At 72.3% G+C, this 217,302-nt stretch carries 189 protein-coding genes and 3 pseudogenes (1 of these 192 only partly in view); 95 read left to right on the top strand and 97 right to left on the bottom strand.

Features of this window, described 5'->3' with window-relative positions:
* Positions 1 to 193: 193 nt before the first annotated feature.
* Genes HNR40_RS24400 through HNR40_RS24380 form a run of 6 tightly spaced genes read right to left on the bottom strand, consistent with a single transcriptional unit; the run spans position 194 to position 7,470 of the window.
* The gene (locus HNR40_RS24400) at positions 194 to 2,023 is read right to left on the bottom strand and encodes a S9 family peptidase (RefSeq protein WP_221340752.1); all 1,830 of its coding nucleotides are present in this window, start codon (positions 2,021 to 2,023) and stop codon (positions 194 to 196) included.
* The gene (locus HNR40_RS57335) at positions 2,013 to 2,981 is read right to left on the bottom strand and encodes an ABC transporter ATP-binding protein (RefSeq protein ID WP_184965068.1); all 969 of its coding nucleotides are present in this window, start codon (positions 2,979 to 2,981) and stop codon (positions 2,013 to 2,015) included. The genes HNR40_RS24400 and HNR40_RS57335 overlap by 11 nt, the downstream gene beginning before the upstream one ends.
* Positions 2,978 to 3,958, bottom strand: coding sequence for an ABC transporter ATP-binding protein (locus HNR40_RS57330; RefSeq protein ID WP_312896494.1), 981 nt, complete (start codon positions 3,956 to 3,958; stop codon positions 2,978 to 2,980). Before HNR40_RS57330 ends, HNR40_RS57335 begins: the two co-directional genes overlap by 4 nt.
* On the bottom strand, positions 3,955 to 4,815 hold the full coding sequence (locus HNR40_RS53695) for an ABC transporter permease (RefSeq protein WP_221340751.1): 861 nt from the start codon (positions 4,813 to 4,815) through the stop codon (positions 3,955 to 3,957). Before HNR40_RS53695 ends, HNR40_RS57330 begins: the two co-directional genes overlap by 4 nt.
* A complete protein-coding gene (locus HNR40_RS24385) occupies positions 4,812 to 5,777 on the bottom strand; it encodes an ABC transporter permease (protein WP_184965064.1) in 966 nt (321 codons plus the stop codon). Before HNR40_RS24385 ends, HNR40_RS53695 begins: the two co-directional genes overlap by 4 nt.
* A 7-nt stretch (positions 5,778 to 5,784) precedes the next feature.
* Entirely contained in the window at positions 5,785 to 7,470 is a 1,686-nt protein-coding gene (locus tag HNR40_RS24380) for an ABC transporter substrate-binding protein (protein WP_184965062.1), read from the bottom strand.
* Positions 7,471 to 7,630: 160 nt separating this feature from the next.
* Here HNR40_RS24380 and HNR40_RS24375 point away from each other — a divergent pair, with 160 nt between their 5' ends.
* Positions 7,631 to 8,392, top strand: a complete 762-nt coding sequence (locus tag HNR40_RS24375) for a TetR/AcrR family transcriptional regulator (RefSeq protein WP_221340750.1) — start codon at positions 7,631 to 7,633, stop codon at positions 8,390 to 8,392.
* Here the strand turns inward: HNR40_RS24375 and HNR40_RS24370 are convergent.
* On the bottom strand, positions 8,333 to 9,421 hold the full coding sequence (locus HNR40_RS24370; protein WP_184965058.1) for a M20 family metallopeptidase: 1,089 nt from the start codon (positions 9,419 to 9,421) through the stop codon (positions 8,333 to 8,335). The genes HNR40_RS24375 and HNR40_RS24370 overlap by 60 nt on opposite strands.
* Before the next feature lie 16 nt (positions 9,422 to 9,437).
* On the opposite strand from HNR40_RS24370, the gene HNR40_RS24365 reads away from it, so the two are divergent.
* Positions 9,438 to 9,791, top strand: a complete 354-nt coding sequence (locus tag HNR40_RS24365) for a hypothetical protein (protein ID WP_184965056.1) — start codon at positions 9,438 to 9,440, stop codon at positions 9,789 to 9,791.
* 29 nt (positions 9,792 to 9,820) lie between these two features.
* Here the strand turns inward: HNR40_RS24365 and HNR40_RS24360 are convergent, their stop codons facing one another.
* On the bottom strand, positions 9,821 to 10,783 hold the full coding sequence (locus HNR40_RS24360; protein WP_184965054.1) for an alpha/beta hydrolase: 963 nt from the start codon (positions 10,781 to 10,783) through the stop codon (positions 9,821 to 9,823).
* Between the two features lie 92 nt (positions 10,784 to 10,875).
* Positions 10,876 to 11,928: a TolB-like translocation protein gene (locus HNR40_RS24355; protein ID WP_184965052.1), complete on the bottom strand. Its 1,053-nt coding sequence runs from the start codon at positions 11,926 to 11,928 to the stop codon at positions 10,876 to 10,878.
* A 167-nt stretch (positions 11,929 to 12,095) separates the two neighbouring features.
* Between HNR40_RS24355 and HNR40_RS24350 the strand changes: the two genes are divergently transcribed.
* Positions 12,096 to 12,941: a hypothetical protein gene (locus HNR40_RS24350; protein ID WP_184965050.1), complete on the top strand. Its 846-nt coding sequence runs from the start codon at positions 12,096 to 12,098 to the stop codon at positions 12,939 to 12,941.
* Positions 12,942 to 12,948: 7 nt separating this feature from the next.
* Here HNR40_RS24350 and HNR40_RS24345 read toward each other — a convergent pair whose 3' ends face one another.
* From HNR40_RS24345 to lanKC, 4 genes are all read right to left on the bottom strand, one after another.
* Positions 12,949 to 13,518, bottom strand: a complete 570-nt coding sequence (locus HNR40_RS24345) for a hypothetical protein (protein WP_184965048.1) — start codon at positions 13,516 to 13,518, stop codon at positions 12,949 to 12,951.
* 80 nt (positions 13,519 to 13,598) lie between these two features.
* Positions 13,599 to 14,774 carry a serine hydrolase domain-containing protein gene (locus HNR40_RS24340; RefSeq protein WP_184965046.1) on the bottom strand — a complete coding sequence of 392 codons (1,176 nt, stop codon included), beginning with the start codon at positions 14,772 to 14,774 and terminating at the stop codon, positions 13,599 to 13,601.
* A 174-nt stretch (positions 14,775 to 14,948) separates the two neighbouring features.
* Complete coding sequence (locus tag HNR40_RS24335) at positions 14,949 to 15,095, bottom strand: class III lanthipeptide (protein WP_184965044.1); 147 nt, start codon at positions 15,093 to 15,095, stop codon at positions 14,949 to 14,951.
* Positions 15,092 to 17,626, bottom strand: a complete 2,535-nt coding sequence (lanKC, locus tag HNR40_RS24330) for a class III lanthionine synthetase LanKC (protein WP_184965042.1) — start codon at positions 17,624 to 17,626, stop codon at positions 15,092 to 15,094. Before lanKC ends, HNR40_RS24335 begins: the two co-directional genes overlap by 4 nt.
* A 281-nt stretch (positions 17,627 to 17,907) precedes the next feature.
* On the opposite strand from lanKC, the gene HNR40_RS24325 reads away from it, so the two are divergent.
* The 8 genes from HNR40_RS24325 (at position 17,908) to HNR40_RS24290 (ending at position 27,323) form a co-directional block, all read left to right on the top strand.
* Positions 17,908 to 19,341, top strand: coding sequence for an MFS transporter (locus HNR40_RS24325; protein WP_221340749.1), 1,434 nt, complete (start codon positions 17,908 to 17,910; stop codon positions 19,339 to 19,341).
* Positions 19,338 to 20,864, top strand: a complete 1,527-nt coding sequence (locus HNR40_RS24320) for an FGGY family carbohydrate kinase (protein ID WP_184965040.1) — start codon at positions 19,338 to 19,340, stop codon at positions 20,862 to 20,864. The genes HNR40_RS24325 and HNR40_RS24320 overlap by 4 nt, the downstream gene beginning before the upstream one ends.
* Complete coding sequence (locus HNR40_RS24315; protein ID WP_184965038.1) at positions 20,861 to 22,534, top strand: glycerol-3-phosphate dehydrogenase/oxidase; 1,674 nt, start codon at positions 20,861 to 20,863, stop codon at positions 22,532 to 22,534. Before HNR40_RS24320 ends, HNR40_RS24315 begins: the two co-directional genes overlap by 4 nt.
* Positions 22,531 to 24,084 (top strand): FAD-binding oxidoreductase, encoded by a 1,554-nt coding sequence (locus HNR40_RS24310; RefSeq protein WP_184965036.1) that lies wholly within the window; start codon positions 22,531 to 22,533, stop codon positions 24,082 to 24,084. The genes HNR40_RS24315 and HNR40_RS24310 overlap by 4 nt, the downstream gene beginning before the upstream one ends.
* A 10-nt stretch (positions 24,085 to 24,094) precedes the next feature.
* On the top strand, positions 24,095 to 24,709 hold the full coding sequence (locus HNR40_RS24305) for a glycerol-3-phosphate responsive antiterminator (RefSeq protein WP_221340748.1): 615 nt from the start codon (positions 24,095 to 24,097) through the stop codon (positions 24,707 to 24,709).
* Positions 24,710 to 24,781: 72 nt separating this feature from the next.
* Positions 24,782 to 25,690 carry a DMT family transporter gene (locus tag HNR40_RS24300; RefSeq protein ID WP_184965034.1) on the top strand — a complete coding sequence of 303 codons (909 nt, stop codon included), beginning with the start codon at positions 24,782 to 24,784 and terminating at the stop codon, positions 25,688 to 25,690.
* Entirely contained in the window at positions 25,690 to 26,790 is a 1,101-nt protein-coding gene (locus HNR40_RS24295; protein ID WP_184965032.1) for an alcohol dehydrogenase catalytic domain-containing protein, read from the top strand. The genes HNR40_RS24300 and HNR40_RS24295 overlap by 1 nt, the downstream gene beginning before the upstream one ends.
* A gap of 137 nt (positions 26,791 to 26,927) precedes the next feature.
* Positions 26,928 to 27,323, top strand: coding sequence for a hypothetical protein (locus tag HNR40_RS24290; protein WP_184965031.1), 396 nt, complete (start codon positions 26,928 to 26,930; stop codon positions 27,321 to 27,323).
* A 200-nt stretch (positions 27,324 to 27,523) separates the two neighbouring features.
* On the opposite strand, the gene HNR40_RS24285 is transcribed toward HNR40_RS24290, so the two are convergent.
* Positions 27,524 to 28,717, bottom strand: coding sequence for an acyltransferase family protein (locus tag HNR40_RS24285; protein ID WP_184965376.1), 1,194 nt, complete (start codon positions 28,715 to 28,717; stop codon positions 27,524 to 27,526).
* Positions 28,718 to 28,775: 58 nt separating this feature from the next.
* Here HNR40_RS24285 and HNR40_RS24280 point away from each other — a divergent pair, with 58 nt between their 5' ends.
* From HNR40_RS24280 to HNR40_RS24270, 3 genes are read left to right on the top strand one after another with little or no spacing between them, the layout of a single operon-like run.
* Complete coding sequence (locus HNR40_RS24280) at positions 28,776 to 29,144, top strand: YciI family protein (RefSeq protein WP_184965030.1); 369 nt, start codon at positions 28,776 to 28,778, stop codon at positions 29,142 to 29,144.
* Positions 29,141 to 30,319, top strand: coding sequence for an RNA polymerase sigma factor (locus HNR40_RS24275; RefSeq protein ID WP_184965029.1), 1,179 nt, complete (start codon positions 29,141 to 29,143; stop codon positions 30,317 to 30,319). Before HNR40_RS24280 ends, HNR40_RS24275 begins: the two co-directional genes overlap by 4 nt.
* Before the next feature lie 25 nt (positions 30,320 to 30,344).
* Complete coding sequence (locus HNR40_RS24270) at positions 30,345 to 31,142, top strand: pentapeptide repeat-containing protein (RefSeq protein WP_184965028.1); 798 nt, start codon at positions 30,345 to 30,347, stop codon at positions 31,140 to 31,142.
* Here HNR40_RS24270 and HNR40_RS24265 read toward each other — a convergent pair.
* The gene (locus HNR40_RS24265; protein ID WP_312896500.1) at positions 31,139 to 32,368 is read right to left on the bottom strand and encodes an RNA polymerase sigma factor; all 1,230 of its coding nucleotides are present in this window, start codon (positions 32,366 to 32,368) and stop codon (positions 31,139 to 31,141) included. The genes HNR40_RS24270 and HNR40_RS24265 overlap by 4 nt on opposite strands.
* A gap of 8 nt (positions 32,369 to 32,376) precedes the next feature.
* On the bottom strand, positions 32,377 to 32,796 hold the full coding sequence (locus tag HNR40_RS24260; protein WP_184965026.1) for a YciI family protein: 420 nt from the start codon (positions 32,794 to 32,796) through the stop codon (positions 32,377 to 32,379).
* 203 nt (positions 32,797 to 32,999) lie between these two features.
* Here HNR40_RS24260 and HNR40_RS24255 point away from each other — a divergent pair, with 203 nt between their 5' ends.
* Positions 33,000 to 34,139, top strand: a complete 1,140-nt coding sequence (locus HNR40_RS24255; RefSeq protein ID WP_184965025.1) for an MFS transporter — start codon at positions 33,000 to 33,002, stop codon at positions 34,137 to 34,139.
* A 268-nt stretch (positions 34,140 to 34,407) separates the two neighbouring features.
* Here HNR40_RS24255 and HNR40_RS24250 read toward each other — a convergent pair whose 3' ends face one another.
* Complete coding sequence (locus HNR40_RS24250) at positions 34,408 to 35,070, bottom strand: response regulator (RefSeq protein ID WP_184965024.1); 663 nt, start codon at positions 35,068 to 35,070, stop codon at positions 34,408 to 34,410.
* Between the two features lie 137 nt (positions 35,071 to 35,207).
* Here HNR40_RS24250 and HNR40_RS24245 point away from each other — a divergent pair, with 137 nt between their 5' ends.
* A complete protein-coding gene (locus HNR40_RS24245) occupies positions 35,208 to 36,383 on the top strand; it encodes a sensor histidine kinase (protein ID WP_184965023.1) in 1,176 nt (391 codons plus the stop codon).
* A gap of 65 nt (positions 36,384 to 36,448) precedes the next feature.
* On the opposite strand, the gene HNR40_RS24240 is transcribed toward HNR40_RS24245, so the two are convergent.
* The gene (locus HNR40_RS24240) at positions 36,449 to 37,480 is read right to left on the bottom strand and encodes a LacI family DNA-binding transcriptional regulator (protein ID WP_184965021.1); all 1,032 of its coding nucleotides are present in this window, start codon (positions 37,478 to 37,480) and stop codon (positions 36,449 to 36,451) included.
* Between the two features lie 134 nt (positions 37,481 to 37,614).
* Here HNR40_RS24240 and HNR40_RS24235 point away from each other — a divergent pair, with 134 nt between their 5' ends.
* Genes HNR40_RS24235 through HNR40_RS24215 form a run of 5 tightly spaced genes read left to right on the top strand, consistent with a single transcriptional unit; the run spans position 37,615 to position 44,079 of the window.
* Positions 37,615 to 39,354 carry a glycoside hydrolase family 13 protein gene (locus tag HNR40_RS24235; RefSeq protein ID WP_312896493.1) on the top strand — a complete coding sequence of 580 codons (1,740 nt, stop codon included), beginning with the start codon at positions 37,615 to 37,617 and terminating at the stop codon, positions 39,352 to 39,354.
* Positions 39,351 to 40,670, top strand: coding sequence for an alpha/beta hydrolase (locus tag HNR40_RS24230; RefSeq protein ID WP_184965017.1), 1,320 nt, complete (start codon positions 39,351 to 39,353; stop codon positions 40,668 to 40,670). The genes HNR40_RS24235 and HNR40_RS24230 overlap by 4 nt, the downstream gene beginning before the upstream one ends.
* A 9-nt stretch (positions 40,671 to 40,679) precedes the next feature.
* Positions 40,680 to 41,870 (top strand): sugar ABC transporter substrate-binding protein, encoded by a 1,191-nt coding sequence (locus HNR40_RS24225; RefSeq protein ID WP_184965015.1) that lies wholly within the window; start codon positions 40,680 to 40,682, stop codon positions 41,868 to 41,870.
* A complete protein-coding gene (locus HNR40_RS24220) occupies positions 41,870 to 43,249 on the top strand; it encodes an ABC transporter permease subunit (RefSeq protein ID WP_184965013.1) in 1,380 nt (459 codons plus the stop codon). Before HNR40_RS24225 ends, HNR40_RS24220 begins: the two co-directional genes overlap by 1 nt.
* Positions 43,246 to 44,079 (top strand): sugar ABC transporter permease, encoded by an 834-nt coding sequence (locus HNR40_RS24215; protein ID WP_184965011.1) that lies wholly within the window; start codon positions 43,246 to 43,248, stop codon positions 44,077 to 44,079. Before HNR40_RS24220 ends, HNR40_RS24215 begins: the two co-directional genes overlap by 4 nt.
* A gap of 92 nt (positions 44,080 to 44,171) precedes the next feature.
* Here HNR40_RS24215 and HNR40_RS24210 read toward each other — a convergent pair whose 3' ends face one another.
* A complete protein-coding gene (locus tag HNR40_RS24210; RefSeq protein WP_184965009.1) occupies positions 44,172 to 44,582 on the bottom strand; it encodes an ATP-binding protein in 411 nt (136 codons plus the stop codon).
* 414 nt (positions 44,583 to 44,996) lie between these two features.
* On the bottom strand, positions 44,997 to 45,347 hold the full coding sequence (locus tag HNR40_RS24205) for a MerR family transcriptional regulator (RefSeq protein ID WP_184965007.1): 351 nt from the start codon (positions 45,345 to 45,347) through the stop codon (positions 44,997 to 44,999).
* A 59-nt stretch (positions 45,348 to 45,406) separates the two neighbouring features.
* Here HNR40_RS24205 and HNR40_RS24200 point away from each other — a divergent pair, with 59 nt between their 5' ends.
* Both HNR40_RS24200 and lexA read left to right on the top strand, forming a co-directional pair.
* Positions 45,407 to 46,342, top strand: coding sequence for an NAD(P)-dependent oxidoreductase (locus HNR40_RS24200; protein WP_184965005.1), 936 nt, complete (start codon positions 45,407 to 45,409; stop codon positions 46,340 to 46,342).
* Between the two features lie 44 nt (positions 46,343 to 46,386).
* Positions 46,387 to 46,995: a transcriptional repressor LexA gene (gene lexA / locus HNR40_RS24195; RefSeq protein WP_376773501.1), complete on the top strand. Its 609-nt coding sequence runs from the start codon at positions 46,387 to 46,389 to the stop codon at positions 46,993 to 46,995.
* A 76-nt stretch (positions 46,996 to 47,071) separates the two neighbouring features.
* Here lexA and add read toward each other — a convergent pair whose 3' ends face one another.
* The gene (gene add, locus HNR40_RS24190; protein ID WP_184965001.1) at positions 47,072 to 48,007 is read right to left on the bottom strand and encodes an adenosine deaminase; all 936 of its coding nucleotides are present in this window, start codon (positions 48,005 to 48,007) and stop codon (positions 47,072 to 47,074) included.
* Positions 48,004 to 48,936, bottom strand: a complete 933-nt coding sequence (locus HNR40_RS24185; RefSeq protein ID WP_184964999.1) for a nucleoside hydrolase — start codon at positions 48,934 to 48,936, stop codon at positions 48,004 to 48,006. Before HNR40_RS24185 ends, add begins: the two co-directional genes overlap by 4 nt.
* A 69-nt stretch (positions 48,937 to 49,005) precedes the next feature.
* Between HNR40_RS24185 and HNR40_RS24180 the strand changes: the two genes are divergently transcribed.
* The 3 genes from HNR40_RS24180 to HNR40_RS24170 all read left to right on the top strand — a co-directional run bounded on the left by HNR40_RS24180 (position 49,006) and on the right by HNR40_RS24170 (position 50,935).
* Complete coding sequence (locus HNR40_RS24180; RefSeq protein ID WP_184964997.1) at positions 49,006 to 49,986, top strand: LacI family DNA-binding transcriptional regulator; 981 nt, start codon at positions 49,006 to 49,008, stop codon at positions 49,984 to 49,986.
* Between the two features lie 98 nt (positions 49,987 to 50,084).
* Positions 50,085 to 50,444 carry a metalloregulator ArsR/SmtB family transcription factor gene (locus HNR40_RS24175; protein WP_184964995.1) on the top strand — a complete coding sequence of 120 codons (360 nt, stop codon included), beginning with the start codon at positions 50,085 to 50,087 and terminating at the stop codon, positions 50,442 to 50,444.
* The gene (locus HNR40_RS24170) at positions 50,441 to 50,935 is read left to right on the top strand and encodes an SRPBCC family protein (RefSeq protein ID WP_184964993.1); all 495 of its coding nucleotides are present in this window, start codon (positions 50,441 to 50,443) and stop codon (positions 50,933 to 50,935) included. Before HNR40_RS24175 ends, HNR40_RS24170 begins: the two co-directional genes overlap by 4 nt.
* 46 nt (positions 50,936 to 50,981) lie before the next feature.
* Here HNR40_RS24170 and HNR40_RS54895 read toward each other — a convergent pair whose 3' ends face one another.
* Together HNR40_RS54895 and HNR40_RS54890 are read right to left on the bottom strand one after the other, a co-directional pair.
* The gene (locus HNR40_RS54895) at positions 50,982 to 53,348 is read right to left on the bottom strand and encodes a cellulase family glycosylhydrolase (protein ID WP_184964990.1); all 2,367 of its coding nucleotides are present in this window, start codon (positions 53,346 to 53,348) and stop codon (positions 50,982 to 50,984) included.
* 27 nt (positions 53,349 to 53,375) lie between these two features.
* Positions 53,376 to 57,254, bottom strand: coding sequence for a discoidin domain-containing protein (locus HNR40_RS54890; protein WP_246509388.1), 3,879 nt, complete (start codon positions 57,252 to 57,254; stop codon positions 53,376 to 53,378).
* Between the two features lie 312 nt (positions 57,255 to 57,566).
* On the opposite strand from HNR40_RS54890, the gene HNR40_RS24155 reads away from it, so the two are divergent.
* Positions 57,567 to 58,718: an ROK family transcriptional regulator gene (locus tag HNR40_RS24155; protein ID WP_221340747.1), complete on the top strand. Its 1,152-nt coding sequence runs from the start codon at positions 57,567 to 57,569 to the stop codon at positions 58,716 to 58,718.
* Between the two features lie 137 nt (positions 58,719 to 58,855).
* On the opposite strand, the gene HNR40_RS24150 is transcribed toward HNR40_RS24155, so the two are convergent.
* The 4 genes from HNR40_RS24150 to HNR40_RS24135 form a co-directional block, all read right to left on the bottom strand.
* Complete coding sequence (locus HNR40_RS24150) at positions 58,856 to 60,481, bottom strand: helix-turn-helix domain-containing protein (protein WP_184964986.1); 1,626 nt, start codon at positions 60,479 to 60,481, stop codon at positions 58,856 to 58,858.
* A gap of 87 nt (positions 60,482 to 60,568) precedes the next feature.
* Positions 60,569 to 61,675, bottom strand: a complete 1,107-nt coding sequence (gene menC / locus HNR40_RS24145; protein WP_184964984.1) for an o-succinylbenzoate synthase — start codon at positions 61,673 to 61,675, stop codon at positions 60,569 to 60,571.
* Positions 61,672 to 62,550 carry a GNAT family N-acetyltransferase gene (locus HNR40_RS24140; protein WP_312896492.1) on the bottom strand — a complete coding sequence of 293 codons (879 nt, stop codon included), beginning with the start codon at positions 62,548 to 62,550 and terminating at the stop codon, positions 61,672 to 61,674. The genes menC and HNR40_RS24140 overlap by 4 nt, the downstream gene beginning before the upstream one ends.
* A gap of 94 nt (positions 62,551 to 62,644) precedes the next feature.
* A complete protein-coding gene (locus HNR40_RS24135; protein WP_184964980.1) occupies positions 62,645 to 63,445 on the bottom strand; it encodes an NmrA family NAD(P)-binding protein in 801 nt (266 codons plus the stop codon).
* A gap of 84 nt (positions 63,446 to 63,529) precedes the next feature.
* On the opposite strand from HNR40_RS24135, the gene HNR40_RS24130 reads away from it, so the two are divergent.
* Genes HNR40_RS24130 through HNR40_RS24120 form a run of 3 tightly spaced genes read left to right on the top strand, consistent with a single transcriptional unit; the run spans position 63,530 to position 66,137 of the window.
* Positions 63,530 to 64,378, top strand: a complete 849-nt coding sequence (locus HNR40_RS24130; protein WP_184964978.1) for an AraC family transcriptional regulator — start codon at positions 63,530 to 63,532, stop codon at positions 64,376 to 64,378.
* 29 nt (positions 64,379 to 64,407) lie between these two features.
* Positions 64,408 to 65,478: a sensor histidine kinase gene (locus HNR40_RS24125; RefSeq protein ID WP_184964976.1), complete on the top strand. Its 1,071-nt coding sequence runs from the start codon at positions 64,408 to 64,410 to the stop codon at positions 65,476 to 65,478.
* Positions 65,475 to 66,137, top strand: coding sequence for a response regulator (locus tag HNR40_RS24120; protein WP_184964974.1), 663 nt, complete (start codon positions 65,475 to 65,477; stop codon positions 66,135 to 66,137). The genes HNR40_RS24125 and HNR40_RS24120 overlap by 4 nt, the downstream gene beginning before the upstream one ends.
* Here HNR40_RS24120 and HNR40_RS24115 read toward each other — a convergent pair.
* Complete coding sequence (locus tag HNR40_RS24115; protein WP_184964972.1) at positions 66,098 to 66,856, bottom strand: ABC transporter ATP-binding protein; 759 nt, start codon at positions 66,854 to 66,856, stop codon at positions 66,098 to 66,100. The two genes, HNR40_RS24120 and HNR40_RS24115, sit on opposite strands and share 40 nt — an antisense overlap.
* Before the next feature lie 6 nt (positions 66,857 to 66,862).
* Complete coding sequence (locus HNR40_RS24110) at positions 66,863 to 69,331, bottom strand: ABC transporter permease (protein WP_184964971.1); 2,469 nt, start codon at positions 69,329 to 69,331, stop codon at positions 66,863 to 66,865.
* Between the two features lie 186 nt (positions 69,332 to 69,517).
* Between HNR40_RS24110 and HNR40_RS24105 the strand changes: the two genes are divergently transcribed.
* Complete coding sequence (locus tag HNR40_RS24105) at positions 69,518 to 70,528, top strand: ABC transporter substrate-binding protein (protein WP_184964969.1); 1,011 nt, start codon at positions 69,518 to 69,520, stop codon at positions 70,526 to 70,528.
* On the opposite strand, the gene HNR40_RS24100 is transcribed toward HNR40_RS24105, so the two are convergent.
* Positions 70,525 to 71,325 (bottom strand): substrate-binding periplasmic protein, encoded by an 801-nt coding sequence (locus tag HNR40_RS24100; RefSeq protein ID WP_184964967.1) that lies wholly within the window; start codon positions 71,323 to 71,325, stop codon positions 70,525 to 70,527. The genes HNR40_RS24105 and HNR40_RS24100 overlap by 4 nt on opposite strands.
* Positions 71,322 to 72,644 carry a GlnX family signal transduction membrane protein gene (locus tag HNR40_RS24095; RefSeq protein WP_184964965.1) on the bottom strand — a complete coding sequence of 441 codons (1,323 nt, stop codon included), beginning with the start codon at positions 72,642 to 72,644 and terminating at the stop codon, positions 71,322 to 71,324. The genes HNR40_RS24100 and HNR40_RS24095 overlap by 4 nt, the downstream gene beginning before the upstream one ends.
* A gap of 146 nt (positions 72,645 to 72,790) precedes the next feature.
* Here HNR40_RS24095 and HNR40_RS24090 point away from each other — a divergent pair, with 146 nt between their 5' ends.
* Positions 72,791 to 73,513 carry an AMP-binding enzyme gene (locus HNR40_RS24090; RefSeq protein WP_184964963.1) on the top strand — a complete coding sequence of 241 codons (723 nt, stop codon included), beginning with the start codon at positions 72,791 to 72,793 and terminating at the stop codon, positions 73,511 to 73,513.
* On the opposite strand, the gene HNR40_RS53665 is transcribed toward HNR40_RS24090, so the two are convergent.
* The 4 genes from HNR40_RS53665 to HNR40_RS24070 form a co-directional block, all read right to left on the bottom strand.
* Complete coding sequence (locus tag HNR40_RS53665) at positions 73,461 to 75,194, bottom strand: GNAT family N-acetyltransferase (protein ID WP_221340746.1); 1,734 nt, start codon at positions 75,192 to 75,194, stop codon at positions 73,461 to 73,463. The genes HNR40_RS24090 and HNR40_RS53665 overlap by 53 nt on opposite strands.
* Positions 75,195 to 75,201: 7 nt before the next feature.
* Positions 75,202 to 77,031: a poly(A) polymerase gene (locus HNR40_RS24080; protein ID WP_184964961.1), complete on the bottom strand. Its 1,830-nt coding sequence runs from the start codon at positions 77,029 to 77,031 to the stop codon at positions 75,202 to 75,204.
* Between the two features lie 265 nt (positions 77,032 to 77,296).
* The gene (locus HNR40_RS24075) at positions 77,297 to 78,472 is read right to left on the bottom strand and encodes an RNA polymerase sigma factor (protein WP_184964959.1); all 1,176 of its coding nucleotides are present in this window, start codon (positions 78,470 to 78,472) and stop codon (positions 77,297 to 77,299) included.
* The gene (locus HNR40_RS24070; RefSeq protein WP_184964957.1) at positions 78,469 to 78,807 is read right to left on the bottom strand and encodes a YciI family protein; all 339 of its coding nucleotides are present in this window, start codon (positions 78,805 to 78,807) and stop codon (positions 78,469 to 78,471) included. The genes HNR40_RS24075 and HNR40_RS24070 overlap by 4 nt, the downstream gene beginning before the upstream one ends.
* A 220-nt stretch (positions 78,808 to 79,027) precedes the next feature.
* Here HNR40_RS24070 and HNR40_RS24065 point away from each other — a divergent pair, with 220 nt between their 5' ends.
* A complete protein-coding gene (locus tag HNR40_RS24065; protein ID WP_184964955.1) occupies positions 79,028 to 79,606 on the top strand; it encodes a dihydrofolate reductase family protein in 579 nt (192 codons plus the stop codon).
* On the opposite strand, the gene HNR40_RS24060 is transcribed toward HNR40_RS24065, so the two are convergent.
* A complete protein-coding gene (locus HNR40_RS24060; protein ID WP_184964953.1) occupies positions 79,591 to 80,484 on the bottom strand; it encodes an NAD(P)-dependent oxidoreductase in 894 nt (297 codons plus the stop codon). The genes HNR40_RS24065 and HNR40_RS24060 overlap by 16 nt on opposite strands.
* Before the next feature lie 44 nt (positions 80,485 to 80,528).
* Between HNR40_RS24060 and HNR40_RS24055 the strand changes: the two genes are divergently transcribed.
* Positions 80,529 to 80,918: a MerR family transcriptional regulator gene (locus HNR40_RS24055; protein ID WP_376773498.1), complete on the top strand. Its 390-nt coding sequence runs from the start codon at positions 80,529 to 80,531 to the stop codon at positions 80,916 to 80,918.
* On the opposite strand, the gene HNR40_RS24050 is transcribed toward HNR40_RS24055, so the two are convergent.
* Positions 80,890 to 82,770, bottom strand: a complete 1,881-nt coding sequence (locus tag HNR40_RS24050; RefSeq protein ID WP_184964951.1) for a DUF8189 domain-containing protein — start codon at positions 82,768 to 82,770, stop codon at positions 80,890 to 80,892. The two genes, HNR40_RS24055 and HNR40_RS24050, sit on opposite strands and share 29 nt — an antisense overlap.
* Before the next feature lie 283 nt (positions 82,771 to 83,053).
* On the bottom strand, positions 83,054 to 83,521 hold the full coding sequence (locus HNR40_RS24045) for a MarR family winged helix-turn-helix transcriptional regulator (protein WP_184964949.1): 468 nt from the start codon (positions 83,519 to 83,521) through the stop codon (positions 83,054 to 83,056).
* A 60-nt stretch (positions 83,522 to 83,581) separates the two neighbouring features.
* Between HNR40_RS24045 and HNR40_RS24040 the strand changes: the two genes are divergently transcribed.
* Positions 83,582 to 84,109 (top strand): GNAT family N-acetyltransferase, encoded by a 528-nt coding sequence (locus HNR40_RS24040; protein WP_184964947.1) that lies wholly within the window; start codon positions 83,582 to 83,584, stop codon positions 84,107 to 84,109.
* 121 nt (positions 84,110 to 84,230) lie between these two features.
* Here the strand turns inward: HNR40_RS24040 and HNR40_RS24035 are convergent, their stop codons facing one another.
* On the bottom strand, positions 84,231 to 84,551 hold the full coding sequence (locus tag HNR40_RS24035) for an antibiotic biosynthesis monooxygenase family protein (RefSeq protein WP_184964945.1): 321 nt from the start codon (positions 84,549 to 84,551) through the stop codon (positions 84,231 to 84,233).
* A gap of 58 nt (positions 84,552 to 84,609) precedes the next feature.
* Here HNR40_RS24035 and HNR40_RS24030 point away from each other — a divergent pair, with 58 nt between their 5' ends.
* Entirely contained in the window at positions 84,610 to 85,506 is an 897-nt protein-coding gene (locus HNR40_RS24030) for a phosphotransferase (RefSeq protein ID WP_184964943.1), read from the top strand.
* 58 nt (positions 85,507 to 85,564) lie between these two features.
* Here HNR40_RS24030 and HNR40_RS24025 read toward each other — a convergent pair whose 3' ends face one another.
* Together HNR40_RS24025 and HNR40_RS24020 are read right to left on the bottom strand one after the other, a co-directional pair.
* On the bottom strand, positions 85,565 to 86,536 hold the full coding sequence (locus HNR40_RS24025) for a CU044_5270 family protein (protein WP_184964940.1): 972 nt from the start codon (positions 86,534 to 86,536) through the stop codon (positions 85,565 to 85,567).
* Complete coding sequence (locus HNR40_RS24020) at positions 86,529 to 87,089, bottom strand: RNA polymerase sigma factor (RefSeq protein WP_184964938.1); 561 nt, start codon at positions 87,087 to 87,089, stop codon at positions 86,529 to 86,531. Before HNR40_RS24020 ends, HNR40_RS24025 begins: the two co-directional genes overlap by 8 nt.
* Positions 87,090 to 87,411: 322 nt before the next feature.
* On the opposite strand from HNR40_RS24020, the gene HNR40_RS24015 reads away from it, so the two are divergent.
* From HNR40_RS24015 to ppk2, 4 genes are all read left to right on the top strand, one after another.
* Entirely contained in the window at positions 87,412 to 87,684 is a 273-nt protein-coding gene (locus HNR40_RS24015; RefSeq protein WP_184964936.1) for a hypothetical protein, read from the top strand.
* Positions 87,685 to 87,772: 88 nt separating this feature from the next.
* The gene (locus HNR40_RS24010) at positions 87,773 to 89,179 is read left to right on the top strand and encodes an LCP family protein (RefSeq protein WP_184964934.1); all 1,407 of its coding nucleotides are present in this window, start codon (positions 87,773 to 87,775) and stop codon (positions 89,177 to 89,179) included.
* 48 nt (positions 89,180 to 89,227) lie between these two features.
* A complete protein-coding gene (locus HNR40_RS24005; RefSeq protein WP_184964932.1) occupies positions 89,228 to 89,707 on the top strand; it encodes a hypothetical protein in 480 nt (159 codons plus the stop codon).
* Positions 89,708 to 89,774: 67 nt separating this feature from the next.
* Positions 89,775 to 90,758 (top strand): polyphosphate kinase 2, encoded by a 984-nt coding sequence (gene ppk2, locus HNR40_RS24000; protein WP_184964930.1) that lies wholly within the window; start codon positions 89,775 to 89,777, stop codon positions 90,756 to 90,758.
* Between the two features lie 84 nt (positions 90,759 to 90,842).
* On the opposite strand, the pseudogene HNR40_RS57880 reads toward ppk2, so the two are convergent.
* Positions 90,843 to 91,085 (bottom strand): annotated as a pseudogene (locus HNR40_RS57880) (hypothetical protein); the annotation flags it as partial.
* Between HNR40_RS57880 and HNR40_RS54880 the strand changes: the two are divergent.
* Together HNR40_RS54880 and HNR40_RS23990 are read left to right on the top strand one after the other, a co-directional pair.
* The gene (locus HNR40_RS54880; RefSeq protein ID WP_246509386.1) at positions 90,979 to 91,203 is read left to right on the top strand and encodes a hypothetical protein; all 225 of its coding nucleotides are present in this window, start codon (positions 90,979 to 90,981) and stop codon (positions 91,201 to 91,203) included. The pseudogene HNR40_RS57880 and the gene HNR40_RS54880 overlap by 107 nt on opposite strands.
* The gene (locus HNR40_RS23990; RefSeq protein ID WP_184964928.1) at positions 91,200 to 91,574 is read left to right on the top strand and encodes a thiol-disulfide oxidoreductase DCC family protein; all 375 of its coding nucleotides are present in this window, start codon (positions 91,200 to 91,202) and stop codon (positions 91,572 to 91,574) included. The genes HNR40_RS54880 and HNR40_RS23990 overlap by 4 nt, the downstream gene beginning before the upstream one ends.
* Here the strand turns inward: HNR40_RS23990 and HNR40_RS23985 are convergent.
* Positions 91,479 to 92,453, bottom strand: coding sequence for an HTTM domain-containing protein (locus HNR40_RS23985; protein ID WP_184964926.1), 975 nt, complete (start codon positions 92,451 to 92,453; stop codon positions 91,479 to 91,481). The two genes, HNR40_RS23990 and HNR40_RS23985, sit on opposite strands and share 96 nt — an antisense overlap.
* Entirely contained in the window at positions 92,438 to 92,851 is a 414-nt protein-coding gene (locus HNR40_RS23980; protein WP_184964924.1) for a hypothetical protein, read from the bottom strand. The genes HNR40_RS23985 and HNR40_RS23980 overlap by 16 nt, the downstream gene beginning before the upstream one ends.
* 208 nt (positions 92,852 to 93,059) lie before the next feature.
* On the opposite strand from HNR40_RS23980, the gene HNR40_RS23975 reads away from it, so the two are divergent.
* Positions 93,060 to 95,333 carry a LuxR C-terminal-related transcriptional regulator gene (locus tag HNR40_RS23975; protein ID WP_184964922.1) on the top strand — a complete coding sequence of 758 codons (2,274 nt, stop codon included), beginning with the start codon at positions 93,060 to 93,062 and terminating at the stop codon, positions 95,331 to 95,333.
* A 75-nt stretch (positions 95,334 to 95,408) separates the two neighbouring features.
* On the opposite strand, the gene HNR40_RS23970 is transcribed toward HNR40_RS23975, so the two are convergent.
* The 3 genes from HNR40_RS23970 to HNR40_RS23960 all read right to left on the bottom strand — a co-directional run bounded on the left by HNR40_RS23970 (position 95,409) and on the right by HNR40_RS23960 (position 98,650).
* Complete coding sequence (locus HNR40_RS23970; RefSeq protein WP_184964920.1) at positions 95,409 to 96,665, bottom strand: beta-propeller domain-containing protein; 1,257 nt, start codon at positions 96,663 to 96,665, stop codon at positions 95,409 to 95,411.
* A 183-nt stretch (positions 96,666 to 96,848) separates the two neighbouring features.
* Positions 96,849 to 97,394 (bottom strand): TetR/AcrR family transcriptional regulator, encoded by a 546-nt coding sequence (locus tag HNR40_RS23965; RefSeq protein WP_184964918.1) that lies wholly within the window; start codon positions 97,392 to 97,394, stop codon positions 96,849 to 96,851.
* 35 nt (positions 97,395 to 97,429) lie between these two features.
* Positions 97,430 to 98,650 (bottom strand): MFS transporter, encoded by a 1,221-nt coding sequence (locus HNR40_RS23960; protein ID WP_221340745.1) that lies wholly within the window; start codon positions 98,648 to 98,650, stop codon positions 97,430 to 97,432.
* Positions 98,651 to 98,740: 90 nt separating this feature from the next.
* Between HNR40_RS23960 and HNR40_RS23955 the strand changes: the two genes are divergently transcribed.
* The gene (locus tag HNR40_RS23955; protein ID WP_184964914.1) at positions 98,741 to 99,382 is read left to right on the top strand and encodes a TetR/AcrR family transcriptional regulator; all 642 of its coding nucleotides are present in this window, start codon (positions 98,741 to 98,743) and stop codon (positions 99,380 to 99,382) included.
* A gap of 7 nt (positions 99,383 to 99,389) precedes the next feature.
* Complete coding sequence (locus tag HNR40_RS23950) at positions 99,390 to 99,941, top strand: hypothetical protein (RefSeq protein WP_184964912.1); 552 nt, start codon at positions 99,390 to 99,392, stop codon at positions 99,939 to 99,941.
* Here the strand turns inward: HNR40_RS23950 and HNR40_RS23945 are convergent.
* Entirely contained in the window at positions 99,916 to 100,302 is a 387-nt protein-coding gene (locus HNR40_RS23945) for an RrF2 family transcriptional regulator (RefSeq protein WP_184964910.1), read from the bottom strand. The two genes, HNR40_RS23950 and HNR40_RS23945, sit on opposite strands and share 26 nt — an antisense overlap.
* 105 nt (positions 100,303 to 100,407) lie before the next feature.
* Entirely contained in the window at positions 100,408 to 101,337 is a 930-nt protein-coding gene (locus HNR40_RS23940) for a sulfite exporter TauE/SafE family protein (RefSeq protein WP_184964908.1), read from the bottom strand.
* Between the two features lie 155 nt (positions 101,338 to 101,492).
* Between HNR40_RS23940 and HNR40_RS23935 the strand changes: the two genes are divergently transcribed.
* The 3 genes from HNR40_RS23935 (at position 101,493) to HNR40_RS23925 (ending at position 103,505) form a co-directional block, all read left to right on the top strand.
* Positions 101,493 to 102,362, top strand: a complete 870-nt coding sequence (locus HNR40_RS23935; protein WP_184964906.1) for an MEDS and STAS domain-containing protein — start codon at positions 101,493 to 101,495, stop codon at positions 102,360 to 102,362.
* Complete coding sequence (locus tag HNR40_RS53660; protein ID WP_221340743.1) at positions 102,352 to 103,104, top strand: ATP-binding protein; 753 nt, start codon at positions 102,352 to 102,354, stop codon at positions 103,102 to 103,104. Before HNR40_RS23935 ends, HNR40_RS53660 begins: the two co-directional genes overlap by 11 nt.
* A gap of 182 nt (positions 103,105 to 103,286) precedes the next feature.
* Positions 103,287 to 103,505: a hypothetical protein gene (locus HNR40_RS23925; RefSeq protein ID WP_184964904.1), complete on the top strand. Its 219-nt coding sequence runs from the start codon at positions 103,287 to 103,289 to the stop codon at positions 103,503 to 103,505.
* A gap of 35 nt (positions 103,506 to 103,540) precedes the next feature.
* Here the strand turns inward: HNR40_RS23925 and HNR40_RS23920 are convergent, their stop codons facing one another.
* Positions 103,541 to 104,698, bottom strand: a complete 1,158-nt coding sequence (locus HNR40_RS23920) for an alkaline phosphatase PhoX (protein ID WP_184964902.1) — start codon at positions 104,696 to 104,698, stop codon at positions 103,541 to 103,543.
* 189 nt (positions 104,699 to 104,887) lie between these two features.
* Between HNR40_RS23920 and HNR40_RS23915 the strand changes: the two genes are divergently transcribed.
* Positions 104,888 to 105,226 carry a hypothetical protein gene (locus HNR40_RS23915; RefSeq protein WP_184964900.1) on the top strand — a complete coding sequence of 113 codons (339 nt, stop codon included), beginning with the start codon at positions 104,888 to 104,890 and terminating at the stop codon, positions 105,224 to 105,226.
* Positions 105,227 to 105,262: 36 nt separating this feature from the next.
* Here the strand turns inward: HNR40_RS23915 and HNR40_RS23910 are convergent, their stop codons facing one another.
* Positions 105,263 to 105,865 carry a DUF998 domain-containing protein gene (locus tag HNR40_RS23910; protein WP_246509385.1) on the bottom strand — a complete coding sequence of 201 codons (603 nt, stop codon included), beginning with the start codon at positions 105,863 to 105,865 and terminating at the stop codon, positions 105,263 to 105,265.
* A 110-nt stretch (positions 105,866 to 105,975) separates the two neighbouring features.
* On the opposite strand from HNR40_RS23910, the gene HNR40_RS23905 reads away from it, so the two are divergent.
* Complete coding sequence (locus tag HNR40_RS23905) at positions 105,976 to 106,737, top strand: SDR family NAD(P)-dependent oxidoreductase (RefSeq protein WP_184964895.1); 762 nt, start codon at positions 105,976 to 105,978, stop codon at positions 106,735 to 106,737.
* A gap of 32 nt (positions 106,738 to 106,769) precedes the next feature.
* Here HNR40_RS23905 and HNR40_RS23900 read toward each other — a convergent pair whose 3' ends face one another.
* From HNR40_RS23900 to HNR40_RS23890, 3 genes are all read right to left on the bottom strand, one after another.
* Complete coding sequence (locus tag HNR40_RS23900; RefSeq protein ID WP_184964893.1) at positions 106,770 to 107,993, bottom strand: MFS transporter; 1,224 nt, start codon at positions 107,991 to 107,993, stop codon at positions 106,770 to 106,772.
* Positions 107,990 to 109,168, bottom strand: a complete 1,179-nt coding sequence (locus HNR40_RS23895) for a cytochrome P450 (RefSeq protein WP_184964891.1) — start codon at positions 109,166 to 109,168, stop codon at positions 107,990 to 107,992. Before HNR40_RS23895 ends, HNR40_RS23900 begins: the two co-directional genes overlap by 4 nt.
* 107 nt (positions 109,169 to 109,275) lie before the next feature.
* The gene (locus tag HNR40_RS23890; RefSeq protein ID WP_184964889.1) at positions 109,276 to 110,271 is read right to left on the bottom strand and encodes a hypothetical protein; all 996 of its coding nucleotides are present in this window, start codon (positions 110,269 to 110,271) and stop codon (positions 109,276 to 109,278) included.
* 181 nt (positions 110,272 to 110,452) lie between these two features.
* On the opposite strand from HNR40_RS23890, the gene HNR40_RS23885 reads away from it, so the two are divergent.
* The 3 genes from HNR40_RS23885 (at position 110,453) to HNR40_RS23875 (ending at position 112,356) form a co-directional block, all read left to right on the top strand.
* Complete coding sequence (locus HNR40_RS23885) at positions 110,453 to 110,875, top strand: hypothetical protein (RefSeq protein ID WP_184964887.1); 423 nt, start codon at positions 110,453 to 110,455, stop codon at positions 110,873 to 110,875.
* A gap of 149 nt (positions 110,876 to 111,024) precedes the next feature.
* Positions 111,025 to 111,549 (top strand): choice-of-anchor D domain-containing protein, encoded by a 525-nt coding sequence (locus tag HNR40_RS23880; protein ID WP_221340742.1) that lies wholly within the window; start codon positions 111,025 to 111,027, stop codon positions 111,547 to 111,549.
* A gap of 186 nt (positions 111,550 to 111,735) precedes the next feature.
* Positions 111,736 to 112,356, top strand: coding sequence for a response regulator (locus HNR40_RS23875; RefSeq protein ID WP_184965369.1), 621 nt, complete (start codon positions 111,736 to 111,738; stop codon positions 112,354 to 112,356).
* Positions 112,357 to 112,360: 4 nt separating this feature from the next.
* Here HNR40_RS23875 and HNR40_RS57325 read toward each other — a convergent pair whose 3' ends face one another.
* From HNR40_RS57325 to HNR40_RS23830, 9 genes are all read right to left on the bottom strand, one after another.
* Entirely contained in the window at positions 112,361 to 114,271 is a 1,911-nt protein-coding gene (locus tag HNR40_RS57325; RefSeq protein WP_184964883.1) for a S9 family peptidase, read from the bottom strand.
* Complete coding sequence (locus HNR40_RS23865) at positions 114,268 to 115,665, bottom strand: serine hydrolase domain-containing protein (RefSeq protein ID WP_184964881.1); 1,398 nt, start codon at positions 115,663 to 115,665, stop codon at positions 114,268 to 114,270. The genes HNR40_RS57325 and HNR40_RS23865 overlap by 4 nt, the downstream gene beginning before the upstream one ends.
* Entirely contained in the window at positions 115,641 to 116,642 is a 1,002-nt protein-coding gene (locus HNR40_RS23860) for an ABC transporter ATP-binding protein (protein ID WP_184964879.1), read from the bottom strand. Before HNR40_RS23860 ends, HNR40_RS23865 begins: the two co-directional genes overlap by 25 nt.
* Positions 116,639 to 117,583 (bottom strand): ABC transporter ATP-binding protein, encoded by a 945-nt coding sequence (locus tag HNR40_RS23855; protein WP_184964877.1) that lies wholly within the window; start codon positions 117,581 to 117,583, stop codon positions 116,639 to 116,641. Before HNR40_RS23855 ends, HNR40_RS23860 begins: the two co-directional genes overlap by 4 nt.
* Positions 117,583 to 118,461, bottom strand: coding sequence for an ABC transporter permease (locus HNR40_RS23850; RefSeq protein ID WP_184964875.1), 879 nt, complete (start codon positions 118,459 to 118,461; stop codon positions 117,583 to 117,585). Before HNR40_RS23850 ends, HNR40_RS23855 begins: the two co-directional genes overlap by 1 nt.
* Positions 118,458 to 119,426: an ABC transporter permease gene (locus HNR40_RS23845; protein WP_184964873.1), complete on the bottom strand. Its 969-nt coding sequence runs from the start codon at positions 119,424 to 119,426 to the stop codon at positions 118,458 to 118,460. Before HNR40_RS23845 ends, HNR40_RS23850 begins: the two co-directional genes overlap by 4 nt.
* Positions 119,423 to 121,072, bottom strand: coding sequence for an ABC transporter substrate-binding protein (locus HNR40_RS23840; protein ID WP_184964871.1), 1,650 nt, complete (start codon positions 121,070 to 121,072; stop codon positions 119,423 to 119,425). The genes HNR40_RS23845 and HNR40_RS23840 overlap by 4 nt, the downstream gene beginning before the upstream one ends.
* An 87-nt stretch (positions 121,073 to 121,159) precedes the next feature.
* Complete coding sequence (locus tag HNR40_RS23835) at positions 121,160 to 122,731, bottom strand: hydantoinase/oxoprolinase family protein (protein ID WP_184964869.1); 1,572 nt, start codon at positions 122,729 to 122,731, stop codon at positions 121,160 to 121,162.
* On the bottom strand, positions 122,721 to 123,791 hold the full coding sequence (locus HNR40_RS23830; RefSeq protein ID WP_184964867.1) for an S-methyl thiohydantoin desulfurase family protein: 1,071 nt from the start codon (positions 123,789 to 123,791) through the stop codon (positions 122,721 to 122,723). The genes HNR40_RS23835 and HNR40_RS23830 overlap by 11 nt, the downstream gene beginning before the upstream one ends.
* A gap of 73 nt (positions 123,792 to 123,864) precedes the next feature.
* Between HNR40_RS23830 and HNR40_RS23825 the strand changes: the two genes are divergently transcribed.
* On the top strand, positions 123,865 to 125,346 hold the full coding sequence (locus tag HNR40_RS23825; RefSeq protein ID WP_184964865.1) for a PucR family transcriptional regulator: 1,482 nt from the start codon (positions 123,865 to 123,867) through the stop codon (positions 125,344 to 125,346).
* A gap of 140 nt (positions 125,347 to 125,486) precedes the next feature.
* On the opposite strand, the gene HNR40_RS23820 is transcribed toward HNR40_RS23825, so the two are convergent.
* The gene (locus HNR40_RS23820; protein WP_184964863.1) at positions 125,487 to 126,983 is read right to left on the bottom strand and encodes an amidohydrolase; all 1,497 of its coding nucleotides are present in this window, start codon (positions 126,981 to 126,983) and stop codon (positions 125,487 to 125,489) included.
* Positions 126,980 to 127,588: an FMN-binding negative transcriptional regulator gene (locus HNR40_RS23815; protein WP_184964861.1), complete on the bottom strand. Its 609-nt coding sequence runs from the start codon at positions 127,586 to 127,588 to the stop codon at positions 126,980 to 126,982. The genes HNR40_RS23820 and HNR40_RS23815 overlap by 4 nt, the downstream gene beginning before the upstream one ends.
* A 136-nt stretch (positions 127,589 to 127,724) precedes the next feature.
* Here HNR40_RS23815 and HNR40_RS23810 point away from each other — a divergent pair, with 136 nt between their 5' ends.
* Positions 127,725 to 129,092 carry a serine hydrolase domain-containing protein gene (locus tag HNR40_RS23810; RefSeq protein ID WP_221340741.1) on the top strand — a complete coding sequence of 456 codons (1,368 nt, stop codon included), beginning with the start codon at positions 127,725 to 127,727 and terminating at the stop codon, positions 129,090 to 129,092.
* Positions 129,093 to 129,139: 47 nt separating this feature from the next.
* Here HNR40_RS23810 and HNR40_RS23805 read toward each other — a convergent pair whose 3' ends face one another.
* Positions 129,140 to 130,321 (bottom strand): alpha/beta hydrolase family protein, encoded by a 1,182-nt coding sequence (locus tag HNR40_RS23805; protein WP_184964860.1) that lies wholly within the window; start codon positions 130,319 to 130,321, stop codon positions 129,140 to 129,142.
* Positions 130,322 to 130,485: 164 nt separating this feature from the next.
* On the opposite strand from HNR40_RS23805, the gene HNR40_RS23800 reads away from it, so the two are divergent.
* The 3 genes from HNR40_RS23800 to HNR40_RS23790 all read left to right on the top strand — a co-directional run bounded on the left by HNR40_RS23800 (position 130,486) and on the right by HNR40_RS23790 (position 133,276).
* On the top strand, positions 130,486 to 131,613 hold the full coding sequence (locus HNR40_RS23800; RefSeq protein ID WP_246509383.1) for a sensor histidine kinase: 1,128 nt from the start codon (positions 130,486 to 130,488) through the stop codon (positions 131,611 to 131,613).
* Positions 131,610 to 132,275: a response regulator gene (locus tag HNR40_RS23795; protein ID WP_184964858.1), complete on the top strand. Its 666-nt coding sequence runs from the start codon at positions 131,610 to 131,612 to the stop codon at positions 132,273 to 132,275. Before HNR40_RS23800 ends, HNR40_RS23795 begins: the two co-directional genes overlap by 4 nt.
* Positions 132,276 to 132,379: 104 nt before the next feature.
* Entirely contained in the window at positions 132,380 to 133,276 is an 897-nt protein-coding gene (locus HNR40_RS23790; RefSeq protein ID WP_246509382.1) for a glycoside hydrolase family protein, read from the top strand.
* A 142-nt stretch (positions 133,277 to 133,418) separates the two neighbouring features.
* On the opposite strand, the gene HNR40_RS23785 is transcribed toward HNR40_RS23790, so the two are convergent.
* The 6 genes from HNR40_RS23785 to HNR40_RS23760 form a co-directional block, all read right to left on the bottom strand.
* Positions 133,419 to 134,363 (bottom strand): sulfotransferase family protein, encoded by a 945-nt coding sequence (locus HNR40_RS23785; RefSeq protein ID WP_184964855.1) that lies wholly within the window; start codon positions 134,361 to 134,363, stop codon positions 133,419 to 133,421.
* Between the two features lie 89 nt (positions 134,364 to 134,452).
* Positions 134,453 to 135,418, bottom strand: coding sequence for an ABC transporter permease (locus tag HNR40_RS23780; RefSeq protein WP_184964853.1), 966 nt, complete (start codon positions 135,416 to 135,418; stop codon positions 134,453 to 134,455).
* Positions 135,415 to 136,332 (bottom strand): ABC transporter permease, encoded by a 918-nt coding sequence (locus HNR40_RS23775; protein ID WP_184964851.1) that lies wholly within the window; start codon positions 136,330 to 136,332, stop codon positions 135,415 to 135,417. Before HNR40_RS23775 ends, HNR40_RS23780 begins: the two co-directional genes overlap by 4 nt.
* Entirely contained in the window at positions 136,325 to 137,851 is a 1,527-nt protein-coding gene (locus tag HNR40_RS23770) for a sugar ABC transporter ATP-binding protein (RefSeq protein ID WP_184964849.1), read from the bottom strand. The genes HNR40_RS23775 and HNR40_RS23770 overlap by 8 nt, the downstream gene beginning before the upstream one ends.
* Entirely contained in the window at positions 137,838 to 138,899 is a 1,062-nt protein-coding gene (locus HNR40_RS23765) for an ABC transporter substrate-binding protein (protein WP_184964847.1), read from the bottom strand. Before HNR40_RS23765 ends, HNR40_RS23770 begins: the two co-directional genes overlap by 14 nt.
* Positions 138,900 to 138,912: 13 nt before the next feature.
* Entirely contained in the window at positions 138,913 to 141,429 is a 2,517-nt protein-coding gene (locus tag HNR40_RS23760; RefSeq protein WP_221340740.1) for a PA14 domain-containing protein, read from the bottom strand.
* Between the two features lie 144 nt (positions 141,430 to 141,573).
* Between HNR40_RS23760 and HNR40_RS23755 the strand changes: the two genes are divergently transcribed.
* The 6 genes from HNR40_RS23755 (at position 141,574) to HNR40_RS23730 (ending at position 147,024) form a co-directional block, all read left to right on the top strand.
* Positions 141,574 to 142,374 (top strand): DeoR/GlpR family DNA-binding transcription regulator, encoded by an 801-nt coding sequence (locus HNR40_RS23755; RefSeq protein WP_312896491.1) that lies wholly within the window; start codon positions 141,574 to 141,576, stop codon positions 142,372 to 142,374.
* A 65-nt stretch (positions 142,375 to 142,439) separates the two neighbouring features.
* On the top strand, positions 142,440 to 143,933 hold the full coding sequence (locus tag HNR40_RS23750; protein WP_184964843.1) for a sugar ABC transporter ATP-binding protein: 1,494 nt from the start codon (positions 142,440 to 142,442) through the stop codon (positions 143,931 to 143,933).
* 65 nt (positions 143,934 to 143,998) lie between these two features.
* Entirely contained in the window at positions 143,999 to 144,436 is a 438-nt protein-coding gene (locus HNR40_RS23745; RefSeq protein WP_184964841.1) for a hypothetical protein, read from the top strand.
* A gap of 38 nt (positions 144,437 to 144,474) precedes the next feature.
* Entirely contained in the window at positions 144,475 to 145,338 is an 864-nt protein-coding gene (locus tag HNR40_RS23740) for a helix-turn-helix transcriptional regulator (RefSeq protein WP_184964839.1), read from the top strand.
* 70 nt (positions 145,339 to 145,408) lie between these two features.
* Complete coding sequence (locus tag HNR40_RS23735) at positions 145,409 to 146,179, top strand: glucose 1-dehydrogenase (RefSeq protein WP_184964837.1); 771 nt, start codon at positions 145,409 to 145,411, stop codon at positions 146,177 to 146,179.
* Positions 146,180 to 146,280: 101 nt separating this feature from the next.
* Positions 146,281 to 147,024: an ABC transporter permease subunit gene (locus tag HNR40_RS23730; protein ID WP_184964835.1), complete on the top strand. Its 744-nt coding sequence runs from the start codon at positions 146,281 to 146,283 to the stop codon at positions 147,022 to 147,024.
* 94 nt (positions 147,025 to 147,118) lie between these two features.
* Here the strand turns inward: HNR40_RS23730 and HNR40_RS23725 are convergent, their stop codons facing one another.
* Positions 147,119 to 147,991: a diacylglycerol/lipid kinase family protein gene (locus tag HNR40_RS23725; protein ID WP_184964833.1), complete on the bottom strand. Its 873-nt coding sequence runs from the start codon at positions 147,989 to 147,991 to the stop codon at positions 147,119 to 147,121.
* Between the two features lie 175 nt (positions 147,992 to 148,166).
* Between HNR40_RS23725 and HNR40_RS23720 the strand changes: the two genes are divergently transcribed.
* The 8 genes from HNR40_RS23720 (at position 148,167) to HNR40_RS23685 (ending at position 165,755) form a co-directional block, all read left to right on the top strand.
* Positions 148,167 to 148,391, top strand: a complete 225-nt coding sequence (locus HNR40_RS23720) for a hypothetical protein (RefSeq protein ID WP_184964832.1) — start codon at positions 148,167 to 148,169, stop codon at positions 148,389 to 148,391.
* A 4-nt stretch (positions 148,392 to 148,395) separates the two neighbouring features.
* Complete coding sequence (locus HNR40_RS23715; RefSeq protein WP_184964831.1) at positions 148,396 to 150,063, top strand: M14 family zinc carboxypeptidase; 1,668 nt, start codon at positions 148,396 to 148,398, stop codon at positions 150,061 to 150,063.
* Entirely contained in the window at positions 150,047 to 153,322 is a 3,276-nt protein-coding gene (locus HNR40_RS23710; RefSeq protein WP_184964830.1) for a DUF6603 domain-containing protein, read from the top strand. Before HNR40_RS23715 ends, HNR40_RS23710 begins: the two co-directional genes overlap by 17 nt.
* A 15-nt stretch (positions 153,323 to 153,337) precedes the next feature.
* The gene (locus tag HNR40_RS23705; protein WP_184964829.1) at positions 153,338 to 155,971 is read left to right on the top strand and encodes a hypothetical protein; all 2,634 of its coding nucleotides are present in this window, start codon (positions 153,338 to 153,340) and stop codon (positions 155,969 to 155,971) included.
* Positions 155,968 to 159,600, top strand: a complete 3,633-nt coding sequence (locus tag HNR40_RS23700) for a hypothetical protein (RefSeq protein ID WP_184964828.1) — start codon at positions 155,968 to 155,970, stop codon at positions 159,598 to 159,600. The genes HNR40_RS23705 and HNR40_RS23700 overlap by 4 nt, the downstream gene beginning before the upstream one ends.
* 9 nt (positions 159,601 to 159,609) lie before the next feature.
* On the top strand, positions 159,610 to 161,109 hold the full coding sequence (locus tag HNR40_RS23695; protein ID WP_221340739.1) for a hypothetical protein: 1,500 nt from the start codon (positions 159,610 to 159,612) through the stop codon (positions 161,107 to 161,109).
* A gap of 200 nt (positions 161,110 to 161,309) precedes the next feature.
* A complete protein-coding gene (locus tag HNR40_RS57320) occupies positions 161,310 to 164,981 on the top strand; it encodes an nSTAND1 domain-containing NTPase (protein ID WP_184964827.1) in 3,672 nt (1,223 codons plus the stop codon).
* A 72-nt stretch (positions 164,982 to 165,053) separates the two neighbouring features.
* The gene (locus HNR40_RS23685) at positions 165,054 to 165,755 is read left to right on the top strand and encodes a DJ-1/PfpI family protein (protein ID WP_184964826.1); all 702 of its coding nucleotides are present in this window, start codon (positions 165,054 to 165,056) and stop codon (positions 165,753 to 165,755) included.
* On the opposite strand, the gene HNR40_RS23680 is transcribed toward HNR40_RS23685, so the two are convergent.
* A complete protein-coding gene (locus tag HNR40_RS23680; RefSeq protein ID WP_184964825.1) occupies positions 165,748 to 167,595 on the bottom strand; it encodes an amidohydrolase in 1,848 nt (615 codons plus the stop codon). The two genes, HNR40_RS23685 and HNR40_RS23680, sit on opposite strands and share 8 nt — an antisense overlap.
* Before the next feature lie 73 nt (positions 167,596 to 167,668).
* Between HNR40_RS23680 and HNR40_RS23675 the strand changes: the two genes are divergently transcribed.
* The gene (locus HNR40_RS23675; RefSeq protein ID WP_184964824.1) at positions 167,669 to 168,289 is read left to right on the top strand and encodes a TetR/AcrR family transcriptional regulator; all 621 of its coding nucleotides are present in this window, start codon (positions 167,669 to 167,671) and stop codon (positions 168,287 to 168,289) included.
* A gap of 37 nt (positions 168,290 to 168,326) precedes the next feature.
* Here HNR40_RS23675 and HNR40_RS23670 read toward each other — a convergent pair whose 3' ends face one another.
* The 5 genes from HNR40_RS23670 to HNR40_RS23650 are packed head-to-tail and all read right to left on the bottom strand — an operon-like array spanning position 168,327 to position 173,084.
* On the bottom strand, positions 168,327 to 169,121 hold the full coding sequence (locus HNR40_RS23670; RefSeq protein ID WP_312896490.1) for an ABC transporter ATP-binding protein: 795 nt from the start codon (positions 169,119 to 169,121) through the stop codon (positions 168,327 to 168,329).
* A gap of 35 nt (positions 169,122 to 169,156) precedes the next feature.
* Positions 169,157 to 170,212, bottom strand: a complete 1,056-nt coding sequence (locus HNR40_RS23665; RefSeq protein ID WP_221340738.1) for a FecCD family ABC transporter permease — start codon at positions 170,210 to 170,212, stop codon at positions 169,157 to 169,159.
* Entirely contained in the window at positions 170,209 to 171,252 is a 1,044-nt protein-coding gene (locus tag HNR40_RS23660) for a FecCD family ABC transporter permease (RefSeq protein ID WP_184964823.1), read from the bottom strand. Before HNR40_RS23660 ends, HNR40_RS23665 begins: the two co-directional genes overlap by 4 nt.
* Positions 171,233 to 172,111, bottom strand: coding sequence for a siderophore-interacting protein (locus HNR40_RS23655; protein WP_184964821.1), 879 nt, complete (start codon positions 172,109 to 172,111; stop codon positions 171,233 to 171,235). Before HNR40_RS23655 ends, HNR40_RS23660 begins: the two co-directional genes overlap by 20 nt.
* Before the next feature lie 7 nt (positions 172,112 to 172,118).
* Complete coding sequence (locus tag HNR40_RS23650; RefSeq protein ID WP_184964819.1) at positions 172,119 to 173,084, bottom strand: ABC transporter substrate-binding protein; 966 nt, start codon at positions 173,082 to 173,084, stop codon at positions 172,119 to 172,121.
* A gap of 142 nt (positions 173,085 to 173,226) precedes the next feature.
* Here HNR40_RS23650 and HNR40_RS23645 point away from each other — a divergent pair, with 142 nt between their 5' ends.
* Both HNR40_RS23645 and HNR40_RS23640 read left to right on the top strand, forming a co-directional pair.
* Positions 173,227 to 174,867 carry an ABC transporter ATP-binding protein gene (locus tag HNR40_RS23645; RefSeq protein ID WP_312896489.1) on the top strand — a complete coding sequence of 547 codons (1,641 nt, stop codon included), beginning with the start codon at positions 173,227 to 173,229 and terminating at the stop codon, positions 174,865 to 174,867.
* Positions 174,864 to 176,576, top strand: coding sequence for an ABC transporter ATP-binding protein (locus tag HNR40_RS23640; protein ID WP_184964815.1), 1,713 nt, complete (start codon positions 174,864 to 174,866; stop codon positions 176,574 to 176,576). The genes HNR40_RS23645 and HNR40_RS23640 overlap by 4 nt, the downstream gene beginning before the upstream one ends.
* Here the strand turns inward: HNR40_RS23640 and lgt are convergent.
* Positions 176,570 to 177,370: a prolipoprotein diacylglyceryl transferase gene (lgt, locus tag HNR40_RS23635; RefSeq protein WP_184964813.1), complete on the bottom strand. Its 801-nt coding sequence runs from the start codon at positions 177,368 to 177,370 to the stop codon at positions 176,570 to 176,572. The two genes, HNR40_RS23640 and lgt, sit on opposite strands and share 7 nt — an antisense overlap.
* A gap of 112 nt (positions 177,371 to 177,482) precedes the next feature.
* Here lgt and HNR40_RS23630 point away from each other — a divergent pair, with 112 nt between their 5' ends.
* Positions 177,483 to 178,622: a sensor histidine kinase gene (locus tag HNR40_RS23630; RefSeq protein ID WP_184964811.1), complete on the top strand. Its 1,140-nt coding sequence runs from the start codon at positions 177,483 to 177,485 to the stop codon at positions 178,620 to 178,622.
* Positions 178,619 to 179,260 (top strand): response regulator, encoded by a 642-nt coding sequence (locus HNR40_RS23625; RefSeq protein WP_184964809.1) that lies wholly within the window; start codon positions 178,619 to 178,621, stop codon positions 179,258 to 179,260. Before HNR40_RS23630 ends, HNR40_RS23625 begins: the two co-directional genes overlap by 4 nt.
* On the opposite strand, the gene HNR40_RS23620 is transcribed toward HNR40_RS23625, so the two are convergent.
* On the bottom strand, positions 179,241 to 182,336 hold the full coding sequence (locus HNR40_RS23620) for an AfsR/SARP family transcriptional regulator (RefSeq protein ID WP_184964807.1): 3,096 nt from the start codon (positions 182,334 to 182,336) through the stop codon (positions 179,241 to 179,243). The genes HNR40_RS23625 and HNR40_RS23620 overlap by 20 nt on opposite strands.
* A 321-nt stretch (positions 182,337 to 182,657) precedes the next feature.
* On the opposite strand from HNR40_RS23620, the gene HNR40_RS23615 reads away from it, so the two are divergent.
* The 3 genes from HNR40_RS23615 (at position 182,658) to HNR40_RS23605 (ending at position 185,016) form a co-directional block, all read left to right on the top strand.
* Positions 182,658 to 183,008 carry a hypothetical protein gene (locus HNR40_RS23615; protein ID WP_184964805.1) on the top strand — a complete coding sequence of 117 codons (351 nt, stop codon included), beginning with the start codon at positions 182,658 to 182,660 and terminating at the stop codon, positions 183,006 to 183,008.
* Positions 183,009 to 183,336: 328 nt separating this feature from the next.
* Positions 183,337 to 184,005, top strand: coding sequence for a HEAT repeat domain-containing protein (locus tag HNR40_RS23610; protein ID WP_184964803.1), 669 nt, complete (start codon positions 183,337 to 183,339; stop codon positions 184,003 to 184,005).
* 6 nt (positions 184,006 to 184,011) lie between these two features.
* Positions 184,012 to 185,016 carry a HEAT repeat domain-containing protein gene (locus HNR40_RS23605; RefSeq protein WP_184964801.1) on the top strand — a complete coding sequence of 335 codons (1,005 nt, stop codon included), beginning with the start codon at positions 184,012 to 184,014 and terminating at the stop codon, positions 185,014 to 185,016.
* A 126-nt stretch (positions 185,017 to 185,142) separates the two neighbouring features.
* Here HNR40_RS23605 and HNR40_RS57875 read toward each other — a convergent pair.
* A pseudogene (locus HNR40_RS57875) lies at positions 185,143 to 185,367 on the bottom strand (MarR family winged helix-turn-helix transcriptional regulator); the annotation flags it as partial.
* A gap of 116 nt (positions 185,368 to 185,483) precedes the next feature.
* On the opposite strand from HNR40_RS57875, the pseudogene HNR40_RS23595 reads away from it, so the two are divergent.
* A pseudogene (locus tag HNR40_RS23595) lies at positions 185,484 to 185,687 on the top strand (helix-turn-helix domain-containing protein); the annotation flags it as partial.
* A gap of 176 nt (positions 185,688 to 185,863) precedes the next feature.
* Here the strand turns inward: HNR40_RS23595 and HNR40_RS23590 are convergent.
* Genes HNR40_RS23590 through HNR40_RS23575 form a run of 4 tightly spaced genes read right to left on the bottom strand, consistent with a single transcriptional unit; the run spans position 185,864 to position 187,461 of the window.
* Positions 185,864 to 186,043, bottom strand: a complete 180-nt coding sequence (locus tag HNR40_RS23590; RefSeq protein WP_184964799.1) for a hypothetical protein — start codon at positions 186,041 to 186,043, stop codon at positions 185,864 to 185,866.
* 23 nt (positions 186,044 to 186,066) lie between these two features.
* On the bottom strand, positions 186,067 to 186,717 hold the full coding sequence (locus HNR40_RS23585; RefSeq protein WP_184964797.1) for a DUF998 domain-containing protein: 651 nt from the start codon (positions 186,715 to 186,717) through the stop codon (positions 186,067 to 186,069).
* Entirely contained in the window at positions 186,714 to 187,265 is a 552-nt protein-coding gene (locus HNR40_RS23580) for a Clp protease N-terminal domain-containing protein (protein ID WP_184964795.1), read from the bottom strand. Before HNR40_RS23580 ends, HNR40_RS23585 begins: the two co-directional genes overlap by 4 nt.
* Positions 187,266 to 187,275: 10 nt before the next feature.
* Positions 187,276 to 187,461, bottom strand: coding sequence for a hypothetical protein (locus tag HNR40_RS23575; RefSeq protein WP_221340737.1), 186 nt, complete (start codon positions 187,459 to 187,461; stop codon positions 187,276 to 187,278).
* 161 nt (positions 187,462 to 187,622) lie between these two features.
* On the opposite strand from HNR40_RS23575, the gene HNR40_RS23570 reads away from it, so the two are divergent.
* A complete protein-coding gene (locus tag HNR40_RS23570; RefSeq protein WP_246509381.1) occupies positions 187,623 to 188,738 on the top strand; it encodes a S1 family peptidase in 1,116 nt (371 codons plus the stop codon).
* A 90-nt stretch (positions 188,739 to 188,828) separates the two neighbouring features.
* On the opposite strand, the gene HNR40_RS23565 is transcribed toward HNR40_RS23570, so the two are convergent.
* Complete coding sequence (locus HNR40_RS23565; protein WP_184964792.1) at positions 188,829 to 189,191, bottom strand: GntR family transcriptional regulator; 363 nt, start codon at positions 189,189 to 189,191, stop codon at positions 188,829 to 188,831.
* The gene (locus HNR40_RS54865) at positions 189,185 to 190,129 is read right to left on the bottom strand and encodes a hypothetical protein (RefSeq protein WP_184964790.1); all 945 of its coding nucleotides are present in this window, start codon (positions 190,127 to 190,129) and stop codon (positions 189,185 to 189,187) included. Before HNR40_RS54865 ends, HNR40_RS23565 begins: the two co-directional genes overlap by 7 nt.
* 182 nt (positions 190,130 to 190,311) lie before the next feature.
* On the opposite strand from HNR40_RS54865, the gene HNR40_RS23555 reads away from it, so the two are divergent.
* From HNR40_RS23555 to HNR40_RS23535, 5 genes are all read left to right on the top strand, one after another.
* Complete coding sequence (locus HNR40_RS23555; RefSeq protein ID WP_221340735.1) at positions 190,312 to 190,503, top strand: cupin domain-containing protein; 192 nt, start codon at positions 190,312 to 190,314, stop codon at positions 190,501 to 190,503.
* 84 nt (positions 190,504 to 190,587) lie between these two features.
* On the top strand, positions 190,588 to 191,289 hold the full coding sequence (locus HNR40_RS23550) for a tRNA-dependent cyclodipeptide synthase (protein ID WP_184964788.1): 702 nt from the start codon (positions 190,588 to 190,590) through the stop codon (positions 191,287 to 191,289).
* A gap of 71 nt (positions 191,290 to 191,360) precedes the next feature.
* Positions 191,361 to 192,575, top strand: a complete 1,215-nt coding sequence (locus HNR40_RS23545) for an MFS transporter (protein ID WP_184964786.1) — start codon at positions 191,361 to 191,363, stop codon at positions 192,573 to 192,575.
* A 105-nt stretch (positions 192,576 to 192,680) separates the two neighbouring features.
* A complete protein-coding gene (locus HNR40_RS23540) occupies positions 192,681 to 193,706 on the top strand; it encodes a M4 family metallopeptidase (RefSeq protein ID WP_184964784.1) in 1,026 nt (341 codons plus the stop codon).
* Between the two features lie 86 nt (positions 193,707 to 193,792).
* Entirely contained in the window at positions 193,793 to 194,182 is a 390-nt protein-coding gene (locus tag HNR40_RS23535) for a carboxymuconolactone decarboxylase family protein (RefSeq protein WP_312896488.1), read from the top strand.
* A 141-nt stretch (positions 194,183 to 194,323) separates the two neighbouring features.
* Here HNR40_RS23535 and HNR40_RS23530 read toward each other — a convergent pair whose 3' ends face one another.
* The 7 genes from HNR40_RS23530 to HNR40_RS23500 all read right to left on the bottom strand — a co-directional run bounded on the left by HNR40_RS23530 (position 194,324) and on the right by HNR40_RS23500 (position 202,493).
* Complete coding sequence (locus HNR40_RS23530; RefSeq protein WP_184964782.1) at positions 194,324 to 195,346, bottom strand: hypothetical protein; 1,023 nt, start codon at positions 195,344 to 195,346, stop codon at positions 194,324 to 194,326.
* 3 nt (positions 195,347 to 195,349) lie between these two features.
* On the bottom strand, positions 195,350 to 195,928 hold the full coding sequence (locus HNR40_RS23525) for a hypothetical protein (RefSeq protein ID WP_184964780.1): 579 nt from the start codon (positions 195,926 to 195,928) through the stop codon (positions 195,350 to 195,352).
* The gene (locus HNR40_RS23520; RefSeq protein ID WP_184964779.1) at positions 195,925 to 197,118 is read right to left on the bottom strand and encodes a CHAT domain-containing protein; all 1,194 of its coding nucleotides are present in this window, start codon (positions 197,116 to 197,118) and stop codon (positions 195,925 to 195,927) included. The genes HNR40_RS23525 and HNR40_RS23520 overlap by 4 nt, the downstream gene beginning before the upstream one ends.
* Positions 197,115 to 199,214: a hypothetical protein gene (locus HNR40_RS23515; protein ID WP_184964778.1), complete on the bottom strand. Its 2,100-nt coding sequence runs from the start codon at positions 199,212 to 199,214 to the stop codon at positions 197,115 to 197,117. The genes HNR40_RS23520 and HNR40_RS23515 overlap by 4 nt, the downstream gene beginning before the upstream one ends.
* Positions 199,211 to 200,992 (bottom strand): hypothetical protein, encoded by a 1,782-nt coding sequence (locus HNR40_RS23510; protein WP_184964777.1) that lies wholly within the window; start codon positions 200,990 to 200,992, stop codon positions 199,211 to 199,213. Before HNR40_RS23510 ends, HNR40_RS23515 begins: the two co-directional genes overlap by 4 nt.
* A gap of 93 nt (positions 200,993 to 201,085) precedes the next feature.
* On the bottom strand, positions 201,086 to 201,397 hold the full coding sequence (locus HNR40_RS23505; RefSeq protein WP_184964776.1) for a hypothetical protein: 312 nt from the start codon (positions 201,395 to 201,397) through the stop codon (positions 201,086 to 201,088).
* Between the two features lie 91 nt (positions 201,398 to 201,488).
* Complete coding sequence (locus HNR40_RS23500) at positions 201,489 to 202,493, bottom strand: LacI family DNA-binding transcriptional regulator (RefSeq protein ID WP_184964775.1); 1,005 nt, start codon at positions 202,491 to 202,493, stop codon at positions 201,489 to 201,491.
* A gap of 78 nt (positions 202,494 to 202,571) precedes the next feature.
* Between HNR40_RS23500 and arfA the strand changes: the two genes are divergently transcribed.
* Genes arfA through HNR40_RS23465 form a run of 7 tightly spaced genes read left to right on the top strand, consistent with a single transcriptional unit; the run spans position 202,572 to position 212,073 of the window.
* A complete protein-coding gene (gene arfA, locus HNR40_RS23495; protein ID WP_184964774.1) occupies positions 202,572 to 204,059 on the top strand; it encodes an arabinosylfuranosidase ArfA in 1,488 nt (495 codons plus the stop codon).
* Positions 204,056 to 205,294 carry an ABC transporter substrate-binding protein gene (locus HNR40_RS23490; protein WP_184964773.1) on the top strand — a complete coding sequence of 413 codons (1,239 nt, stop codon included), beginning with the start codon at positions 204,056 to 204,058 and terminating at the stop codon, positions 205,292 to 205,294. The genes arfA and HNR40_RS23490 overlap by 4 nt, the downstream gene beginning before the upstream one ends.
* Entirely contained in the window at positions 205,291 to 206,157 is an 867-nt protein-coding gene (locus HNR40_RS23485; protein ID WP_184964772.1) for a carbohydrate ABC transporter permease, read from the top strand. The genes HNR40_RS23490 and HNR40_RS23485 overlap by 4 nt, the downstream gene beginning before the upstream one ends.
* On the top strand, positions 206,157 to 206,960 hold the full coding sequence (locus HNR40_RS23480; RefSeq protein ID WP_312896487.1) for a carbohydrate ABC transporter permease: 804 nt from the start codon (positions 206,157 to 206,159) through the stop codon (positions 206,958 to 206,960). The genes HNR40_RS23485 and HNR40_RS23480 overlap by 1 nt, the downstream gene beginning before the upstream one ends.
* A 9-nt stretch (positions 206,961 to 206,969) precedes the next feature.
* Positions 206,970 to 210,803, top strand: a complete 3,834-nt coding sequence (locus HNR40_RS23475) for an alpha-L-arabinofuranosidase family protein (protein WP_184964771.1) — start codon at positions 206,970 to 206,972, stop codon at positions 210,801 to 210,803.
* Positions 210,804 to 210,852: 49 nt separating this feature from the next.
* Positions 210,853 to 211,683: a hypothetical protein gene (locus HNR40_RS23470; protein WP_184964768.1), complete on the top strand. Its 831-nt coding sequence runs from the start codon at positions 210,853 to 210,855 to the stop codon at positions 211,681 to 211,683.
* Entirely contained in the window at positions 211,684 to 212,073 is a 390-nt protein-coding gene (locus tag HNR40_RS23465) for a hypothetical protein (protein WP_184964766.1), read from the top strand.
* Here HNR40_RS23465 and HNR40_RS23460 read toward each other — a convergent pair.
* Positions 212,049 to 213,602 (bottom strand): condensation domain-containing protein, encoded by a 1,554-nt coding sequence (locus HNR40_RS23460; protein WP_184964764.1) that lies wholly within the window; start codon positions 213,600 to 213,602, stop codon positions 212,049 to 212,051. The genes HNR40_RS23465 and HNR40_RS23460 overlap by 25 nt on opposite strands.
* Positions 213,603 to 213,749: 147 nt before the next feature.
* Here HNR40_RS23460 and HNR40_RS23455 point away from each other — a divergent pair, with 147 nt between their 5' ends.
* Positions 213,750 to 217,302, top strand: partial view of a non-ribosomal peptide synthetase gene (locus HNR40_RS23455; RefSeq protein WP_184964762.1) — the 5' portion only. The gene runs 581 nt beyond the window's last position; the window shows 3,553 of its 4,134 coding nt (coding positions 1-3,553); the start codon lies at positions 213,750 to 213,752; its stop codon lies off the right edge, out of view.

Raw genomic sequence — 217,302 nt, 5'->3', positions numbered from 1 at the left:
TGACACCCGGGGCCCTGACCAGAGGCCGCATGGCCAGAACCTGACACCCGGGGCCCTGACCAGAGGCCGCATGGCCAGAACCTGACACCCGGGGCCCTGACCAGAGGCCGCATGGCCAGAACCTGACACCCGGGGCCCGATAGGAGGCCCCTTGGCCAGGACCTGAAACCAGGCCCCTGGCCAAGGGGTGCCCTCAGGACCAGCGTTCTCCGCGTAGCGCCTTGCGGGCCAGCTCCATCTCCAGCTCGATCTTGCCCACCACGCCGTCGTTGCCGACGGGCCCGTGCCCGCCCTCGAAGAAGCGCAGCAGCACGTCACCCCCGGCGGCCCGCAGCCGCCGCGCGTACTCCTCGGCCTGCCGGGCCGGCGTCCGGGTGTCGTAGCGCCCCTGGTTGATCAGCACCGGCGCCCGCACGTCCTCGACGTACGTCATGGGTGAGCTGAGCCGGAACCGTTCCTCGGCGAGCTCGGGCCGCCCGCCCAGGAACCCGCGCCAGGCCGCCTGCAGGGCGGGGTGCATGTCGTCGTAGGCGAGCTTCCAGTCGGCCAGCGCGATGAACGCGAACCCGCCCGCGAACAGGTCCGGGAGCCGGCCGAGCGAGAGCAGCGTCAGGAAGCCGCCGTAGGAGGAACCGGTCATGAACACGGCCGAGGGGTCGGCGACGCCCTCGTCGACCAGCCACCGCCAGGCCGCCTCGACGTCCTCCAGCTCGCGGTCGCCGACGGCTCCCCAGAACCCTTCGCGGAACGTCCTGCCGAAGGTGACGGAGCCCCGGTAGTTCAGCGACGCGTAGGCGAAGCCCTCGGCCAGCCACGCCTGCGCGGCGGGATGGTAGCCGCCCACGTCGGCGAGGTTCGGGCCGCCGTGCACCCGCAGGATCAGCGGCACGGGCCCGGCGGCGTCCTGAGGCGTCGCGACCCACAGTTGCGGCGCGGTCCCGTCCTTGGAGGTGACGGTGACCGAACGCAGCGGGATCCCCGGCACGACATCCCTCGGGGCCATGACGGTGCGCGGCTCGCTCTCGCCCCGGTCCAGGGTGAGCACCTCGAACGGCAGGTCGGCGCGCTGGCGCAGCAGCCGGATCTGACCACCGGGACCGTAGTGCGAGCCCCACTGGTTGGTCACCGCGCACGCCACCTCGGGGAAGAAGTAGGCGCCGTCGGGATGGGGCACGCGCAGCAGCCGGCCCGCCTGGAGGTCGTACTCGTGGACGCGGTGGAGGCCGCCGTCGACGTGGACGAGCAGCAGCCGGGCGCCGTCGTCGGACCAGTCGAGCGGGACGAGTTCGCCCGCCAGCTCGGGCGCGTCGACGTCGGTCCGCTCGCCGGTGAGGGGGTTCCACACGGCGGGCCGCGCGAACCCGGTGCGTTCCGTGCTCACAAGCAGGCGCGGGTCCCCGGCGACCGGCGAGAACCGGACGCCGCGCACGGGCGCGAGCGGCCCGTCGGAGACCGACGCCAGCACCGCGCCGTCGGAGGCGTCGAGCACGGTGACGGCGAAGCGGCGGATGCCGGGGTTGTGGTCGGTGGTGTCGATGCTCGCCAGCGCGCCATCGGCGGAGACCAGGCTGTTCCAGGCCTCGTTCCTGCTGCGGTACAGGCGGTGGGGGCCGGAATCGGTCAGGTGGTAGAGCGTGAATCCCTCGTCGGTGACGGTCGCGATGACGACCGCCGAGCCGTCGCGGGCGACGTCGATGCCGCGGAGCGTGTAGGGAGGCAGCTCGGGTGTGAGGTCCACGGCCTCTCCTTCGGCCGGGCAAGACCACAGATGGCCGACCTCGCCGCCGTCCGCGTCGTGCAGCACCAGCACGGAGCGCCCGTCCGCGGCGGGCACCGGGTTCGCGACGTGCGGCGGCAGGCCAGGCACCCGCAGGCTCTCGCCGGTGGCCGGGTTCCAGATGGACACCTCGGCGTCGCTGAGGCCCGCCGCGTAGATCATTTCGAGGTTGAGGTCGCCGGGACAGGGACGGATGTCCTGGATGATCGGAGTGTTGAAGCGGTCGCGCCAGGCGTCAGAGGACATTGATCAACTCCGGTTTGTGACAGGCGACGCCGTGGCCCGACTCGTCGGTGACGAGCGGGGGGACCTCGGCGGCGCAGATCGGGGCTGCCTTCGGGCAGAGGGTCCGGAAGCGGCAGCCCGACGGGGGGTCGGTCGGGCTCGGTACGTCGCCGCTCAGGATGATCCGGCGGCGGGCGCGCTCGGCCCGCGGGTCGGGGATCGGCACCGCCGACAGCAGCGCCTGGGTGTAGGGGTGGCGGGGACGCTGGTAGAGCTCGTCCGGCGGTCCTTGCTCGACGATCCGGCCGAGATACATGACGGCCACCTCGTCGCTGGCGTGCCGTACCACCGACAGGTCGTGCGCGATGAGCAGGTAGGTCAGGCCGAGCCGGTCCTGGAGGTCCTCCAGCAGGTTGATGACGCCCGCCTGGATGCTCACGTCCAGCGCGCTGACCGGCTCGTCCAGCACGATCACGTCGGGTTCGACGGCGAGCGCGCGGGCGATGCCGACGCGCTGGCGCTGCCCTCCGGAGAACTCGTGCGGGAACCGTCCGGCGTGCAGGGGGTCGAGGCCGACGAGCTCCAGCAGTTCGGGGACGCGGCCGGTGTCGAGGCCGTGGGTCTCCAGCGCCTCGGTGAGAATCGCCCGGACGGTCATGCGGGGGTTGAGCGAGGCGTACGGATCCTGGAAGACCATCTGGATGCGCCGCCGCGACCGGCGCAACCGGGCGGACGGCAGCGCCGTGAAGTCGGTGTCGTCGAGGAGCACCTGGCCCGAGGTCGGTTCGACGAGCCGTACCAGGCAGGCGGCCAGCGTGGACTTCCCGCAGCCGCTCTCCCCGACGAGCCCGAGCGTCTTGCCGCGCTCGATCCGCAGCGACACCCCGGAGACCGCCTGCACGGTGCCCGACCGGCGGCGGAACGCCCCCGCGCGTACCGGATAGGTCTTGACGAGGTCCGTGACCCGCAACGCCGTCATCGCGGCCGCACCTCCTCCAGCTCGGCCGCACGCAGGCAGGACGCCGTGTGCCCGGCGCCGATCGGGACCGGCGAGGGGACCGTCGTGTCGCACAGACCGGAACGGGCGTGCTCGCAGCGCGGATGGAACGGGCAGCCCGCCGCCCGCGAGGGCTGGCCCGGGATCTGGTAGAGCCGTTCGCCGTGCCGGGCGTCGAGCCGGGGGAGCGAGGCCAGCAGGCCCCTGGTGTAGGGGTGGGCGGGCGTGTAGAAGATCGGTTCGACGGCGGCCTCCTCGGCCTTGGTGCCCGCGTACATCACCAGCACCCGGTCGGCGACGCCGGCCACCACGCCCAGGTCGTGGGTGATCAGCATGAGCGCGGTGGCCGTGCGCCGCTGGATCCGTCTGATCACGTCCAGGATCTGCGCCTGCACGGTCACGTCGAGGGCGGTCGTCGGCTCGTCGGCGATGAGCAGATCCGGTTCGTTGGCGATGCTCATCGCGATCATGACGCGCTGCCGCATGCCGCCGGACAGCTCGTGCGGGTACTGGCTCGCGCGCTCGGCCGGCGAGGGGACGCCGACCAGGTCGAGGAGTTCGACGACGCGCTCACGCAGGGCGGGGCGGGTGACCGAGGCGTCGTGCACGCTGATGGCCTCGGCGATCTGCGCGCCGACGGTGTGCACCGGCGTGAGTGCGGTCAGCGCGTCCTGGAAGATCATCGCGATGCGGCTGCCCCGCAGTGTGCGCAGGTCGGATTCGGAGCGGCCCAGGAGCTCCTCGCCGCGGAACCGGATCGACCCGGTGACCCGGGCGCGGCCGGGCAGGATCCCGAGCACCGCCATCGAGGTGACGCTCTTGCCCGAGCCCGACTCGCCGACGATGGCGAGCGTCTCGCCGGGCGCGACGGAGAACGACAGCCCGGTGACGGCCGCGACCGTGCCGCCGTCGGTGGGGAGCTGGACGGTGAGGTCGTCGACCTCCAGCAGGGCGTTCACGGGCGGGCTCCCTTCGGGTCGAAGGCGTCTCTGAGGCCGTCGCCGAGGAAGTTGATGGCCAGCGCCGTCAGGAGGATGAACAGGCCGGGGAAGTACAGCAGGTAGACCTTGCCGGTGCCGATCAGCCCGGACGCCTGGCTCAGCAGGTTGCCCCAGCTGGACTCGGGGGGCTGCACGCCGTACCCCAGGAAGGAGAGCGTCGATTCGACGATCACCGCGCTCGCCGCGCCGAGGGAGGTGCTGACGGCGATGACACCGGTGAGGTTGGGCAGGATATGTCGCACGATGATGCGCCATTTGGTGACGCCGAGCACGGTCGCGGCGGCGATGTACTCCTTCTCCCGCAGTGACAGCACCTGGCCGCGGACGATCCTGGCCACGGTGGTCCAGCCGATCGCCGCCAGCACCGGGACGATCACGACGGGCGAACGGCCGGCGCCCTGGAGCACGACCGCCAGGACCACGATCGCGGGCAGGACGATGAACAGGTCCGTGATCCGCATGATGATCTCGTCAGCCCAGCCGCCGAAGAAGCCCGCGGCGGCTCCCAGCGCGGTGCCCACCACGGTCGCGAGCAGGGCGACGCACAGGCCGATCGCGAGCGAGATCCGGCCGGCGTACAGCAGCTCGGTGAGGTAGTCGCGGCCCAGCTCGTCGGTGCCGAACCAGTGCGCGGCCGACGGCGGCACCGGCCCGAGGAGCAGGTTCTGGGCGCCGCGCTCGTAGGGAGCGATCAGGTCAGCGCCGAAGCAGCCGACCAGCAGGAGCACCAGCACCGCGAGCCCGGCGACCGCCAGACGGTGACGCAGGAACCTCCGGCGGGCCAGCTGCCACGGGGTGAGTTCCGCCGCTGTCATCGCAGTCTCACTCTCGGATCGAGTACGGCGTAGGCGAGGTCGGCCAGCAGGTTGAACACGATCACGACCACCGCGATCACGAGCGTCCACGGCACCAGGACGAACACGTCGCCGGCGAGCAGGGAGTCGAGGAACAACCGGCCCATGCCCTGGATGGCGAAGATCTGCTCGGTCACGACGAGCCCGCCGAACAGCAGGCCGGCGTCCACGGCGGTGACGCTGACGAAGGGACCGAGCGCGGTGCGCAGGGCGTGCCGCGTGACGATCCGGCGTTTCGGCACCCCCTTGGCCCGCGCGGTCCTGACGTACTCGCTGGTGAGGGCGTCGAGCATGGTGGCCCTGGTGAACCGGCTCCAGCTCGCCACCAGGCCCACGGTCAGCGTCAGCACGGGCAGGACGAGGTGGCGCGCGTAGTCGAGCGGGCCGCCGCCGTCGGGGGAGTGCAGGCCCACGAAGTAGAGCGGGGGATCGGTCAGGCCGAGCAGTTCCTGCGGCCAGGCCGCGAGGATCTGGATGAGGATCAGCCCGAGCCAGAACGGCGGCATCGCGACCCCGAGATAGGACAGCCCGGTGAAGGCCAGGTCGCCGGCGGAGTACTGGCGCACCGCCGAGTAGACGCCGACGGCCAGCGCGATCACCGCGGCGACCAGCACACCCCAGACGATCAGCTGCAGGGTGGTGCCGAGGGCGGGCAGGATCAGGCCGTGGACCGGGCCGGCCGTGCGCGAGCTGACTCCCCAGTCGCCGGTGACGAACCGGGTGAGCCAGTGCCAGTACTGCACGGGGATCGACTGGTCGAGTCCGAGCCGCTCGGCCGCGCGGGCCAGCGCGCCGGCATCACGCCCGCCGCGCAGTCTGGCCAGCGGGTCGAAGGCGATCCTGACCGCCCAGAAGAGCAGGAAGGAGGCGATGAGGACGACGGGCACCGAGTAGAGCAGCCGCCGTGCGAGGTAGGCGAGCATCGGCGTGTCAGCTCGCCAGGCCCCACTGGGCGAGGTTCCAGAACGGACCGCGCGCGGGGTCGACGGCCAGCGGGCCGCCGATCTTGTTGTTCCACAGCAGGATGTTGGGGATCACGTCGAGCGGCAGGAGCGCGGCCGAGTCGGCGAGGAGCTTGTCCGCCTGACGGGAGATCTCGACGCGTTTGGCCTCGTCGAGCGACGACGCGGCAGCGCCGAGCACCCTGTCGAGGCCGGGCAGGTTGACGCGGGACATGTTGAGCCCGGAGTAGCCGTTGCCTTCAGATGGCACCGCGCCCGATGAGAAGGACGCTTCGAGCGAGGGCTGGGGGAAGGTGTCGACGAGGGTCCACAGGCCCATCTGGAAGTCGCCCTTGGGGAGCTTGCTCGCGAACAGGTCCGTGGCCGAGGTGTTGTCGATCTTCACCTCGAAACCGGCGGCGCGCAGTTGCTCCTGCAGGATCTGCTCGGTCAGCTCGCGGCGCTTGTTGCCGGTCATCGTGCTGACGGAGAACGCCGCCCGGTTTCCCGCCTTGGCCCAGATGCCGTCGGATCCCTTGGCCCACCCGTCGCCCCGCATCAGGGAGTCGACCTTGGCCAGGTCCGGGGTGTACTGGGCGAAGTCGGTGCCGCCGTAGCGGCCGACGAGCGGGGTGTGCGCGCTCTGGGCGGGTTCGGTGACGCCGAGCGCGCCGTACAGGCGGGTGACGACGGCCTTGCGGTCGATCGCGTGCGACACGGCCTTGCGGAACGGCACGGCGTCGAAGGGCGCCTTGGCGTTGTTGAACCAGATCGCCTCAAGGTTGCCCGACTCGGGATCGACGAGAGAGCTCGCGTTGGACAGCCCGCTCTTGATCTGGTCGATCGAGTCGAGCTGGGGCGTGGGGTAGAGCGCGTCGAGCTGGCCGGTCTTGAACGCCTGGAACGCCGCTGCGGTGTCGGCCGTGAACTGGAAGGTGACCTTGTCGAGCTTGGGCTTGTCGCCCCAGTAGTTCGGGTTCGGCACGAGGACGGCGGAGACGCCCTTCGTCCAGGACTCGATCTTCCACGGGCCGCCGCTCCAGGTGTAGCCGTCCTTCATCAGGGCACTGCGGTCCTTGCCCTTGAGCAGGTGGCTGGGGAGCAAGCCGCTGCTGTCGCTGAACAGGCCCTTCCAGCTCGCGTACGGAGCGTCGAAGGTGACGACCGCCGTCTTGGGGTCAGGAGTTTCGATCTTGGCGATGTGGCTGTATCCGGTCCGGTTCAGGACGTCCTTGCCGTCGCGGATCGCCAGTGCCGTATAGGCGAAGTCCGCCGACGTGATCGGCTCGCCGTCCGACCAGACGGCCGCCGGGTTGATCCGGTAGGTGACCTTCTGCGGCGGCCCGGCGGCGACCTCGGGCTCTGACGCCATGACGTTCGTGGCCGCGAGCCCCCACGTGCCGTCGACCTTCCTGGGCTCGAACACCCGGGGGATCGTCGGGATGTCCATGATGAACGTGCCCCAGATCGAGGTGGCGCAGCTCGCGATCCAGTCGGTGCAGTCCGGTTCCTGCTCGGCGCCGATGACGATGCTTCCCCCCTGGCGCACCGGCGCGCCCGTGGCGGGGCGGGCGTCGGACTTCAGGGCCGTGCCGGTGCCTCCGCTCGTGCACGAGGCCGCGAGGAGGGCGAGGGCGGTGAGCCCGACTGCTCCGAGTCTGAACCTGGTGCTCATGCTCTGACCTTTCTGGGGGGCGATGAGAGGGAGAGTATGGGCAAGTCAGAAGCCAGGCAAGAGTATTAGGCATGTTTATAGTCATTCGCGTTGACTATGCTTTAGCCTCGCACTGCGATCAGGTGGTGCGAAAATGCGTGGGTCGACGAGGGAGGCTTTGGTGGCAGGACGCCAGTCGAAGGAGAAGGGTTCCAAGGCGGAGGCGCGCCCACGCCGCGCGCGTGACAGCCTCAACCGGGAGGTGATCCTCGCGGCCGCCGAGAAGATCGCTCTGCGCGACGGACTGGACGCGCTGACCTTCCAGGAGCTCGGGGCCGAGCTCGAGGCCCACCCGACCTCGCTGTACCGCCATTTCAAGGACAAGGACGAGCTGCTGCTCGAACTGGTCGACGGTCTGCGGGCGCGCTCCTACGGCGGCACCGTCACGCCCACCGACGACTGGCGGGCCGACCTGCGCGACATCGCCCAGCGGGTACGCGAGCACTACCTCCGCTACGCGCCGTTCGCCCAGCAGATGGTCATGCGCACCACGCGACGGCCCACGGAGTTCTCCAGCGTCGACTTCACCCTCGACGCGGTACGGCGGGCCGGGGTGGCCGATGAGGAGGTGGCGGTCGTGCAGCGTGCGTTCGGCAGCTTCGTGCGTTCCGTGGCGAGCCTGGAGGCGGCCGTCCACGCGCTCGACCCGGAGGTGCGGCGCAGGGACGAGCTCGCCTGGCAGGTGGAGTACCGGCAGCTGGACGCCGGCACCTACCCCGCCATCGCCCATCACGCCGACCGGCTCCCGAGCCTCGGCGGCCCGTCCGCCTTCGACGTCGGCCTGGAGATGATGCTCGACGCGATCGAGGTGCGCGCCGAACGGTCACGGGCGCGTCAGCGTGCCGATCAGGGCGGCGACGAGCCGGGCCCGGTCGGCGAGTGAGGCCAGCTCGACCCACTCGTGCTCGGCGTGGGCGCCGTCGCCCAGCGGGCCGAGCCCGTCGAGCGTGGGGATGCCCAGCGCGCCGGTGAAGTTGGCGTCGGACGCTCCGCCGACCGCGACCTCGTCGGGATCGGGCAGTCCGAGGTGGGCCGCCGCCTTGCGGGCCGCCGCGTACAGCTCCCGGGAGCTCACCGGCTCCAGCGGCGGACGGTTGATCTCGCCGTGGACCCGGACCGCCGCTCCCGGGACGGTGGGGGCGAGCTCGCGCAGGCGCTCGTCCACGCGCGCCAGCTCCGCCAGTTCCCAGGCGCGGACGTCCACGCGCAGATGAGCCTGAGCGGGCACGGTGTTCGTGGCGGTGCCCGCGCTCGCGACCGTCGGGGTGACCGTCGTGCCACGCGCCGGGTCGGCCAGCTCCGACACGGCCACCACCTGCGCGGCGAGTTCGAGCAGCGCGTTGACCCCGCGCTCCGGCTCCAGCCCCGCGTGGGCCGCCCTGCCGGTGATCTCCACGCTGTAGAAGGCCCCGCCCTTGCGCGCCGTCTTGAGCGCTCCCGCCTGACTGGGCTCCAGCACGAGTACGGCGTCGCGGGCCCCGGCCATCTCCTCGACCAGCGCCCGCGAGGTCGGCGAGCCGATCTCCTCGTCGCCGGTGATCAGGACGCTCACCGAGCCGGGATCGCGGCACCCGGCGAGCGCGGCGAACGCCGTCACCAGCCCGGCCTTCATGTCGAAGACCCCCGGACCGTACGCCCGACCGCCTTCGGCACGGAACGGACGGTGGGCCGTGGTGCCGAGCGGCCACACCGTGTCGGCATGCCCCAGCAGCAGCACCCCGCCCTCGGCGGGCGCGCGCCACAGCAGGTGCGGGGTGCCGCGCACCGTGACGACCTCCGCCGTCCTGCCGAGCACCGGCTCTCCCCAACTGCGCATCAGGGCGTAGCAGCCCTCCAGTCCTTCCGCGTGACCGGACGGCGACTCGACGCCCACCAGGGCGGACAGGCGCTCGGACAACAAGGCGTGATCCATGGCCAGAACTGTAGTCATGGCCATTGACTACCTCAAGGGCTATAGGCTTGACCAGCCCGGCGATAACCGTTCGCCGGACGGCCGTGATCGCGAGGCGTTACCTTTCCATCACGGGCTGAACCTGCCGAAGGCGAGGGCGCGCATGGACGAGTCGGGCAACCTGCCCACCGAACTGGCGAGCTTCGTAGGACGTACGGCGGAGCTGACCGTCGTCGGAGAGCTGCTGGCATGGGCCCCGGCCATCACGCTGACCGGACGTCGCCAGGGCACGCCAGGACACCGAGCAGCGGATCGCCGAGGTCATCGGCGGCGCCACGGCCCCGGCCTTCCGTTCCGGGCTGCACGGCCACTGGCCATGACATCGGGATGACACGGTTTCAGCCGGCCGACTCCGTGGACCTATGGCTGGACCTTTCCGGTTTTCAGGGCGTGGGTGATGGCGCCGATGGCCTGGGCGGTGGCGGCGCGTGCGGCGCGGGTGCCGCTGACGGGGTCGAGCATCATGAAGTCGTGCAGCGTGCCGTTGTAGCGGACGCTGGTGGTCGGCACGCCAGCCGCGGTGAGCTTGCGCGCGTAGGCCTCGCCCTCGTCGCGAAGGACGTCGTTCTCGTCGACGATGACGAACGCGGGCGGCAGCCCCGTCAGGTCCTCCAGCGACGCGCGCAGCGGAGATGCGGTGATCTCGGCGCGCTGGGCCGGGTCGGTGGTGTAGGCGTCCCAGAACCACTCCATCGCCTTGGCCGTCAGGTACGGGCCGTCGGCGAACTCACGGTAGCTGGCGGTGTCCTGGGCGGCGTCGGTGACCGGGTAGTACAGCGACTGGTGGATGAAGGTGACGTCGCCGCGGCGCTTGGCCAGGATGGTCAGCGCGGCGGTCATGTTGCCGCCGACCGAGTCGCCGGCGACCACCAGCCGGGAGGCGTCCAGTCCTTCCCCGGCGCCGTTCCGGGTGATCCACTGGGCGGTGGCGTAGGCCTGCTCGATCGCGACCGGGTAGCGGGCCTCCGGGGAGCGGTCGTACTCGACGAACACCACCGCGGCCCCCGTTCCCACGGCGAGCTCGCGGACCAGCCGGTCGTGCGTGCCCGCGTTGCCCAGCACCCAGCCGCCGCCGTGGACGTACAGGACCACGGGCAGGACACCCGTCGTCCCGGCGGGTTTGACGATCCGCACCCGCACGTCACCGGCCTCGGCCGGGACGGTGATCCACTTCTCGTCGACGTCCGGCTTGGCGATGGGGCCGGCCTGGAGGTCGTCGAGCACCTTGCGGGCGCCCTCGGTGCCGAGCTGGTACAGGAACGGGGGCTTCGAGGTCGCGTCGGCGAGATCCTGCGCCGCGGGTTCAAGGATGTAGTCGTTCATGCGGACTTCTCCGTTTCCGTCGCCCGTCGTGGAGCGACTCGTCTACTTAGACCGGGCAGCACCCGGATCTGTGACAACGGAGTTCGCGCTGGTCATTGCTGGTCCCGGCCCCCCGGACGCGCCAGGAGAAGGCTCACGATGTGGGGCTCGTAGGATGCGGGCCCGGCCACGATCTGTTCCTTGATCAAGGTGACCCCGGGCCTGCCGGAAAGGTCGACCGCCTTGAACCTGGTGATCATCTTCTTGTCCCGGTAGCTCAGGATCAGGCGGTTCTCGTCGTACCAGCCGTAGAACTCGGTGAACAGCCCGGCGGTCAGGCGGAAGACGACGGCGCCGGTCCCGGCCCGGACGACGCGAATGTACGTCGGTCCGCCCAGGGGCCTCTCGTCCACGGTGACGAAGAGTTCGCCGGAAGGCGAGAACGCCCTGAGGCCGTGTTCTTCCGCCAGCCGGCCGACGTCCTGGTAGACGCGCTTGCGGGTCCCCCGCAGATCGTAGAGCTCCAGAAGGTCCTTCCCCGCCGTGCGGTGCGTGAGCACTCCTGCCGAGTCGGGCGCCCAGCTGAACGAGCCGATGAGATCGGCCTGTGCGCCCGGCCGGGCCGTGCCGGCCTTGACCAGCCGCGGCTTGAAGCCGGCCAACGGGAGCACCACGAAGCCGATCTGCGTGGGGTAGACGAATGCCCCGTCCTGCTCGGGCTCGGGCCGGTATGCCGTGAACAGCAGTGACTCGCTGTCCGGCGACCAGCTCGGCGCGCCCGTGCCGGCCGGCAGCCGCACCGGCACCCGCCGGCCGGATCGCCGGTCGACCAGGGTGACCTTCCGGACGAGTGTCCGGACGTCACTGAGACCTAGGTACTTGTACGGATGGCCCGGGTACTCCCAATCCACCCGCCATCGCCCGTCTGGCGACAGGTCCTCCGGCCTGCCGGACACCTTGACGAACGTTCCGCCCTGCCTCCGGTAGATCGCCTCGTGCCGGTGGCCCAGCACGACATAGCCGGTCACCTTGACCGGGGCGGAGGCGGTGTTGAGCTCGGCGCGGGTGCCCGGCAGCCGCACCCACGCGCCCTCCGCGGCGACCGGAGCCGGCGTCGCCGCCAGGACACCCAAGATCGTTAACGCGGCCAGCAGTCTTCTCGTCATCGGTTGCTCCCGTCCTCGGCTTCGCACGCTTGGACGCCGGAACATCGGTGATCGTTCTGCCTGCCGGTAAGGCAACTGATACCGGATGTCACCCGTGGTGTTCCCGGTGATGGAGCGACGTGCGGGGCATGCTTGGGAGGGTGATCCGCCCTACGAGGAGGTAATCCATGCTGCGTGTCCGCCTGCTTCCACGCTTCGGCGCGGCCGCGATGGCCTTGGTGCTCGCCGTCGCCGGGTCCGCGCCGGTCATGGCGAAGACGCGGGTACGGGCCCTCGCCACCTACCAGGTCGTCACCGGTGAGCCCGTCACCGCGCCGCCGGGCGATGGCCGGCAGTCGTTCGTGCGGTGTCCGCCGGGAACCGTGGTGCTCGGCGGCGGCGAGTCGAACACCGTGCTGCTGCCGACCGGGGCCGAGCTCACCTCCTCGAACCCGGACATCTACAACAACGGCTGGATCACCAGCTTCCACAACTCGTCGCAGCTCATTCCCGTCACCCTTCGCACGCACGCGGTCTGCGGGAGCGGGATCACCGGGCACGAGTTCAAACTCCTGCAGGACCAGCTCGTCCCGCGCGGCCGTACTCGCAAGGACTTCTCGCTCGGCTGCCCGGCGGGTTCGCTGACGCTGGGAGGCGGCAGCGACGGGCCTCAAGGACTGAGGCTGCTGGAGTCCCACCCGGGCGGCAGCAACGACTGGCAGACCACGGTCTTCAACATCTCGCTGACCTCGGACCTGCGGACCACGCTCTTCACCGTCTGCGGCAGCGGCGTCAACAGGTCGCTGCAGCTCAGTGACACGGTCAGGGTCGCCAAGGGCGGCCGCGCCAGCACCTCCGTCACCTGCCCGGCGGGGTCGAAGGTGCTGAGCGGCGGGGGCGACTCCGCACCGCGCGGCAGCAACCTGATCACTGACACGTACCCCAGCTCAGACGGGACGACCTGGACCGTCTACGTCAAGAACATCGTCGACGAGGACTCCTTCATGCGCGTCAGGGCGTTCTGCGGCAGCTGACGACCGGTCAGTTGACCGGGATGACGAAGTTGTAGCCGGCCGCCTGATGCGGCGCGCCGTACTTGCACACGCCCTGCCACGCGTGGCCGCTGTAGAACAACGTCTGGCAGGTCGTGCAGTAGCGCCAGTTCGCCTGGTAGCCGGGGGGTTGCGGGAAGTCGTGCGGCAGGACGTAGTTGAACGGGAAGGGGCTGGAGATGCGGTGCGATCTGGCGAGCGTGCAATTGGCCCAGCTGAGGTAGCCGGCGAAGAAGATCCGCAGGCACAGGTGGCAGCAACGCCAGTCGGGCTGGTCGTTGGGGGTCCAGCCGCCGCCCCAGGGCAGCCGGTAGAAGGGCGAGTTGCCCGACTGGTGCGTGCCGAAGTCCTTCGGGCACTGCCCGCTGTCGGAGAAGCCCCAGTAGAACAGGCACAGGCACTTCTGGCAGGTACGCCATCCGGCGTGCATGTTGGGCTCGGCCAGCGCCGGGCCGGCGCCCACCGCGGCGCCGGCGAAGGCGGCCGCGACTCCCAGCCCGGCGGCTTTGAGCAGGAAGGAGCGCCGGGTGGCATCCGGTCTGCTGTCTGCTTCGTCCATGTTCGGAGGTCCTCTCTCAAGGTGCTGCGTCGCATCGACGCTGGCATGGACCTCTTCCGGCGCGCCTGAGTAGGGGCTACTCAGCCCGTGGCCGAGCCGTACGCCTTGACCAGTTGCTTGAAGATCGTGTCGGCCGCGCGGGTGCCCAGGCGGTTGGTCACGACCATCAGCGTCACGCCGCGGGCCTGGTCCGTCCCGCCGAGCGTGTTGAAGCCGCCGTAGGCGCCGGAGTGACCCAGCCAGGTGCGGTCGCCGGCTTCGAAGATCTCCGTGGCCATTCCGTAGGGCTCCTTCGCCGCGACGGACTGCGGGGTGGGCTTGATCATCGCCTTGACGGTGGCCGGGTTCAGGAGCCGTTTCCTGGTGTACAGCGCGTCGATGAACTGGGCGCCGCCGAGCGCGGTCCCGGCGAACAGGCCGTCGCCCCAGGGCAGGCCGAACATGTCGGCGGGGATGCCGGTGTCGCCGAAGTGGGTGAACATGTCGACCTTTCCCAGGTCGGGGAGGTCTTCGTAACCGTGGGCGAAGCGGGCGTAGTCGGACTGCTTGCGCTCCATCGTCAGCACCCTGCCGTCCTCGGGCACGACGGAGCCGGCGCGGGCGGTGAAGGCGTTGACGGCGGCGGTGAGCTTCCGGTCCCCGCCCGCGCGCACGCTCAGCACGTGGGCCAGGATGAGGAACCCGGTGTTGGAGTAGCTGTACTTCTTGCCGGGATTCACCGGCGCGCGCAGGCCGCGGGCGATCATCTGCCAGGTGTACGGCACGCCCGGCCGATACCGGTCGCCGCCGGGCATCAGCGGGGCCAGCTCGGGCGATTCGTACACGTCGGGGTAGCCGCCGGTGTGGGTGAGCAGCATCCGGAGCGTGACCACGCCGGAGCCGGGCACGTCGTTGCCGACGTAGGCCCTGATCGGGGTGTCCATGGCGAGCTTGCCCGCCTCGACCTGGCTGAGCGCGTAGGCGGCCAGGAGCAGCTTGCTGTAGCTCGCGAAGCCGAACATCGTGTCGTCGGTGACGGGCGCGGGCGGGTCGTCGACGGCGTTGCCGTGCCTGCCCGACCAGACGAGGCGGCCGTGGCGCAGGATGACCGCCTGGACGCCCGGGTCGCCCGCCGTGGCGGCGCCCTTGGCCAGGGCGGCGTCCAGGGCCTCGGTCAGGCCGGTCTTCGGAGGGCTCGCCGTGGCGGGGGTGGCGGTGACGAGGAGGCCGGTGAGGCTGACGAGGGCCAGGAGCGCCCGGGTTCTGGTGGCCGGCATGGCTGCCCGTTCCTTTTCTGAGGGGACCTCGGACAAGAACACGCCACCAAGTGTGAGAGCGGCCACGCTCACCCGGCTTTGGGCCGATCGCCAAACCCTGCCCGCCCCGCCTTATCGGATCGGCTAAATCACTAACCCGGCCGGAGGCGGCCGGCCGGGGCATGCGAGGGCCGGTCAGCAGTGGCAGCCGTGGCACAACATGATGCTCAGTGTGCTGCTGTCGCCGCACATCATGAGGCTGACACTGCTGTTGCCAGCGACCGCGCGATCGAGGTCGGCGTCGGGGTTCTTGAGCCTCTGCAGGTCGAGTACGTGCGTCATGCCGATCGTGTCCTTTCTGGGGCAGTGAGGAAGGGCAGAACGGGCGTGCCTTCGAACGCGGCGCACAGCGCCGTCAGGACACCGGCGGAACCGGTGGCCAGATCCATGGACAGCCGCATCAGCTGTTCACCGGGGAAGGCGGCGTGGCCGCGGTAGGGCAGCAGGTGCCACGACAGCCTGCGCAGGTGCCGGTCCAGAAGCTCCGGCTCATCCGGCCCGGAGAGGAAGGCGATGAAGCCGGCCCTGCCGTTCATGAGACCGGAGCCGATGACGAACTCGCAGCGGGCCGCCCGGCCGATCCCGGCGAGCGCGGTGGCGAACACCTCGTCCTCGCGGTGCCGCAGGTACTCCCGCAGGACCATGCCGATGCCGACGCTCCCCGTGGCGACGTACGGCATCATCCGCCAGCCTTCGTCCACCTGCACGCTGCCGTCGGCCAGCGTCGCGCACACGGCGACGTCGGCGCGCAGGGCGGTCGCGGCGTGGTCCAGGAACGACTCGTCGCCGGTCGCCTCGAACAGGCGGATGTGCAGCAGCGCCTGGCCGGACGGGCCGTGCAGCAGGCCGGGCCGGTAGCGGGTCGTCTCCCACCGGGCGATCAGTTCCCTGCCCGCGGCCACGGCCCGCTCGCGCAGGGAGTCCTCGCTGGTGAGGTCGGCGAAGCGCAGCAGGTTGAGCCCGGCTCCGGCCAGCCCGTCGTACAGGCTGGCCGACAGCCGCTCCGGCCGCGTGTTCACGACCATCTCCAGTACGGCCAGCGCGTCCTGCCGCCGGCCCAGCTCTTCCAGGGTGTAGGCGATGCCGTGCAGGCCGTCGTAGAAGCCGAGCCGGCTGTTGTGGCGGCGCTGCCGTACCCCGTCGAGCAGCCATTGCTCGTGGGCGGGGGAGCGCTCGCGGCCGGCCAGCGCCAGGGCGTGGAGCACGCCCGCGGCGCCGTTGGCCAGGCCGAGGCCGTTGGCGGAGAACTGTTCGATGTCGCCGGGGAAGAGCCGGTCGGTGCGCTCGGGCGTGGCGGCCGCGGCGATGCCCTCGCACAGGGAGTCGCGCAGGCCCGGCCAGTCGAGCCGGCCGGCGTCCATCTCCGCGGCCAGCCGGGCGACGTCGTGGCCGGGGTCGTGGGTGTGCGCGGGGCGGCGGTCGCGTAACTCCCGGACCGGCTGGTCGAACAGGGCGCGGTCGACGCCGAACCGGTCAGCGGCGGCGTCGGCGAGCACGGTGGCCTTGCCCGGGTCGAGCGGCAGCAGCGCCGTCAGCGGCAGGAACATGCTGAGGTACAGGCAGGCCATGGCATAGAGGTCGGCCGCGGCGCCGGTCCGGCCGTCCGGCGCCGCGTAACCGGGCGCGCCCAGCATCACCGTCGTCTCGTCCCGGGTGAAGGAGGCGACCTCCAGATCGACGAACCTGATCTGTCCGTCGGGTCGCACCATGACGTTGCGCGGGTGGAAGTCGCCGATGGCCACGCCGTGGCCGTGCAGCGTGCGGATGGCCGCCGCGATCCGCTCCAGCACGTCCAGCGCCCAGCGGGTGTAGGCGGCCACCTCGTCCCCGGCCGGGTCGGCGTGGATCAGCGGATAGCGGCCGGTCATCAGGCTGAGCAGGGAGTCGCCCTCGACGTACTCCTCGACCAGGAACTCGTGCTCCCAGCAGGTGAGGTAGTCATACGGCTCCGGCACCGTGCCGCTGCCCTTGAGCTCGGTCAGGAAGTCCCGTTCATGCCGCAGACGTTGTACGGCGTCGCGCCCGCCGATGTCCAGCCCGGCGAACGGCCGCGCCTCCTTCAGCACCACGCGGCGCCCGGTGCGCTGATCGTCGGCCAGGTAGACGCCGCCGCCGTTGGAGAAGTGCAGCGGCCGCTCGATCAGGAACGGGAACTCATGAGGAGTCTCCGGGTTTGTCCGCGCCCGCACGCTGGCTTCGAGGAAGGCCGGAATCTTCACCCACTCGGGCACGACGAACTCCGGCTCCCGCTGATCCGGCACGAGACGTCCGTCCGGCGTGGAGATCGCCGCCACCTGCTCGCCGCGCGCGTCGAGGCAGTGCCGTTCGACGAAGGCGCCGAAGCGCACGTACAGCGGCCCGTCCCGCCAGCGCACGTCGCTCAGGATGTACGGCCCCGGCGTCCCGGCCAGCTCGTCGCCCAGTTCGATGAGCACCCGTTCCAGTTCGGTGGCGTCCGGGTAGAGCGTGAGGAGTTTGCCGCTGCCGCCGCGGTCGGCGTACTTGCCGTTGCGCACGTGGAAGCCGGAGTGGTCGGTCAGGTACTTGAACGAGATCATGCGTGGGACGCAGTAGTCCCAGACCTGGCCGACGACCTTGTCGGCCGAGTCCGCGGTCGCCGACACGTGGATCTTCCAGCCCTGCATGGGTACCCGCGTACCCGGAGGAATCAGGCCGGTCCACACATCGCGCCCCTCGCGCTGCCATCCGGCGGGGACCGGGCGGCCGTCGGCGAAACGCCTGTGCGCCAGCGAGGACCGTGAGGGCAGGTCGTAAAAGAGCGGGTCGGTGAAGGAGAACTGTTCGTAGCGCACGATCGCCTCCCGGGGAGCCCGGCCTCCATCAGACTCTGGCCGCCACCTCTTGTAAACCCGGCAATTCACCGGCCTTGGCGGGTGGTCGTGATGGGCACGGCGCTGGCGCGCAGCCCAGCCGGTTTGCGGTCCCCTTTCTTGACATTTCGGACAACGGGTGAATAGTGTCCCGTCAATCGGCAGGCACAGACGAAGACATCCCTGTCAGTGGTCTTCGTCTGTGCTTTTGTCATTTCCGGACCGCTGGCAAGGGACTACACCCCCCTGAAAGGCGGCTGGGCATGAGCGACGCCCCCGTGAACACCGCGATGACCCGCATCCGCGACGCAGCGGACGTGGCCGACGTCATCGACACCCTGAAAAGCCTGCCCCGCAGGGCGAACTGGATCTGGTTCCTCGCCCTGGCGGGCCTGTTCCTGGACGCCTACTCCAACGCCGCCCTCGGCGCCGGCCTGTCTCCCATGGTCAAGCAGCTCGGCCTCTCGCCGGGGCAGGTGGGCCTGCTCACCGCCATGGCGCCGGCCGTCGCCATCGTCTCCAACCCGTTCGGCGGCTGGCTGGCCGCGCGCATCGGCCGGGTCAAGCCGCTGCTCATGACCAAGGTGGTGTTCGGGCTCGGCGCGCTGCTGACCGCGACCGGCTCCGACTTCGAGACCGTCTTCGCCGGCCGCGCGCTGGTCGGCATCGCCTACGGCATCGACTTCGCGGTGGCCATGGCCCTGCTGGCCGAGTACACGCCCGCCGCGCTCAAGGGCAGGCTCAACTTCTGGCAAGGCGTCTGGTACACGGCCACCACCACGAACCTGCTGCTCACGCTGGTGTTCTACCGTTTCGACGTGGGCGCGGACATCTGGCGCTGGTCGGTGGGCTCCTCGGCCGCCTTCGCCGTGGCGCTGCTGATCCTGCAGCTGACGTTCCTGGTGGAGAGCCCGACGTGGCTGGCCGCCAAGGGCCGGTTGCGCGAGTCCGCCGCGGCCTTGCGTCACATGTACGGCTTCGCCGTACAGGAAGACTCCCCGCAGGCCGGGACCACGGCCCCGCAGGCGCGGCAGGTGGGGATGCGGGACGCCGGGGTGCTGTTCCGCAAGCCGTATCTGCCGCGCACGGTGCTGTCCACGGTCATCTCCCTCACCCAGGCCATGCAGTACTTCGCGGTCGGCTGGTACTTGCCGGTAATCAGCCTGGAGCTGTTCGGCAGGGAGTTCGAGAAGGCCACGATCGGGTCGATGGCGTTCAACGCGGTCGGCATCGTCGGCGGCTGCCTGTCGGCCTACGCGGGCCGCCGCCTCGGGCTGCGGGTCAGCTCGATGACCGGTTACGCGGTGGTGTTCGCCGTCCTGCTGGTGATGGGCGCGACGTTCAAGGAACTGCCGATCGCGCTGGCCGCGCTGCTTCCCGCGCTGTTCATCTTCTTCCACTCCGCCGGGCCGGGCCCGAACGGCAAGTCGATCGCCGCGCTGTCCTATCGCAGCGACCTGCGCACGCTGGGCACCGGGGTGACCGGGATGCTGGGCAGCTTCGGCTCGGTCGCGGGCCTCTACCTGTTCCCGCAGTTGCAGGCGGGCATCGGGGTGGGCGCCAGCCTCATGGTGCTGTCGGTGGTGCCGCTCGCCGGCCTGATCACCTGCCTGCTGATCAAGTGGGATCCCACCCGCGTGCGGGTCAACCTGGAAGAGGAGGAGATCGCGTTGCCGACCGGAGGCGGGCGCCGATGACCGGCCCGACCAGGCGCGGCGTCCTCAGCGTCGACGAGGGCACCACGGGCACCCGCGCCGCCGTCGTCCTGGACGACGGCAGCGCGGCCCCGCCCGCGTACCGGCCCATCTCCGTGCGTTCGCCCGACCACCTGCGGGTCGAGCAGGACGCCATGGAGATCTGGGCGAAGACCGCCGAGGTCTGCCTGGAGGCCCTGGAGTGGGCGCGGGCGCACGCGGTGGAGGTCACCGGCGTGTCGATCGCCACCCAGCGCGCCACCGTGCTGCTGTGGGACACCGTCACCGGCGATCCGCTCACCCGCGCCGTGGTCTGGCAGGACCGCCGCTACGCCGCCCGGCTGCGCGCGTGGGAAACCGGCTGGGACGCCCGGCTGATCGAGCACACCGGCAGGCCGGTCGGCTCGCGGGCCCCGCTGCTGTGGGCCGCCGAGGTCATCCGCGACGACCTTGCCGTCCGCCGGGCGTACGAGGCGGGCCGGGTGGCGTTCGGCTCGATCGACACCTGGCTGGTGTGGCGGCTCACCGGCGGCGCCCGGCACGTCATGTCCGCCACCAACGCGGTCGCCGCCGGCGCCTACGACCTGCGGACCGGCGGCTGGTACGAGCCCTGGGTGGACTTCCTGGGCTGCCCGCGCGAGGTCCTGCCGCAGATCCTCGACGAGGACGGCGACTACGGTCACACCGAACCGTCGGTGCTCGGCGTACGGCTGCCGGTGTTGTCGGTGATGGGCGACCAGCACGCGGCGATGATCGCGCTCGGCGCGCACCGGCCGGGCCAGGCGATGTGCGTGCACGGCACGGGAACGTTCCTGGACGCCGTCGCCGGTGACCGGCCGCCCGCGCACCACCGGGCCGTGCCGGGCGTGCTGACGCTGGTCGGCTGGCGCTCGCGCGGCTCCGCGGTGTTCAGCCTGGAGGGCTACGCCGCGACGACCGGTTCCGCGGTGCGCTGGCTGTGCGAGGAGATCGGGCTGTTCGACTCGCCCGCTCAACTGGCCGCGCTCGCCCGCGAGCATCCCGGGCCCAGCCGGGTACGCTTCCTGCCCGCGCTGGCCGGCATGCGTACCCCGGTCTGGTCGCCCGAGGCCACCGGCGCGCTCACCGGGCTCAGCCTGTCCACGACCAGGGCCGAACTGGCCCGCGGCGTCCTGGAGGGCATCGCGCACTCGGTGTGCGACCTGCTCGACGGGGTGGAGCGGGCGCTGGGCGCGCCGGTCACCGATCTGTTCTGCGGCGGCGGGCTGGCCAGCAGCGACGTGCTGATGGCCGCCCAGGCCGACCTCATCGGCCGGCCGGTGCGCCGCGCCCGCGCCAACGAGACGGCCAGCCTGCGCGGCGCCGCCTACCTCGGCGGCGTGCGCGCCCGGCTCTGGCCCGACCTGCCCGCCGCACTCGCCGGGCTCGGCGACGTCCCCGTCTTCGAGCCCACGCTGCCCGACGCCGCCCGCGAGGAGGCCCGCGCCGGGTGGCGCGACCTGCTCACCCGGCACATCTCGTACGCACAGGAGGAGTCCCCCTCGTGATCCGGCTTCCAGGACGCAAGCCCCGATCGGAGACCAGGAGCGCCATCCGGCGCACCCCGCTGCGGCTGGACCGCCAGGCCCAGATCGACCGGCTGGCCACCAGGCCGGTGGACGTGCTCGTCGTCGGCGGCGGCATCACCGGCTGCTACGCCGCGCTGGACGCCGCCACCCGCGGGCTGAGCGTGGCGCTGGTGGAACGCGACGACTTCGCCTCGGGCACCTCGTCCAAGTCCTCCAAGATGGTGCACGGCGGCCTGCGCTACATCGAGCAGGGCAACCTGCCGCTGGTCCGCCGCTCGCTGCTGGAGCGCCAGCGCTTCCGCCGCAACGCTCCGCACCTGGTCAGGCGGCTGCCGTTCGTGCTGCCGATCCTCACCCAGGACGGCGTGTTCGACGCGCGCGTCGCCAAGGCCTTCGAAGGCCTGCTGTGGACCTACGACCTGGCGGGCGGCTGGCGCATCGGCAAGCTGCACCAGCGGCTCAGCGTGGCCGAGGTGCTGGCCAGAGCCCCGCGGCTGCGCGCCGACCGGCTCAAGGGCGGGCTGCTCTACTACGACAGCCGCACCGACGACGCCCGCCTCACCCTGACCATCGCCAGGACCGCCGCCCACTACGGCGCCACCGTGCTGAACGGCGCCACCTGCCGCGAACTGGTCAAGGAGGGCGGCCGGGTGCGCGGCGCCCGCGTCGAGGTGGACGGCCGCACCGTCGAGGTGCGCGCCGGGGTGGTCGTCAACGCCACCGGCGTGTGGTCCGACACCCTGGACAGCCTGTCCGACCCGGCACACCGGGCCCGGGTGCGGCCGGCCAAGGGCGTGCACATCGTGGTGCCGTGGACCCGGCTGCCTATCGACGGCACGGTCACCGTACCGGTGCCCGGCCGGGCCCGCCGCGCCACCTGCACCCGCTGGGGCGACGTGGTCGTGGTCGGCACCACCGACACCGACTACGACGGCTCTCCCGACGAGGTGCTGTGCACGCGCGAGGAGATGCGCTACCTGCTCGACGGCGCCAACACCGCCTTCGACGCCGAGCTCACCCCGGACGACGTGGTCGGCTCCATCGCCGGGCTGCGCCCGCTGGTCGGCGCCAAGGAGGGCGCCACGCTCGACATGAGCCGCGACCACCAGATCACCACCGACTCCCACGGCCTGGTCACCGTCACCGGCGGCAAGCTGACCACCAGCAGGCACATGGGCGAACTCGTCATCGACCGGGCGCTGAAGGTGCTCGGCCGCCAGGCGCGCTGCCGCACCGCCAAGCTGCCGCTGCTCGGCGGCGCCGGCTACGACGCCGAGGCGACGACCGCCACCGGCGGCCTCGGCGCCCACCTGGGCGAACGGTACGGCACCGAGGCACGCTTCGTCGCCGACCTGATCGCCGAGGACCCGTCGCTGGCCGGGCCGCTCATCGAGGGCAGCGAGTACCTGCGGGCCGAGGTGGTCTACGCGGCCAGGTACGAGCTGGCCAGGAACGTCGACGACGTGCTGTCGCGGCGCACCCGGATGCGGATCTTCGCCCGCGACCTGTCGGTCAAGGCGGCGCCCGAGGTGGGCCGGCTGCTCCAGCGCGAACTGGGCCTGTCCGACGACGAGGTGGCCAGGCAGCTCGAGGACTACGTGCGCGGCGTGGACCGCGAGAAGAGCGTACTGATGGAGGGACTTTCATGATCAGCAGGCAGACCGTCACCCACCCGTTCAACCGGGGCGACTACGTGGTCGGCGCGCCCACCCCGCCGCGCTGGGCCGCCGACTGCCCGCCGGGGACGGGTCCGGCCAGCCTGCAGGGCCGGGTCGTGCCGGTGCCCGGGAGCGTGGTGGCCGAGCTGCGGGCGGTCGGCGCGGCCGTACACACGGACAGGGACGAGGTGATCCTGCGCACCCGCGACTGGTGGGCGGGCACCTCCATCGGCGAGACCGACGGCCGCCCGGCCACCCCCGAGGCGGTCGTGGTCGAGGTGGACGCGGAGGAGCAGGTCGCCGCCGTGGTCAGGATCTGTCACGAGCACCGCATCCCGCTGACCGTCTCGGCCGGGCGCAGCAACGTGCTCGGGGCCGCGCTGCCGGTGTTCGGCGGGGTGGTGCTGGACGTGTGCCGGCTCAACCGCATCCTGTCCTTCGACGCGGAATCCATGATCGTCGAGGTGCAGGCGGGCATGTTCGGCGACCTGTTCGAGAAGGAACTGCAGGAGGCGCACGGCGCCACCACCGGGCACTGGCCGTCGGCGTTCGCCATCTCCACCGTCGGCGGCTGGGCCGCCTGCCGCGGCGCGGGCCAGCTCTCCACCCGCTACGGCAAGATCGAGGACATGGTGGTGGGCCTGGACGTGGTGCTGCCCGACGGCACCACAGCCAGCTACGGCACCTACCCGCGCGCCGCGGTCGGGCCCGACCTGCGGCAGCTGTTCATCGGCTCGGAAGGCACGCTGGGCGTCATCACCCGGCTGCGGCTGCGCACCCACCGGCTGCCGGACTACGCCGCGGGCATCGCGTACGGATTCGACACCTTCGCCGCCGGGCTCGACGCGTGCCGGCAAATCCTGCAGCGCGGCGCCACCCCGGCCGCGCTGCGCCTGTACGACGCGCACGAGAGCGGCACCCACTTCGGCCACCCGGAGACCAACCTGCTGCTCATCGCGGACGAGGGCGACCCGGCGCTGGTCGACGCCGTCATGGCCGTGGCGGAAGAGGTCTGCGCCGAACGCGCGCCAGTCACCCTGGACGGCGACGCGATCCTCGCCCGCTGGCTGGACGAGCGCATGATCGTCGGCAAGGCCGCCGACGGCTTCGTGAGGGGACCCGGGTTCGTCTCCGACACCTGCGAGATCGCCGGGCCGTGGTCAACGCTGCCCACCCTGTACGACGAGGTCGTGGCCGCCATCGAAGCCGTGCCCGGCACGCTGCGCGCCTCCGCGCACCAGTCGCACGCCTACACCGACGGCGCCTGCCTGTACTTCTCGCTGCGCGGCGACGTCGAGCGGGACCGGCGGCGCGACTGGTACCGGGCCGCCTGGGACGCCGCCGCCGAGGTGCTCATCAAGCACGGGGCAGCGATCAGTCACCACCACGGCGTCGGGCTGCTGCGCTCGCCGTACCTGCGGGACGCGCTGGGCGAGGGCCACAACACGCTGGTCGCGGTCAAGAAGGCGCTCGACCCGCGCGGCATCATGAACCCCGGCAAGCTGGGCCTGCCCTCACCCTTCGAAAACACGGCGCACTAAGGTGGATGCGGTGAACTCTCGCCACAAGCGCCCCATGGACCGGCGCCTGCTCGCCGCCCTGGCCGAGCATCCCGTCATGGCGTCGCTGGTGGGCGTGGAGATGGCCGAGCGGTTCACCTCCTCCACCGCCACGCCGCTCGGCATCCTGGCCTCGATCCCGCTCGGCGACCTGGCGGCTACGGTCGGGCTGACCGTCGAGGCCGGGAAGATCGGGTTCGTCAACATCGACTCGACGCCGGGGCTCGGGCACGATCCGGGGGCGCTGGCGTACCTGCAGGGGATCGGGGCGGTCGGCATCTGCTCCACCCGGCAGGCGATGATCGAGCGGGCCACCGGGCTGGGACTGCTGACCATGCAGAAGGTGTTCGTGACCGACCGGTCGAACCTGCGGCGCAGCCTGCAGTCCATCACCCGCTCGCAGCCCGACCTGGTGCAGGTCATGCCGGCCATGGTGCTGCGGCACGTCGAGCGGCAGATCAGGGAGGTCGGGGTGCCGTGCCTGGCCGCGGGGTTCGTGCAGAGCGCGGACGACGTGGTGGCGGCGCTGAAGCACGGGGCGGTCGGGGTGTGCACCTCCGACGAGGAGCTGTGGGACCTGCGCCGCTCCTCGCTGCGCGCCTCCTGAGATCCGCCTCCGTGCTTCGTGCTGCACGGTTCGTGGAAGGACCCCTGCGATCTTTTGTGGAAGGACCCTGCGATGACCTCTGCCCCCGTGCGGGAGACCGCGCCCGCGCGGCGGGTCCGGTGGCCTTCCGGGTGGTCGCCGGCGCCCGCTGTGTTCGTCGTGCTGTGGAGCAGCGCGTTCATCGCCGGCATCCCGGGGGTGAAGGCGGCGCCGCCCCTGCTGCTGATGTTCGCCAGGTTCGCCGTCGCCGGGCTGCTGCTGGGCGGGTACGCGCTGGTCAGGCGGGCGCCCTGGCCGCGCGGACGGGCCCTGGCACACGTGGCCGTGGCCGGGTTGCTGATCCAGGCCGTGCAGTTCGGCGCCTTCTTCAGCGCGCTCGGCACCGGGCTGCCGGCCGCCGTCGTCTCCCTGGTGCAGGGGCTGAACCCGGTCGTCATCGTGCTGGCAGCCCGCTTCCTGGGCGAGCGGATCGGCGCCGGGCAGTGGCTCGGGTTCGGGCTCGGCCTGGCCGGAGTGGTGCTGGCGGTCGCCGACCGGGTCAGCCTGTCCGCATCCGGGGTGGCGCTGTGCCTGCTCGGCCTGGCCGGGCTCAGCGCGGGCACCCTCTACCAGCAGCGGTACGTGCCCCGCATGGACGCCCTGAGCGGCACCGCCGTCCAGCTGCTCGTCAGCGCGCCCGTCGCCGGGCTGGCCTGGCTGGCCATCGGGCCGATACGGGTCTCGGACTGGACGGCCTTCGGGCTGTCGGTGGGCTGGATGGCGCTGGTCAACTCCATCGCCGCGTTCATCCTCCTCAACCGGATGCTGCTGCGCGCGCCGGCCAGCCGGGTGAGCACGTTGTTCTTCCTGACCCCCGCGGTGACCGCGGTGCTGGCCTGGTCACTCGCCGGGCAGCCGCTGTCCCCGCTCGCGGTCGCCGGGCTCGTCCTGGGCGGCTGCGGGGTGCTGATGGCCAACCTCGCGACAAGAAGGGCGATCTGATGCGGATTCGCGGAGCTGTCCTGGAGGAGATCGGCCGGGCGCGGCCGTACGCGGAGTCGCGGCCGCTGTCGGTCTGTGATCTTGAGCTTGATCCGCCGGGGCCGGGCGAACTGCTCGTGCGGATCGAGGCGGCCGGCGTGTGCCACTCGGACCTGTCGGTGGTCGACGGCAACAGGGTACGGCCGCTGCCCATGCTCCTCGGCCACGAGGCGGCGGGCGTGGTGGAGGAGACGGGCTCCGGCGTCGGCGACCTGGCTCCCGGGCAGCGCGTCGTCATGACGTTCCTGCCCAGGTGCGGTGATTGTGACGGCTGCGCCACCGGCGGCATCACGCCCTGCGTCGCGGGCAGCGCCGCCAACAACGACGGCACCCTGCTGAGCGGCGCGGTCCGCCAGCACCGCGACGGCGCGCGCGTGCTGCACCACCTCGGGGTGTCCGCGTTCGCCACGCACGCGGTGGTCGACCATCGCTCGGTCGTCCCGGTCGCGGACGACGTACCGCCCGAGGTGGCCGCCCTGCTCGGCTGCGCCGTCCTGACCGGCGGCGGCGCGGTGCTCAACGTCGGCAGGCCACGCGCCGGGCAGAGCGTCATGGTCGTCGGGCTGGGCGGTGTCGGCATGGCGGCGCTGCTCACCGCGCTGGCCCTCGACGACGTCAGGGTCGTCGGCGTGGACGCCAACCCGGCCAAGCTCGCCGCCGCCCGCGCGTTGGGCGCGCACGAGGTGTACGGCCCGGCCGACCTGCCGGCCAGAGCCGACGTCGTGGTGGAGGCGGCGGGCAGCGCCAGGGCGTTCGAGACCGCGGTGACCGCGACCGCCCCCGGCGGCCGCACCGTCAGCGTGGGCCTGCCCGCGCCCCAGGCCCGCGCCGCCATCTCCCCGCTCGCCCTGGTGGCCGAGGGACGCAGCATCGTCGGCAGCTACCTGGGCTCGGCGCTGCCCGCCCGCGACGTCCCGGTGTTCGCCCGGATGTGGCGCGAGGGCAGGCTGCCGGTGGAGAAGCTGGTGTCGGCCAGAATCGGCCTGGAGTCCGTCAACGAGGCGATGGACCACCTGGCGGACGGCACCACCCTGCGGCAGCTCATCATCTTCGACCATTAGCCGACGGTGTTTCACGCCTGCGTGAAAGTCCTCGAACGGCCCGGCGCGCGGTTCCTACGCTGATCAGGCGCCGGGCTCGTCCTTAGGAGGGGGCCCGGCCGTGTGTTCGGACCTGCTTTCACGAAGGGACACCTTTCATGCGCACCGCCTGCCGTCTCGTCGTCACCGCCGGGGCGATCCTCTTCTGCCTGCTCGCCGGAGGGGGCGTGGCCAACGCCCTGCCGTGGGAGGCCTCCAGCGTCCCCGCGCCCTGCATGCCTCCGGTCTGCGGCCAACCGGCGGCAGACCCGGAACCCTGCCCGCCGCCCTTCTGCAGTGAGTCGGCCGCAGACCGGGAATCATGCCCGCCGCCCTTCTGCGGCCAGCCGGTGACGACGGCCGACAAGTGCGCGCCGCCGTTCTGTCCCAAGGCGGATCCGGCGCCTGCCGTGTGCACGCCGCCGTGGTGTCCCGTCGCGCCGCAGGCGCCTGGAGCGATCCGGGGGGCGGCCAAGCAGCTCGCCTGCTATCCGCCGCGCTGCGCCGACGGGTGACCGAAGGCGGGTGGCAGACGATTCGCAGGCTTCTGCCAGCTCATCACCCAGCCGGTTTCCAGCCGCGGGAGGGACGCTGGCGGGGTGGATGCGCGATTACCGCAGCGGCCCGTCCCGCCGCCGCTCCTGCAGCAGCCCCGGCCGCCGTACGGCCGGGGCCTCGGCGTGCGGGCCACACCAGCGCCGCCCTCAGAGCCGGGCTAGACGCGCATGCCGAACAGGAACCGGGTCACCTTGGTACGCCGGACGACCACGTCGTACACGGTGAAGATGATCGCCAGCGAGGCCAGCACCACCACGGCGAGCTTCACCGCCAGCGGCAGGTGCCACGACACCACGAAGAACGCGACGATGACCACGATCGGCTGGTGGAGCACGTACAGCGGCAGTACGGCGGGCGCCAGGTAAGCGTAAAATCGCCCACCGCCCCCTGAAGGGGGAGAGGCGGCGGGGGAGCGGGGGCGGTCGAGCAGGCCCATGATGGCGGCGACGCAGGACCAGCCCGCCGCGCCGTACAGGACTCTGGCGCCCATCGCGAACGGCGTCATGGCCGAGAACGTCTCGTCGCCCGCGATGATGAAAGCGGGCGAGCCCGCGACGAAGAAGACGATCCCGGCGGTCAGCGCGAGCTTGGCGTCGCGCCGCATCGCCTCGCGGAAGCGGCCGTCGGCGGCGATCACGAAGCCGCAGGCGAAGAAGAGCAGGTACGTCCAGTGGTGCCAGCCGCCGTACTCCTGCTCGATGCCGAGCAGCGCGCAGGCGGCCCCCAGCAGCAGGGCGGGCAGCAGGACGGCCCCGCGCCGCCCGGCCAGCACGGCCATGCGCTCGCAGACGGCCCGCGCCCGCGCGGCCGGCACCCAGCGCACCAGCGGCGCCAGCAGCAGCGCGAACGTCAGCAGCAGCAGGACGAACCACAGGTGCCCGGTCTCGAAGTAGCGCCCCTGCAGCACGAAGGGGAACTTGCCCCACTCCAGGTGAATCGTGAAGAAGTCGGGGAGGAACTGCCAATAGGACTCGTGGTGGCCGGGCTGGGAGCGTAACCGCAGCCACTGCGGGATCGGCAGCAGCGTGACCATGGCGAAGACCAGCGGCACGCCGAGCCGGCGCAGCCGCTCCAGCGCGAACCCGCCCGGCCCGCGCTTGGCCAGCGAGTGCCACGATCCCACGCCGGCGATGAGGAAGAGCAGCGGCATCGCCCACACGACCGCCAGCCCCGCGAAGATCATCGTGACGCTGGTGGTGTCCGCGTTCTTGACGTAGAAGTCGCTGCCTTCGTCGAAGACCAGGGAGGAGTGGAAGAACACCAGCCCGACGACGACCATGGCCCGCAGGGCGTCCAGGGCGGTGCGCCGTTCCGGCCGCGACGTCGAGAGCGGCTCGCCGCGTGCGGTCATCACCGGTCCAGTGTCCGCCTGACCGACGGGTAGCGCCAGCGAGACTACCCTCGGCAGGGTGAAGTATCTGATCCTCATCTACAGCAACCCCGAGACCCGCCAGGTGTGGGACACGCTCCCGGTGGAGCAGCGCTCGGCAGGACTGGACGCCTACGCGAAGCTCACCGGCGACCTGGCCGCCTCCGGCGAGCTGATCGCCAACGCCGCGCTCGCCCAGCCGTCGGCGGCCAAGACGGTCACGGTCAGCCAGGGCGAGATCGTGGTCAGCGACGGGCCGTTCGCCGAGGTCAAGGAGTACCTGGCCGGGATCTACCTGATCGAGTGCGAGAGCGAGCAACGGGCCATCGAGGCGGCGGCCCGGGTGCCCGAGGCGCAGGTCATGCGCATCGAGGTGCGCCCGGTCATCGAGCTGAGCGACTTCCTGTGAACGAGCTGCTGCGCGAGCTGGCGCCCCAGGTTCTGGGCGCGCTCGTGCGGCGCTACGGCGACTTCGACGCCTGCGAGGACGCGGTCCAGGAGGCGCTGCTGGCCGCGTCCGTTCAGTGGCCGGAAGAGGGGCTGCCCGACCACCCCAAGGGCTGGCTGATCACGGTCGCCTCGCGGCGGCGGATCGAGGTCCTGCGCTCGGAGTCGGCGCGGCGGCGGCGCGAGGAGAACGCGGCGGCGCTGGAGCCGCCGGAACCACCGCGGGCGCACTCGGGGGACGACGGGCTGACGCTGCTCATGCTGTGCTGCCATCCAGCGCTCACCACGACGTCGCAGGTCGCGCTGACGCTGCGCGCGGTCGGCGGCCTGACGACCGCGGAGATCGGGCGCGCGCTGCTGGTGCCGGAGAGCACGGTGGCCCAGCGCATCAGCCGCGCCAAGCAGCGCATCAAGGGCGCCGCGTTCGTCCTGCCGCCGGAAGGCGAGTACGGCGAGCGCCTGGCCGCGGTACGCCACGTCCTCTACCTGATCTTCAACGAGGGCCATACGGCCAGCTCCGGCGAGCACCTGCAGCGGGTGGAGCTGTCCGGCGAGGCGATCCGGCTGACCAGGCAGCTGCGCGCGCTGCTGCCCGGAGACACAGAAGTGGCCGGCCTGCTGGCGCTCATGCTGCTGACCGATGCCCGCCGTCCCGCCCGCGACGGCCCGGACGGCGAGCTGATCCCGCTGGCCGAGCAGGACCGTACACGCTGGCGCGCCGACCACGTCGCCGAGGGCGTGGCACTGGTCACCGAGGCCCTGGCCGGCGCCCCGATCGGCCCCTACCAGGTGCAGGCGGCCATCGCCGCGCTCCACGACGAGGCGCCCAGCACGGACGCGACCGACTGGCCGCAGATCCTCACCCTGTACGACCTGCTGGCCACGCTGGCCCCCGGCCCGATGGTGACGCTCAACCGGATCGTGGCGCTGGCCATGGTCCACGGCCCGCGCGCCGGGCTCGACCGCCTGGCCGAGGTGGAGGCGGAGCTGTCGGGGCACCACCGCCTGCACGCCGTCCGCGCCCATCTGCTCGACCTGGCCGGCGAGCGCGAGGCGGCCCGCGAGGAGTACCGGCTCGCCGCCCAGCGCACCCTCAGCCTGCCCGAACGCCGCTATCTGGAGTCCCGTGCCCGCTGAGCGCGCGCGATATCCTCGTGGCATCATGCTCGACGACTCTCTGCGCGCCGACTGCGCCAACTGTTTCGGCCTGTGCTGCGTGGCTCTGCCGTTCGCCCGCTCGGCGGACTTCGCCATCGAGAAGGAGGCCGGCCGGCCCTGTCCCAACCTGCGGGAGGACTTCGGCTGCGGCATCCACGCGGGGCTGCGGCAGAAGGGCTTCACCGGCTGCACGGTCTACGACTGCTTCGGCGCCGGGCAGAAGGTCGCGCAGGTCACCTATGGCGGGGTCGACTGGCGGCGGGAGTCGGCCGGGCAGATGTTCGCCGTCTTCCCGGTGATGCGCCAGCTCCACGAGCTGCTGTGGTATCTGGCCGAGTCGCTCGGCCACCCCGCCGCCGAGCCGGTGCACGAAGAGCTGCGCAAGGCGTTCGACCACGTCGACGGCCTCACCCGGCAGCAGCCGGAGCGCCTGCTGGAGCTGGACGTGGCGCAGGTGCGCGGCGAGGTCAACGCGCTGCTGACGCGGGTCAGCGAGCTCGTGCGCGCCGGGAGCGGCCGCAAGCAGAAGAACCGCCGCGGCGCCGACCTCATGGGCGCCAAGCTCAGGGGCGCCGACCTGCGCGGGGCCAACCTGCGCGGCGCCTACCTCATCGGCGCCGACCTGCGCGGGGCCGACCTGCGCCAGGCCGACCTGATCGGCGCGGACCTGCGGGGCGCCGACGTCAGGGGCGCGCGGCTGGCCGGGAGCCTGTTCCTGACCCAGTTCCAGGTCAACGCCGCCGCCGGTGACGCCGCCACCACGCTGTCCAGCGCGCTGATCCGGCCCGATCACTGGAGTTAGCCGGTCAGGCGGGCGGCCTTGCCGTACAGGTAGCGCCGTTCCTGGAGGCTCGCGGTGCGGGCGGCGGCGAGCTCGTAGCAGGCCCGCGCCTTCTCGCGCGCGCCCGCCATCTCCAGCAGATGCGCCCGTACGGCGTGCAGCCGATGATGGCCAGAGACGCGCGGATCGGCGCCCAGCTCCTCCAGCAGGTCGAGCCCGGCGCGCGGGCCCCGGCACATGGCGACGGCGACGGCGTGGTTGAGCGCGGCCATCGGGTTGCCGGACAGCTCCATGAGCACCTCGTAGAGGGCGGCGATCTGCGGCCAGTCGGTCTCCCGCTCGTTCGGCGCCTCGTCGTGGAGCGCGGCGATCGCCGCCTGCACCTGGTACGGCCCCGCCGGTCCCCTGGGCAGCGCCCCGGTGACCAGCGCCACCCCCTCCTCGATGTAATCCTTGCGCCACAGCGTCCGATCCTGCTCGGCCAGCGGCACCAGCTCGCCGTCCGGGCCGTCGCGCGCGAGCGTCCTGGCGTCGGTCAGCAGCATCAGCGCCAGCAGCCCGGCCACCTCGCTGTCGCCGGGCAGCAGCCGGTGCACGATCCTGGCCAGCCGGATGGCCTCGGCCGCCAGCTCGGCTCTGACCAGGCTCGGGCCGGACGTGCTCGCGTATCCCTCGGTGAAGATCAGGTACAGCACGCGCAGGACGGCCGCCAGCCGTTCGCCGCGCTCGGCCTCGGCGGGCAGCCGGAAGGGCAGGCCGCTGGCCTTGACCCGCTGCTTGGCGCGGGTGATGCGCCGGCCCATGGTCGGCTCCGGAACGAAGAACGCGCGGGCGATCTCCTGCGTCGTCAGGCCGCCGACCGAGCGCAGGGTGAGCGCGACCTGGAGGTTCGGCGCGAGCGCCGGATGGCAGCACATGAACAGCAGGATCAGCGTGTCGTCGCCGTCGGCGGGCCGCCGGTCGGCCGCGGGAGACAGCCAGTCCTCCGGCAGCGCCCAGGTGGCGACCTCGTCCTCGCGCCGCTGCCTGGCCTGCTCGCTGCGTAGCAGATCGGTCAGCCGCCGCGACGCCACGGTGATCAGCCAGGCGCGCGGATTGTCCGGCAGCCCCTCCTTCGGCCACTGGCCCGCGGCCGCGATGAGCGCCTCCTGGACGGCGTCCTCGGCCAGGTCGAAGTGGCCGTAGCGGCGCACGAGCGCGCCGAGAACCTGCGGCGCCAGCTCGCGCAGCAGGTCCTCGGCCGGGATGCTCCCCACTAGGCCAGGTGGTCGTCGGCGCCGTCGACGATCGGCCGGATGTCGGCATAAGCCCTGGCGCGCGCGTCACCCGGCGCCGGGCAGTCGGCCAGCCGGGCGGCCAGCTCGGTGGCCCGGTCGAAGCTCGCGCACTCGACGATCGTGTACCCGGCCAGCACCTCGGTGGTCTCGGCGTAAGGCCCGTCGGTGACGAACGGCACGCCGTCCTTGTTGCCGACCCGCCGGGTGTGGACCGGGGCGGTCAGCCCGCGTGCGTCGACGAACTCGCCGGACTCCACGAGCTCCTGGTTCCAGGCCCCCATGAACGCGGTCATCGCGGCGAAGTCCTCGGCGGTCCACCCGGGGTTGCCCTCGCTGCCCTTGCCGGCCAGAGCGTCGAAGTCCTGCTGGGAAGCGAAGAGCATGATCATGTACTTCATGGTTTTCCCTCTTTCGTGACCGGCGCCGCCGCGGCGCCTCTCACCCGGGACGTCGGAGCCACGCGGCCCGCTCCGACACATCCTGGCCGATTCCCCTAACTTTTTTGTAGCGTGGTGCCATGAGTTGGCGACATTGACCTGAACCGAGGCTCTACGCCTACACCTTCACCGCGGAGTTCGTCCTCTTCTACCCGGTCTACGCGGTGTACTTCACCGAGACCGGCCTGTCGGCCGCCGAGGTCTCCTCGCTGTTCGCGATCTGGTCGGTGGCCGGGTTCCTGCTGGAGATCCCCTCCAGCGTGTGGGCCGACCGGTTCTCCCGCCGGCGCCTGCTGGTGCTCGCGCCGCTGGTGACCTCGGCCGGGTTCGCGCTCTGGACGTTCGTGCCGTCGTACTGGGCGTTCGCCGCCGGGTTCGTGCTCTGGGGCGCCGGGTCGGCCATGCAGTCGGGCACGTTGCAGGCACTGGTCTACGAGGAGCTCGGCCGCGCCGGTGACTACGCGCGGCTGATCGGCCGCTCCGAGGCGCTCGCCTCGGTCGCCGCCGTCGCCGCCAGCCTGCTGGCCGCACCCGTGCTCGCCGCCGGCGGCTACCTGGCGGTCGGTCTGGCCAGCGTCGCGATCGGCCTGCTCGGCGCCCTCACCGGCAGGCTGCTGCCCGAGTCACACCCGCCCGCCGCCGAGCGCGCCGAGGCGACCTACCTGTCCGTCCTGCGCACCGGCCTTTCCGAGGTACGGCGGGCGCCGGCCGTCGGCCGGATGCTGGTGATCCTCGCGGCGGTGACCGGGCTGACCTCGATCGACGAGTACCTGCCGCTCCTGGCAGCCGCCGGCGGGGCCCCTACGCCGGTGATCCCGTTGCTGGTCGGGCTGGTGATCGCGGGCATCGCGGCGGGCGGCTGGCTGGCCGGGTACGGCGCCCGGCTGCTGCCCCTGGTCCTGGCGGCCGGCGCCCTGGCACTCGGCGGCGGCGCGGCCTTGAGCGGGACCTCAGGTGGCGGCGCGGCCTTGAGCGGGACTGGGGCCCCAGGCGGGGGCGCGGCTTCGAGCGGGGCTGTGGGGCTCGGGGGCTCTGGGGCTGGGCTTTGGGCGGGGTTCGCGGCGATCGCGGTGGCGTTCGCGGCCTTCTACTGGGCTGTCGCGGTGCTGGACGCGCGCCTGCAGGACATGATCGGCGACGAGGCGCGGGCCACCGTGACCTCGATGGCCGGGCTGGGTTCCGAGGTGGCGGCGCTCGGGGTGTTCGCCTTCTACGGGTTCGGATCGGGGTGGGCGGCGCCGTGGGTGCTGGTCGCGCTGGTGGCGGTGCCGTACCTGGTGATGGCGGTGGCGAGCCGTCGCTGACGGGACGCGGGGCGGCGGCGACGCTCCTGAACGCCGGCTCCGGCCTACCGCGGAAGGTTGACCCGTATACCGCGGAAGTCGTAGGGGAATGTTCGATCTTTCGCGGTATGGGCGGGGAAGCGAGGGCCTCGTAGCCTCGTGTGCGTCTGGATTGTCGCGGACGTCCTCAAGCACCGGGGACCGTCCGCGGCCACGACGTGACGCGCTCGCTCGGCGGCCCGCACGGGGGCGGGGCCGGCTGCTTCGGGTCACGGCGGCGGCGCGCCCGTCACTGGCGCCGGGGCGCCACCAGGCCGCACTCGTAGGCGAAGGCGACCGCCTGGGCCCGGCTGGACAGTCCCAGCTTGGCCATCGCCCGGTTGAGATGGGTCTTGACGGTGGCCTCGCTCACGATCAGCCGGGCGGCGATCTCGCCGTTGGACAGGGCGCGGCCCACGAGCGTGAGCACCTCGGTCTCGCGGCTGGTGAGCGGGGCCAGGTCCGGGATGGGCCCGGCGGCGTCGGGCTCGGGCTGGAACGTCTCGATGAGGCGCTGGATGAGACCGGGAGAAAGGAGGCTGTCGCCGGCGGCCACGGTGCGGATGGCTGCCAGCAGGCGCTCCGGCTGCGTCTCCTTCAGCAGGAAGCCGCACGCTCCTGCGCGTAGTGCCTGGTAGACGTACTCGTCGATGTCGAAGGTGGTCAGGATGAGCACTTGGGGCGGCGGCTGCTCGGCGGCGGCCAGGATCTGCCGGGTCGCGCTGATGCCGTCCGAGACGGGCATGCGGATGTCCATCAGGATGACGTCGGGCCGGGTGGAGGCGGCCAGGGCCACGGCTTCCTCGCCGTCGCTCGCCTCGCCGACGACCTCCAGGCCGGGGGCGGCGCGGATGAGGGCGGCCAGCCCGGCGCGGATCAGGATCTGATCGTCGGCGACCAGCACCTTGATCATAAGTGTCACCAGCCAGTCGTCCGCCGAGGGGCCTTCGTGTCTACCAGCAAACCATGATCTTCAGCAAAGCATGATCTTCCAGCAAAGCGTGACATGTCAGCACAGTGCGATCAAGCCGAACGGTGACGATGCGATCCATGCCCCCGCCCGCGGCCCTCGTCGCCTTCGCCAGGAAACGCCCCACGTTCGTCGACGGCCTGCTCGCCATGGCGCTGACCTGGGGCTCCTGGGTGTGGCCGGTGCTGGCCCCGCATCCGCTCGACCGCCGGCCGGACGCGCTCGCGTTGCTGCTCTGTGCCCTGGTCAACCTTCCGCTGACCTGGCGCAGGCGGCGCCCAGTGCCGGTGCTGGTGGTCTCCTGCGCCGCCGCGTTCGCCTATCACGCCCTGGGCTTCCACTACGGGGCGAACTCGATGGGCCCGCTGCTCGCGTTGTACTCCGTCGTCGTCCACCACTCCCGGCGCTCCGCCCTGCCCGCCGGCGCGCTCGCGCTGGCCGAGTGGATCTACGCCAACGCCCTGCCGGGACAGGAGTGGGCGGCCGTCTGGTACTCCACCATCGTCATCGGCTGGACCGTCGCCTTCGCGTTCGGCATGCGCACGCTCAAGGTGCGCAACGCCCAGCTCGCCGACCTGGCCGACCAGCTGCGCAGGGAGAAGGCGGTGGCGGCCAGGCAGGCGGTCACCGAGGAACGGGTGCGCATCGCGCGCGAACTGCACGACGTCGTCGCCCATCACATGTCGGTCGTGTCCGTCCAGGCCGGGCTCGGTCACTACGTCATCCGGTCGGACCCGGCCACGGCCGAGGGCACGCTGCGCACCATCGCGGAGACCAGCGGGGAGGCGCTGGCCGAGATGCGCCGCATGCTGTCGGTGCTGCGCATCGAGGTGGACGACGGCACCGCGGAGCCGTACAGCGCGGCGCCGAGTCTTGACCACCTCGACGGGCTGGTGCAACGCGTGCGGGCGGCCGGTGTCGAGACGGAGGTGACGGCGGACGGCGAGCGGCGGGCGCTCTCGTCGGGCATGAGCCTGTGCGTCTACCGCGTCATCCAGGAGGCGCTCACCAACGTCATCAAGCACGCGCCGGGGGCGCGGGCCGAGGTGTCGCTGCTGTACTCCGACGACACGCTGAGCGTGAGCGTGCGCAACGACGGCCGTCCCGGCGCCCCGCCGCCGGGGCCGGACGGGCACGGGCTGATCGGGATGACCGAGCGGGTGAAGCTCTACCACGGCTCGCTGAGCGCGGGACCCCTGCTGACCGGCGGCTTCGTGGTCCGCGCCACCTTTCCCCTGGCCGCCGGCGAGGCGTGAGGTCAGGCCCGCGGCCCCGTGGACCCGCCCGCCTAAAGGGCGGCCGGGCCTGTGGAGCCGCGCGCCTAAAGGGCGGCCGGGCCTGTGGAGCGGCGTGTCACGAGGGCGGGACCTGTGGAGCCGCGTGCCACCAGGGCGGGTGGGAAGACGTGGTCGACGTGGGGGGTGTGGTAACCCTGCAGGCGTTCCCACAGCGCGGTGGCCACGGCGCCGGCCATCTGCTCCACCGGCTGGCGGACGGTGGTGAGCGGCGGGTCGCTGTGCGCGGCGAGGTAGGTGTCGTCGTAGCCGACCACCGACAGGTCGCCGGGCACCGACAGCCCCGCCTGCCGGGCGGCGGCCAGAACGCCGAGTGCCATGAGGTCGCTGCCGGCGATGACCGCCGTGACGCCCGCGTCGATGAGGCGCAGGCCCGCGGCGTGGCCGCCGGTCAGCGAGTAGTCGGTCTCGGCGTAGAGGGCGTCGTCCACGGAGCCGAACCAGCGGCGCATCTCCCGGCCGTAGCCGCGCAGGCGGTTCTGGGAGGGACGCAGGTAGCCCTGACCGCCCGCGAGGCCGATGCGGGTGTGGCCGAGCGCGCGCAGGTGGGCGACGGCCATCGCGGCCCCGGCGGCCTCGTCGGTGGTGACGGTCGAGACGGGCAGGTCGGGCACGTGCCCGCCGACCAGCACCATCGGCAGCTGCTGCTGGTGCAGCTGCCAGTAGAAGCCGTGGTCGGCGGAGGGGTTCGCGTGCCGGCCCGAGACCAGGACGAGCCCCTGGATGCGCTGCCTGACCAGGGAGGCGATGTAGTCGAGCTCGGTGGGCCCCTGCTTGGTGGAGCTGCCGATCAGCGCGGTGACGCCGTGCCCGCCGAGCTTGGTCTCGATGGCTCCGGCCAGCAAGGGGAAGACGGGGTTGTCCAGCTCCGGCACGATGATGCCGACGAACGGCTGCGACACCGGCGCGGGCGCGACCATGCCCTGCTCACGCATAGCCTGCAGCACCCGGGCGCGGGTCTCCTCCGCGACTCCGGGACGGTCGTTGAGCACGCGGCTGACCGTCGCCGCGCTGACGCCGACGCGCTTGGCGATCGTGCGAACCGACAGTCGTGCCACGGGAACTCCAGAAACCGTTGAAACATGTTGCGCGACGTTGCCGCACCTGAGGGAGGCTGCTTAGGCTCCTGACCATCAAAGCAGGTAAAGGGAGCGTTAACAGCATGGTCCAGCCGGAAACACTTTGCAACACAGTGGCACACCACGACGGTTCGCCGCTGTATGTCTCCGACCCCTCGCCCGGACTGGGTGATCGGGTCGAGGTGTTCGCCCGCACGGCCGGCACGCTGGGGACCCGGCGCGTCTTCGTCCGCAGCGCCCCCGACGGCGAGCCGGCGTTCACCGAGGCGACGGTCGACCGCGTCACCCCGTCGGAGACCTGGTGGCGGGCCACGCTGCGGGTGGTCAACCCCGAGTGCGGCTACCGCTTCCTGCTGCACACCGACGCGGGGCCGTTGTGGCTGAGCGCCGCGGGACTCTCCCGCACCGAGGTCACCGACGCCGCCGACTTCACCCTCACCGCCTACCCGCCGCCGCCCGCCTGGGCCGCCGACGCGGTGATCTACCAGATCTTCCCCGACCGGTTCGCCCGTTCCGAGCGGCCGCGCGGCCCCCTCCCGTCGTGGGCGCGCCCCGCCGAATGGGACGACCCCATCCCGTACGGCAGGCCGCACGCCCTCCAGCAGATCTACGGCGGCGACCTGTGGGGCGTGGCCGAGCGCCTCGACCACATCGAGACCCTGGGCGCGAACCTCGTCTACCTCACCCCGTTCTTCCCCGCCCGCTCCAACCACCGCTACGACGCCAGCACCTTCGACCACGTCGACCCGCTCCTGGGCGGCGACGAGGCGCTGAAGTCGCTGACCGCGCAGGCCCACGCCCGCGGCATGCGGGTCATCGGCGACATCACGCTCAACCACTCCGGCGACGCCCACGCCTGGTTCGTCAAGGCCAGGAACGACCACGCCAGCCGGGAACGGGACTTCTACTACTTCGACGGCGACGACTACGCCACCTTCGCCGGGGTGAAGACGCTGCCCAAGTTCGACCACCGCTCGGCGGAGCTGCGCCGCCGCCTGGACGCCGTGATCGCCCGCTACCCCGGGGAGTACGGCCTGGACGGCTGGCGCGTCGACGTCGCCCAGTCGGCCGGACGCCACGGCGCGGTCGAGCTGAACGCCCAGGTCGCGACCGCCACCAGGGCGGCGCTCGGCGACGGCAGGCTGCTGCTGGCGGAGAACCAGTTCGACGCCTCGGCCGCGCTGCGCGGCGACGGCTGGCACGGGACCATGGCCTACGCCGGCTTCGCCCGCCCGGTGTGGTCGTGGCTGGCGCGGGAACGTTCCACCGAGTTCTGGGGAACACCGGGCCCCATCCCGGCCTACGGCGGCCACGACCTGGCGGCCGTCATGCGCGCCTACGCCGCCCGCATCCCCTGGCGTTCGCACGCGCACAATCTCACGCTGCTCGACTCGCACGATACCGCGCGCTTCCGCTCGATCGCCGGCCGCGACCACCAGCACCTGGGCGCCGCCCTGCTGTTCACGCTGCCCGGCCTGCCCATGGTGTTCGCCGGTGACGAGGTCGGCGTCGAGGGCGTGCACCTGGAGGACGGCCGCCGCCCCTTCCCCTGGGACCCGGCCGCGCAGGACCACGGCACCCACCAGCTCTACCGCGAGCTGATCGCGCTGCGCCGCGGCCGGGAGGCGCTGCGCCGCGGCGGGCTGCGCTGGCTGCGCGCCGAGCAGGACGTGGTGCTCTTCGAGCGGGCGGCGCCGGGGGAGACGCTGCTGATCCAGGTCAGCAGGAACGCCCACGCCCCGATGCCCGCGCCCGCCGCGCTCGCCGGCCTGCTCGGCGCCCCCGACCTCGCACCGGGCGAGCCCATGCCCGCCGACGGGCCCGCCTTCCACATCTGGGAGACCGCACGATGATCGAAACCCTGACCGGCGTACGCTCGCGGGCGCTGGGCAACTCCCGCGACGTCTTCGTCTACCTGCCGCCCGGCCACGACCCGGCGGCGGGGCCGTACCCTGTGGTGATCTTGCAGGACGGGCAGCACGTGTTCGCCGCGGCGGGCCTGAGCCCGAGCTGGCGGGTGGACGAGACGCTGGACGACCTGATCGGGCGCGGGCTGCTGCCGCCGCTCGTCGCCGTCGGCGTCTCCAATGCCGGTGACCAGCGCGGCAACGAGTACTCGCACGTGGCGCCCTACCCGCGCGACCCCAACGGCGTGCGCAAGGGCGAGCTGTACGAGGAGTTCCTGGTCGAGGAGCTGCTGCCGGAGCTGCGCGAGCGTTACGCGGTCACCGCCGATCCGGCGGCCACCGCCGTCATGGGCTCGTCGATGGGCGGGCTGGTCAGCTACCACCTGGCCTTCCGGCGGCCGGAGGTGTTCGGCCTGGTGGCCGCGCTCTCGCCGTTCCTCGTCTTCGTGGACCCGCGCACGCTCGAAGAGACCCCCGTCTACCGGCGCTTCGACGCCCGCGGCCCGCGCCGGGTCTGGCTGGACATCGGCGGCATGGAGGGCCTCATCATGGTCCGGCCGGTCCGCGAGCTCGCGGAGCACCTCCTCGACCTCGGCTACGCGCCCGACGACGAGCTGCGCTACCTGCACGAGCCGTCCGCGCCGCACCACGAGGACGCCTGGGCCGCGCGCGCCGGCAGCGCGCTCCTCCATCTCTTCGGTACGGCCGGCCCGCCCGTCCTGCTGTCGGGCACCGGCGGCGAGACCGCCACCGGCCAGGACCTCGACGTCGCGCCCATCGCAGAACGCGCCGACGGCTGCGTCTACTCGGCCCTCGGCGCGCGGGTGACCTGGCAGCCCGCCGGGCCGCTCAAGAGCGTCGGCCACGCCCTGCTCGAAGGCGTCGAGGCCGGCGCCGCGCAGGTCGTCGCCCGCACCGGCGAACTGGAGGTGAGCGAACGGGTCACGGTCGTCGACGGCGCCGCCGACGCGCTGCTCGACGTCACGGTCGTGGTCCCCCTCGACACCCCCGGCGACTCGCCCGTCTACTTCTCCGGCCTGGTCACCACCAAGGTCGCGCCCGGCGTCCACCACGGCGTCTGGCGGCTGCCGCGCGGCGTCGGCCTGAACGGCGCCGTCGGGCGCGGCTGGCGCTGCGACGGCCTCGACACCGACGGCTTCCCCATCCGAACCCCCCTGAGGCACGACGCGGACCGGCGCGTGTGGGTACGCGTCGCGAGCTGGAGCGATCCGGCCCAGAACGACCCGCACGCCGGATCCTGAGGAGCGACCATGCGCAAGCTCACCGCACTCGCGGCCACCACCCTGCTCCTGGCGGGCTGCGCCGCCGGGAAGACGGCGGCCCCGCCCCCCGCCACGCTCACCGTCTGGGCCGACGACAGCCGGGCCGCGACGCTGCAGCGGATCGCCGCGACGTTCGAGAAGGACCGCGGCGTCCAGGTCAAGATCGTGCAGAAGGCCATGGGCAACCTGCGCGACGACTTCGTCTCCCAGGCGCCCTCCGGCCAGGGGCCCGACGTCATCGTCGGCCCGCACGACTGGCTCGGCAAACTGGTGCAGAACGGCGTCGTCGCGCCGCTCGACCTGTCGGCCAAGGCGGCGCTGTTCTCCAAGGCGGCCATGGCGGCGATGACCTACGACGGGCAGACGTACGGCCTGCCGTACGCGATCGAGAGCGTGGCCGTGCTGCGCAACACCAAGCTGGTCCCCACCGCGCCCGCCACCTTCGACGAGCTGGTGGCGCGCGGGAAGAGCCTGGTGAAGGCGGGCAAGAGCACCTACCCGGTCGGACTGCCCGTCGACCCCAAGGCGGGCTCACCCTTCCACCTGTACGCGCTGCAGACCTCCTTCGGCTCGCAGGTCTTCGGACCGGGCGGCGAGCTGGAGATCGACAACCCGGGCGGGCTGAAGTTCGCCGCCTACCTGAAGCGGCTGGCCGCCGACAAGGCCGTCTCGACCTCGCTGACCGGCGACATCGCGACCAACGCCTTCGTCAAGGGCGAGACGCCGTTCCTGGTCACCGGCCCGTGGGACGCGCCCGCGCTGGCCAAGACGGGCGTGCCGTTCGCCGTGGACCCGGTGCCCCCGGCGGGCAAGGAGAAGGCGCGGCCGTTCGCCGGAGTGCAGGGCTTCTTCGTCAGCGCCAAGAGCGCCAACCCGATCCTGGCCAACGACTTCCTCGTCAACTACCTGGCCACGCCGCAGGCGCAGAAGGCGCTGCACGCGGCGGGCGGCCGGCCCCCGGCGATGACCTCGGTGCGCGAGGAACTGGCCGGTGACCCGGTCCTGGCCGGGTTCGCCGAGGCCGCGGCCGAGGGCGTGCCGACGCCGAACGTGCCCCAGATGGACGCCGTCTGGGCCGACTGGGGACTGTCCCAGCTCGCCATCATCACCGGCCAGGGCGACCCGGCCGAGCTGACCAGGAAGGCCGCGGAGCGCATCCGCGCGAAGATCGGGTCCTGATGCGCGCGCTTCGCTTCCTGCCGCTCGCCGTCGCCGACGCGCTGGCCGTCTACGGGCTGGTCGCGCTCGGCGGGCAGCGCTCGTGGTGGATGTTCGCGCTGCTGCTGGCCGGGACGGTGGCCGTCAACGCCATCTACCTGAGCAAGCGGGCGGTCCCGGCCAAGTACCTGGCGCCGGGGATCGTGCTGCTGCTGATCTACCAGGTGTACGTGGTGCTCTACACCGGCTACGCCGCCTTCACCAACTACGGCGACGGCCACAACGCCACCAAGTCCGACGCGGTCGCGGCGATCCTGGCCGCCAGCGAGGTCAAGACCGGCGAGAGCCGGCCGATCCGGGTGGTGGAGAAGGACGGCGAGCTGGGCTTCCAGAGCGGGCCCGGGTGGCGGGCGCTGCCGTACGCGGAGATCGTGGCCAGGCAGGCGGAGATCGTCAAGCTGCGGGTCCCGGCCGAGGGCGGCGTGCTGAAGACCGCCGACGGGGTGACGGCCGCGCTCTACCGGCCCACCCTGACCTATTCCGGCGACACCTTCACCGACACGGCCGGAACCGTCTACCGCGACGACGGCCGCGGCGCCTTCACCTCGGCCGGCGGCCGCTCGCTGAGTCCCGGCTGGAAGGTCTTCGTCGGCGCCGAGAACTTCACCAGCGTGCTCACCAACGCCGAGATCCGCGGGCCGTTCCTGGGCGTGCTGGTCTGGACGTTCGTGTTCGCGGCGCTGTCGGTCGCGCTGAGCTTCGGCTTCGGGCTGGTGCTCGCGCTGATCCTGGACGGCTACCGCGTCTACCGCTCGCTGCTGGTCTTCCCCTACGCGTTCCCGGCGTTCATGGCGGCGCTGCTGTGGCAGGGGCTGCTCAACACCGACCACGGGTTCGTCAACGAGGTGCTGCTGGGCGGCGCCACCGTGCCGTGGCTGTCCGATCCCTGGCTGGCCAGGCTGAGCGTGCTGGCGGTCAACGTGTGGATCGGGTTCCCGTACATGTTCCTGATCTGCACCGGGGCGCTGCAGGCCGTGCCACGCCAGCTCGCCGAGGCGGCCCAGGTCGACGGGGCGGGTCCGTGGCGGGTCCTGGCGTCGGTACGGCTGCCGCTCCTGCTGGCCTCGACCGCGCCCGCGCTGGTGGCCACGTTCGCGTTCAACTTCAACAACTTCAACGTCATCTACATGCTCACCGGCGGCGGCCCGCGCGACGCCGGGGCGCCGATCGACGTGGGCTCGACGGACCTGCTGATCTCGCTGGTGTACAAGCTGGCCTTCGGCGGGTCCTCGCGCGACTACGGGCTGGCCTGCGCGGTCTCGATCCTGATCTTCGCGGTGATCGCGGCGGTGTCGCTGGCCGGGTTCCGGCGGGCCAGGCGGCTGGAGGCGGCGGCATGAGGCTCTGGAGGCACCTGGTCGGCGTGCCGGCCTCGGTGGTCGCGTTGTTCCCGCTGGTGTTCGTGCTGGCCGCCTCGCTCAACCCGAGCGGGACGCTGACCGGCTCGAACGACCTGTTCGCCGAGGTGACCTGGCAGCACTACGCGACGTTGTTCACCGACGCGCTGCACCCGTTTCCCCGGTGGTTCGTGAACTCGCTGGTGATCGGGGTCTCGACGGCGGCCGGATCGGTGTTCATGGGCGCGTGCGCGGCGTACGCCTTCTCCAGGTTCCGCTTCCGCGGCCGGTCGTCCGGCCTGGTGGGGCTGGTCTTCATCCAGATGTTTCCCCAGGTGCTGGCCTACGTCGCGATTTTTTTGCTTTTGTCGGCATTTAAGGAGGTGTTTCCCCCGCTGGGGCTGGGCAGCACGCTGGGCCTGATCATGGTCTACCTGGGCGGCGCGCTCGGCGTGAACACCTACCTCATGAAGGGCTTCTTCGACTCCATCCCCCGTGAGCTCGACGAGTCCGCCCAGATGGACGGCGCCTCGCACGCGCAGGTCTTCTTCCTGATCCTGCTGCCGCTCGTGCGGCCCATCCTGGTCGTCGTCTCGCTGTTCTCCTTCGTGGCCACGATGAACGACTTCGTCATCGCCGGCCTGGTCCTGACCGACCCCGACCAGCAGACGCTCGCGGTCGGCCTGTACCAGCTCGTCTCCTACCAGCTCGGGCAGAGCTGGGGCGTCTTCGCCGCCGGCGCACTCATCGGGGCGCTGCCGGTGCTGATCCTCTTCCAGTTCCTCCAGCGCTACATCGTCGGCGGCCTGACCAGCGGCGCCGTCAAGGCCTGAGCGGGCGTCAGTACGGGAGTTTGCGCCCGGAAGGGGTGCGCAGATCCTGGTCCTGGCGCGGAGGGCGAGGGCGCGGCCGGGGCAGCACGATCTTACGCATCGTGCTCTCCGGAGACGGGCAACTCGAACCAGACGGCCTTTCCCTCGCCGGTGCGGACGAAGCCCCAGCAGCAGGCGAGCGCGTCCAGGAGGTAGAGCCCTCGGTGGCCCTCCGCGTGGACGGCCGGCTCGTGCCATGCGGGCGGCTGGGCGCTGGTGTCCTCGACCTCGCAGCGCAGCAGGCCGTCGATGAGCCAGACGGTGAGGGTGACCGGGCCGGGGGCGTACCGCAGGGCGTTGGTCACCAGCTCGCTGACCAGCAGCACGCTGGTGTCGGTGTCGTGGAAGCCGCAGCTGTTGAGGTAGCCGGCCGTGTGCCGCCGCGCCTCCGCGGCCGAGCGGAGGTGGGGCGGCAGGGACCACGACACGATCGTGGACTCCCCGGGCGTCGTCAGTGTTTCCATGTCGCACACCTGAGGCTCACGCTGCTCAGTCGGGCGGGTGGAGGGCAGTGCTGGCACATGGCACTTCCTAATGGTCTTGGTGCTCCCGCACCTGTGGCACGAGATCCGTCACCGGACTTGGGGAGGCATCGGTGCTCATCTCGACAGAGTAAGAACCGGACATACCTCCACCATGTGCATGATGCACACCGAAACCATTTCGATCAGTGCATTGTGTCGATAACCTCCCCTGCCTGGCCTTTTGCCGGACCCGACCCCTGGCCGCCAATCCAAGGCGCTGCGGCTACGGCCGGCGGCGGTTACCCGGTCATCATCACCGAGCGCGCCTACCTCGACGACGCCCAGGAGGAGCGGGCCGACCGGGCCGGGCCCGTGGTCGAGGCGCACCCGAAGGCGCTGTTCTGGCGGACGCCGTCATGGGGTGGCGGCGATGATGCCGTTCAGCATGGCGCGGGCGGCCTGGAGTTCGTCGATGGCGCCGGTGATGCGGTCGCGCTCCACGGCCAGGACGTCGACCAGTTCCGGGCAGCCGGGGGCCAGGATCTCGCCGCTGTCGACCATGCAGGGCAGCACCTCGGCGATCACGGCGGTGCCGAGCCCGGCGGCCAGCAGCGTCCTGATGCGGGCGACGGCGCGCACGTCGGTCTCGGCGTACTCGCGGTAGCCGCTGGAGCGCCGGTGGGGGCGCAGCAGGCCCTGTTCCTCGTAGTAGCGCAGGGCGCGGATGCTGACCCCGGAACGGCGGGCCAGTTCTCCGATGCGCATGTGACCTCCGTCACCAACCTTTGACTCTCACGTCGATGTGAGGGTTTAGCTTAGCCGTCATGACTGATCATCTTGAATCCGGACATGACAAGGCGGCTGTGGCGATCCTCGGGCTCGGGCCCATGGGACGGGTGCTGGCCGAGGTCTATGTGGACCGCGGGCACCCCACGACCGTATGGAACCGCACAGCGGCCAAGGCCGGGCCGCTGGTCGCCCGCGGCGCCCGGCTCGCGGCGAGCGTGGACGAGGCGGTGGCCGCGGCCGACGTCACGATCGTGTGCTTGAACGACTACGCGTCGACGGCCCGGGTTCTCCGGCCGGTGGGGGAGGGGCTGCGGGGCCGTACCGTGGTGAATCTGACGTCGGGGACGCCGTCGGAGGCGCGCGAGACGGCGGCGTGGATGGGCGAGCGCGGCGCGCGCTACCTCGACGGCGCGATCATGGTGCCGCCGCCGCTGGTCGGCGAGCCCGGCTCGGTGTTCCTCTACAGCGGCCCGCGCGAGGTCTTCGACGAGCACCGCGCCACGCTGACCGGCGTGGGCGACCCCCGCTACCTCGGCACGAGCGCCGAGCTGGCGGTGCTCTACAACACGGGCCTGCTGGAGATGATGTACGCCACCATGAACGGCTGGCTGCACGCCACGGCGCTGATCGACGCGGCGGATCTCCCGGTCGGGGACTTCGCCGAGCTGGCGTTCGGCTGGTTCGTGCCGATGATGTTCGGCCCGTCCACGGCCGGGCTGGCGGCCGCGCTGGCGGAGGGCAGCTACCCCGGCGACCTCGGCACGCTGGAGATGAACGTCAACGCCCTGGAGCACATCACCCGCACCAGCGTCGAGCAGGGCGTCCCGGCCGAGCAGCCGCGGCTCATGCTGGAGATCGCCGAACGGGCCGTCGCGCAGGGCCGCGGCGGGGAGAACTACCTCGCGGTATACGAGGTCTTCAAGAAACGCGCGGCGGACGCTGGTCATCCGGCCTCTAGCATGTCCAGGTGACCACCTACGACGACGACGCGTTCGAGTACCTGGACGTCTCCGCCCTGCCGCAGCGCCAGCAGCGGATCCTGGCCACGATCCGGGACTGGGCGGTCCGGTACGGCTACCCGCCGAGCGCCCGCGAGATCGGCCAGGCGGTCGGGCTCCGGTCGTCGTCGTCGGTGTCGAAGCACCTGAAGAGCCTGGAGGACAACGGCTTCCTGCGCCGGAGCGGCACCATGACCCGGCCCATCGACCTGCGCCTGTTCCTGCGGGGAGCGGCGCCGAAGCAGGACGGCGGCCTGGTCAGCGTGCCCGTGGTCGGCGACATCGCCGCGGGCACGCCCATCCCGGCCGACGAGCACGTGGACGACACGCTGACCCTGCCCCGCGACCTCACCGGGCGGGGCACCGTGTTCGGCCTGCGCGTCCGGGGCGACTCGATGATCGACGCCGCGATCTGCGACGGCGACCTCGTCGTGGTACGCCAGCAGCCCGAGGCCCACACGGGCCAGATCGTCGCCGCGATGATCGACGGCGAGGCCACCGTCAAGGTGTTCAGGCGGCGGGGCGGGCACGTCTACCTCGAACCCCGCAACCCCGCCTACGACGTCATCGACGGCGACGACGCCGTGCTGCTGGGCATCGTCGTGAGCGTCCTGCGCAGCGTCTGAGTGGTGAGCGTGCTGCGCGGCGTCTGACGTGTCCTGCGCGGCGTCCGAGTGGTGAGCGTGCTGCGCGGCGTCCGAGTCACTTGCCGTCGAAGGCGGCGGCGCGGGCGTGGTCCTGGGCCAGGTTCTGCTCCCGTTCGCCCCAACCGGCCGCCTCGCGCAGGCGGGCGAACTCGAGGTCCAGGCTGGTGGCCGAGGTGGTGCGGGCGTCCGTGCCGATCGTCACGGCGAGCCCCTGCGCCAGCAGCCGCGTCGCCGGGTGCTCGGCGAGGCTGGGGACGGCGCCGGTCTGCACGTTGCTGGTCGGGCACATCTCCAGCGTGATGTGGTCGGCGCGGAGCCGTTCGAGCAGGGCGTGGTCCTCCGCGCATCGCACGCCGTGCCCGATGCGGCGGGCGCCGAGCACGTCGACGGCCTCCCACACGCTGGCCGCGCCGGCGGCCTCGCCGGCGTGGACCGTGCACGGCAGGTCCGCCCGGTGGGCGAGGTCGAAGGCGGGCCGGTGCGGCGCGGCGGGATACAGGCGCTCGTCGCCGGCCAGGTCGAGGCCGCTGACCACGTCGCGCCGCCGGACCGCCGTCTCGGCCACGGCCAGGCTCTCGTCCGGGCTCTGGTGCCGCAGGCAGCACAACAGCAGGCCGGTGCGCACGCCCGTCGTCTTGCTGCCCTCCGCGAGGCCCTCGGCGACGGCGGTGACCGCCTCGTCCAGCGTCATGCCCCGGCGGCCGTGCAACTGCGGCGCGAACCTGGCCTCGCCGTGGCCGACGCCGTCGGCGCTCCAGTCCTCGACCAGCTCGCGGGCCGCCCGGCGCAGGGCGCCGGGGGTCTGCAGGACCTGGAGCGGCAGGTCGATGTAGGTGAGGTAGCGGCTCAGGCTGCCGCAGTCGGCGGGCGCGACGACCAGGTCCCGCACCGGGCGGTCCAGGGTGAGGCCCTGCTCGCGGGCCAGGCCGGCGACCGTGGCCGGGCGCACCGAGCCGTCCAGGTGGCAGTGGAGCTCGTGGCGGGTGTTCATCGGCGGGCCTCCCGGGCGCAGGCGGCGAAGAGCATGTGCTTGAAGCGCCGCTCGTCGACGCGGCGTACCAGCGTGACGTTGGGCGGGGGAGCGGTGCGGCGGCGGTCGATGAGGAGCTGGCCGCGGGTCTCGTCGCCGAGGGCGACGTCCGCGTGTACGGTCTCCCGCTCCAGCACCAGATCGGGGCACAGGGCGACGGCCATGGCGAGGGGGTCGGGCAGGTCGTAGCCGTCCAGCCCGGTGACGTCGTGGGCCCAGTCGGCCACGGTCCTGTTGATGCGATGGGCGAACTCGGCCAGCGGGGTGCCGAGCTCCTCCAGGAGGCGCTGGTCGGCGGGGGTCATGACGGCGTCCTGGCGGGAGACGTCCCAGCCGATCCAGGTCACGGTCTCGGGCGTGGCCGCCTGCAGGACCACGCGGGCGGCCTCGGGGTCGGCCCAGACGTTGAACTCGGCGGTGGGGGAGATGTTGCCGCGCAGGTCGGCGGCTCCGGCCATGCAGTACACGTGCCGGAAATGCGACAGCAGCGCGCGGTCGCGCAGCAGCGCGGCGGCGAGGTTGGTGAGCGGGCCCAGCGTGACGAGCGTCAGCTCGCCGGGATGGCGGCGGGGCAGGGACAGCAGGACGTTCACCGCGTGGTCCAGTTCGGGGCCGCGCGCGGGGTCCGGCAGTTCGTGGCCGCCCATGCCGTCGGGGCCGTGCACGTGCTGGGCGGTGGACAGCGGGCGGACGAGCGGGCGCTCGCACCCGGCGTGGACGGGGATGTCGGCGCGCCCGGCCATCTGCAGGGTGACCAGCGCGTTGCGCGTGCCCGTGGCGAGCGGCACGTTGCCGGCCACCGTGGTGACGGCGCGGACCTCGCCGGGCGCGGCGAGCGCGAGCAGCAGCGCCACGGCGTCGTCGGAACCGGTGTCGGTATCGATGATCATGCGCACCTCAAGGGTCTAATCGTTTAGATTGGCGAATCTAAACGATTAGATGCGAGACTGTAAACCGCCATGAACAAGCCGATCACCCTGGCCGACGTAGCCCGCCGCGCCGGCACCTCCACCGCCGTGGTCAGCTACGTGATCAACGACGGCCCCCGCCCCGTGGCCGCCGCCACCCGCGAGCGGGTGCTGGCCGCGGCGGCCGAACTCGGCTACCGCCCCAACCGCATCGCCCGCGCGCTGCGCTCACGCACCACCGGCGTGGTCGGCCTGATCCTGGCCAACGCGCTCAACCCCTACTTCGGCGCGCTGGCCGAGCACGTCGAACAGGCGCTCGCCGAGCACGACCGCCTCATGCTCATCGGCAACGCCGGATACTCGGCCGAACGCCAGCGCCACCTCGTCGAACGTTTCCTGGCCGCCCAGGTCGACGCCCTGGTGATCGTCTCGGCCGACGCCGATGACGACGTCGCCCGGCACGCGGAGCGGGCCGGGGTGCCCGCCGTCTACCTGCACAACGGGCCCGTCGCGGGCCGCGCGCCCGTGGTCGCCGCCGACAACGAGCACGCGGTACGCGAAGCTGTCGCCCACCTGCGCGCGCACGGGCACCACGACCTCGCCTTCCTCGCCGGGCCCGACGACGCCGGCCCGGTGGGACTCCGGCGGCGGACCTGGCAGGACAGCGCGGCCCCCGGCGCCGTCGCGCTGCGCTCCACCTACTCCCGGGCCGACGCCGACGCCCTCACCCGCCGCCTGATCGCCGGCGGAGCCATGCCCAGGGCGCTGATCACGGCGACCGACGAGCAGGCCGTGGGCGTCCTGGCCGGGGCCTGTGCCGCGGGGCTGGCCGTACCGGCCGACCTGGCGGTGATCAGCCTGGACGGGACCCCCGGCAGCGCGCACACCGCCCCCGCGCTGACCGTCACCCGGCAACCCGTCGCCGCCATGGCCAGGCAGGCGGTCGGCCTCCTGTTCGGCCAGGCGGCCCCCGCACCCGCCCCGCGCGCCACCCTCATCACCCGCCGGAGCTGCGGCTGCGACCCACGGTGAACCGGCCGGGATAGGGCAGCGCGCTGTATCGAGCCCTGGATGTCCCGGACCGGCGGTCTTGCTCGCGAAAGCGTAACTAGCGTGTTACGCTTTCGTCCATGGATGAGGTGGCCGGCGCGATCGCCGATCCGGTGCGCAGGGAGATCCTGGTCATGCTGCGTGAAGGACGGATGTCCGCCGGCCAGATCGCCGGGCGGTTCCAGATCAGCAGGCCCGCCGTGAGCCGCCATCTGCGCGTGCTCAGGGAGGGCGGGCTGGTCCACGACGAGCTCGTCGGCCGGCGACGCCTCTACGAGCTCGACCCCGCGCGGCTCCACGAGCTCGCCGAGTGGCTCGGGCAGTTCGGGCGGCCCGCCTGGGAGCAGCGCCTGGACGCACTGGAGACCGAGGTCTACCGAACCCGCCGCGAACACCGCACCAGCGGCGCGGCAGAAGAGGTCAAGGAGGACACCGCATGACACCCCGCCCCACCGCGCAACTCCTGCGCAAGGACGCCGAGAGCGATCTCGTGCTCACCCGGACGTTCCGCGCGCCCATCGAGGACGTGTGGGCCAGCGTCACCGAGTCCGAGCGCACCGCCCGCTGGTTCGGGCCGTGGGAAGGCGACCCCGCCCCCGGCCGCACGATCAAGGTCCAGATGGCGTACGAGGACCAGTCCCCGTGGATGGACCTGCTCATCGACGCCTGCGAGCCGCCACGGCGCCTGGCGGTCTCGGCCACCGACGAGCACGGCGAGTGGCGGCTCGAGCTGAAGCTGACGGAGAGCGGCGGCACCACGCAGTTGGAGTTCGTGCAGCACTTCGACAGCCTGGACGGCATCGGCGACGTCGGTCCCGGCTGGGAGTATTACCTCGACATGCTCGTGGCCGCCCGCGACGGCTCGCCCAAGCCGGATTTCGACGACTACTACCCCGCGATGAAGCCGTACTTCGAAGGACTGAGCGACTGAGGGACGGCCCCGCCCGCGCCGCCGAGGAGCGGGCGGGGCCGTTGGCTCAGAAGTCGTCAGGAGTACGGACCCGTTCGCGGATCCACACTCCCGCTTCCTTCAGCCGGCTCGTTCCGGTGAACGGGCCGTTCGGGCAGGTGCCGCCGGTGAAGACGGCGCCGGACAGGCCGTCGTCGGAGTAGTTCCAGTTGACCCAGCTGATCTTCTTCTGGGCCATCAGGTCGATGTACTGCTGCGACATCCCGAAGTTGTTGCCACCGCCGCCGGAGGCGGTCTGCGTGCCGAACTCGGTGACGAACATCGGCAGGCGGTCGGCCGCGCGGGACAGGGTGTTGAAGTAGTTGCTCCCGTGCGAGGCGGCGTAGAAGTGGAAGGTGTACATGATGTTGGTCGCGTTGACCGGGTTGCCGATCACCTCGGTCTCACTGGCGCCGTCGGAGACGCCGAGCGAGGACCAGGCGCGGGTGCCGACGAGGATGGGCGTGTCGGAGTCGATGGCGCGGATCACCGGGATCAGCTGCTCGGCGTAGCTCTTGACCGTCGACCAGGAGACGCCGTTGGGCTCGTTGGCGATCTCGTAGAAGAGGTTCTTCTTGTTGTTGTGCCGCTGGGCGATCTCGGTGAAGAACGTCTTGGCCCTGGCCAGGTTGTACATCGGGTCGCCGGGCGTGAGCATGTGCCAGTCGACGATGGCGTACATGCCGCGGGCCGTGGCCTGCTCGATGAGGTTGTGCACCCGGTCGGTGAACAGGCGCGGGTTGGTCTCGTAGCCGTCCTCCTGGATGTACATCGAGATCCGCAGGACGTCGGCCTTCCAGTCGGTGGCCAGCGCGTCGAGCGAGGCGGTGTTGAGGCACTGGGAGTACCACTGCAGGCCGTGCGAGCTCATGCCGCGCAGCTGGATCTGCTTGCCGTTCTCGTTGCAGAGCTTGGTGCCGCAGACCCTGAGCTGGCCGTTGGCCTCCACCGGCGTGCCGCCGCTGGTGGGCGGCTGCGTGGTGGCGGTGACCGCGTTGCTCGCGGGGGAGGTGTTCCCGGCGGCGTCGCGGGCCTTGACCGTGTAGGTGTAGCTGGTGCTCGCGGTCAGGCCGGTGTCGGTGAAGGTCGTCCCGGTGGCGGTGTTGACCAGCGTGCTGCCTCGGTAGACGTCGTAGCCGGTGACGCCGACGTTGTCGGTGGCGGCGTTCCAGGCCAGTGAGACCGAGCTGGCGGTGGTGGCGGTGGAGCGCAGGTTGCCGGGGGTGCTCGGCGGAGTGGTGTCGCCGCCGCTGCCCGGGGTGCCGTAGACCTGCAGCTCGAACAGGGAGTAGCCGTAGGCGGTGCCGCGCTGGGTGCCGTGGACGCGGACGAAGCGCCCGGCGCCGATCACGGCGACGTCGTCGGTGCCGCCGTCGCCGGTGGTGGTGCTGTGGACGTCGGTCCAGCTGGTCCCGTTCGCGGAGGTCTGGATCTTGTACGCCTGGCCGTAGGCGGCCTCCCAGGTCAGCTTGACGCGGGAGACGGTGGCGTTGGTGCCGAGGTCGACCTGGATCCACTGCGGGTCCACGCCCTCCTCGGAGGCCCACCGGGTGCCGGCGGTGTCACCGTCGACGGCCTTGGCCGCCTCGAATCCGGCGCCCTCGGTGGACGAGGCGGTCGCGGGCCTGCCCTGGGAGAGCAGGGTCTCGGTGCCGCCGCCCTGCTGGGTGGTGGCGGTGACCGCGCCGCTCGCGGGGGAGGTGTTGCCCGCGGCGTCGCGGGCCTTGACCGTGTAGGTGTAGCTGGTGCTCGCGCTCAGGCCGGTGTCGGTGAACGTCGTGCCGGTGACGGTGTTGACCAGCGTGTTGCCTCGGTAAACCTCGTAGCCGGTCACGCCGACGTTGTCGGTGGCCGCGTTCCAGGCCAGCGACACCGTGTTCGCGGTGGTGCCGGTGGAGCGCAGGTTGCCGGGGGTGCTCGGCGGGGTGGTGTCGCCGCCGGACGAGGTCTGCACCGTGAACTCCCAGAGGGAGTAACCGTAGGTGGTGCCACGCTGCGTGCCGTACATGCGGACATAGCGCCCGCTGCCCGACAGGGCCAGCTGATCCGTGCCGCCGTCACCGGTGGTGGTGGAGTAGACGTCGGTCCAGGCCGAGCCGTCGGGCGAGGTCTGGATCTTGTAGGACTTGGCGTAGGCCGCCTCCCAGTTCAGCGTGGCCCCGCTGATCGTGCTGGTGGCGCCCAGGTCGAGCCTGATCCACTGCGGGTCCACGCCCTCCTCGGAGGCCCAGCGCGTGGCGGCGTCGCCGTCGGCCGCCTGGGACGCCTCGAAGCCGGAGCCTTCCGTCGACGACGCGGTCGCCGTCACGGCCACCGCCTGGGTGGCCGGCGTGCTCAGGAGGGTGAGGGGGAGTGCCAGCACCGCGGCTAAGGCCGCGAGTGTTCGTGGTCTCATCTTGGCGTTCGTCCTTCTCTTGGGGGGTTACGGCGTGACCGGGATGTTGGTCAGGCCGGTGCGGGCGTTGCTCACGGTGTTGGAGGCGTAGACGACGTTCGGGTTGCTCGCGCACTTGGAGGTGGAGGAGACGTAGATGGCGTACTTGCCGGTTCCGCCCAGGTCGGAGCGGTTGCCGCGCCACACGTTCCCGCACCCGTTGGCGAACGACGGCGACGTGGACGGGTTGTGCGTCTCGTAGCCGTTGGCGAAGGTGCCGGGCGCGGAGAACGTGCCGGTGTTGTTCTCGATCACGTAGCCGACGCCCTTCGCGTCGACCCAGGAGTCGCCGGAGTTCTCGCCGGAGATGCCGGTGCCGTTGAAGGAGTTGCCGCGGATCAGCCCGCCGGTGGTGCCTTCCTTGATGTCGATGTGCTCGGCGGCGATGCCGGGCCCGAAGTCGTTGTCGAGGACCTTGACCCGGTCGGAGCGGTCGACGCCGCCGGAGTTGCCGTGGCAGCTCCAGTTGGAACCGGCCGAGCCGATGTAGACGCCTTCGCCGTAACCGGGCTGGACCAGGCCGGCGTGGCTGATCGTGGAGTTCTGGATCACGCCGTCGGCGGAGGAGCGCCGGAAGTGCACGCCTTCCTCGTCGGTGTGGTGCACGTGGACGCCGTCGATGGTCACGTGGTGGGAGTCGTCGAGGACGATGCCCTTCTTGGAGTCCTTGACGGTGAAGCCGGTCAGCTTCCAGTACGGCGCGCCGGACAGCCACAGCCCGTACCCGGAGTCCCATCCGCCACCCGGGGCCGGGCACGACGGGGCGGTCCCCGACGGGCCGTCGTTGATCAGGACGGCGCCGGACGGGCCGGTCAGCGTGATGGGCGCGGAGGCGGTCCCGGCCTTCTGGGTGAGGAACGCCCCCCGGTACTCGCCCGCGGCCAGGCGGATCGTCTGGCCGGGCTGGGCGCCGGCCAGGGCGCTGATCAGCTGGGCCGCGGTGGAGACGTCCACGATCGAGCCGCCGGCGCCCTGCTGGGTGGTGGCGGTGACCGGGCTGCTGGCGGGGGAGGTGTTGCCCGCGGCGTCGCGGGCCTTGACGGTGTAGGTGTAGGCGGTTGACGGGCTCAGGCCGGTGTCGGTGAATGTCGTGCCGGTGGCGGTGTTGACCAGGGTGCTGCCTCGGTAGACGTCGTAGCCGGTGACGCCGACGTTGTCGGTGGCGGCGTTCCAGGCCAGCGAGACCGTGTTCGAGGTGGTGCCGGTGGAGCGCAGGCCCGACGGGGTGCTCGGCGGAGTGGTGTCGTCGCCGCCGCCCGTGAAGGTGCCGTAGACCTCGAACTCCCAGAGGGAGTAGCCGTAGGTGGTGCCGCGGGCCGTGCCGTACATGCGGATGTAGCGCCCGCTGCCCGACAAGGTCACCTCGTCGGTGCCGCCGTCGCCGGTGGTGGTGGAGTAGACGTCGGTCCAGGTCGAGCCGTTGGGCGAGGTCTGGATTTTGTACGACTTGCCGTAGGCCGCCTCCCAGTTCAGCTTCACGCGGGAGACGTTGGCCGCGGCCCCGAGGTCGATGGCGATCCACTCGGGGTCGCTGCCCTCGGCGCTGGCCCAGCGGGTGGTCGTGCTGCCGTCCACCGCCTTGTCCGCCTCGAAACCGGAGCCCTCGACGGACGAGGCGGTCGTGGGCTTGCCGCGTGACAGCAGCGTCTCGGTGCCGCCGCCGCCCTGCTCGGTGGTGGCGGTGACCGCGTTGCTGGCGGGGGAGGTGTTGCCCGCGGCGTCGCGGGCCTTGACGGTGTAGGTGTAGGCGGTTGACGGGCTCAGGCCGGTGTCGGTGAATGTCGTGCCGGTGGCGGTGTTGACCAGGGTGCTGCCTCGGTAGACGTCGTAGCCGGTGACGCCGACGTTGTCGGTGGCGGCGTTCCAGGCCAGCGAGACCGTGTTCGAGGTGGTGCCGGTGGAGCGCAGGCCCGACGGGGTGCTCGGCGGAGTGGTGTCGTCGCCTCCGCTCTGGCCCTTCAGGAAGAGCGAGCCCGAGGCGTCGGTCCGCGAGGCGTTGACGCCCGAGCCGGTGAAGTCGGCGTTCTCGTTGCCCGCCCAGTCGAGGATGGTGGTCCCGTTGACCGCCAGGTGCTGGAACTTCGTCGCGTCACTGGCAGAGCTGCCGAACTGGTAGAGCCGCTGCCGGTCCGGATAGTAGACCTGGTACGGCCCGCCCTCGGTCGTCTGCTTGCTCATCTCGTTGTTGTAGATCACGTTCTGCGGCCCGCTGGACCCCGACCACTTGGCCGCCTTCGGCCCCGCGGCCCACCAGATCGGCCACCAGGTCGAGTTGTCAGGACCGCCGCCGCCCTCGTCGCCGCAGTTGGCGCGGCAGTTCTTCGAGGCGTGCTCGAACGGCACGCGCACCTTGTTGTTCTCGAACAGGTTGCGCCGCTCCCAGCCGCCGTGCACGTTCAGGTCGGAGTCGAAGTCGTTGCCGATCGCCACGTTGTTCGACGCCGACCACTGGAAGGTGAAGTGCCGAAGATTGCGCGAGGTGTTGTAGGCGTACAGCGAGTCCCAGACGCGCGAGCCGCGGAAGTAGCCGTTGCCGCCCTTGCCCTTGTTCCACGAGCCGTCGAAGTTCGACTCCTGGACCTGGATGTTCTTGGCGCTCTCGGTGACGACCGCGTGTGAGCCGGTCATCTCGGTGCCGACCCGGCGGATCCAGACGTTGGCCGCCCACTTGAGCACGATGCCGTGCTGGGCGTACTCGGGGGCCATGTTGCCGTAGTTGAAGCGGGCGTCGGCCTGGTCGAGCGCGTACGTGCCGCCGCCCAGCTTGGGCATGCCCGTCATGTCCTGGGTGAGGGTCAGGTCCTCGATGCCGACGCCCTGGACGACCTTCAGCGGGGTGACCCGGCTCGGGTAGACGGTGCCGCCGATCGCCGAGGAGCCGTCGGAGGTGGAGTTCAGCGGCAGGTCGTACTCCAGCGGCTTGTCGATCGTGAGGTTCCTGCCCGCGGTGTCCACGGCGGCGATCGTGAAGATCTGCTGGCGCATGTGCAGGTTCATGTACTTGGTCGTGTCGGTGACCGTCTGCTGCTGGTAGAACTTCACGCTGTTGGCGGCGCCGACCCACAGGTGCGCGCCGACCTTGAAACGGGCCATGTCGGCGTTGCTCGCCAGCCTGATCTGGGTCTCTCCGGTGACCGAGGCGGCGCGGAGCGGCACGCCGGCCGCCCAGTGCTGGTTGATGCTGCCCTCGAAGATGTCCTTGCGGTTGGCGGGAGCGGAGGAGTAGTCGCCGGCGTACTTGCTGTGGACCTCGCGGGTCTGCACCCGCAGCAGGCCGCGGCCCGGCCAGGTCCAGCCGCCCTTGCCCGCGCCGTGGGTGGCGCCGTCCTCGTCCCAGTCGCTGCCATCCTCGGTCAGCGTGTCGTAGCGGGTGTTGGTGTCCGGGCGGAAGGACAGGACCGTCTGGCCCATGCCCGCGCCCTTGAGCACCAGGTAGTCGGCGTCCAGGCCGAGCTGCCTGGTGACCACGAACCGGCCGGCGGGCAGGGTGATCGACGACAGCTTCGTGTATCCGGCGCTCGGCGTGCATGTGGTCCTGATGGCGTCGATGGCCGCCTGCAGGCCCGTGGTGGCGTCGCTCCCGTCCGGGCGTACGCCGTACTGGCCGGCCAGTTCCTGCGGGGTGATGTGGCAGGCCGCGTCCGGGTTCATGGCGCCGGACCCCGGCAGGGCGGCGCCGCCGCGGAAGCCCGCCTTGCTCCAGTCGGGCAGTCCGGCGACGGGCGCCCGGCGGTTGGCGCTGGTCAGATCGGGGATGGCGGCCGCGGCGGCGGCCTGTGCCGGCAGCGCCGGAAGGGGTAGCGCGGCGAGGACGAACATGGCCGCGGCTGCGGCGAGACGGCGTCGTAAGGGGATCGCACCTGACATCAACGGCTCCTGACAGAATCTCGGGGGGTGAGAAGTCCGGTCGCGCAACCGATAGTTAAGAAATATTCCTAACTATTGCGGAGCGTAGGAGCCCATGGCGGCAGATGCAAGCCCCAACTTTACTGAAAGTCAGCGGACGCAGCTCTCCGCATTCACATATCTGAACAGCGAGTTTCCCTCGGGGCGGCTTGTCGACAGTCAAGATGGCTCCGAGCTGGGAGTTAGGAAAATTTATTAACTAAAGAAATTTGAGCGGCCACTCCGATACGCTCTGAAGCCGTGAACCCCCCACAACCCGGGACTCCAAGCTTGATGCGGGCCATCAACGAGCGCATCGCGCTCCGGGTCCTGCTGGAGCGCGGCCCGCTGACGCGTCCCGAACTCGGCGAGTTCACCGGCCTGTCCAAACCGACCGCCTTCCAGCTCCTGGCCCGCCTCCAGACCGCGGGCCTGGTGGTCAGCGACGGGATGCGCTCCGGTCAGGCCGGGCGCAACGCGGAGACGTACCGGATCAACCCGGCGGCCGCCCACGTGGCTGCCATGGGCGTCACCCCGGACGCCATCGAGGTACGGGTGGCCGACATCACCGGCACCGCCGTGGGCGAGTTCGTGCTGCCCACCCCGGAGCCGGTCAACGGCTCGCCGGCCGAACGGCTGCGCGCGGCGCTGGCCGGCGCCGCCCCGCCGGGGCCGCTGAGCAGGGTCGTCATCGGCGTGCGCGCCGCCGTCGACCCGGCCACCGGCCGCCTCGGCCACGTAGCGGAAGCGGACATGCCCGGCTGGCGCCTGCCCGGCCTCGTGCCCACGCTCAGCGCGGCGCTCGGCGCCGAGGTCAGCGTGGAGAACGACGTCAACCTCGTCGCGCTGGCCGAACAGGCGAGGGGAGCGGCCGCTGGCTGTCCCGACTTCGTCCTGCTGTGGGCCGACGACGGCCTGGGCGCGGCGATGGTGATCGGCGGACGCCTGCACCGGGGCTTCTTCGGCGCCGCCGGAGAGATCTGCCACATGCCGATCTCGGGCACGGTGACCGCCCGCGACGGTGGGGAGCACGGCAGCCACGGCTTCCAGTCGGTCGGGGGCGGCGGCGCGATCCGCGACCTGCTCAGCACTTACGGGATCGACCGCCCGGACTTCCGTCAGTCCGTACGCGCCGCCGTGGCCATGGCGGGGGAGTCCGGCCGGGCGGCCCAGGACGCGTCGGCAGGCCTGAGGGTCGTGGCCGGGCGGCTGGCCGTCGGTCTCGCCGCCATCGCCTCGGTGGTCGACCCCGGACTGATCGTGCTAGCCGGGGGCGTCATGGAGGCCGGTGGCGAACGGCTGCGCGACCTCGTGGAACGCGAGCTCCACGTCCTGCTCCCCACCCGGCCGGCGGTGCGCGGATCGGAGCTGGCCGGCAACCCCGTGCTCGCCGGCGCCATGGACCTCGCCCTCGCCACCGTCCGCGACGACCTCTTCGGCCGCTGACCGACCAGGCTCGGCCGACCCCACACCCGCGTAGAGGAACACCCGATCCCAAGCTCCTGCCGAAATGACCGCGGGCGGTACACCGATGACCAACCCGGACGAGATCGGCACGTGGCTGCCGCACCTGGTCGGGACGCTCAGCCGTCCGGGGCCGACCTGATCGACATCAGGCGGAGCTGCAGCATGGCCGACAGGCGGGCGCCCGGGTCGGTGAGGTCGAGGCGGCCCACCTCGGCCGCGCGCCGCAGCCGGTAGCGGAACGTGTTGGGGTGCACGTACATGGCCGATGAGGCCACCGCGACGTCGCCGAAGGCGTCCAGCCAGGCGCGCAGCGTCTCGACCAGGCTGGTCTGGTGCTCCGTGTCGTAGGCGGCCACCCGCGCGATCGTCCCGCTCGGCAGGTCGCCGCGCGGCACCAGATCGGCCAGCTCCAGCAGCAGCGCCTCCACGTGGACGTCGTCCAGCCGGGCCACCTGCCGCCCGGCAGGGGCCCCGGCGCGCAGGACGCGCAGCGCGCGTTCCGCCCCGGTGCGCGACCGGGCCAGCGCCGACGCGTCCAGCGCGAGCTGCCCCACCCCGACCAGCGGACGCAGGCGGGAGCCGACCCGGGCCAGGAACTCCGTGGCGATCAGGGTGGCGCGTTCCTCCGCGTCCTGGCCGGTCTGCGGCAGGATGCCGTACGCGACGTCGCCGATCAGCGCGGCGGCGGCGCGCGGGTGCACGGCCGACAGGTGCATGGAGAACGCGTCGGCCAGCCGCTTGCGCTCGGTGGCGAGCTGCGCGGGCAGCGGATGCGCGGCCGCCGGGGCGATGACCGTGAGCGCGAGGACGACGGCGGGCTCGTCCTTAAGCCCGAGGCGGCGCACCGCCTCCAGCGACCCCGGCGCGCTCTCCAGCGCGGTGCTCAGCAGCTCCGCCCGCAGTCGCCGTTCCCTGTCCTCGTCCGCGCGCTGCCACACCATGTGCATCGCGACCAGCTTGGACGCCTCGAAGAGCACCTCGCTGCGCTCCTCGTTCAGCGCTTCGGGCACGACGACCCAGATCGTGCCGAGGATCTCGTCCCCGGCGCGCACCGCGATGGCAGCGCGGGGCAGTTCGCCGCTCTCGGGCAGCGCCGCCACGAAGACCGGCCTGCCGCTGCGGTAGAGCGCCTGGAACACCCCGCGCTCCTCGAGGATCTGGGTGTAGTGCCGGGGGACCTGCCGGCCGAGGATCGTCCGGACCCGCGACGGGTCGGCCTCCTCCTGCCGGCTGGAGAAGGCCAGCAGGCGCGAGTTGCGGTCCTCGATGGTGACGGGCGCGTCGAGCAGCGCGGCGACGGCGTTGGCGACCGCGAAGAGGTCACCCGACCGGATCCGGCCGAGTGCGAAGGCGTCGTCGTCGAGGCCGCCCTCCGAGGTCAGCGTCCGCAGCATCCCGGTCAGGTGCGTCCACGACGCGCCGCGCGCGAACGCCAGCACCGCGACCCCCGACTCACGCGCCGCCGCGAGCAGCTCCTCATCCGGTACGACGGGTGCGCGCACCACGAGCGCGGCGGCCCCCCGCTCGCCCAGCTGGGTCACGACCCGCGCGATCTCGGCGCTCTCGTGCAGGCCGACACCCAGCACGAGCGCGTTGCCCGGCAGCTCCGGCTCGTCGAGCGGGTCGTGGATGACCACGCCGCCGACGTCACGGACCGACTCGGCGTCTCCGCAGACGACGTCGAGCAGCGTGGAGCCGAGCTCCTCCAGAACCTGGGCGAGGCTGGTCACGGGGTCGAGCACACGCCCGAAGCTAGCTCAGCGCCGGCGCGGGGTCGTTGGGTCGCCATGACGAAATGATGCCATCCCGTTCGTCCGGCCGGACAAGCCTCACGAGGCGGGCACCCAGTTCTTCGCGACCGTGACCTCGTCCAGCACGCCGGGGATCGGGCTGACGCCGAGCCCCGGCCCGGTCGGCACCGCGAGGTGCCCGTCCACCAGGCGGAACGGCGGCGTGATGTCGGTGCGGTAGTAGCGGTCCGAGGCCGAGGTGTCGCCGGGCAGCAGGAACCCGGGCAGCGCCGCCAGCGCGACGTTCGCGGCCCGGCCCAGCCCGGTCTCCAGCATGCCCCCGCACCACACGGGCACGTCGTTGGCCGCGCACACATCGTGGATCCGCCTGGCCTCCAGGTAGCCGCCCACGCGGCCCGGCTTGATGTTCACGATCTGGCACGCCCCGATCGCGATCGCGTCGGCGGCGGCCCGCGCCGAGACGATCGACTCGTCGAGGCAGATCGGCGTGGTGATCCGCCTGGCCAGCTCCGCGTGCCCGATGAGGTCGTCCTCGGCCAGCGGCTGCTCCAACAGCAGCAGGCCGAACGGGTCGAGCCGGGCCAGGTGCCCGGCGTCGCCGCGCCGGTAGGCGGTGTTGGCGTCGACCTGCAGCAGGATGTCGCCGAACCGCTCGCGCACGGCACGGACCGGCTCGACGTCCCAGCCGGGCTCGATCTTGAGCTTGATCCGCAGGTAGCCAGCCTCCAGATAGGCGGCGACCGTGTCCAGCAGCTCGGGGATCGACTCGGTGATCCCCACCGACACCCCGCACGGCACCGCGGCGCGCACGGCGCCGAGCGCCTGGCCGAACGAGACGCCGCGGGCGCGCAGCTCCGCGTCCAGGATCGCCGTCTCCAGCGCGGCCTTGGCCATCCGGTGGCCCTTGAACGCGGCCAGCGCCGGCGCGACCTGGTGCGCGTCCAGCTCCGCCACCCCGGCCAGCGCCGGGACCAGGTGGCGGGTCAGCACGTCGGCGGCGGCGTGCGTGTACTCGGACGAATACAGCGGAGCCGTCCCCGCGCCGCACTCGCCCCACCCCTCCGCCTCGTCGGTGACCGCGCGCAGCACCAGCGCCTCGCGTACGGTCTCCGTGCCGAACGACGTCCTGAACGGTGACACGAGCGGCACCCGGACGGTGCGGATCTCGACTCCGGTGAGCTTCATGGCCTCTCCTGCCTGTCGACGATGTACCAGCCGGCGCGGTCGAACCCGCGTACCCGCGCGCCCTCGGCGAGCAGCCCGCCCAGAACCTCGCGCAGCGCCTCGCGCCACTCGGCGGCCCGGGCCGGATCGTTCTCGCGCATGGTCTCGATGTCGGCGGGGACGCCGACGAGCACGGTGGGGGCGTCGGCGCGGCCGGTCTGCGGCCCGCCGGAGGGTGAGACGCCCAGCGCGACGCCCATGCGCGCCGCCGTCACCTCGGCCGGCCGGGGCCTGCCGGCGCAGGCCGCCTCGACCTCGGGCGACTCCAGCCGCCACCGGACCAGGACGCGGTCGGTGTCGTCGCTGCGGTTGATGTCGTCGTCCAGCGGGCCGTAGAAGTTCGGCAGGTACTCGGCCGGGTCGGCGGCCAGCTTGGTGATGTTGAAGTAGGCGTTGCGCCGGATCAGCGGGTCGTAGGTCCAGGCGACCTCGCCGACCCCGCGCGGCATCGCCCAGGCGCGCTGGTGCAGCTTCAGCGCGAAGCCGACGTTGCGTCCCTGCGTGCGGGCCAGGACGCCGGCGATGTGACTGTGCAGGGTCGCGCGGGCCGGCGCGGAGAAGAAGCCGAAGCAGGCGCCGACCATCTCGCCCCGGTCGAAGGCGCCGCTCACGTAGCTGCCCGCCTTCCACATCGCGCGCAGCAGGTCGGCCGTCACCGGAGGGTTGTTCTCGCCGGTACGCCAGATGCGCTCGTACAGGCGGCGGACGGCCTCAAGCTCGCCGACGCTGTCCAGGGGGCGGATGTCGACGCCCGCGGCGCGCGCGGCCGCCTCCGCCGCGGCACGGGCGGCGGAGGCGGCCGGGGACTCCCGACGGCCGCTGATGAGATCGGTCACGACGGCCATGGTTTCAACCGATCGGACCCCGCGGATGGTCGGCGAGGACATCAGGACGGGGCCCGGTTCGTCCGGCCGGACAACCGTCAGGAGGCTAGGACCAGACGCGCCTCGCGTACTCCTCGAACGAGGTGGCCTCGCGGCCGAGCACCTGCCGGACCCCGTCGGCGGGCTCGGCCACGTGGCCGCCGCTCATGTAGGCGAACATGGCCAGGACCCCGTCGGCGTCCTCCGGGCCCCAGCCCTCCGCCGCCAACTGCTTCCGGTACGCCTCGGGCGTCACCTCCTCGTACCGGATGGCGCGTCCCGAGGCCCGCCCGATGATCGCGACCGCCTCCTCGAACGTCACCCCGCGCGGCCCCGACAGCTCATACGTGCGCCCGGCGTGCCCGTCGCCGGTCAGCACCTCGGCGGCCACCTCGGCGATGTCCTCGACGTCGACGAACGGCTCAGGCGTCTTCCCGAGGGGCAGCTGGAGCAGCCCGGCCATCACGCCGTCGCGCCACACGAACTCGTCGAAGTTCTGGTTGAAGTTGTTGGGCCTGAGCACCGTCCACTCCGCGCCCGAGTTCCGTGCCGCCTCCTCGGCGTCCAGCATGCTCCGGGAGAAGTCCGCGTCCAGCTTGTCGGCGCCACGGCCCGACAGCACCACGTACTTCCTGACGTCCGCCGCCCGCGCCACGAACTCGTGCACCGGGCCCGGACTGTCGGGGGCCACCAGGTAGACGGCGTGGGCCCCGCGCGACGTCTCGTCCCAGGTGCCGGGGTCGTTCCAGTCGAACCGGACCTGGCTGGACCGGGACGCCGGCCGTACCTTCTCGCCAGCAGCCTGCAACCGTCGCACCAACCGGCGGCCCGTCTTGCCGGTCGCGCCCAGAATCAGAATCTCACTCATGGGTCCAGCCAACCGGTGACGGCGTGGTCAGGACATGGGCGACCGTACGGGGGAGTTGTCCGATCGTCCGGATATCGTGGCACGGTGGACCCGCTGGATGATCTGCTCAGAGGCGTGCGCGGCCAGGGAGCCGTCTTCGACGCGTCGGTGCTGACGCCGCCTTACACCGTGCGGGTCGACACGGGCGCGCCGCTGACGCTCTGCTGCCCGCTGCGCGGCGAGGGCCGGCTGGTCAGGGGTGAGCAGTCCCATCGTGTACGCGCCGGCGAAGCGGCCGTCGTGACCGGCCCCGAGCCGTTCGTGTTCTCCGACCGCCCGGTGCCGGCCGATGGCGTGGGCCCCGGCGACCGGACCGTGCTCCTGACCGGCTCCTACGAGATCGGCGGCGAGGTCGCGCGCCGCCTGGTCCGGGTGCTGCCGCCGGTGCTGGTGGTCTCCGACGAGCACGGCTGCTCCAGCATGGGCGAGTATCTGGAGTTTCAGCTCCTGAGCGGGCGTCCCGGTCACCAGCTCGTGCTGGACCGGCTGCTCGACTGGCTCCTGGTGTGCACGCTGCGCGAGTGGTTCGCCCGGCCGGAGGCGGTCGTGCCCGGCTGGTACGCGGCGCTGGGCGACGACGTGGTCGGACCGGCGCTGCGCGCCATCCACGGGGCGCCCGCCGAGCCCTGGACCCTCGCGGCCCTGGCGGAGGCGGCGTCGGTCTCCCGCACCACGCTGGCCAAGCGGTTCACGGAGCTGGTGGGGGAGCCGCCGCTGGCATACCTGACGGGCTGGCGGATGGCGCTGGCCGCGGACATGCTCACCGAGCCCGCCGCGACCGTCGCCTCGGTGGCCCGCAAGGTCGGCTACGCGGACGCGTTCGGCTTCAGCACGGCCTTCAAGCGGGTCCTCGGCAAGAGCCCCACGGCCTACCGCACCGCCGCCACCGGCTAACGGACGCGTGATTCGCGTAGATTGGGGCGGTGATCGACTGGGTGCGGGGCCGGCCGTGGCTCGGTGACCTCGCCCTCGTGGCGGTGGTCCTGGCGGCGGAGCTGCCCGGGGTGGCCTCCGTCAAGAGCCTGCTGATCACGCTGGCCTGCGCCGGGCTGGTCGCGCTGGGCCGGCGGCACCCGGTCCCCGTGGTCGCGCTTGTAGGGGTGCTCTACCTGCTGGGTACTATGCCGCCCGGCTACGACACCCCGGGCAGCGCCATGATCATCGCTCTCTACCTGGCGGGCCGCCACGCTCCGGCCCTCGCCGCGGCAACCGTGGCGCTGGGCGCGGCGGCCGTCTCCGCGACGCTCACCACGGACGCGCTGGTGACGCACCCGCTGACCGGCGTGACGATGACGTTGTTCCCGACGCTCCCGGTCACCGCCGGATACACCGTCGGCCTGCGCGCGGAGCTGGCCCGCCGGGGCAGGGAGCAGGCCGCCGAGCGCGCCGTACGCGAGGAACGCCGCCGCATCGCCCGCGAACTGCACGACGTCATCGCCCACCACGTCAGCGTGGTGAGCCTGTACATGGGCGCGGCCAGGCGGCTGATCCCGACCGACGGCGAACGCGCCCGGCAGGCCCTGCTCACCGGTGAGGACACCGCCAGGCAGGCGATGACGGAGATGCGCCACCTGCTGGAGGTGCTGCGCACGGACGGCGAGAAGGCCGATGGCCTCGCGGGCGTCGGCGCGGCCGGTCTGCCCGCGCTGGTCGAGGAGTCCGGCAACGCCGCCCTGGAGATCACCGGCGAGGTGGTCACGCTGCCCGCGCCCGTGGACCACGCCGTCTACCGCATCGTCCAGGAAGCGCTGACCAACACCCGCAAGCACGCCGCCGGTGCCGCCTCCCGCGTACGGCTGGCGTACCTGCCCGGCGAGATCGAGGTCGAGGTGAGCGACAACGGCCGGGGCGCGTCCGGCGGCCCCGGCCTGGGGCTGGGCCTGGCGGGCATGGCCGAGCGCGTCTCGCTGGTCGGGGGCGAGCTCAAGGCGGGCTCCGCACCGGCCGGAGGCTTCCGCGTGCACGCCCGCATCCCGCTGCCGGAGCCGACATGATCAAAGTGCTGGTCGTCGACGACCAGGTCCTGGTCCGCGCGGGACTGCGGCTGCTGCTGGAGACCGGCTCCGGCCTGGTGGCAGCGGGCGAGGCGGGCGACGGCCTGGAGGCCATAAGGCTCAGCCACGAACTACGCCCGGACGTGGTCCTGATGGACCTGCACATGCCCGGCATGGACGGCATCGCGGCCACCGAGCGCATCGTCGCCGAACTCCCCGGGACGAAGGTGCTCGCGCTGAGCACCTTCGACCTGGAGGAGCACGTGGTGGCGGCGCTGCGCGCGGGCGCCTCCGGCTTCCTGCCCAAGGACGCCTCGCCGGAGGAGCTGATCGAGGGCATCAGGATCGTGCACAGGGGCGAGGCGGCCGTCGCGCCCCGGCTGCTGCTCGGCCTGATCGGGACCTTCGTCCGCCCCGCCCGCCGCGCGCTCAAGGTGCCGACCGAGCTGTCCACGCTGACCGAGCGCGAGCGCCGGGTGCTCGAACTCATCGCGCACGGCCTGTCCAACGCGCAGATCGCGCAGGAGACGGGCCTGTCGCTGTCCACGGTGAAGAACCGGGTGAGCGAGCTGTTCGCCAAGCTCGGCGTCCGCGACCGCGCGCAGGCGGTGATCGCCGCCTACGAGGCCGGTCTGGTGCGGCCGGGCGAGGACCGCTGAACCCCCGCCGCGACCCGCTCGGGCGTCGGCTCCGTCAGCACGTCCACCAGCCGTCCGTCGCTGAGGAACAGCACCCGGTCGGCGTACGCGGCGGCGGCCGGATCGTGCGTGACCAGGATGACCGTCTGGCCCAGAGCGTCGACGACCTGCCGGAGCATGGACAGGATCTCCTGCCCCGAGGCGGTGTCGAGGTTGCCCGTCGGCTCGTCGGCGAAGACGACCTCGGGCCCGGCGGCCAGCGCGCGGCAGATGGCCACCCGCTGCTGCTGGCCGCCGGACAGCTCGTGCGGACGCCGGCCCACATGCTGGGCGATGCCGGTCCTGCCCACCAGCTCCCGCACCCAGTCCCGGTCGGGCCGCCGCCCCGCCAGGCGCAGCGGCAGCTCGATGTTCTCCAGCGCGGTCAGCGCCGGGAGCAGGTTGAACGACTGGAAGACGAAGCCGACCCGCTCCCGCCGCATGGAGGCCAGTTCGCGCTCCTTCAGCCCGGTGAGGTCGGCGCCGCCCACCCGCACGCTGCCCGACGTCGGGTGGACGAGCCCCGCCGCGCACTGCAGCAGCGTCGTCTTGCCCGATCCCGACTGCCCCATGACCGCGGTGAACGACCCGGCGGCGAAGCCGTAGCTGATGTCCCGCAGCGCGGTGACGGCCGAGGCCCCCGAGCCGTAGATCTTCCCGAGTCCGTCGAGACGGACCGCGGGCTCGTTGGTGATGCTCATCTCCGTCTACCTCTCGTTCCTCATGACCGCACGGACGACCAGGACCGATCCCGCCGCCGCCCCCAGCAGCGCGCCGCCCGCCAGCGGGGCCAGCCACGCGAAGGGGATGAAGGACACCAGCGAGGCCATCCCGCCCGCGCTCACCGCGTGCACGAACGCCAGGGCGGCGACCGCGGCCAGCGACAGCACCACCACGGGCAGCACGGTCAGCACGCTCTCCCACCCGGCCATCCACATCACCTGCCCGCGGCGCATCCCCAGCCGCCGCATGGCCCCGAACTCCCGCCTGCGGTCCACGACCGCCAGGCACAGGCTGTTGACCGCCGCCACCAGGCAGAACACCCCGATGAGCATCGAGATGTAGGGCAGCACGCGGTTGCGCTCGGCACTCTCCCGCGCCTTGCTCTCCACGTACTCCCGCCGGTCGTGGGAGACGACCGCCGCGGAGGAGACCTCCCGTCCGAGCGGCCCCCGCACATAGATCGCCGCGTACGGCTCCGCCTGCAGCGGGCCCGCCGAGGGCAGCAGCACCTGCCCGAGCTCGGTGGTGCCGGCGAAGACGGCCGCCACGGTGACGCTCGCCTCGGCCGGAGCCCCCGGCAGCCGGATCCGGACCCGCGACCCGACGCCGGCGCCGTGCCGCGCGGCCAGTTCCTCGCTCATCGCGACCTGCCCGGCCTCCAGGCCGCCGAGCGGGCCGCCCCGCACGGCGAGGCTCAGCACCCGGGTGAGATCACCGGTGGCCAGCGAGGCGGTCATCATGACCGGCGCCCGCCCCTCGGGAAGGACGGTGATGGGCAGCATCCGGACGCCCACGGCCCCGTCGCCGAGCTCGCGCCGCAGCTCCTCGCCCAGGGCGTTGTTGATGGCCGAAGGCCTGAGCACGTGGTCGGCCGTGACCTCGGCCGTGGCACGGTGGGCCGCGCGCCAGTCGTGGAAGAACTGCGTGCCGATGATCGCCCCGGCGAGCGTGAGACCCAGCGTGAGCGAGCCGACCGCGCCGGCGAACCTGCGGTGGTTGAAGACCACGTTCGCCGTGGCCAGGAAGGCACCCGTGGGGCCGGCCCGCGCCGCCGCCGGACGCAGCAGACCGCCCGCGAGCAGGACGAACCACGGCGCCACCAGTCCCACGGAGGTGACCAGCGCCATCATGATCGCCAGCTGCGCGATCATCGGTCCCAGCGGCTCCGGCAGCGCGACCAGGTTCCCGATCAGGACGACGGTGAGCGCCACGGCCAGCACGAACGTCGCCAGCCCCGTGATCAGTCGGCCCCGCCCCAGCCGGCCGCCTTCAGCCGGGGCCTCCGCCAGCGCGTCGCCGGGGCGGATGCGCATGGCCCGCCGTACCGCCAGCATGCTCGCCGTCAGCGCGACGGCCACGCCGAACAGGACCGTCCAGAGCGCGGGCAGCGGCGTGTAGTGCACCTCGAACGCGGCGTTCAGCACGCGGAACTCGCGCAGGCGACCGGCCACCACCGGCGCGAGCAGGCCGCCCAGCGGCACCGCCACCGCCCCCGCGACCAGGGCGAGCAGGACCGCCTCCGCGACCAGCATCACGCGCAGCTGGCCGGGACGCGCGCCGACGGCCCGCAGCGCCGCCAGCTCCCTGCCCCGGCGCCGCAGCGACAGCCCCATGACCGCCGACACCATGCCGACCGCGACCAGCCCGGTCGTGTACACCAGGAACCACAGGGTGTTGAACCCGCCGCCGGAACTCGTGATCACGTTGCCCTCGGCCCGGCCGCGCGCGTCGCCGGTGGAGACCCGCACCGGAAGCGCGCTCCGCCGGTTGTACGGCTCCAGCACCCGGCCGACCGCCCGCCCCAGACTCTCCTGGTCGACGCCTCCGGCCGGGTAGACACCGATGGCGTCGACGCCGCCACGCCGCCCGGCCAGCTCGGCCGCGTGATCGTCGGTGAAGAACAACGCCGACTGGTGGCGCCAGGCCCCCGCGGCCACCGCCACCCCGACCACCTCGTACGGCCGGAAGACCCCGGACACCGCCACCTCGACCCGCTCGCCGACGGCGACCCCCGCCGCCCCGGCCAGCCGCGCGTCCATCACCACCTCGCCCGGCGCGCCCGGCGGCCGGCCCCGCTCGATCCGGAACGGCGTCAGCGCCGCGCCGCCCCACCCGTGCCCGGCCGGGCTCGGATACTGGTCGCCCGGGACGCTCACCGTCGCCCCGCGCACCGACAGCGGCGCGACGAACGTGAGGTCCGGCACGGTGCGCGCCACCTCGGGCAGCGCGTCGAGCGCGCGCACCAGGCCGGGCGGCAACGCCCCCGCGATGCCGCCCGTGCCCACCACGAGCGGGACCCCGGCGTAGCGCTCGACCACGGGCCGCTGCCGCTCGTCGGAGTCGACCACGAACCACATCGCGCCGACCACGGTCGCGGCCAGGACGAGCGTGATCAGCGCGCCCAGCACGCTGCCCGGATGCCGGATTACCGTCCGCCAAGCCAGCCACAACAAGAGAACCTCCCTGGAAAGTCGTCCTTTCCAGGCTCCCGGCGGCGGTGGCGCGCAGCCTCCGCATCCAGGCGGATCTTCGGCAGGTACCGGGGTACTCCGGCGGGCGGTACCCGGGTACCCCGTTGCGTGAGGCACGCGGCGGAGTGTCGAATGAGATCACATCTGGGCGACCCCCTGGGAGAGGCAATGAGGCCGTTGGCCGCCGTGCTGGTAGTGGTCCTCATCGCCGCGGGCTGCGCGTCGCCGAGACGAGACAGGATCACGGTCGCGTGCGGGGCGAACGAGCGGTGGTGCGCGATGATGGTCAAACGGTTCGCCGACGCCACCGGCGTGGAGGCCGACTACGTGCGGCTGTCCAGCGGGGAGGCCCTCGCCCGGATCAAGGCGGCCGGGGAGCGCCAGGAGTTCGACGTCTGGCACGGCGGCCCGGCCGACGCCTACGTGGCGGCCAAGGGGCAGGGGCTGCTGGAGCCGTACCGGTCGGAGGTGGCAAGGGAGATCCGGCCGGGCTGGGCCGACCGCGACGGCGCGTGGAGCGGGATCTACGCCGGTGTGCTGGCCTTCTGCAACAACACCAAGGAGCTGGCCAAGCGCGGCATGAAGCCGGTCCGCTCCTGGAGCGAGTTGCTGGATCGGCGGCTGCGCCGCGGCGTCGCCATCGCCCATCCGGCCACCTCGGGCACCGCCTACACCGCGCTGTGGACCCAGGCGGAGCTGAACGAACGCGACACCGGCGCGGCGCTCGGCTACATGCGCGGCCTCCACCAGAACGTGCTGAGGTACAACACCTCGGGCAGCGACGCCGCCGTGCAGGCGGCCAAGGGGGAGGCGGCGGTCGGCGTCGTGTTCTCCCACGACTGCGTCGCCGCCCAGGAGCAGGGCTATCCGGACCTGGAGGTGACCTTCCCTCAGGAGGGCACCGGCTACGAGCTCGGCGGGCTGGCCGTACTGGCCGGGGCGCACAACCCGGACAGCGCGCGCACGTACGTCGACTGGGCGCTGAGCGGGGCCTCCCAGCGGCTCGGGCCGCTGGTGAAGTTCTACGCCCTGCCCACCAACACGCGGGTGCCGCCGCACTCCAAGGCGGCCGACCCGGCGACGGTCAAGCTGGTCCCCTACGACGTGGAGGCCGCCGGGCGGGCCAAGCAGGAGCTCGTCGCCAGGTTCGGCGCCGAGGTCGCCGGTCCGCCCGCCTAGGAGCAGCCCTCGAACTGCGGCACCGAGACCACCGACAGGTCGATGCCGGACTTGCCGAACCACTTGTCGAGCAGCATGTGCGCCGTGCCGTCCTGGTACATGCGGGTGATGGCCCGGTTGAGCTCCTCGCAGCCGTCGACGTCGCCCTTGCGCACGCCGATCGAGGTGCGCTGCTCGTTGAACGTCGCGCCGACCAGGTGCAGGTCGACGCCGGGCTTGGTGAGCAGCCCGGCGAGGATCTGGCTGTTGGTGGAGATGGCGTCGATCATGCCGTCCTTGATCATGTCGAGGCAGACGTCGTAGTCGGGCGCCTCGACCGGGATCGCCTTGACCCGGCGCTCGTCCACGATCCGCTGGGCGATGTTGGTGCCGCGCACCCAGCAGATCTTGCGCCCTTCCAGGTCGCGGACGTCGCGGATGGCGGCCTTGTCGGCCGGCCGTACCGCGATGTCCTGGAAGTCGACGTGGTACGGCCCGGCGAAGTCGATCACCTTCTTGCGCTCCGGCGTGACCGACATGTGGGCGAAGACCAGGTCGGCCCGCCTCTCGGTGAGCACGGTGAGCTGGTCGCCGGCCTTGATCTCCAGCCAGCGGATGCGCTTGCCCAGCCGGGTGACGAGGTCCTGGGCCACGTCGATGTTGAAGCCCTGGTAGGCGCCGTTCGGCCCCTTGAAGCTGATCAGCGGCACGTCGGTGCGGATCGCGACGATCAGCTCGTCCTTGTCCACGAAGGACTCCGGCCGCGCGGTGCCGCAGGCGGTGAGCACCAGGAGCAGGCAGATCAGCAGTCGTCTCACCGGTACTCCCTCAGCCGGGGGCGGATGCCGGCCAGGATCAGCAGCGCGCCGGCGGCCAGCCCGGCCGGGATCCACCGCCACAGCGTCTCCAGCGCGCCGTCGCCGCTGTCGATGGCCCGCTCGAAGTCCGACTCGTGCCGCCGGACCAGTTCCTCCAGCACCTGGTCGTAGCCCTCGTAGGCCTGGGTGAGCTCGTCGTCCCAGAACTTGATCGCCGCCTCGCCCGACAGGGTGCGCATCCGCGCGTCGGCCTGCTGGAAGCGCTGGTAGACGGCGAAGAGCCGGTCGCGGTCGCGGCCCGCCAGGCCGCCGAGCAGCCCCTGGAAGTTCCGGTGCAGCTTGCCCTGGTAGTCGGGCAGGCTGGTGGACTCGACCGCGACGATCGTGCGGGCCTTGTCCAGGAAGGTGTGCTCGTAGGTGTCCTTGCGGAAGCGGTCGAGCAGGTAGCGGCTCTGGTCGCCGTGCATGCTCTTGCTGATCGCCCGCGTCCTGGTCAGGGTCAGCACCGAGTCGAACCCGCGGGACTTGGCCTCCTCCAGTGCCCGGCCCTGCTGGTTGAGCAGGGCCAGCCCCGTCACCAGGCCGGTCGCGGCGAGCACGGTCGCCACCACCAGGGCAGGGGCGAAGATCCGGCGGAACCTGCGGGTCAGGTACACCTGCAACGCCAGCAGGCAGCCCAGCGCGAGCAGCCCGGTGACGACGACCGCGGTGCGGGCCAGCGAGGTGGCCGAGCGCTCGGCGTCGTGCGCGCGCCGGACGATCGTCCCGGTCTCCAGCGTCAGGTTGTAGGCCTGGGGGAGCAGTTCGCGATGCATGAGGTCGGTGGCCCGCTGGTAGGCGGCGACCACGTTGTCGGGCGGCGCGCCCGCCGTGTGCCCGGACTGGGTGTCGAGCAGGCGGGCGTGGGCGGCCAGCCGTTCGTAGCGGCCCAGGCCCTCGATCAGCGACTCGACCGTGCGCTGCTCGGCGGGGTTGTCCAGGGCGAGCCGGTAGGCCTTGAGCAGGCTCTCGGAGATCTCCAGCCGCCGCTGGTCGTAGCCGGTCAGGTCGGCCTGCTGCTGCGGGCCGTACTCTCTGCCGAGCAGCAGGGTCTCGGCCACCAGCGCGTCCATCTCCGACATCTGCCGATATAGGCCCGTGGTGGCGAGCACCTGCGGGCCGGCGTCGTGCCCGATGGTGCGCAGGCCCGTGCCGGTGCTCGCCGCCCCGCCCACGAACGCGCCCAGCAGCAGCGCCAGCGCCAGCAGAGCCAGCCCGGACAGCAGCCGCACCCGCCCGGAGACCGATCTCTCCCGCCGGGCCGTCACCGTCACCGTCATGGGCCGTTCCGGCGTGTGCGCACCCGCGCCTCCCGCGATCGACTTGTGCTTCGAAGATCGAGCATGACCGCGAGCGCGACGCCTCCGCAAGAGGCTGGGGTACAACGTCAGGGACGACGATCGCCGACCGGATACGGGGGCCGTGGATGCCGGACCGCCTCAGCGTCATCGAGAGGGAGTTACGCGCGCACCCGGAGGTGGCCGACTGCGCCGTCCTCAGGGACGGGGCGACGTTGATCGCCTACGTCGTCGCGCGCGGCGGGACGCGGGGGGAGGAGCTCGCCTCGTTCCTGCGCGAGCGACTGCCGGAACGGCAGGTGCCCGACCTGGTGGCCGTGGTGCCCGTGCTGCCGCGCACGCCTGAGGGCGAGGTCGAGCACGAGAGCCTGCCGCTGCCCGTGCGGCCCGGGCCGAGGCGGAGCGCCGGTGGGAAGGCGGGCTGGGGCGGCGACGCCGTAAGCATGGCGCCCTTCCGGGCGATGGTCGCCGTGGTGGCGGGGATGGTGGCGTTCGGGCTGACGGACGTGCTCTGGCCGTACTCGACGGATCTGACCGGCGTGCCCCAGCCCTGGGCGGGGTTCTTCCGCGGACTCTACGCCGCCGAGTACGTGTCGTTCGGGCTGGGCGTCATGTTCCTGGTGTTCGGGCGGACGTTCCTGGCCCGGCTGGGCCGTCCGGCGTGGCTGACGACGCTCGCGCAGCTGGCGATCACCTGGCTGCTGGTCGCGTGGTGGCCGCAGGACAACTTCTACCGGCTCGCCGCCAAGACCGACTGGCCGCGCCAGGCCGCGCTGGTCTACGGGTTCAACGTCACCCTCATGATCGCCGCGGCCGTGCTCGTCCTCTTCGTGGCCGCGCCGAGGCGGTGAAGATGGCGCCGAGCGCCTCGTTCGCGCCGCGCAGTGCGGCCTCCGCCTCGTCCAGGGCGCGGGCCGTGCGCGCGGCGATCGCCACTCCGAGGTACGGCTCCGCCTCCGCGGCCGCCGTCGGCACCGTGACCAGGAGCGTCGCGCCGAGCCCCCGGCACTCCTCCGCCACCCGCGCGACATAGGCGCGCAGCGCGGCCGGGGGCAGGCGGGCGCCGAGCGGCAGGCCGTCCAGGGTGCGCACGAAGTGGCGGCCGCCGTGGAGCCGGTCCAGCCGGGCCTGGACGCAGAACGCCGCCGCCGGGCCGGTGAGCCGCAGGTTGATCTCGGTCGGGGCCAGCCGGCCTGTCGGGCCGGTGACGTAGTCCACGTCGTACCACCCCCGGTACCCGTGCGCCGCCAGCGCCTCGCCCACCGCGCCGCCGAACCGCGCGGCCGTCTCGGTGAGCGCCGCGGGCAGCACGCCGGGGCCGACGGTGACGCCCTGGTAGCGGGTGCCGTCCATCACCATCGCGCCCGCACCGACCGGGTGGACCTCGCCGGCGTCGTCGATGACGGCGTCGAAGGTCGGGGCGCGGAACGGGCCCGAACCGTCCACGTACTCCTCCAGCAGCCCGCCCTCACGCGCCCACCGTCGCGCCAGTGCCCCGATGCGCGGCGTGTCCCCGGTCACGACCAGCGTGCCGGAGCCGCCGACGCCGTACTCGGTCTTCAGCACCAGCGGTTCTCCCCGGGCCAGCTCGCGCAGCAGCTCCCGCCGCGAGCCGACCGGCCGCTGCCGTGGGATGAAGATCCCCGGATGTGCGGGGGCCAGTGCCCGGAACAGCTCGTGCGCGCCGCGCTTGGACTCGAACCTCTCGACGGCCCGGAGGACGCCGGCGGCCGACGGGACGATCCGCTCGAACTCCGCGGTACGCCCCCACGGCAGCACGCGCCCCCGGCCCAGGCACTCCATGAGGTCCGGCCTGGAGGCGATCGCCGCCGACACCCCGCCGTCCTCGGCGACACCGCTGTGGACCTCCACCTCGCCCCAGCCGAGCACGTCAGCCAGATCCCGAACCCACGCCGCGTCCACCGGCTCCGGCAGGATCACGGCCGCCGGACGCGGGCTCGCGAACACCGCGAGGCAGGAGTAATGGTCACGTCCCGCCGGAACCGGGCTGAACATCCGGTTGAACTCGGCCACGTTGCCGACGTGCACGGCCGGCCGGCCGCCGGTCCACGCCTTCACCCACGCCGGTTCCGGCCCCGGCGGCCACGCCACCAGCAGCGGCAACCCGCCGGATTCGCCGTGTCGCCGCGCGCCCATCGCCAGGTAGAAGCCCACGGCGTGCGGGTCGGAGGCGATCGACAGCCGGGTGAACCCGATCCGCCCCGCCTCCTCGAGCACCCGCCGGTAGAGAAGGCGGCCCACGCCCTGGCCGATCGCCTCCGGCTCCACGAACAGCATGCCCAGCTCGCCGTCCGGCCGGTCGCCGTCCAGCGTGGCGAACCCCACCACGCCGCCGTCCCGCTCGGCGACCACGGTCCTGCGGCCGACGACGTCGCGCAGCCGTAACTCCTCCCGGCAGGACTCCATGAACGCCTCGTCATACCCCCAGGACGCCTTGGAGCGCATCGCCAGCCCGCTCAGCGGCCCGGCCTCGTCCGGCCGTGCCGCCCTCAGCCGCACCCGTCCGCTCACCCGGCATTCATATCAAGGTCGGTACGGCCCCGCCCTCGGCGTACTCGACCGAGACGCCCGCCAGATCCCGGGCCCACCGGCCGGCGATCTCGCCCAGCCGCCCGGCCCGCGGGGGAGTGCGGCCCAGGCCGATCGCGTAACGGGTCTGCCCGCTCTCGAACGGGCGCGGCCAGGCATGCGCGTCCGCCGCCCCCTCCTCGGCCAGGGCGGCCAGCAGATCCAGCATCCGTCCTCTGACCCGGCCCAGCTCGTCCCGCGCGCGGACGGTCACCACCGCCCAGGCCGCGTGCCTGCGGTGCAGGGGCGGCGCGGACAGCAGTTCGGCGCTCCGGCCGTCCTCGGTGAGCTCCCAGGCCCGGTAGAGCTCCTGGGTGAGCAGGTCCAGGCCGCCGTCGCCGACCTGGCGGGCGCAGTTGCGCACCGGGTCGCTGGGAGTGAGCACCGTGACGGGGGCCGGTTCCCGGGTGGTCGCGGTGTTGTCCAGGGCGATCGGGTCGCGCCAGTCCCAGGCTGCCCACGTGCTGAAGAACAGGCTCAGCGGGTCGTCATCGGGGCCGCTCTCGCGTACGGTGCGCGCGGCCATGACCGCCCAGGCCAGGCCTGGCAGGCCGCCGAACGGAGCGGAGTCCAGGCCACGCGCGTGTGCCCACGCCTTCACCTGCCTGGCCAGGACAGCGAAACGAGCGTGCCCGTCACCGATGGAACGGAGGGGCCGTCCGCGGAGCAGGACCCGGTCCAGGCGCGCCGCTCGGCCGGACCGGGAGGAGAGCGCGGCCAGCGGGTTGACGCCGGGGTCGAAGGTGGGGGTCTCGTCGGCTCCGTGCGCCTCGGTCCAGGCGTCGCGCAGGCGGAGAGCGGACTCCGGGGTGTCCGTTCCGTCGTTGAAGTCGCCCATCAGGACCACGTCGCCGTCCAGGCCGGACAGCCCCTCGGCGATCCGGGTCAGTTCGGCGCGCCGCCTGCCCGCGCCGTCGGTGGAATGGTCGCTGGTCAGATGGGTGACGGCGACGACGAGCGGGCTGGCGGCGGTGTCCACGACGATGGCGGCCACCGACTTGTGCGGGCCGAGCTCATGGGCGGCCGCCTCGCGCACGGGCAGCCGGCTGAGCAGCAGCAGGCCACCGTCGTCCACGTCCGGTCCGTGGGGGTCCGTGCCCAGGGTGTACGCGGCTCGTACCCAGGGGGCGCCCAGCAGCATGGACACCAGCGCGGGCTCGACCTCCTGCAACGCCAGGACGTCCGCGTCGGCGTCCTCCAGGGCGCGCAGGAGCAGGGCGCGGCGGCGGGCGGTGTCGATGCGGTCGCTGTCGTAGCGGTCCCACAACGTGTTCCACGTCAGCACCCGCACCACCCCACCCCCAACCCCCGGCATCCCACCACCAGTCCCGAAACCCGGCACCCCGTCGGCAGCTCCGGAACCCGGCTGCCCGTGGGCCGGTCCGGCGCCTGGTTGCCCGGCGGCAGGTCTGGGGTCCGGTTGGCCGATGGCAGGTCCGGAGCTTGGCTGGCCGGTGGCGGGTCGCCATGCTCCCGCCGGGTCCCACGCGTGCGGCGTTCTCGCGGTGAAGAACGGCGGGCGCAGGCGGCGCGGGTCCCGCGCCCGGCCGGCCTCGCAGGTGTCGAGCCGATCCAGGCCGGTGGCCCGGTCCCAGACCAGCTCGCCGTCCGCCTCGACGAACAGCACCCGATGCCAGGGGATCTCACCACCCGGCGTGAAGGCGGCCAGCGCGACCCGCTTGGGCGCCGCGTCACGCTGCCCGACGCCCAGGACGAACCGGGACGGGTCGAAGCGCGGATCCCAGCGGACCCGGTGATAGACCTCTTCGCTGGTACGCATCACAGCCGTCCGTCCATGTCGTCCACGGTCCCGCGCTCACCGACGTACCAGGTGCGATGGGCCTGACCCGGCCGTCGAGCTTCTCCGTCACCACGACCTCGCGCCCGCGCAGCCCGGACAGATCGCCCGCGCGCACGTCGTCCGGGGTCGCGCCCGGCGACCAGGGCAGGTGAGGGGTACGCGGATAGTGCACGCGCATGATCCCTCCCCCGGCCGGCTGGGGGTCACTGTACAAGCGGGGCGAAAGCGCCCTCCAGCCAATAAATCAAGGCCGGGCGAGCCGTTCCAGCCGGCGAAGGAGCAGCCGCCGTTCCGCGTCGTCGCGGACGAGGGCGAGCGCGCGCTCGTAGGCGGCACGGGCGTCCACGGTACGGCCGGCACGGTCCAGCAGCTCCCCACGGGCGGCGTGCAGGTAGTGGAAGTCCCGGAGCGGAAGCCCGTCGATGATCTCGAGCCCGGCCTCCGGCCCCCGCGTCTGGGCGATCGCGATGGCGCGGTTCAGCTCGACCACCGGGGAACCGGTCAGCCGGGCCAGCTCGCCGTACAACATGGCGATCTGCGGCCAGTCGGCCGGCTCCTCGGTGTGCAGGGCGGCGATCGCCGCCTGGACGACGTACGGCCCGCGCCCGTGCAGAGCCAGCGCCCGCGCCAGCACGCGGCGCCCGTCGGCGATCATGGCGGCGTCCCACGACGACCGGTCCTGCTCGGCCAGCAGCACCAGCTCGCCGTCGCGGAAGCGGGCCAGGCGGCGCGAGTCGTGCAGCAGCATGAGGGCCAGCAGCCCGTGCGCCTCGGCCTCGTCGGGCATGAGCTCGACCAGGGCCCGCCCGAGCCGGATCGCCTCGCCCGCCAGGTCCACCCGCCCGGTGTACCCCTCGTTGAAGATCAGGTACGCCACCGCGAGCACCGCGGCCAGCCGGTCGGGCAGCAGATGGTCGGCCGGCACCCGGAACGGGATCCCGGACGCACTGATCTTCCGCTTGGCCCGCACCAGCCGCTGCGCCATCGTCGGTTCCGGCACCAGGAACGCGTGCGCGATGTCGCCGGTGCCGAGCCCGCCGAGTGCGCGCAGCGTCAGCGCGACCTGCGCCTCCATGGACAGCGCGGGATGGCAGCAGGTGAAGATGAGTTCGAGCCGCTCGTCGCGGAACACGGCGTCGTCCATCGTGTCGTCCCCGGACGGCGGCGTCGCGAGCAGGCGGGTCTTCTCGGCCAGCGTGCGGTCGCGGCGGACGCGGTTGAGCGCCCGGTTGCGCGCCGTCGTGATCAGCCAGGCGCCCGGGTGGTCCGGCGTCCCGTCGCGCGGCCACCGGTCGGCGGCGATCGCGAACGCCTCCTGGGCGGCCTCCTCGGCGAGGTCGAAGTCGCCGAGGTAGCCGATCAGCGCGGCCAGAACACGTCCCCACTGCTCGCGGAAGACCCGCTCCAGCACGTCGGTCACTGGTTCAGCGGGCGTATCTCGACCGCGCCGCCCATGCGGGCCGCCGGGATCCGCCCGGCCAGCTCGATCGCCGCGTCGAGGTCGTCGGCCTCGTAGAACAGGTAGCCGCCGATCGCCTCCTTCATCTCCACGAACGGCCCGTCGGTCGTCAGCGTCCTGCCGTCCTGCACCCGCACGGTGGTGGCGGTGTCCGGCGGCTGCATCCACTGCCCGGGTGTCACGCCCGGCGTCTCCTCGATCGCCTGGTACGCCGCAGGCAGCGCCTTCTGCTCCTCCTCGGAAAGGTTCTCCCACGCGCCCGGATCGCCATGGCTGATCAGCAGCATGTACTTCATCGTTTCCTCCTGGGTCCTCGGGAAGGGTCGCGTCATAGACAAACGGGCCGCGGCGAAATCGACACCCCGGCCCGGCCGATTTTCTCCCCCGCTCAGGAGTTACCCGTGCCGCCGCGGTCGTGAATCCTTCACACGCTCCCCGGTAACCCGGCACTACCGCGGAGGAACGCCGATTGGACAAGCTCGTCCCACGTTCACACCCCGCCGAGAGGAGCCCGTCATGGGCCGCTTGATCGTCTGCAACATCATGTCCCTCGACGGCTTCTACGCCGGCTCCGAGGGCAACCCGCTCGTGCTGCCCATGGACGCCGCCTTCGACGCCTACAACCTGGAGCGCATACAGGCGGCCGAGGCGCTGCTGCTGGGCGCCGGCTCCTACCGCATGTTCATGGGCTTCTGGCCGGCCCAGGCGGCCAACCCGGAGGCCAGCGAGGTGAACCGCGAGTTCGGCGGCGTCTACGGCCGCATCCCGGTCAACGTGATCTCCGATTCCCTCACCGACGACGAGGTGGCGAACTGGCGGGAACAGACCACCGTCGTGCCGCGCGCCCAGGCCCACGCCCACGTCGAGAAGCTCAAGGCCGGCACCACCGGCGACATCGTCACGTTCGGCAGCCGGATCACCTGGAACGCGCTGCTCGCGGCCGGCCTGGTCGACGAACTGCACCTGGTCGTCGGCGCGACCGGGCTCGGCGAGGGCACCCCCATCTTCACCGCGCCGGTCGGCGGGCTGAGCCTGGCCGAGAGCCGCCGCTTCGACGGCTCCGGCAACGTCCTGCTGCGTTACACCGTCTCCTGAGGCGGCGTGCGGAACTGCTCGATCATCGCCGCGTAGCCGCTGCCGCCGTGCCCGGCGGCCGCGGCCCGGTCGGCCAGGGCCTTGACGAACCTCGGCAGCTCGGCGCTGACGCCGAGCGCCTCGCTCTCGTGCACGATGTGCGCCATCGCCGCCCGCTGGGTGTCGATGGTGGCGTCCAGCGCCGGGTACGCGCCGTCGTCGATCTGCCGGGCGTACCCGTCCAGCCAGCCGACCACGGCGCCGAGGCCCTCCTTGGCGAACGCGGCGAACGTCGCGGCGTCCACCCCCGCGGTGCCCAGCAGCGCGACGCCCTGGAGGAAGCCGTTCAGGACGCTCCACGACAGGCTCAGCGAGGCCACGTCGTAGAGCGAGGACAGCCCTGGGTCCGTGCCGAGGTACGTGGCTTTCGCGCCGAGGCCGAGCAGCACGGGCTCGTACCTGTCGAAGACCGGCCGGGGCCCGCTGTAGAGGATGAGGCCGTCGTCGGTGCCGATGGACTGGGGCACGGCCATGATCGCGCCGTCGAGGTAGCCGGCGCCCCGGCTCTCGGCCCAGGCGGCGGTCTCCCGCGCGGCCCCGGAGGTGCCGGAGGTCAGGTTCACCAGGACCCGGCCGTCAAGGGTCTTCTCCAGCGGGGCGAGCAGGTCGTGGACGGCGTCGTACCCGGTGAGGCAGACCACCACGAGCGGGCTCGCGGCGACGGCCTCGGCGGCCGAGCCGGCCAGGCGCGCGCCCTCGGCGACGAGGCGGTCCGCCCTGCCCGGCGAACGGTTCCACACGGTCGTGGGGTGGCCGGCGCGCAGGAAGGCGTGGGCCAGGGCTTCGCCCATCAGCCCGAGGCCGAGGACGGTCACGGCGTCTTGCCGGTTAGTGTTCATGGCAGAATCCTCAACGTTCACACCGATATGAATGTCAAGGAGACGTGACCGTGCACATCGGTGAGCTGAGCCGGCGGACCGGGGTCAACACGCACCAGCTGCGCTACTACGAGTCGCAGGGCCTGCTGGAGCCGGACCGCGGCCCCAACGGCTACCGCGAGTACGGCGACGCCGCCGTCCTGACCGTGACCCAGATCAGGAAGCTGCTCGCGGCCGGTCTGTCGACGCGGGAGATCGGCTACGTGCTGCCCTGCGCCAGCGGCGCGCGGCCCGAGCTCGAGCCCTGCCCCGAGCTGGTGAACGGCCTGCGCGAGCGCCTGACCAGGCTCGACGAGAGCATCGACGCGCTGGTGGGCACCCGCCAGGTCCTCCACGACTACCTCGACCTCACCGAGCGGCGCGCGCTCACCACCCCAGGATCCGCCACGGGGTGAACCGCGCACTGCCCACCTCCTCCTGCCAGCAGGCGAACAGCTGGCCCTTGACGCCGAGGCTGAAGACCATCACGCGGCCCGAGCTGTCGGCGGACACGGCGGGCACGCCGATGATCTTCCCGCCGAGGTCCTGCCAGGGGCCGTAAGCGCCGTTCGCCTCCTGTTGCACGGCCACCGAGACGCCCATGGCCGGATTGCGTACGGCCAGCACCACCCGGGATGAGGGGATGGAGGCGTTCGGGCCGCGGGCGGCCTGGACGTTTCCCACGCCGCCGGGAGCCGGGAGCGTCGAGGCCGCAGCCCATCCGTAGGAGGGCGGCTCCTGCTGGGTTCTGACGACGTCGCCGACGGTGACCGTACCGGTGTCGAGGTCGCCCTGACGGTAGAGGAGCTCCAGGCGCGCGTCCGCGTTGAGCACGAGCGTCGGCGGGCTGCCGGGCGTGGTGGAGCCGATGGGAGCCGAGCGGAAGCTGCCGTTGGGCTCGGTCTGCCGCCAGCGCAGGATGCGCGCGGAGTCGCAGCGGGTCCTGGCCGGATCCGCGCGGGCGCACAACGTGGCGAACAGCTCAATCCGCCCGAACCGGTCGCGCATGGCGGTGATGCCGCTGCGCAGTCCCCGCTCCGACAGCGTCCACCACGGCGACCATCGGCCGTTGCCGTAGTGGGTGCGGTAGCTGATCTGGTGGGTGCCGGTCTGGACGAAGACGTTGATCCTGCCGAGCTGGTCGAGCGCGAGCGCGGGCGTCCCGGTGCGGTTGCCGCCGTACGGCGGGCGGCCGAGGTCGGTCCACTGGCCGGTCCACGGGCCGCCGGGGGTGCGCTGCGTGGTCGTGACGATCGCGTCGGTCAGCCCGTTGTCGCGCAGCCGGATGGCGAACGCGCGCAGCCTGCCGTCGCGGTCACGCTCGACGGCGACGCCCGGGGCGAGCCACTCACCGGCGTACCCCAGCGAGCTGGGCCCGCGCCAGCGGCCGTCGGCGCCCTGGTCCCAGGAGACCACGCGGCGCCCCTGCACCGACAGGACGCTGAGCCGCTTGTCGGCGTTGGCGGCCACGCGCAGCAGCTCACCGGTCCAGCGGTAGACCATCCGGTTCATCCTCCAGACGTAGGCCGGATAGTTGAGGTCGGAGTCCCTGGCCAGCGGGTCGTGCGGGGCGTACGCGTCGAAGACGTCCTTCTTCATGTCCCGCTCGGCCGGGCCCAGGTTGGCCGGGACGTCCTGGATGAAGTAGTCGCGGAAGTTGATCTCGACCAGCCGCGGGTTCACGTGACGGTGCTGGCGGGCGGCCTCGGCGGTGAAGCGCGCCGTCTGGACGTGGTCGGGGTGGTCGTGCGTGCGGTAGAGGTCCGGCTGGGGGTCCTGCGTGCGGATCGCGTGCGGGGTGAACATCTCCATGAGCTTGCGCAGCGTGCCGACGAGCCCGCCGTAGGTGTAGCACTGTTCGTACGGCGAGCCGCGTTCGGTGAACGTCGGCAGGCAGCCCGCCTTCCCCTGGTCGTCCCAGAGCCGGACCAGCGCGCCGCGCCCGCGGGCGTCCTGGCGGCGCTTGTTCCCGCCGTCGGACAGGCGCAGGAACAGCAGGTGCACCCCGGTGCCGCGCAGGTGGTTGTGCTCGACGACCTGCGCGCCGACCCGAAGGGCCTCGCTGTCCCAGACCGGCGCGTCCACGCCCGCCATGCGCGCGTACGCCGCCCGCGAGCCCTCGCGCCTGCCCTCGGCGTAGGCGTGGTCCTCCTGCGCCTCGCCCGCGGTGAGGAAAACGGACGCGATCGGATATCCGGCGCGAATGGTCTGGTGGATGTCGGGATTGAGGAAGAGGAGGTCATCATCCTCATGTGCGAGGAAATGCATAAAATGCACATGCTCGATAAGCCTGGACATTTTTGCCTCGGCCGGCAGGACCGCTCCCATAGCGGTCATCAGCAGGCTCGCCAGGAAAAGGCACACACTCTTCTTCAATTCCTCCCCCTCCGTATCAATGAAAGGATCATGGATACAAGAGGGACAGGCCGGGATTGATGCGCAAAGGCACTGTCAGTGTTCTTCTGTCCTGCGGCAAGCGATTCGTCAGCGGGCGTGGCCTTCGCTCCACGCCCGGGTGATCCGCTCCGCTATTTCCTCGTCCGCGTTCCGGTCATTCCTCCGCGTTGTCCTTGCGGAGGCGTTCGGCGTGCCGGGTCTGGTTGAGCAGCGCGAGCCGCAGGAACGTCTCGACCACCTCGAGTTCGGCGACGGTGTAGCGGCGCAGTCCGGCCTGGGCCTCGGCGGCGATCGGACCCCAGACCTCCTCGACGGCCGCCCGGCCCCGCTCGCTCAGGTGGACCAGGACCCGGCGCCGGTCGGCGGTGTCGCGTACCCGTTCGGCCAGCCCGGCCCGCTCCAGCCGGTCGATGGCGGTGGTGGCCGCGCCGCCGGTCAGGCCCGCTCCTGACGCCAGCTCGCTCGCCGTGAGCGGGCCGCGCGCGGTCAGCCGGCTCAGGCAGCGCACGTCGGTCCTGTTGACGCCGAGCCGCCGCGCGGCCAGCTCGTCGATGAGGTCCGTGGCGTCCTGCAGATCCTGTACGGCCCTGGCCACGGCCTCGATCCTGGATTGCTTTGACAATCTAATCCTTAGATTATTGAATCAATTGGGCTCGACCGAAGTCTAACCCTCCTGGAGGCCATGATGGCGACCCTTCCGCCGCACCTGCGACCCGCGACGCCCGACGACGTGCCGGCCCTGCTGGACCTGATGGACTCCGTCCACGCCTGGCTCATCGCCCAGGACCTGCCGGAACAGTGGGGCACGGTCCCCTTCTCCCAGATCCCCGGTTTCCCCGGCCGGGTGGCGGAGTGGACCGGCCTCGGCGTCATCACCCTGGCCGAACGCGACGGCCGTCAGGTCGGCATGCTGGCCGCGGCCCCGGCGACGCCGCCGCGCATCCCGCCCGGCACCGTCCCCGACGGCTCGATGTTCATCCACACCGTGATGACCGACCGCGGGCCCGCCGGACGGGGCGTCGGCCCGGCCCTGATGGCGGAGGCCGAACGCCTGGCCAGAACACACGACGCCCCCGCCCTGGCCCTGGACCACTGGGCCGACAGCCCGGTGCTCGGCCGCGTCTACGACGAGCACGGCTACGTCAAGGTCGCCGACTACTTCGACGAACACCACGTCCGCACCACCGTCCGCGTCCGCCCCCTGAGGTAGCCAACGCCGGGCCGCCCCCCGGTGGACGGCCCGCGGGAGACAGCCGCAGCGGGTGGACGCCTGCGGGGACGGGCGCACCTGTCGGACGGCCCGCCCCCGGTGGTGTGACCGTGGAAAACGGTCAGGAGTCGTGGACCGGCAGGTCCACGGCGACCTCGTGGTGGGTGACGCGCTCGTCCCACCGGGTCAGGGCGCGGCGGGCCACGTCAGCGAGCACCGCCTGCCCGGGATCCTCACCGGCGAAGGCGCGGATCTCGTCCATGCCGGTGAAGTACGCGATCGAGGTGAACAGCACCTCGTCGCCGTCGTCCTGCCGCAGCAGGCGGGCGCCGAGGAAGCCGTCGATCTTCCGCAGATTAACCGCCACCTCCGACCCGTAGTGCCGCTGGTAGTCGTCGGCCGTCGCCTTTCCGGCCCATCCACGCCACGTTCGCGCGATCATGCGTTGCACCTGGCCTTCCTTGTCAGAGCCTGATCACGCCACAGCGTAGGCTCTTCCGATGAAGATGCACGCCGACGAACTGGCCGTCCCCCTCGACACGGTCCGCGCGCTCGTCGCCGGGCAGTTCCCCGCATGGAAGGACCTGCCGGTCAGGCGGGTCGAAAGCCAGGGCACGGTCAACGCCATCTTCCGCATCGGCGGGGATCTCGCGGCCAGGTTCCCCATCGAGGCGCGCGAGCCCGATGCGGCCCGCCGGTGGCTGGAGGCCGAGGCGGCGGCGGCCCGCGAACTGCTGGACGCCACCCGCTTCCGCACACCTGAGCCGATCGCGCTCGGCGAGCCGGGGGAGGGCTACCCGCTGCCGTGGTCGGTGCAGACCTGGCTGCCGGGCGCCGTGGCCAGCGACGAGGACCCGGGGGAGTCGGCGGCGTTCGCGCACGACCTGGCCGAGCTGATCACCGGGCTGCGCGCCGTCGAGACGCGCGGTCGCAGGTTCACCGGCGGCGGCAGGGGCGGCGACCTGACCACGCACGACGATTGGGTGGAGAGGTGCCTGCGCGAGAGCGAGCACCTGCTCGACGTCCCCCGGCTGCGCGCCACCTGGAATGCCCTGCGGACCCTGCCCCGCGAGTCCGCCGACGTCATGAACCACGGCGACCTGATCCCCGGCAACGTCCTCGTCTCGGGCGGCCGGCTGGCCGGGGTGCTCGACGTGGGCGGCTTCGGACCGGCCGACCCCGCCCTCGACCTCGTGAGCGCCTGGCACCTGCTGGAGCCAGGGCCCCGGGCCATCCTGCGCGAGCGGGTCGGCAGCGGCGACCTGGAGTGGGCGCGGGGCAAGGCGTGGGCCTTCGTGCAGGCGATGGGCGTGGTCTGGTACTACGTCGCCAGCAACCCGGTGATGAGCCACATGGGCCGCCGCACCCTGGACCGCATCCTCGCCGACGCTCCCTGAATCATCCGGTACGGCGGAGCCGCCCATGGCCTGGGAAGCGGCTCCGCCGTACCGGAGATCAGCAGGGGATCTTGGAGGTGGTGGCGTCCGGCGCGAGCCGGGGGAGCCCGTCGGCCACGTCCACGGCGACCAGCGCGCTGGAGTTGACGGTGACCAGTCGCATCTTCGGGTTGCCGTTGGTCCGCTTCGCCGGTTCGAGCTCCTCATACCGGTCGCCGAGATAGCGGAACGTCTCCCGATCGAAGATCATCTCGCTTCTGGCGCCGTCCTTGTCCAGCGCCACCGCGATGCCGGGCCTGCCTGCGGCGTCCACCCGCTCGGGAATCAGCCTGATGCCCGGGATCTCGGCGGCGATCTTGTAGAGCTCCGGGGTCACGCTCGGCCGGACCGCCGCGGTACGGATCAGCAGGCTGACCGTCTGCCAGACGTCGGGCCCCCCGGCCGCGACCCGCTCGCGCAGTTCGGCGGGCGTGACGTCGGCTATTCCGGCATAGGTCAGCTCGCCGGACGGCGGCGTCGCGCAGTCGAGCTCGAAGACGCTGTCGGTGATCCCGCTCGACAGGGGGAAGTGGGCCCGCGGCAGTCCCGGCGCGTCCGCCTGGCCCGTCTCGCGTTCGCGCATCAGCCACGGCTTGCGGCCCACGGCCGGTTCCCAGCGCTCCTCGACTCCGCTCGTCAGCTCCCCCTTGCCGTTCTGGACCTGGGTTCGCTGGTTCTGGAAGCGGGTGTAGACGTACTGCTCGGGTCCCGGCTTGAGGTCGGGCTGCTCCTCGGCGGCCGCGGCGGCCCGCCGCAGCACCTCCTGGGCGCTGGCCGGGGCCGCGCCGGGAAGGAACACGACCAGGCCCGCCGTCACCGCCGCCGCCAGCCCGCCGGCCAGCAGGAGCCGTGGCATCGCTCGCCCCCGCGAGAGCGAGCCACGGGGCCGTCGCGTGTCCCGCAGCAGCGACGCGCGCAGCGGCGCCAGGTTCTGCCGGTCCGGTTCCGGCTTCTCCGCCCAGAGCTGCCTGACCTGGGTCATCTCATCCATGATTGGCCTCCAAAGCCTCTCGCACCTGGGTTCTGGCCCGGTTGAGCCGCGAACGCACCGTTCCCACGGGGATGGACAGCGCGGCGGCCGTCTCCTCGTAGGTGAACTCCGCCCACGCCACCAGCAGCAGGACGTCGCGGTCGCCCGCCTTCAGCCCGGCGATCGCCGAGACCAGCGGCCGGTTCACCGCGAGCGTGGTGACCCCGTCCTCCACCAGCCCGGACGGCAGCGGCCTCGCGCCGTCGCGCAGGCTCGCCTGGTAGTGCGAGACCTCGGTACGGCGCCGCCGCCGGATGACGTTCGTCGCGATGCCGTACAGCCAGGGGCGGGCGGTGCCGTACTCGGCGTTGTAGCGGCGCCGGTGCTGGAAGGCGTTCAGGAAGGTCTCCGAGACGACGTCGTCGGCCGCCTCGTCACCGAGCCTGCGCGCGGCGAAGCGGTGAAGCGCGGGCGCGTACCGGTCGAAGATCTCGGCGAAGGCGTCCGGCTCCTGCAACGACCGGCTTATCAGGGCCGCGTCCGCGCCTTCCGCGGTCGCTGTCGATCCCTTCATAGAGGGCCTTTCCGTGGGAATTCGGGAACACCCGTACTTGCCGGGGGGCGCCCGAAAGGTTCACGGATGAGGCGTCAGCGCAGGAGGACGGCCACGGCGAGCACCACGTACCCGGTGGACAGGCCGAGGAAGGTGATCGTGTCCACCCAGCGCATGGCCCGGCTGTCGGCCAGGTCGGGGCGGACGGCGGCGGGGAAGCACGAACCAGTCCGTCAGGACCCCTGCGGTCAGTTCGAGAACCCCCAGCTTCACCAGGAACGGCACCCCCGCCTCCCATCTCCGCACCGAAGAAGTCCTGGCCGAGCGCGTCGCGATGCTCTCCGTGCTCTCCGTCGACATCGAGTGGTCGTGGTTCACCGACGCCGAACGCGCCCACGCCGAGTGGTCGCGGGCGCGCGGCCGCGACACGCTGCTCGTGCTCGCCAAGCCCGACAAGCTCCCCGGCAGCGCGGCCGAGGCCGCGAACGCGCTGCTCGACCTGCTCGTCCGCCGCATCGAGGGCGGCGAGCCCGCGGGTCCCCGGCTCATGCCGGTAGGCCTGTGCCCCCGCGCCTCCACCCTCGGATGGGAGGGAGCCGGAACTGTCGTCTCGTGACCGGTGAAACCCCTGCTACCTTATTTGCCCACATCTGTACGTTTGTCGTGAAAGCCGAGGCGGCGTGGGCAAGTCGAGCGTTCTGTCAGTGATCGGCTGGACGCTGCTGTCCGTCCTCGTGCCCGGCGCCGCGCACCTGCGCGCGGGCAAGCGGCGCACCGGCATCGTGATCCTCACGCTCTACGTCCTGCTTCTGGCGACGCTCACGACGGTCGTCCTGGTCAACGGCACGCAGCTCGCCGGGCTGGTCGCGGACCCGTCGGTGGTGACCGGCCTGATCGTCGGCTGCGTCGTAGGCGGGCTGGCCTGGGCGGCCGTGGTGGTCGCCTCGTACGTGGCGATGCGGCCGGGGAGCCTGCCGCGCCGGGCGCAGGCCGCCACCGGGGCGGTCGCCGGGGTGCTGGCCGTGGCGGTGGCGGTGCCGTTCACCTTCGTGGCGGCGACCGCGCGCACCTCCAACGAGGCGATCGACGAGGTGTTCAAGGAGACCGCCAGCAAGCCGATCGACCCCAAGGACCCCTTCGACGGGCGCCGGCGGCTCAACATCGCCCTGCTCGGCGGCGACGGCGCCGCCTCCCGGCAGGGCGTGGGCATCAGGACCGACAGCATCAACGTCGTCAGCATCGACGTGAAGACCGGGGACTCGGTCCTGTTCGCGCTGCCCAGGGAGATGGAGAACGCCCCGTTCCCGCCGGGCAGCGCCATGGCCAAGCGGTTCCCGCCGCCCAAGAACTTCTGGCTGCCCCCCGGTCAGGGCCGGGGCAGCGCCGACCTGCTCAACGGCGTGTGGGCGTACGCCGACGCCCACCCCGAGGTCGCCGGGCACGCGCGCACCCGCGCCGGAGACGCGCTCAAGGGCGCGCTCGGCCAGATCCTCGGCCTCAAGGTCGACTACTACATGATGGTCAACATGTGGGGCGTGGCCCGGCTGATCGACGCGCTGGGCGGCGTCACCATCAAGGTGGAGCGTGACATCTGCTACGGCGTCGGCCGCAGCGACGGCGGCGTGGTCAAGGCCGGCACCCACAAGCTCAACGGCGAGCAGGCCCTCTGGTACGGCAGGGCCCGCGACCACCCCGGCAGCAGCTGCGCCGGAGGCGACAACAGCACCCGGATGAAGCGCCAGCAGTGCGTCATGAACGCGATGCTCAGCCAGCTCCAGCCGGCCAACGTGCTGCTGAAGTTCAACGCGCTGGCCCGCGCCGCCAAGAGCACGTTCGTCACCGACATCCCGCGCGACCTGCTGGGTGAACTCGTCCCGCTGGCCGACCGGGTCAAGTCGGGGCGGGTGGCGACGATGAGCTTCGTGCCGCCTGCCTACAACCCTGCCTATCCGGACTTCCCGCGCATCCGCCGGGCCGTACGGACCGCCACCGTCGGTGGGATCACGACCAAGCCGACGCCGTCGGCTACGAGCACGCCCTCGGCCGGTGTCACCAAGAAGCCCAAACCATCCGGCGGGGTGTCCAAGCTGGCCTCCACCTGCGCGGCCTGACTCTCCGGAGGGGGCATTTCTGTCGCCGCGCCCGGCTACTCTCCGGGTGTGGATGCTGTCGAACCGCTCCAGATGCCGCCGATGGTTCTGTACCAGGGCAAGACTCCCGCGTTCCTGCTCGCCTGGCGACGCGGGACCGACCACTGGGAAGGCCGGCTCGCCGTACCGCAGTCGCAGGTCGACGTGCGCGGCGAGCCGGTGCACGGGCTCAACTACCGCTGGGCCCCGGCCGCTGAGCTGAACAACCTGCCCCGCGTCGACTACTCGGCCGTGCCGCGCCCCGGCCCCGGCGAGACGGAGCCGCCGCCGTTGCGGATGCCGCCGATGGTGCTGATCAAGGGCGGCGACCCGGCCTTCCTGCTGGCCTGGCGGCGCGGGGCCGACCACTGGGAGGGCTTCCTGGCGGTGCCGCCCGGCGCCGGAGCCCAGGGTGACGGCGTCGTGCACGTGCGCGTGGGCGCGGGGGCCATCACCAAGCTGCCCGAGGTCGACTACAGCGACGTGCCCGCGCCGCCCCGCGAGGCCTGAGCGGTGTTTGCCCAACGTTCGCCTGGTTTGCCGGAAGGTCTTGGGCGTACGCGGGTACCTGGGTGACATGGGAAACACTGAGGCCGCCGCGCACGGGCGGAGCACGCCCCCGATCGGAGAGGGGGTCATCGATCCGCAGACCGCCGCCGAGGACAGCCACCTGCTGGAGATCACCCCCGGGCTGACCGTGGACAACTCCGACGACGACGACCCGGTCCTGATCCGCGCCGACGGCCAGGCGGTGTCCACCTGGCGCGAGCACTACCCGTACGCCGAAAGGATGGACCGCGCCCGCTACGACCACGACAAGCGGCTGCTGCAGATCGAGCTGCTCAAGCTGCAGTACTGGATCAAGCACACCGGCGGGCGGCTGGTGATCCTGTTCGAGGGCCGCGACGCCGCGGGCAAGGGCGGCACGATCAAGAGGTTCACCGAGCACCTCAACCCGCGCGGAGCCACGGTCGTCGCCCTGGAGAAGCCCAGCGAGCGCGAGCGGACCCAGTGGTACTTCCAGCGCTACGTCGCTCACCTGCCGTCGGCGGGGGAGATCGTGATGTTCGACCGCTCCTGGTACAACCGCGCCGGGGTGGAGCGGGTGATGGGCTTCTGCACGGAGAGGCAGTATCTCGAGTTCGTCGAGCAGGCGCCGCTGTTCGAGCGGATGCTGGTCGAGTCGGGGATCCACCTGGTCAAGCTGTGGTTCTCGGTCTCGCGCGCCGAGCAGCGCACCCGGTTCATCATCCGGCAGGTCGACCCGGTCCGGCAGTGGAAGCTGTCGCCCATGGACCTGGAGTCGCTGGACCGGTGGAACGAGTACACGGCCGCCAAGGAGGACATGTTCCTGCACACCGACACCGAGATCGCGCCCTGGACGGTGATCAAGAGCAACGACAAGAAGCGCGCCAGGACGGAGGCGATGCGCCACGTCCTGAGCCTGTTCGACTACGAGGACAAGGACGAGACCGTGGTCAAGACCCCCGACCCGCGCATCGTGATCTCCGCGGCCGACATCGTCGACGAGGACCACACCGGCATGAACGGCACGCGCTGACCCCGAGCAGAGCGGGCGGCCCATCACCCCGCGCAGCACCCGCATGACGTTCTCGCCGAGGATCTTCCTGATGTCGGCCTCGGCGAAGTCCCGGCGCGCCATGGTCTCGGTGATCTTGGGCAGGTCGGCGGGGCGTTCGATCTCGGCGGGGGTGAAGCCGTCCCTGATGCCGGGAGTCCGCGCCGGCCGGCCGCCGAAGGCCTGCCGGAAGTAGTCCTCGATGAAGTCGGGGCCGAGGCCGGCGTGGTCGGCGCCGGCCACGTTCACCAGGTGCTCGATCTGGTCGACGACCCGCTCGGCGCTGGAGTCGGCGTGGTCGATGAACATGGGGATCGCCGCCGCGACGCTGATCACGCCGCCGCGTTCGGCGATGACCGCCCACCCCCGCACCCGGGACCTCCTCGACGCCGCCCGCTCCGGCGCTGGGGTTAGGTTGGGTACATGACAGCCGTGCTCGTCTACGACGGAGACTGCGGGTTCTGCACGACGTGCGTGCGCTTCATCGAGCGGCGCATGCGCGTCCGGGCGCGGATCACCGCCTGGCAGGCGGCCGACCTGGCCGCCCTCGGCGTGACCGAGGAGCGGGCGCGCCACGAGCTGCTGTGGGTGTCCGGCAGTGGCGTGTACGGCGGCGCCCAGGCGGTCGCCAAGCTCCTCCTCCACGCCGGCCTGCCCTGGAGCCCGATCGGCGCGATCCTGCGGCTGCCGCCGGTCCGCTGGCTAGCCCACGGCGTCTACCGCCTTGTCGCAGGCAACCGGCACCGGCTGCCCGGCGGCACCGCGGCGTGCGCGCTGGACGACCCGCTCAAGAGGTAGGAACGCGGCCAGGCAGATCACGTGCGGCAGGAAGTGGATCGTGATCGCCGCCCAGGTCACGACGTGGAAGGCGAGGAAGAACGCCACCCCGGCGTACAGCGCCCTGCCGCGCAGGAACAGCAGGACCGGCGAGGCCGTCTCGGCCAGCAGCACCACCCACTGGCCGATGAGCAGCGCGCCGGGGATGCCCGCGACGAAGTGCCCGAAGAACGTGCCCCGCCGGGTGACCGCCCACTGGAACGTGGCGCCGTTGGGCCACTCCCACCCGCCGTGCCGGATCTTCGCGTAGGCGGACAGGAAGTAGGTGGCCACGACGGCGATCTGCACACACCGCAACGCCCACCCCGCCGCCTGCCCGCACGTTGACGCCCCGCCGGGGCCCGGCGTCTTGCCAGTGGCACGTCCCGCGGTGGGCAGCGTCCGGACGGTGGGCAGCGTCCTGACGGTGGGCTGGTCCGCGGTGGGCAGCGTCCTGACGGTGGCGCGGCCCACGGTGGGCAGGACGAAGAGGGTGACGATCAGGGCCAGGTGGTCGTGGTCGACCTTGCCGTACGACATCGCGAGCACGGCCCAGTAGGTGTATCCGAGCGCGACCACGTACCCCGCCACCCTCGGCAGCCGGCCGGCGGCGGCGACGAGCGCGCCGAGCACGACGACCGCGAACAGCGTGTACACCAGCGCAGTGCCAGCCCCGGGCAGGTGGAGCAGGCGTGCCACCAGGACCGGCCGGTAGATGGACGAGCCGTGCGCGTGGCCCCACACGCCGCCGGTGAACAGGATCATGTCCACCGGCAGGAACAGATAGACGACGACCCCCAGGAGACGGACGCGCCGCAGCGGCTCCTGCGGGAACCACCAGCTTGTCAGCGGACCTGCCATGTCACCCTCTCCACGTGGTGCGCCGACGCCGGGCGCCGGTCCCTCAGCGTGATGACCTTGGTGATCACGTAGATCTTGGTCAGCCGAGGGTCCTGCGGGCGGATCCTGGCGTGGTTGTCGGCGAGTTCCTGCAGCAGGGACGGCTCGGCCATGTAGCGCCCGAGCTGGCCTTCGAGCTCGGCGCGGCGGATGCCGACGTAGTAGGGCTCGATCGGGATCTCCACGCGGGCGCCCGCCGTGGTGTCGGCCTCCATGATCAGCGATCGGATCTCGCCGTCGGGAGGGATGCTGAACGCGTACTGCACCATTGGCCCGAAAGGGAAAAGGTCGTCGTCACCGGCGACCGTGCCATAACCGAGTGCCATGAGCACGGCAGTAGCCGCGACCAGGCGCCACATTCTTCTCCCCCGGGTAAGAATTGCCCCCATGCGCCCAGGAAGCTATCAGGATCAATCAGCGATATCCCGAAAAATGCAGATATGTCAACCAAAGGGGACGTTCAGCGGGTCATTCACCGATGGTTCAATCGGGAAATTCGGCGTGTCCCATTCGGAGCCGTTCGATGCCCTATCCGGGCCGTGACCGGCCGGTTACGATCCCGGGGTGATGATTTCGGCAACAGAGCGGCGGATGGGGCGGCTGCCTGCGGAATTCACGAGCTTCATCGGCAGGAACGCCGAGCTGCACGAGATTCTGCGACTGTTCCATCAATCCCGGCTGATTACCCTGGCCGGACCGGGTGGCGTCGGCAAAACGCGGCTGGCCATCCAGGCGGTCGCGCAGACGGCCGAGAACTACGCCGACGGGATCTGCTTCATCGACCTCGGCGCCCTGCACGAGGCCGACCTGATCGCCACCACGGTCTGCGAGTCGCTGGGCCTGAGCGCGCAGAACGTCGGCGCCCCGGGCACGATCCTGGTCGAGTACCTGTCCACCCGCCACCTGCTCCTGATCCTCGACACCTGCGAGCACCTGGTCGACGCGTGCGCCGACCTCACCGAGCACCTCCTGCGCGCCGCACCCCGCCTGACCATCCTGACCACCACCCGCATCCCGCTCAACATCCCCGGCGAGCACGTCCTCGGCATCGGCCCGCTGACCTGCGAGCCTCCCGCGGCCGCCGACGAGCCCGAGCTGTCGGAGGCGGCCAGGCTGTTCGCCGACCGCGCCACCGCCGTCGCCCACGACTGGCGGCTGACCACCACCAACCTGCAACCCGTGCACCGGCTCTGCGAGCGTCTCGACGGCATCCCGCTCGCCCTCGAACTGGCCGCCGCCCACGTACGCACCCTGTCGGCCGAGCAGATCCTGGCCAGGCTCGACCACCGGATCCTGGAGGTGCCCAGCAGGCGCGGCCGCCGCGGCCGCCACCAGACCCTCGACGCCACGATCGGCTGGAGCTTCGAGCTGTGCTCGCCCCAGGAGAAGCTCCTGTGGGCGCGGCTGTCCGCGCTGACCGGCGACTTCGACCTCGACATCGTCGAGCACGTCTGCGCCGACGGGCAGCTGCCCCTGCACGACGTGGTCGCGACGCTGTCCAGCCTCGTCGACCAGTCCATCGTGCTGCGCACCGGCAGCCAGGACGACGCCCGCTTCCGCCTGCTGGACACCGTCAGGGAGTTCGGCGCCCGCGAGCTCGAACGGCGCGGCGAGCGCGACACGCTGCGCTCCAGGATCGCCGACTGGCTGGTCGAGAACGCCGAACAGGCCCGCCGCGACCTGTCGACCGGCGCGCAGGTGGGCTGGCTGGACTGGTACGCACGGGAGCAGCACCAGATCCGCGAGGCCTGCGATCACCTGCTGCGCGGCGGCCGGCACGAGGAGGTGTTCCTCACCGTCGCGAGACTCATCGCGATGCACGGGCTCATCGGCGAGGCCCGCTACTGGGCCGGGCGGGCCTTCCCCGACACCACCGCCTCCGGCGAGGGCCTGACCATGCGCGCGCTGTTCATCGTCATGCACGACGAGGCCGACGCCGCCCGGCCACTGCTCGACCGGGCCGCCGCCCTCGCCGAGTCGACCGGCGACGAGCCGCTCAAGGGGTACATCGCCCTGGTCGACGGCATCGCCGGGCTGTTCGCCGGTCAGCTGGCCGAGGCGCGTACCCGACTGGAGGAAGGCCGCGCGATCCACGCGGGGCTGGAGACCCGCGACGTGCTCGTCCCGCTCGGGCCGGTGTTCATCGCGGTGGTCGCCGCCCTGCAGGGCGACTTCGACGGCGCCGTCGAGCAGACCGCCGCTGTGGTGGCGGCCGGGGCGGAGGCCGGAGAGCTGTGGGCCCGCTCCTACGCCGAGGCGGTGTGGGGCATGACGCTCATGCTCAGCGGCGAACCGTCGGCCGGCCTGCTCCGGCTGCGCGAGGCCCTGCGCGTCAAGCACGACCTCGACGACATGCTCGGCATCGCGCTCGCCCTGGAGTTCTACGGCGGCTGCCTGCTCAACCTCGGCACACCGGAGGCGGCCGCGCGCTTGATCGGCTCCGTCGAGGACGCGCGGACCGTCAGCGGCATCTCCATGTTCGGCCCCCAGCACACGCTCATCAGGGAGATCATGGAGCAGCAGTGCAGGGACGCGCTGGGCGAGGAGGTCTTCGACGCCCAGCGCCGCATCGGCCACCAGATCGGCCTCGAACGCACCCTGGCCGGCATCCTCGCCGAGTCCGACCCGCCCGCCCCCGCGCAGAGCGTTCCGGAGCCGCTGACCAAACGCGAGTACGAGATCGCCCGGCTGGTGTCCCAGGGCCTGACCAACCGGCAGATCGCCGAGCGGCTCGGCATCGCCAAGCGCACCGTGGACACCCACATGGAGAACATCCTCACCAAGCTCGCCATCTCCTCCCGGGTCCAGATCGGCGCCTGGATCCAGCGCAACGCCCCCTGACGGCTCCCGCGGGCGGGAGCCGTACCGGAAAAGCGAGCCGTAGCGGAGGAGCGGGAGCCGTACCGGGAAAAGGGGTCAGGCGCAGGTGGCGAGCAGGACGGTGATGACCGTGCAGGGGGCGGCGTCGCTGTCGTTGGCCGGGTTGGGGTCGGCGGGCGCCGAGGCGGTGCGGGTCGCGGTGACGGTCACGTTGCCGAGGCTGAGCAGGCCGAGCGGGAGCCGGAAGGTCGCGGTCGCCGACGCGCCGGCCGCGAGCGCGGTGTAGGCGCAGGTGACGGAGCCGGGGACGGACGTGCAGCCGGGGGAGAGGTTGGTGGCGGTCCTGCCGGGCGGCAGCGTCGCGGTCAGCGTGGCCGAGGTGAGCGGGCCGGGACCGGCGTTGCGCGCGGTCATGCGGTAGCTCAGGTAGGGGACCAGCAGGCCGAGGCGAGGCTGCGCGGCCAGGTCCACGGCGACGTCCGTGGCGCCGGCCGGGGCCCAGTCGATCGTGAACTGGAAGCCGGGGATGACGGCCAGCGCGCTCTTGCCGGTGCCGTTGGTGTTCATGGTGAACAGGTCGTTGTCGGAGGTGTAGGCGATCTTGGCGCCGTCGGGCGACCAGCGGGGCGCGCTGCTGAACGTGACGTCGTTGGACAGGTTGGTCTGGCCGCTGCCGTCGGCGTTCATCACGTAGATCTGGGCGCGGTTGGGGGCGAAGCGCGTCCAGCCGTAGGTGATCTTGGTGCCGTCGGGCGACCAGTCGGGCAGTCCAGCGCCGTCGTTGCCGCTGTAGCCGGTGAGCTGGGTCTCGCCGGAGCCGTCGGCGTTCATGACGGAGATGTTGCGGGTGGGGTCGCGGAAGGCGATCCGGTCGCCGTCGGGCGACCACGCGGGGGCGTCGCCGTACACGCCGAGTGAGGTACGGCCGGAGCCGTCCGGGCCGATCACCGTCAGGGTGCTGTCGCCCGCCCGGTAGATGATCTTCGTGCCGTCCGGCGACCAGTCGACGGGCGCGTCCACGACGGGGCCGCCGGTGTCCACCTGGGTCTGCCCGGAGCCGTCCGGGTTCATCGTCCAGAGCTGGTGGGAGCCGTCGCCGAAGCGGGTGAAGGCCACGCGCGTGTTGTCGGCGTTGGCCGCGGCGTTGGAGTCGGCGACCTCGTTGTCGGTGAGCTTGGTCAGGCCGCCGCCGTCCGGGTTGATCCGGTAGATCTCCTTGTCCGGGTCGGTCGTCTGGTCGACGAAGTAGATCGGGCCGTTGCTGCCGGGGAAGGCGGCGTAGGCGGGCGCGGCCAGCACCGCCGACGCCAGCGCGACCACGCCGGCGAGCACCGGTAACGGATGACGGAGCATGTGCATACCTCCAGGCAGGACGAGACCGTCGGTGGACCCAGCGATGACGGCGGCCTGCTGGAGCACCCGATCCGGGACCGGGGACGCCCACCCAGCGACTTTTGCCCGTCAGGACCGTCCGTCAACCACGGTCACCTGGCCAACAGTGGACACCTCGCCCCCGCGTGTCCCGCCGGTGGCGGTCTAGATCGTGACGAGGGCGCGGCACAGGCGCGCGGCCTCGGCCATCAGCCGCTCCCGGTCCCCGGGGAAGTGGTAGACGTGGTCGGCGCTGCCGTGCATCACGTGGTAGAGCACGACCGCCGTCGCCTCCGGATCGGGTACGGCCGCGCCCGCATCGGCCAGCAGCGCGACGATCGCCTCCACGGCCGGATTGGGTCCAGGCCGCTCCGGCCGGGCGGAGCTGTGGAACAGCACGTCGTGCAGCCGCATGTCGCCGAGATACTCGGCGATGCCGGCCAGCATCCACCGCTCGACCCGCTCGACCCCGTCCGCCGAGCCCGCGATCTGGATCTGCCGGGCGGCGAACCGCTCCACGTAACGGTCCCTGAGCGCGCCGACCAGGTCGTCCTTGCTGGAGAAGTGCAGGTAGAAGGTGCCCTTGGCGACTCCGGCCGCGGCGGTGACGTCATCGACCGTCAGCGACTCGACCCCGGCCCTGAGCATCAGCGCCTCCGCCGCGTCGAGCAACTGCGCGCGCCGTTGTCCCGCCGGCCTGGCCCGAGCCACCGCGTCCCCTCACTCTCAGTCGTCGGCCAGCCACTTTATCCCTGCCGCGCTTCGGCGGGCTCCTCGGGCCTGGCGCCGTCGTGCCTGAGGAGCGGGTGGGCGTAGAGCAGGACGATCACCAGGCACATGATGGCGACGGCGGTGACGAGCGGGACCAGGGGCGACAGCGCGTACAGGGCGGTGGCGAGGGTGGGCGCGAGCACGAAGGTGAGCGCGTTGTTCGCGGCCACCACCCCGGCCAGGCCGCCCTGCTCCTCCTTGGTCATCGCGAACGTCGGCCCCGCCGTGTAGCCGGGGATGGCCAGCCCGAGCCCGAGGCCGATGATCAGCACGGCCGCGACGAACACCGGCAGGCCGATGTCCGGCAGCAGCAGCGCCAGGCCGCCCAGCGCGACCAGGGCGCCGGCGCGCATCAGCCGCCGCGCGGGCCAGCCGGCCCTGGGCACGATCACCACCTGCGCGAGCAGCATGCCGACCCCGGCCGCGAGGAGGGTGCCGCCCGTGGCGCCCGCGGTCTGGGTGGCCGACAGGCCGTTGCGGTCCTGCAGCAGGAAGCCGATGAGGATCTGCACGAACCCGAGCGCGGTGAACATCCCGAACCCCGTCAGCAGGTACGGCCACACCCGCCGGTCCAGCGGACGCACGCGGGGCGGCGCGGCCACCAGCTCGCGGGCGTCCTGCGGCTTGACCAGGACCGCGACGAGCACGGCGCCGACGGCGAGGATCAGCGGGACGGCGTAGAGCGGCGTGAGCATGCCGAAGCCGCCGAGCAGCCCGCCCACGCCGGCTCCGGCGATCATCGCGATGCCCTGGGAGGCGCCGATCGCCGCCATCGCGGCCAGCCGGTCGCGCTCGGTCTCGGTGGCGTCGGCGGCGTACGCCTGGGCGGTGGGCGGCACCGCCGCGAACGCGACGCCGAACAGCACACCCCTGGTCAGCACGAACAGGCCGAACAGCAGCGCGCCCGAGAGCACGGCGGCGATCCCGAGGTGCGCGAGGACGGCGAAGGCCAGCATCGCCACCGTGGCCCCGGTCAGGGCGCCGACCAGCACCGGCTTGCGGCCCCACTGGGCGGACCTGCGGCCCCAGAACTGGCTGGTGAGCACCACGACAATGGCCGAGGTGCTGATCATGACGCCGACCTGCCAGTCGGCCAGGCCGACCTCGCGGGCCAGCGGCGCGATCAGCGGGTTGAGGGTCTGCTGGCCCAGGAAGATGATGAACACGCTCAGGTAGAGCACGCGTAGCCGCGCCATGGCACTCCTCCGGGGACTTAGGTAAGCCTTACCGTAGTGGCGGCTCACGCTGTTTTGCAATGGCATTCGCAAAACCTTCATACTGGGCCCATGCGCGAACCGACCAGGAAGGGCGGCCGCCCCCGGGTGGTCGACCGGGAGGCCGTGGCCAGGGCCGTCGTCGAGCACGGGTTCGTCGAGCTGTCCGTGAGCGCGATCGCCCGGCGGCTCGGCGTCAACCAGGCGACCCTCTACCGCCACATCGGCGGCCAGGACGACCTCGTCGACACCGGCGTGACGCTGCTGATCAAGCAGGCCGCCTGGCCGGCCGGCGGCGCGCCCTGGCGCGAACTGCTGGAAGGCGCCGCCTGGACGGTCTGGGGCATCCTGCGCGACAACCCGGGCCTCATGATGGCGGCGGGACGGCGCCTGCTGGCCAACGACGAGCTCATCGCCGCCTTCAACCGGCTCTGCCTCGACCTGATCGGGCAGGGACTGCCGCCGGACAAGGCCACGCTGGCCGTCGACTTCGTCCTGGACCTGGCCTGCAACACCGTTCTGTCGCGGGACCTCATGCTGGCCGGCGCGATGGGCGGCGACCGCGAGCCGCCGCCCGCCTGGACCGGCAACTTCGACCCGCGGGTGCTGGAGGTCATCACCCGGGCCGCGGGTCCCGGCCACGAGGAGTGGTTCGCGGGCAAGCTGAGGATCGCTTTGGATGGGATCGAGCGGATGTTCGTGGATATGAGATAGTCGCCCGGTGAAAGCGATCATCCGGTGGGTCGTGCCCGCTCTGGTCCTGCTGGGCTTCGCGATCTTCTACAACGACCGGGCCGGGAAGAGCGAGCCGGACTTTACCATGGCCGAGGTCAAGGTGGTCGAGGGCATCGTCGCCACCTCCGACATCTCCAGGACGCAGGTCGGCAGCGGCAACCGCCAGACCAGCCGGGTCGACTACACGCTCACGCTGACCGGCCGCCCGCAGAACGTCTCGTTCCGGCTGGACACGACGCCGCGGGGCGGGGTCAAGGCGGGCATGCGCGTACGGCTGGAGATCCTCGAGGACGCCGAGGCGGCCTTCACCTCGGCCACCCGCTATCCCGACGGCAGCAACAAGATCCACGCGGTCGGGGCCGTGCTCGACGGCAAGCCGGTCTACACCGCGGCCGAGTACGTCGCCAGGAGCGAGTCGGCCGCTTCCGGCAACGGCAGGATCGCGCTGATCTTCCTCCTGCTGGGCCTAACCTGGGGCGCGGTGGTGTACTTCGTCAAGATCCGGCCGTTCGTCAGGAGCACGAAGGCTGACTGGTGACGTCGGCCAGCGTGACCTCGCCCAGCAGCGCCGTCTCGTAGTCGTGCAGCCGCTCCCACACCTCGGTCAGCGGGGCGGCGGCGCCGGGGAAGCGGGCGGCGGGCGGCTCGGCCCCCTCGGTCACGGCGATCACGTCGGCCAGCGTGATGTCCTCGGCCGGGCGGGCCAGCCAGTAGCCGCCGTCGGGGCCGCGCTGGCTGCGGATGAGCCCGGCCCGGCGTAGGTGCAGGAGGATGCTGTCGCAGAAGCGGCGTGGGATGTGCTGGTCGGCGGCGATCTGGTGGGCGTGCACCGGGGCCGGGGCGGTGGCCAGGGCGCACATGGCGCGCAGCCCGTACTGGGTTCTGGCGGAGATCCGCATCAGCGTTCCCCGCGGCGGTGAGCTGATCTCAAGGAAGCACTCCTTCGGAAAAGCACGATGCCCCCGGCTCGCGGCCGGGGGCATCGTGGGCGATTCACGGGTGACTCAGGCCGGGGTGGGCTCTTCCTGCCGGTCCAGCTCGGAGTCCACGGCCTCCACCGACTCGTTCGCCTTGTCGCGGCGGTACTCGCGCACCGAGTAGACGATGGCGCCGACCCACAGGAGCGCGATGAGTACGTAGGCGATGGCCTGCACGTTGCCGGGGGCGTCGATCCAGTCGCTGCGCAGCAGGGTGCGCACGTTCGTCAGGATGATCACGCCGCCGACGGCCGAGCCCAGGATGCGCGGCGGGATGTGCCGGACCAGCCAGGCGGCGATGGGCGCGGCGATCACGCCGCCGAGGAGCAGGACGCCGACCCAGGCGAAGTTGATGTTCTCCGAGCCGATGCCGACCAGGAAGCCGACGCTGGCCGCGATGGCCACCAGGAACTCGCTGGCGTCGATCGAGCCGATCACCTTGCGCGGGGGGATGCGGCCGCTGGCCAGGATGGCGGGGGTGCCCACGGGGCCCCAGCCGCCGCCACCGGTGGCGTCCACGAACCCGGCCACGAGGCCGAGCGGGCCGAGGAAGCGCTTGCGCAGCGGCTTGCCCAGGTTGCCGCGGGGCAGCCCGAACGCGGTGAAGCGGATGAGGATGTAGACGCCGAGGGTCAGCAGGATGACCGACATGATCGGGGCGGCGAGCTCGGTGGACAGGCTCGACAGGAACGTGGCTCCGGCGAAGGCGCCGATCGCGCCGGGAACGCCGATCTTGGCGACGACCTTCCAGTCGACGTTGCCGAAGCGCCAGTGGGAGATGCCGGAGGCCAGCGTGGTGCCGATCTCGGCCAGGTGGACGGTCGCTGACGCGGCGGCGGCGTTGGTGCCGATGGCCAGCAGCAATGTGGTGGAGGTGACGCCGTAGGCCATGCCCAGGCTGCCGTCGACGAGCTGCGCGGCCAGGCCGACCAGGCCCAGCAGGATGAGTGATCGCACTGCATCCGCCTTTCCCGCTTTTCCTGCTATATCGGTCGGGATTATCATGAATGCTGGGAAGGGGTCAGGTCAAGTCACCCGCCGTAACTCGGCCATGAGGTGGTAGTCGGTCAACATCACTAAGCTGTGACAGCGACACGCGGAAGTGAGAGTGGGTGGGGTCGATCGGCGCGGACTCGCAGATCACGGATCTGACACTGGACGACCACGCCTGTCTCACCTTCGGCGAGCGCGAGGAGTACCTCGACCTGACCGCCGCCTACATCCGTGACGGGCTGGCGGAAGGGCTGCGGGTGGTGTGGCTGAGCGAGGAGCCGCAGGCCGCCTACGCCGAGCTCGACCGGCGCGGCCTCGGCCTCCGGCACGCCGGAGAGAGCGGGCGGATGCGCATCGTGGCCTGGCAGGACGGGCTGCTGTCCGGCCGGCAGTTCGCGCTGGAGGACGCCATGCGGTGGCTGCGCGCCCAGCGCGACGAGGCCGAGCAGACACACCGCGGCCTGCGGGTGGCGATCGACATGGGCTGGGCGCTGGGCCCGGTCCAGGGCGTCGAGCAGCTGCCCGCCTTCGAGCGGCAGCTCGCCGAGACGCTGGCGGGCACCCGCGTGTCGGTGCTGTGCCAGTACGACCGCGAGCGCTTCGACCCGGTCACGCTCGCGTCGGTGTCCGCCTTCCACACCCGCTCGGTCGCCGCCGCGACCTACCACGACGATCCGCTGCTGCGCATCTGCCGGCAGTACGCGCCGCCGGGCATCCGGCTGGCCGGGCAGATCGACTCCACGGCGGAGGAGTCCCTGGCCCTGGCGCTGGCGGAGGTCATCCGCGGCGACGCGGACGTGATCGTCAACATGACCGAGCTGACCTTCATCGACGTCGCCTGCACGCGGATGATCCTCGACTGCGCCCGCAGCATCTGCCCGGACCGCAAGGTGGTGCTGCGCTGCCACCCCACGATCAGCGCGCGTTTCGTGCTGCTCGGGGCGACCGATATCGCGGGTGTTACGGTGGAAACCGCCGATGAACGGTGACCAGCCCTTTGACCAGCCGACCGGTGCGGAGCAGCCAGGTCAGCCCCGTACCGATCCAGCCGTCGATCCGCCCGGCGGCGGTGACGTCCTGCTCAGACAGGAGTTCACCGGCGACTCCCTCTACCAGCTGCGAGCCGGCGCCGAGGCGCACGCCACGAATGCGGGACTGCCCGCCGGGCGCGCCGCCGACCTGGTCATCGCCGTCCATGAACTGGCCATGAACGCGGTGCGCCACGGGGCCGGGCACGGCACGGTGACGCTCTGGACGCGGGACGGGATGTTGTGGTTCCGCGTCAGCGACCCCGGACGCGCGGACGCCGTCCCGCCCGGCGAGCCGTGGCCCTGCGTGCACGGCCACGGCCTGTGGATCGTCCGCACGCTGGCCGACGAGCAGACGTTGTCCACCGGCCCCGGCGGCACGCACACCACCATCGCCATGGCACTGCCCGGCGCCGAGGGGGAGCCCGCGAGCATCGTGCCCGACCACGTCAACGGGCGTGTGGTGCTGCGCCTGTCCGGCCTCTTCGACCGGAGCGCGGCCACGGAACTGCTGGAGCGCACCCTGACGCTGCCCAAACTCGTGCTGGACCTGACCGAGGCCGGTCCGTGGGACGCCGACGGCCTGGCCGCCCTGGTCACGTTGCGGCAGCGGAGCGAGCTGCGCCTGACCGGCGTGCCGCCGTACCTGCGCGGACGTCTCGAAACCCTGGACCCGGCGCTGTCCGAGGCCATCGACGACTGACCCCGCCGGGCATGGGCATGAGTGAGCAACGCCCGACTGTGGCGGATCGACCGGCGCGCACCTGCGTAAGGATGTCTCCCTCTACCCTGGCAACTGCCATGGCCCCGGGGCCACGGACTCGTACCCAAGTGTGCGGAGGACGGCTCGCGGGCACGTCTGGCGTCAGGAGATGGAGGTGGTCCGTGGAGACCTCGGCCGTGCCCGGTCTGGTGAGGTTGTCGTGGGGGGAGATCGACCCGGAGTTCGGCAACGCGGCGGTGCTGCCGGCCGTCGCCATGGACTGCCGGGACCTCGACGGGCAGGGTCCGCACCTGGTGGTGCCGGGCGACCGGTGTGGCGCCCGGCACATCAGCCGCGTAGCCGCCGTCCGGGTCGGCGACGATGACGGGTTATGGCGCTGAGGCGCGTCTCATGGAGCTGAGGCGCGCCGGGCCGGTCAGGGGCGGAACGGGCCGGTGACGCAGTAGGTGATGCCGCCGGAGGAGGAGCCGCTGGTGCCGCGCTGGGAGGAGAAGTACAGGCGGTTGCCCGCGGGGTTGAACGCCGGGCCGGTGATCTCCGACGACCCCTGGCCGCTGATGCGCAGGAACACCGAGATCTGGTCGTTCGGGGTGATCATGCAGATCTCCATGTTGCCGCCGTCCTCGGCCACGTAGAGGTCGCCGCCGGTCGAGCCGGTCACGTTGTCGACGCCGGTCAGCGGCGGGCTGCCGGGGCTGACCAGGCTGTCGTCGTAGGCGAGTTCGTAGGTGTTGTTCGCCAGGTTGAGCTGCCAGAGCCGGTTGTCGCCCTTGGTGGTGAACCAGACGGTGTCGTCGGCGTAGTGGCAGCCTTCGCCGCCGTTGAAGGACTTGGAGCCGGAGACCTGGCTGCGGGTGGCGGTGGGGGAGCCGTCGGGGTCGGGGACGTTGGCCCAGCTGAAGGAGCCCGAGGTGGACGAGCCGGCGACCAGCACCTGCAGGGTGCCGGCGGACAGGTTGCCCCAGGTCGTGGGGACGAAGCGGTAGAACCTGCCGTTGGTCTCGTCCTCGGTCAGGTAGATCACCCGGCGCACCGGGTCGGCCGCCGCGGCCTCGTGCTTGAACCGCCCCATGGCGGCACGCTGCACGGCCGCGCCGCCGAAGGGATAGGTCTCGTAGACGAACCCTCTGCTCACCTCCTCACACGACAGCCAGGTGTTCCACGGCGTCTTGCCGCCCGCGCAGTTCGTCCGGGTGCCGGTGAGGATGCGCTGGGCCGACTGCACGGCTCCGGCGGAGTTGAACCGGATCGCCGACGCGCCGCCGCCGGGGTTGATCTCGGAGTTGGAGACGTAGATCCAGCCCGCGCCGTCGGCGAAGCAGGCGCCGCCGTCGGGGGCGTTGTGCCAGGTCAATGTGGTGCCCGGGACCGTCTGCCCGGAGCGGGCGATCACCTGGCTGGTGAAGCCGGCGGGCAGCAGGATGCCGTTGGCGTCCGCCGAGCCCAGCGGGCCGTAGGGGCTTGGCGCGTTCTGGGCGGGCGCGGCCAGCGCCGTGCCTTCCCAGAGGGTGAAGGGCAGCGCCATGGTGCCGGCGCCGAGGACCGAGGCACGCAGGAAGTTGCGTCTTTTCATCGGTGCGACCCTTTCCTGACCGGGGGTGTCAAAACCCAAGAGTAGGCACTGCCCGTGAACGCCCGGTGGCCAATTCTGGTCGAGGTCGCGCCGGCGTACCGGTGTATGCGGAAAGTCATCTATTGCATAGGAAAGTTTCCTATTTAATACTGCGATCAAGCACCATCCCCCCTGGTACATGGAGGTTCCATGCTCCGTCGTCTCGCCGTGCTCGCCTCGACAGTGCTTCTCGCCCTGGGCGTGCTCGGCCTGTCCACCGCGCCGGCCCAGGCCCGCGCCACCGCCGTCGTCGAGGACGTCTTCAGCCCGCTGACCCTCGGCGGGTACTGCGCCGCCCAGGTCAACCCGACCTCCGGCATCGGCTTCTACAACGGCTGGCTCAACTGCTACCGCTTCGGGACGCCCGGCCTGGTCTTCACCGGCGCGGGCAACCCGGGCCAGGCCTGCGTGTACTTCCATCCCACGTGGAGCTTCATCAGCTACTCCCAGGGGGTGGGCCAGGCGCTGCTCTGCAGGTACTCGGTCTGACCCTCCCGCCCCGCCGTACCTGTGGTGCGGCGGGGTTCACCGCGCCTCGCGCAGGAAGCGCAGGGCGGTGGCGGAGATCCAGGACCACGACAGCAGTACGGCCAGCGCGAACGCCACGTTGACCAGGGCGGAGGCGTTGCCGGAAGCGATGCCGGCGAAGGCGGCGAGGAACAGCACGCCGGTCAGCGCGGAGAAGATCGCCCAGCCGGTCCGGCGCTCGGCGGCGTGGCGGCGGGCGTGGAGCAGGCAGGCGGCGATCATGCACAGGAAGCCGACGCCGCCCGCGACGAAGTGCAGCATGCCGTGCCAGGTGATGACGGCGGGCGGGCCGCCGGGGGTGCCGGCGGGGAAGCCGAGCGCGGGGTCGGCGACGAAGGCTCCGGCGCCGATGAGGCCGAGGCCGTAGACGCGGATCAGCCAGGGGGCCCAGGGCCGCCGGAGTGCGTACGAGAACGCGATGACGAGCGCTCCGGTGATCACGAAGTTGGCGATCTGGATCCAGCCGAGGTCGCCGTTGCTCAGCAGGCTGGCGGCGTGGCGGGTGAGGTCGAACGGCTCGCGGGTGACGGCCTGGGCCAGGGTGACCAGGACGTAGAACGGGCCGGCGAGGACGCCGCACATCAGGAGGGTTCTGTTCATGCCTTCGAGCATTCCGCAGACAAAAACTTTTGTCAAGACAGTTCTGATTGTCGGAGTTCCGGGCGGCTAGGGTGTCGGCAAACGATCTTCTGCAGCGGATGGGCGGACACATGGACAGGTTGAAGGGGCGGCGGGCCATCGTCACCGGCGGCGCCAACGGCATCGGGCGGGCCATCGCGGTGGCCTTCGCCCGCGAGGGCTGCGAGGTGTTCCTCACCGCCCTGAGCGACGAGGACGCCGCCCGCGACACCCTCGCCGAGCTGCGCGAGCACGGCGTGCGGGCGCACTACATGCTGCTGGACGGCGCCGACCCCGACGGCGTCGAGAAACTGATGGAGGCGGCGGGCCGGGCGCTGGGCGTCGCCGACATCCTGGTCAACAACGCCGCCACGATGACCAGGACCGGGTTCCTGGACCTCACGCCTGAGGAGTACGAGCGGGTGATGGCGGTCAACCTGCGCTTCCCGTTCTTCGCCACCCAGGCCTTCGCCGCCCGGCTGCGCGACGAGGGGGCGCCGGGCAGCGTCATCAACATCAGCTCGATCAGCGCCTTCAAGGCGGTCAGCGCGATGGCCCACTACCAGTCCAGCAAGGCAGGGCTGTCGATGCTGACCCGCAGCGCCGCGTACGAGCTGGCGCGCCACGGCATCCGGGTCAACACGATCTCGCCCGGCCTGACCGCCACCAAGACCAACTCCCCGCAGTGGCGCGACGAGCCCGACCTGTGGCGCGAGCGCAGCAAGGGCATCCCGCTGGGCCGTCCGGGCCGCCCCGCCGACTTCGCGGGCGCCGCCGTGTTCCTGGCCTCGGACGAGTCGTCCTGGATGACCGGCGCCGACCTGGTCCTCGACGGCGGCGACGCGGCCGTGTGATCGAGCTCTAAGGCGCGGCTGTGTGATCGGGCTCAGGCGGGTGACGGCGTGTCGCTCGCCCGCCGCAGCGGGGACAGGATCAGCCAGAGCGTCGAGGCGACCGCGCCCAGGACGCCGATCAGGATGGTGGGCCGCACGCCCAGCCAGGTGCCCAGCGCGCCGCCCAGCAGCCCGCCGACGGGAGCCATGGCGAACGCCAGGAACCTGTTGGCCGCCTGCACCCGGCCGAGCAGACGATCGGGGCAGGCGCTCTGCCGGTAGCTGACCTGGACGACGTTGTAGAGCGTCCCGCCGTACCCGCAGGCGAACCAGCCGCAGACGAACAGCGCGACCCCCCACCCGCGCGACGACAGCGCCATCAGCACGCCGAGCGGCTCGGTGAGCAGCAGCGACAGCACGATCGTGCGGGTGGGGCCGAACGCGCGCGTCCACTTCTTGACGGTCACCGCCGCGAGCACCCCGCCCGCGCCGGACGCGGCGGCCACCAGGCCGGTCATCAGCGGCGAGAGCCCCAGCTCACGCGTCAGGAACAGCACCAGCAGCGCCGCGACCATCGACATGAACAGGTTGACGCTGCCGGTGCAGAAGCCGATCGCGCGCAGCGCCGGGTCGCGCAGCAGGAAGCGCAGCCCCTCGCCGATGTCGGCGAGCGTCCCCTGCTTGCTCGCCGCGGCCGGGGCGGGATCGGGGGTGCGGATACGGCGCAGCAGCCCGGCCGAGGCCAGGAACGTGACCGCGGTAACCGACACCGTGGCGGCCGCGCCCGCCAGCCCGGCGATCAGGCCGCCGAGGCTGGGCCCGGTCACCACCGCGACGGAGTAGCTGGCCTGCAGCTTGGCGTTGGTCTCGATCAGCCGCTCCCGCTCGACCAGCGCCGGCACGTACGCCAGGTGGGCCACGTCGAAGAAGATGGTCCCGATGCTCACCAGCAGGGCGACGGCGAGAAGCTGCCAGACGGTGAGCACCCCGGCGGCGTACCCGAGGGGGATCGTCAGGAGCAGCAGCGCCCGCGCGACGTCGGCGGTGAGCAGGACGCGCCGGCGCCGCATCCGGTCCACCCACGCGCCCGCGGGCAGCCCGAACAGCAGCGCGCCGACCGTGCCGGCGGCGTTGAGCAGTCCCATCTCCAGGGGCGTGGCCGCCAGCGCGGTGACCGCCACCAGCGGGACGGCGATCGCGCCGGCGCGGCTGCCGAGCTGGCTGACGGTGTTCGCCGACCACAGCCGCACGAAGTCGGCGTGCCGCCAGAGGCTCACCACAGGACCGGCAGCCGCACCGGTCCGATCGTGATCGCCGTGGTCAGCCACTCGACCTCCTCCTCCGGTACGGCCAGCCGCAGATCTGGACAGACGCGCACCAGCGCCCGCACCGCCTCCTGAAGCTCCATCCGCACCAGCGAGGCGGCCAGGCAGTGGTGCAGCCCCGGCCCGAACGTCAGGTGCGCGCTGCCCTCACGCTCCACGTCGATCGACTCGGGATCGGGGAAGGCGCCGGGGTCGCGGTTGGCCGAGGCGAACGAGACGAGCACCGCCTCGCCCGCGCGGATGGTCCGCCCGCCCACCTCGACGTCCTCGGTGGCGATCCTGGCGATGCCGAGACCGGGGCTGACGACGAGGTAGCGCAGCAGTTCCTCGACCGCCCGCGCGATCGCCTGAGGCCGTTCGACCAGGCTCAGGTAGAGGCCGGGCTCGGTCAGCAGCGTGTAGGCCATGTTGCCGACCTGCTTGGCCACGTTGTCCTGGCCGGTGGTCAGCGAACTGCCGAGGAAGGTGACGAGCTCCTGCTCGCTGAGCCGCTGCTCGCTGTCGCGGGCGTGCACGAGCTCGCTCAGCAGGTCGTCCTGAGGTACGGCACGCCGCCGCTCGACCAGTTCCAGCAGGTACTGGGCGAACTCTCCCAGGACGCGCTCGACCTCATCGGCGGTGTAGGCGGTGGTGGTCACCACGACCTCGGCCCAGCCGCCGAACCGGTCGCGCTCGCCGTACGGGACGCCGAGCATGTCGCAGATCGTCATCAGCGCGAGCGGCGTGCCGAAGTCCCGCATGAGGTCGGCGGGTGGGCGCAGGTCGCGCAGGAGCGTCTCGGCGCGGGCCGTCACCGAGGGCCGCAGCTCCTCGATCCGCCGCAGCGAGAATGCCTTGGAGACCAGGCGGCGCATCCGGGTGTGCTCGGGCGCGTCCATCATCGCCATGGAGCCGGCGCCGCCGGGCAGGGGCGTCATGCGCGGCACGTCGGCGCCGGCCGCCAGCGCCCGGCTGAAGCGCGGGTCGGAGATGATCGCGCGCACGTCCTCGTAGCGGGTCGCGAGCCAGCCTTCGCGGCCGTAGGGCATCCGGACCCGCGAGAGCGGCTCGGTCTCGCGCAGCTGCGCGAAACGGGGGTGCAGGCGCAGCAGGTCGGGTGGGCCGAAGGGGTAGGAGCCTGCCGTCATGCGTGATCTCCAGGGGTGACGATGAGCGGTCGCTCCCCAGCGGCCCGAGGAGCGTCCCGCCGTTCCGCTACTTGCCGGGCTTGACCGTGGTGGTCATGATCTTGAATTCAGCGGTCACGATGTGACGCATGGGATTCACCTCCTTCTGCTGCGAGCGTCCGTGCGTAGTCGACGGCCTCGACCACGACGTCCTCGGTGAGCACGGGGTTCTCGACGAGCAGGCAGCTGCCGAGCGGGGTGGTGGCGACGTCGCCGCCCGGCCGGCGGTGGACGGTGGCCCTCATCTCGCGGCTCGGCACGGTGTCCAGCGGGAACCCGAACCGCAGCCGCGCCACCCCCGCCCGGCCGGGGCGCCTGCGCGCCTTCTCGGCCTTGCCCGCCGGGCCCAGTTCGTCGAGGGTCTCGCGCCAGCGCCGCGACAGCGGTGACCAGGGGGCGGTCTTCCTGATGAGCGCGCGCAGCTCGGGGGCGAGCGCGAGCGCCTCGGCGTGCTCGCGGACCACGCTGACCAGCGCGTCGCCCAGGCGTCGCTCGGCGAGTTCGGCGAGCACAGAAAAGTCGAGGAGGTCCTTAATGTGGAATTTGCGCTGGAACCTTTCCTCGGCCACGGCGAACAGCCCGCATAAATCATCATGTTCCGGCGGAACGGCCCTTACCGGAACGCCCTTCAGGTCGCCGGTGAACGCACAGGTGGAGACGTCGGCGCCCATCGGTTTGTCGAGATGGGCTTCCTCGGCCGGCCACTTCATGGCCACGCAGACATGCCGGCCGAATTCTCCGTCCATGACGCTGACACCCTGCGGGACGGCGTCATAACGCGCCGACAGGTCCAGGACGCAGTGCCACAGCGCCTCCTCGTCGGGCGCGACCAGGTCGGCGTCCCCGGACTGGCGCAGCATCCATCCGGGCATGTGGGCGGCGATCCTGCGCCCCTTGAGCACGGTCAGCCCGTGCGCCGCGGCCTGCTCCTCACCCACCCTGGCCAGCTCCGCGACCCGGCGGCGGGCCCGTTCCAGATAGGCCGTCGCCGCGTCACTGAGCTCGATGTCCCGAGCCTGCGCCGAGGACAGCCAGGTCGCCAATATCCCCGCCTTAGCGGCCATATGCGCCACCCGCCACGCCGGATATGCCGGTGGCGCGCCGAGGATTCTGTCTATGGAGTCAAAATCCATCATCACCGATAAAAACCCGATACTAACAAGATCAACTCCATGAGTAAACGTTCGTTCTGGCGGAGGTCATGAATCAGGTTTCACCCCCGCCCGTCCCGGCCATGTTGGTGTCATGAGTGAACGCACGCCCCCCGCACCCGTGATCGGCGCGGTGGTCGCCGTCGGCGTCGTCGCCGCACTGCTCCTCGGCACCGGCGCCCTCCTGATCGCGGGCGGCCTGCCGCGCAGCGCCGTGCTGCCGGTGGCCTTCGGCCTCCTCGGCGCGGCGATCGCGCGCGGGCTGTGGCCGGGCTGGCGCGGCCCCCGCGTCCTGGCCGCCTTCTTCGGCGCCTTCGTGATCATGTACGCGGGCACCGCGCTGGCCGACGGGCTGGCCGACGGGCCGGGCGGCACCGGCGCGCCCGCCGCTGTTCTCATAGGCACGTTCGTCCTGGCGCTGGCCGGAGCTGCCGTCATCGTGCTGCTCTTCGTGCCGCCCTCGTCGCGGGCGTGGTTCGCCCGCTACCGCAAACCACGTCCCCGGCGGAATGAGTAGGCCCTACTCATTCGCGGGCCCCGGTGAAAAGCGAGAATGCGTTCGAGGCGTGGCCCGATAAACCTGTGGACGCCGCGCCGTGACGCCGGAAAACTGAATCCGCCGGATTCGTGGCAAGCGTTCGGAGGGGCATCATGTCGACCCGAGGAGTGGCGATCGCCGCGGCACTGATCGCCGCCGCGGCGACGATCACCGGTGCACTGATCACGTCCCGTCAGGTGCCGCTGCCCTGGGGCTCCGGAGACACGGGAAGCTCGGAAACGCAACGCGAAACGGTTCCCGAGAGAATTGGAGGCGGGCAGAAAAAGGCCGCAGGAATCGCCGTAACCCCGAAATCACTGACCTTTTCCTGCGAGGGTGACAGCTGCGCTCAGGAAGTGCGCGTGTTGAGCACGGGAACCGCCACGCTGAAAATCGCCGGCATCGAGTTCGAGGGCGACAATCCCGGCGATTTCCAGCACGACAACGCCTGCGCCGATCAGGCACTCGACGTCGACGACGAGTGCACGCTCAGAGTGTGGTTCGCACCGGCGAGCACCGGAGCGAGCGGCTCGGCGACTCTGGTGATCCACCAGAACGTCGGCCGGTACCCCACCTACGTCAAGGTCAGCGGAGAGGGCACCCAGCAGCCCACCGACGAGCCCACCCCGGAGTCGAGCGAACCGGCGGAGTGAGCCCGGGCATCCGCTGCCGGAGCGCCGCGCACGAGGTGCCCGCCACGCTCACCATCACCGGCTCGGCCCGGCTTCTGCATCCCCGAGGTCGAGGTGACGTTGTTCCGGGCCGTGCAGGAAGCGCTGACCAACGGCCATCAGCGTGACGGTCCCCGCGATCCCGGCCGTCGCCGGGCGGGAGGCGACGTGAGCGTGCGGCTGGTGATCGTGGACGACCATCCCGTGGTACGCGACGGGCTGCGCGGGATGGTCGCCGAGCAGGCCGAACTGGAGGTCGTCCGCGAGGCGGGCGACGGGGAGGCCGGGCTGGCGGTGGCCGTACGGGAACGCCCCGACGTGGTGCTGACCGACCTGCGCATGCCGGGGCTGGCGGGCGCGGAGTTCATCGGGCGGCTGGCCAGGCGGGTGCCGTCGGCCCGGGTGCTCGTCCTGACCACCTACGACGGCGACGTGCTGCCCGCGCTGGCCGCGGGCGCGATCGGCTACCCGCTCAAGGACTCGCCGCGCGAGGCCGTCTTCCGTGCCGTGCGGGCCGCGGCGGCGGGCGAGTCGGTGCTCTCGCCCGCCGTGGCCGGGCGGGTGCTCGTGCGCACGGCCCGCGAGCCCGTCCCGGCCGAGCTCAGCGAACGCGAGCGCACCGTGCTCTCTCTTGTCGCGCGCGGCCACACCAACAGGGAGGCCGCCGCGACGCTGCTCATCAGCGAGACCACGGCCAAGACGCACCTGGCGCACATCTACGCCAAACTGGGCGTCTCCGATCGGGCCGCGGCCGTGGCCGCGGGCTACGACCGCGGCCTGCTGCCCTGAAGCGTCAGTGCACGTGCGTGGTGAGCCAGCGGACGATCTGGCGGCTGTAGTCCACCCGGTTCGAGGGGCGGCCGTCGGCCATGAACTGGTGCGACTCGTCGGGGTAGAGGACCATCTCGGTGGGGACGCCGAGCGTGCGCAGCGCGGTGAACCACTCCTCCGACTGGCCCACCGGGCAGCGGTCGTCGTTGATCGCGTGCACGAGCAGGGTCGGGGTGCGCACGTGCCGTACCCGCTCGATGGGCGACTGCGCCCGCAGCAGCTCGCCGCCGGCGTAGACGTCGCCGCCGAACTCCAGCGCGGCGAAGACGTGGCTGTCGTCGGAGCTGCCGGACATGCTGAGCAGGTTGGTCACCGGCCCACCGGCCACGGCGGCGGCGAAGCGGTCGGTGCGTGTGGTCAGGTGGCAGGTGGTGAAGCCGCCGTAGCTGTAGCCGCAGACCGTCAGCCGGTCGGGGTCGGCCAGGCCCTCGTCGACGAGTCGCTCCACGGGGTCGAGGAAGTCGCGCTCGTCGCCCGTGCCCCAGCGGCCGACGCTGGCGGCGTAGAAGTCCTCGCCGTAGCCGTCGCTGGCGCGCGGGTTGAGCAGGAGCACGGTCCAGCCCTGGGCGGCCAGCAGCTGGTGGTAGGGGTGGGCGGGTTCGAGGTGGGGCGCCCAGGCCAGGTGCGGTCCGCCGTGCGCGTCCAGCAGCAGCGGTCCCGCGCCGGTGGCTCCGGGCTCGCGCAGGATCCAGCCGTGGACGGTGCTCCCGTCGCCGATCGTGAACTCCCGCTCCCGCGGCTGGATGAACTCCACATCCGGCAGCGCGGTCGCGGTGTGCGCGGTCAGCTCGCGCACCTGCCCGGTGTCCAGGTCGGCCAGCGCGATCTCGCCGTGGGAGCGCGTGGTGACGGTGACGACCGCGGTGACGTCGTCGCTGGAGGTGCTCAGGCCGGAGACGCTGCCGGTCAGGACCGGTTCCGGTCGGCCGCCGTCCGCGGGCACCCGGTAGAGCAGGGTGCTGCCGCGCTCGCGGGCGCAGAAGAGCACGTGCGCGCCGTCGCGGGTGAAGCGGGGCGCGCCGCCCGGCCACTCCGGGCCGCCGGGCATCACGTTGCGGTCCAGGTCCCGGGTCAGGTCGACGGGCGCGCCGCCGTCCAGCGGGAGCTTCACCAGCCGCGTGTGCCCGATGCGCACCTCCGGCAGACCGACCGCGAGCAGCGCCGAGCCGTCCGGGTACCAGTGGACGCCGCCGAACCAGCCCTTCTCATCGCCGACCGGCCGCGGCCGCCCGCCGTCGAGGTCCACCACGTACGGCGACGCCGTCAGCGTCAGGTCGGCGTTCTCCCCGGCCGCCGAGGTGTAGGCCAGCCGGGTCCCGTCCGGTGACCAGGCGGGCTCACCGGCGTCCCAGTCGCCGGAGGTGAGCTGTCGCACCTCGCCGGTGCCCACGTCGAGGACGTGCACCTGGCGGCGTACGGTCGCGCGCAGTCCGGCGCCGTCGGCCTTGTAGCCGAGCCGGTCGACGACCACGGGGCCGCCGGGCCAGGATTCGGCCACGCGTACCGGCGCGGAGAAGGCGATCCGCTCGCCGTCCGGGCTCCAGTGGGGCGCTCCGGCGCCGAGCGGCAGGTCGGTGAGGCGCTCCGGCTCGCCGTCGTCCGGGCGTAGCGCGAACAGCTGTCCCTCGCGCAGGAACGTCAGCCGGGAGCCGTCCGGCGACCAGGCCGGTGCGCCGTCGGCCGGGCCTTCGGTCAGCCGGCGCGGCCCCGCCGTACCGGCGGCATCGACGATCCACAGCGCGCGCACGTTGCGGTCGGGCTCGCGCTCGGCGGTGCGCAGCACGTAGACGACGCGCGAGCCGTCGGGGGACAGGGCGGGGGAGCTGGGGATCGCGAAGTCCCACAGGTCGTCGAGCGTCAGACGCCGCTTCACGCGGTACCTCCTTGGTAGGGAAAGACACGGCCGGCGATGCGGAGCCCGAGCAGCTCGCCGGAGGGTTCACGCAGGAACGCGAGGGGTTCGTCCCGCCACGGGCCGTCCAGCAGCGCGAACTCGTCGGCCTCGACCCGGCCCGCGTCCATCTCCAGCGGCTGGTCGTAGTGGACGGTCGACACCTTCAGGCGCAGGGTGCCCGGCCGGACGGTGACCTCGACGCGCGAGGACGTGTCCTGCCGCTCGGGTGTGCTGTAGGAGCCCGCGTAGGGGGCGAGCTCCCGCTCGCCGGTGTCCCGGGAGACCTTCCGGTCGAACTTGCCGATCCCGGCCAGTTCGGCCAGCAGGATGTCGCCGACCTCCCGGTAGACGAGCTGGCCGTCGTCGGCGTTGGTGAGCACCACCACGGCCAGGTCCGCCTCGGGCACGAACCGGCACACGGTGGCGGTGCCGTGCAGGCTGCCCTCGTGGTAGACCGCGCTCACCCGCGAGGCTCCGCGCGGCAGGTAGTCGAGGTGCCAGCCGAGCCCGGTCGCGGCCAGCCCCGCCCGCACGGGCACCGGGTCGGAGATCATCGCCGCGCGCGTCCGGGGCGACAGCGGCCCGGCCACGTCCAGCTCGCCCAGCCACCAGCGCATCCAGCGCAGCTGGTCGCCGGCCGTGGAGATCAGGCCGCCGGAGGGGTTGACGCCGCGGGGCAGCAGCCACGCGTCCTGGACCGGGTGCGGGGCGCCGTCGTCCTCGCGGGTGTGGCCCGCGGCCGCGGGCTGCGAGACCACACGTTCGGCGAAGAACGTCGAGCCGGTCATGCCGAGCGGCGTCAGGACGCGGTCCTCGACGAACGACTCGTAGCTCTGCCCGCTCACCACCTCCACCAGCCGCCCGGCCACGTCCAGGCCGGTGTTGCAGTAGGAGAAGGTCGTGCCGGGCGGCAGGACCTGCGGCAGCGCGGAGAAGGCGGCCACCTGCGCGGCCAGCGCGCCGTCGCCCCGGTCGGTGACGAACTCCGGCTCGTCGCCCAGCCAGCCCGACAGGTGGGTGAGCAGGTGCCGGACGGTCGCCGACGCGGTGGCTTCCTCGTCGGCGACGCGGAAGCCGGGCAGGTAGCGGCGTACCGGCTGGTCCAGGTCGACGGCTCCGGCCTCGGCCAGCGCCAGGACCGCCGTGGCCGTGAACGGCTTGGTCATCGAGGCGACCGGGATCCGCGTCTGCGGCAGGAACGGCTGCTCGGGGTCGGTCCTGGCCAGGCCGTACGCGCCGGTCCAGTGCCGCCCGCCGTGCGCGATCGCGACCGAGCAGCCGGGCACCCGGTGGCGGGCCAGCGCGGACACCACGATCTCGTCGAGGCCGGCGAGGACGGGGGGCGGGTTCATCGGGGACGGGACGGGGCGCACTGCTCCTCCTCGGTCGGTACGGCCGGCGCCAGGTTCACCGGGCACGCGGCACGATGCGCGCCGGAGACCACGGCCAGGGCCGGATCGTCGCGGCGGCACTCGTCCCGCGCGACCGGGCAGCGCGGATGGAAGCGGCACCCGGCGGGGATGGCCGCAGGGTCCGGCGGTTCACCGGCCTTGATGGGGATCGGGCGGCGCTCCTCGCCCGCCCGGGGGACGGCGGCGACGAGCGCGCGCGTGTAGGGGTGGACCGGGTTGGCGATGACCTCGGCCGCCGGTCCTTCCTCGACGATGCGGCCCAGGTACATGACCGCGATCCGGTCGGCGTGCGCGGCCGTGGTGGACAGGTCGTGCGTGATCATCAGGATGCCCAGGCCCGCTGCCCGCAGCTCGTCGAACAACGCCAGCACACCGGCGCGTACCGACACGTCCAGCATCGAGACGGGCTCGTCGGCGACGAGCAGCTCGGGCTCCAGGACCAGCGCGGCGGCGATCGCCGCCCGCTGCCGCTGGCCGCCGGACAGCTCGTGCGGATAGCGCTCGGCGAAGGCGGCGGCCGGTGACAGGCCGGCGCGTTCGAGCGCGGCCAGGACCAGGTCGCGGCGTTCGGCGCGGGTGCCGACGCCGTGCACGGCCAGCGGCTCGGCCACGGAGCGGCCGATGCGGAAGCGCGGGTCCAGCGACTCGTACGGGTCCTGGAAGACGACCTGCATGCGGCGGCGCACCGGCTTGAGCCGGCGCCGGCTCAAGCCGGTGATGTCCTGGCCGGCGAACCTGACCGTGCCCGCGGTCGGGTCGGTCATCCGCAGCACCGACTGGGCGGTGGTCGTCTTGCCCGACCCCGACTCGCCCACCAGGGCCAGCAGCTCGCCGGGTGCGACGGTGAAGGAGACGCCGTCCACCGCGCGCACCACCCGGCGCGGCCGTCCGCGCAGGCGGAAGTGCGTGGCCAGGCCGTCGACTTCGAGCAGGCTCATGCCGTACCTCCGGCGATCGATGCGGCGAGATGGCAGGCGCTGGACTGCCGCGCGCCGAGCGGGACCAGCCGCGGCGCCTCGGTGTGGCAGCGGTCCCGGGCGTGCTCGCAGCGCGGCGCGAACGCGCAGCCCGGCCACTCCTCGTCCAGGCGCGGCGGCGCTCCGGGGATGGCGCCGCCGGAGAACAGCGCCCGGCTGTAGGGGTGGCCGGGGCGCAGGTGCAGGTCGCCGATGTCGGCGTTCTCGGCCACCCGGCCCGCGTACATGACCGCGGCCCGCCCGCAGACGCGGCCGACCACGGGCAGGTCGTGGGTGACCAGGACGACCGCCAGCCCCAGCTCGGTGCGCAGCCGGTCGAGCAGGTCGAGCACCTGGGCCTGCACGATCACGTCCAGGGCGGTGGTGGGCTCGTCGGCGAGCAGCACCTTCGGCTCGCAGGCCAGCGCCATCGCGATGGCCGCGCGCTGGCGCATGCCGCCGGAGAACTCGTGCGGGTAGCGGCTCGCCTTGTCGGGGTGGATGCCGACGAGCTCCAGCAGTTCGCGTACGCGGGCCGTGGCCTGTTTGCCCTCGGCGACCCGGTGCAGGCGCATCGGCTCGGCGATCTGGGCGCCGACGGTGGCGACCGGGCTGAAGGCGTTCATGGCGCCCTGGAAGACCATGGCCAGGTCGGTCCAGCGGTGCCGGCGTACGCTCGCCTCACCCTTGGCCAGGATATTCTCGCCGTTGAGCAGGACCTGCCCGGCGACCGTCGCCGACGGCGGCAGCAGTCCCATCATGGCCAGGATCGCGGTGGTCTTGCCGCAGCCCGACTCGCCGACCAGGCCCAGGCCCTCGCCCGCGCCGACCGTGACGTCCAGGCCGCGCAGCGCGTGCACCCTGCCCTGCGGCAGGTCGAACCAGACGTGCAGGTCGCGGACCTCCAGCAGCGGAGCGGACATCAGCGCTCACCTCCCGACGGGACCGGAGCCAGGCGGAACGTCCGCACCGACAGGTGCCCGGCGCGCAGCCGGGGGTTGAGGTGGTCCTCCAGCGCCCGGCCGATCAGCGTGCACGCCAGGATCAGGCAGCCGACCGCCAGACCGGGCGGCACGATCGCCCACCAGGCGTCACGGGAGACGGCTTGCCCGGCGAAAGCGTTCTGGATGAGCCGCCCCCAGGACACGGCCGACGGGTCGCCGAGGCCGAGGAAGGCGATGGCGGTCTCGACCAGGATGGCGTTGCCCACCGCGAAGATCGCCAGCGTCAGCAGCAGCGGCACGACGTGCGGGAGCACGTGGGTCGCCACGATCCGCAGGTTCCCCGCGCCGATGGTCAGCGCCCTTTTCACGTACGCGCGTTCGCGCACGCTCAGCGCCTCCGCGCGCACCACGCGCGCCAGCCGGGGCCACGACAGCAGCCCGATGATGGCCACGACGCCGGTCATGCTGCGCCCCCACACCGCCGCGACGATCAGCAGCAGCGGGATGTCCGGGATCACCAGCATGTAGTCGGTCAGCCGCATCAGCACGGCGTCGGCGCGCCCGCCCGCGTACCCGGCGGCCAGGCCGATCGCGCCGCCGACCACGACGGCGATCAGCGCGGCGGCGAACCCGACCAGCAGCGACGTGCGCGCGCCCCACAGCAGGAGCGTCACCATGTCGATGCCCGCGTCGTCCAGGCCCAGCGGATGCGCCGCCGAGGGCGGCTGGTAGACCGCGCCGACCTTCTCGTGGCTCGTGTAGGGCGCGATCCACGGGGCGAGCACGGCCAGGACGACGATCGCGGCGAGCATGACCGCCCCGAGCGCGCCGCCCGGATACCTGCGCAGCACGTTCATGTCCTGATCCTCGGATCGAGCTTGAGATAGAGCAGGTCGGCCAGCAGGTTCGCGACCACGATCGCCGCCGTCAGGAGCAGGAACCCGCCCTGGAGCACGGCGTAGTCGCGGTTCTGGACCGCCTGGTAGAGGGCCAGCCCGATGCCCGGATAGGAGAACACGGTCTCCACCAGCAACGACCCGGCGACGATGTAGCCGAACGTGAGGAAGATCAGCGTGGTGATCGGCAGCAGCGAGTTCGGCAGCGCGTAACGGCGCACGATCCGCCAGCTCGTCAGGCCCTTGGCGCGCGCGGTGAGGATGTAGTCCTCGCCGAGCGCCCCGACCAGCGCCGAACGCGCGATCAGCGCCCACGAACCGCACCAGGCCAGCCCGATCGCCAGCGACGGCAGCGCCAGGTGCTCCAGCCGGTCGCCGAGCACCTGCCACCACGACGGATCGCTGAAGCGCAGGTAGGGGTCGGAGATGCCGCCGGTCGGCAGCATGCCGCCGAACAGCAGCAGCAACATCAGCCCGATCCACTGGATGGGCAGCACCGACAGGAACATCGAGGCCGACAGCGGCGCCCAGTCGGCCGCCGTGCCCCGCCGCCAGGCCGCGACGACCCCGATGACCAGGCCGAGCGCGAGCCCGAACGCCAGCCCGAGCCCCACCATCGGCAGGGTGTTGGCCAGCGGCCCGGCCAGCTCGTCCCACACCGGCCGCCGCGTCTGGAAGGAGTGGCCGAGGTCCCCGCGCAGCAGCGCGGAGACGTACAGCCAGAACTGCTCCAGCAGCGGCCGGTCCAGGCCGAGCTCCGCGCGCAGGTAGTCGCGGAACTCGGCGCTGCAGGTCCGGCACATCTGGTACTGCGTGGCCGCGTCGCCCGGCGCGGCCCGGAAGAGCACGAAGTTGATCACAGCCGCCGCCGCGACGGTGGCGAGGGCCGAGGCGAGCCGCCGGACCAGGTAACCGCCCCGGTTCATGACACGCGGTGGATCTGGGTCCACAGACCCGGTCCGAAGCGCTGGGTCTCGATGCCGGCCCAGTCCTGGCGTACGACGTGCACGGTCTCGGCGTGGTAGAGCGGAAGGACGGCCCGCGTGTCGCGCAGGAGCGTCTTCTGCAGCGTGCCGACGGCCGTGGTCCGCTCGGCCGGGTCGAGCATGCCGCGCTGCTTGTCGAGCAGCGTGTCGTAGTCCTTGTCGCAGAACCCGGCGAAGTTGACGCTGCCCCAGCTGTCGCAGCTGTAGACCCTCAGCGTGCCGCCCGGGTCGGGGGAGAGCGTCCAGTAGGAGTAGGCCAGGTCGAAGTCCAGGTACTTGCCGTCGGGCTTGGTGACCGCCGCGGTGTAGTCGGCGGCGATGTCCGGCTTCAGCTCGATGCCGACCTCCGCCAGGTTCTTCTGCAGGATCTCGGCCACGCGGCTGATCTCCTTCCAGACCACGACGGAGTACGACATGCGGTCGCCGGCCGGGGTCACCCGGATGCCGTCGGCGCCGCGCTTGTAGCCGAGGCCGTCGAGGATGCCGTTGGCCTTGGCCGGGTCGTGCGGGTCGGCCCGCAGGTCCTTGGGGATCCACTCGTCCTGGAAGGGGGCCAGGACGCTGCGGCCGGGCCTGCCGTACCCGTTGAGCACGACCTCGACGAGTTCGGCGCGGTCGAGCGCCAGCGACATCGCCTCGCGGACCTGGACCTGCTTCAGCTCGGGGTTGTCCCGCTTCTTCGGGTTGGTGTTGACGTTGAGCATGGCGACCTCCTGGGAGGGGGAGGCGGCCACCTTCAGGCCGGCGGCGCCCTTGACCGAGGCGGCCACGGCCGAGCCGCCGCCGTAGCCCCAGGCGACGGTGCCGGCGCGCAGGGCCTGGGCCAGGCCCTCGTCGTTCTGGAAGACCTGCAGGCCCACGGCGCCGACCTTCGGCGGGGTGCCGAAATAGCCCTTGTTGGGCTCGAAGATCGTGGTGCCGTCACCGGCGAACTCGGTCACCGTGAACGGCCCGCCCGAGACCGCGGGGAGCTTGTCCTCGGGGCGGAAGGCCAGGATCTTCGAGCCGTCGCCGCCCGCGTGCGGCTCGTAGACGTGCTTGGGCAGCACGTGGAAGTTGGCCAGCAGGGTGAGCACGCTCTCGGGCATCGCCTCGGCATAGGTGACGACCAGGGTCTTGTCGTCGGCGGCCTTGACGCTCTTCACCCCTTCGAGGGCGAAGGAGACCAGTCCGGCCGCGTCACTGGCGTGCTTCAGCTCGAAGTTCGCCGTCCAGGCGGCGTCGTGCGCGGTGAGGGGCTTGCCGTCGGACCAGGCGCCGGGCCGCAGGTGGAAGGTGTAGACGCGGCCGCCCTCGGAGACGTCCCACTTGCTCGCCCAGGACGGCTCCAGCTTGGTGCCGTTGAGCTGGACGAGTGCGGGATAGATCAGCTGCCGGGCGATCCACGAGCCGTAGAGGTTGTCGGCCAGGGGATTGAGCGAGGTCATCCGGCCCAGTGAGGCGGTGACGCCGACGCTCAGGATGCCGCTGGCGGCGGGGGATGACGTGGCGGGCTTGGCGTCCGCGCCGCATCCGGTGGCCACCGCGGCCAGCACGGTTACGGCACACCACACCTGAGCCGCACGCCGGCGACGAGATTTGGACATGGCATTCCTTTCCTGATCCCTAAAGTCCGATCCCTAAGGTCCGATCCCTAAGGTCCGATCCCTGAAGTCCGATCCCCAAAGTCCGATTCACAACCAGCCCAGCCGGCCCGCGGCCTTGACGTTGACGCGGACCGCCGGCTCGTGCAGGTATGACAGGGGTGTCTCGGTGATCTCGACCACCTGCACCGTGGCGGGGTCGGCGCCCGCCTGGACGGCCCGGTGGACCGCCTTCTCACTCGCCTCCTCGATGGCCTGCCTACGGCCTTCGCCGGCCGGAGCCAGCGTTTCCCACCGGCCGCTGACCAGGGCGATGGCCGCGCCCACGGCGTTGGCCACGTCGGCGTTGTCGGGACGCAGCACCTTCGCGGCGCCGGTGACGACGTCCGGCACCAGGAACGCGCCGCCGCCGACCGCGACGACCGGCCGGTCGCGCCGGCCCAGCGACATCTGGTCCACCGCGTCGCTGATGACCGCGTCGGCCCCCCGCAGCGCGGAGTCCAGCAGGGCCCGGGTACGCGCCGGAGGCCGGAGCCCGCCGCCCAGCGCGACCCGGCCCGCCAGGGCGCCGGCGTCGCTCAGCGTCGGTGTGCTTCCGCCGAAGGACAGGCCCTCGGAGGTGATGCGGAAGCCGACCGAGACCGGCCCGACGACCGGCTCCTCGGGGGTGCCGCCGACGATGGTGCCGCCGCCGACGGCCACGCTGAGGATGTCCGGCATGCGGAAGTTGGTGCGCACGCCGCCGATGTCGGTGGCGAACGACGACTCGCGGGGGAAGCCGCGCACCAGCACGCCGAGGTCGGTGGAGGTGCCGCCGACGTCGACCACGATGGCCTCGTCCACCCCGGACAGGAACGCCGCGCCCCTGATCGAGTTGGCCGGGCCCGAGCCGATGGTCAGCACCGGGTAGCGGGAGGCGTACTCCAGGGCCATCAGCGTGCCGTCGTTCTGGGCGAAGAAGGCCGCCGCGTCCAGGCCGCGCTCGGCCAGCACGGCGTCCAGGGCCCGGGTCACCTCGCCCGCCGCACGGTAGAGCGCGGCGTTCAGCACGGTCGCGTTCTCCCGCTCCAGCAGGCCGAGCGAGCCGATCTCGTGGCTGAGCGACAGCGCCACGTCGGCGCCGAGCTCCTCGCGGACGATCTCGGCGACGTGCTGCTCCTGCTCACCGGAGGCCGGGCTGAAGATGCCGGTGACCGCCACCGCCTCCGTCCGGCCCGCGACCGAGCCCAGGAAGCGGCGGATGCCGTCGCGGTCGAGCGGGGCGATCGGCCAGCCGTCCACGAAGTGGCCGCCGCCCAGCATCACCGACCCCGCCTCCACCGCCTCGCGCAGGTCGGCCGGCCAGGTCGTCAGCGGCGCCACCGCGGTGGCCGCGGGCGCCCCGAGGCGGATCACCGCCACCCGGCTCAGTCCCCGGCGCTGCAGGACGGCGTTGGTGGCGTGGGTGGTGCCGAGCATGATCCGGCCCACCTGCCGCTCGCGCTCGCCCAGCTCGCCGAGCACCACCGCCAGCGCGCTGCGGATGCCGTCGGTGACGTCCCGCGTGGTCGGCTGCTTGGTCCTGGCCACGATGGCGTCCGACCGGTCGAGCACGACGGCGTCGGTGTTCGTGCCGCCGACGTCGATGCCGATCTTCAGATCGCGCTTGGGATCAGCCGACATGCACGTGCTCCTCAACAGGTCGGTAGTCGATGTGGTAGCCGAAGGCGCGCGGACCCACGACGGCCATGCCCTCCGGGGTACGCCAGAGCGGGTCGCAGGCCCACGCCAGAACGCTGACCCGCTGGCCGTAGCGCAGCGTCTCGGTCGAGACCGCCTCGGCGGTCTGGGTGTCGACCACGGTGATCAGGTCGGGGACGCTGGCCACCACCTCGCCGGACTCGAAGACGACGAGGTTCTCGTTCTGGATCTCGATGCGCACCATGCGGCCCGCGTACGAGCCGGTGCCGTCGACGACGACCGCGCCGCGGACGAAGCCGCCGCCGGTGTTCCGCTCGACCTCGACGATCTTGCCGTCGAGCAGGCGGCGGGCGGCCAGCCGTTCGGTGAGGGCGGCGACCGGGTCGGCGTGGCCGATGGTGGCGCGCCCGATGTCGAGCGCGGCCGAGACGCTGCCCTCGATGACCGCGCCCCTGGCCTGGGCCCCGGACATCAGGTAGTTGGCCATCATCGTGCTGGCGCCGCTGGCCACGCAGAGCGCGCGGGCCTGCCGTTCGGACCAGATCGCGTCGATCGGGCGCAGCGCGGCCACGTTGCCGACGACGTCGGCCAGGATCACCAGGTCGGAGGTCAGACCGGCCACGTGCATCGAGACCATCTGAAGTTCGGGGAAGGCGCGGCCCATGCCGTCGGCGTCGAGCATCGGCAGGCCGAGCTGCGCCGCCCAGGCGAGCGGCTCGACGCCGTTGCTGCCGCCGATCTCACCGGCCATGATCGCGGAGATCGGGCGGCCGGCGATGCGCTCGACCTCCTCGCGCAGCCGCTTCGGCTGCTCGGCGCTGGCGAGCATCTCGTGCCCGACGGTCGGGGCGCCGATGCTGGACATCGGGACGATGAGCGCGTCGTCGTCGAGGTCGGCCAGCCGTACCAGCGGGACGGGGCCGTGCTCGCGCAGCGCCTGCAGGGCGCTGGGGATGGCGGTCTCCACCGAGCCGCCGCCACCGGTCCCCAAGACGGCGCAGCCACGCGCCAGCGCTGGAAGGTCACTCTCGGTCAGCTGCATGGGACGAGTATGGCCACCGGCCCCTTCCCAGCCCATATGGCGCAAACACAAGGTTCAGCCCTAATCTGTGGCCATGCCACAGACGATCGCCGAGATGTTGCGCCGCCAGTCAAGGTTCGGGCTCGCGCTGATCGCCGGGCCCGCGGCGGAGGAGCCCATCCGGCACGTCGCGGGAGCGGACACGCTGTCCGCCATCGAACGCGTACCGGCCGACAGCCTGATCGTGGTGCTGGGCGCGGAGTCCATCTCCGGGTACGAGATCGACGTGGCGATCCGGCAGGCGACCTCGCGGGGGCTGGCCGGGCTGGTGTTCGCGGCGCCGATGCGGCTGCCGATCACCGCCACCCGGCTGGCCGACCGGGCGCGGCTGCCCGTGCTCGCCCCGGACAAGGCCCGTGACGGGGCCGGGCTCCTGCTGGAGATCGACCGGTTCGTCAGGGGCGGCGCGTCGGACGCGCTCGCGCGCGCGGAGAGCGCGATCCGGCTCGCGCAGCAGGCGGCGGAGGAAGGCGGCAACGAGGCAGTGCGGACGCTGCTCGACCACGCGGCCGAGGCGCTGGGCTGCCGGGTGCGGGTGGACGAGACCATGCCGGTCGCCGAGTCCGACCCCGGCGCGGTCGTGGTGGGAAGGCAGGCGGTCGCCCGGGTGGTGGCCGATCTGGACGACGACGCGACCAGGGTCGCCCTGCCGGCGATCGCCGCGCTCGTCTCCCGGCTGCGGCAGCGTGAACTCAACCGCCGCTTCGCGCCCGCGCTCACCCGCGCCGGGCTGATCGTGCAGATCGTGCTGTGCGACCGGGCCCAGCTGCCGCAGCTGGTGGAGCAGGCGTTCCAGCTCGACCTTCCGGTGGAGCAGACGCACGTGGCCGCCTGGCTCAAGGTCGAGGACGCCACCGCCCGCGGCGAGGCGTCGCTGGACCGGGCCCGCCAGTTGCTCGACGAGGCAGAGCTGTCGGCGCTGCAGGTGCTTCACTCCAAGCCGGGCGCCTGGCACGTGGCCACGCTCGGCGGCGACCTGGTGGTCGTCTGCACCGGGCCCGCCGGGACCGACCTGCACCGCCGGGCGCGGGCCGAGGTGCAGCGGCTGATCGAGGCGCTGACCGGGCGGGGCGACGTCGTCATCACCGGCGGGATCGGCACACCGCAGGCGGGACCCGACGGGCTGCGGCAGTCGGCCGCGGAGGCGCGCGTGGCGGCGGACTCGGCGCGCGCGGCGGGCCGCCACGGAACGCTGGCCGAGACCGACGCCACCGGCCTGCGCAGGATCCTGGCCGGGCTGTCGTCCTCGCCGCTGAGCCGGGATCTGCTGGCCGAGATGCTGGGGCCGCTGGACGCCATGGGGGCGGCGCGGGCCAAGGTCGGCGTCACCACGCTGTCGGCCTATCTGGACGCGCAGAGCTCACCCACGCGCACCGCAGAGACGCTGCACCTGCATCCGAACGCGGTCGCCTACCGGATCCGATGGATCACCGAGGCGCTCGGGGCAGACCTGGCCGACCCGGACACCCGCTTCGCCCTCCAGCTGGCCTGCCGGGTCAGGCTGCTCAACGCGTAGACGGCCCGTGACGGCAGGCCTATGCCGTCACGGGCCGTCGCCTCTACGCGGTCGGAGGCAGTCGCGTCGGCGCGGTCAGATGGAGCTTCTGGCATGGTCAGATGGCTCTTTGGTGTGGTCAGATGGCCCTTTGGTGTGGGTCAGATGGACTCGCGCCACGTCCATCGGCCGCCGAGCATGGTCGCGGCCACGGGCATGGCGCGCAGGTCCGCGCCCGACGCGGTGAACGGGTCGGCGCCCGTCACCACGAGGTCGGCCTCGTCTCCGGTAGTCAGCTCAGCCCTGCCCGTCCTGGTCGAGGCCGCGATGGCCGCCTCGATCGGGATCGCCTGCTCGGGGTGCCAGGGCTCCCTGCCGTCCCGGCCGCGGTCCACCGCGGCGGCCATCGTGATCCACGGGTCCAGCGGCGAGACCGGCGCGTCCGAGCCCAGCGCGAGCCGCGCCCCGGCCATCAGCAGCGCGCCAAAGGCGAACGCCCGCCCGGTGCGCCCGGCCCAGATCCGGTCGGCAACGTCACGGTCGTCCATCGCGTGCTCGGGCTGGACACTGGCCACCACGCCCAGCCGCGCGAACCGGCCGAGGTCGGCGTCGTCCAGGAGCTGCGCGTGCTCGATCGCCCCCTGCGCGCCCACCCGCTCGAAGGCGTCCAGCGCCAGGTTGTTGGCCCAGTCGCCGATCGCGTGCACCGCCGGCCGCAGCCCGGCAGCCCACGCCTTCTCCATCATCGGCGCCAGCTGGTCCGGCGGCACGAGCAGCATGCCGTGCGGGTGCGCGCCGTCCTCAAGGCCGGGGTAGGGGTCGTGGCAGTAGGCGGTGCGGGTGTTGAGCGAGCCGTCGGTGATCACCTTGAACGGGCCCATCTCGACCAGGCCCTCGGTCCCGTCGATCACCTCCCCGGTACGCAGCCCGCGCGCCACCGCCTCCTCCAGCAACGCGGGCCAGACCCCGCACACCACCCGCAGCGCCCGGTTGCCCGCCCGTACCCGCCGCGTCCAGGCGTCCAGCCGCCAAGGGGCCTCCAGCTCGACCACGCCGACGACGCCGCGGGCCGCCGCCTCGGCGGTGGCCACCTCGGCCCAGCCGTCCAGCAGGGGAGCGGGGACGTCGGTGATGTCCTGCTGGATCGCCTGCCACTCCGACTCGCGCAGGATCCCGGTCGGATGCTCCTGCCAGCCGTAACGTCCGGCGGCCGCCGAGTTGATCCAGCAGCAGTGCAGGTCGCCGCTCATCAGGACCACGGGCACGTGCGCCGACTCCGGCGCGGCGGCGTCCAGGAGGTCGCGGTGCGGCGCGTCCGGCCACAGGGCGTCGCGGAAGCCGTAGCCCACCAGGGGCAGGCCGGGCTCCGGCGGCCGGGTGCGCAGGCGTTCGGCCACGAGGGCCACCGCCTCGGCGGCCGAGGCGGCGCCGGACAGGTCCAGCCGCTGCCTGGCCATGATCCACTGGTCGAAGTGCACGTGGTGGTCCCACAGTCCCGGCAGCACGGTACGGCCGGCCAGCTCCACCACCTCCCACCCGGGCTCGGCGGGGATGCTCTCGGCGATGTTCGCGACGCGTCCGCCGGAGACGAGCACGTCGTGAAGGGGACCGGAGGGGCCGGTCCGCGCGCCGCGCAGCAGGGTGGTCGTCGTGGTCATCGGTTCTCCTCCGGGGTCCAGACCTCGCGCATCTCGCGAGCGAGCGCGGGATTGGCGTATGTGGGGTCCGTGTCTAGCGCGCGGATGATGTTGTGTGCGATCTGCGGTGACTTGTCCTGGCTGAGCTTCGCCTTGCCCTCGACGCGTTCGGCCCGCAGCCGGAATCCCGCGACGCCGGGCGCGATCCTGCGCGCGTAGGACTCGTCCATCTGGTACGGCGCCGGCAGCACGTGCTCGAACCGGTCGACGGTGTCCACCAGGACCTGGTAGGTCTCCTCCGGGCTCAGCACCTCGGGCCGGCCGTAGAGGTGGACGGCCAGGTAGTTCCAGGTGGGCACGGCCGGGCCGGCGCCGTACCAGCCGGGAGAGATGTAGCCGTTGGGGCCCGCGACGATCAGCAGCGCCTCGCGTTCGCCGAGCTGGTGCAGCTCGTCGTCGGGGCGGCCGAGATGGCTCACCACCGACAGCCCGGGGCCGTCCTCCAGCAGGACGGGCAGGTGAGAGGCGGTCAGACCGTCGCTGACCAGCGTCGCCCACGGGTTCTCGCGGATCAGCGCGCGGATGCGGGTGTGGTCGTCGAGCAGGTAGTCAGGGTTGTGGCGCACGGCACGACTATCGCCGCCCGTGCGGCCCCAGGCCAAGGTGACGCGGCGACAAGACGGCAGGTTCGTTTGTGGTGCGGACACAAGGGGCGGCGCGCGCCGGACGCGGCCCGGACGAACGGCGGGGCGGAAATGGTGCGTGGCGACGAAGCCCCCGGCCGCCGCCGGGCAGCAGGATGAGCGGATGGCTGACCTCACCCACCTGCAGAGCCTGCTCGACAGCGAGGCGACTTCCCTGCACGTACCCGGAGCCGCCGTGGGCGTGCTCTTCGACGGCGCGGAACACGTGCTCACCACCGGCGTCACCAGCGTCGACGCGCCTGCGCCCGTGACGGCCGACACGTTGTTCCAGATCGGGTCGACCACCAAGACGGTCACCGCGACCGTGATCATGCATCTCGTCGAGGAGGGCCGGCTCGACCTGGACGGGCGGGTGCGCACGTACCTGCCCGGCTTCCGGCTCGCCGACGAGGCCGCCGCGCGGGAGGTGACCATCCGGCACCTGCTCACCCACACCGGCGGGTTCCTCGGCGACATCGACGACGGAGAGAGCTGGGGCGACGGCGCCCTTGCTGATGCGATCAAGGTGTACGAGCGGCTGCCCCAGCTCTTCGCCCCCGGCACGCTCGCCTCCTACAGCAACGCCGGGTTCCGGCTGCTCGGGCGGGTCATCGAGGTCGTGTGCGGCGAGCCGTACGAGAGTGTCGTCGGGCGGGTCGTGCTCCAGCCGCTGGGCATGCGCGACAGCTTCTTCTTCCCCTGGGACGCCGCCACCCGCCCGCACGCCGTCGGCCATGTCGTACGCGAGGACGGCGCGCACGTGGCGCACACCTGGGGCCTGTTCCGTGACGCCATGGCCGAGGGCGGCCTCGCCTCGTCGGTCCGCGACCAGCTCCGCTACGCCGCCTTCCACCTGGGCCTGGGCGGCGAGCGGCCGGTCAACGCCGCCACCAGGGAGCTGATGCGCGCCGAGCACGTCGCCGTCGGCGTGCCGTGGTCAGGGGTCGGCCTGCCGTGGCTGCTGGACGAGCAGGGCGGCGTCCGCCTGGTCACCCACGGCGGCAACATCGGCAACGTGCAACTGTCCACGTTCGTCCTGGCCCCCGAGCACGGCTTCGCCGTCACCACGCTCACCAACTCGGGGCCGGGCAAGGTCCTGGGCAAGCGGGTGACCGACTGGTGCCTGGAGCACCTGCTCGACGCCAAGCCCGAAGAGGTACGGCTGACGGTGCGCGACCCCGCCCCCGAGTACGCCGGCGGCTACGACGCCGGCCAGTGGGTCTTCGAGGTGGACGAGAACCTGGTGGCGCGGTTCGTGCTGACGCCCGAGCTGGTGGCGGCCGGGGTGGAGGGCATGCCCGACATGGCGCTGGCCCTGGTCGAGGGTGGCGACGACGTGACGCTCGCGGCCGACCCGCGGCGGGCCGTGGGCCGGTTCCTGCGCGACGACGCGGGCGAGATCTCCTTCCTGCACCTGGGCGGCAGGGCGGCCCGCCGTATCCGCTGATTCCGCGCCATGCCGGGCCTGCCGGGAAGGCCGGCCCGGCGTGGGTGTCAGGGAATGATCGACACGTCGGGGTGCTGAGGGCTGGGCGCGTCGAACAGCCGCGTGGGCCGGTTCTTCAGGTGCAGGTCGAAGAAGGCCGCCACGTACGCCCGCTGCGCCGCGACGGACCGGGCGGGGTCGATGGTGCCCACGAAGTCGGCCACCGGCACCTTCGGCACCGTCTCGGCGATCTTCGGCAGCATCGCCTGAAGATCGGTGAACGAGCCGTGCGCCGCCTTCGCGAAGCGCAGCTCCCGCTTCCAGCCGGTCGAGGCCCGCCAGAAGGACTTCCAGCTCGGCTCGCTCTCCCGGGTGTGGGCCTCGGCCGCGAGCTGCAGGAACGGCCGGCCGACACCCGTCTTCGCCACCCGGCCGACGTAGCCGCCGTCGAGGTTCACCCCCGCGTCCACCCGCCGGTCGTCGTGGACGAGCTGCGCGGCCACCGAGCCGCCGAGCGACTGCCCGAGCGCCCCCACCCGCGACAGGTCCGGCGCGCCGCGCAACCCGTCGGGCAGCCGCGTCTCGGTCCCCAGCTTTCCTCCGCCGGCCAGCGCGGCGACCCGGCCGAGGACGAACCGCATGTCCGCCAGGCGTGCCTGCGAGTGGCGCGCGAGCAGCTTGGCGATGACCCGCGGCGTCAGCTTCGACGGCAGCGGCAGCGCCCGCACCACCCGCCCGCCGGGGAACTCCACCTGGTCGGCCTCGTAGGTGTGGTCCACGGTGACGACCAGGTAACCGCGCGAGGCGAGGTCCTGAACCAGCGTGGTGCCGAGGGCGCGCGGCCCGCCGTCCCCGGAGCCGAACAGCACCACCGGCAGCTTGCCCGCCCCGGGATCCACCGGCGCGCCGGTCCGCGCGTGGGTGGCCGTGGCCGCCCAGTCCACGGCGCCCGCCTTGATGCCCATCGGCGGGGCCGAGTGACGGTCCCAGTCGGCCGCGGCGAGCGGCGCCATGTGCGGCGCGACCGGCGCGCCGCTCTCCTTCGCCGGGTACCACAGGCTGACCATCAGCTCCCGGTAGGGCTTCGAGCGGACCAGCGGATCGGGGCGCGAGCTGTCCACCAGCCGCACCGCGACGGTCCCGACCCGGTACGGCCCGCCCGGCGCGGGCAGGGACACCGTCACGGGCTGCCCGGTAGAGGTGGCAAGGGTGAGCGCGGCGAGCGCCGCGGGGATCATGGTGAAGGTCATCTGGGACTCCTTACGGGAAACGTCCCGACAGGCTCGCAGCGCGGTGCGGGCCCGGCCCAGCGGCATACGGCTGATCTCCGCCTACGACTTCCGGATGACCCGCCCGGATGTTCATCCCGGAGGAGGATGGGGAGCGAACCCGCAGGACAACTAGGGTGAACGCCATGAAGTCCGCCGGTCTCATGGCGCTCGCCCGCCGGTCGTCCCTGCCGGTCGACGGGCTGCTGGCGGCCGCCGTCTTCGTGGTCACGCTCGGTCCCGGCCAGGTGACGTCCCGGGCCGAGCTGGTGCTGCTGCAGGTCGCGCTGGTGGCGCCGCTGGTGTGGCGGCGGCGCGCGCCGGTGCCGGTGTTCTGCGCGATCGCGGTGACGGCGGCCGTTCAGTGGATGCTGGGTGTGCAGCTTCCCGCCGACGTGTCCTTGCTGGTCGCGCTCTACACCGTCGCCGCGCGGAGCACCTGGCGGTGGACGGCGGCGGCCGGGGTGACGCTGGAAGTCGGAGCGCTGCTGGCCGCGGCCCGGTGGGCGCCGCCGGGCCAGTTCCCGTTCACGGCCGCGGCCCTGACGGCGCTGGTCGCCGCCGCCCTCACCACCGGGTTGTGGGCGCGGGACCGGCGGGCGTACGTGCTGTCGCTCGAGCACGACCGCGAGCGGCGCGCCCGGCTCGCCGTCGCCGAAGAGCGCGCCCGCATGACCCGCGACCTGCACGACATCGTCACGCACAACCTGTCGGTGATGGTGGCGCTGGCCGACAGCGCGGCGTACGTGCGCGAGCGCGCTCCCGACCGCGCGGCCGCCGCCGTCGACCAGATCGCCGACACCGGTCGGCAGGCCCTCGCGGACATGCGGCGCGCACTCGGCGAGGCGGCCGAGCCCCTGCACCCGGCGCCCGGAATCGCCCAGCTCGACGGTCTCGCCGGCGGGATGCGCGCGGCCGGGCTGCCGACCCGGCTGGAGGTGACCGGCGACCCCGCCGCGATCCCGGCCGCCGCCCAGCTCACCGTCTACCGGCTCGCCCAGGAGGCGCTGACGAACGTCCTCAGGCACGCCCCGGGCGCGACGGCCGAGGTCAGGCTCGCCATGACACCGAGGTACGCCACCGTCGAGATCACCAACGACGCCCCCACAAGCCGGGCACCCAGGGCCGCGACCGGGCGCGGGCTGGCCGGGATGCGGGAACGGGCCGCCCTCTACGGCGGGACCTTCGAGGCGGGGCCGCTACCCGGCGGGGGATGGCGAGTGGCGGCACGACTCGACCTCACCGGCGGCCTGGCGGGCAGGGGCGCGGCATGACCATCCGGCTGCTGCTGGTCGACGACGAGTCGCTGCTGCGCATGGCGTTCCGCATGGTGTTCGAGGCCGAGCCGGACATGGAGGTGGCGGGCGAGGCGGGCGACGGCGAGGAGGCCGCGCGGCTGGCCAGGCAGTTGCGCCCCGACGTCGTGCTGATGGACGTGCGCATGCCCGGCGTCGACGGGATCGAGGCCACCCGCAGGATCGCCAGGGACACCCCGCAGGCGCGGGTGCTCATCCTGACCACGTTCGACCTGGACGAGTACGCCTTCGCCGGGCTGAAGGCCGGGGCCGCGGGCTTCCTGCCGAAGAACACGCGCCCCGAGGAACTGCTGACCGCGATCCGCAACGTCGCGGCGGGCGAGGCCGCGGTGTCGCCGAGGGTCACCCGCCGCCTGCTGGAAAGGTTCGCGCCGCAGCTCATGCCGGGCGCTCCCGAGCAGGACGTACGGCTGGCCGAGCTCACCTCCCGCGAACGCGAAGTACTGGTCCAGGTGGCGCGCGGGCTGTCCAACGCCGAGGTCGCCACCGCCCTGAGCCTGGCCGAGGCCACGGTGAAGACGCACTTCAGCCGGGTGCTGGTGAAGCTGGGGCTGCGCGACCGTACCCAGGTCGTGGTGTTCGCCTACGAGAGCGGCCTCGTCCGTCCGGCGAGGCCGTGACACGCCCGCGATAATCCCTATAAAGTAAATAGGGAATACATGAATCTTCCAAGTGAAGGTGAAGCCCCATGTGCAGCTTGGGACCGGGCCCTACTGTCATGTCCATGTCGATCGATGTCCAGAAAATGCTTCCCGACCCCGGCCGATCGGTGGTGGCGATCGGCCCCCCGGTGTCCGGCGACGGGTACTGGGCGGGCGCGCCCAGCGCGGTGGCCGGTGACGGGCTGGTCTACCTCGCCTACCGGCTGCGCCGTCCTGTGGGAGAGGGGCGGGGCTACGCGATCGTGGTCGCCCGCTCCGCCGACGGCGAGCAGTTCGAGCCGCTGGTGACGATCACGAGCGAGCGGATGGCCGCCGAGTCGCTGGAACGGCCCGCGCTGGTCCGCACCCCCGAGGGACGATGGCGGCTCTACCTGAGCTGTGCGACCCCCGGCACCAAGCACTGGCGGGTGGAGGTGCTCGAGGCCGCCGACCCGTCCGGGTTCGACCCGGCCGCGCGGCGCACCGTCCTGCCGGGCGACCCGAAGACGGGCGTGAAGGATCCGGTCATCGTACGGCGGGGCGGCCAGTGGCACCTGTGGGCCTCCTGCCACCCGCTGACCGACCCCGACGAGGCCGACCAGATGGTCACCGACTACGCCACCAGTGCGGACGGCCTCGACTGGACCTGGCACGGAACGGCGCTGAGCGGCCGCCCCGGTCTCTGGGACGCCCGCGGGGTGCGCGTCAGCGCCGTCCGCTTCGACGGCGAGCGGGTCGTGGCCTTCTACGACGGCCGGGCCAGCGCGGCGGAGAACTACGAGGAGCGGACCGGGGTCGCGCAGGGCGACGACCCGGCCTCGATGACCCCGGTCGGCACGACACCCGCAGCCAGCTCCCCGTACCACGGGGGCGGGCTGCGCTACCTGGACATCCTCGACCTGCCCGGGGGCGGCACCCGGCTGTACTACGAGTACACAAGGCCGGACGGCGCCCACGAACTGCGCACGGAACTCCGCTGACCGGACCCCTGCCTGATCGGCCGGGGACCGGCATCAACCGGGGCCCGGCTGATCAGGTGGGACGGCCCGATCAGGTGGGACGGCCCGATCAGGTGGGACGGCCCGATCAGGTGGGACGGCCCGATCAGGTGGGACGGCCCGATCAGGTGGGACGGCCGTTTCTGGCCTGGCGCTGGCCCGGCGGGCGGGGGCCGACCAGGCCGCCCGAGCGTTCCTTGGGGCCGAGCCAGTCGCTGAAGTCCTCGCCGGTGACCCGCTGCAGGAGCAGGATGTCGGCGGCGAAGTAGGTGAGCAGCTCCCGCCGCTGCTCCCACGTCAGCGGCCGCCGGGCCAGGCCGTCGCGCTGGAGCCGGGTCTCGACCCGGTCGGCCAGCCCGCCGCGCAGCCGCCGCCGGAACGCCGACAGCAGCGAGGGCCGCTGGTCGGGGTGGGCGGTGACGTTCTCCCTGGGCACCTCGGTGAGCAGGCCCTGGGTGACCCCGAGGAAGGCGCAGATCCGGTCGAGCGTCTCGGCCGGGCGGTCGAGCAGGTCACGGTAGCGGAACGTCAGCACCTGCTCACGCGGGAACAGGCTGAACAGGTGGGCGAGCTGCTCGCCGTACCTGCCGAGACCGGTGTAGTGCCAGAAGTGCGCCCAGCCCGCCGCGATCCGGCGCGGCTCGTCGGCGCACGCGCGCACGACGTCGTCGAGTGGTTCCAGCCCCGCCGACCACAGGTGGACCCAGTTGGAATGGGCGCGTTCGACCGGATCGCGAAGGATCGCGATGAGCCGGGCGTGCGGGACCGCAGCGTGGATGCGCCGCTGCGCGGCCAGATCATAGAGATAGAACGGCGTCGCCTCCCCGCGCAGCGCCCCCGGCGGCGCCCCGGAGAACAGCGCCTCGTAGTCCTGGCGCCGCCACACGTGCTCGCGGTAGGTCGCGGCGTCGCCGGGGCCGCCCTGGGTGGGCGGCGGCCCGGCGGTGAGGAAGTGTTTGGGCTCCTTCACCGCGGACAAGAACAGCTCCGGGTGCTGCTGGAGCGCGGCGTGCAGGGCGGTCGTCCCGGTCTTCGGGGCGCCGATGACGAGGAAGTCCGGCAGGGGCATGGTCGCTCCTTAGGCTGTACCCCCTTTTTCCTACCAAATGTGTGGGATATTGCAAGCCTTCACCGGACGGATAGATCGGGAGCTATGCGTCAGTTCAGTCGCTGCGCCTTGCTGAGCAGCCGCTGCGCGACCACGACCAGCGCCAGGAACGCCCCGCTGACCACCTGCTGGAAGGAGGAGGTGAGGTTGCCGACCTGGTTGATCAGGCTCTGGATCACACCGAGCAGCAGCACCCCGGCCACCGTCCCGGTGACGCCACCGGCGCCGCCCGTCAGCAGCGTCCCGCCGATGACCACCGCGGCGATGGCGTCGAGCTCCATGCCGATGCCGAGGATGGTCACGCCGGACGACAGCCGGGCGGCGTTGAGCGCCCCGGCCAGGCCCGCGAGCAGCCCGGACATCAGATACACCAGGACCTTGGTACGGGTGACCGGCACCCCCATGAGCGCCGCGGCCTGCTCGTTGCCGCCGATGGCGTAGACGTTCTGCCCGAACCCGGTCCGCTGCAGCAGCACCATCGCCGCCAGCACCAGCACGATCGTGACGTAGACCGGATAGGTGAGCCCGAGCAGCTCGCCCTGGCCGAGCGCCGCGAACGCCGGATCGGAGACCAGGTAGGTGGTGGCGCCCTCGTCGGAGATGGCCAGCATGAGCCCGCGCACGCCGAGCAGGCCGGCCAGCGTGACGATGAAGGGCGCGAGGCCGGTCCTGGCGATGATCAGGCCCTGGACCAGGCCGACCAGTCCGCAGACGGCCAGCGGCAGGAGCAGCGCGGCGGCGAAGCCGTACCGTGAACCGGCGGCGGCGAGCACCCCGCCGAGGACGAACAGCGAGCCGACGGACAGGTCGATGCCACCGCCGATGATCACGAAGGTCATGCCGATCGCGACCACGGCCAGGAACGAGGAGGAGACCACCACGCTGGCGGCGTTGCCCACGGTGGCGAAGGAGTCGAAGGCCAGCGTGCCGACGACGATCAGCACCCCGAGCACCATCAGCGCGCCGTGCTGCTGGAGCACCCGGCCTATCTCTTCCCTGCGGGTGACGGTCGTCATCGCTTGACACGCTCCCTCGTCACATACACGGCGGCGAGGATGATGACCGCCTGGACCATCTGCGTCCACGACTGGGGCAGGTTGTGCTTGATGAGCGTGGCCGACAGCAACTGCATCAGCAGCGCGCCCATCACGGTGCTGGCGACCCTGATCCGCCCGCCGGACAGCGGCGTGCCGCCCACGACGACCGCGGTGATCGCCGACAGTTCGATGAACATCCCGAGCGAGGTGGGGTCGCTGGCCTGCAGCCGGGCGGTCGCCAGCACCCCGGCCAGCGCCGCGAGCAGCCCGGAGATCACGTAGACGAGCACGAGAACCCGTTTCACCGGCAGCCCGGACAGCTCCGAGGCGGCCCGGTTGCCGCCGATCGCGACCACCTGCCGGCCGAACGTGGTCCTGCGCACCAGGAACGCGACCACGAGCGTCAGCGCGGCGGCGATGATCACGATGAGCGGGACGCCGAACAGCGAGCTGCTGCCGAGGGCGATGAGGTCGGGGTTGCGGAACTCGACCAGCTGCGGCACCAGCACGTTGGCCAGCCCGCGGACGCCGACGAGCAGGGCCAGCGTCGCCACGATCGGCTGGATTCCCACGTAGGCGACGAGCGTGCCGCCCGCCGCGCCTGCCACGGCGCCGCCGATCAGCGCGACGACGAGGGCGACGGCGGCGCCGTACCCCAGATAGAGGGCGGTCAGCGCGGCGGCCAGCGCCATCACCGAGCCGACGGACAGGTCGATGCCCTTCGTGCCGATCACCAGCGCCATGCCCAGCGAGATGATCACGATGGGCGACACCTGGACGAGCTGGGTGCGGAAGTTGGCCGCGTCCAGGAAATACGGCGTGAACAGCACGTTGAACACCAGCAGCGCGAGCACCGCGGCGTAGACGCCGTAGTCGCGGATCCACCTAGTCATGGGCGCGCTCCGCGATGGCCGCCATGATCTTCGCCTCGGTCACGTTCTCGCCGGACAGCTCGCCGACCACCGCGCCCTCGCGCAGGACGAGGATCCGGTCGGCGCCCTCGACCAGTTCCTCCAGGTCGGAGGAGATGAGCAGCACGCCCAGGCCCTCCCCGGCCAGCTCGTCGATGAGGGCCTGCACCTCCGCCTTGGCCCCGACGTCAATGCCGCGCGTCGGCTCGTCCAGGAGCAGGACCTTCGGCCGCACCGCCAGCCACCGGGCCAGCAGCACCTTCTGCTGGTTGCCTCCCGACAGCTCCGACACCACCTGGTGCGGCGAGGACGCCTTGATCCGCAGCCGCCGCATGAAGATCTCCACCACCCGGTCGATCCGGGAGTCGGACACGACGCCCGCGCGGGCCAGCGAGGGGAGCGCGGCCAGCGCGATGTTGTCGCGTACCGACAGGCCGGGGATGATGCCCTCGGCCTTGCGGTCCTCGGGCAGCATGCTCACGCCCGCGCTGATCGCCGCCTTCGTCCCGCCGCGGGGGAGCGGCGCCCCCGCCACGAGCACCTGCCCGCCGTCCAGGGGCAGCGCGCCGACGATGGCCTTCGCGGTCTCGGTACGGCCGGCGCCGAGCAGCCCACCGAGCCCGACCACCTCGCCGGGCCGGACCGAGACGGTGACGTCGGAGAGCACGTGCCGCCGGGTCAGCCCGCGGGCCTCGACGACCGGCGTGCCGTCCACCGCGCCCTGGTCGCGGTTGAAGCGGGTGAGGCCGCCGCTCTTCACCTCGGCCAGGTCGCGGCCGAGCATGAGGGAGATGAGCTTGAGCCGGTTCAGGTCGGCCAGTGGCCCGGTGTGCGCCACCCGGCCGTCGCGCAGCACGGTCACGTTGTCGCAGACCCGGTAGAGCTCGTCGAGGCGGTGGCTGACGTAGATGACCGCGATGCCGGACTCGCGCAGCCGGCCGATGACGCCGAACAGCGTCTCGACCTCGCGCGGCTCCAGCGACGAGGTGGGCTCGTCCATGATGACCACCTTGGCGTCCACGGAGACCGCCCTGGCCAGGGCGACCATCTGCTGGGCGCCGACGCCGAGGCTTCTCAGCGGGCGCCTGACATCGGTGTCGAGGCCGAAGCCGCGCAGGACGGCGCGGGCGTGGCCGTACAGTCTGGCGGTGTCGATCACCCCCAGGCGGCCGCGGGGCTCGCGGCCGAGCAGGAGGTTGCGCGCGACGCTCATCATCGGGACGAGGTTGACCTCCTGGTAGATGGTGGAGATCCCGGCCCGCTGCGCCTCCAGCGGGGAGGCGAAGCCGGCCGGTGCTCCGTTGTAGCGCAGTTCGCCGCCGTCGGGCTGGTAGACGCCGGTGAAGACCTTGATGAGGGTGGACTTGCCGGCGCCGTTCTCGCCCACGAGGGCGTGCACCTCGCCGGCCCCGAGGGCGAGATGCACGTCGTCGAGCGCCACCACGCCGGGAAAGCGCTTGGTGATCCCCCGAGCTTCCAACAGGGGTTCAGTACGCTTCACCGAGCGAGTCCTTGGCGTTGGCCTGGTCGTATTCGCGGTCGGAGATGATCACTTTCTCGGCGATGCCCTCGCCGCCGAGGAACTTCGCGGCGGTCTCGAAGGCGAGCGGGCCGAAGCGGGGGTTCGACTCGATCACCGAGTGCAGCCAGCCGTCGACGATGGCCTGGACCGCGCTCCTGGTCCCGTCGATGGAGACGATCTTGATGTCGCCCGGCTGCTTGCCCGCGCCCTTCAGCGCGGTCACGGCGCCGAGCGCCATTTCGTCGTTCTCGGCGTAGATGCCGTTGATGTCGGGGTTGGACTGGATGAGCTGCTCGGTGACCTGCTGGCCCTTCTCCCGCGCGAACTCGCCGGTCTGCTCGAAGCTGATCGTGATGCCGGGGGCCTTCTCCTTGACCCGGTCCTTGAAGCCGTTGGTGCGCTCGGTGGTGACGTTGTTGCCGGGCGCGCCGAGCAGGATCGCCACCTTGCCCTTGCCGCCGACCGCCTCGATCATCTTGTCGGCGGCCCGCTTGCCCTGCTCGTAGAAGTCCGAGCCGATGAAGGTCAGGTAGTCGGTGCAGGCCTTGGCGTTGATCTTCCGGTCGACCGTGATGATCGGCACCTTCTTGGCCGCCGCCTGCTGCAGCACCGGCTCCCAGCCGTCGGAGTTCAGCGGCGCGATCACCAGGAGCTTGGCGCCCTGCGCGATGAGCTGCTCCACGTCGGTGATCTGCTTGGAGAACTGCGACTGGGCGTTGGTCACCTTCAGGTTGGTGATGCCGACCTTGGCCGCCTCGTCCTTGATCGACTTGGTCTCGGCGATGCGGAACGGGTTGGCCTCCTTCTCCGACTGGGAGAAGCCGACCGTGGCGCTCTTCAGGTCGAAGGCGGCGCCGCCGAAGCGCTCCAGCGTGCAGGCCGGCCCTTCCGCGGTGCCGGTGGGCGTCTTGACGACCTGCTGACCGGCCGTGGAGGACGGCGCGGCCGCCGTCTGCGGCTCCTCGCCCTTGGCGCAGCCGGCCACGGTCACGAGGACGGCCATCGCCAGGATCGCGGTGCGGGACATGGTGGTTCCTTTCCTAGCAGGCGGGCGAGATCTCGTCGACGAGCGCCCGGTTGGCTGCCCGGACCCTGGCGAGGTCGGGCTTGATGACCGCCCGGTCGTAGGTCATGAGCCCGTTGAGCTCCACCTCCACGTCCGTGGTCTGGGTGTAGATCGCGGCGCTGAGGCCCTCGCAGGCGTGCAGGCGCCGCAGCGTCTGGTCCATCTCGACGTAGCGGGTGGTCAGCGTCTCGGCGTCGGGCTCGACCCGGTAGCCCCAGCCGCCGCCCGACCAGGTGTGGCCGATGACGAGCAGGCCGAGCCCGCCGTACTCGCCGAGGACCGAGGCCCTGGTCGCGCTCGGCGGCGAGACCGGCGCCGGGCCCGGGTACATGTGCCAGTCGATGACGTCGCCGTTGCCGCCGTCGGTGGCGCCGCAGCAGTTGACGCCGCTCTGGTTGTCGACCAGGCGCGAGGGGTCCCAGCTCTTGACCAGGTCGGCGACCCTGGCCACCTCGTACTGGCCCCAGCTCTCGTTGAACGGCACCCACATGACGATCGAGGGGCTGGCGCGGTGCTGGTCGACGATGCGCCGGAACTCGGTCTCGAACTGGGCCTGGTTGGTGTTGCCCGAGGTCGAGGGCATGTCCTGCCAGACCAGCAGGCCGAGCTTGTCGGCGTGGTGGTACCAGCGGTCGGACTCGACCTTGACGTGCTTGCGCACCGCGTTGAACCCGGCCTGCTTGGTGACCTCAAGGTCGTAGCGCAGGGCCGCGTCGGTGGGCGCCGTGTAGAGACCGTCGGGCCAGAAGCCCTGGTCGAGCGGGCCGAGCTGGAAGACGGGCCGGCCGTTCAGCAGCATCCGGGTCTTGCCGGCGACCTGGCCGACCGAGATCTCCCGCATGCCGAAGTAAGACCGCACGCTGTCGTCGCCGGTCGAGACCGTCAGGTCGTACAGGAAGGGGGTGTCCGGGGTCCACGGCCTGGGCTTGGGAACGTGCAGGCTCAGCTCGGTGCCCGAACGCCCGCTCACCCGGCCGACGACCTTCGAGCCGTCCCGCGCCACCAGGCTGACCCGCGTGCCGGTGAGGCTGGCGTTGACGGTCACCTTCAGCCTCTGGCCCTGAAGGTCGGGGACGGAGTCGACGGAGAGGATCCGGTTGCGCGGCGCGGGCTCCATCCAGACGGTCTGCCAGATGCCCGAGCTGGGCGTGTACCAGATGCTGCCGGGGGTGAGGCGCTGCTTGCCGGTGGGGTAGTTGCCCTTGTCCGTGGGGTCGTAGACGCCGACGATCAGTTCCTGGGGGCCCCGGCGCTTGAGCGCGTCGGTCACGTCGACGGTGAAGCGGTCGTAGCCGCCGCGGTGGGTGGCCAGGCGGGTGCCGTTGACGTAGACGGTGGACTCCCAGTCGACGGCGTCGAGGTGGAGGATGACCCGCTCGCCGCGCCAGCCGTCCGGGACCTCGAAGGTCCTGCGGTACCACATGCGGTCCTCGCTCCTGCCGATTCCGGACAGCGCCGACTCGACGGGGAAGGGCACGGTGATCCGCTCGGCCAGGTTCCTGCCGACCGGCGGCTGCTCGCCCGCTTCGGCGGCGGCGAACTGCCACGGGCCGTTGAGGCTGCGCCAGCGCTCGCGGACGAGCTGCGGCCGAGGGTATTCGGGCAGCGGGTTGGCCGGGTTCACGTCCTTGGCGAACTTGCTGGCCAGCTGGTACTCGGAGCGGTTGGTCAGCGCGGCGCGGGGGAACGCTGGCAACGCGGTGCCGTCGGCGAACTCGACGCCGCCGGTGCCGTCGTAGGCGGCCCGCACGCCGTTGCCGGCCTTGAGCGGGATCTTGGCCCCCAGCTTGAACGTCAGCGTCGCGCCGGAGGAGGAGGCGGAGGTGATCGGCCAGGCCGACCCGCCCGTGGTGATCTTGAATCCGGTGGCCGCGGTGGTGGGCCTGAGCGCCTTGGCGAAGGTCAGGGTGGCGGTGTCGCCCGCCTTGCCGACCTCGGCCTGGACGGGCCCCGGCGGGTCGAAGCCCTCGGGCAGGAAGAGCGCCTGCTCGGGCACGGCGGTCTTGGCCAGGTCCGGGCTCTGCCAGCGCAGCCGCAGGTTGGCGCCGCCGAAGTGCTCGAAGTACTCGATCTTGATGTCGTACGTGCGCCCGGCCTCCAGGGCGATCGGGGTGCCGATCTGCTCCACGTCCCAGATGTCGCGCCAGTTGTCGATGATCGGCTTGTTGTCGACCCAGAGGCGGAAGCCGTTGTCGCCGATCATGGAGAAGGTGTAGGTGTTCGTCGCGGGCGCCGCGATCCGCCCGGTCCACCGCACGGTGACGTTCTCGTCGCGGCCGGTCAGTTCCGCGAGGGCGGGGTTGAGGTCGGAGAAGTCGATGCTCGGGTCCACGACGGTGGCCTTGAGCTCGCCGAAGTCGAACGTGCCCGGCCCGGTGCTCAGGTGGTAGTCGCCCTTGAGGCCATGCCGCTCCGCCTGCGCCGCCGCGGGGGAGAGCGGCCACATCACGCTGAGCAGGACGGCCAGTGCTAAGGAGAGGCGTGTGATCACGGAGCTGCCTTCCGATCGAAAACGAGCGCCATCTCGACCAAAGAAAGCACCATTCCGACACTGTGGTCAAGAAAAATCGATCAGATTCGTTCTGAAATGGTCAGAGATGGGCAGTCCATCTCTGGTCGACTATGCTCGGGCCACGTGAGCGACACGCAGAGGGAGAGCGGCAGGCCCGTGTTCGCAGCCGAGCGCCGCCAGAGGATCCTGGAGCTGGTCCGGGCCAATGGCGCGGTCTCCCTTCGCGAGCTCGCCCAGGCGGTGCGTTCCTCGGAGGTGACCGTCCGCCGCGACCTGCGCGCGCTCGAGTCCGAGGGCCTGCTCAACCGCCACCACGGCGGCGCCACCCTGCCCGGCGACTTCACCCGCGAGCCCAGCCACACGCAGAAGAGCACCGTGTCGGCCGCGCAGAAGTCGGCCATCGCCGACCTCGCCGTCTCGCTCGTGGAGGACGGCGACGCGATCGTCATCGGCCCCGGCACCACCACCCAGGAGTTCGCCCGCCGGCTGTCCAGGCACAGCGACCTCGCCGTGGTCACCAACTCCCTGCTCGTCGCCCAGGCGCTGGCCGGCTGCCCGCGCATCGAGGTGGTGGTCACCGGCGGCTCGCTGCGCGGCCCGATCCTCGCCCTGGTCGGCAGCGCCGCCGAGGGCTCGCTGGCGGGCCTGCGGGTGCGCCGCGCGTTCGTCTCCGGCAACGGGCTGACCGCCGAGCGCGGCCTGTCCACGCCCAGCCTCCAGGTCGCCGCGGTCGACCGCGCGCTGGCCGCGGCGGCCGAGGAGGTCGTGGTCCTGGCCGACCACACCAAGATCGGTCACGACACGATGGTCCAGACGATCCCGGCCGAGCGCATCTCCCATCTGGTCACCGACGACGACGCCCCCCGCGACGTGCTCGACGAACTGGCCGCCAAGGGAGTGCGGCTGCACGTTGCCCAGCTCTGACCGAATGTGACATCTTCATTGCGACATTGTTTCTTGTTGTGGCCACCATCGGGGTGGAGGCAACCATGCTGCAGTTGGCAGGCGTACTCAAGACCTTCGACGGCGTCCCGGCGCTCGACCACGTCACGCTGGCCGTACGGCCCGGGTCGGTCCACGCGGTCATCGGCGGCAACGGGGCGGGCAAGTCCACCCTGGTCAAGGTGATCTCCGGCGTCTACCAGCCGGACGCGGGCCAGATCCTTCACAACGGCGTGCCGGTCAGGTTCGCCGGCCCCGCGCAGGCCAGGCAGGCCGGCATCGCCACGGTCCACCAGGAGAGCGGCCTCGTCCCGACGATGAGCATCGCCCGCAACCTCTTCCTGGGCGCCGAGCCGCGCGGCCGGCTGGGGCTGATCGACTTCGCGGCCATGCACGCCCGCGCGCACGAGCTGCTCTCCCAGTACGGCCTGCGCGTCGGCACCCGCCGCCCCCTCGACTCCCTCACCCCCGGTGCCCAGCAGCTCGTCGCCCTGGCCAGGGCCGCCTGCTCGGACGCCAAGGTGGTCATCATGGACGAGCCGGCCACCGTCCTGGAGCACGCCGAGCTCAGGACCCTGCTGGCCGCGGTGACCCGGCTGCGCGAAGAGGGCCGGGCGGTCATCTACGTGACCCACCGCCTGGAGGAGCTCTACGAGATCTGCGACCGCGTCACCGTCCTGCGCGAGGGCCGCGTCGTCCACACCGGGCCGCTGGCCGGCCTCGACCGGGTGCGCCTCGTCTCGCTCATGATGGGCCGCCCCTTCCATCCCCGGGACGCCTCCCCGTCGGAGAGCTGGCCGGTGGACGAGGTCGCCGACCGGCCCGTGCTGGAGGCCAGGGGGCTGACCCGCGCGAACATGCTGGCCGGAGTCTCCCTGGCCGTGCGCCCGGGCGAGGTCGTCGGCCTCGGCGGGCTGCTCGGCGCGGGCCGCAGCGAGACCGCCAGGGCCATCGCCGGGGCCCTGCCCGTCGAGTCCGGCCAGGTCACCGTGTCCGGGACGGCCAGCAGGAAGTGGTCGGTCCGCAGCGCCGTCAGGGCCGGGGTCGGCCTGGTGCCGGAGAACCGCACCACCGAGGGCATCGTGCCCAACCTGTCCGTACGCGACAACATCGCCCTGGCCGCGCTGCCGCGCCTGTCGCACGCCGGCATCGTGGCCGACACCCGGATCGACCGGATCGTCACCACGTTCATGAAGCGGCTGGACATCAAGGCCGCCTCGCCCCGCCAGCTCGCCGGTGAGCTGTCCGGCGGCAACCAGCAGAAGGTGCTGCTCGCCCGATGGCTGGCCATGCAGCCCAAGGTCCTGCTGCTGGACGAGCCCAGCAGGGGAGTGGACCAGGCCAGCAAGCAGCAGATCCAGACACTCCTGGACGAGCTGGCGCTCGACGGCCTGGCGATCCTGCTGATCTCCTCGGACGTGGGCGAGCTCGTCGACAACTGCGACTCGGTCGTGGTGCTGCGCGACGGCGCGATCACCCACCAGCTCAGCGGGCCGGACGTGACCGAGGACCGCCTGCTCGCCGCTCTGGCCGACGGCTAGAACCGGACGATCTCTTGAACGCTTCTTGTGCACGATGATCGACTCGACGGGGCATCGCTCTGAACATGTCGATCTCCGTCATCCTCGCCCACGTCCTCACGGCCGCCCTGACCGGACCGTCCCCGCTGGCCGGCCCCGTCCCCATGATCGTGACCCAGTGCAGCGACGCCCTTCCCTGGCCCGGCGACACCCGGGGGTCGGTGGTGCGCCGCGTCGACTTCAACGGCCGCTCGGTCGAACTGCACGCCAAGCGCTTCAACGGCAAGCAGTACGGCTGGGCCCGCCTCACCGGCTCCACCCGCACCGGCGACGAGGTGTACATGATGGTGCACAAGGGCGACCAGAGCTGCTACACCCGCCTGCAGCGCATCGGCATCGACGGCTACGACGCCTGGTCGCAGATGTGGCCGTCCAGCAGTCAGGGATCGCAGCGGTTCCAGGCGTGTGGCTGGTTCCCTCACGACGGACCCCAGGGCACCAGCCGATGCACCGACCACTGGTGATCTACATTGTAAAGGGCGGTGGCTGGATACCATGACATATGCCCAGAGAGACCCCAGCCGCGACGCGGCAGCGCCGCGAGCAGCTCCGTGCCTTCCTGCGCTCCCGCCGGGCGCGGCTCACGCCCGGCGACGTCGGCATGGCGGACGGCCCGGGCGCGGGCCGGCGCCGGACGCCGGGGTTGCGCCGCGAGGAGGTCGCCGTGCTGGCCGGGGTCGGCGTGTCCTGGTACACCTGGCTTGAGCAGGGCCGCGACATCAACGTCTCGGGCGAGGTGCTCGACGCGATCGGCGTGGCGCTGCGGCTGAGCGAGCCGGAGCGCGCGCACCTCTACCTGCTGGCCGGGCTCAACCCGCCGAGGGCCGGCGCGACCGGCGAGACCGCGGTCACCCCGGAGTTGCGGCATCTGCTGGAGGCGTGGATGCCGCGCCCGGGGATGCTGCGCGACCGGCACTGGAACCTGCTGCTCGTCAACGACGCCGCGCGCGAGCTGTTCGGGTACGGCGACGCCGACCGCAACTGCCTGGTGACGTTCTTCACCAGCCCCCGCTACCGCTCGATGCAGGTCGAGTGGGAGTCGGCCGCCCCGGCCGTCGTGGCCGCGTACCGGGCCTGCGTCGCCCACGACCCCGGTGACCCGGGGTTCGCCGAGGTGGTGGACGAGCTGAGCGTCGTGAGCGAGGAGTTCGCCGAGTTGTGGGCCCGCCACGACGTCAGCGTCCAGGCCCAGACGGTCAAGGCGGTCCGCCATCCCGAGGCCGGTGAGCTGTTCTTCGACACGACGCCGCTGGCCGTGGTCGACCATCCCGACTGGTACCTGGAGCTGTTCAACCCCCGTCCCGGCACCGGCACCGCCGAGCGCCTCGCCAGGCTCCCGCTGCTCAGGCTGGCCGCCCCGGCGTGAGGGTGGTGGTGACAGACCCCTGATAGCTGGGCACTGTTCACCTCGCGCGCCGCTCGGCACGCTGAGACCCATGACGCACACTGTTTCCCGTTTTCAGGACAAGATCGCACTCATCACCGGCGGCACGAGCGGTATGGGGCTGGCCGCCGCGCGAAGGTTGCTCGCCGAGGGCGCGTCGGTGGTCATCACCGGCCGCGACAAGGTACGGCTGGACGCCGCCGTGGAGGAGCTGGCCGGTGGCGGCCGCGTGCTCGCGGTGCGCGGTGACGCGGCGAGCCTGGCCGACCTGGACGCGTTGATGGCCCAGATCCGGGACCGGTTCGGCCGGCTGGACGTGGTCTTCGCCAACGCGGGCGTGGCCTCGTTCAACCCGGCGGCCGAGGTCACCGAGGCCGAGTTCGACCGGGTCGTGGACATCAACTACAAGGGCGTGTTCTTCACCCTGCAGAAGGCGCTGCCGCTGCTGGCCGACCACGCGGCGATCGTGATCAACGCCTCGTGGACGCTGCACCGCGGCCTGCCCGGCGGCTCGCTGTACTCCTCGACGAAGGCGGCGGTGCACAACCTGGCGCACACGCTGGCGGCCGAGCTCGGGCCCAGGCGGATCCGGGTCAACTCCGTCAGCCCCGGCTACATCGAGACGCCCATGTTCCACGACAACGTCTCGGCCGAGGCCCAGGGCACGGTGGTGGCCGAGGTGGTGGCGGGCCGGTTCGGCACCGCCGACGACGTGGCCGGCGCGGTGGCGTTCCTGGCCTCCGGCGAGGCGTCCTACGTCAACGGCCAGGACCTGATCATCGACGGCGGCCTGGTCGCGGCCATCCCCGGGGAGATGCTGTAGCCGATCAGACCAGGGGGCTAGGAGCAGGCTCCCACGTCGCGGGCCGCGGAACCCTGCCCAGGCAGGACGAAAATCGCGGCCCGCGCCGGAATGCTTGAACCGTGATCGACATTCTCCGGTCCGAATGGACCAAGATCCGCTCGGTGCGTTCGACGATGTGGACGCTGGGCGTCACCGGCGCGCTGATGCTGGGCTTCTCCGCGCTCATCAACCTCACGGCCGAGAACATGGCGGAAGGGCGGCCGGTCCCGGCGGAGCAGGTGCTCTCGGCGAGCCTGACCGGCGTGATGTTCGCCTCGCTGGCCATGGCCACGCTGGGCGTGCTGGTCATCTCCGGCGAATACCGCACCGGGAGCATCCGCACCTCCCTCATGGCCGTGCCCCAGCGCCTCATGCTGCTGACCGGCAAGCTGGTGGCGTTCTCCGCGGTGGCGCTGGCCGTCTGCACGGTCGCATCGGCCGGGGCGATCGGCGTCGGCGTGGTGATCTCCCAGCCGCCGTCCTTGGCGGCGGGCGAGATCGTCCGGGCCGCGCTCGGCGCCGGCCTCTACCTGACCGCGTGCGGACTGTTTGGGCTGGGTCTCGGCTCGCTGATCCGGCACACGCCCGGCGCGATCGTGTCGGCCATCGCACTGATCATGGTGCTGCCCACGCTGACGAGCCAGTTGCCGGGGGAGTGGGGCAGGACCGTCTCCGAGTACTTCACCACCAACGCCGGCCTGCTGGTCGTCTCCGGTCAGAGCAACGGGTCGCTGGGCCCGTGGAGCGGGTTCGCGGTCTACCTCGGCTGGGTGGCGGTGGCCGTGGTCGCGGGCGCCGTACTGCTCAAACGCCGCGACGCATAGCAGCGCCCACGCGGGACGTGCGCCCGCACGGGCACAGCGTGAGTGCCGCGCCCGCGCGGGCAGGCGAGGAGGGCGTGTCTGTGCCTGGGTGGGGTTAGGGGACGCAGATGGTGATGCCGCCGGGGAGGATGTCGGCCTTGAGCTTGGTCGCGAGGTCGCGGGCGCCGCCGTCCAGCTCGTAGGTCCGGGGTACGGCCAGCCGTATCGTGACCTTCTTGGCCCGGGTGATGCGGACGAACGGTGACTCGTCGGAGCGGCCGGTGGCCATCTGGCCGAGCAGTCGTCCCCATTCCAGGCGGCTTCTGGCTGTGGCGACGCCCACCTCCAGCCAGCCGTCGTCGGGCCGGGCGTCGTCGAAGGCCTCGATGCCGCCGGTGATCGTGCCCACGTTGCCCAGGAGCACGCATCCGGCGTCGCCGGAGAACCATTTCACGCCGTCGATCGTGATGCGGGTGGGGGTGGTGGTGTCGCCGGCGTGGCGCAGGCCGGTCCAGACGTAGGCGAGGCGGCCCATCCGTCGTTTCAGCCCGCCGTCGACGTCGGCGGCCATGTCGGCGTCGAAGCCGACCCCGGCCATGATGGCGAAGTGCTCGCCGTTGATACGGCCCAGGTCGAGCGGCATGCGGCGGCCTTCGAAGCCGATCCGGACGGCTTCTTCGAGGTCTTCGGGGATGTCGAGGTTGCGGGCGAGGAGGTTGGCGGTGCCGGCGGGCACGACGGCGAGTACGGCGCCGGTTCCGGCGAGGGCGTCGACGCAGCGTTGCACGGTGCCGTCGCCGCCCCAGACGAAGATCAGCTCGGCCCCTGCCTTCAGGGCCTTGCGCGCCTGCTTGGGCGCCTTCTTGCTCTTGGGCACCTCGTACCAGAGCAGTTCGCCGATGTCCCGGTCGGTGATCCGGCGGCGGAGCTCGTCCAGGCCTCCGCCGAGGCTCTTCTTGCGGTGGGCGATGACCGCGACCTTTCGCATGGTGTTCGGCTGCCCGGTGGCGGGCCGGTGAATCATCGGTTCGCCGGTTGGGCGGGATAGCGCCAAGGATCCGGAAATTCCCCTCATCGTGGAGTGGCGGTCTGACCTGGGGATGTGATGCTCGGTTGGGGGGTGCGGGATGGCGCTTGTCCGGTTGGAGGGGTCCGAGGGGGTTTTGCGCGCGGTCGCGGACCTGCCGGGGATCAGTGTGGTGCGTACGGGCTGGGAGCCGCTGGGGGAGGACCGGTGGCGGGCCGCGGCCTATGCCAGGGACGAGGCGCTGGAGGAGGCGCGGGCGCTCGGGGCGGCGGTGACGGTGCTGGCGGGGACCGAGGAGCTCGCGGCGAGCCGGGCGGCGCTGGCCGAGGCCGTCGAACGGGCCGAGCGCGGGCGGGGCTGAACGCGTGCCAGCGCCGGAGGAGCCGGTCAGGAGGCCGGCCACGCCGGCGGAGATCGAGCTGGCGATGGCCGGTCTGGCCGCGCGGTTCCAGGGGTTGTGCGCGCTGGAGAAGCTGGAGAAGGCCAGCGCGGGCGACAGAGTGGACATCCACTGCCTCAAGCTGGCGAATCCCGGTGAGCCGGACCGCCCGGTCGTGATGATCATCGGTGGCGTGCACGGCCGGGAGTATCCTCCGCCGGACGCGCTGATCCGGTTCGCGCGGGCGCTGCTGACGAGCTTCACGGACAAGAGCGACACCGTGTTCCCGGCGATGACGTGCCGCCTGCTGGGCAGGCCGCCGCTCAGCCTGCCGGCGTTCCGGATTCCGTACCCGACGGTGGCGAAGATCCTCAACCGCTGCGACGTCTACATCGTGCCGCTGGTCAATCCGGATGGGCGGTTGCACAACATGCGTCATCCACCGTCGGATCCGGTCAACGAGGGCTGGCGCAAGAACCGCCGTCCGGACCCGGGCGGAGTGGAGGCGAAGGTCGGGGTGGACATCGCCCGGAACTTCGACATCGCCTGGAAGTTCGAGGACTACTTCAACCTGCCGCTGTATCTCCAGCGCCATGAGAAGCCGCCCGCGGACACCGTCGCGACCGGCACTCGTTACCGGGGTCCCAGCGCGGGCTCCGAGCCGGAGACCGACAACGTGCAGCGGCTCATCGACGCCAAGCGGCCACGCTGGTTCTGCGACGTACACACCTTCGGCCGCGACATCGCGACCTCCTGGGGCCTGGAGTGGAACGGCGCCACCCCGGCCATGACCTGGAGGAACCCCGTCTACACCGGCAAGCGCGACGGCCTGCCGCCCGGCGACCCTCACCTGGGGGCGCTGACCGACTACCAGGAGTACGTGCCGGACGAACCGCCCCACCGCGTCAGGACGAACCTGCGCGAATACGCCGAGTCCATGAGGAACGCCATCCTGCGCTCGGCCGGCGTGGACCTGGACAACCACACGTACAGCCCGCAGCGGGAGAACTCCACCTACTCCACCGGCCAGCTCGCCGCCCTCTACCTGGCCGACAAGGGCGGCCCGATCACCGGGGGTTCCGTCGACTACGCCTTCAAGGCGCAGTTCGAGGATCCGGCGCGGGCGCCGGTGTTCGCGTTCGTGATGGAGGCCGGGCATGCCGACGAGCGGGCGTTCGACCCCTCCTACAGCGCCGCCGACGGCCACTGGGCCAAGATCGAGCGGGAGATCTGCGCGGCGATGACGCGGATGTGCCTGCTGGCCGCCAACCATGGCCGATTGTGCCTGGTCGCGACCACCGTCATGGACACGCCGGACCACCCCGCCGTCGCCGCGCTGCGGCGGCTGCGCGATCAGCGTCTGGGCCGCCGCTTCGACCGTCTCTATGGCCGCGTCAGCCCGCCGATCGCCCGCTACCTGGCGGTCCGTCCATGGGCTCGCTTCCTGGTACGGCACTGCGTGGTGGCCCCGGCGGCATTGCTGGCCCGCCTGCTGACCAGAAACCAGGATCACCTGCAGACCAGGGACGAGGATCACCTGTCGGCCAAAACCGACGATCATCTAGCGGCCAGAGATGAGGACTGCCTGCCGACCAGGGACGGGGAGCGGGTGTCGACTGAGGACGAGGGGAGGGGTGATGGCGGGGACGGCTGAGCTGCTGGCGCTGGAGCTGGGCCGGGCGCTGGAGCCGCTGGCGGCCCGGCTGGCCCTGGGCGACCTGGCGGGGGTGTTCGCTGAGCTGGGGTTGCCCCTGCCGGACGCCGCGCTGAACGCGCCCCCGGTGGCGACCGCCACAACCCAGGCCACGCAGGCTCTGAAGGCGCTGCCGGACAAGGTGGCTGAGCTGGCGCGGGCGGTGCACGCGGGCGACGACGCGCTCGCCGGGCAGGCGCTGGCCGTGCTGGGGCCGCTGGAGGTCGCGGCGTTCGCGGCGGTGGGCGGACTGGCCGCCGCGGTCGCCGATGCCTTTCCCGCGCCGCCGCCGGAGCTGGCGCAGATCGTCGGGCAGCTGTCCGACCGGCTGCTGCACGCCACGCTCGTCGGCTATCTGGAGGCGAGCCGCCCCGGCCTGGCGGCGTCGCTGGCGCTGCTCGGGCTGATCGAGTCGGTGTCGGAGCCCGCTGAGGGGGCCCGCCCGCCGTACCGCCGGCGGACGCCGCGCCTGGACCGGCTGGGGGCGGTGCTGAGCGATCCGGCGCGGGCGGTACGTGAGCGGGTGGGCTGGGGCGAGCCCGCCGGTGATCTCGGTGAGTTCCTGCCACGGCTGGCCGCGCTGCTGGAGGCGGCCGGGCTGCCCGCGGTCGCGGAGGGCGCGGGAGCGGAGGGGCCCCGGCTGAGCACGTTTCTGTTCAGCGCCGAGCCGGGTTCTGGCGCCCCGGTCCCGCTGAAGGTGACGCTCGCGGTGTCCGACTTCAGCAAGGTGAACGAGAGCGCCGGGTCGCCGGGAGGCCGCTGGACGGTGCGGATCCACGGCGCCGAGCGGCTGAACCTCGGCCGCGAGGTGCGCGTCGAGCCTCCCGGGCGCGTGGTGCCGCTCGCGCCGGGGCCGGGGACCGGCGGGGAACTGGCCGTGGAGGCCACGCGGAGCGGTCCGGTGGTGTTGTTCGGCCTGGCCGGAGGTTCGCGGCTGAGCGCGGGAGGGGTGGTGGCGCGGGTCGGTCTCGACTTCGAGCCGGCCGGGGGCGGTGTGGCGGGCGAGCTCACGGTGGACGTGCGACTGGTCGACGGGCGGCTGGTGCTGGCGCTGAGCGACCTCGACGGCTTCCTGGCCGCGTTCCTGCCGCCGGTCGCCGACGTGGGGTTCAACGGCGGGCTGCGGTGGAGCGGCCCGGCGGGGCTGGTGCCGCTGAGCGGGACCGGGCTGCGGGTGACGGTGCCGTTGACAGCCGAGTTCGGGGCGTTGCGGCTGGACCGGCTCGACCTCACGTTGCTGCCGGGCGGGCAGGGACTGGCGGCCGAGGCTCGGCTGGCGGGGTCGATCGCGCTCGGCCCGTTCACCGTCGCGCTGGAGGGGGTCGGCGCGGGCTGCGAGGTTGCCCTGCGGCAGAGCGAGCTGGGGCCGCTCGACCTGGACTTCGGCTTCCTGGCGCCGCGCGGGCTCGGGCTGGAGATCGAGGCGGGGCCGGTGCGGGGCGGCGGTTTCCTGGCCTACGACGCTCCGGCCGCCCGGTACGGCGGCGCGTTCCAGGTGGACGTGGGCCCGGTCGGCGTCGGCGCGTTCGTGCTGCTGAACACCCGGATGCCCGGCGGTGGATACGCGTTGCTGGTGGTGTTGCGGGGCTCGTTCCCGCCCATCCAGCTCGGCTTCGGCTTCGCGCTGTCCTCGGTCGGCGGCCTGCTGGCGCTGAACCGCCGCATCGACGTGGACGCGCTGCGCGCCCGCTTCGCCGGTGGCGTGGTGGGCCGCATCCTCGCCCCGCAGGACCCAGTCGGTGACGCGCCCGCGCTGCTGGCCGACCTGGACGCCGTCTTCCCGCCTGCGCCCGGCGTGGTCGTGGCCGGCCCGACGCTCCAATTGTCGTGGGCGGAGCTGGTCCGCTTCGACATCGGCGTGTTCGTCGAGCTGCCGGGACCGTCCAAGGTGGTGCTGCTCGGGTCGGCGCGGGCGGCGATCCCGGGTCCGGCCGGGCCGTTGATGCAGATCCGCCTGGACATCATCGGGCTGCTCGATCTGGCCAGGCAGGTGCTGGAGTTCGACGCCGCGCTGGTGGACAGCCATCTGCTGGAGGTGCTGGAGCTGTCGGGCGGGGCGGCGTTCCGGATGAGCTGGGGCGCGCAGCCGTACGTGCTGCTGGCGGTGGGTGGTTTTCATCCGGCCTATTCGCCGGCGCCGCTGGTGCTGCCGTCCTCGCTGACCCGGGCGGCGATGACCTGCGGCGCCCCGAAGGACCTGTTCTACCTGCGGTTCGAGGGCTATTTCGCGATCACCACGAACAGCTTCCAGCTCGGCGCGGCGGTGGAGGCGGCGATCAACGCCGGGCCGTTCAACGCGCGCGGGCTGCTCGGGTTCGACGCGCTGATCCGGCTGGATCCGTTCTTCTTCCAGTTCTCCTTCGAGGCGTCCATCCGCGTGCGCTTCGACGACGTCACGTTGTACGGCGTGAGCCTGCGTGGTCAGTTGTCCGGCCCGGGGCCGATCACGCTGCGCGGCGAGTACTGCCTGGAGATCCTGTTCGTGGAGATCTGCTTCTCCGGGACCTTCACGCTCGGCTCGGGAAGCAGGCCGGCGGCCGTGCCCGCCACGGGAGTCGTGGCGCGGCTGGCCGGGGAACTGGCGCGGCCCGGGGCGCTGGCCGCCGCGGGCGGGGCGGTGGACCGGTATGTCGTGACCGAGGCCGCGCCCGGCGTGTTCTCCCCGCTGGGCGAGATCGCCTGCACCCAGTCGCTGGCCCCGCTCGGGCTGTTGCTGCAGCGTTTCCAGGGCCATCCGCTGGACGTGCCGCAGACGGTCACCGTGCGGCCGGGCGGCATGGTCCGTGGCCCGGCCACCGACTGGTTCGCGCCGGGCGGGCACGCCGAGCTGACCGACTCCGACGCGCTCAACCGTCGCGCGTTCGAGCGGCTCGACGGCGGGGTGATCCTGGGCGATTCCGGGCTCGCGTACGGCGCCGCCCGCGACCGCGAGGTGAAGGTACGCCAGATCCGGCTGCCCAAGACGTTGTCGGCGATCCTGCACCTGTTCACCGTGCCCGGCTGGCTCGACCGGGCGGCGGCCCGCCGTACCGGAGCGATCGAGAAGGCGGTGGTGAGTCCCGCGCTGAGCGTCGTGGACGAGCGGTGGGAGGTGCGCGGCGCGAACGGCGGCGTGGTGCTCGGCGAGCTCAGCGAGAGCCAGGCTCACCAGCTCACCGCCGCCGGGCGCGGGGTGGCGGCGCTGCCGGGCGTCGATCAGGTCCCGTCCCTGACCTTCTGACGACTGGAGAACCTGGTGCTGACCTTCCGCGACTGGGCCCGCGAGCGCGTGGGCAAGCTGATCAAGAACGCCGAGGGCGGGCGCGGCCGGGTCACGACCAGCTTCGTCCTGGCCGGGGAGCGCGCGGACGGTTCCCCGGCCGACGAGGAAACGTGCACGGTGAGCTTCCTGCTCGCCGGCGCGCCGGACGTGAGGGCGCTGCTGCCCGGCGCGATCGCGGGCCGCTATCCGGCGCCCGGCGCGATCGACGCCGAGACGGACAAGTGCACCCATGTCGAGCTGGCCGAACCGGCCCTGCCCTGGCGCTACAGCCCCGACAAGAACCCCGCGCCGGGAAGCGGCCTGCGACCATGGCTCGCGCTGGTCGTCGGCGTCGAGGGAGAGGAGCTGACCCTCGCCGGGGGCCGGGTCAGCCTGACCGTGGCCGTGCAGCAGGCCCATCCGCTCGTCGCGCCGTACACCTTCGCCCACGTGCAGGAGGCGCAGGGCCGTTCGCTGGCCCGCGTGCTGTCGCTGCGCCCGCTTCAGGAGGACGTGGACTACCTCGCCGTCCTGGTGCCCGCCGTTCCCGGCTGGACCGGCGCCGCGCAGGTCACGCTGCCCGTCTACGACCACTGGCGGTTCCGCACCGCCGCCGAACGGGGCAGCTTCCCCACGCTCGCCGGCCGGCTGCGGCCGGGCCGCGCCGACCCCGAGACCGGCCGCGCCGCCGTCCGCTACCCGTACCTGCCGGGGCGCGAGCTCAAGCTGCGCGGCGCGCTCGCGCCGCTGGGCTCGCTGGACGAGCCGCTGGACCCCGGCGTCGCGGCCGACCTGGCCCGCCGTTGCCGCCCGATCCCGTCCGACGGGGGCGCCGCGCTGGTCGGCCCGCCGGTGTACGGCGACGCCTGGCCGGGCGGGCACCCCGCCTCCGACTGGGCGCGGACGCTCAACGGCGACCCGCGCCACCGGGGCGCCGCGGGACTCGGCCTGGAGCTGGGCATCCGGCTGCAGGAGGAGCTGGCGGACGAGGCACGCGAACACATGGGCGCGCTCGGCATCGCCCACCAATGGCTGAGCCGGCTGAGCCTGGGCCTGGCCGCGTCCGAGGCCTTGTGGCGGCGCAGGCTGCCCGAGGAGCCGCTGCGGCAGCTGTGGCTGTTCGGGCCGGCGCTGCGCCGCGTGGTCACGCCGGAAGGGCCGATCTCGGCGCTGACCACCGCTCCGGGCATGGCGCTGCCGTCGGGGATCTTCTCCACGGCGGCGCGGCGGGTGCTGCGGCACGGTCCGGCCCGCACCGCGCTGGCCGCGGACAAGGTGGACCCGATCCGGGTGCTTCAGGAGACGGCGAAGTGCCGGCCCGTGTCGCCGCCGGAGCCGGAGGGGGTGGCGTACCTCGGCCACGACTTCGACGAACGCCTCCGGGAGACGATCGGGTCCGGGCAGCTCGCGGGCCGTACCGCGGTGGAGGGGTTGGCCACCGTCAGGCCGGAGGTCCTCGCGCCCGCGCTGGGGGAGCTCGCCCAGGAGGTGCTGTGGAAGGTCGACCGGCTGTTTACGGCGGGCGACCACTGCGTGCCGTGGGGCCTGGCCACTGAGGCCCTGACCGGAGCGGAACGGGCCACGCGGGCGCTGCGGGAGGCCGTGAGCGGCGGCATCGCCGAGGCGATCGCCCGCGCCCAGCGCGAGGTGGAGCGGGCATGGGAGGAACTTCGCCGGGCGCTGGACCGCATGGACCACGAATGCGAACCGGACGAGGACGTGCTCGGCCTGCTCGGCGCGCTCCAGGAGCCCGCGGCCACGGAGCCCTGCCGCCCGGTCCTCGTGGAGGAGCTGGCCGACGGCCTCGTCCCGCTGTTCGACCCGACGACGGCCGAGGCGCCGGCCCGCGTGCGGGTGCTCGACCTGATCCGCGGCCTGGACAAGGACCAGCCGCTCGCGCCGCCCGAGGTGTGCCCGGGGCTCGACCGGCCGGCCTGGCGCGACCTCAACGACGCCTTCGCCGAATGGCTGCTGCCGGGTGTGGGGCGTTTGCCGGACGATTCGGCGATCGCCATGGAGACCAACCCGAGCTTCATCGACGCGTTCCTGGTCGGCTACAACACCCAGCTTCTCGGCGAGCTGCGCTGGCGCGACATCCCGGTGGCGGCCGGCTGCACGCCGCTGAAGGTGTTCTGGGAACGCGTGGACACCGCCACCGGCGCGCCGGTCCGCGACCTGGCCGGCGTGCCGAACTGGCCGTCGTCCAGCGCGCTCGGCTCCGCCGCGCATCGGCCGGGCGGGCAGGAAGGCAGGGACCTGGTGCTCGTCTTTCGCGGGCAGCTCTTCCTGCGCTACCCCAAGACGCTGGTCTACCTGGTGAGCGCGGAGCACGACCACGCCGTGGACTTCACCCGCGACCCCGACCCCGCCGGCATCGCGTGCGCGCCCGCCTTCCAGGGCCGGATCGGGGCCGACGTCACGTTCTTCGGCTTCCCGGGCTTCGACCCGGACGCGGTCGACACGCACTGGGTCGTGCTGGAGGAGCCGCCGTCGGCCTACCGCTTCCGCAACGACGCCGTCGCCGACCCCTGGGGGCGCGCGTCGTCGGACTTCGCCGACCGGGCCTTCGCCGACCCGTACCGCGTGCTCATCCGTGGCGACAAACTGCTACCGCGAGGGGGATCATGACCGATCTGGGGGTACTGCTGCCGCTCCGCCTGGAGACGCGCTTCCACGGCTCCGAGCTGAAGGTGCGCGTGGTGCCCGACGATCCCTGGTTCGTCTCGCACGACCCTCGGCTGAGCCCCGGCGAGCGGGCCGCGCTCGCCCGCTACACCGCCGATCCCGGACTGCCCGCCTTCCGTGAGCTGGCCGCGGCCGTCGGTGCGGCGCGGGCGGCGTACCTGGTGCGTTCGGGCGGTGCGGGGGAGCGGAGCGACGTGCCCCTCTTCCCCCGGATCGTGGGGCTGCCGGACCGGTTGCGCGTGTGGCTGGCCTACGTGGGCGAGCCCGTGGAGCTCGTGACCACGTTGGAGGTCCGGCACGAGCTGCTCGCCGTGGATCCGGACCGGAACGTCCGGCGCTGGTGGGAGGACTTCGACGTGGCGAAGGAGGCCGGGCTCGGCTGCGTCCTGGATCTGACCGGCGACCCGGAACGCATCGAGCTGCTCATGGTCACGGGCCTCGGCGACACCCCCGCCTCGGTGCTGTTCGAGGCGCTGCGTGACGAGGGCAGGCTCGGGCTGGTCGCGCCGGGCACCCCCACCAACAGCGTGGACGGCGGGCCCGCCGCCGATCTGGCCCGCGACGCCGCCACCTGGTGGACGCTGCTCGACACGGAACCCGGTCCCGACGAGGCGCTGGCCGGGCAGGCGCTGACCGGAAACGCGGCGCTGCTCGGCCCGCTGCCGGGGGCGGGCGCGGGGCATCGGGAGGAGTCGTCGGCGATGGTGGCGGCGTTGTGGCCGGCGTTGTTCGGGTTCGCCGGTGGTGAGGTGCAGGCGCTGGGAGAGGACGTGCCCGCGTGGAACCTGCCCGTCGCCGAGTGGGCGGCCGGCTCGCTGTTTCCCGAGGGGCCGTTCCCGGCGTTGCGGGTGGGGGCGCAGCCGTACGGGCTGCTGCCGGCGACAGCCCTGGAGGAGTGGTACACCGAGGAGCCCGAGATCGATGTGCCGCTGCTGCCCGCGCTGCGGCGGCTGCGCGAACGCTGGCGCGAGGCCGCCCTGAACCGCGGCACGGTAGCGGGCGCCTCCATCGAGCGACTGCTCGCGCTGCTGGGCCACGTGCCGACCGCGCCCGGCTACCGGCACCGCGTGGCCGCGCCGCTGGAGCTGTGGTGGCAGGCGCAGCTGATGACCGGGGCCGCGGTGAGCTGGGCGGACTTCGACGAGTCCTGGCACTCCATGCATCCGCTGGCTGAGGAACTGGGGCTGCGCCCGCTGCGCCGATACGGCTCGCGCGGCCCCGACCAGCCGGTCGGCCTGCCGATGGTGGTGCCGGCCGGCATGTCCAAAGGCGACATGGTCGACGTGCTGGAGTCGCTGCTCGGCCTCGCCGCGAGCACGCCCTCCGCGTTCTCCCACACCGACGGCGTGGTGGAGGCGATCGGGGCCGATCCGGCCAGCCTGTTCCTGCGGCTGGCCGTACGCTCGCTGCAGGTCGCCATCGGCGACGTCGGCCGCGAGTATTTGCACGAACCCCAGCCCGCCCTCGAACGGCTCGCCCGCGACGAAGACGAGATCGGCCGTCTGCAGGGGTGGATCGGCCGCACCACCTACGACATGATCTGGGGCGGCACTCCGGGAGCGCTCGGCTTCCAGCGGGTACACCAGGCGTTCAAGCGGCTGACGGAGATCGGGGCCGATCGGGTCGAGCGTATGCTGCGTGCCTGCCTCGACACGGCCTGCTATCGCATCGACCCCTGGCTGATCGCCCTGCCCGCGCGCAGGCTCCAGCGGGCTCTGGACGCGGGCGCCGTGCCCCGCCTCGGCGCGTACGGCTGGGTGGACGCGCCCCGCCCCGGCACCCCGGGGCCCACCGAGGCCGGGCTGCTGCACGCCCCCTCCCAGGCGCAGGCGCTGACCGCCACCGTGCTGCGCGACCGCGCGATCAGCGACCCCGAGCCCAGCCGCTGGTACATGGACCTCACCTCGCGCAGCGTGCGCGACGCGGCCAGGATCGGCGAGTTCGTGCGCGAGGGGGCGCATCTGGCGGAGGCGCTGGGGCGTGAGGTGGAGCGGATCGCCGGCACTGAGGTGCTGGTCGACGCGTTGCGTGAGCGGTTCCCTGTGCGTACCGAGCATGCCGGGCGGCGGGTGTGCGACGGGCTGGCGGTGCTGGCGGCGTACCGGGACGATCCCGGCTTTCCCTGGCTGCCCGCGGACAAGCGGCCCGAGCTGGCGCAGTTGTGCGGGGCCGTGGACGTGTACGGCGACCTGCTGGTGGCCGAGGCCGTGCACCACGTCACCCAGGGACGGGCGGCGGTGGCGGGCGCGGCGATGGACGCGGCGGCGGGGCTGGGGCGTCCGCCCGAGCTGGAGGTGGTGCGTACGCGTAGGCAGGGGCGCGGGGTGGCCACCAGCGTGGTGCTGGCCCTGCCCGACGTGCCCTTCGCCGTACTGCCCGCCGACGCCCAGGTGCTGGCGCGGCTCTCTCCCGCGGCGCTGGCCGATCCGGCCGCCGCGGCCTTCGTGGCCGCGCAGACCGGTGGAGCGGCCGCCTGGACGTGGGGCGCGCGGGGGCGGCGGGTGTCGCTGGCCGACCTGGGGCTCACACCGGCCGACGCTCTTTCCTTGTCCCTCCCGGATCTTGAGCGGCTCGCCCTGCACGCCCTGGGCCAGGATGGGGCCGGTTTCGACGAGCGTGCGGGGTCGTCGTGCTATGAGCGGGCCGTGCGGCTGGTGGCGCTGCTCGGGCGCACACCCGCCGGGCCGGGCGCGGTCGCGGGAGCGCCGGGTCAGCCGTCGCCGCCCGGCGAGATCGAGCGCGACCTGCGCGCCCGCTACACCCGGCTGCGTAAGGCCGCCACCGCACTCACCACCCTGCTGGCCACACCCACTCCCACGGCCAGTCTGTTGATCGCCTGCCGAGCCTGGGGCATCGTCCCCGCCCCAGCCCTGCCGCACACCCCGCCGTCGCTGGAGGGTGAGGCGGAGTTCGCGGAACGCGCGCGGGCGCTTCTGAGCTCCAGGCTCGACGGCACGCCCGAACCCGCCGGGCTAGACACCGCCGCCCTGCTGGACGCGATCACCGAGCTGGCCAGCCCCACCGGGCAGCTCGCGATCCTGTCCCGCCTGGCCCCGCCGGCCGTCCAGCGGACGGCGCTCGACCTGGACTGGCTGACCACGATGGCCGCCGTACGCACGCCGCTGGCCCGCCTGGAGGCGCAACAGCTCCACGGCCCAGCCCTCACCGCCTGGTCCACCAAGCCGGGCGACCACTGGCAACGCGTGCCCGACCCCCGCCGTCTGGTCGTCGTCTACGCCCCCGAGGGCCTCGACCTGTCCCGTGCCACCGTCGTCGCGGCCACAGCCCTGGACGCCTGGAGCGAGGTGATTCCCGAGACCGACCAGGTCACCGGGGCGGCGTTCGGCTTCGACGCGCCCGCGGCCCGTGCCCAGCAGGCGATCCTGCTGGCCGTGCCGCCCGAGCCCGGTGGCGTTCTGGGCGACGACACCCTGCTCAGGATCGTCCGCGAGACGAGGCTGCTGGCCCATGCGCGCATGGCCAGGCCCGCCGACCTCGGCACCGACGTGATGGGCCTGCTTCCGACCCTGCTCGTGCCCGCCACGGGCGCCACCCGTACCCCGATCGCGTAGGGATCCGCCATGACCGTCGTCTATGACCTGATCCGCCGCATCACCGCCGCCCCGGAGCTGGACGACCTGGCCCGCGGTTTCCGCGCCGAGATCGCCGACCCCGCCTGGATGCTGGGCCGGCAGTGGCAGCTCGGCGAGCACCAGGGCGAGGACGCCTCCTCCCCGGTCCAGGTGGACTTCCGGCGCCGGCTGACCCCGATCGAGGCCGACGGCGGCCACGACCCGGTCGAGGTGCCCGCCGAGGCGATCGTGGAGTCCGAGCCGTACGACTGGTGGACCCCGGGCCGCCGCGTGGCGCTCGGCCGCCGGGTCGCCGCGGCCTTCCCGGCGCTGCCCGGCGATCCGGCGCTGATGCTGGGGCGGCTGCCGGTGCCGTACGACGGCTTGACCGGCTACGACGGGCGGACGTTGTGGATCAGACGCGAGCAGCTCGGACTCGACGCGTCCCTGTTCGGCCCGGTGCCGCCGCCGCTGCTGCAGCCCGCCGACCTGTGGGATCCGGCCGCCTTCGAGTACGACGCGGATTTCACCGCCGGGAACGCGGACCTGACGGTGCGCCGGCACAGCGGCGGCGACCTCGACTGGTTCTCCGCCGACGCCGAACTGCCCGCCGGGTCAGGCGGGCAGTTCACCGGCGGCGAGGAGCGGCCGTGCGTGGTGCGTCCTGGGCGGGTGCGTTACCCGGGAGCGCCGCTGCCGCGCTGGTGGCAGATCGAGGACGGCGCGGTGGACATCGGCGGGTACCCGCCCGACCGCTCCCACTTCGCGACGCTGCTCCTGATCGACCTCGTGGTGAACCAGTCCGACGACTGGTTCACCTTCCCCGTGGACGCGATGGCCGGACATGTCGTGACCTTGTCGCAGGTGCGGGTATGCGATTCCTTCGGCCAGGAATGGCCGCTGTCGCCGCCCGCCGACGGCTGGAGCCTGTACGCCACTGAGGGACTCGGCCGCGACTCGCTCGTGGTGTGGACCACGGCCGCGACCCCGCTGGCCGGGCCGGTGCTCGACGAGGTGGTGGTGGGCATCGACGAGGACGCCAACGCCGCCTGGGCGGTCGAACGCCGTATCGGCGGCCGGGACGTGAGCACACCCGCCGACCCGGCGCCCACGCTTCCCGGCCACCCCGACATGACCGGGCCGCCGGTCTACGACTACGCCCTGGCCGCCCGGGTGCCGGAGGGCTGGCATCCGTACCTCGTCGGGAGCCGGGACGGGCGGCGCCGGTTCGTCCGCCACCGCGCGGCGGACCTGTCGGGGGCCGAGCCGGCGCCGATGCCCGACCCGCGCACCGACCTGCTGTCCGACGCGGGCGCGCGCCCCCACGTGATCGAGCCCGGCGCGATCCCGGTGGACGGGGCGCGGCTGGAGCGGCGCGCGATGCTGGCCCGCGCCACGACCGGCGACCCGGTGCTGTGGACCCAGCGCCGCCGCACCCCGCTGCTGACCCCGCCCGCCATCCGCCTGCGCTTCGACGCCCTCGTCCCCGGAGTGCCCGAGCGTCCTTGACAACCGCCGTTACGCGAAAGCAAGAAAGCGCGGAAAACACTTTCCCGAACCTCGCTCCGCGTGTTTCCCGCAAGTAAGTCCGCAGCTCGCAACACCTTCCGGCCTGTTATGAGGGACGAATGCGGCGAACAATCTTCCAGGGTTGATCAACCTCCGGACTTCGGTTTGAGTAAAGGAAAGCCGATCCGGGGGGAGGCGCGGTGCCGCGGCCTGAGCGTCCGTTGGACGGAGACGATCCGGAGGTCCTGCGCTTCGCCGCGGACCTGCGGCTGTTGCGCGCCAAGGCGGGCGACCTGACCTACCGGCAGATGGCCCGCCGCGCGCACTACGCCGCGGCCACGCTGTCGGAGGCCGCCTCGGGCCGGCGGTTGCCGACGCTCGCGGTCGCGCTGGCCTACGTACGCGCGTGCGGCGGCGAGCCTCAGGAATGGGAGCGCCGCTGGCGGGAACTGCGCGGCCGGGAAACCGACGAGCCGGAGCCGGCCATCGACGAGGCGGCGCCGTACCTGGGACTGGCGCCCTTCAGGGCCGCGGACGCGCAGCGCTTCTACGGCCGCGAGGCGCTCGTGGAGGAGCTGCTGGAGCGCATCGGCGAGCAGCGGTTCGTGGCGCTGCTCGGCGCGTCGGGGTCGGGCAAGTCGTCGGTGCTGTGCGCCGGGCTGCAGGCGCGCGTGCTGGCCGGGGCGCGGCCCTGGCCGGTGGTGCTGTTCACGCCGGGCGCGCACCCGGCGCGCGACTGGGCGCCGCCCGGCGACGCCGAGACGCTGGTCATCGTGGACCAGTTCGAGGAGGTCTTCACGCTCTGCCGCGACCCGGGCGAGCGGGCGCGCTTCATCGACCTGCTCGTCGGCGCCGCCGACGCGCACCGCGTGGTGATCGGCGTGCGCGCCGACTTCTACGGCCACTGCCTGGCCGAGCCCCGGCTGCTGGAGGTGCTGCGCCGCGCGCACGTCCCGATCGGGCCGATGCGCGTGGAAGAACTGCGCCAGGCCGTGGTACGGCCGGCCGCCGACGCCGGCTGCCTGGTCGAAGGGGCGCTGGCCGCCCGGATCGTCGCCGACGCCGCCGGCCAGAACGGCGTGCTGCCCCTCGTCTCCCACGCGCTGCTGGAGACCTGGCGGCGGCGCAGAGGCCTCACCCTCACGCTGGCCGCCTACGAGGCCGCCGGCGGCATCGACGGCGCGATCGCCCAGAGCGCCGAGCGCGTCTACACCCAGCTCCCGCCGGAGCGGCGGCGGCTGGCCCGAAGGCTGTTCCTGCGGCTGACGGTGCTCGGTGAGGGCGCCCAGGACACCAAACGCCGGGTACACAGGCGGCGCCTGGGCGACGACGCCGCCACGGCCGAGGTACTGGAGCAACTGGTCGCCGCCCGCCTGCTGGTGCTCGACCACGACAGCGTCGAGATCGGCCACGAGGCGCTGCTGCGCTCCTGGCCGCGCCTGCGCGACTGGCTGGCCGCCGACCGCGAGGGCCTGCGCACCCACCAGCGACTCGCCGAGGCCGCCGAGACCTGGCAGTCGCTGGGCCGCGACCCCGGCGCCCTGTACCGGGGCGTCCGGCTGGCGGCGGCGCGCGAATGGGCCGAGCGCCACGCGCCCGCGCTGAGCCCGCCGGAGCAGGAGTTCCTGGCAGCCAGCCTGGCCGCGCTCGAACGCGAGGAGCGCCAGGCCCGCCGCCGCGTGCTCGCCGCCCGCTCGCTCATCGCCGTTTTAACCGCGATGGTGGTGATCGCCGGGGCCGCCACCGGGTACGCGCGCAGCCAGCAGGCGGCCGCCACCGGCCAGCGCAACACGGCCCTGTCCCAGCGCGTGGCCGAGCGCGCCATCCAGCTCCGCACGGTCAACGCGCCGCTGGCCGCCCAGCTCAGCCTCGCCGCCTTCCGGCTCACGCCCACGCTGGAGGCGCGCGGCAGCCTGCTGAGCGCGTTCACCACCCCGCTCGGCGACCGCCTGCCGCACGAGATGAACACGCTGGCCTTCAGCCCCGACGGCCGGGTCCTGGCGGGTGGCGGCGACGACCGCACGATCCGGCTGTGGCGCGTCCACGACGACGGCCCGCCGGAGAAGCTGGCCGAGCTGATCGGGGCGAACGACGACATCGAGTCGCTGCGCTTCACCCCCGACGGCCGCCTGCTGGTCGCGAGCCTGTACGACGGGACCGTCCAGCTGTGGTGGGCCGCGGCGGCGGGGCCGTCCAAGCCGCTGGCCGCCTTCACCGCTTACACCGGGCCCGTCTACGCCGTCGCGATCGGCGGCGGCGGCACGATCCTGGCCACGGCAGGCGGCGACGGCAGGCTGCGGCTGTGGGACATCGCCAACGCGAGCGACCCCCGCCTGCTGTCCACGACCGTCGCGCACCGCTCCACCATGAGCGCCGTGGCCTTCCACCCCACCGCCGCCACCCTCGTCACCGCCGGAGACGACGGCACCGCCGCCCTCTGGGACACCGCCGACCCGCGCCGCCCACGCCTGCTGCGCCGCCTGAGCGGCTCTGGGGAGAAGGTCACCGCCGTCGCGTTCAGCCCGGACGGCCGCCTGCTGGCGACGGCCGGATGGGACCACCGGGTCCGGCTGTGGGAGGTGGCCGAGCCGCGCCGGCCCGCCGTACTGGCCGGGCACACGGGGCCGCTGCAGGCGCTCGCCTTCAGCCCGGACGGCCGCCAGCTCGCCAGCGGCGGCTGGGACCACACCATCCGCCTGTGGAACGTCGCCGAGCCGCGCGCCCCCGCCACCGTGCTGACCGGGCACACCGACGTCGTCTGGGCGCTGGCCTACCGGCCCGGCGGCGGCATGCTCGCCTCGGCCGCCTTCGACGGCACCACGCTGCTCACCCACCTGCCCGGCCCCGTCGTGGCCGGCAACCCGGCGGCGCTGTCGGCCGTGGCCTTCAGCCCCGACGGCCGCACCCTGCTGACCGGCAGCGAGGACTTCACCGCCGGCCTGTGGGACGTCACCGACCCCTACCGGCCGGCCCCGCTGCCCCGGCTGCGCGGCCACACCGGCCAGGTCGAGTCGGTCGCCTTCCACCCGTCCGGCGCGCTGGCCGCGACCGGAGGCGTCGACGGCGACGTGCGGCTGTGGCGGGTCACCGACCGGAGCCGTCCGTCCCCGTCAGGAGTGATCAGCGCCCACGAGGGCGGCATCAGCGCGGTGGCCTTCGCCCCCCGCGGCGACCTGCTGGCCAGCGCGGGTGCGGGCGACCCCGTCGTACGGCTGTGGGACCTCACCGAACCGGCGCGCCCGCGCGCGGCCGGCTCGGTGCGCGAGGGCGGCAACGGCGCGACGGCCGTGGCCTTCAGCGCCGACGGCCATCTGCTGGCGACGCTGAACGGCGTCGTGATCGTCCTGTGGGACGTGAGCGACCCCCGGCGGCCGGTACGGCTGGCCACCAGCCCCGAGCAGCCGGAGACCATGCAGGGCGTCGCCTTCTCACCCGACGGCAAGGTGCTGGCCACCGCCTCCCTGGACCGCACCGCCCGCCTATGGGACGTCTCCGACCGGGCCGGGATCCGCCCGCTGTCCCAGCTCATCGGCCACACCGACGCCCTGCAGAGCATCGCCTTCTCACCCGACGGCCGCAGCCTGGCCACCGCCTCCCTCGATCGCACCGTCGGCCTGTGGGACGTGCGCGACCCCCGCCGCCCCCGCTCCTCCGGCACCCTCACCGGGCACACCGACCGCGTCTACGCGGTGGCCTTCAGCCCCGACGGCCAGTACGTGGCCAGCGCGGGCGAGGACCACACCGCCCGGCTGTGGCCGGTCGACCCCGCGACGGCGGCGGCCCGCGTCTGCGCCCGGGCCAGGCCCGCGCTCACCCCCGCCGACTGGAGCCATTCCTTCCCCGGCCTCCCATTCCGCCCGCCCTGCCCATGATCGCGGCCACGTTTCCCAAGATTGCGGACACGCGCCGGCCGCGCCCGGCCCCGAGCGGTCAGGATGGGAGACATGGCTACCGAGAAGACCATCGCGTTCGTGCTCTACCCCGGCTGCACCATCCTGGACCTGGTCGGCCCGCTGCAGGTGCTGTCCACGCTCGCGGCGATCCGCCCGGAGTTCCGGGTCGTCGTGGCCGGTGAGCGGCTGGAGACCTGGGAGACCGACACGCCCCTGTGGGTGCGCGCCGGCCACACCTTCGACGAGGTGCCCGCGCCCGACGTGATCGTGGTCCCCGGCGGCGGCGCCCCCACCCTGCGCGCGATGGCCGACGAGAACCTGCTCGCCTACGTGCGCACCGCCACCGGGCTGACGACCTCGGTGTGCACCGGCTCGCTCATCCTGGGCGCGGCGGGCCTGCTGGACGGCCGCCGCGCCACCTCACACTGGTCGATGCTCGACGTCCTGCCCGAGTTCGGCGCGATCCCGGTCCGCGAGCGCTGGGTGGCCGACGGCCCGGTGCTGACCGCCGCCGGCGTCTCGGCCGGCATCGACATGGCCCTGCACCTGACCGCCGAACTGGCCGGCCTCGACATGGCGCGGGCCGTGCAGTACGCCCTGGAGTACGACCCTCGGCCGCCGCACGGCAAGCCGGACTGGGAGCAGGCGCCGAAGGACCTGTACACCGCACTCACCGAGCAGTGGGTGCGCGAGGGCCTGGGCGACCACCCCTTGGCCGGCCGCATCACCGCCCGGCTGAAGCCCGTCAGCTGAACGGCTTCGCGGCCCAGACCACCTTCCCGCCCACCATCGTCAGCAGGACGTCGGTCCGGGAGATGTCGTCCGGCGCGACCTTGGTGATGTTCTGGTTCAGCACGATGAGGTCGGCCAGCTTGCCCGTCTCCAGCGAGCCGGTGACCTCCTCCTGGTGCATCTGGTAGGCGCCGTTGATCGTGACGGCCCTGATCGCCTCGCGCCTGGACAGGCCCGGCAGGGCGTTGACCTTCCCGGCGTACTGCGGGAAGTCCTTGCCCCAGTCGGCCTCACGCAGGATCGACGCCTCCAGCCCGAACCACTGGTCGAACGGGTCCAGGCAGCAGTCGCTGCCCAGCGACACCTTGCCGCCCGCCCGGGCGATCGGCTTGGTGGGCTCGTACAGGTCGAACCGCGCGCCCAGGTACGGCTTGACCGCGTCGGTCGAGTCGGGCGCCGGTTTGGCCCACTGCAGCCCCATCGACGCGGTCACGTCCAGGGTGCCGAACCGCCGGTAGTCGGCGGGGTCGACCACCTCGGCGTGCGCGATGGTCTGGTGGGCCCTGATGCCGGGGTTGGCCCGGCGCGCCGCCTCGAACGCGTCGAGCGCGGTCCTGACCGCGCGGTCGCCGATGGCGTGGATGTGGGACTGGTAGCCCTGCCGCTCCAGTTCGGCGACGACCGGGTTGAGGAGCTTGGCGCCGATGTAGAGCTCGCCGCGGGCCGACTTGTCCGTGCGCGGCTTGCCCTTGGCGTCCAGGTACGGCTTGAGCAGCGCCGCGGTCTGCCCCGGATACTGCACGATGCCGTCGAGGAGGATCTTGACGCCGTCGACGGAGACCCCGGGCCCGGCCACCAGGCGCGGGCCCTCCTGCTTGCCGGGACGCCAGGCGCGCACCGGCTGGGGGATCTGGCCGGGGCGCTCCAGCTCCTTGCGGATCTTGGCCAGGGCGGCGTACAACTTCTTGGGTTCGCGCAGGTCGCCGATGCGGGTGGAGATCGCGAAGTGGGCGCGGGCGGTCAGGCCGCCGGCGCCGCGCAGGTTCTGGAACGTCGTGACCGTGGCGGCGTCGCTGCCGGGCACGAAGAAGCTGGTGATGCCCTCCTGGCTGAAGTCGCGCATGCGCAGGCCGGCCAGTTCGGCGGCGCGTTCGGGGGACAGCGGGGGCGGTGGCGGGATCAGCTTGGTGACCAGGCGGGCGGCGGCGTCCTCGAGCAGGCCGTTCGGCTCGCCGTTCTTGTCGTGGTTGATCCGGCCGGCGTCGGGGTCGGGCGTCTTCTTGGTGATCCCGGCCAGGTCCAGGGCCTTCTGGTTGACCAGCGTGGTGTGGCCGGTGACCGCCGCCGAGACGATGATCGGGCGGGTGGTGCCGAGTCCGTCGAGCATGCGCTTGTGCGGGGTGGTCCCGGCGGGGCGCAGGAACTGCATGTAGAGGTTCGTCACCTGCAGGAAGTCGTCCGGCTCGGTGCCCAGCTCCGGATCGGCCAGGCAGGCCTTGACCCGGCCGCGGAACTGCGCGACCGTGAGCGGCTCCGCCTTGAGGTCGCAGGTCTTCTGGTCCTCGCGGGTGATGTCGTGGATGTGCCCCTCGTGCAGGCCGGGCATCACCATGCGGCCCTTGAGGTCGATGACCTTGGTCTTGGCGCCGATGTGGCGTCGCGCCCCGGCGTCGCCGCCGACATAGACGATCTTCCCGTTCTTGATCGCGACCGCCTCCGCCACGCTGTCGCGCGCGTCGACCGTGTAGACGAACCCGTGCCTGAGCACCGTGTCCGCGCCCGCCTGCACGGGAACGCCCGCCTGCGCGGGAACCACCGCGCCGGCGGCCAGCGGAAGCAGCGCTACCAGTAACCGCCTCATGGACTCCTCCGATCCTAAACTTGAATCCAATTTAAGTTGGTACGGCTGTGCGTCAAGGGGGAGGATCGAACTCATGTCAGAACTGACCGAACCGCGGGGCAGAACCCAGGAGCGCGGCAGGCTGGCCCGCAGGCGCGTCCTGGAAGCGGCGCTGGAGATCATCACCGAGCGGCCGGTCAGCGAGATCCAGGTCCAGCAGATCGCCGAGCGCGCCGGGATGAGCCCGGCCCGGGTCCTGTACTACTTCCAGTCACGCGACCAGATCCTGGCCGAGACGTTCCGGTGGAGCGAGCGCGACCTGGCCGAGCGCCGGGCGGGCGAGTTGGCCGCCGTCACCGCCCCGGCCGCGCGGCTGGCCGTCTACATCCGGCTCTACCTGCCCGAGGACCGCCACGACCCGTCGTGGAAGTTGTGGCTGGAGGCGTGGCTGCGCTCGACCTCGGCCAGCGAGATGAGCAGGACGGCCGACGCGATCGACAGCGGGTGGACCCGCGACCTGACCGCGATCGTCGCCGACGGCGTGGCCGACGGCACCTTCCGGGCGGTGCGGGCGGAGGAGTTCCTGCCCACGTTCAACGCGCTGCTCGACGGGCTGGCCGTGCACGTCCTGATCGGGCGGCTCGGCAAGGCGCAGGCCGTAGAGGCGGCGCTGGCGGAGGCCGCCGAGAAACTCGGCGGCCTCGACCCAAGCTGACCAGCCCTGACGGGGGACACCTGGCGGGTTCTCTGGGTCAGCGTTCGCGCTTGGCGGGGAGCATCATGGGCAGGCCCGTCAGCGGGTCGGGGAACACCGAGCAGTCCAGGGCGAAGACGTCGGAGATGAGCTGGGCGGTGACGATCTCCGAGGGGTTTCCCCAGGCCACGACCCGGCCCTCGTGCATGACCACGAGGTCGGTGGCGTAGCGGATGGCCTGGTTGATGTCGTGCAGCACGGCCACCATCGTGCGGCCGGCGTGCTGGAGGTCGGTGAACAGTTCCATCAGCTCGACCTGGTGGGCCACGTCCAGGTAGGTGGTGGGCTCGTCGAGCAGCATGATCGGGGTCTGCTGGGCCAGCGCCACCGCCACCCACACGCGCTGCTGCTGGCCGCCGGACAGGGCGTTGACCCGCTGGGCGCTCAGGTCGAAGGTGCCGGTGGCGGTGAGGGCGTCGTGGATGGCCCGCTCGTCGGCCTCCGTCCACTGCTGGAAGAGTCCCTGGTGGGGGAAGCGGCCGCGGGCGACCAGGTTCGCGACGGTGATGCCGTCGGGGGCGATCGAGCTCTGCGCCAGCACGCTGATCTCGCGCGCCGCCTCCTTGGGGGCCAGCTTGTGCAGGTCGCGCCCGCCGAGCAGCACCCGGCCGGCGCGCGGTGGCAGCAGCCGGCCGAGCCCGCGCAGGAGCGTGGACTTGCCGCAGCCGTTGGGCCCGATGACGACCGTGAACGAGCCGGGCCTGATCTCCAGGTGGAGACCGTCGATGATCAGGCCGGAGCCGTAGCCGAGTGACAGGCCCTCGGCGACGAGCGGCGCGGCACCTGCGCTCACGGTGGGTGCCGGGGCGGATTTCGGGTGGGCGATGGTCACAGGCGTCTCGCTTCGCGTACCAGGAGCCAGATCAGGTAGAGGCCGCCCAGGCTGGTGGTGACGACGCCCACCGGAAGCTGGACGGGCAGGAAAGCCACCCGCGCGACCGTGTCGCCGAGCAGCAGCAGGAGAGCGCCGGTCAGCCCGGCGCCGATGGGCGACCAGCCGCCGCGGCCGGTCAGCCTGGCGGCGATCTGCGGGGCTACCAGCGCGATGAAGCTGATCGGCCCGGCCACCGCCGTGGCGATCGCGACCAGGCCGACGCCGGCGCCGGTCAAGGCGATCTGGGTGTGCCGGGAGCGGACCCCGAGGGCGTCGGCCGCGTCCTGGCCGAGTTCGAGGGCGCGGATGCGGGAGCCGTACAGGAGAGCGAGGGCGGAGAAGAGCGCGATGCCGGCGGCGGCGACCGGCAGCGCGTCGGGGGCGACGGAGTTGAGGCTGCCCGCGCCCCAGATCGCGGCCGACATCGCCACCTGGAGCTGCGCCTTGGCCATGATCCAGGTGTTGAGCGCGCTCAGGACGGCGCTGACGCCGATGCCGACCACGATCAGCCGGAATCCGCGGAAGCCGCCCCGATACGACAGGGCCAGCACGATCGCGGCCACCGCCAGGCCCGAGGCCAGCGCGCCGAAGGAGATGACGGCGGTGGGCGCGTGGAACAGGGCGATGAGCACGATGGCGCCGGTGTAGGAGCCGGTGCTGAAGCCGATGACGTCGGGGCTGCCCAGCGGGTTGCGGGTGAGCGACTGGAAGACGGCGCCGCTGACGGCCAGGCCGAAGCCGAGCAGCAGTGACAGCAGCACCCGGGTCAGGCGCCACTGCTGCACGACGACGGTGTCGGCCCGGGACGCGCCGCCGTAGAAGGTGGCCAGGACGTCGGGCAGGGACACGTAGATGTCGCCGACGCCCAGCGAGACCAGCGCGGTCACGACGATGACGGCGGCCAGCGCGAGGTTCACCACGAGGGTGCGGCGGTCCATGCGGGCCGACAGCAGGCGGGTGCGGACGGCCCACTCGGGGCGGCCGGTGTCGAGCTTGACGGGCGTGCTCACAGGCCGCTCGCCTCCTTGCGCCGGGCCAGCACGATGAGGAACGGCGCGCCCACGAACGCGGTGACGATCCCGGCGGGCAGCTCGCCCGGCCAGAGCACGAGGCGGCCGGCCACGTCGGCCACGAGCAGGAGCACCGCGCCCAGCACGGCGCTGTAGGCGGCGATCCAGCGCTGGTCCACCCCGAACAGCCAGCGTACGACGTGCGGGATCATGAGCCCGGCGAACCCGATGGGCCCGGCCAGCGCCGTCGTCGCGCCGCAGAGCAGGCTGACGGCGGCGACCACGCCGGTGCGCACCGGGCCGAGCCGTACCCCGAGCGCCTTGGCGGGCCCGTCGCCCAGGGCGACGGCGTTGAGCGAGGGCGCGACGAAGAAGGCGATGGCCAGACCGAGCAGGATCAGGGGCAGGACCTGCGCCACCATGGCCAGCGTGCGGTCGTTGAGCGCGCCGGTGTCCCAGTGGCGCATCAGCGTGAACGCCTTCGGCCGCACCAGCGTGATCGCCCCGGCCAGGCCCTGCAGGACGGCGCCGAAGGCCAGGCCGACCAGCACGAGCGTGACCGGGCCCGCGGTGCGGGCGCGGTTCATGGAGCCGATCAGGTAGACCACGGCGGCGGCGACGGCGGCCCCGGCGAGCGCGGCGCCGATGCGGCCGGGCACCCCGGACACGCCGAAGAAGGCGACGGCGATCACGACCGCGAACCCGGCGCCGGCGTTCACGCCCAGGATCCCGGGGTCGGCCAGCGGGTTGCGGGTGAGCGCCTGGATGAGCGCGCCGGCCACCGCGAGCGCGCCGCCCGCGACCACGGCGAGCACCGTGCGCGGCACCCGCAGCTCGATGACGGTGCGCGCCTCCACGGAGTGGGCGTTGCCGAGCAGCGCGTCCAGGACGGTCCGCGGGGAGATGGCGGCGGAGCCGACCATGAGGCTGAGCAGCACGGCGGCGAGCAGCAGCACGACGCAGCCGAGCAGCCAGGCGAAGAGCGGGACGGGCGAGCGCGCCAGGCGCCCGCCGCCCGGCTCAGAGGCCGAGACGCTCAAGCTCGGCCTCGTAGTCGTCGCGCAGGTCCTCCTCGTCGCGGGCGGTGTCCTCCCAGATCGCGTCCAGCCGGCGCTGGTCGTCGGCGGGCAGCGTGCGGAAGCGCTCGGCCCAGGCCTCGCCGTTCGGCGTCCAGTAGCCGATGACCTTGTAGCGGGCGGCGGGCAGGCCGCGTTCTTTGCGCAGGTAGCGGCGGACCGCGCGCAGCGTGTCGGTGGCCCCGGAGACCCAGACGTAGCCGCCGTCGAGCGGGCGGGAGGGCGGGACGGCCGCGCGGACGGCCTCGCCGAGCCGGCTCGGGCCGGTGCCGTTGCCGCCGCGCAGCCAGGTGACCTCGACGTTCGGCCGCTCCGGCAGGTCGAGGCGGGAGTCGTCGCCGGGGATCTCGGCGATCACCTTGGTGGTGACGTCGTCGGGCACGCCGGTGATCAGGCGGGCCATCGCGGGCAGGCCGGTGAGGTCGCATACGAGCACCTGCCAGCGCAGGTCGGCGGGCGGGTCGTACAGGCCGGTGGGGGAGTTGAGGCCGAGGACGTCGCCGGGGCGCGCGCCGAGGGCCCAGCGGGCGGCGATGCCGCCGTCGTGCACGACGAAGTCGACGTCCAGTTCCCGGGGACGGACCGCGCGGACGGTGTAGGTCCGCATCGGCGCCTCGGGAGCGCCCTCCGGGGTGCGCCAGTAGTCTCCGTGCGGCTCGGGCAGGGAGACCTCGCGCCGGTCGGCGCCGTGCGGGAAGAACAGGCGGACGTACTCGTCGCCGACGCCGGTGGTCGGGAAGTCCTCGGTCAGGGCCAGCGTGACCCGGATCATCGTGGCGCTCAGCCGGTTGACGGCGCTCACCTCGCCGCGGAAGATGCGCATCGCCGCCTCACCCGGCCAGGTTCGGGTTGGCGGTGAGGTCCTTGCGCACCTGCTCCACGAAGGCCTGCTGGCCGCTCGGCGAGCCGTACGCGATCTCCATGTTGTAGGTGTAGATGCGCTTGTTCTTCACGAACGGCAGCGCCCGCCAGGCCGGGCTCTGGCCCAGGGTGCCGAGCATGGTGGCGAGTTCCTTCTTGCCCTCCTCGCCCACGCCGACCGAGACCCAGACGACGTCGATGCCGGCGAGCTTGCCCATCTGCTCGGGGCTGATGCTGAGCTTGTCGTCGTCGCTGAGCGGGGTGCGCTTCAGGCCGAGGTCGTCGAAGGCCTTGCAGGCCACGCCGGCGTAGCAGGCGATGTTGCCGTTGCCCTCCCAGTAGCCGAAGGTCGCCACGGTGAGGTCGGAGTTGCCGGCCTTGGCGATGTCGGCCTTGGCCTGGGTGACCTGCTTGTCGTAGGCGCCCTTCCAGGCGTCGTACTGGGCGGTGCGGCCGAGGTCCTGGGCGGTGCGCTTGAAGTGGACCTCCCAGTTCTTGCCGTCGAAGGCGTCGACGGTGTAGGTCGGCGCGATCTGGGCCAGGCGGGGGTGCACCTTGTCGTCGTAGCCGAGGCCGTTGAGGATGAAGTCCGGCTCGGCCTTGAGGGTCTGCTCGTAGTTGTACTCGGGGTAGTTGGCGTACGGCGTGACGCCCTTGAGCGGCTCCTGGGGGAAGTAGTCCGGGAAGGTGGTGAAGCCGCTGTCGCCGCGGATGGGCTGGCCCTTGGCCAGCGGGATGCCGAGCGTGATCAGGATGTCGACGTCGGTGGTGTAGAAGCCGAGCGCGGCCTTCGGCCGGGCGGGCATCGCGACGGCGTGGCCCTTGGGGTCCTTGACCGTGGTGACCGCGGCGGCGGCGGATTCGCCGGAGCCCGAGCCGCATCCGGTGGCGAGGAGGGCGAGGACGGCCAAGGGGACGAGACGCTTGTACAGCATGGGGTCTCCGGTGGTGAGACGATGTCGCCCCGGGAACTTAGCATAGGCTTACCTAACTTATATCTGGCACCCCGCCCTCGATCAAGCTCCCATGTTCAGGTTAGCCTTGCCTAATCTTTGTCGAGTCTTGCGGGAGTGCCACGTGCAGTCAGGTCGGGACGTCCTCTCGAGGGCGATCAGAGGTCAGCGGAGCAGGCTGATCGCGGGTTCGTTGCTCGGAGCCGGGCATCAGGCGGGCGAAGCCCTGGTGCCGGTGCTCGTCGGACTGGCCATCGACCAGGCCGTGGCGGGGGCGAGCTGGAGCCGCCTGCTGGTGTGGCTGGCCGTACTGGCCGTCGTCTACTTCGGGCTGTCGTTCAGCTACCGCTTCGGCGCCCGCGCCGGCGAGCGGGCCGCCACCGAGGCGGCCCACGACCTGCGCTCCGCCATCGTGGCCCGCGTGCTGCACCCGGGCGGAGGCGCCGACCGGGACCGGCTGCCGGGCGAGCTGACCGGGATCGCCACCGAGGACGCCCGCCGGGTCGGCATGGTGCTGCTGGCGGTCCTCACCGGCATCGCCGGGTTCACCGGCCTGGCCGTGGCCAGCGTGGTGCTGCTCACCACGTCCGTGCAGCTCGGGCTGATCGTCCTGGTGGGCACGCCGGCGCTGCTGTGGCTGGGCCACCTGCTCAGCAAGCCGCTGGAGCGCCGCAGCGCGGTCGAGCAGGAAAGCGCCGCGCACGCCTCGGGCGTGGCCGCCGACCTGGTGAGCGGGCTGAGAGTGCTGAAGGGCCTCGGGGCCGAGCAGGCCGCGGTCGAGCGCTACCGGCACACCAGCCGGACCTCGCTGGCCGCCACCCTGCGCGCCGCCCGCGCCGAAGCGCTGCAGAACGGCGTCGTGATCGCGCTCACCGGCGCGTTCATCGCGCTGCTCGCCCTGGCCGGCGGCACGCTCGCCGCCAACGGCACGATCACCCTGGGACAGCTCGTCTCGGCGGTCGGGCTCGCGCTGTTCCTGCAGGGCCCGTTGTACATGCTCGCCTGGGTCAACACCGAGCTCGCGCAGGGCCGCGCCTCCGCCGCCCGCGTGGCCGCGCTGCTGTCGGCCCCGCCCGCGGTCACCGGCACCGGCACCGAGCTGCCCGCGCAGGTCAAGGGCGCGCTACGGCTGCGCGGCGTCACCCACGGCGGCCTGCGCGAGCTGGACCTGGACATCGTCGCCGGCGAACTGGTCGGCGTGGCCGCCACCGACCCGGCCGCCGCCACCGCCCTGCTGCACTGCCTCGGCCGCCACGGCGACCCGGAATCGGGCACGATCGAGCTCGACGGCGTACCCCTGCGCGAGGTCGACCCCGCCCTGCTGCGGCAGGCGGTGCTGGTCGCCGAGCACGACGCCGTCCTGTTCGAGGGAACCGTCGCCGACAACGGCGGCACCCCCGAGGCCCTGGACGCCGCCGGCGCGGCCGACCTGTCGCCCGAGACCCCGGTCGGCGAGCGCGGCGGCTCCCTGTCCGGCGGCCAGCGCCAGCGCGTCGCCCTGGCCAGGGCGCTGGACGCCCGCCGCCCCGTCCTCGTCCTGCACGACCCCACCAGTGCCGTCGACGCCGTCACCGAGGCGCGCATCGCCGAATCCGTCAGGCGGCTGCGCCACGGGCAGACCACCGTCGTGGTGACCACCAGCCCGGCCCTGCTGTCGGCCGCCGACCGCGTCCTGCTTCTGGACGGCGGCCGCGTCGCCGACGACGCCTCCCACGCCGACCTGCTGCAACGCAACGCCGACTACCGCAAGGCGGTGCTGGCGTGAAGGACCTGCTGCCCACCGCCACCCCGGCCCGCGCCCGCGCCGCCGTCCGGGAGATCATCCGCCCGCACCGCGCCGTCGCCGCCGCGGGCTTCGGCCTGCTCATCGTCGCCACCTCCGTCGGCCTGCTCGTCCAGCCTCTCCTCGGGTACGTCGTGGACCTCGTGGCCGGGCGCCAGCCCGCCACCCTGCTCACCACCCCGGTGGCGCTGCTGGTGCTGGTCGGCGTCGTCCAGGGCCTGCTGACCTCCTGGGGACTCGTCCTGGTGGCCAGGTTCGGCGAGACCGCGCTGGCCGAACTGCGCGAACGCTTCGTCGAACGCGCCCTGTCCCTGCCGCTGGAGCGGGTCGAACGCGCCGGCTCCGGCGACCTCACCTCCCGCGTGACCGGCGACGTCGCCCGCGTCGCCGAGGCCGTGCGCTCCGCGCTGCCCGCGCTGGCCCGCTCGCTGCTGTCGATCGTGCTCACCTTGGTGGCGATGGCGGTGCTGGACTGGCGGTTCATGGTCGCCGCGCTGCTGGCCATCCCGGTCCAGCTGCACACCGGGCGCTGGTACGTGCGCAACGCCGTACCCCTGTATGCCGCGCAGCGCGTGGCGACCGGCGAGCAGCAGCAGCAACTCCTCGACACGCTCGCCGGCGCTACCACCGTGCGCTCCCTGCGCGCCGAGGCCGACCACCTGGCGCGGGTCGACGGCCGCTCGCGCGCCGCGGTGGAGCTGACGATGCGCGGCGTGCACCTGATGCTGCGCTTCTACAGCCGCCTGCACATCGGCGAGTACATCGGGCTGGCCGCGGTGCTGGCCGCCGGCGTGCTGCTGGTGGGCGAGGGCGCGGTCACCGTCGGCACGGCCACCGCCGCCGCCCTCTACTTCCTCAACCTGTTCGGGCCGATCAACACCGCGCTGGCCCTGCTGGACGACGCGCAGGCGGCGACCGCGAGCCTGGCCCGGCTGATCGGCGTCGCCGACGTCGCCGCCACCGAAACGCCGAGGCCGGCCCACGGCGACGGCGTCAGCGTGCGCGGCCTGGGCCACGCCTACGAGCCGGGCCGCCCGGTGCTGCACGGCGTCGACCTGGAGATCGAGCCGGGCAAGCGGGTGGCCCTGGTCGGGCCGAGCGGCGCGGGCAAGACCACGCTGGCCAAGATCGTCGCCGGGGTGCACGAGCCGACCACAGGAACGGTACGCGCCCCGGCCGGGATCGCCATGGTCACCCAGGAGGTCCACGTCTTCGCCGGACCCCTCGCCGACGACCTGCGCCTGGCCAGCCCGCAGGCCACCGACGCCGACCTGCGCGCCGCGCTGGCCACGGTCGAGGCGCTGGAGTGGGCCGAGGCGCTGCCCGACGGCCTGGCGACCGTCGTCGGCCAGGGCGGGCACCGGCTCACCGGGGCCCAGCGCCAGCAGCTCGCCCTGGCCCGCCTGGTCCTGACCGACCCCGCCCTGGCGGTGCTCGACGAGGCCACCGCGGAGGCCGGCAGCACGGGCGCGCGTACCTTGGAGCGGGCCGTCGAGCAGGCCATCGACGGCAGGACCGCGCTCATCGTGGCGCACCGCCTCACCCAGGCCGCCAGCGCCGACCGCGTCGTCGTCATGGACGGCGGGCGGGTCGTGGAGGACGGCTCGCACGACGACCTCAGGCAGGCGGGCGGCCGCTACGCCGGGCACTGGGCCGCCTGGACCCGCCACCATGCCCACGACGATCAGTGATGGCGGGGCGCGGGCTTCCTGGTGGCCGCCAAGTAGGCGACCGCGGCGGCGAAGACCAGCAGGGCCGTCCAGTCGTTGAGCCGCAGCCCGGCGATGTGGTAGCTGCGATCGATGCGCAACCACTCGATCCAGGCGCGGCCCGCGGTGTAGGCGGCCGCGTAGAGGGCGAAGGTGCGGCCCCGGTCCAGGTGGAAGCGGCGCTCGGCCCAGATGACGAAGCCGGCCACGCCCAGGCTCCACAGCGACTCGTAGAGGAACGCCGGATGGTAGGTGGGCGTGGACTCCAGGCCGGGCGGCCGGTGGGCGGGGTCGATCTCCAAAGCCCACGGCAGCGTGGTCGGCCTGCCGAACAGCTCCTGGTTGAACCAGTTGCCCCAGCGGGCGATCGCCTGCCCGATCGCGATCCCCGGAGCCAGGGCGTCGGCGAAGTCGCGCAGCGGGATGCCGCGCCGCCTGCAGGCCAACCACACACCCAGCGCGCCACCCGCGAGCGCGCCGAAGATGCTGATCCCGCCCTCCCAGATCGCGAAGACCCGCAGCGGATCCCGGCCGGGGCCGAAGTACGGCTGCCAGTCGGTGGCCACGTGGTAGATCCGCGCCCCGACCAGCCCGAACGGCACGGCCCACGTGGCGATGTCGCCCACCGCGCCGGGATCGCCGCCGCGGGCGGCCCAGCGGCGCCGGGTCAGCCAGGCGCCGGCGAGGATGGCCAGGACCATCAGCAGGGCGTACGCGCGGATCGGGATCGGGCCCAGATGCCAGACGGCCTGGGACGGGCTGGGGATGGCTGTCACGCCGTCGAGTCTGGTTCCGCCACCGCCGCGCCCGCATCGAGCGGTGCGCCGATTGTGCGATCAGTCGACTGGTTGATGTGGATCGGACGGACGACTGATTATCGTCAGCGGTGTGGAGTCCTGGGAGCGGTCGCGGCGCCGGTGGCAGCACGCCTTTTTCGTCTCGTGGCTGGTGCTGACCTCGGCCGGACCGGTGATCGAGGGCGGCCGGGTCCTGCCGGTGGTGCTGGTGGCCGGGCTGGCCGCCTGGTACGCGGTGTGGTTCGTGCTGCGCACGCCGCAGCCGGGTGACGTGCCGCTGCCGTACGTGCTGGGCGGCGGGTTGCTGTGGCTGGGGCTGTTCGCGGTCGACTCCTCCTTCCTGGTGGTCGGGCTGAGCGTGCTGGCGCCGTACTGCATGGACGCGGTGCGGGTCGGGCTGGTCGCGGTGGTGTCGTGCGCCGGGGGCTGGTTGTGGCACCGCTACCACTTGACCGGGTCGATCGCCTGGACCGAGGTCGTCATCAGCGCGCTGATCGCGATCAGCGCGGGCGCCGCGGTCGGCTACTTCCACTCCGTGGCCCAGCAGAGCGCCGAACGCAAGCGGCTCATCGACGAGCTGCAGGCGGCGCAGGAGGCGCGGGCCGCGGCGGAACGAGAGGCGGGCGTGGCGGCCGAGCGGCAGCGGCTGGCCAGGGACATCCACGACAGCCTCACCCAGGGCTTCGCCAGCGTGGTGATGCTGCTGGAGGCGGCCCAGGCCACCCTTCCCGACAACAAACACCTCACCCAGGCATTACGGGTGACCAGGGAGAACCTCGCGGAAAGCCGCCGCGTGGTGGGGGCGCTGCGGCCGGGCGACCTCGACGAGTGCGGCCTGCCGGAGGCCCTGCGGCGATTGTCCGGCCGGCTGTCCGACGAGACCGGCGTCGAGGCGCACACCGTGATCACCGGTACGCTCCGGCCACTGGAGGCCCACGTCCAGGCGGAGCTGCTGCGCGTGGCCCAGGAAGCCGTGGCCAACGCCCGCCGCCACGCCGCCGCCGATCAGGTCACGCTGACCCTGTCGTACATGGAGGACCTGGTGGTGCTGGACGTCCACGACGACGGCGGCGGCTTCGATCCCGAGCGGGCCGCCTCCGGACACGGCCTGTCGATCATGCGGGAGCGGATGGAGCAGCTCGGCGGCACGCTGCTCGTGGAGAGCGCGCCCGGAGCGGGCGCCACGGTCGTGGCCGGCGTCCCGGTCGCGGTGCTGAGCGGGGCGCGATGACCGTCCGCGTCCTGATCGCCGACGACCATCCGGTGGTGCGCGACGGCATCCGGGCCATGCTCGGCACCCAGGACGACCTGGAGGTCGTCGGCGAGGCCGTGTCCGGCACGGACGCGGTACGGCTGGCGCGCGACCTGAGCCCCGACGTCACCCTGATGGACCTGCAGATGCCCGAGATCGACGGCGCGACCGCGATCACCCGCATCCGCGCGCACGACCCCGCCGCCAAGGTGATCGTCCTCACCACCTACGACACCGACAGCGACATCTCCCGCGCCATCGACGCCGGAGCCATCGGCTACCTGCTCAAGGACACCCGCCGCGAGCAGCTGTTCGACGCGATCCGGGCGGCGGCGCGAGGAGAGAGCGCGCTGTCGCCGGCGATCGCCACCCGGGTGCTGTCGTGGGCGCGGGCCGACGCGCCCGACGCCCTCAGCGGCCGCGAGATCGAGGTCCTGGGCGCCGTCGCCCAGGGGATGAGCAACAAGGCCATCGCCGCCCACCTGTGCATCAGCGAGGCCACGGTCAAGACCCACCTCCTGCACATCTTCGCCAAGCTCGGCGTCGACGACCGCACCGCCGCGGTGACCGTCGCCGCCTCCCGCGGCATCATCCGGCTCAGCGGCCAGACCTCATGACGGCGTCGATCGCCTCGTCCCGCCGCAGGCCCGCGCCCCGCCGGTAGGCCCGGTCATAGCCGGTACGGCCGAGCCGCTCCACCAGGCCGGCCGCGAGCGCGCCCAGTTCCACATCGCCTCGGTCGAAGGCGCCGCGGATCACCTCGCTCATCCCGAGCGCGGCCGCCGCGCCCGCCGGATCGCCCTCCAGCGACAGCAGCCGGGCCAGGAGCTCGGCGGCCGGGGCGAGGTCCATGTTCGCCTCGGCCGCCCGGACGGCCTTCGGCAGCATCGCCCGCGCCCGCGCGGCGTCACCCGCCGTGAGAAGGTTCGCCATTCTGGCGGGCAGCAGCAGGCTCTCGCTCGTCCCGGCGGGCAGGGACCACTCGCGGGCTACCCGCTCCAGCCGGTCGAGTTCCTGATCGGCCCGGCCGGGTTCGCCGCGGCGGCGGTGCCACTCCGCCGCGCAGGCGTGAACCTGGATCTCCAGCATCGGCCGGCCACGGTCCATGGCCGCCCGGCGCGCGGTTTCGAGGTCGTCCCCCTCCAGATCGCCGGCGCGCATGCGCTGCGTGGCGAGCCCGAGCCGGGCGGAGATCTCCTCCTGCCAGGCGAGGCCGCCGCTGATCGAGATGCCGCGCTCGAAGTCGGCGACCGCGTCGTCGGGCCGGCCCTCGATGCCGTGGATCTGGGCGGTGCCGTTCAGCATCATCGCGGTCCACCACCCGTCGCCCGCCTCCTCGAACGCGCGCAAGGCCCGCGCCGCCGCGCTCGCCCCGCCCGCCCAGTCTCCCCGGGTACGGCAGCGCAGCGCCTCGACCAGGTGGGTGTGCGCGACGGCCCAGGCGTCGGAGCCGTCCCTGACCCGGGCGATCTCCCGATCGACCAGGTCGTCCAGCCCGGCCATGAAGGCCGCCGTCAGCGTCATGGCCAGCAGCATCGGATAGCGTCGCAGCGCGCCCGTGCGCACGCAGTCCTCGACCGCGGCCCGTATCCGCCCGGCGTCCGCTTCACCGGACAGCAGGTGGATCGTGGTGAACGCGGCCCCGGCAGCGGGCGGCAGCGCGTCGCCGAACTCCAGCACCCTGGCCACGTAGACGTCGGCCCGGCCGTCATATCGCTGCATGTCCCAGTACCAGTACAGCGGGCCGAGGATCCCGGCCGCCGCCTCGGCGTCGCCGTCCTCGACGGCCGTCTGGAGTGCGTAGACGAGATTGTCGTGCTCGAACTCGAACAACCGCAGCGACTCCGCCTGCCCCTGCCCGCGCAGCAGCGGCTCGTGCCGCTCGGCCAGCCCGGCGTAGTGGCGCTTGAGCCTGCGCCGTACGGCTTCGCGCTCCTCGGACCGGAGCTCGCCGGCGGCGTAGGCCCGGATGGTTTCCAGCATCCGGTAGCCGTCGCCGGCTCGCTCCACGATGGACTTGTCGACCAGCGAATCCAGCAGGTAGGCGGCGTCTGCCTCGCACACGGCTTCGATCTGCGCGAGCCCGGCTTTGGCCGGAAATATCGACATTCGGCGGGCGAGGGTCCGTTCCTGGTCGGTGAGGAGGTCCCAGCTCCAGTCGATGACCGCGCGGAGTGTCCGCTGTCTCGGCTGGGCCGTTCTGTTGCCGGTGCCGAGCAGCCGGAAGCGGTCGTCCAGGCGCCGGGCGAGCTCGGCCGCGTCCATCGTGCGCAGCCGGGCCGCGGCCAGTTCCAGGGCGAGGGGCAGGCCGTCCAGCCTGCGCACGATGTCGACCACGGGGCCCGCCGTCGACTCGTCCAGCGCGAAGCCGGGGTGCACCGCGGCCGCCCGATCGAGGAACAGCCGCACCGCGCCCGCCCGCGCGGCGCGGACCGGATCGGCGTGCGCCGGGGGCAGGGCGAGCGGGGCCAGGCGGCACAGCGCCTCACCCATGACCTCCAGCGGCTCCCGGCTCGTGGTGAGGATGGTCAGGTTCGGCAGGCGTTCGAGCAGCTGCCCGGCGAAGGCGGCCGCCGCTTCGGAGATCTGTTCGCAGTTGTCCAGCACCAGCACGCCTTCGCCACCGGCCAGCAGGGTGACCGTCCGGTCGAGCGGGGTCCCCGGCGGCAGGGCCTCGGCCGGGGTGACCGTGCCCAGCACCGCCTCGGGCAGCCCGGCCGGGGTGTCCACTCCGGCCAGGGGGACGAGCCAGACACGGCCGCGCCGATGCGCCCGATGCCGGCTCACCGCCTCTACCGCCAGCCGGGTCTTGCCCACCCCTCCCGGACCGACCACGGTGACCAGCCGTGAGCCCTCCAGCAGGGTGGCGAGCAGGTTCAGCTCCTCCTCACGGCCGACGAAGCCGGTCAGCGCGGACGGCAGCCGGCCCGGCGTCGCCCGCGAGCGCCGCGACGGCCCGCTCTCGCCGCGCAACACCGCCAGATGCGCCCCACGCAGCTCCTCGGAGGGGTCGATGCCCAGTTCGTCCGCGAGCGTGCGGCGCACCTGCTCATACAGCGCCAGCGCCTCGGCCTGGCGACCGGCCGCGTGCAAAGCCCGCATCCGCAGTACGGCCAGCCGCTCGCGCAGCGGATGCGCCGCTGCCGCCGCCTCCAGCTCGGCCAGGATCTCGCCGTGGTTGCCCAGCAGCAGCTCCGCCTCGAACCGGTCCTCGGTGGCCGTGGCACGCAGTTCCTCCAGGCGGGCGGCAGCCGTACCGGCGAAAGGGAGGTCGAGCACGTCGGCCAGCGCGTCACCGCGCCACAACCCCAGCGCCGCGCCCAGCAGCGCGGCGGCCTCACCCCCGGCGCCGGCGGCCAGCTCGCCGCGCCCGCGCCTGGCCAGGTCCTCGAACCGGTTGGCGTCGACGTCCTCGGCCGGTACACGCAGACGGTAGCCGCCGGACGCCAGCTCGACGACCTCGCCGTCACCCAGCGCCCGCCGCAGCCGGTACACCAGCGCGTGCAGCGCCCTGGCACTCTCCCGCGGCGGGAGCTCGCCCCACAGCCCGTCGACGAGCGCATCGACCGGCACCACCTCGCCACCGGCCAGCGTCAGCCTGGCCAGCAGCGCACGGACCCTGGTCCCGCCGACGTCGATCGGCGCCCCGCCGTCACTGTAGGCCCGGACCGGCCCCAGCACCTCGATCCGCATGGCCACCAGCCTAGGAGGACTCCCGCCCACAGCGACCACGAGCCCTGTCATCGCCGGACGGTCGTCTTTCACACCGACACGGAGGCGAAGAGCTGGACCTCATCTTCAAGATCGCCGAAGCGGAGCTGGGTGTGTAAGCGCTTAAGCTGAACGATTGGTGAGCATTTGGTGGCTCCCGGTGACACCCAACCTCGCCTTGCGCGCATTTCTGGAGCGGAGCACACTCGGATCGTCGGCGCATCGTTGCTCGGGGGTGATCCTGTGCACGAGGAGTTCAGCAGCCAAGAGATCTGGTCCTTCGGCTGTCACCGGTGTCAGCACATGTGGGAACAGCGCTACAGCGTACGGACGGTCTCCGACGATCACCACGGCGGGGAGATCCGCGTGTGGAAACGCGGCTCGGCGACCGTTCAGCCGCCCTGGGTGAGCGTGAGTTGTCCCGAGTGCGGGGCCTTTCAGGTGACCTGCCTGCCGTACGGGTTCCTGTCCCGCCATCCCGAGCTCACCGCGGCCCCCGAACCGCGGCCGCTGCAGCTCACTCCCCCCGCCGCTCCGAAAGCCGCGCCCGCCGTGTGGCCGACCCGGCTGCTGGCGGCGCTCGGCCTGCCCGTGCTGGTGTTCGTGGGCTACGAACTCTGGCACAACCTGGTCGCGCTCAGCCCCTCGCACTGAGCGAGCACTGAGACGAGGCTGTCGGATCGCATTCGGTGGAACGCCGCGGAACCTACACCCACACCCGCACGTCGGTTGACCGGCACCTCGCCCTCCAGGTTGGCCACCAACGCCCCAGCCGTGAGCGCCGGATCCGTGGGGGTGTGCTGCGAAAGTCACCCCCTTAGGGTGTCGGCAGCCGCCGCCGTGGCGCTGAAACCCGCAGCTCAGCCCCGCCTTCTTCGTCGCCCGGAGCATGGTGGCGGGCCCGGTGGGGAACGGTGCGGTGGAGGACGCTTGACCTTGACACAGTGACAAGGTCTTCACTGTTGCCGAGGAGGTGGTCCCGATGACCATGCAGAACCAGGACACGGATGCGATGCGCGCCTTCCACGCGCTGGAGGACGGCAGCTCGTCCGTACGGCTGCGCGCGGCGATGGCGGTCGGCACGACCCCCGACCCGCGGTTCGTCGACAAGCTCGTCGAAAGGTCCGCGGTCGAGCCCGAGTTCTACGTACGCGACATGCTGACCTGGGCGCTCACCCGCCACCCGGCGTCCATGACGGTCCCGGAGCTGGTCAAGGAACTGCGCTCGGCGCGTACGCAGGCACGCAGCCAGGCGCTGCACACGCTCTCCAAGATCGGGGACCCGCGGGCGTGGCCGGCGATCACCCGGGCGCTGCTGACCGACGCCGACGACGAGGTGGCGCGCAGCGCGTGGCGGGCCGCGGTCGTGCTCGTGCCGTCGGGCGAGGAGCCCGAGCTGGCCGGGGTGCTGGCGACCCAGCTCGGCCGCGGCGAGCGCGAGACGCAGCTCAGCCTCAGCCGGGCGCTCGTCGCGCTCGGCGAGGCGATGGCGCCCGCGCTGCGCGCCGCGACGACACACCCCGACCCGCGCGTACGCGCGCACGCCATCGCCACGGAACGGCTGGCGCGCGATCCGGATGCCGGATTCGCGTTCGCGATCGAGGAGGCCAAGCGCGTCGTGGCCCTCGGCGGCGCCGGCAAGGAGGAGTGACGGGCCGTGCTGATCGGTGACGTGGCGCGACGGTCCGGGGTGAGCGCCCGCATGCTCAGGCACTACGACGCGCTCGGTCTCGTGCGGCCGACCGGGCGTAGCCACGCCGGCTACCGGGAGTACTCCAGCAAGGACATCCAGCGGATCTTCCACATCGAGAGCCTGCGCTCGCTGGGGTTGTCGCTGCGCGAGGTGAGACGCGCGCTCGAAGATCCGTCCTTCACGCCCGCCGAACTCGTCGCCGACCTCATCCGCCAGACGCGAGAACGCATCGCGGCCGAGACGGAACTGCTCACGCGCCTGCGCCGGATCGACGCCGTGGAACCCAGCGGCTGGGAGGACGTCTTCCAGATCGTCGCACTCCTGCAGGCGCTGGGCTCCAAGAGCGCCGGCAAACGCCAGAGCGCGGCGCTGTCCTCGGTCGACGACGTTCCGCTGCCGGTGGAAGCGCTGGTCGAGGCGGCGCTGAGCGAGTCGGACCCGAACGTCGCCGGAGCCCTCCGCTGGGCTCTGGCGCAGTCGGGCGAGGAATCGCTGGCCCTGCTGGCGGAGGGCCTCGGTTCACCGGCGGCCGAGGTGCGCGCCCGCGCCGTACAGTCGATCGCGGAAATGCCGAACGACGGCGCGACCACCCTGCTGCGTGAGGCCCTCACCACCCCCGACCTCGTGGTACGCAGGCACGCGGCCCTGGCACTCGGCGTCCGCGGAGTAGCCGACGCGGTCCCGACGCTCATCGACATGGTCGTCGAGGGGACGAACGACGTCGACGCCGCCGACGCCCTGAGCGCCCTGGCGACCCGCCCCGCGTCGGCGAAACGCATCGCCACCAAGCTCGCCGACCGCCTCGCCGAAGACGGCGTCGAACCGCCGGCACGTCGCCGCCTGACACAGGCGCTCGCCGACATCCCGGGCCCCACCGCGTCCAAGGCCCTCACGGACCTGTCCCACGACGAGGACCGTGAGGTAGCCCTGACCGCCACCTACATCCTCGGCCTGCGCGCCGCACGCTGACTGTGCTCTTCCCGGACAAGGCCATGCCGGATCACCCCGCACCGGCGATCTTGAGGGAGTCGCGGTCGACGTCCCGCGTCTGCTGGAGGCGCGCCACACCGGGCGGCGCAGCCGGGCCCGGCGGTCGTCTGGGTCGGTGGTCCTGGCGACGAGGCCGTCGGACTCCAGGGCGTCGACCAGCGGGGTCACCGCCCGGCCGCTGACGCCGAGCACGTCGGCGAGGTCGCGCATCCTGCTGCCCGGCCGGTGATGCAGGGTCGTCAGCAGGCGCACCCTCGCGGGTGACAGCCCGTGCTCGCCGAACCTGGCCCGCCCCCGCTGCGAGAAGGCGCGGGCGGCGGCCTGCAGCAACTCGCCCAGCTGTACTTGGCCGAGATCTTGGTGACACGTGGTCGTAGGTTATTGATCATGAAGAAGACCTCCGGGCGTAGTGGAGTTTGCCGCTTCACCCACGCACGGAGGTCTTGATGGCACACGCTAACGCCCGGCTGACGTTTCACGGCAGATGCTCGCTGGTTCGCCGTGTCGTGTTCGATGGCCGCCCGGTCGCTCATGTCGCCGCGGAGCTGGGCGTCTCGCGGCAGTGCGGGCACCGGTGGGTGCGCCGCTATCGCGAAGAAGGCTGGGACGGGCTGCGTGAGCGGCGCAGCGGCCGGTATCCACGCGTGCCCAAGCTCATGCTGCGGGTGATGGGCAAGGAGGCGCGGATGCTGTTCTGGTTCGGCGAGTCCGGATACCAGGCCGACATCCCCGCCCTGCGGGACCTGCATCCCGGCCTGCTGACCCTCCAGGCCTGGCTCGCCGCACACCACGAGCGGGAGGCGGCATGATCCTCGTCGCCGGCGGCTCAGGAATCCGCCGCGGAGCCCATCAGAAGCCCTTCGCCGAACGGGACGCCGGACAGCGCCGGTTCGGTGGAGAACTCCGCCCAGGTCAGTGTTACCCGCTTTCCGGCCATCACCAGCACAGGGACCGAGCGCAGCGCCGGGCCGTGGCGTGGAGTGGGCCAGTCGACGCACGGCTCCACGGTGTCGAGTGCGGGGTGGGGGGTCAGGAGGAGGGAGGCCGGAGATCCGCGAACGTGCCGGTTCGCGCGGGCCGCGGGCCGCTCTGACGAAGGGTCACGGCGAGGGCGGTGATCCAGGCCCACGCGGTGGTGATCGCCGCCCGCTGGAACAGCCCCGCCACCTCGACCAGCGAGGGGTCCTGCTGGAAGCCCAGACCGGCCAGAATCCAGAGCGCGGGGAACACCGCCGCCGTGACGAGCGAATAGACCGTCCACGCGCGCCCGAATCGGCGGGCCAGGACGAGGCAGGCGATCGGCAGGGCCACCAGGGTGGGAATGGCGAACAGGTCGTGCAGCAGCCCGGAGGTGGTGTAGTCGGACAGCGGGGGAGTGCCGGGCGGGTAGCCGCCGACCGGGTCGGTGATGAAGACCCCGGCGCCGACGAGGCTGAGCCCCCAGACGCCGAGCAGCAGGCGCCCCCACAGGCCGGTCAGCGCGACGGCGAGGGCGACCACGAGCAGGCCGCAGCCGATGAAGCTGGCGGACTGCACCCATCCGTACGGCCCCAGCGCGAGTGAGCTGACCGGATGCCGGAGCGGGTCGTAGCCCGCCAGGACGGCGCCCTGGAGCAGGAACGAGGCGACGAACACCGGGCCGGCGACGACTCCGCAGCCCAGCAGCGCTCTGGTGTTCACGTCGTCTCGCCCGCGTCACGCCGTACCCCGTCATAGGTCACCCCGCGCCCGGCCAGCACGGCCGCCAGCGGCGGGGACACCCCCAGCCGGAGCAGCGCGAGCAGCAGGTGCGGGGTGCCGATCTCGCGCGCGCCCAGCGCCTTGGCCTCGCGCAGGCTGATCTCCAGGACCTTCTTGGCCTGTGGACTGTACGGCCCGCCGACCCGGCCGGGCTTGCGGGAAGGCGGCGAGTCCGGCTGGTCGAGCGAGCCGGGCCCGAAGGTCTCCTCGATGCGGCGGAAGACCTGTTCGACGTCGATGCCGACCGAGCCGAGCGCGTCGGCCTCGTCGTCGGTGAGCCCGGCGCGCAGCCGGGGGCCGCGGGCGGCCTCGGCCAGGTCGTCGGCGGTGACGCCGTGGCCGGTGAGAATGTCGGCGCCCGCACCGCCCGCCCGGGACAGGGCGAGCAGCAGGTGGTCGGGCTCGGCCTTGGCCGCGCCCGACTCCGCGGCCATGCTCGCCGCGGCGAGCACGCTCTGGCGCGCGTCGGGGGTGAACCTTTCGAACATCGTGCGGCTCCTAGTCCTGTGTCCGCTGGGCGAGCTTCTGGTGTACGGCCTGCCGGGTGACGCCCAGTGCGTCGGCGATCGCCTGCCAGGACCATCCGCGCTGCCTGGCGTTGCGCACGTGCAGCGCTTCCAGATGGTCGGCGAGTTTGCGCAGGGCCACCACGGCCTTCAGCCCCACTGCGGGATCGTCGTTCATGCTGTCAAGATATATTGACACTCCCAGAATGTCAATATATCTTGACATGATCCTTAACGGCACCTCAAGGGACGCTCATAACGCGATGAAGGGGTCTCTTTGGGACTGCGAAGTCCGAAGATCAGCGGCTAGCTTGACACCACCCCCCGAAAGGAGTGGAAATGTCGAGTAAAACCGTACTCGTCAGTACCACCATCGCCGCGATCTGCTTAGCGGGCCTGGCCACCGCCGCCCAAGCAGACCCCCCGTCCGCAGCCCCCGAGCAGGCCCCGCCGGCCATGGTCGACGCCATGGAGCGGGACCTCGGCCTCACCGAACAGCAGGTGCACACCCGCCTCGCCAACGAGCAGCGCGCCGCCGCGGCGGAGGCGAAGCTCTCCACCCAGCTCGGCGCCAGCTACGCGGGCGCCTGGCTGAACGCCGACGCGTCCACGCTGAACGTCGCCACCACCGACCAGGCGGCGACCGCGTCGATCGAAGCCCAGGGCGCGCAGCCGGTCGTCGTCTCCCGCACCCTGGCCCAGCTCAACGCCGTCAAGGACCAGCTCGACCGGGCCGCCTCCGGACGGGCGAGCCTCTGGTACGTCGACGTCAGCACCAACACCGTCATCGTCGCCGCCCCCACCCAGCGGGCCGCCGACGCGTTCGTCACCCGGGCCGGCGTCGACAGAAGCGCCGTCCAGATCACCACGTCGGCGGAGAGTCCCCAGCCGTTCATCAACATCGTCGGCGGCGCCGCGTACTACATCGGCTCCGGCACCCGCTGCTCGATCGGCTTCTCCGTCACCCGAGGCGCCACCCCCGGCTTCGTGACCGCCGGCCACTGCGGCCGTACCGGCGCGCGCACCACCCAGCCGACCGGCACCTTCCAGGGCTCGTCCTTCCCCGGCAACGACTACGCGTGGGTCGCCGCCCCCGGCAACACCGTCCGTCCGTGGGTACGCGGCTCCGGCGGCCAGAACGTCATCGTCCGCGGCTCCACCCAGGCCTCGGTCGGTTCCTCGATCTGCCGCTCCGGCTCCACCACGGGATGGCGCTGCGGCACCATCCAGCAGCACAACGCCTCCGTCCGCTACCCCGAAGGCACCATCACCGGCCTGACCCGCACCAGCGCGTGCGCCCAGCCCGGTGACTCCGGCGGCTCGTTCATCTCCGGCAGCCAGGCCCAGGGCGTCACCTCCGGCGGCTCGGGCAACTGCACCAGCGGAGGCACGACCTACCACCAGCCGGTCAACGAGATCCTGCAGACCTACGGCCTGACGCTCGTCACCGGATAAGCCACCTCCCGGCCCTGGGCAGGCTCGCCCCCCACCTGCCCGGGCCACCCGCGTGCCCGGCGCCCCACCGCGCCGGGCACGGCGGGGTGATCAGGGAAGGTCGCGCAGCGCGGCCTGGGCGGCGGCCATGGCCTGCTCGTCGCTCGCGCCGGCCTGCCGGGCGGTGGCGGCGAACTCCCGTGCGGCGGCCTCCAGGCGAAGGCGCAACCGGTCGGTGGTGCCCGAGATGACCGCGGTGCGGCCCCGGCGCAGCTCCACCAGCCCTTCGTCGCGCAGTTGCTGGTAGCCGCGCAGCACGGTGTGCAGGTTGATGCCCAGGCTGGCGGCCACGTTGCGGGCCGAGGGCAGCCGGTCGCCCGGCGCCGCCGTACCGTCGGCCAGAGCGGTGCGCACCGCGCCCGCGACCTGGTCCGACAGCGGCTGGGCCGAGGCGAAGTCCACGGTGATCAGCACGAGCCCGCCCGCAACCGGTGCAGCCAGCCGTTGACCAGCGCGGCCGCGGTGCCGGCCTGGCTCGTGGAGTAGGCCAGGCGGCGGTCGTCGGCCAGCGACACCACCAGCACCGGGCCCTTGCCGGACAGCGCGCCCCATCCCCAGCCGCCGTCGTCCAGCTTGTAGCGGCCCTTGGGCGGCTCGCTCATCACGTCGGCGTGCCGGACGCGGGTCCACGGCACCGTGCGCCGTAGTCCGACCCACGGCAGCGTCACGCTGAGGCCGCCGGCGTCGATCTGCAGCCGGGTACGCGCCTGCGCGGCCTCGAACACGGCCCACAGAATCAGCGGCCAGAAGCCGAGCCACAGCGCCAGGCCGACCAGCATCGCACCGGTCACGAGCCGGCGCGCCGACCACGACCGGGTCACGAACATCACCCGCTGCGCCGCCCCGATCGGCATGCTCCGCAACCACGGCGGCGGAACCGCGTCGGTCTCCGGATGGCGCGGCAGCGGCCCGCCCACCGCCCAGCCCAGCGCGAAGGCGGCCGCCGTGCCCGCGACCTGCGCGGCCATCGGCCAGCCCGGCCGCACCTCCCCGCCGAACGCCGGGGTCAGCCCCAGGGCCCACAGCGTGTACGCCACCGGGATGAGCAGGCCGACCGTCCAGCCGAGCGCCACCACGAGGCGCTGACCCAGCGGCACGTGCCAGTACGAGAGGAACGCCACGACCAGCAGCGCCTGGGCCCACATCATCATCCCGAAGACCGGCTGCGCCGACCATTCCTGCCAGGTGAAGCCGATCCGGGTGGCGAACGACCAGGAGTGCACGGTGACCCTCTCGGGCAGGCGCTCGCCCACTGTGGCGACCAGCAGCATCGGCACGAGCACCACGAGCGGCGGGCCAAGAGCGGCGAGAACCAGGCGGCGTACGCGCCCCTGGGCGGCATAGTCGGACATGGCCACCTCCAACTGTTTGCCTATGACTATAACACTTGTAACAGTTGGCGCGAAGAGGTTCAGGCAGACGCCTCGGTGAGAGTCGCCAGCACGGCGGTGATGGCGGGCGGGTCGCCGCAGGTGACGGCGTAGAGCCGGCCGCGGACGGATCGGGTGGAGCCCTGACTCCGGCCGGTGAGCAGGTGTGGGAGCGCGGCGACGTCACCGTGTGCTGTACGACCGACGACGACGTGCACGCCGTCACCGCCGTCGGTGACGAGCCGACCGTGGGGATCCACGTGTACGGCGGCAACACCGGCACGATGAACCGGCGGATGTACGACCCGGCCACCGGCGCGGTCCGCTGGTTCGTCTCCGGCTGGGACAGCCCCTGAGCGACCACGGCCGGAAGCGCGAGGGCCGTGATCTTTGCCGCCCGCTGATCATCAGCGCCCGGCGCGCGGGGAAGACACGGAGAGATGAACCATCTCGCGGGAACCCCGCTCGTCGACGTCGAGCCGTGCAGTGCCCGTTGTGCCCGGATCCTGGCCGGGCGGGAGCACATCACGTTGCTGGTCAGCCCGGGAAACCCCTACTTCTCGGCCGCCCGGCTGGCGGCGACGTTCCGATGGGCGGTTCAGGCGGTCAAAAGGGTCGACGTGCTGGTCTCCGACCTGGAGATGACCGCAGCGACCTATCTCGCCCGCGGCCGCCCGGAACATCACGCCTACCGCAGGGCCCGCGCCGACATCAGCCAGATGGCGGCCAGGATCCGGCGCGCCCGCGACACCGCCGGCCTGCCGGGCCTGCGCGTCAGCGAGTTCGCCGAGTGGGCGGGCACCGCCGAGTACCGTCGCGGGCTGGCCTACGCTCGTCAGGCCATCGCCGACCCGGACTACGGGCCGCTCCTGCGCGCCGGTACGCGGGACGCGCTCATGGCCAGGATGCCCCAGGACTGGGAGCCCACCCCGCGGCAGATCGACATCGGCCTGGTGCACAGCGAGAAGACGCTGCCGTTCATCGTCAACGCGGTCGGGATCCTCGGCGTGAGCGAAACGGTCACGGCTTACAGCCGCCCCACACCGGACACCCGGTACTTCTTCCTCGATGGCGCGAAATTTCGTGCCTTTCCCGGCCAGGGATACATCGCGCTGCGCGTCCGGGAACCCGGGTGTGCCTAGGACCAACGACCTAGCGCGCACGGGCACAAAGGCTGATCCGCCGGACAGGTGATCTCGTGAGACTGGCCCGCATGCCTGTCACGTCTTCCGCACGTGTCCGGGGCGAGCGGGCGTTCCTGACGGGGATGTCCGTCGACGCGCTGGGCAGCGGCCTCTACGTCCCGCTCACGCTGCTGTTCATCCACGAGGTCACCGGCCTGTCCATGGCCGTGGTCGGTCTCGGCGTGACGGTGGCGGCCGCGGCCGGGCTGACCGCCAACCCGGTCGCGGGCATCCTGATCGACCGTTTCGACGCGCGCAGCGTGCTGGTGGGAACGTACGTGCTGCGCGCGCTGGCGTTCGCCGCCTACCCGGTCGTGGACGGGTTCACCGCGTTGATCATCGTCGCGGCGCTGGTCGCGGTGGGGGACCGGGCCTACTATCCGGCCTCGGCCAGCTACGTCGCGGTCCTGGCCGACGGGGCGCGGCGCGACCGGCTCTACGCGCTCATGGCCACCGCCCGCAACGTCGCCTTCGGCCTGGGCGGGCTGCTGTCGGCCGGGGCGGTCTCGCTGGCCGGTGGCGTCGGGTTCACGGTCATCGCGGTGGTGAACGCGGTCAGTTTCGTGGTGGCTTCTACCTGTCTGATCCTCTCGGGGCCACGGGTGCAGGCGGCCGGGGACGCCGGTCCGCGCGGCGGCTACCGGCAGGTCCTGGGCGATCGGCCGTTCATCGCGCTGGTGGGGGCGGAGCAGGCGTTCACGCTCGCGCACATGATCCTTCCTGTCGCGCTGCCGATCTACGCGGTCACGGTGCTCGGGGCTCCGGCCGCCGTGCTCGGGGTGCTTTACGCGCTCAACACCTTTCTGGTGGCCTCGGGGCAGTTGCCGGTCCGGCGGCTGCAGCGGGCGGCCCGCCGTACGCACTCGCTGGCTTTGGGCGGGGCGGTGCTCATCGCGGCGTGCGGCGCCTACGCCGCGGCGGCGCTGCTGCCACCGGGGCCGGTGCGGATCGGCGGGCTCGTCGCGGCCACGCTCATCCTCACCGTGGGCGAACTCATGCACACCGTCCCCTCCTGGGCGCTGGCCGCCGGCGCCGCGCCGCCCGCGATGCGCGGGCGCTACCTGGCGATCTACCAGCTGACCTGGGCGGTCGCCGCCGTCGTCGCGCCGGCCGGGTTCTCGGCGCTGCTCACCTCGGCGCCGCCGCTGCTGTGGGCGACGCTCGGCGTGCTGCTGGCCGCGGCCGCGCTCACGGTGGTACGGCTCGCCCGCCGCCTGCCCGCCGAAGCGGTCATGGCCGCGTGATCATCTGGGCATCCATACCGTCCACGGGGAGGCCCAAGCGGCGGGTTGACGGCCGGTCGGGCCGATCTTAACCTCCAGACGCCACAAGCCCCTGGAAGGAGCATCATGAAGCTTCCTGTCTATGCGGCGACAGCGTTCACGGCGGCCATAAGCCTCGCCCTGACCTTCGTCCCGGCTTCCGGAATCGGCCACTACAACGGCGGAGTCCAGATCGACGTCACCGAATCCGGCGGGTACTACGTCCTGACCGACCCATTACGTCCGGGCATCTCCTGTGGCGTCAACGGCACGACCCCCGTCAGAGTGCCGGTCGGCTCCACGATCGGAAACGGCCGGCGCAACGACACCGTCAGCGCCTGCGTCGACGTCTTGTACGGCGTGCAGCGCATGTGGGACATGCTGCGCGACTGGCTGGGCCGCAACGGCATCAACGGCAGCGGCCGGGGCGCCCCCGCCCGGATCATGACGCGCTCGCCCGTCCCCGGCACCACCGTCGACTTCCCCGGCAGCGACAGCTTCCCGACCCAGCTGGACCTGGTAGGCCACCAGTACGGCCACGTCGTCTACCAGACCACACCCGGCGGTACCGGTGCGGGCAACGAGAACGGCGGCATCAACGAGGGCTCCGCCGACATCTTCGGCACCCTCACCGAGTGGTACGCCAACAGCCTCGCCGACCTGCCCGACTACGTGATCGGCGAGGAGTACGACCCGATCGGCGGCGCGCCACTCCGCCACACCTACAACCCGGGCCTGGACGGCCACCCCAACTGCTACAGCGCCCAGATCCCGAACACCGAGGTCCACGCGGCTTCCGGCCCCATGCGCCACTGGTTCTACCTGCTGGCCGAGGGCAGCGCGCCCGGCGGCGGAAAACCGGCCAGCCCGATCTGCGCCGGCGGCCCCGCCTCGGTGACCGGCGTCGGCCTGGTCAAGGCGGGCCGCGTCTTCATGCTGTCGCTCCTGCGCAAAACATCCGCCTGGCGCTACGTCCACGTCCGCACCGCCTCCGTCACGTCCGCCATCGACCTGTACGGCCCGGCCGACCCGGCCTGCGTCACCGTCAAGGCCGCCTGGGACGCGGTGAGCGTACCGGCCCAGACCGGCGAGCCCGCCTGCACGACACCTTGAGCCCACCGGGCCGGGCGCGTGTCACACTTCCGCGAGGTCGTTTCGTCTGTGCGGCGTAGTCACGGATCACGACGAAGGAGTCCTCCATGGAAGCCCGGTTGAACTTTCTCGGCATCCCGCTCGCGCACAAAGTCCGCCAGCACATGGTCGCGGCGCAGATCGAGGTGGCCAAGGCGGGAGTTCCGCGGGCGACGCAGGAACTGGTGAAGATCCGGGTCAGCCAGATCAACGGATGCGGCTTCTGCGTGGACATGCACACCAAGGAGGCGGCGCACGCGGGTGAGAGCCCGACGCGGCTGAACCTGGTGGCGGCCTGGCGGGAGGCGGCCCTCTTCACCGATGCCGAGCGCGCCGCGCTGGACCTGGCCGAGCAGGGCACCCGCCTGGCCGACACACCCGGTGCCGTCACCGACGAGGCCTGGCAGAACGCCGCCGAGCACTACGACGAAACGCAGCTGACGGCCCTGGTGCGGTGATCGCGATCACCAACGCCTTCAACCGGGCCAACGCGATCACGCGGCAGGCGGCCGGGGAGTACCAGGTCGGCATGTTCGGCTGACGACCCAAGCCCCGGTTCCGGCACGTGCGCCGGAACCGGGGCGTACCTTCACCCGGAATCATCGCAGGAGCAGGGCGCCGAGCGCGCTCGTGAGCAGGAGGGCGGCGAGGACGACGGCCGCCGGGAGAAGGGCCCGGCGGGGAGGGGCGGGCGGCTCGTCGGGGACCGGGTCGTCGCCCGCGGCCCCCTCGAAGGTGGCCGCGTCGAAGGTGGCCGCGAGCGGGATGCCGCGGTACCAGTGGCGGGCCAGCGCCTGCCAGCGAAGACGTTCGTCGAAGCCTTCCGGGTCATGCTGGCCGGTCGCCTTGAGCAGGAGGTCGCGGTGGACGTCGAAGGTGACCTTGACCTGCTGGCCGTAGAGCCGCGCGCTGGGCAGCGCGGCCCGGTAGGCGAGGAGGGCGACGACGCCGCCGGCCGTGTGGCAGAGCAGGAACAGCCCGGGGGCGGCCCCGGCGACGACCAGGAAGATCCCGGAGGCGGCGCTGTAGACGGCGGCGAGGGCGGAGACCGTGAGGAAGAACTCCAGTTCGGTGCGGGCGGCGACGAGGGCGGCGCGTTGCTCCTCGGGGAGAAGGGGATACAGGCGCGGCCAGATGACGACGGCGTCGAGGCCGTAGCGGTCCTCGGGATGGAGTTCGGCGTTCTTGAGTATGTTGCCCAGGCGGGTCGGCATGACCTCGGCGGGGTCGCTCGGATAGCTGGTGTGGAGACGGGCGTAGTCCGCGTCGTCGCCGGGGTCGAGGGCGCTCATCCGGCGGCGGTGCCAGCGCAGGCCGAGGGCCCGTAACGGACGGCCGATCCGGCCGGGCCAATAGCCTTCGTAGAGCCGGACGAGCGTGGTCGCGGCACTGGCCAGCCACGCCGCCGCGAGCAGCGCGACGACGAGGAACGCCAGGACGTGAACGGTCTTGATGGTGGCGCCCTGCCGCTGCCAGGCGGCCACCGCGCCGGCGACTCCGCCCCTCGCGGCGGCCACGGTGAGCAGGCAGCATCCGAGGAACGCCAGCATGGGAAGCAGGCCGTTCAGGAAGAAGCGGCGGTCGAGCAGCCCCCCGGCCTCCTTGACGACGGCGCCGAGCACGTCTCAGCCGCCCATCAGCAGCCGGTGGCGGGGTGGTTCCGGGCGCTGGCACCAGGGCGGCGCGCCGTGCCGGTAGTGGGCGAGCCGGTTGAGGTGACCGCAGCCGGGTTCCCGGCAGACGACGGGCGCCAGCCCGGTACGCGGCTGTCCGGGCAGGGTGGCGTCGCCGAGGCCGCCCGCTCCGGCCATGACGGGCGCCGGTGGCGTGTAGTCCGGTGACGCGAGGTGCGCGGCGAACACTTCGGCGGGGACGACCCCGACCGTACGCTCCCCGTCCCGCAGGACGAGGACCCTGGCGCCGAGGTCGAGAAGGGTGACGGCGGGCGAGGCGGCGAACTCGGCGATGGTCACGTCGGCGTCGACCTCGATGACCGGCGCCAGGCGGGACACCGCCGCGCGCAGGTCGGGCCCGGCGACGTCGGCCAGGTCGGCGTGCCGGACGGCCGCGACCGGGTGCCCGGCGTCGTCGTGGACGATCCCGAGGCCGCCGGCCGCCAGCGCCGTGCGCGCCGTGCCGAGCTCCATCCGCCAGGGCAGGGCGGTGAAGAAGCCGTCGGCCTCCGACAGCAAGGTCGGGCTCATCGCCAGTCACCAACCAATACGAAGGGGGCCCAATGGTAGGGATTACTGTAGATCCGCCGCGTGTAGTCGGGGGCACGATCCGCCGCGGAGGCCGCCCACCTGCTGCGGGTCTCCGCCGCCTGGAGACGGGCGGCCCGTTCGTCGTCCGGGTCGATCGCGTCGAGGAGCAGGCCGTAGGCGTCGCGGGCGGCGGCGAAGTCACCACACCGGAACCGGACGTCGGCGATGTCCTCGGCGTGGGAACCGGGCTCCCGCTCGCACCGGCGGATCACCTCCTCACCGGTGATCGACCGCAGCGTGTTCTGCGCACGCCGCAGCGCGACCGCCTTCCCCGCGCCGCCCGCGAGCTCGCGGTAGAAGTCGGCCATCAGCAGGCTCGTCGACAGCTCGTCGACGACCCAGAGGGTGACGAGGACCGAGGCCGCCCCCGCGTAGATCAACGAACGGGTGAGGCCGACGAGTTCGTCGCCGGGACGGCGGGCGTTGACACCGCTCTCACACGCGCTGAGCGTGACGAGGTCCGCGCGCAGGGAGCGGCCGAGTATGCGCTCGGCGGTGAGCTCGCCGTCGGCGAGCGTGATGCCGGAGCGGAGCGGCGACTCGGGAACGAACGTTCCGTGGCAGCCGAAGTGGACGATCCGCGCGGGTTCGCGGCCGAGGTCGGCGTCGAGAGCGGCGGAGGTGGCGTGCGGGCCGAGCCGGACGACGGCGTCGTCGCCGAAGACACGGGCCAGCCCCTCCGCCTGGCGGCGGGCGTGGGGCAGCGGCCGGGCGGGCGCGGTGTCGGCGTAGGCGAGCACGCGGCGCCGCGACGGGTCGTGCTTGGCCTGGCAGTACCGCATGACGGTGGCGCTGGGCGTGGTGCACGTCGGGTTGCGGGCCGCCAGGGGAGCGCCGTCCAGGGGGAGCATGCCGAACGGCAGATAGTGCAGGGTGTCGTGCGGCACGATCCAGAGGAGGTCGCCGGGCGCGCTGACCTGCGCGAGCGGGGCGATGAGCGCGGCCAGCGGGCCTTCAGCCGATGAGGTACGGCCCGCGTGCAGGGCGGCCGCCAGGTCGGTGATGTGCGTGCGCAGGTCGTCGCGGGTCAGCGGGACACGTTCGGTGCGCGGTTCGTCGGCCTCGGCGTCCGCGAGGAACAGGAAGGTCTCCCGCTCGGTGACGAGATACTCGGCCAGAACGGTTCTCACCCGGACTCCTCGGGTCGCAGCAGCTCCTTCACCTCGGCGAAGGTGAGGGGCGCGCCGCGGGACAGGTTCACATACTCCTCGCCCGCCAGGTCGACGGCGGCGATGCGGTCCTGGGCCGCCGAGAGGGCCGACAGGGCGTCGCGCAGGCCACGCAGCGCGACCTCGCCGCCGCCCGCGGCCGCGAGGTCGGCCCGCCGGTCGGCGACGGCCCGCCGCGCCTCGGCCTCGGCGGCGAGCAGGCCGGGTGGGGCGGCGCCGCCGGGCGGGACGGTGGTGCCGAGCAACTCCAGCAGCCCGCGGGAACGGGCCCGTTCGACCAGGGCGAACGCCGCCGCGCGTGGCGCCGTGGGCCAGGACTCGCCGTCGCCCGCCGGCGCGTCCAGGAGCAGGTCGAGGGTGAGCAGGGTGAGGCGTTCGATGGGGGCGCCCGTGCTGAGCCGTACCTCGTCGTCGAGAATCCGCGTCCGGAGCGTCTCATAGACCTCGGCGGCCTGGCCGAGGGTGCGATAGGCGCGGGAGGGGGCGCTGGCGTGCTGGGCGCGGCCCAGTTCGAGCAGGACGTAGAACGCGGTGACCAGCTGGTCGCCGGCCCGCAGCATCCGGACGGCCTCCATGAGGAGCGCGTGGGCCTGGTCGCGGCGGCCCAGATCCCACATCCGCAGGCCGAGTGCGGCGCGGTCGCGCGCCTGGCTGGGCGGCCAGCTGTCCAGGGCGATGGCAGGGGCGCTGGAGGGGGCGAACTGGGTGATGTCGGCGAAGGGGCCGGTCGCCAGGGCGAGGAGCCGGTCCGCGGTGGCGATCGCCGACCGCCTGCGCGGGATGCCGGCGGCTCGGTACTGGCGCAGGAGGCGGCGGCCGTCGCGGGGGCGGCTTCGCCGCGCGAAGCCCTCGGTCTTCAGCCGCGCGGCGCGTTCGGGATCGCCGAGTTCCCGGTGGACGAGGGAGGCGGCCAGCAGGGTGCGGCGCCGGGCGAGGGGGCTGAGGGCGGGGTCGTCGAGCAGGGGGTCGAGGAGGGCGAGGCCGTCGGCGGGCGTCAGCAGGAGGAACAGCTTCTCGCCGCTGGAGCTGAGGTAGACCAGCGCGCATTCCGCGGCGACGAGATCCAGATAGCCCTCCTGCCGCCAGATCGCGCACGCCTCGGTGAACCCCGCACGGAACTCGTCGCGGTGGCCGGTGGCGAAGTACACGAGGGACCGGGCATAGGCGCAGTGGGCGCGGGCGAGCCGGACCCGGCGGCGGGCCTCCGGCGTGCGGGGGATCGCGGACTCGGCACGGTCGAGGAGGGCGAGCGCGGCGTCGACCCACTCGAGGGAGCGCAGTCCGGGGGTGGTGGTGAAAGCGCTGAGCCCGTTGAGGTCGAGGGTCATGGCGCGCGTCTGCTGAACCGAACGGGTGGCCTCGTTGGCGAGCGTGTGGATGAAGCCGAGGTCGGGACGGTCCGGCCGGTCGCGCACGAAGTCTCTCAGCCAGGGCTCCTCGAACAGGCTCCGCCGGGTCACGGTGTCACTGACGAGGTACTGGTGGGCGTCGTTGGCCCGTGCCTCCCATCCCGGGTAACGCGACTGGATCGCCATGGTCAGCGAGCCGGGCAGGTCGAAGAGCGCCAGCCACAACGCCAGCCACAGCAACCCGGGAGAGGAGGTGATGATCGCGGCGTAGAACAGCAGGACACCCTTGTCGAACAGGACCCGGTAAGGGCTGGACAGCACCCAGACGAGGGGAAGCAGCCGGAGCTTGTAGACGGGCCCGGTGAGCATCTGCGCCAGGGTGACGGCGAGGGCGATCCACAGTTCGTCGCCGTGCAGCGCGGGCAGGAGATCCCACAGCTTCCCGACCAGGCTGCCGAGGAACATGCCGCCGAGGACCTGCATGCCTATGAAGGACAGCTCGCTCTGGAGCCTCAGCACGCGCATGGGCTCCGTCAGGACCATGTAGGAGCGGTACTGCAGCGCGTAGTTCGCGGTGACGAACACGGTGGCGGCGATCGTGACGTCCGGGCGGCCGACCCGTCCGAAGATCAGGGCGACGACGGTCGTGGCGAGCGGCAGCAGCGCCGCGTAGAGGTAGAACGCGCGGGAGGAGCGTGAGCCGGTCATCTCGCCACGTCCGCGGCGGTGACGGCGCGCAGGATCAGGGCGCTTTCGTCGGCTGTCCAGTACGAACGCAGCCGGCCGCCGGGCTCGCCCCACCAGGCGGAGCGCAGAGCACGGGCCGTCACCGGCGGCACCGGGAGGGCCGGGCCGCCGGTGAGCGCCGCTCCGGCCAGCGCGACGCACGCCCGTAAGACGGGGACAGGCGTCGCCGCCCGGCCCAGCCGGTCGAAGGCCCTCGCGGCGTCGGCGGTCCGGCCGAGCCGGACGAGCAGAATGGTGATCATGGCGCGGGCGAACAACTCGTGCGCGGGATGGCCGAGAAGCATGCGACGGGTCGCGCAGTCACCCCACTGGCGGCATGCCTCGTCCCAGGCCGCCGCATGGGTGAGGACGATCGCGCGACTCCAGGACACGTCCGCGCGGGCGTTGCCGGCGGCGAGGTCCAGCCGGGCCCGGTGCCTGCCGGGGTAACGGGGGCGTACCTCGCTGTCGACCAGGTCGAGAAGCCGGTCGGCGAGATCGGCCCAGCACAGGGCGTCCAGGCCGGTCCGGTGCGCGGGATCTCCGGTGCTGTCGCCGCGCGCGGCGAGCGCCGCGCGCTTGCCGAGGGCGCGGATCAGGTTGAAGTCCGGCCGGGCCGGGCGGTTGAGTATCGCGTCGCGCAGCCACTTCCCGGCCAGGTTCCGGGCGCGGTCGGGATTGCCGGTCAGGAAGCCCGTGGCGGACCGGTAGGAGATGTACAACGGAGCGGCCCGTCCGCGGCCCGCCGCCAGCGTCGCGGTCTCCGCCGCGGCCAGAAGCAGGGCGGCGACGGCGAATCCGGGACGCGGGTGGAAGACGGCCAGCGCGACGGCGGCGAAGCCGCCGGTCAAGGGGACGCGGATCAGCGTCGCGAGGACCCGCGCGGGCGCCGGCACGCTACGCCCGAGGCGGAAGGCGAGGTCGAGGAGCAGCCACGGCAGGGTCGCCCACGCGGCGAGGAGCAGCCCTCCGGAGACACCGGTGGGGCCGCGGCTCCATAAATCCGCGCAGGCGGCGCCCACCGGCCCGGCCGCCAGCACGACCGTGCCGGCGCGAAGCAGAGCGGCCCCGGCCAGGCGGCCCAGCCGGGCGAGCCGTTCGGGGACGGCCCGGCTCCGCAGGTCCGTCCAGGCGGTCTGGCCGGCCACGAGCACCGCCGCGGCGGCCAGGGCGGCCCGGTCGGCCGGGCTGAACCCCTGCCCGGCGGCGACCACGGCGGCGAGCGGCGCGAGCCCCGCCAGCAGCCCGGCGGCCCGCCAGAACGGCTCGGCCGGCGCGGTGCCCATGATGACCGGCCCGTTCCTGTTCACCGCCGCGACCAGCCCCCACGCGCCGCGCCGGTCGTGCTCGGCGAGATGGAGGAACCTCAGGATGCCGCCCGCGACCAGCGGCGCCGCCCACCAGTACACGACCAGGGGGTCGGGCGGCCACAGCAGCGCGTGGACCGCGGCGCCGAGCCCGAGAAAGCTCAGCCCGGCCACGCCGAGGGCGAGCCCGGCGGCGGCGATGAGCACGATCCCCGCCGTGCCGGCGTGCCCGAGCCGGGCGAGCGGCGGGGACAGAAGGAAGGCGACCCCGGCCCCCAAGGCCCCGAGGAGCGCCACCAGGCCCGGACTGTACGTGCGGTAGACCGGTCGCGTGATCTCCCTGGCCAGGTGGGCGGAGAGCCACCGGCGTTTGAACTCCTGGACGTTCACCAGGGTCACCACCGCCGCCACGACGACAACCGCCGGCGTGAGCACCGACGCGGTTGTCACCACGCTTGCCCTCCTCCCAACCTGGCCGACTTTATCCGGATTCCACGGACTGCTGCGGCCGTGGCCGGAACCGGCCAGCCCGTTACCTGAAACGGTTCAGATGGTGAAGGGCCGGGAGTGCCAGAACTCGTGCGCGTTGTTACTGGCGAACGCCATGAAGGCGAAGGACCCGACCGGAGGTGTCTCGCCGATGCCGGAAGCGACGAACTTCAGCACGCGCCCCTGACCGGGGACGACATTGTCGGCCACGTCAGAAGCCCGATTGGAGACCCTGAAACCGCCGCTGCCGCCACTGTCCGGGAGTTGGGCAGGGAGCCGGGCGAGCGCCACCGGTTTCGCCTGTGCGGATACGCCGGGAAGGAGCCCCAGTCCGATCGCGGCGATGAGTGTGACCATGGCGATGCGCATGTGTGCTGACCCTCTCGCCGATGATTTCCCCGTGATGGAGAGATGTACATGTGGCGAGAGTTCGGGGCGTCTGCGTCGAAGTGCACGTGGCTCAGGCGCCGGTGGCCGTGCTTTCCCGCACGATCAGGCGGTGCGGGGCGCAGAGGTCCTGCGGGGGTTCGGCTCCGGCCGCCGACAGGCGGGTGGCCAGGAGGCTGACAGCGGTCTCGGCGATGTGGGCCTTGTCCGGGGCGATGGTCGTCAGCGTGGGGGTGGAGAAGCGGCCGTCCTCGATGTCGTCGAAGCCGATCAGGGCGACGTCCCGCGGGACCCGCAGGCCGTGGGAGAGCAGGGTGCGCAGCGCGCCCAGGGCGAGGGTGTCGTTGAAGCAGAAGACGGCGTCCGGCGGGTCGCCGTCGAGCAGCCGGGCCATGGCTTCGGCGCCGTCGGCGCGGTGGTAGTCGGAGACGTCGGCGACGGCGTGCTCGGACAGGCCCGCGTCGGACAGGGCCCGGCGGAAGCCGCGCAACCGCTGCTCGGCCGTGACCGCGCGGGCGGCGCGCTGAGCGCCGATGGCGGCGATGCGGCGGCGGCCGAGCGCGACCAGATGGGTGGTGGCCAGGTGGGCGGCGGCGACGTTGTCGACGGCGATGTGGTCGAGCGTGCCGCCGCCGATGCGCTCGCCCAGCAGCACCATCGGGGTCTGGTCGGTCCGCGCCCGCAGGTCCTCGGGGGTCAGGGCGAGAGGGCTGAACAGCATGCCGTCGATGAGCTGCGCGCGGATGCCGGACATGACGAGCTGTTCCTTACGGCGCTCGCCCTGGGTCTGGTCGATGAGGACGGTCCAGCCCCGCAGGTCGGCCACCTCGATCACCTTGGTCGCCAGCTCGGAGAAGTAGGGGATCGACAGATCCGGTACGGCCAGCGCGATCACCCCTGAACGGCCGCTGCGCAGGTTACGCGCCGACAGGTTGGGCTGGTAGCGGAGCTCGGCGATGGCCGCCTCGACCCGGGTCCGGGTGTCCGGGCTGACGTGGGGATAGCCGTTGACCACGTTGGAGACGGTCTTGATGGACACGCCCGCGTGTTCGGCGACGTCTTTCAGCCTGGGCCGCATGCGGAGCACTCTATCGCGATTTACAACGATGAAATAGACCGTTTACAACGTTGCAGACAACGATGTAGAAAGGCTGCCATGGAAGACGCACACCTCAGCCTGGATCCGGCCTTCGAGATCGCCCCCGTCAACCGGCGCCTGTTCGGCTCGTTCGTCGAGCACATGGGCCGGTGCGTCTACACGGGGATCTACGAGCCCGGCCATCCGAGCGCCACCCCCGAGGGCTTCCGCGGCGACGTGCTGGACCTGACCCGCGAGATGGGCGTCAGCGTGGTGCGCTATCCGGGCGGCAACTTCGTCTCCGGCTACCGCTGGGAGGACGGCGTCGGCCCCGACCGCCCGACCAGGCTCGACCTGGCCTGGCGGCAGATCGAGACCAACCGGTTCGGGCTCCACGAGTTCATGTCCTGGACCGACAGGGCGGGCGTCGAGCCCATGATGGCCGTCAACCTGGGCACCCGGGGCATCCAGGAAGCCTGCGACCTGCTGGAGTACTCCAACCTGCCGGGCGGCACGCACCTGTCCGACCTGCGGATCAAGCACGGGGCGGCGGAGCCGTACGGGATCAAGTTGTGGTGCCTGGGCAACGAGATGGACGGCCCGTGGCAGATCGGGCACAAGACGGCCACCGAGTACGGCCGGCTGGCCAACGAGACCGCCAAGGCCATGCGGCTGGTCGATCCGGGGGTCGAGCTGGTGCTGTGCGGCAGCTCCAACTCCCAGATGCCCACGTTCGGCGCGTGGGAGTCGACGGTGCTGGAGCACGCCTACGACGCTGTCGACTACATCTCACTGCACGCCTACTACGAGGAGGACGGCGACCTCGGCAGCTTCCTCGCGGCGGCGGTCGACATGGACCGGTTCATCTCCTCCGTGGTCGCGACCGCCGACCATGTGAAGGCGCGGCTGCGCCGTACCAAGAAGATGATGTTGTCCTTCGACGAGTGGAACGTCTGGAACCAGGCCCGCTACGAGGGCCGTGAGCAGGGCGACTTCGAGGAGGCGCCTGCGCTCATCGAGGACACCTTCACCGCGGCCGACGCCGTCGTGGTCGGCGACTTCCTCATCACGCTGCTGCGCCACTCCGACCGGGTGAGCGTGGCCTGCCAGGCGCAGCTGGCCAACATCATCGCGCCCATCCGCACCTCGCCCGGCGGTCCCGCCTGGCGTCAGACGATCTTCCACCCGTTCGCGCTGACCGCCCGCCACGCGCGGGGGACCGTGCTGCGGGTGGAGCCGCGCTCGCCGCTGCTCGACACGGCGAGGTACGGCGAAGCCGCGCAGTTGTCCGCCGTGGCCACCCTCGACGACGAGGGCGTCACGGTGATCGCGGTCAACAGGAGCGCCCACGAGGCCCTGGACCTGACCGCCGACCTGCGCACCCTAGGACGGCTGAGACTCGCGCACACCCACCTGCTGGAGGCCGGGGCCGACCCGCACGCCACCGAAGCGGCCGTCGTGCCGCTCGCCAACGCGCAGCTCGACGGGGACCAGTTGCGCGCCCTGCTCCCGGCCGCGTCGTGGAGCCTGATCCGTCTCACCTTCACCGGAGCTGACCCCGCATGAAACGCCTGCTCGCTCTCGCCGTCGTCACCGCACTCACGCTGACCGCCTGCGGATCTGCCGATAAATCCGGCACATCCGGCGGACAGGTCACGCTCACCTTCTGGAACGGCTACACCGGCCCCGACCGCCCCGCGCTGGAGGGGCTGGTCAAGAAGTTCAACGACACGCATCCCGGCATCCGCATCGAGATGAACATCATGACCTGGGATGTGTTGTTCCAGAAGCTGCTGCCCGCCTACACCAGCGGCAACGGCCCCGACCTGGTCGCCTTCGACGACGCCCACATCGGCCGCTTCGCCGCCAAGGGCGTGCTGGCCCCGCTCGACGACTGGTTCACCGCCGAGCGGACCGCCACCCTGGTCAAGCCCGCCGTCGAGGCCACGCTGTTCAAGGGCAAGCACTACGCGGTGCCCATGACGTTCACGCCGATCCTCATGTACTACAACAAGAAGCTCTTCAAGGACGCCGGACTCGACCCCGGCAAGCCCCCGGCCACCTGGCAGGAGTGGCAGTCCGCGCTGAAGAAGCTGACCAAGGACACCAACGGCGACGGCCGCCCCGAGCAGTACGGCACCGCGCTGCCCGACCACCAGACGATCCAGGTCTGGCCGATCCTGCTGTGGGGCAACGGCGGCGACCTGCTCTCGCTCAACAGCCCGCAGTCGGTGCAGGCGGTCCAGCAGTGGAGCGACCTCGTCTCCAAGGACCGGATCTCGCCCACCGGCCTCGGCGGCGCCGACGCCGACAAGCTCTTCCAGACCGGCAAGGCGGCCACCAACATCACCGGGCCGTGGATGACCGCCGGATTCAAGGAGGCCGGGCTGGACTTCGGCGTCGCCATGGTCCCCGCGGGTCCCGCCGGGGCGGTGACGCTGGCCGGAGCCTCCTCCTTCGTGCTCAACGCCCGCTCCGACGCGGCCAAGCAGAAGGCGGCCAAGGAGTGGTTCACGTTCTGGAACTCCAAGGAGTCGCAGATCGCGTGGTCCAACGGCTCCGGCTTCCCCGGCGTCAGAACCGACGTCACCCCCGACGACACCAAGGCCAACCCGTACGTGGCCCAGTTCGCGGCCCATTCGGAGAAGGCCCGCGTGCTGCTGCCCGGCCAGGCCGAGTTCCGCAAGATCTACGAGGAGATCTTCGAACCGGCCGTCCAGCGGGTGACCACGGGCGAGGCCCAGGTCCAGCAGGCGCTTGACGAGGCGGCCAAGGCGATCGCGCCGCTTTCCGGCCCATGAGGGCCCGCCGTACGGCGACCGCGTACGCCTTTCTCGCACCGACCCTGATCGTGGTCGGGGTGTTCATGGTCTGGCCCATGCTGCAGTCGCTGGCCGACTCCTTCTACGACAAGTCCATCGGCCCGGGGATCTTCGTCGGGCTCGGCAACTACACCAAGCTGCTCGGCGACCCGGCCTTCCTCATCGCGCTGCGCAACACGGTGTTCTACGCGGTCGCCGCCACGCCCGTCGCGGTCGCGCTGGCCCTGGGGCTGGCGCTGCTGCTCAACGGGCACGTCCGGGGGCGCGGGTTCTTCCGCTCCGCGCTGTTCCTGCCGTCCGTGGTGTCGCTCGGCGTGGTGGCGATCGCGTGGAAGTTCCTGCTCGATCCGGACATCGGGCTGGTCACGTACTGGCTGCGCGGGCTCGGCGTCGACGTGGGCGACGGCGTGCGGGACGCGGACGTGGCCATGTGGTACCTGATCGGCGTCGGCGTCTGGAAGAACGCCGGTTTCTACATGGTCATGTACCTGGCGGGGCTGCAGACGATCCCGCGCATGTACTACGAGGCCGCCACCATCGACGGCGCCGGGCCGTGGCAGCGCTTCCGCAAGGTGACCTGGCCGCTGCTGGGGCACACCACGATGTTCGTCTTCATCATCGCCGCGATCGCCGCGCTCCAGGTGTTCGACCAGATCTTCGTGATGACCCGCGGCGGGCCGCACTTCGCCACCGAGTCGCTGGTCTACCTCGTCTACCGCAAGGGTCTGCAGGACTTCGAGTTCGGCTATGCCTCGGCCATCGCCTGGGTGCTGGTGCTGATCGTGTTCGTGCTGTCGCTGGCGCAGAACGTCTTCTTCAGCCGCCGGGCGGTGAGGTTCTAGTGCGAGTCCTGAAATATGGGGCTTTGCTGGTCGGGGCGGGCCTGGTCCTGCTGCCGCTGGTCTGGATGGTCGTGGCGTCGATCACGCCGGAGGCGGCGATCGTCCGCTATCCGCCCTCGCTGCTGCCCGGCGGCTTCACCACCGACCACTACACGCAGATCTGGGAGCGCATCCCCTTCGGCCGGCAGTTCCTCAACACCGTCGTGTTCGCGGGCGGCGTGACCGCGATCTCGCTGCTGCTGGACTCCCTGGCCGCCTACGCCCTGGCCAGGATGGACTTCCCCGGCAAGAACGCGGTGTTCGTCCTGATCCTGCTCCTGCTGATGATCCCGCCGCAGGTGACGCTGGTGCCGTTGTTCCAGCTGCTCAGCTCCCTGGACTGGATCAACACCTACCAGGGGCTGATCGTGCCGCGGGCGACGAACGCGTTCGGCATCTTCTTCCTGCGCCAGTACTTCCTGACGATCCCGCGCGAACTCGACGAGGCCGCCCGCATCGACGGCTCGTCCGAGTTCGGCATCTACCGAAGGGTGATTCTGCCGCTGTCCGGGCCCGCGCTGCTCACGCTGGGCCTGTTCCACTTCATGTACAACTGGAACGACCTGCTCTGGCCCCTGGTGTTCACCACCGAGACCGACATGCAGACGCTGCCCGCCGGGCTGGCGCTGTTCATGGGCGAGCACGTCATCGAGTACGGCCTGCTGATGGCCGGCGCCGTGCTCACCCTCCTGCCGATGGTCGCGGCGTTCCTGCTCGTCCAACGGCGCTTCATCGAAGGCATCGCAACCACCGGAATGAAGTAGGTACCACCCATGGTGAAGCACGTCCTTGCCTGCCTAGCCCTTTTATGCGGAAATATCGCCCTCACAAGCGCGCCCGCCGCAGCCACCGTTAACGCGAACGTCATCTCCGTCGACGCGAGCAAGCCGATCGGCGTCGTCCAGCCGTCGGTCACCGGCCAGATGATGGAGTGGGCCTCCGACTCCATGAACAACGCCTGGGCCGAGAAGGTCGCCAACCGCTCCCTGGAGACCGAACCCGCCCGCAGTACCCTCTATGACGGCTTCGACACCGTAGACCGCTCGAAGTGGACCCCCACCAGCCTGGACGGCGCGCCCGCCGGGACGTTCACCGTCTCCGGCGGCGCCGCGGCCATCACCGCGGCCCAGCCCGGCCGTTTCGGCATCATGTCCAACCCGGTCCCCGGCGGCCGCTACGCCACGATCAGCGTGGAGACCAGGATCGTCTCGGCGACGGGCACCAACGCGATCCTGAGCGTCTACGGCGGTTCCGGCGCGTTCACGAATTTCGCCGAGTTCGCCATCGAGGGCGGCGTGCTGAAGGTCCACGCCGACGGCCGCCCCTCGTGGACGGGCGGCGCGGCCACCACGCCGTCGGTCCTGCGCATCGACGTCTCCGGCCGCGACGGCAGCGCGCGGACGTTGCGCTTCTTCCACAACGGCACGCTGGTGCACACCCTGACGGCCTTCACCGGCCTGCCGGGTGACTACCGGGCCTTCCTGTACGGCTGGAGCGGCACGGTCACCGCCGACTACCTGGCCCTCACCCCGGACGGCACCTACGACTCCTTCTCCGGAACCGCCCTGTCACCCCGCTGGACCACCTCCCGCCTGGAGGGCACGAACAACGGCAGCGTGAGCGTCAGCGGAGGCAAGGCCACCGTCACCGGCGGCGCGCAGTCCCGCTACGGCCTGCTGTCCGACCCCATCGCCAACACCTCCGTGGACTGGACGACGATCGAGACCAGGCTCGACGGCGTCACCGGCACGAACGGCCTCATCAACGTCTACGGCGGCGCCGGCGGCTTCGAACGCTTCATGGAGTTCGGCGTCGAGGGCGGCGTGGCCAAGGTCTTCACCAGCGACGGCACCGGCAACTGGACCGGCGGCGCGGTCACCCTGCCCGCGACGCTGACCGTGCAGGTCAGCCCGTACTGGTCCAACGGCAGACTGTTCAGGTTCTTCGTCAACGGCGTGCGCGTGCACGAACTGGCCACCCGGACCGACGTCCCCCTCCAGGACTTCCGCCTCTTCCTGTACGGCTTCGGCGCCTCGACCACCGTCTGGGACGAGGTCAAGGTCAGCCAGGTGCACATGCTCGACCGCTGGGACAACCACTTCGAGGGCGGCGGCGTCTCGGGCGCCTGGACGCCGACCACGCTCGAAGGCGGCTGGGGCAGCGCGGGCGCGGCCAACAGCCAGATGACGATCAACGGGGCGGCCGGAAGCCGCTACGGCCTCATGTCCCAGCCGCTCATGGAGAGCGACGTGCAGGACTACGCGGTCGAGGCCAAGCTCGACTCCTACACCGGAGTGAACGGCCTGCTCAACCTGTATGCGGGCACCGGCCGCGGCGATTTCTCGAAATATCTGGAATTCGGGGTCGAAGCGGGCACCCTGCGCGTCTTCGGCGACGGCGTCACCCCGTGGACGGGCCCGGCGATCTCGCTGCCCGTCACCCTGCGCATCGAGGTCGGCGACACGGTCTCCTTCTTCGCCAACGGCCGTCTGGTCCACAGCCTCCCCAAGCCCGCCGTCCTGCAGAACACCGAGTACCACGCCTTCCTCTACGGCTTCGGCACCAGCGTGACGAAGTGGGACTACCTGACCTGGTGGCGCACCGACAACGCCTGGCGTCCCGACGGCCACACCGACGTGGCCACCTATGACCGCGAGCGCACCGCCTTCAACGGCAGCTACGCCCAGCGCGTCGACGTCCAGCACACCAGCGGGCGCAGAGGCATCAGCCAGGGCGGCATCGCCGTCACCGCCGGCCGCGCCTACGAGGTCAGCGTCTACCTCAAGCAGACCGGGCTGAGCGCGCCCGTCACTCTCGCGCTCGGCCCCGACACCGGCGACTCGCCGGGCTACACGCCCTACGCCACCGCCAACGTCACCGGCGTCGCGGGCACGTGGTCCAAGCACACGGTCACGCTCACCCCGTCGGTCACCGATCGCTACGCCAAGCTCTTCATCGGCACGGCCGGCACCGGCACGCTCTGGATCGACATGGCCGGGGTCATGCCCAAGGACCCGGCCGAGGTCGTGCACGGCGGCTGGCGCAAGGACTTCGTCGACCGGGTGGCCGCGCTCAACCCGGGCTCGATCCGGTGGCCCGGCGGGATCATCGCCGACAGCTACACCTTCAGCGACGGCATCGGCCCCCGCGACCAGCGCCCGCCCATGTACTACGGGCAGTGGGAAGCCGGGTGGATGACCAACGACGTCGGCACCGACGAGGTGCTCGGCCTGGCCGAGGCGCTGAACATCCCCGTGGTGCTCAACGTCAACTGGGGCCAGGGGACCGCGGCGACCGCGGCCAACTGGGTCGAGTACACCAACGGGGCCGCCGGGACCACCTGGGGCGCCAAGCGGGGACGCGCGCCGTACAACGTGAAGACGTGGGAGATCGGGAACGAGGTGTGGGGCTCGTGGACGCCCGGTCACACCAACGCGGCGGCCTTCGCGGCCAGCTACGTGACCTTCCGCGACGCGATGGCCGCCAAGGACGCCACGATCACCTTCATCGGCGAGGGCGGTGACGGCACCAACAACGACCAGAGCTGGAACACGACCATGATCGCCAACGCGGGTTCCAAGCTCGACCACCTGTCGATCCACTACTACAGCCCGCAGCCGCTGCCGCAGGCCTACGACAGCGCCGCCGTCTACGCCGCCTCCGTCGGCGCGTCCGCGGTGATCGGCGACCGGATGGCGACGGTCACCAACACCATCCTCAACGGCACCAGCCGCGACATCAAGATCGCGGTGACCGAGCACAACGCCATGTACTTCAACGAGGAGCACCGCAGGTCCAGGAGTCTGGAGGGCGCGCTGCAGGAGGCCGGGCTGCTCAACCTGTTCATGCGCAGAAGCGACGTGAACGAGGTGAACGCGGCCTCGACCCTCATGGAGTTCTGGGACGGCAGCGCCATCCGGCTGGGCAACAGGGGCAGCTTCGTCACCCCGACGTACCTGGTGCAGAAGCTGATCGCCGACCGCCACGGGCCGCTGCTGCTGCCCACCACGGTCACCGGTCCCACCTACAACGCCCCCGCCATGGGCAACCTGCCCGCCCGCAGCGGCGTGCCGATGCTCGACGTCACCTCCACCCGATCGGCGGACGGCGCCAAGCTCTACGTGTCGGTCGTCAACCGCGACCCGTCGGCCGCGCAGGCGGCGACGATCAACATCGCGGGAGCGGGCACGGTCGGCTCGACGGCCACCGTCTCGACGGTCGGCTCACCCGGCTACCTCGACCGCAACACCTGGCAGCAGCCGACCGCCATCCAGACCACGACCACCACGACCACCAGCGTGAACGCCCACACCTTCCCGGCGCACTCGTTCACCGTGCTGACGTTCGACATCGCGGCGGCCGCCGTCGCGGCGCCGGTGATCGTCGGCAAGGTGACCAAGACCGACGGCACCCCGATCGCCGGCGCGACGGTCACCGCGGGCGGCCCCGGCGTCGTCACCGACGCCTCGGGCCACTACCGGCTGCCCGCCGCCGCGGGCGTCCGCAGCCTGACGGTGTCGGCGTCCGGCTACACCACCTATGTCCGTACGGCGGTGGAGGTGTCGGCACTGGGCGCGAGCCCCTTGCCCGTCCGCCTCACCCCCTAGCCACAGGCGCCCCTCGCGGTTGCACGCGGGGGGCGCCTACCATGCGCTGGTGATCTTAAGCATCATCCTCTTCTTGGTGGCACCGGGTGTCTTCGTGGGGCTGCTGTGCGGGTCGGTCTTCTTCGCCTCGGAAGCGGCCCGGCTGTCGCCGGTGGTCCGGCTGGCCGCCCGTGACGTGGCGCTCGGCGGGCACCGGACGGCCGCCCCCATCGCGGTCACGATGGTGCTGACGGCCTGCGCGATCGTCGTGACGAGTGTCGCGGTCGCCCAGTCGGCGCAGGGCCGGGCTTGGTACGTGCCCCAGGCCCGGCACGGCGCCCTCCTCGTGAAGCTGTCGAACGCGGACCCGGCGGTCACCCGGGCGGCCCTTCAGCGAGAAGTGCCCGCGGACTCCGTCGTGCAGCGAGACCAGACCACCCAGGACCGGCACTTCGGGGTCGACGTCGAGGGTGTGGACCTGCCGGATGTGGAGGGTGTGATTCCGCCCGGCTTCATCGGCGACAAAGCGCTCCTGCGTTACCTCACCGGGAACGCGGCCACGCCCTACGACGAGGGAACGGCTGTGGTCGTCACGCCCCACGACCTGGACGTCGACACGGTGACGATCCGCTACTCCCTGCGCACCGATGACGATGGTGCCGCGGCTCGAACCAAGTCCCTTCCCGCGACCGTGGTCAAGTCTCCCGATCGGCAGGTGAACGAGGTCTTCATCCCGACGACGGTCATCCGGGTCCTGGGCCTCGCCCCGGAGGCGGAGTCGCTGATCGTCGACCCCTCCCGGCACCGGACGACGGCCGCCGAACAAGAGCGCGTCCAGCGGCGATTGACCGACGACGCGTACACCTTCCTTGAGCTTGGGTATCAGGCGCCGGTCGCATAGATGGGCGGGGTCGCCGCGGCGGTCGCCGTCGCGCTCGGCGGGGCGCTGGCCGCGGGTGGCCGGGCGGGCACCGGAACCCGGTCGGGGCGGACGCTGCTGAGAGTCGGCGGCGGCTCGGCCGGGACGTTGCGGTGGTTCGCCGCGGGGCGCGCGGGATGGAGCGCGCTCTGCGGAGCGGTGCCGGGAGCCGTCGCCGGGTGTGGCATCGGATGGTTGCTGGCCTGGCCGATGACCACACCCAACGACGAGGACGACATCCTGCTACGGGTGTCCTTCGGGACTCCCTGGTGGGCGATCGCCGCTCTGGCCGCCGGGTTGCCGGTGCTCGCCGGAGTGATCGCGGCGTTGCCCAAGCCGCCGGCCTCTCACTCCTCGGGCTCGATGACGTAGCGGCGGGGGGCGACCGCGTCCGGGTGGCCGGGCAGCAGGTCGAGGCAGGCCCGGTGCGCCTGGCCCGGGGTGATGGCGGTGCCGGTGACGAGGTGGCAGGTGAACGTGCCGTCCCCGTCGAGCGTGATGCTCGCCGTACCGCCGGGCACCGCGCGCTCCACCAGCAGCCGGACGGCTTCCGGCCGCACCCACGAGGTGCCGGAACGCACCCACTCCGGCCCGTACGGCATGGCCGTGACCCCGGTGACCTCCTCGATCTCGGCGACGTCCACCACCCGATCGCCCGCCGCCGTCAGCAGCCTGACCAGCCCCGCCCCGAACACCTCCGCCTCGTCCTTGGACAGCGCCGCGGGGTTGACCCACAGGGTCAGGTCGAGCACGGTGTCGAGCCGGTTGATCCAGAGCGAGAGGTTGGCCGGCAGCGCCGCCTCGGGCAGCCAGGTCAGCTCGGGCTCGTGGACCGGGTCCTCGTCGTCGGGCGGCACCTGGGCGCTCATGTCGTTGAAGACGCAGTCCCTGGCGTACCTGGTGCCGCGTTCGGCGTCCATGGCGTGGATCGCCTCCCACAGCGCCTCGGAGTCGAACCGGCTGCGCTGGTACCCGGCGAGCGCGGCCACCCGGAAGCGGGCGATCAGCTCGTCGAAGGTCGCGGCGGCCAGATCGGTCACGACCAGGGCGTCCTGGGCCAGCGGGCCGATGTGCGTACGGAGCCGGGGATGGGCGCGGTTGCTCGACAGGGAGGCCAGCAGGCAGGTCGGCTGGGCCGTACGGTGGCCGACGAGGGTGCCGAGCGCGGCCATCACGATCATCGAGGGACTGGCTCCGGTCCTGGCGGCGGCACGTTCCAGGCAGGCCGTGACGGCGGCCGAGCGGATGCGCAGCCGGGCCACCATGGCGTGCTCGGTGTCGAAGGCGACCGGGAACATCGTCTGCGGCGACCTGGCCAGGCCGCCACGCCAGTGTTCGAGCGCGGCCTCGGCGCGACGCAGCGCCGCCGGGGTGCGTTCGCTGTCGGCCAGGTCGATCGGCTGGGTGGGTTCCGGGCCGGGCAGCGGCCGGCCGTGCAGGAGCGCCTCCCATTCGCGTAGCAGGTGGGCGAGGCTGATGGCGTCCACGGCGGTGTGCGGGAGCACGAAGACCGCCAGGCGTGGCTCGGCCTCGGCGCAGACCACCGCCATGCGCAGCGGGAACTCGCTTTCGAGGTCGAAGCGCGGCGCGCGGAGGAGCACGCCCGCCTCCTCGGCGGCGCGCATCGGCGGACCGCCGTGGTCGGGGACGACCACCACCTCCAGCGCCCCCTTGCCGTGCACGTGCTGCGTGTCGGCGGTGAAGGTGGTGCGCAGGCCCTCGTGCCGGGACAGCAGCGCGAGGGTGGCGTCGGCGATCCGGTCGAGACCGGCCCGCCGTGGCACGCGCTTGATCATCAGGAAGTTCATGTGCTCGGGAGGATCCCGGCGCACGCAGCGCGCCATGTTCGCTTGGCCCATGGTCAGCGCGCCCTGCCGGTCCGGCAGGCCATCGAAGTGCACGATCAGATTCAACGGAGCCCGTCCATTGTCCACGTCCACTGGAGCTGTGTAGCATCACGCTAACAAACAAATAGGAAACTTTCCTATCAGAAAATTTGTCAGGTCCAGGGTCAGAACGCACACACCCGCAAAGGGAGTACGGCCACGATGTTCGCCACCCTGTCGCCCGCCCAAGAGCGGATGTGGTTCCTGGACCGCCTGGCCGGCGGGGACTCCAGCTACACGATGGTGGTCGCCGCCCGGTTACGGGGCCCGCTCGACGTCGCCGCCCTCTCCCGCGCCCTCGGCGAGCTGGCCGCCCGGCACGAGTCGCTGCGCACCGTCTTTCCCGAGGTGGGCGAGACGCCCACGGCCGAGGTACGACCGGCCGTACCGGTGGACCTGGAGGTCGTCGAGACGGATGAGGCAGGGCTGGGCCACCTGGTCGCCGCCAGGGCCGACGCCTCCTTCGACGTGGCCCGGGGGCCGTTGTGGCGGGCTTCGCTTCTTCGGCTCGCACCTGCTGATCACGTGCTGGTCATGACCATGCATCACCTGATCGGGGACGCCTGGTCGGTGGAACGTGTCATGTTCCCGCAGCTCGACGAGCTCTACACCGCCTTCGCCGCGGGCCGGGACGCGCCGCCGGTGCGGGAGGCTCCGCCGTACCGGGACTATGCGGCGACGCGACGCGGGCAGGCGCACGAGGAGCAGCGCGCGTTCTGGCGGGCCGAGCTCGACGGGGTGCCGGTGCTGGAGCTGGCCGCCGACCGGCCGCGACCGGCCGTCAGGGGCGGCGCGGGAGCCAAGCTCGTCCACACGATGCCGATCGAGGTCTGGAACGGCGTCGCCGAGCTGGCCAGAGCCCGGCGGTGCACGCCGTTCATGGTGGTGATGGCCGCCTATCAGACCCTGCTCATGCGCCACACCGGCCAGGAGGACTTCTGCGTCGGCACCCCGGTCGCCGGACGGGACCAGGAGGAGTTCGAGAACGTCTTCGGCCTGTTCATCAACACCCTGGCCGTGCGCGCCACGATGGACGGCGACCCGACCGTCGGCGAGCTGCTCAAGCGGGTGCGCAAGCGGCTGCTGCGCGGGTTCTCCAACGCCTCGGTGCCCTTCGAGCAGGTCGTCGCGGATCTCGGCGTGGGCCGCGACCCCGCGCGTACCCCGATTTTTCAGACCATGCTCATGCTCGGGCTCGTCGGCGAGCAGCCGCTGCGGCTGGGCGAGCTGGTCGGCGAGATGGTGGGGACGGGGCCGGAGCGGGCCACGTTCGACCTGGCCCTGGACGTGGTCGTCGGCGCCGACGCGCTCAAGCTAGTGATCACCTACGGCACGGAGTGCTTCGAAGCCGAGACCGTCGCCCGCCTGGCCACGCACCTGGAACGGCTGCTGCGGGAGATGGCCGCCCGGCCGGAGGCCAGGCTGAGCGAGCTGGACATGCTGCCACCACAGGAACAGGCGATGCTGCTGGGCGCCGCCTCACCCACGGCCGAGCCGACGCCCCGGCTGGAGGAGCTGATCGCCGAGCAGGCCCGCCGTACCCCCCAGACGCCCGCGGTGATCACGCCCGACGCCGTGCTCACCTACGCGGAGCTCGACGCGCGCGCCGCCGAACTGGCCGACGAACTGCGCGAGCGAGGTGTACGGCCCGGCGCACGCGTGGCCGTCTGCCTCAAGGCGAGCCCCGAGGCGATCGTCGCGCTGCTCGGCGCCCTCAAAGCCGGCGCGACCTACGTGCCACTCGACCCCGACCAGCCCGCCGACCGGCTGGCCGCGCTCATGGCCGACTGCGGCGCCGCTGTAGTGATCGGCACGTCGGTGCGCGACCTGCCCGCGCCCCAGGCCGAGTCGTCCGGCGCGCCCGCCTACGTGATCTACACCTCGGGCTCCACGGGCGCGCCCAAGGGCGTCGTCGTGGCCCACGACACCGTGGTACGGCTCGCGCGGGCCTTCATCGACCTGCACGGATTCGGCCCCGGCCAGCGGGTCCTCATGGTGCCGCCGCTCAGCTTCGACGCCTCGGCCGGCGACCTGTACCCGGCGTTCCTCAGCGGCGCCGCCATCGTGCTGCACCCCTCGCCCTTCGCGCTGACCGGCCCGGAGGCGCTGGAGCTCTGCGCCCGGCACGGCATCACGATGGTGGACGCGCCCACCGCGCTCTGGCGGCAGTGGGTGGACGACCTGGCCGACCGGGACGCGGTGGACCCGGGACCGCTGACCACGGTCATGGTCGGCGGCGAGAGCGTGCCCGTGGACCGGCTGCGCACCTGGGCCCGGCTCACCGGCGGGCGGCTGGCGTTCTTCAACCACTACGGCCCCACCGAGGCGACCGTGTGCGCGACCGTCTACCGGACGGTCGACGGGTCGGAACTCGGCCCCCGCCCCCACCTGCCGATCGGCCGGCCGCTGCCGCACGTGCGGGCGTACGTCCTGGACCGGCACGGCGCGCTCGCGCCCGTCGGTGCGCCGGGCGAGTTGTACCTGGGCGGGCCGTGCCTGGCCGAGGGATATCTGGGGCGGCCCGAGCTGACCGCCGAGCGCTTCGTCACCTTCCGCGGCGAGCGCGTCTACCGCACCGGGGACCGGGCCATCCGCCGGGCCGACGGGAACCTGGAGTTCCTGGGACGCGACGACCGGCAGCTCAAGATCAACGGCGTGCGGGTCGAACCGGCCGAGGTCGAGGCGGCCTGCCTGGCCCACGAAGGCGTGCGGGAGGCCGTGGTCACCGGAGTGCGCGGGCGGCTGGTCGCCTACCTCACCGGGGACCGGATCACCCGGGCCGAGCTGCGTACCTTCCTGGCGGGCAAGCTCCCGGCCGGGATGGTGCCGCACGACCTGGTCATGCTCGACGCGGTGCCCATGACGCCGCACGGGAAGATCGACTACCGGGCGTTGCCGCTGCCCGAGGTGGAGGCGGTGCCGTACGAGAGCCCGCGCACCCCCACCGAACTGGCCGTCGCCGCGGTCTGGGAGGAGACGCTCGGCGTGCCCGTTGGGCGCAGGGACAACTTCTTCGACCTGGGCGGCCACTCGCTGCTCACGCCCAAGACCGTCAGCCGGATCGCCGCGCGCACCGGGCGGCCCGTCGGGCTCGACGTCTTCTTCGCCGCCGCCGACCTCGCCGAACTGGCCGCCCGCCTGGACGGGCAGACGGTGCGCGGGCCGGACGTGCGGGCGGACGCGGTGCTGCCGGACGACGTGGTGGTCTCCGCGGTCCCTCTTCGTGTCTCGCCGCCGCGGCGGGTGCTGCTGACCGGGGGCACCGGGTTCCTGGGGGCGTACCTGCTGGCGGGGCTGGCCTCGCCGGGCGTCACCGTGCACTGCCTGGTCAGGGGGTCCGATCCGGTGGCGCGCCTGCGGGGCAATCTTGAGCGCTACGGTCTGTGGGACCCGGAGCTGGCCGACAGGATCGTGCCCGAATCGGGTGACCTGGCCATGGACGGGCTCGCAGGGCGGCTCGGCCATCTGGCAGGGAGCCTCGACCTCATCGTGCACAGTGGCGGCCTGGTGGACTTCGCGAAGCCGTACACGGGACTGAGAGCCGCGAACGTCGGCGGCACGCTGGAGATCCTCCGCCTGGCCGCCACGGCCGCGATCCCCGTGCACCTGGTCTCGACGCTCGGCGTGCACCTGACGCCGGGGGAGCGGGTGGTGCGCGAGGACGACCCGCTGCCCGACCCTGACCTCCTGCACCCCGGCTACGACCAGAGCAAAT

Source organism: Nonomuraea endophytica (assembly GCF_014203235.1).
Lineage (GTDB): Bacteria > Actinomycetota > Actinomycetes > Streptosporangiales > Streptosporangiaceae > Nonomuraea > Nonomuraea endophytica.
This window is presented reverse-complemented; position numbering and strand designations above follow the sequence as displayed.

Excerpts from the sequence above, each read along its gene's own strand:
- HNR40_RS24400 (WP_221340752.1), bottom strand. The coding sequence starts at position 2,023 with ATGTCCTCTGACGCCTGGCGCGACCGCTTCAACACTCCGATCATCCAG.
- HNR40_RS57335 (WP_184965068.1), bottom strand. The coding sequence starts at position 2,981 with ATGACGGCGTTGCGGGTCACGGACCTCGTCAAGACCTATCCGGTACGC.
- HNR40_RS53695 (WP_221340751.1), bottom strand. The coding sequence starts at position 4,815 with ATGACAGCGGCGGAACTCACCCCGTGGCAGCTGGCCCGCCGGAGGTTC.
- HNR40_RS24385 (WP_184965064.1), bottom strand. The coding sequence starts at position 5,777 with ATGCTCGCCTACCTCGCACGGCGGCTGCTCTACTCGGTGCCCGTCGTC.
- HNR40_RS24380 (WP_184965062.1), bottom strand. The coding sequence starts at position 7,470 with ATGAGCACCAGGTTCAGACTCGGAGCAGTCGGGCTCACCGCCCTCGCC.
- HNR40_RS24370 (WP_184965058.1), bottom strand. The coding sequence starts at position 9,421 with ATGGATCACGCCTTGTTGTCCGAGCGCCTGTCCGCCCTGGTGGGCGTC.
- HNR40_RS24365 (WP_184965056.1), top strand. The coding sequence starts at position 9,438 with ATGGCCATTGACTACCTCAAGGGCTATAGGCTTGACCAGCCCGGCGAT.
- HNR40_RS24360 (WP_184965054.1), bottom strand. The coding sequence starts at position 10,783 with ATGAACGACTACATCCTTGAACCCGCGGCGCAGGATCTCGCCGACGCG.
- HNR40_RS24355 (WP_184965052.1), bottom strand. The coding sequence starts at position 11,928 with ATGACGAGAAGACTGCTGGCCGCGTTAACGATCTTGGGTGTCCTGGCG.
- HNR40_RS24350 (WP_184965050.1), top strand. The coding sequence starts at position 12,096 with ATGCTGCGTGTCCGCCTGCTTCCACGCTTCGGCGCGGCCGCGATGGCC.
- HNR40_RS24345 (WP_184965048.1), bottom strand. The coding sequence starts at position 13,518 with ATGGACGAAGCAGACAGCAGACCGGATGCCACCCGGCGCTCCTTCCTG.
- HNR40_RS24340 (WP_184965046.1), bottom strand. The coding sequence starts at position 14,774 with ATGCCGGCCACCAGAACCCGGGCGCTCCTGGCCCTCGTCAGCCTCACC.
- HNR40_RS24335 (WP_184965044.1), bottom strand. The coding sequence starts at position 15,095 with ATGACGCACGTACTCGACCTGCAGAGGCTCAAGAACCCCGACGCCGAC.
- HNR40_RS24325 (WP_221340749.1), top strand. The coding sequence starts at position 17,908 with ATGAGCGACGCCCCCGTGAACACCGCGATGACCCGCATCCGCGACGCA.
- HNR40_RS24320 (WP_184965040.1), top strand. The coding sequence starts at position 19,338 with ATGACCGGCCCGACCAGGCGCGGCGTCCTCAGCGTCGACGAGGGCACC.
- HNR40_RS24310 (WP_184965036.1), top strand. The coding sequence starts at position 22,531 with ATGATCAGCAGGCAGACCGTCACCCACCCGTTCAACCGGGGCGACTAC.
- HNR40_RS24300 (WP_184965034.1), top strand. The coding sequence starts at position 24,782 with ATGACCTCTGCCCCCGTGCGGGAGACCGCGCCCGCGCGGCGGGTCCGG.
- HNR40_RS24295 (WP_184965032.1), top strand. The coding sequence starts at position 25,690 with ATGCGGATTCGCGGAGCTGTCCTGGAGGAGATCGGCCGGGCGCGGCCG.
- HNR40_RS24290 (WP_184965031.1), top strand. The coding sequence starts at position 26,928 with ATGCGCACCGCCTGCCGTCTCGTCGTCACCGCCGGGGCGATCCTCTTC.
- HNR40_RS24285 (WP_184965376.1), bottom strand. The coding sequence starts at position 28,717 with ATGACCGCACGCGGCGAGCCGCTCTCGACGTCGCGGCCGGAACGGCGC.
- HNR40_RS24270 (WP_184965028.1), top strand. The coding sequence starts at position 30,345 with ATGCTCGACGACTCTCTGCGCGCCGACTGCGCCAACTGTTTCGGCCTG.
- HNR40_RS24260 (WP_184965026.1), bottom strand. The coding sequence starts at position 32,796 with ATGAAGTACATGATCATGCTCTTCGCTTCCCAGCAGGACTTCGACGCT.
- HNR40_RS24250 (WP_184965024.1), bottom strand. The coding sequence starts at position 35,070 with ATGATCAAGGTGCTGGTCGCCGACGATCAGATCCTGATCCGCGCCGGG.
- HNR40_RS24245 (WP_184965023.1), top strand. The coding sequence starts at position 35,208 with ATGCCCCCGCCCGCGGCCCTCGTCGCCTTCGCCAGGAAACGCCCCACG.
- HNR40_RS24230 (WP_184965017.1), top strand. The coding sequence starts at position 39,351 with ATGATCGAAACCCTGACCGGCGTACGCTCGCGGGCGCTGGGCAACTCC.
- HNR40_RS24225 (WP_184965015.1), top strand. The coding sequence starts at position 40,680 with ATGCGCAAGCTCACCGCACTCGCGGCCACCACCCTGCTCCTGGCGGGC.
- HNR40_RS24220 (WP_184965013.1), top strand. The coding sequence starts at position 41,870 with ATGCGCGCGCTTCGCTTCCTGCCGCTCGCCGTCGCCGACGCGCTGGCC.
- HNR40_RS24215 (WP_184965011.1), top strand. The coding sequence starts at position 43,246 with ATGAGGCTCTGGAGGCACCTGGTCGGCGTGCCGGCCTCGGTGGTCGCG.
- HNR40_RS24210 (WP_184965009.1), bottom strand. The coding sequence starts at position 44,582 with ATGGAAACACTGACGACGCCCGGGGAGTCCACGATCGTGTCGTGGTCC.
- HNR40_RS24205 (WP_184965007.1), bottom strand. The coding sequence starts at position 45,347 with ATGCGCATCGGAGAACTGGCCCGCCGTTCCGGGGTCAGCATCCGCGCC.
- HNR40_RS24200 (WP_184965005.1), top strand. The coding sequence starts at position 45,407 with ATGACTGATCATCTTGAATCCGGACATGACAAGGCGGCTGTGGCGATC.
- add (WP_184965001.1), bottom strand. The coding sequence starts at position 48,007 with ATGAACACCCGCCACGAGCTCCACTGCCACCTGGACGGCTCGGTGCGC.
- HNR40_RS24185 (WP_184964999.1), bottom strand. The coding sequence starts at position 48,936 with ATGATCATCGATACCGACACCGGTTCCGACGACGCCGTGGCGCTGCTG.
- HNR40_RS24180 (WP_184964997.1), top strand. The coding sequence starts at position 49,006 with ATGAACAAGCCGATCACCCTGGCCGACGTAGCCCGCCGCGCCGGCACC.
- HNR40_RS24175 (WP_184964995.1), top strand. The coding sequence starts at position 50,085 with ATGGATGAGGTGGCCGGCGCGATCGCCGATCCGGTGCGCAGGGAGATC.
- HNR40_RS24170 (WP_184964993.1), top strand. The coding sequence starts at position 50,441 with ATGACACCCCGCCCCACCGCGCAACTCCTGCGCAAGGACGCCGAGAGC.
- HNR40_RS54895 (WP_184964990.1), bottom strand. The coding sequence starts at position 53,348 with ATGAGACCACGAACACTCGCGGCCTTAGCCGCGGTGCTGGCACTCCCC.
- HNR40_RS54890 (WP_246509388.1), bottom strand. The coding sequence starts at position 57,254 with ATGTCAGGTGCGATCCCCTTACGACGCCGTCTCGCCGCAGCCGCGGCC.
- HNR40_RS24155 (WP_221340747.1), top strand. The coding sequence starts at position 57,567 with ATGCGGGCCATCAACGAGCGCATCGCGCTCCGGGTCCTGCTGGAGCGC.
- menC (WP_184964984.1), bottom strand. The coding sequence starts at position 61,675 with ATGAAGCTCACCGGAGTCGAGATCCGCACCGTCCGGGTGCCGCTCGTG.
- HNR40_RS24135 (WP_184964980.1), bottom strand. The coding sequence starts at position 63,445 with ATGAGTGAGATTCTGATTCTGGGCGCGACCGGCAAGACGGGCCGCCGG.
- HNR40_RS24120 (WP_184964974.1), top strand. The coding sequence starts at position 65,475 with ATGATCAAAGTGCTGGTCGTCGACGACCAGGTCCTGGTCCGCGCGGGA.
- HNR40_RS24115 (WP_184964972.1), bottom strand. The coding sequence starts at position 66,856 with ATGAGCATCACCAACGAGCCCGCGGTCCGTCTCGACGGACTCGGGAAG.
- HNR40_RS24105 (WP_184964969.1), top strand. The coding sequence starts at position 69,518 with ATGAGGCCGTTGGCCGCCGTGCTGGTAGTGGTCCTCATCGCCGCGGGC.
- HNR40_RS24095 (WP_184964965.1), bottom strand. The coding sequence starts at position 72,644 with ATGACGGTGACGGTGACGGCCCGGCGGGAGAGATCGGTCTCCGGGCGG.
- HNR40_RS24090 (WP_184964963.1), top strand. The coding sequence starts at position 72,791 with ATGCCGGACCGCCTCAGCGTCATCGAGAGGGAGTTACGCGCGCACCCG.
- HNR40_RS24080 (WP_184964961.1), bottom strand. The coding sequence starts at position 77,031 with ATGCGTACCAGCGAAGAGGTCTATCACCGGGTCCGCTGGGATCCGCGC.
- HNR40_RS24070 (WP_184964957.1), bottom strand. The coding sequence starts at position 78,807 with ATGAAGTACATGCTGCTGATCAGCCATGGCGATCCGGGCGCGTGGGAG.
- HNR40_RS24065 (WP_184964955.1), top strand. The coding sequence starts at position 79,028 with ATGGGCCGCTTGATCGTCTGCAACATCATGTCCCTCGACGGCTTCTAC.
- HNR40_RS24060 (WP_184964953.1), bottom strand. The coding sequence starts at position 80,484 with ATGAACACTAACCGGCAAGACGCCGTGACCGTCCTCGGCCTCGGGCTG.
- HNR40_RS24050 (WP_184964951.1), bottom strand. The coding sequence starts at position 82,770 with ATGCATTTCCTCGCACATGAGGATGATGACCTCCTCTTCCTCAATCCC.
- HNR40_RS24040 (WP_184964947.1), top strand. The coding sequence starts at position 83,582 with ATGATGGCGACCCTTCCGCCGCACCTGCGACCCGCGACGCCCGACGAC.
- HNR40_RS24035 (WP_184964945.1), bottom strand. The coding sequence starts at position 84,551 with ATGATCGCGCGAACGTGGCGTGGATGGGCCGGAAAGGCGACGGCCGAC.
- HNR40_RS24030 (WP_184964943.1), top strand. The coding sequence starts at position 84,610 with ATGAAGATGCACGCCGACGAACTGGCCGTCCCCCTCGACACGGTCCGC.
- HNR40_RS24025 (WP_184964940.1), bottom strand. The coding sequence starts at position 86,536 with ATGGATGAGATGACCCAGGTCAGGCAGCTCTGGGCGGAGAAGCCGGAA.
- HNR40_RS24020 (WP_184964938.1), bottom strand. The coding sequence starts at position 87,089 with ATGAAGGGATCGACAGCGACCGCGGAAGGCGCGGACGCGGCCCTGATA.
- ppk2 (WP_184964930.1), top strand. The coding sequence starts at position 89,775 with ATGGGAAACACTGAGGCCGCCGCGCACGGGCGGAGCACGCCCCCGATC.
- HNR40_RS54880 (WP_246509386.1), top strand. The coding sequence starts at position 90,979 with ATGAAGTCGGGGCCGAGGCCGGCGTGGTCGGCGCCGGCCACGTTCACC.
- HNR40_RS23990 (WP_184964928.1), top strand. The coding sequence starts at position 91,200 with ATGACAGCCGTGCTCGTCTACGACGGAGACTGCGGGTTCTGCACGACG.
- HNR40_RS23985 (WP_184964926.1), bottom strand. The coding sequence starts at position 92,453 with ATGGCAGGTCCGCTGACAAGCTGGTGGTTCCCGCAGGAGCCGCTGCGG.
- HNR40_RS23980 (WP_184964924.1), bottom strand. The coding sequence starts at position 92,851 with ATGTGGCGCCTGGTCGCGGCTACTGCCGTGCTCATGGCACTCGGTTAT.
- HNR40_RS23975 (WP_184964922.1), top strand. The coding sequence starts at position 93,060 with ATGATTTCGGCAACAGAGCGGCGGATGGGGCGGCTGCCTGCGGAATTC.
- HNR40_RS23970 (WP_184964920.1), bottom strand. The coding sequence starts at position 96,665 with ATGCTCCGTCATCCGTTACCGGTGCTCGCCGGCGTGGTCGCGCTGGCG.
- HNR40_RS23960 (WP_221340745.1), bottom strand. The coding sequence starts at position 98,650 with ATGGCGCGGCTACGCGTGCTCTACCTGAGCGTGTTCATCATCTTCCTG.
- HNR40_RS23955 (WP_184964914.1), top strand. The coding sequence starts at position 98,741 with ATGCGCGAACCGACCAGGAAGGGCGGCCGCCCCCGGGTGGTCGACCGG.
- HNR40_RS23945 (WP_184964910.1), bottom strand. The coding sequence starts at position 100,302 with ATGCGGATCTCCGCCAGAACCCAGTACGGGCTGCGCGCCATGTGCGCC.
- HNR40_RS53660 (WP_221340743.1), top strand. The coding sequence starts at position 102,352 with ATGAACGGTGACCAGCCCTTTGACCAGCCGACCGGTGCGGAGCAGCCA.
- HNR40_RS23920 (WP_184964902.1), bottom strand. The coding sequence starts at position 104,698 with ATGAAAAGACGCAACTTCCTGCGTGCCTCGGTCCTCGGCGCCGGCACC.
- HNR40_RS23915 (WP_184964900.1), top strand. The coding sequence starts at position 104,888 with ATGCTCCGTCGTCTCGCCGTGCTCGCCTCGACAGTGCTTCTCGCCCTG.
- HNR40_RS23910 (WP_246509385.1), bottom strand. The coding sequence starts at position 105,865 with ATGAACAGAACCCTCCTGATGTGCGGCGTCCTCGCCGGCCCGTTCTAC.
- HNR40_RS23905 (WP_184964895.1), top strand. The coding sequence starts at position 105,976 with ATGGACAGGTTGAAGGGGCGGCGGGCCATCGTCACCGGCGGCGCCAAC.
- HNR40_RS23895 (WP_184964891.1), bottom strand. The coding sequence starts at position 109,168 with ATGACGGCAGGCTCCTACCCCTTCGGCCCACCCGACCTGCTGCGCCTG.
- HNR40_RS23890 (WP_184964889.1), bottom strand. The coding sequence starts at position 110,271 with ATGGCCGCTAAGGCGGGGATATTGGCGACCTGGCTGTCCTCGGCGCAG.
- HNR40_RS23885 (WP_184964887.1), top strand. The coding sequence starts at position 110,453 with ATGAGTGAACGCACGCCCCCCGCACCCGTGATCGGCGCGGTGGTCGCC.
- HNR40_RS23860 (WP_184964879.1), bottom strand. The coding sequence starts at position 116,642 with ATGAGCCTGCTCGAAGTCGACGGCCTGGCCACGCACTTCCGCCTGCGC.
- HNR40_RS23855 (WP_184964877.1), bottom strand. The coding sequence starts at position 117,583 with ATGTCCGCTCCGCTGCTGGAGGTCCGCGACCTGCACGTCTGGTTCGAC.
- HNR40_RS23850 (WP_184964875.1), bottom strand. The coding sequence starts at position 118,461 with ATGAACGTGCTGCGCAGGTATCCGGGCGGCGCGCTCGGGGCGGTCATG.
- HNR40_RS23845 (WP_184964873.1), bottom strand. The coding sequence starts at position 119,426 with ATGAACCGGGGCGGTTACCTGGTCCGGCGGCTCGCCTCGGCCCTCGCC.
- HNR40_RS23840 (WP_184964871.1), bottom strand. The coding sequence starts at position 121,072 with ATGTCCAAATCTCGTCGCCGGCGTGCGGCTCAGGTGTGGTGTGCCGTA.
- HNR40_RS23835 (WP_184964869.1), bottom strand. The coding sequence starts at position 122,731 with ATGTCGGCTGATCCCAAGCGCGATCTGAAGATCGGCATCGACGTCGGC.
- HNR40_RS23830 (WP_184964867.1), bottom strand. The coding sequence starts at position 123,791 with ATGCAGCTGACCGAGAGTGACCTTCCAGCGCTGGCGCGTGGCTGCGCC.
- HNR40_RS23825 (WP_184964865.1), top strand. The coding sequence starts at position 123,865 with ATGCCACAGACGATCGCCGAGATGTTGCGCCGCCAGTCAAGGTTCGGG.
- HNR40_RS23820 (WP_184964863.1), bottom strand. The coding sequence starts at position 126,983 with ATGACCACGACGACCACCCTGCTGCGCGGCGCGCGGACCGGCCCCTCC.
- HNR40_RS23805 (WP_184964860.1), bottom strand. The coding sequence starts at position 130,321 with ATGACCTTCACCATGATCCCCGCGGCGCTCGCCGCGCTCACCCTTGCC.
- HNR40_RS23800 (WP_246509383.1), top strand. The coding sequence starts at position 130,486 with ATGAAGTCCGCCGGTCTCATGGCGCTCGCCCGCCGGTCGTCCCTGCCG.
- HNR40_RS23795 (WP_184964858.1), top strand. The coding sequence starts at position 131,610 with ATGACCATCCGGCTGCTGCTGGTCGACGACGAGTCGCTGCTGCGCATG.
- HNR40_RS23790 (WP_246509382.1), top strand. The coding sequence starts at position 132,380 with ATGTCGATCGATGTCCAGAAAATGCTTCCCGACCCCGGCCGATCGGTG.
- HNR40_RS23785 (WP_184964855.1), bottom strand. The coding sequence starts at position 134,363 with ATGCCCCTGCCGGACTTCCTCGTCATCGGCGCCCCGAAGACCGGGACG.
- HNR40_RS23780 (WP_184964853.1), bottom strand. The coding sequence starts at position 135,418 with ATGACGACCGTCACCCGCAGGGAAGAGATAGGCCGGGTGCTCCAGCAG.
- HNR40_RS23775 (WP_184964851.1), bottom strand. The coding sequence starts at position 136,332 with ATGACTAGGTGGATCCGCGACTACGGCGTCTACGCCGCGGTGCTCGCG.
- HNR40_RS23765 (WP_184964847.1), bottom strand. The coding sequence starts at position 138,899 with ATGTCCCGCACCGCGATCCTGGCGATGGCCGTCCTCGTGACCGTGGCC.
- HNR40_RS23750 (WP_184964843.1), top strand. The coding sequence starts at position 142,440 with ATGCTGCAGTTGGCAGGCGTACTCAAGACCTTCGACGGCGTCCCGGCG.
- HNR40_RS23745 (WP_184964841.1), top strand. The coding sequence starts at position 143,999 with ATGTCGATCTCCGTCATCCTCGCCCACGTCCTCACGGCCGCCCTGACC.
- HNR40_RS23740 (WP_184964839.1), top strand. The coding sequence starts at position 144,475 with ATGCCCAGAGAGACCCCAGCCGCGACGCGGCAGCGCCGCGAGCAGCTC.
- HNR40_RS23735 (WP_184964837.1), top strand. The coding sequence starts at position 145,409 with ATGACGCACACTGTTTCCCGTTTTCAGGACAAGATCGCACTCATCACC.
- HNR40_RS23725 (WP_184964833.1), bottom strand. The coding sequence starts at position 147,991 with ATGCGAAAGGTCGCGGTCATCGCCCACCGCAAGAAGAGCCTCGGCGGA.
- HNR40_RS23710 (WP_184964830.1), top strand. The coding sequence starts at position 150,047 with ATGGCGGGGACGGCTGAGCTGCTGGCGCTGGAGCTGGGCCGGGCGCTG.
- HNR40_RS23700 (WP_184964828.1), top strand. The coding sequence starts at position 155,968 with ATGACCGATCTGGGGGTACTGCTGCCGCTCCGCCTGGAGACGCGCTTC.
- HNR40_RS23695 (WP_221340739.1), top strand. The coding sequence starts at position 159,610 with ATGACCGTCGTCTATGACCTGATCCGCCGCATCACCGCCGCCCCGGAG.
- HNR40_RS23685 (WP_184964826.1), top strand. The coding sequence starts at position 165,054 with ATGGCTACCGAGAAGACCATCGCGTTCGTGCTCTACCCCGGCTGCACC.
- HNR40_RS23680 (WP_184964825.1), bottom strand. The coding sequence starts at position 167,595 with ATGAGGCGGTTACTGGTAGCGCTGCTTCCGCTGGCCGCCGGCGCGGTG.
- HNR40_RS23675 (WP_184964824.1), top strand. The coding sequence starts at position 167,669 with ATGTCAGAACTGACCGAACCGCGGGGCAGAACCCAGGAGCGCGGCAGG.
- HNR40_RS23655 (WP_184964821.1), bottom strand. The coding sequence starts at position 172,111 with ATGCGCATCTTCCGCGGCGAGGTGAGCGCCGTCAACCGGCTGAGCGCC.
- HNR40_RS23650 (WP_184964819.1), bottom strand. The coding sequence starts at position 173,084 with ATGCTGTACAAGCGTCTCGTCCCCTTGGCCGTCCTCGCCCTCCTCGCC.
- HNR40_RS23625 (WP_184964809.1), top strand. The coding sequence starts at position 178,619 with ATGACCGTCCGCGTCCTGATCGCCGACGACCATCCGGTGGTGCGCGAC.
- HNR40_RS23620 (WP_184964807.1), bottom strand. The coding sequence starts at position 182,336 with ATGCGGATCGAGGTGCTGGGGCCGGTCCGGGCCTACAGTGACGGCGGG.
- HNR40_RS23615 (WP_184964805.1), top strand. The coding sequence starts at position 182,658 with ATGTGGGAACAGCGCTACAGCGTACGGACGGTCTCCGACGATCACCAC.
- HNR40_RS23610 (WP_184964803.1), top strand. The coding sequence starts at position 183,337 with ATGACCATGCAGAACCAGGACACGGATGCGATGCGCGCCTTCCACGCG.
- HNR40_RS23580 (WP_184964795.1), bottom strand. The coding sequence starts at position 187,265 with ATGTTCGAAAGGTTCACCCCCGACGCGCGCCAGAGCGTGCTCGCCGCG.
- HNR40_RS23575 (WP_221340737.1), bottom strand. The coding sequence starts at position 187,461 with ATGAACGACGATCCCGCAGTGGGGCTGAAGGCCGTGGTGGCCCTGCGC.
- HNR40_RS23570 (WP_246509381.1), top strand. The coding sequence starts at position 187,623 with ATGTCGAGTAAAACCGTACTCGTCAGTACCACCATCGCCGCGATCTGC.
- HNR40_RS54865 (WP_184964790.1), bottom strand. The coding sequence starts at position 190,129 with ATGTCCGACTATGCCGCCCAGGGGCGCGTACGCCGCCTGGTTCTCGCC.
- HNR40_RS23550 (WP_184964788.1), top strand. The coding sequence starts at position 190,588 with ATGAACCATCTCGCGGGAACCCCGCTCGTCGACGTCGAGCCGTGCAGT.
- HNR40_RS23545 (WP_184964786.1), top strand. The coding sequence starts at position 191,361 with ATGCCTGTCACGTCTTCCGCACGTGTCCGGGGCGAGCGGGCGTTCCTG.
- HNR40_RS23540 (WP_184964784.1), top strand. The coding sequence starts at position 192,681 with ATGAAGCTTCCTGTCTATGCGGCGACAGCGTTCACGGCGGCCATAAGC.
- HNR40_RS23535 (WP_312896488.1), top strand. The coding sequence starts at position 193,793 with ATGGAAGCCCGGTTGAACTTTCTCGGCATCCCGCTCGCGCACAAAGTC.
- HNR40_RS23525 (WP_184964780.1), bottom strand. The coding sequence starts at position 195,928 with ATGAGCCCGACCTTGCTGTCGGAGGCCGACGGCTTCTTCACCGCCCTG.
- HNR40_RS23515 (WP_184964778.1), bottom strand. The coding sequence starts at position 199,214 with ATGACCGGCTCACGCTCCTCCCGCGCGTTCTACCTCTACGCGGCGCTG.
- HNR40_RS23505 (WP_184964776.1), bottom strand. The coding sequence starts at position 201,397 with ATGCGCATCGCCATGGTCACACTCATCGCCGCGATCGGACTGGGGCTC.
- HNR40_RS23500 (WP_184964775.1), bottom strand. The coding sequence starts at position 202,493 with ATGCGGCCCAGGCTGAAAGACGTCGCCGAACACGCGGGCGTGTCCATC.
- arfA (WP_184964774.1), top strand. The coding sequence starts at position 202,572 with ATGGAAGACGCACACCTCAGCCTGGATCCGGCCTTCGAGATCGCCCCC.
- HNR40_RS23490 (WP_184964773.1), top strand. The coding sequence starts at position 204,056 with ATGAAACGCCTGCTCGCTCTCGCCGTCGTCACCGCACTCACGCTGACC.
- HNR40_RS23485 (WP_184964772.1), top strand. The coding sequence starts at position 205,291 with ATGAGGGCCCGCCGTACGGCGACCGCGTACGCCTTTCTCGCACCGACC.
- HNR40_RS23475 (WP_184964771.1), top strand. The coding sequence starts at position 206,970 with ATGGTGAAGCACGTCCTTGCCTGCCTAGCCCTTTTATGCGGAAATATC.
- HNR40_RS23465 (WP_184964766.1), top strand. The coding sequence starts at position 211,684 with ATGGGCGGGGTCGCCGCGGCGGTCGCCGTCGCGCTCGGCGGGGCGCTG.